The 224,651-nt window shown below is 71.2% G+C and carries 206 protein-coding genes, 5 tRNA genes, 1 other RNA gene and 1 riboswitch (2 of these 213 only partly in view); of the genes, 95 read left to right on the top strand and 117 right to left on the bottom strand.

The annotated features are described in order from the left end of the window. Positions 1 to 650 carry the 3' portion of a hypothetical protein gene (locus AERO9AM_RS06425; protein WP_159575399.1) on the top strand. Its footprint begins 82 nt before the window's first position, so 650 of the gene's 732 nt are visible here — the last part of the coding sequence; its start codon lies beyond the left edge, outside the window; the stop codon is at positions 648 to 650. A 129-nt stretch (positions 651 to 779) separates the two neighbouring features. Here the strand turns inward: AERO9AM_RS06425 and rsmA are convergent, their stop codons facing one another. Further along, positions 780 to 1,628: a 16S rRNA (adenine(1518)-N(6)/adenine(1519)-N(6))-dimethyltransferase RsmA gene (rsmA, locus tag AERO9AM_RS06420; RefSeq protein WP_159575398.1), complete on the bottom strand. Its 849-nt coding sequence runs from the start codon at positions 1,626 to 1,628 to the stop codon at positions 780 to 782. A 111-nt stretch (positions 1,629 to 1,739) separates the two neighbouring features. Here rsmA and AERO9AM_RS06415 point away from each other — a divergent pair, with 111 nt between their 5' ends. Beyond that, on the top strand, positions 1,740 to 3,005 hold the full coding sequence (locus tag AERO9AM_RS06415; protein WP_159577403.1) for an MFS transporter: 1,266 nt from the start codon (positions 1,740 to 1,742) through the stop codon (positions 3,003 to 3,005). Here AERO9AM_RS06415 and AERO9AM_RS06410 read toward each other — a convergent pair. From AERO9AM_RS06410 to rsmI, 5 genes are all read right to left on the bottom strand, one after another. Continuing rightward, positions 2,987 to 3,892: a TatD family hydrolase gene (locus AERO9AM_RS06410; protein WP_159575397.1), complete on the bottom strand. Its 906-nt coding sequence runs from the start codon at positions 3,890 to 3,892 to the stop codon at positions 2,987 to 2,989. The two genes, AERO9AM_RS06415 and AERO9AM_RS06410, sit on opposite strands and share 19 nt — an antisense overlap. Before the next feature lie 10 nt (positions 3,893 to 3,902). Continuing rightward, positions 3,903 to 5,480, bottom strand: coding sequence for a methionine--tRNA ligase (gene metG, locus AERO9AM_RS06405; RefSeq protein WP_159575396.1), 1,578 nt, complete (start codon positions 5,478 to 5,480; stop codon positions 3,903 to 3,905). A 58-nt stretch (positions 5,481 to 5,538) separates the two neighbouring features. Then, on the bottom strand, positions 5,539 to 6,153 hold the full coding sequence (locus AERO9AM_RS06400; RefSeq protein ID WP_159575395.1) for a class I SAM-dependent methyltransferase: 615 nt from the start codon (positions 6,151 to 6,153) through the stop codon (positions 5,539 to 5,541). A 24-nt stretch (positions 6,154 to 6,177) separates the two neighbouring features. Then, complete coding sequence (locus tag AERO9AM_RS06395; RefSeq protein WP_159575394.1) at positions 6,178 to 7,530, bottom strand: HNH endonuclease signature motif containing protein; 1,353 nt, start codon at positions 7,528 to 7,530, stop codon at positions 6,178 to 6,180. Between the two features lie 169 nt (positions 7,531 to 7,699). Further along, positions 7,700 to 8,515, bottom strand: coding sequence for a 16S rRNA (cytidine(1402)-2'-O)-methyltransferase (gene rsmI, locus AERO9AM_RS06390; protein WP_159575393.1), 816 nt, complete (start codon positions 8,513 to 8,515; stop codon positions 7,700 to 7,702). A gap of 23 nt (positions 8,516 to 8,538) precedes the next feature. Between rsmI and AERO9AM_RS06385 the strand changes: the two genes are divergently transcribed. Further along, positions 8,539 to 10,110, top strand: coding sequence for a dolichyl-phosphate-mannose--protein mannosyltransferase (locus tag AERO9AM_RS06385; RefSeq protein ID WP_159575392.1), 1,572 nt, complete (start codon positions 8,539 to 8,541; stop codon positions 10,108 to 10,110). A 1-nt stretch (position 10,111) separates the two neighbouring features. After that, entirely contained in the window at positions 10,112 to 11,074 is a 963-nt protein-coding gene (locus tag AERO9AM_RS06380) for a magnesium transporter CorA family protein (RefSeq protein ID WP_159575391.1), read from the top strand. A 32-nt stretch (positions 11,075 to 11,106) separates the two neighbouring features. Here the strand turns inward: AERO9AM_RS06380 and AERO9AM_RS06375 are convergent, their stop codons facing one another. From AERO9AM_RS06375 to AERO9AM_RS06355, 5 genes are all read right to left on the bottom strand, one after another. Next, positions 11,107 to 11,580, bottom strand: a complete 474-nt coding sequence (locus AERO9AM_RS06375; protein ID WP_159575390.1) for an Lrp/AsnC family transcriptional regulator — start codon at positions 11,578 to 11,580, stop codon at positions 11,107 to 11,109. Positions 11,581 to 11,582: 2 nt separating this feature from the next. Further along, entirely contained in the window at positions 11,583 to 12,998 is a 1,416-nt protein-coding gene (locus AERO9AM_RS06370) for an amino acid permease (protein ID WP_159575389.1), read from the bottom strand. Then, entirely contained in the window at positions 12,995 to 14,140 is a 1,146-nt protein-coding gene (gene hisC, locus AERO9AM_RS06365; RefSeq protein ID WP_159575388.1) for a histidinol-phosphate transaminase, read from the bottom strand. Before hisC ends, AERO9AM_RS06370 begins: the two co-directional genes overlap by 4 nt. Before the next feature lie 209 nt (positions 14,141 to 14,349). Then, positions 14,350 to 16,122 (bottom strand): thioredoxin domain-containing protein, encoded by a 1,773-nt coding sequence (locus AERO9AM_RS06360; RefSeq protein WP_159575387.1) that lies wholly within the window; start codon positions 16,120 to 16,122, stop codon positions 14,350 to 14,352. Positions 16,123 to 16,254: 132 nt separating this feature from the next. Then, positions 16,255 to 17,094, bottom strand: coding sequence for an aldo/keto reductase (locus AERO9AM_RS06355; RefSeq protein WP_159575386.1), 840 nt, complete (start codon positions 17,092 to 17,094; stop codon positions 16,255 to 16,257). A 64-nt stretch (positions 17,095 to 17,158) separates the two neighbouring features. Between AERO9AM_RS06355 and hrpA the strand changes: the two genes are divergently transcribed. From hrpA to AERO9AM_RS06310, 9 genes are all read left to right on the top strand, one after another. Next, positions 17,159 to 21,205, top strand: coding sequence for an ATP-dependent RNA helicase HrpA (hrpA, locus tag AERO9AM_RS06350; RefSeq protein WP_159575385.1), 4,047 nt, complete (start codon positions 17,159 to 17,161; stop codon positions 21,203 to 21,205). A gap of 44 nt (positions 21,206 to 21,249) precedes the next feature. Then, entirely contained in the window at positions 21,250 to 22,197 is a 948-nt protein-coding gene (locus AERO9AM_RS06345) for a quinone oxidoreductase family protein (RefSeq protein WP_159575384.1), read from the top strand. Between the two features lie 235 nt (positions 22,198 to 22,432). After that, the gene (locus AERO9AM_RS06340) at positions 22,433 to 23,782 is read left to right on the top strand and encodes an O-acetylhomoserine aminocarboxypropyltransferase/cysteine synthase family protein (RefSeq protein WP_159575383.1); all 1,350 of its coding nucleotides are present in this window, start codon (positions 22,433 to 22,435) and stop codon (positions 23,780 to 23,782) included. Positions 23,783 to 23,839: 57 nt separating this feature from the next. Then, positions 23,840 to 24,658, top strand: a complete 819-nt coding sequence (locus AERO9AM_RS06335) for a shikimate 5-dehydrogenase (RefSeq protein ID WP_268892341.1) — start codon at positions 23,840 to 23,842, stop codon at positions 24,656 to 24,658. A 66-nt stretch (positions 24,659 to 24,724) separates the two neighbouring features. Continuing rightward, complete coding sequence (locus AERO9AM_RS06330) at positions 24,725 to 26,248, top strand: Mur ligase family protein (protein WP_159575382.1); 1,524 nt, start codon at positions 24,725 to 24,727, stop codon at positions 26,246 to 26,248. A gap of 113 nt (positions 26,249 to 26,361) precedes the next feature. Further along, on the top strand, positions 26,362 to 27,000 hold the full coding sequence (locus AERO9AM_RS06325; protein ID WP_159575381.1) for an RNA polymerase sigma factor: 639 nt from the start codon (positions 26,362 to 26,364) through the stop codon (positions 26,998 to 27,000). Beyond that, complete coding sequence (locus AERO9AM_RS06320; RefSeq protein WP_159575380.1) at positions 26,990 to 27,460, top strand: hypothetical protein; 471 nt, start codon at positions 26,990 to 26,992, stop codon at positions 27,458 to 27,460. The genes AERO9AM_RS06325 and AERO9AM_RS06320 overlap by 11 nt, the downstream gene beginning before the upstream one ends. 45 nt (positions 27,461 to 27,505) lie before the next feature. Then, positions 27,506 to 29,329, top strand: coding sequence for a S8 family peptidase (locus AERO9AM_RS06315; RefSeq protein WP_159575379.1), 1,824 nt, complete (start codon positions 27,506 to 27,508; stop codon positions 29,327 to 29,329). A 77-nt stretch (positions 29,330 to 29,406) separates the two neighbouring features. Then, positions 29,407 to 31,872, top strand: a complete 2,466-nt coding sequence (locus AERO9AM_RS06310) for a CHAT domain-containing protein (protein ID WP_236602510.1) — start codon at positions 29,407 to 29,409, stop codon at positions 31,870 to 31,872. Between the two features lie 373 nt (positions 31,873 to 32,245). Here the strand turns inward: AERO9AM_RS06310 and AERO9AM_RS06305 are convergent, their stop codons facing one another. Next, on the bottom strand, positions 32,246 to 33,103 hold the full coding sequence (locus AERO9AM_RS06305) for a sulfurtransferase (RefSeq protein WP_159575378.1): 858 nt from the start codon (positions 33,101 to 33,103) through the stop codon (positions 32,246 to 32,248). A gap of 79 nt (positions 33,104 to 33,182) precedes the next feature. On the opposite strand from AERO9AM_RS06305, the gene AERO9AM_RS06300 reads away from it, so the two are divergent. The 3 genes from AERO9AM_RS06300 to AERO9AM_RS06290 all read left to right on the top strand — a co-directional run bounded on the left by AERO9AM_RS06300 (position 33,183) and on the right by AERO9AM_RS06290 (position 36,263). After that, complete coding sequence (locus AERO9AM_RS06300; RefSeq protein ID WP_159575377.1) at positions 33,183 to 34,202, top strand: Gfo/Idh/MocA family protein; 1,020 nt, start codon at positions 33,183 to 33,185, stop codon at positions 34,200 to 34,202. Between the two features lie 20 nt (positions 34,203 to 34,222). Further along, positions 34,223 to 35,137, top strand: coding sequence for an NYN domain-containing protein (locus AERO9AM_RS06295; RefSeq protein WP_159575376.1), 915 nt, complete (start codon positions 34,223 to 34,225; stop codon positions 35,135 to 35,137). 148 nt (positions 35,138 to 35,285) lie between these two features. Continuing rightward, a complete protein-coding gene (locus AERO9AM_RS06290) occupies positions 35,286 to 36,263 on the top strand; it encodes an epimerase (protein WP_159575375.1) in 978 nt (325 codons plus the stop codon). Positions 36,264 to 36,290: 27 nt separating this feature from the next. On the opposite strand, the gene AERO9AM_RS06285 is transcribed toward AERO9AM_RS06290, so the two are convergent. Genes AERO9AM_RS06285 through AERO9AM_RS06275 form a run of 3 tightly spaced genes read right to left on the bottom strand, consistent with a single transcriptional unit; the run spans position 36,291 to position 38,621 of the window. After that, positions 36,291 to 37,280, bottom strand: a complete 990-nt coding sequence (locus AERO9AM_RS06285; RefSeq protein WP_159575374.1) for an epimerase — start codon at positions 37,278 to 37,280, stop codon at positions 36,291 to 36,293. Then, positions 37,277 to 37,648, bottom strand: a complete 372-nt coding sequence (locus AERO9AM_RS06280) for a PLD nuclease N-terminal domain-containing protein (protein WP_159575373.1) — start codon at positions 37,646 to 37,648, stop codon at positions 37,277 to 37,279. Before AERO9AM_RS06280 ends, AERO9AM_RS06285 begins: the two co-directional genes overlap by 4 nt. Positions 37,649 to 37,691: 43 nt before the next feature. Then, complete coding sequence (locus AERO9AM_RS06275; RefSeq protein ID WP_159575372.1) at positions 37,692 to 38,621, bottom strand: aldo/keto reductase; 930 nt, start codon at positions 38,619 to 38,621, stop codon at positions 37,692 to 37,694. A gap of 370 nt (positions 38,622 to 38,991) precedes the next feature. On the opposite strand from AERO9AM_RS06275, the gene AERO9AM_RS06270 reads away from it, so the two are divergent. From AERO9AM_RS06270 to pgi, 3 genes are all read left to right on the top strand, one after another. Further along, a complete protein-coding gene (locus tag AERO9AM_RS06270; protein WP_159575371.1) occupies positions 38,992 to 40,563 on the top strand; it encodes an amino acid permease in 1,572 nt (523 codons plus the stop codon). 124 nt (positions 40,564 to 40,687) lie between these two features. Then, positions 40,688 to 41,068 (top strand): VOC family protein, encoded by a 381-nt coding sequence (locus AERO9AM_RS06265; protein ID WP_159575370.1) that lies wholly within the window; start codon positions 40,688 to 40,690, stop codon positions 41,066 to 41,068. Positions 41,069 to 41,168: 100 nt separating this feature from the next. Continuing rightward, positions 41,169 to 42,866: a glucose-6-phosphate isomerase gene (pgi, locus tag AERO9AM_RS06260; protein WP_159575369.1), complete on the top strand. Its 1,698-nt coding sequence runs from the start codon at positions 41,169 to 41,171 to the stop codon at positions 42,864 to 42,866. A 66-nt stretch (positions 42,867 to 42,932) separates the two neighbouring features. On the opposite strand, the gene AERO9AM_RS06255 is transcribed toward pgi, so the two are convergent. Further along, positions 42,933 to 43,139, bottom strand: coding sequence for a DUF6458 family protein (locus tag AERO9AM_RS06255; RefSeq protein ID WP_236602686.1), 207 nt, complete (start codon positions 43,137 to 43,139; stop codon positions 42,933 to 42,935). A gap of 185 nt (positions 43,140 to 43,324) precedes the next feature. On the opposite strand from AERO9AM_RS06255, the gene AERO9AM_RS06250 reads away from it, so the two are divergent. Continuing rightward, positions 43,325 to 43,933: a flavodoxin family protein gene (locus AERO9AM_RS06250; protein WP_159575367.1), complete on the top strand. Its 609-nt coding sequence runs from the start codon at positions 43,325 to 43,327 to the stop codon at positions 43,931 to 43,933. 77 nt (positions 43,934 to 44,010) lie between these two features. On the opposite strand, the gene nrdF is transcribed toward AERO9AM_RS06250, so the two are convergent. From nrdF to nrdH, 4 genes are read right to left on the bottom strand one after another with little or no spacing between them, the layout of a single operon-like run. After that, positions 44,011 to 44,988, bottom strand: a complete 978-nt coding sequence (nrdF, locus tag AERO9AM_RS06245) for a class 1b ribonucleoside-diphosphate reductase subunit beta (protein ID WP_159575366.1) — start codon at positions 44,986 to 44,988, stop codon at positions 44,011 to 44,013. A gap of 32 nt (positions 44,989 to 45,020) precedes the next feature. Beyond that, a complete protein-coding gene (nrdE, locus tag AERO9AM_RS06240; RefSeq protein WP_159575365.1) occupies positions 45,021 to 47,180 on the bottom strand; it encodes a class 1b ribonucleoside-diphosphate reductase subunit alpha in 2,160 nt (719 codons plus the stop codon). Next, positions 47,162 to 47,605 carry a class Ib ribonucleoside-diphosphate reductase assembly flavoprotein NrdI gene (nrdI, locus tag AERO9AM_RS06235; protein WP_159575364.1) on the bottom strand — a complete coding sequence of 148 codons (444 nt, stop codon included), beginning with the start codon at positions 47,603 to 47,605 and terminating at the stop codon, positions 47,162 to 47,164. Before nrdI ends, nrdE begins: the two co-directional genes overlap by 19 nt. A 40-nt stretch (positions 47,606 to 47,645) precedes the next feature. Continuing rightward, the gene (gene nrdH, locus AERO9AM_RS06230) at positions 47,646 to 47,879 is read right to left on the bottom strand and encodes a glutaredoxin-like protein NrdH (RefSeq protein ID WP_045251249.1); all 234 of its coding nucleotides are present in this window, start codon (positions 47,877 to 47,879) and stop codon (positions 47,646 to 47,648) included. Between the two features lie 470 nt (positions 47,880 to 48,349). Here nrdH and AERO9AM_RS06225 point away from each other — a divergent pair, with 470 nt between their 5' ends. Next, entirely contained in the window at positions 48,350 to 49,513 is a 1,164-nt protein-coding gene (locus AERO9AM_RS06225; protein WP_159577400.1) for an MFS transporter, read from the top strand. Between the two features lie 99 nt (positions 49,514 to 49,612). Then, complete coding sequence (locus tag AERO9AM_RS06220; RefSeq protein WP_159575363.1) at positions 49,613 to 50,980, top strand: aspartate aminotransferase family protein; 1,368 nt, start codon at positions 49,613 to 49,615, stop codon at positions 50,978 to 50,980. 73 nt (positions 50,981 to 51,053) lie between these two features. On the opposite strand, the gene AERO9AM_RS06215 is transcribed toward AERO9AM_RS06220, so the two are convergent. From AERO9AM_RS06215 to AERO9AM_RS06195, 5 genes are all read right to left on the bottom strand, one after another. Continuing rightward, positions 51,054 to 51,977 carry an ABC transporter permease gene (locus tag AERO9AM_RS06215; protein ID WP_159575362.1) on the bottom strand — a complete coding sequence of 308 codons (924 nt, stop codon included), beginning with the start codon at positions 51,975 to 51,977 and terminating at the stop codon, positions 51,054 to 51,056. Next, positions 51,974 to 52,864, bottom strand: coding sequence for an ABC transporter permease (locus AERO9AM_RS06210; protein ID WP_236602509.1), 891 nt, complete (start codon positions 52,862 to 52,864; stop codon positions 51,974 to 51,976). Before AERO9AM_RS06210 ends, AERO9AM_RS06215 begins: the two co-directional genes overlap by 4 nt. Further along, positions 52,857 to 54,053, bottom strand: a complete 1,197-nt coding sequence (locus tag AERO9AM_RS06205; protein WP_236602508.1) for a polyamine ABC transporter substrate-binding protein — start codon at positions 54,051 to 54,053, stop codon at positions 52,857 to 52,859. The genes AERO9AM_RS06210 and AERO9AM_RS06205 overlap by 8 nt, the downstream gene beginning before the upstream one ends. Continuing rightward, positions 54,050 to 55,219 carry an ABC transporter ATP-binding protein gene (locus AERO9AM_RS06200; RefSeq protein WP_159575361.1) on the bottom strand — a complete coding sequence of 390 codons (1,170 nt, stop codon included), beginning with the start codon at positions 55,217 to 55,219 and terminating at the stop codon, positions 54,050 to 54,052. The genes AERO9AM_RS06205 and AERO9AM_RS06200 overlap by 4 nt, the downstream gene beginning before the upstream one ends. A gap of 158 nt (positions 55,220 to 55,377) precedes the next feature. Next, positions 55,378 to 55,650: a metal-sensitive transcriptional regulator gene (locus tag AERO9AM_RS06195; RefSeq protein ID WP_159575360.1), complete on the bottom strand. Its 273-nt coding sequence runs from the start codon at positions 55,648 to 55,650 to the stop codon at positions 55,378 to 55,380. Between the two features lie 89 nt (positions 55,651 to 55,739). On the opposite strand from AERO9AM_RS06195, the gene AERO9AM_RS06190 reads away from it, so the two are divergent. The 3 genes from AERO9AM_RS06190 (at position 55,740) to AERO9AM_RS06180 (ending at position 58,350) form a co-directional block, all read left to right on the top strand. Beyond that, positions 55,740 to 57,014: a DUF445 domain-containing protein gene (locus tag AERO9AM_RS06190; protein WP_159575359.1), complete on the top strand. Its 1,275-nt coding sequence runs from the start codon at positions 55,740 to 55,742 to the stop codon at positions 57,012 to 57,014. Between the two features lie 112 nt (positions 57,015 to 57,126). Beyond that, the gene (locus tag AERO9AM_RS06185; protein ID WP_159575358.1) at positions 57,127 to 58,029 is read left to right on the top strand and encodes an arginase family protein; all 903 of its coding nucleotides are present in this window, start codon (positions 57,127 to 57,129) and stop codon (positions 58,027 to 58,029) included. A 129-nt stretch (positions 58,030 to 58,158) separates the two neighbouring features. Continuing rightward, on the top strand, positions 58,159 to 58,350 hold the full coding sequence (locus AERO9AM_RS06180; RefSeq protein WP_159575357.1) for a hypothetical protein: 192 nt from the start codon (positions 58,159 to 58,161) through the stop codon (positions 58,348 to 58,350). 56 nt (positions 58,351 to 58,406) lie between these two features. Here AERO9AM_RS06180 and AERO9AM_RS06175 read toward each other — a convergent pair whose 3' ends face one another. The 3 genes from AERO9AM_RS06175 to AERO9AM_RS06165 form a co-directional block, all read right to left on the bottom strand. Then, a complete protein-coding gene (locus AERO9AM_RS06175) occupies positions 58,407 to 59,054 on the bottom strand; it encodes an NAD(P)-dependent oxidoreductase (RefSeq protein WP_159575356.1) in 648 nt (215 codons plus the stop codon). A 95-nt stretch (positions 59,055 to 59,149) separates the two neighbouring features. Beyond that, positions 59,150 to 59,503, bottom strand: coding sequence for a hypothetical protein (locus AERO9AM_RS06170; RefSeq protein ID WP_159575355.1), 354 nt, complete (start codon positions 59,501 to 59,503; stop codon positions 59,150 to 59,152). A 41-nt stretch (positions 59,504 to 59,544) separates the two neighbouring features. Then, complete coding sequence (locus AERO9AM_RS06165; protein ID WP_159575354.1) at positions 59,545 to 60,540, bottom strand: LacI family DNA-binding transcriptional regulator; 996 nt, start codon at positions 60,538 to 60,540, stop codon at positions 59,545 to 59,547. A gap of 174 nt (positions 60,541 to 60,714) precedes the next feature. Between AERO9AM_RS06165 and AERO9AM_RS06160 the strand changes: the two genes are divergently transcribed. The 5 genes from AERO9AM_RS06160 to AERO9AM_RS06140 all read left to right on the top strand — a co-directional run bounded on the left by AERO9AM_RS06160 (position 60,715) and on the right by AERO9AM_RS06140 (position 66,646). Next, positions 60,715 to 61,977: a sugar ABC transporter substrate-binding protein gene (locus AERO9AM_RS06160; RefSeq protein WP_159575353.1), complete on the top strand. Its 1,263-nt coding sequence runs from the start codon at positions 60,715 to 60,717 to the stop codon at positions 61,975 to 61,977. Between the two features lie 2 nt (positions 61,978 to 61,979). Then, positions 61,980 to 63,122 (top strand): carbohydrate ABC transporter permease, encoded by a 1,143-nt coding sequence (locus tag AERO9AM_RS06155; protein ID WP_159575352.1) that lies wholly within the window; start codon positions 61,980 to 61,982, stop codon positions 63,120 to 63,122. After that, the gene (locus tag AERO9AM_RS06150) at positions 63,119 to 63,991 is read left to right on the top strand and encodes a carbohydrate ABC transporter permease (protein WP_159575351.1); all 873 of its coding nucleotides are present in this window, start codon (positions 63,119 to 63,121) and stop codon (positions 63,989 to 63,991) included. The genes AERO9AM_RS06155 and AERO9AM_RS06150 overlap by 4 nt, the downstream gene beginning before the upstream one ends. After that, positions 63,988 to 64,722, top strand: coding sequence for a peptidase E (locus AERO9AM_RS06145; protein ID WP_159575350.1), 735 nt, complete (start codon positions 63,988 to 63,990; stop codon positions 64,720 to 64,722). The genes AERO9AM_RS06150 and AERO9AM_RS06145 overlap by 4 nt, the downstream gene beginning before the upstream one ends. Positions 64,723 to 64,783: 61 nt before the next feature. Continuing rightward, positions 64,784 to 66,646: a glycogen debranching N-terminal domain-containing protein gene (locus AERO9AM_RS06140; RefSeq protein WP_159575349.1), complete on the top strand. Its 1,863-nt coding sequence runs from the start codon at positions 64,784 to 64,786 to the stop codon at positions 66,644 to 66,646. 21 nt (positions 66,647 to 66,667) lie between these two features. Here AERO9AM_RS06140 and hutI read toward each other — a convergent pair whose 3' ends face one another. The 3 genes from hutI to hutH all read right to left on the bottom strand — a co-directional run bounded on the left by hutI (position 66,668) and on the right by hutH (position 71,260). Continuing rightward, positions 66,668 to 67,864: an imidazolonepropionase gene (gene hutI / locus AERO9AM_RS06135; RefSeq protein WP_159575348.1), complete on the bottom strand. Its 1,197-nt coding sequence runs from the start codon at positions 67,862 to 67,864 to the stop codon at positions 66,668 to 66,670. A 143-nt stretch (positions 67,865 to 68,007) separates the two neighbouring features. Then, positions 68,008 to 69,726: a urocanate hydratase gene (hutU, locus tag AERO9AM_RS06130; RefSeq protein ID WP_236602507.1), complete on the bottom strand. Its 1,719-nt coding sequence runs from the start codon at positions 69,724 to 69,726 to the stop codon at positions 68,008 to 68,010. Next, positions 69,719 to 71,260, bottom strand: coding sequence for a histidine ammonia-lyase (gene hutH / locus AERO9AM_RS06125; protein ID WP_159575347.1), 1,542 nt, complete (start codon positions 71,258 to 71,260; stop codon positions 69,719 to 69,721). The genes hutU and hutH overlap by 8 nt, the downstream gene beginning before the upstream one ends. A gap of 243 nt (positions 71,261 to 71,503) precedes the next feature. Here hutH and AERO9AM_RS06120 point away from each other — a divergent pair, with 243 nt between their 5' ends. The 7 genes from AERO9AM_RS06120 (at position 71,504) to AERO9AM_RS06090 (ending at position 80,190) form a co-directional block, all read left to right on the top strand. Beyond that, positions 71,504 to 72,838, top strand: coding sequence for a purine-cytosine permease family protein (locus tag AERO9AM_RS06120; protein WP_159575346.1), 1,335 nt, complete (start codon positions 71,504 to 71,506; stop codon positions 72,836 to 72,838). Positions 72,839 to 72,921: 83 nt separating this feature from the next. After that, entirely contained in the window at positions 72,922 to 74,469 is a 1,548-nt protein-coding gene (locus tag AERO9AM_RS06115; RefSeq protein WP_159575345.1) for a hydantoinase/oxoprolinase N-terminal domain-containing protein, read from the top strand. Between the two features lies 1 nt (position 74,470). After that, positions 74,471 to 75,601, top strand: coding sequence for a DUF917 domain-containing protein (locus AERO9AM_RS06110; RefSeq protein WP_159575344.1), 1,131 nt, complete (start codon positions 74,471 to 74,473; stop codon positions 75,599 to 75,601). Next, positions 75,598 to 76,689, top strand: coding sequence for a DUF917 domain-containing protein (locus AERO9AM_RS06105; protein ID WP_159575343.1), 1,092 nt, complete (start codon positions 75,598 to 75,600; stop codon positions 76,687 to 76,689). Before AERO9AM_RS06110 ends, AERO9AM_RS06105 begins: the two co-directional genes overlap by 4 nt. A gap of 54 nt (positions 76,690 to 76,743) precedes the next feature. Beyond that, entirely contained in the window at positions 76,744 to 77,778 is a 1,035-nt protein-coding gene (locus AERO9AM_RS06100) for a DUF917 domain-containing protein (RefSeq protein ID WP_159575342.1), read from the top strand. Next, positions 77,775 to 79,286, top strand: a complete 1,512-nt coding sequence (locus tag AERO9AM_RS06095) for a PucR family transcriptional regulator (protein WP_159575341.1) — start codon at positions 77,775 to 77,777, stop codon at positions 79,284 to 79,286. Before AERO9AM_RS06100 ends, AERO9AM_RS06095 begins: the two co-directional genes overlap by 4 nt. Before the next feature lie 148 nt (positions 79,287 to 79,434). Then, entirely contained in the window at positions 79,435 to 80,190 is a 756-nt protein-coding gene (locus tag AERO9AM_RS06090) for an IclR family transcriptional regulator (RefSeq protein WP_159577396.1), read from the top strand. 10 nt (positions 80,191 to 80,200) lie between these two features. Here the strand turns inward: AERO9AM_RS06090 and AERO9AM_RS06085 are convergent, their stop codons facing one another. Continuing rightward, positions 80,201 to 80,986 carry a helix-turn-helix transcriptional regulator gene (locus AERO9AM_RS06085; protein ID WP_159575340.1) on the bottom strand — a complete coding sequence of 262 codons (786 nt, stop codon included), beginning with the start codon at positions 80,984 to 80,986 and terminating at the stop codon, positions 80,201 to 80,203. 85 nt (positions 80,987 to 81,071) lie between these two features. On the opposite strand from AERO9AM_RS06085, the gene ilvD reads away from it, so the two are divergent. Beyond that, positions 81,072 to 82,928, top strand: coding sequence for a dihydroxy-acid dehydratase (gene ilvD / locus AERO9AM_RS06080; RefSeq protein ID WP_159575339.1), 1,857 nt, complete (start codon positions 81,072 to 81,074; stop codon positions 82,926 to 82,928). A gap of 41 nt (positions 82,929 to 82,969) precedes the next feature. Here ilvD and AERO9AM_RS06075 read toward each other — a convergent pair whose 3' ends face one another. Continuing rightward, a complete protein-coding gene (locus AERO9AM_RS06075) occupies positions 82,970 to 83,779 on the bottom strand; it encodes an ABC transporter ATP-binding protein (RefSeq protein WP_159575338.1) in 810 nt (269 codons plus the stop codon). Beyond that, entirely contained in the window at positions 83,776 to 84,453 is a 678-nt protein-coding gene (locus AERO9AM_RS06070) for a FadR/GntR family transcriptional regulator (protein ID WP_159575337.1), read from the bottom strand. Before AERO9AM_RS06070 ends, AERO9AM_RS06075 begins: the two co-directional genes overlap by 4 nt. Positions 84,454 to 84,618: 165 nt before the next feature. Between AERO9AM_RS06070 and AERO9AM_RS06065 the strand changes: the two genes are divergently transcribed. Next, a complete protein-coding gene (locus tag AERO9AM_RS06065; RefSeq protein ID WP_159575336.1) occupies positions 84,619 to 86,412 on the top strand; it encodes a 2-isopropylmalate synthase in 1,794 nt (597 codons plus the stop codon). 85 nt (positions 86,413 to 86,497) lie between these two features. Here the strand turns inward: AERO9AM_RS06065 and AERO9AM_RS06060 are convergent, their stop codons facing one another. Continuing rightward, positions 86,498 to 87,508 (bottom strand): LacI family DNA-binding transcriptional regulator, encoded by a 1,011-nt coding sequence (locus AERO9AM_RS06060; RefSeq protein WP_159575335.1) that lies wholly within the window; start codon positions 87,506 to 87,508, stop codon positions 86,498 to 86,500. Between the two features lie 112 nt (positions 87,509 to 87,620). Between AERO9AM_RS06060 and AERO9AM_RS06055 the strand changes: the two genes are divergently transcribed. Next, positions 87,621 to 89,066 carry a purine-cytosine permease family protein gene (locus AERO9AM_RS06055; protein ID WP_159575334.1) on the top strand — a complete coding sequence of 482 codons (1,446 nt, stop codon included), beginning with the start codon at positions 87,621 to 87,623 and terminating at the stop codon, positions 89,064 to 89,066. 24 nt (positions 89,067 to 89,090) lie between these two features. Then, positions 89,091 to 90,728, top strand: coding sequence for an amidohydrolase (locus AERO9AM_RS06050; RefSeq protein ID WP_159575333.1), 1,638 nt, complete (start codon positions 89,091 to 89,093; stop codon positions 90,726 to 90,728). Between the two features lie 29 nt (positions 90,729 to 90,757). On the opposite strand, the gene AERO9AM_RS06045 is transcribed toward AERO9AM_RS06050, so the two are convergent. Further along, entirely contained in the window at positions 90,758 to 92,353 is a 1,596-nt protein-coding gene (locus AERO9AM_RS06045; protein ID WP_159575332.1) for a glycosyltransferase family 39 protein, read from the bottom strand. A gap of 295 nt (positions 92,354 to 92,648) precedes the next feature. Between AERO9AM_RS06045 and AERO9AM_RS06040 the strand changes: the two genes are divergently transcribed. From AERO9AM_RS06040 to AERO9AM_RS06030, 3 genes are all read left to right on the top strand, one after another. Continuing rightward, a complete protein-coding gene (locus AERO9AM_RS06040; RefSeq protein ID WP_236602506.1) occupies positions 92,649 to 95,180 on the top strand; it encodes a glycosyltransferase in 2,532 nt (843 codons plus the stop codon). A 273-nt stretch (positions 95,181 to 95,453) separates the two neighbouring features. Then, positions 95,454 to 97,454: a primary-amine oxidase gene (locus AERO9AM_RS06035; protein ID WP_159575331.1), complete on the top strand. Its 2,001-nt coding sequence runs from the start codon at positions 95,454 to 95,456 to the stop codon at positions 97,452 to 97,454. Positions 97,455 to 97,589: 135 nt separating this feature from the next. Next, positions 97,590 to 98,114 carry an FHA domain-containing protein gene (locus AERO9AM_RS06030; protein ID WP_201298592.1) on the top strand — a complete coding sequence of 175 codons (525 nt, stop codon included), beginning with the start codon at positions 97,590 to 97,592 and terminating at the stop codon, positions 98,112 to 98,114. A gap of 64 nt (positions 98,115 to 98,178) precedes the next feature. On the opposite strand, the gene AERO9AM_RS06025 is transcribed toward AERO9AM_RS06030, so the two are convergent. From AERO9AM_RS06025 to AERO9AM_RS06000, 6 genes are all read right to left on the bottom strand, one after another. After that, positions 98,179 to 98,853 carry a histidine phosphatase family protein gene (locus AERO9AM_RS06025; RefSeq protein WP_159575330.1) on the bottom strand — a complete coding sequence of 225 codons (675 nt, stop codon included), beginning with the start codon at positions 98,851 to 98,853 and terminating at the stop codon, positions 98,179 to 98,181. A gap of 20 nt (positions 98,854 to 98,873) precedes the next feature. After that, positions 98,874 to 99,215, bottom strand: a complete 342-nt coding sequence (locus AERO9AM_RS06020) for a DUF202 domain-containing protein (RefSeq protein ID WP_159575329.1) — start codon at positions 99,213 to 99,215, stop codon at positions 98,874 to 98,876. Further along, positions 99,212 to 99,574, bottom strand: a complete 363-nt coding sequence (locus AERO9AM_RS06015; protein WP_159575328.1) for a YidH family protein — start codon at positions 99,572 to 99,574, stop codon at positions 99,212 to 99,214. Before AERO9AM_RS06015 ends, AERO9AM_RS06020 begins: the two co-directional genes overlap by 4 nt. Before the next feature lie 156 nt (positions 99,575 to 99,730). Continuing rightward, positions 99,731 to 100,288 (bottom strand): dihydrofolate reductase family protein, encoded by a 558-nt coding sequence (locus AERO9AM_RS06010; protein ID WP_159575327.1) that lies wholly within the window; start codon positions 100,286 to 100,288, stop codon positions 99,731 to 99,733. A gap of 102 nt (positions 100,289 to 100,390) precedes the next feature. Continuing rightward, positions 100,391 to 100,463: transfer RNA gene (locus AERO9AM_RS06005), tRNA-Ala, on the bottom strand. 85 nt (positions 100,464 to 100,548) lie between these two features. Continuing rightward, the gene (locus AERO9AM_RS06000) at positions 100,549 to 101,427 is read right to left on the bottom strand and encodes a hypothetical protein (RefSeq protein ID WP_159575326.1); all 879 of its coding nucleotides are present in this window, start codon (positions 101,425 to 101,427) and stop codon (positions 100,549 to 100,551) included. 232 nt (positions 101,428 to 101,659) lie between these two features. Here AERO9AM_RS06000 and AERO9AM_RS05995 point away from each other — a divergent pair, with 232 nt between their 5' ends. Beyond that, the gene (locus tag AERO9AM_RS05995; RefSeq protein ID WP_159575325.1) at positions 101,660 to 103,054 is read left to right on the top strand and encodes an MFS transporter; all 1,395 of its coding nucleotides are present in this window, start codon (positions 101,660 to 101,662) and stop codon (positions 103,052 to 103,054) included. 33 nt (positions 103,055 to 103,087) lie between these two features. On the opposite strand, the gene AERO9AM_RS05990 is transcribed toward AERO9AM_RS05995, so the two are convergent. Continuing rightward, complete coding sequence (locus AERO9AM_RS05990; RefSeq protein WP_159577395.1) at positions 103,088 to 103,711, bottom strand: GNAT family N-acetyltransferase; 624 nt, start codon at positions 103,709 to 103,711, stop codon at positions 103,088 to 103,090. Between the two features lie 25 nt (positions 103,712 to 103,736). Beyond that, a complete protein-coding gene (galU, locus tag AERO9AM_RS05985; RefSeq protein WP_159575324.1) occupies positions 103,737 to 104,633 on the bottom strand; it encodes a UTP--glucose-1-phosphate uridylyltransferase GalU in 897 nt (298 codons plus the stop codon). 103 nt (positions 104,634 to 104,736) lie between these two features. Between galU and AERO9AM_RS05980 the strand changes: the two genes are divergently transcribed. From AERO9AM_RS05980 to mscL, 3 genes are read left to right on the top strand one after another with little or no spacing between them, the layout of a single operon-like run. After that, positions 104,737 to 105,327 (top strand): 5-formyltetrahydrofolate cyclo-ligase, encoded by a 591-nt coding sequence (locus AERO9AM_RS05980; RefSeq protein WP_159575323.1) that lies wholly within the window; start codon positions 104,737 to 104,739, stop codon positions 105,325 to 105,327. Between the two features lie 29 nt (positions 105,328 to 105,356). Then, entirely contained in the window at positions 105,357 to 105,632 is a 276-nt protein-coding gene (locus AERO9AM_RS05975) for an FmdB family zinc ribbon protein (RefSeq protein ID WP_159575322.1), read from the top strand. Positions 105,633 to 105,660: 28 nt separating this feature from the next. Beyond that, a complete protein-coding gene (mscL, locus tag AERO9AM_RS05970) occupies positions 105,661 to 106,071 on the top strand; it encodes a large conductance mechanosensitive channel protein MscL (protein WP_159575321.1) in 411 nt (136 codons plus the stop codon). 85 nt (positions 106,072 to 106,156) lie between these two features. On the opposite strand, the gene AERO9AM_RS05965 is transcribed toward mscL, so the two are convergent. Together AERO9AM_RS05965 and AERO9AM_RS05960 are read right to left on the bottom strand one after the other, a co-directional pair. Continuing rightward, positions 106,157 to 106,372 carry a hypothetical protein gene (locus tag AERO9AM_RS05965; RefSeq protein ID WP_159575320.1) on the bottom strand — a complete coding sequence of 72 codons (216 nt, stop codon included), beginning with the start codon at positions 106,370 to 106,372 and terminating at the stop codon, positions 106,157 to 106,159. Then, positions 106,365 to 110,024 (bottom strand): AAA family ATPase, encoded by a 3,660-nt coding sequence (locus AERO9AM_RS05960; RefSeq protein ID WP_236602504.1) that lies wholly within the window; start codon positions 110,022 to 110,024, stop codon positions 106,365 to 106,367. Before AERO9AM_RS05960 ends, AERO9AM_RS05965 begins: the two co-directional genes overlap by 8 nt. A 200-nt stretch (positions 110,025 to 110,224) precedes the next feature. Here AERO9AM_RS05960 and AERO9AM_RS05955 point away from each other — a divergent pair, with 200 nt between their 5' ends. Beyond that, the gene (locus AERO9AM_RS05955; protein ID WP_159575318.1) at positions 110,225 to 110,782 is read left to right on the top strand and encodes a methylated-DNA--[protein]-cysteine S-methyltransferase; all 558 of its coding nucleotides are present in this window, start codon (positions 110,225 to 110,227) and stop codon (positions 110,780 to 110,782) included. Between the two features lie 20 nt (positions 110,783 to 110,802). Here the strand turns inward: AERO9AM_RS05955 and AERO9AM_RS05950 are convergent, their stop codons facing one another. Next, positions 110,803 to 112,431 carry a solute symporter family protein gene (locus AERO9AM_RS05950; RefSeq protein WP_159575317.1) on the bottom strand — a complete coding sequence of 543 codons (1,629 nt, stop codon included), beginning with the start codon at positions 112,429 to 112,431 and terminating at the stop codon, positions 110,803 to 110,805. Next, on the bottom strand, positions 112,428 to 112,793 hold the full coding sequence (locus AERO9AM_RS05945) for a DUF485 domain-containing protein (protein ID WP_159575316.1): 366 nt from the start codon (positions 112,791 to 112,793) through the stop codon (positions 112,428 to 112,430). The genes AERO9AM_RS05950 and AERO9AM_RS05945 overlap by 4 nt, the downstream gene beginning before the upstream one ends. A 98-nt stretch (positions 112,794 to 112,891) precedes the next feature. On the opposite strand from AERO9AM_RS05945, the gene AERO9AM_RS05940 reads away from it, so the two are divergent. From AERO9AM_RS05940 to AERO9AM_RS05930, 3 genes are all read left to right on the top strand, one after another. Beyond that, positions 112,892 to 113,746, top strand: coding sequence for a LuxR C-terminal-related transcriptional regulator (locus tag AERO9AM_RS05940; RefSeq protein ID WP_159575315.1), 855 nt, complete (start codon positions 112,892 to 112,894; stop codon positions 113,744 to 113,746). A 76-nt stretch (positions 113,747 to 113,822) separates the two neighbouring features. Beyond that, a riboswitch (guanidine-III (ykkC-III) riboswitch) is annotated at positions 113,823 to 113,888 on the top strand. Between the two features lie 11 nt (positions 113,889 to 113,899). Continuing rightward, entirely contained in the window at positions 113,900 to 114,226 is a 327-nt protein-coding gene (locus AERO9AM_RS05935; protein ID WP_159575314.1) for a DMT family transporter, read from the top strand. A 54-nt stretch (positions 114,227 to 114,280) separates the two neighbouring features. Beyond that, entirely contained in the window at positions 114,281 to 114,625 is a 345-nt protein-coding gene (locus tag AERO9AM_RS05930; protein WP_159575313.1) for a histone-like nucleoid-structuring protein Lsr2, read from the top strand. Between the two features lie 191 nt (positions 114,626 to 114,816). Here AERO9AM_RS05930 and AERO9AM_RS05925 read toward each other — a convergent pair. The 5 genes from AERO9AM_RS05925 to AERO9AM_RS05905 form a co-directional block, all read right to left on the bottom strand. Further along, positions 114,817 to 114,890: transfer RNA gene (locus AERO9AM_RS05925), tRNA-Arg, on the bottom strand. A gap of 32 nt (positions 114,891 to 114,922) precedes the next feature. Further along, on the bottom strand, positions 114,923 to 115,420 hold the full coding sequence (locus AERO9AM_RS05920; RefSeq protein WP_159575312.1) for an HNH endonuclease: 498 nt from the start codon (positions 115,418 to 115,420) through the stop codon (positions 114,923 to 114,925). A gap of 295 nt (positions 115,421 to 115,715) precedes the next feature. Continuing rightward, a complete protein-coding gene (locus AERO9AM_RS05915) occupies positions 115,716 to 116,555 on the bottom strand; it encodes a M23 family metallopeptidase (protein WP_236602502.1) in 840 nt (279 codons plus the stop codon). Positions 116,556 to 116,817: 262 nt separating this feature from the next. Further along, complete coding sequence (locus tag AERO9AM_RS05910) at positions 116,818 to 117,627, bottom strand: M23 family metallopeptidase (RefSeq protein ID WP_236602501.1); 810 nt, start codon at positions 117,625 to 117,627, stop codon at positions 116,818 to 116,820. A gap of 252 nt (positions 117,628 to 117,879) precedes the next feature. Beyond that, positions 117,880 to 118,572, bottom strand: a complete 693-nt coding sequence (locus AERO9AM_RS05905) for a metal-dependent transcriptional regulator (protein WP_159575310.1) — start codon at positions 118,570 to 118,572, stop codon at positions 117,880 to 117,882. A 174-nt stretch (positions 118,573 to 118,746) separates the two neighbouring features. On the opposite strand from AERO9AM_RS05905, the gene serC reads away from it, so the two are divergent. Continuing rightward, complete coding sequence (gene serC, locus AERO9AM_RS05900) at positions 118,747 to 119,859, top strand: phosphoserine transaminase (protein WP_159575309.1); 1,113 nt, start codon at positions 118,747 to 118,749, stop codon at positions 119,857 to 119,859. Between the two features lie 72 nt (positions 119,860 to 119,931). Here the strand turns inward: serC and AERO9AM_RS05895 are convergent, their stop codons facing one another. Both AERO9AM_RS05895 and AERO9AM_RS05890 read right to left on the bottom strand, forming a co-directional pair. Beyond that, the gene (locus tag AERO9AM_RS05895) at positions 119,932 to 120,660 is read right to left on the bottom strand and encodes a DUF3027 domain-containing protein (protein ID WP_159575308.1); all 729 of its coding nucleotides are present in this window, start codon (positions 120,658 to 120,660) and stop codon (positions 119,932 to 119,934) included. Then, positions 120,653 to 121,033 (bottom strand): cold-shock protein, encoded by a 381-nt coding sequence (locus AERO9AM_RS05890; protein ID WP_159575307.1) that lies wholly within the window; start codon positions 121,031 to 121,033, stop codon positions 120,653 to 120,655. The genes AERO9AM_RS05895 and AERO9AM_RS05890 overlap by 8 nt, the downstream gene beginning before the upstream one ends. A gap of 114 nt (positions 121,034 to 121,147) precedes the next feature. Here AERO9AM_RS05890 and AERO9AM_RS05885 point away from each other — a divergent pair, with 114 nt between their 5' ends. The 3 genes from AERO9AM_RS05885 to AERO9AM_RS05875 all read left to right on the top strand — a co-directional run bounded on the left by AERO9AM_RS05885 (position 121,148) and on the right by AERO9AM_RS05875 (position 124,972). Further along, a complete protein-coding gene (locus tag AERO9AM_RS05885; protein WP_159575306.1) occupies positions 121,148 to 121,423 on the top strand; it encodes a multidrug ABC transporter ATPase in 276 nt (91 codons plus the stop codon). 21 nt (positions 121,424 to 121,444) lie between these two features. Next, positions 121,445 to 123,262 carry a helicase-associated domain-containing protein gene (locus AERO9AM_RS05880; protein ID WP_159575305.1) on the top strand — a complete coding sequence of 606 codons (1,818 nt, stop codon included), beginning with the start codon at positions 121,445 to 121,447 and terminating at the stop codon, positions 123,260 to 123,262. Positions 123,263 to 123,328: 66 nt separating this feature from the next. Next, complete coding sequence (locus AERO9AM_RS05875) at positions 123,329 to 124,972, top strand: DNA repair helicase XPB (protein ID WP_159575304.1); 1,644 nt, start codon at positions 123,329 to 123,331, stop codon at positions 124,970 to 124,972. A gap of 54 nt (positions 124,973 to 125,026) precedes the next feature. Here AERO9AM_RS05875 and AERO9AM_RS05870 read toward each other — a convergent pair whose 3' ends face one another. Both AERO9AM_RS05870 and AERO9AM_RS05865 read right to left on the bottom strand, forming a co-directional pair. Beyond that, the gene (locus AERO9AM_RS05870; RefSeq protein ID WP_159575303.1) at positions 125,027 to 125,275 is read right to left on the bottom strand and encodes a hypothetical protein; all 249 of its coding nucleotides are present in this window, start codon (positions 125,273 to 125,275) and stop codon (positions 125,027 to 125,029) included. A 109-nt stretch (positions 125,276 to 125,384) separates the two neighbouring features. Further along, positions 125,385 to 125,798 (bottom strand): hypothetical protein, encoded by a 414-nt coding sequence (locus AERO9AM_RS05865; protein WP_159575302.1) that lies wholly within the window; start codon positions 125,796 to 125,798, stop codon positions 125,385 to 125,387. 61 nt (positions 125,799 to 125,859) lie between these two features. On the opposite strand from AERO9AM_RS05865, the gene AERO9AM_RS05860 reads away from it, so the two are divergent. After that, entirely contained in the window at positions 125,860 to 126,435 is a 576-nt protein-coding gene (locus AERO9AM_RS05860; protein WP_159575301.1) for a TetR/AcrR family transcriptional regulator, read from the top strand. Between the two features lie 39 nt (positions 126,436 to 126,474). On the opposite strand, the gene AERO9AM_RS17565 is transcribed toward AERO9AM_RS05860, so the two are convergent. Next, the gene (locus AERO9AM_RS17565) at positions 126,475 to 126,609 is read right to left on the bottom strand and encodes a hypothetical protein (RefSeq protein WP_268892338.1); all 135 of its coding nucleotides are present in this window, start codon (positions 126,607 to 126,609) and stop codon (positions 126,475 to 126,477) included. Positions 126,610 to 126,688: 79 nt separating this feature from the next. After that, positions 126,689 to 127,282 (bottom strand): NADPH-dependent FMN reductase, encoded by a 594-nt coding sequence (locus tag AERO9AM_RS05855; RefSeq protein ID WP_159575300.1) that lies wholly within the window; start codon positions 127,280 to 127,282, stop codon positions 126,689 to 126,691. Positions 127,283 to 127,369: 87 nt separating this feature from the next. On the opposite strand from AERO9AM_RS05855, the gene AERO9AM_RS05850 reads away from it, so the two are divergent. The 3 genes from AERO9AM_RS05850 to AERO9AM_RS05840 all read left to right on the top strand — a co-directional run bounded on the left by AERO9AM_RS05850 (position 127,370) and on the right by AERO9AM_RS05840 (position 130,209). Then, entirely contained in the window at positions 127,370 to 128,062 is a 693-nt protein-coding gene (locus AERO9AM_RS05850) for a response regulator transcription factor (RefSeq protein ID WP_159575299.1), read from the top strand. Between the two features lie 3 nt (positions 128,063 to 128,065). Then, positions 128,066 to 129,775: a sensor histidine kinase gene (locus AERO9AM_RS05845; RefSeq protein WP_159575298.1), complete on the top strand. Its 1,710-nt coding sequence runs from the start codon at positions 128,066 to 128,068 to the stop codon at positions 129,773 to 129,775. Positions 129,776 to 129,921: 146 nt separating this feature from the next. After that, positions 129,922 to 130,209, top strand: coding sequence for a WXG100 family type VII secretion target (locus AERO9AM_RS05840; protein ID WP_159575297.1), 288 nt, complete (start codon positions 129,922 to 129,924; stop codon positions 130,207 to 130,209). Positions 130,210 to 130,352: 143 nt separating this feature from the next. On the opposite strand, the gene groL is transcribed toward AERO9AM_RS05840, so the two are convergent. The 3 genes from groL to AERO9AM_RS05825 form a co-directional block, all read right to left on the bottom strand. Next, on the bottom strand, positions 130,353 to 131,972 hold the full coding sequence (groL, locus tag AERO9AM_RS05835; protein WP_159575296.1) for a chaperonin GroEL: 1,620 nt from the start codon (positions 131,970 to 131,972) through the stop codon (positions 130,353 to 130,355). A gap of 117 nt (positions 131,973 to 132,089) precedes the next feature. Then, the gene (locus AERO9AM_RS05830; RefSeq protein ID WP_159575295.1) at positions 132,090 to 132,695 is read right to left on the bottom strand and encodes a LytR C-terminal domain-containing protein; all 606 of its coding nucleotides are present in this window, start codon (positions 132,693 to 132,695) and stop codon (positions 132,090 to 132,092) included. 69 nt (positions 132,696 to 132,764) lie between these two features. Beyond that, on the bottom strand, positions 132,765 to 133,022 hold the full coding sequence (locus AERO9AM_RS05825; RefSeq protein WP_159575294.1) for a DUF3263 domain-containing protein: 258 nt from the start codon (positions 133,020 to 133,022) through the stop codon (positions 132,765 to 132,767). 107 nt (positions 133,023 to 133,129) lie between these two features. Between AERO9AM_RS05825 and msrB the strand changes: the two genes are divergently transcribed. Both msrB and AERO9AM_RS05815 read left to right on the top strand, forming a co-directional pair. Next, positions 133,130 to 133,546 (top strand): peptide-methionine (R)-S-oxide reductase MsrB, encoded by a 417-nt coding sequence (gene msrB / locus AERO9AM_RS05820; protein ID WP_159575293.1) that lies wholly within the window; start codon positions 133,130 to 133,132, stop codon positions 133,544 to 133,546. Beyond that, positions 133,543 to 134,076: a nitroreductase family protein gene (locus AERO9AM_RS05815; protein ID WP_159575292.1), complete on the top strand. Its 534-nt coding sequence runs from the start codon at positions 133,543 to 133,545 to the stop codon at positions 134,074 to 134,076. Before msrB ends, AERO9AM_RS05815 begins: the two co-directional genes overlap by 4 nt. A gap of 146 nt (positions 134,077 to 134,222) precedes the next feature. Here AERO9AM_RS05815 and AERO9AM_RS05810 read toward each other — a convergent pair whose 3' ends face one another. Further along, positions 134,223 to 135,155, bottom strand: coding sequence for a DMT family transporter (locus AERO9AM_RS05810; protein ID WP_159577393.1), 933 nt, complete (start codon positions 135,153 to 135,155; stop codon positions 134,223 to 134,225). Between the two features lie 126 nt (positions 135,156 to 135,281). Between AERO9AM_RS05810 and AERO9AM_RS05805 the strand changes: the two genes are divergently transcribed. After that, entirely contained in the window at positions 135,282 to 135,914 is a 633-nt protein-coding gene (locus AERO9AM_RS05805) for an SOS response-associated peptidase family protein (RefSeq protein WP_159575291.1), read from the top strand. A gap of 30 nt (positions 135,915 to 135,944) precedes the next feature. Here the strand turns inward: AERO9AM_RS05805 and AERO9AM_RS05800 are convergent. Together AERO9AM_RS05800 and AERO9AM_RS05795 are read right to left on the bottom strand one after the other, a co-directional pair. Then, positions 135,945 to 136,017 (bottom strand) — tRNA-Thr (locus AERO9AM_RS05800). A gap of 84 nt (positions 136,018 to 136,101) precedes the next feature. Further along, positions 136,102 to 137,067, bottom strand: a complete 966-nt coding sequence (locus AERO9AM_RS05795; RefSeq protein WP_159575290.1) for a DsbA family protein — start codon at positions 137,065 to 137,067, stop codon at positions 136,102 to 136,104. A gap of 300 nt (positions 137,068 to 137,367) precedes the next feature. Between AERO9AM_RS05795 and AERO9AM_RS05790 the strand changes: the two genes are divergently transcribed. Continuing rightward, positions 137,368 to 138,471: an ABC transporter ATP-binding protein gene (locus AERO9AM_RS05790; protein WP_159575289.1), complete on the top strand. Its 1,104-nt coding sequence runs from the start codon at positions 137,368 to 137,370 to the stop codon at positions 138,469 to 138,471. Between the two features lie 96 nt (positions 138,472 to 138,567). Beyond that, a complete protein-coding gene (locus AERO9AM_RS05785) occupies positions 138,568 to 139,872 on the top strand; it encodes a DUF4032 domain-containing protein (protein ID WP_159575288.1) in 1,305 nt (434 codons plus the stop codon). Between the two features lie 187 nt (positions 139,873 to 140,059). Here AERO9AM_RS05785 and AERO9AM_RS05780 read toward each other — a convergent pair whose 3' ends face one another. The 5 genes from AERO9AM_RS05780 to ispD form a co-directional block, all read right to left on the bottom strand. Beyond that, positions 140,060 to 140,698 carry an NAD(P)-dependent oxidoreductase gene (locus tag AERO9AM_RS05780; RefSeq protein WP_159575287.1) on the bottom strand — a complete coding sequence of 213 codons (639 nt, stop codon included), beginning with the start codon at positions 140,696 to 140,698 and terminating at the stop codon, positions 140,060 to 140,062. A gap of 163 nt (positions 140,699 to 140,861) precedes the next feature. Next, complete coding sequence (rlmB, locus tag AERO9AM_RS05775) at positions 140,862 to 141,872, bottom strand: 23S rRNA (guanosine(2251)-2'-O)-methyltransferase RlmB (protein ID WP_159575286.1); 1,011 nt, start codon at positions 141,870 to 141,872, stop codon at positions 140,862 to 140,864. Next, positions 141,865 to 143,277, bottom strand: coding sequence for a cysteine--tRNA ligase (gene cysS, locus AERO9AM_RS05770; protein ID WP_159575285.1), 1,413 nt, complete (start codon positions 143,275 to 143,277; stop codon positions 141,865 to 141,867). The genes rlmB and cysS overlap by 8 nt, the downstream gene beginning before the upstream one ends. A 43-nt stretch (positions 143,278 to 143,320) precedes the next feature. Next, entirely contained in the window at positions 143,321 to 144,298 is a 978-nt protein-coding gene (locus AERO9AM_RS05765) for a zinc-binding dehydrogenase (RefSeq protein WP_159575284.1), read from the bottom strand. A gap of 101 nt (positions 144,299 to 144,399) precedes the next feature. After that, entirely contained in the window at positions 144,400 to 145,614 is a 1,215-nt protein-coding gene (gene ispD / locus AERO9AM_RS05760; protein ID WP_159575283.1) for a 2-C-methyl-D-erythritol 4-phosphate cytidylyltransferase, read from the bottom strand. An 86-nt stretch (positions 145,615 to 145,700) separates the two neighbouring features. Here ispD and AERO9AM_RS05755 point away from each other — a divergent pair, with 86 nt between their 5' ends. The 4 genes from AERO9AM_RS05755 to AERO9AM_RS05740 all read left to right on the top strand — a co-directional run bounded on the left by AERO9AM_RS05755 (position 145,701) and on the right by AERO9AM_RS05740 (position 148,860). After that, positions 145,701 to 146,042: a PadR family transcriptional regulator gene (locus AERO9AM_RS05755; protein ID WP_159575282.1), complete on the top strand. Its 342-nt coding sequence runs from the start codon at positions 145,701 to 145,703 to the stop codon at positions 146,040 to 146,042. A gap of 4 nt (positions 146,043 to 146,046) precedes the next feature. Next, complete coding sequence (locus AERO9AM_RS05750) at positions 146,047 to 146,934, top strand: permease prefix domain 1-containing protein (RefSeq protein ID WP_159575281.1); 888 nt, start codon at positions 146,047 to 146,049, stop codon at positions 146,932 to 146,934. A gap of 94 nt (positions 146,935 to 147,028) precedes the next feature. Beyond that, complete coding sequence (locus AERO9AM_RS05745; RefSeq protein WP_159575280.1) at positions 147,029 to 148,045, top strand: ABC transporter ATP-binding protein; 1,017 nt, start codon at positions 147,029 to 147,031, stop codon at positions 148,043 to 148,045. Beyond that, entirely contained in the window at positions 148,042 to 148,860 is an 819-nt protein-coding gene (locus AERO9AM_RS05740; RefSeq protein ID WP_159575279.1) for an ABC transporter permease, read from the top strand. Before AERO9AM_RS05745 ends, AERO9AM_RS05740 begins: the two co-directional genes overlap by 4 nt. A gap of 64 nt (positions 148,861 to 148,924) precedes the next feature. Here the strand turns inward: AERO9AM_RS05740 and AERO9AM_RS05735 are convergent, their stop codons facing one another. Next, complete coding sequence (locus tag AERO9AM_RS05735; RefSeq protein ID WP_159575278.1) at positions 148,925 to 149,407, bottom strand: CarD family transcriptional regulator; 483 nt, start codon at positions 149,405 to 149,407, stop codon at positions 148,925 to 148,927. Positions 149,408 to 149,574: 167 nt separating this feature from the next. Between AERO9AM_RS05735 and AERO9AM_RS05730 the strand changes: the two genes are divergently transcribed. Beyond that, the gene (locus AERO9AM_RS05730) at positions 149,575 to 150,123 is read left to right on the top strand and encodes a DNA modification methylase (RefSeq protein WP_159575277.1); all 549 of its coding nucleotides are present in this window, start codon (positions 149,575 to 149,577) and stop codon (positions 150,121 to 150,123) included. A gap of 66 nt (positions 150,124 to 150,189) precedes the next feature. Here AERO9AM_RS05730 and AERO9AM_RS05725 read toward each other — a convergent pair whose 3' ends face one another. Next, positions 150,190 to 150,873, bottom strand: coding sequence for a response regulator transcription factor (locus AERO9AM_RS05725; protein ID WP_159575276.1), 684 nt, complete (start codon positions 150,871 to 150,873; stop codon positions 150,190 to 150,192). Next, positions 150,870 to 152,138, bottom strand: a complete 1,269-nt coding sequence (locus tag AERO9AM_RS05720; protein WP_159575275.1) for a sensor histidine kinase — start codon at positions 152,136 to 152,138, stop codon at positions 150,870 to 150,872. Before AERO9AM_RS05720 ends, AERO9AM_RS05725 begins: the two co-directional genes overlap by 4 nt. 230 nt (positions 152,139 to 152,368) lie before the next feature. Here AERO9AM_RS05720 and phoU point away from each other — a divergent pair, with 230 nt between their 5' ends. Next, complete coding sequence (phoU, locus tag AERO9AM_RS05715) at positions 152,369 to 153,079, top strand: phosphate signaling complex protein PhoU (RefSeq protein WP_159575274.1); 711 nt, start codon at positions 152,369 to 152,371, stop codon at positions 153,077 to 153,079. Positions 153,080 to 153,226: 147 nt separating this feature from the next. On the opposite strand, the gene AERO9AM_RS05710 is transcribed toward phoU, so the two are convergent. After that, positions 153,227 to 153,970: a phosphoglyceromutase gene (locus tag AERO9AM_RS05710; RefSeq protein ID WP_159575273.1), complete on the bottom strand. Its 744-nt coding sequence runs from the start codon at positions 153,968 to 153,970 to the stop codon at positions 153,227 to 153,229. Positions 153,971 to 154,119: 149 nt separating this feature from the next. Here AERO9AM_RS05710 and AERO9AM_RS05705 point away from each other — a divergent pair, with 149 nt between their 5' ends. Then, positions 154,120 to 155,079 (top strand): intradiol ring-cleavage dioxygenase, encoded by a 960-nt coding sequence (locus AERO9AM_RS05705; protein ID WP_159575272.1) that lies wholly within the window; start codon positions 154,120 to 154,122, stop codon positions 155,077 to 155,079. A 71-nt stretch (positions 155,080 to 155,150) separates the two neighbouring features. Continuing rightward, positions 155,151 to 155,972, top strand: a complete 822-nt coding sequence (locus tag AERO9AM_RS05700) for a class I SAM-dependent methyltransferase (protein WP_159575271.1) — start codon at positions 155,151 to 155,153, stop codon at positions 155,970 to 155,972. Positions 155,973 to 155,991: 19 nt separating this feature from the next. Here AERO9AM_RS05700 and AERO9AM_RS05695 read toward each other — a convergent pair whose 3' ends face one another. The 5 genes from AERO9AM_RS05695 to AERO9AM_RS05675 form a co-directional block, all read right to left on the bottom strand. Continuing rightward, positions 155,992 to 156,816 (bottom strand): DUF1206 domain-containing protein, encoded by an 825-nt coding sequence (locus tag AERO9AM_RS05695; protein ID WP_159575270.1) that lies wholly within the window; start codon positions 156,814 to 156,816, stop codon positions 155,992 to 155,994. Positions 156,817 to 156,898: 82 nt separating this feature from the next. After that, positions 156,899 to 159,142, bottom strand: a complete 2,244-nt coding sequence (pabB, locus tag AERO9AM_RS05690; protein WP_201298591.1) for an aminodeoxychorismate synthase component I — start codon at positions 159,140 to 159,142, stop codon at positions 156,899 to 156,901. A gap of 13 nt (positions 159,143 to 159,155) precedes the next feature. Further along, positions 159,156 to 160,289, bottom strand: a complete 1,134-nt coding sequence (ygfZ, locus tag AERO9AM_RS05685) for a CAF17-like 4Fe-4S cluster assembly/insertion protein YgfZ (RefSeq protein WP_159575269.1) — start codon at positions 160,287 to 160,289, stop codon at positions 159,156 to 159,158. A 1-nt stretch (position 160,290) separates the two neighbouring features. Further along, positions 160,291 to 160,911 carry an FABP family protein gene (locus tag AERO9AM_RS05680; RefSeq protein ID WP_159575268.1) on the bottom strand — a complete coding sequence of 207 codons (621 nt, stop codon included), beginning with the start codon at positions 160,909 to 160,911 and terminating at the stop codon, positions 160,291 to 160,293. Between the two features lie 203 nt (positions 160,912 to 161,114). Beyond that, entirely contained in the window at positions 161,115 to 161,405 is a 291-nt protein-coding gene (locus tag AERO9AM_RS05675) for a hypothetical protein (RefSeq protein WP_159575267.1), read from the bottom strand. Positions 161,406 to 161,473: 68 nt separating this feature from the next. Between AERO9AM_RS05675 and AERO9AM_RS05670 the strand changes: the two genes are divergently transcribed. The 8 genes from AERO9AM_RS05670 (at position 161,474) to AERO9AM_RS05635 (ending at position 170,831) form a co-directional block, all read left to right on the top strand. Continuing rightward, a complete protein-coding gene (locus AERO9AM_RS05670; RefSeq protein ID WP_159575266.1) occupies positions 161,474 to 162,166 on the top strand; it encodes a winged helix-turn-helix transcriptional regulator in 693 nt (230 codons plus the stop codon). Between the two features lie 100 nt (positions 162,167 to 162,266). Continuing rightward, the gene (locus AERO9AM_RS05665; RefSeq protein WP_159575265.1) at positions 162,267 to 164,432 is read left to right on the top strand and encodes an RNA degradosome polyphosphate kinase; all 2,166 of its coding nucleotides are present in this window, start codon (positions 162,267 to 162,269) and stop codon (positions 164,430 to 164,432) included. After that, the gene (locus tag AERO9AM_RS05660) at positions 164,429 to 165,436 is read left to right on the top strand and encodes an NUDIX hydrolase (protein ID WP_159575264.1); all 1,008 of its coding nucleotides are present in this window, start codon (positions 164,429 to 164,431) and stop codon (positions 165,434 to 165,436) included. The genes AERO9AM_RS05665 and AERO9AM_RS05660 overlap by 4 nt, the downstream gene beginning before the upstream one ends. A 280-nt stretch (positions 165,437 to 165,716) precedes the next feature. Further along, positions 165,717 to 166,826: a phosphate ABC transporter substrate-binding protein PstS gene (gene pstS / locus AERO9AM_RS05655; RefSeq protein ID WP_159575263.1), complete on the top strand. Its 1,110-nt coding sequence runs from the start codon at positions 165,717 to 165,719 to the stop codon at positions 166,824 to 166,826. Between the two features lie 112 nt (positions 166,827 to 166,938). Beyond that, on the top strand, positions 166,939 to 167,880 hold the full coding sequence (pstC, locus tag AERO9AM_RS05650; protein ID WP_159575262.1) for a phosphate ABC transporter permease subunit PstC: 942 nt from the start codon (positions 166,939 to 166,941) through the stop codon (positions 167,878 to 167,880). Position 167,881: 1 nt separating this feature from the next. Continuing rightward, on the top strand, positions 167,882 to 168,985 hold the full coding sequence (gene pstA / locus AERO9AM_RS05645; protein ID WP_159575261.1) for a phosphate ABC transporter permease PstA: 1,104 nt from the start codon (positions 167,882 to 167,884) through the stop codon (positions 168,983 to 168,985). A 20-nt stretch (positions 168,986 to 169,005) separates the two neighbouring features. Further along, a complete protein-coding gene (pstB, locus tag AERO9AM_RS05640) occupies positions 169,006 to 169,785 on the top strand; it encodes a phosphate ABC transporter ATP-binding protein PstB (protein WP_159575260.1) in 780 nt (259 codons plus the stop codon). A gap of 224 nt (positions 169,786 to 170,009) precedes the next feature. Then, complete coding sequence (locus AERO9AM_RS05635; protein WP_159575259.1) at positions 170,010 to 170,831, top strand: type IV toxin-antitoxin system AbiEi family antitoxin domain-containing protein; 822 nt, start codon at positions 170,010 to 170,012, stop codon at positions 170,829 to 170,831. Between the two features lie 222 nt (positions 170,832 to 171,053). Here the strand turns inward: AERO9AM_RS05635 and AERO9AM_RS05630 are convergent, their stop codons facing one another. The 5 genes from AERO9AM_RS05630 to AERO9AM_RS05610 form a co-directional block, all read right to left on the bottom strand. Further along, positions 171,054 to 171,785 carry a flavodoxin family protein gene (locus AERO9AM_RS05630; RefSeq protein WP_159575258.1) on the bottom strand — a complete coding sequence of 244 codons (732 nt, stop codon included), beginning with the start codon at positions 171,783 to 171,785 and terminating at the stop codon, positions 171,054 to 171,056. A gap of 49 nt (positions 171,786 to 171,834) precedes the next feature. Beyond that, positions 171,835 to 172,725 (bottom strand): aminodeoxychorismate lyase, encoded by an 891-nt coding sequence (locus AERO9AM_RS05625; protein WP_159575257.1) that lies wholly within the window; start codon positions 172,723 to 172,725, stop codon positions 171,835 to 171,837. Between the two features lie 354 nt (positions 172,726 to 173,079). Further along, a complete protein-coding gene (locus tag AERO9AM_RS05620) occupies positions 173,080 to 173,709 on the bottom strand; it encodes a DNA-directed RNA polymerase subunit beta (RefSeq protein ID WP_442923252.1) in 630 nt (209 codons plus the stop codon). A gap of 968 nt (positions 173,710 to 174,677) precedes the next feature. Then, positions 174,678 to 175,079 (bottom strand): arsenate reductase ArsC, encoded by a 402-nt coding sequence (locus AERO9AM_RS05615; protein ID WP_159575256.1) that lies wholly within the window; start codon positions 175,077 to 175,079, stop codon positions 174,678 to 174,680. Further along, a complete protein-coding gene (locus AERO9AM_RS05610) occupies positions 175,076 to 175,711 on the bottom strand; it encodes a TetR/AcrR family transcriptional regulator (protein ID WP_159575255.1) in 636 nt (211 codons plus the stop codon). Before AERO9AM_RS05610 ends, AERO9AM_RS05615 begins: the two co-directional genes overlap by 4 nt. A 137-nt stretch (positions 175,712 to 175,848) precedes the next feature. On the opposite strand from AERO9AM_RS05610, the gene AERO9AM_RS05605 reads away from it, so the two are divergent. After that, the gene (locus AERO9AM_RS05605; RefSeq protein WP_159575254.1) at positions 175,849 to 177,618 is read left to right on the top strand and encodes an amidohydrolase; all 1,770 of its coding nucleotides are present in this window, start codon (positions 175,849 to 175,851) and stop codon (positions 177,616 to 177,618) included. Between the two features lie 38 nt (positions 177,619 to 177,656). Here the strand turns inward: AERO9AM_RS05605 and AERO9AM_RS05600 are convergent, their stop codons facing one another. Continuing rightward, positions 177,657 to 178,175 carry a CGNR zinc finger domain-containing protein gene (locus tag AERO9AM_RS05600; RefSeq protein WP_159575253.1) on the bottom strand — a complete coding sequence of 173 codons (519 nt, stop codon included), beginning with the start codon at positions 178,173 to 178,175 and terminating at the stop codon, positions 177,657 to 177,659. Between the two features lie 25 nt (positions 178,176 to 178,200). Here AERO9AM_RS05600 and AERO9AM_RS05595 point away from each other — a divergent pair, with 25 nt between their 5' ends. Continuing rightward, positions 178,201 to 178,413 (top strand): hypothetical protein, encoded by a 213-nt coding sequence (locus tag AERO9AM_RS05595; RefSeq protein ID WP_159575252.1) that lies wholly within the window; start codon positions 178,201 to 178,203, stop codon positions 178,411 to 178,413. Positions 178,414 to 178,423: 10 nt separating this feature from the next. Here AERO9AM_RS05595 and AERO9AM_RS05590 read toward each other — a convergent pair whose 3' ends face one another. The 12 genes from AERO9AM_RS05590 to AERO9AM_RS05535 all read right to left on the bottom strand — a co-directional run bounded on the left by AERO9AM_RS05590 (position 178,424) and on the right by AERO9AM_RS05535 (position 189,400). Then, positions 178,424 to 178,969, bottom strand: a complete 546-nt coding sequence (locus AERO9AM_RS05590; protein ID WP_159575251.1) for a DUF1697 domain-containing protein — start codon at positions 178,967 to 178,969, stop codon at positions 178,424 to 178,426. Continuing rightward, on the bottom strand, positions 178,966 to 179,649 hold the full coding sequence (locus AERO9AM_RS05585) for an isochorismatase family protein (RefSeq protein ID WP_159575250.1): 684 nt from the start codon (positions 179,647 to 179,649) through the stop codon (positions 178,966 to 178,968). Before AERO9AM_RS05585 ends, AERO9AM_RS05590 begins: the two co-directional genes overlap by 4 nt. Positions 179,650 to 179,705: 56 nt before the next feature. Continuing rightward, positions 179,706 to 179,778, bottom strand: a tRNA-Thr gene (locus AERO9AM_RS05580). Between the two features lie 126 nt (positions 179,779 to 179,904). Continuing rightward, positions 179,905 to 181,461, bottom strand: a complete 1,557-nt coding sequence (locus AERO9AM_RS05575; protein WP_159575249.1) for an alpha/beta hydrolase — start codon at positions 181,459 to 181,461, stop codon at positions 179,905 to 179,907. Next, entirely contained in the window at positions 181,458 to 182,615 is a 1,158-nt protein-coding gene (locus AERO9AM_RS05570; protein ID WP_159575248.1) for a DNA polymerase III subunit delta', read from the bottom strand. Before AERO9AM_RS05570 ends, AERO9AM_RS05575 begins: the two co-directional genes overlap by 4 nt. A 75-nt stretch (positions 182,616 to 182,690) precedes the next feature. Then, the gene (gene tmk, locus AERO9AM_RS05565) at positions 182,691 to 183,317 is read right to left on the bottom strand and encodes a dTMP kinase (RefSeq protein WP_159575247.1); all 627 of its coding nucleotides are present in this window, start codon (positions 183,315 to 183,317) and stop codon (positions 182,691 to 182,693) included. Between the two features lie 32 nt (positions 183,318 to 183,349). Then, positions 183,350 to 186,229 carry a type I DNA topoisomerase gene (topA, locus tag AERO9AM_RS05560; protein ID WP_159575246.1) on the bottom strand — a complete coding sequence of 960 codons (2,880 nt, stop codon included), beginning with the start codon at positions 186,227 to 186,229 and terminating at the stop codon, positions 183,350 to 183,352. A gap of 185 nt (positions 186,230 to 186,414) precedes the next feature. After that, positions 186,415 to 186,753, bottom strand: coding sequence for an Rv3654c family TadE-like protein (locus AERO9AM_RS05555; protein ID WP_159575245.1), 339 nt, complete (start codon positions 186,751 to 186,753; stop codon positions 186,415 to 186,417). Next, positions 186,753 to 187,148 carry a hypothetical protein gene (locus AERO9AM_RS05550; protein ID WP_236602500.1) on the bottom strand — a complete coding sequence of 132 codons (396 nt, stop codon included), beginning with the start codon at positions 187,146 to 187,148 and terminating at the stop codon, positions 186,753 to 186,755. The genes AERO9AM_RS05555 and AERO9AM_RS05550 overlap by 1 nt, the downstream gene beginning before the upstream one ends. Next, positions 187,145 to 187,366 carry a DUF4244 domain-containing protein gene (locus AERO9AM_RS05545; RefSeq protein WP_159575244.1) on the bottom strand — a complete coding sequence of 74 codons (222 nt, stop codon included), beginning with the start codon at positions 187,364 to 187,366 and terminating at the stop codon, positions 187,145 to 187,147. The genes AERO9AM_RS05550 and AERO9AM_RS05545 overlap by 4 nt, the downstream gene beginning before the upstream one ends. 52 nt (positions 187,367 to 187,418) lie before the next feature. Next, the gene (locus tag AERO9AM_RS05540) at positions 187,419 to 188,306 is read right to left on the bottom strand and encodes a type II secretion system F family protein (protein ID WP_236602499.1); all 888 of its coding nucleotides are present in this window, start codon (positions 188,304 to 188,306) and stop codon (positions 187,419 to 187,421) included. A gap of 104 nt (positions 188,307 to 188,410) precedes the next feature. Continuing rightward, on the bottom strand, positions 188,411 to 189,400 hold the full coding sequence (locus AERO9AM_RS05535) for a TadA family conjugal transfer-associated ATPase (protein WP_159575243.1): 990 nt from the start codon (positions 189,398 to 189,400) through the stop codon (positions 188,411 to 188,413). A gap of 423 nt (positions 189,401 to 189,823) precedes the next feature. Between AERO9AM_RS05535 and acs the strand changes: the two genes are divergently transcribed. After that, the gene (acs, locus tag AERO9AM_RS05530) at positions 189,824 to 191,788 is read left to right on the top strand and encodes an acetate--CoA ligase (RefSeq protein ID WP_159575242.1); all 1,965 of its coding nucleotides are present in this window, start codon (positions 189,824 to 189,826) and stop codon (positions 191,786 to 191,788) included. Between the two features lie 85 nt (positions 191,789 to 191,873). On the opposite strand, the gene AERO9AM_RS05525 is transcribed toward acs, so the two are convergent. Beyond that, positions 191,874 to 192,332, bottom strand: coding sequence for a RidA family protein (locus AERO9AM_RS05525; RefSeq protein WP_159575241.1), 459 nt, complete (start codon positions 192,330 to 192,332; stop codon positions 191,874 to 191,876). Further along, entirely contained in the window at positions 192,329 to 192,553 is a 225-nt protein-coding gene (locus AERO9AM_RS05520) for a hypothetical protein (protein ID WP_045249527.1), read from the bottom strand. Before AERO9AM_RS05520 ends, AERO9AM_RS05525 begins: the two co-directional genes overlap by 4 nt. 74 nt (positions 192,554 to 192,627) lie before the next feature. Between AERO9AM_RS05520 and AERO9AM_RS05515 the strand changes: the two genes are divergently transcribed. The 3 genes from AERO9AM_RS05515 to AERO9AM_RS05505 all read left to right on the top strand — a co-directional run bounded on the left by AERO9AM_RS05515 (position 192,628) and on the right by AERO9AM_RS05505 (position 196,904). Next, positions 192,628 to 195,276 (top strand): penicillin-binding protein, encoded by a 2,649-nt coding sequence (locus AERO9AM_RS05515; RefSeq protein WP_159575240.1) that lies wholly within the window; start codon positions 192,628 to 192,630, stop codon positions 195,274 to 195,276. Continuing rightward, entirely contained in the window at positions 195,273 to 196,208 is a 936-nt protein-coding gene (locus AERO9AM_RS05510) for a metallophosphoesterase (RefSeq protein ID WP_159575239.1), read from the top strand. The genes AERO9AM_RS05515 and AERO9AM_RS05510 overlap by 4 nt, the downstream gene beginning before the upstream one ends. 114 nt (positions 196,209 to 196,322) lie before the next feature. Then, complete coding sequence (locus tag AERO9AM_RS05505) at positions 196,323 to 196,904, top strand: hypothetical protein (protein WP_159575238.1); 582 nt, start codon at positions 196,323 to 196,325, stop codon at positions 196,902 to 196,904. A gap of 140 nt (positions 196,905 to 197,044) precedes the next feature. Here AERO9AM_RS05505 and AERO9AM_RS05500 read toward each other — a convergent pair whose 3' ends face one another. Then, a complete protein-coding gene (locus tag AERO9AM_RS05500; RefSeq protein WP_159575237.1) occupies positions 197,045 to 197,254 on the bottom strand; it encodes a hypothetical protein in 210 nt (69 codons plus the stop codon). Positions 197,255 to 197,315: 61 nt separating this feature from the next. Between AERO9AM_RS05500 and AERO9AM_RS05495 the strand changes: the two genes are divergently transcribed. Together AERO9AM_RS05495 and AERO9AM_RS05490 are read left to right on the top strand one after the other, a co-directional pair. Further along, positions 197,316 to 197,392, top strand: a tRNA-Pro gene (locus AERO9AM_RS05495). A gap of 294 nt (positions 197,393 to 197,686) precedes the next feature. Then, positions 197,687 to 198,469, top strand: a complete 783-nt coding sequence (locus AERO9AM_RS05490; RefSeq protein ID WP_159575236.1) for an HAD-IIB family hydrolase — start codon at positions 197,687 to 197,689, stop codon at positions 198,467 to 198,469. Between the two features lie 25 nt (positions 198,470 to 198,494). On the opposite strand, the gene AERO9AM_RS05485 is transcribed toward AERO9AM_RS05490, so the two are convergent. From AERO9AM_RS05485 to AERO9AM_RS05445, 9 genes are all read right to left on the bottom strand, one after another. Further along, a complete protein-coding gene (locus AERO9AM_RS05485) occupies positions 198,495 to 199,343 on the bottom strand; it encodes an alpha/beta hydrolase (protein ID WP_159575235.1) in 849 nt (282 codons plus the stop codon). Further along, entirely contained in the window at positions 199,340 to 200,602 is a 1,263-nt protein-coding gene (locus AERO9AM_RS05480; protein WP_159575234.1) for an alpha-hydroxy acid oxidase, read from the bottom strand. The genes AERO9AM_RS05485 and AERO9AM_RS05480 overlap by 4 nt, the downstream gene beginning before the upstream one ends. A gap of 15 nt (positions 200,603 to 200,617) precedes the next feature. Further along, entirely contained in the window at positions 200,618 to 201,343 is a 726-nt protein-coding gene (locus AERO9AM_RS05475; RefSeq protein ID WP_159575233.1) for a FadR/GntR family transcriptional regulator, read from the bottom strand. 153 nt (positions 201,344 to 201,496) lie between these two features. Continuing rightward, positions 201,497 to 202,099, bottom strand: coding sequence for a thymidine kinase (locus AERO9AM_RS05470; protein WP_159575232.1), 603 nt, complete (start codon positions 202,097 to 202,099; stop codon positions 201,497 to 201,499). 9 nt (positions 202,100 to 202,108) lie between these two features. After that, positions 202,109 to 203,569, bottom strand: a complete 1,461-nt coding sequence (mqo, locus tag AERO9AM_RS05465; protein ID WP_159575231.1) for a malate dehydrogenase (quinone) — start codon at positions 203,567 to 203,569, stop codon at positions 202,109 to 202,111. Between the two features lie 147 nt (positions 203,570 to 203,716). Continuing rightward, positions 203,717 to 204,802: an aspartate-semialdehyde dehydrogenase gene (locus AERO9AM_RS05460; protein ID WP_159575230.1), complete on the bottom strand. Its 1,086-nt coding sequence runs from the start codon at positions 204,800 to 204,802 to the stop codon at positions 203,717 to 203,719. 241 nt (positions 204,803 to 205,043) lie between these two features. Further along, positions 205,044 to 206,330: an aspartate kinase gene (locus tag AERO9AM_RS05455; protein WP_159575229.1), complete on the bottom strand. Its 1,287-nt coding sequence runs from the start codon at positions 206,328 to 206,330 to the stop codon at positions 205,044 to 205,046. 120 nt (positions 206,331 to 206,450) lie between these two features. Continuing rightward, positions 206,451 to 207,068 (bottom strand): response regulator, encoded by a 618-nt coding sequence (locus tag AERO9AM_RS05450; RefSeq protein ID WP_159575228.1) that lies wholly within the window; start codon positions 207,066 to 207,068, stop codon positions 206,451 to 206,453. Positions 207,069 to 207,099: 31 nt separating this feature from the next. Beyond that, on the bottom strand, positions 207,100 to 208,392 hold the full coding sequence (locus AERO9AM_RS05445) for a sensor histidine kinase (protein WP_159575227.1): 1,293 nt from the start codon (positions 208,390 to 208,392) through the stop codon (positions 207,100 to 207,102). A 95-nt stretch (positions 208,393 to 208,487) separates the two neighbouring features. On the opposite strand from AERO9AM_RS05445, the gene AERO9AM_RS05440 reads away from it, so the two are divergent. Further along, positions 208,488 to 208,961, top strand: a complete 474-nt coding sequence (locus tag AERO9AM_RS05440) for a DUF2871 domain-containing protein (protein WP_236602498.1) — start codon at positions 208,488 to 208,490, stop codon at positions 208,959 to 208,961. Between the two features lie 65 nt (positions 208,962 to 209,026). On the opposite strand, the gene AERO9AM_RS05435 is transcribed toward AERO9AM_RS05440, so the two are convergent. The 3 genes from AERO9AM_RS05435 to AERO9AM_RS05425 are packed head-to-tail and all read right to left on the bottom strand — an operon-like array spanning position 209,027 to position 213,076. After that, a complete protein-coding gene (locus tag AERO9AM_RS05435; protein ID WP_236602497.1) occupies positions 209,027 to 210,004 on the bottom strand; it encodes a DMT family transporter in 978 nt (325 codons plus the stop codon). Continuing rightward, positions 210,001 to 210,594, bottom strand: a complete 594-nt coding sequence (gene recR / locus AERO9AM_RS05430) for a recombination mediator RecR (RefSeq protein ID WP_045249540.1) — start codon at positions 210,592 to 210,594, stop codon at positions 210,001 to 210,003. Before recR ends, AERO9AM_RS05435 begins: the two co-directional genes overlap by 4 nt. Positions 210,595 to 210,622: 28 nt before the next feature. After that, positions 210,623 to 213,076 carry a DNA polymerase III subunit gamma and tau gene (locus AERO9AM_RS05425; protein WP_159575226.1) on the bottom strand — a complete coding sequence of 818 codons (2,454 nt, stop codon included), beginning with the start codon at positions 213,074 to 213,076 and terminating at the stop codon, positions 210,623 to 210,625. Positions 213,077 to 213,264: 188 nt separating this feature from the next. Between AERO9AM_RS05425 and AERO9AM_RS05420 the strand changes: the two genes are divergently transcribed. Continuing rightward, positions 213,265 to 213,444, top strand: a complete 180-nt coding sequence (locus AERO9AM_RS05420; RefSeq protein ID WP_159575225.1) for a DUF1918 domain-containing protein — start codon at positions 213,265 to 213,267, stop codon at positions 213,442 to 213,444. 50 nt (positions 213,445 to 213,494) lie between these two features. Here the strand turns inward: AERO9AM_RS05420 and AERO9AM_RS05415 are convergent, their stop codons facing one another. The 4 genes from AERO9AM_RS05415 to ffs all read right to left on the bottom strand — a co-directional run bounded on the left by AERO9AM_RS05415 (position 213,495) and on the right by ffs (position 217,957). After that, positions 213,495 to 215,999: a glycoside hydrolase family 65 protein gene (locus AERO9AM_RS05415; protein WP_159575224.1), complete on the bottom strand. Its 2,505-nt coding sequence runs from the start codon at positions 215,997 to 215,999 to the stop codon at positions 213,495 to 213,497. A gap of 28 nt (positions 216,000 to 216,027) precedes the next feature. Further along, complete coding sequence (locus AERO9AM_RS05410; RefSeq protein WP_159575223.1) at positions 216,028 to 216,765, bottom strand: beta-phosphoglucomutase family hydrolase; 738 nt, start codon at positions 216,763 to 216,765, stop codon at positions 216,028 to 216,030. A 204-nt stretch (positions 216,766 to 216,969) separates the two neighbouring features. Then, entirely contained in the window at positions 216,970 to 217,671 is a 702-nt protein-coding gene (locus AERO9AM_RS05405) for a hypothetical protein (protein WP_159575222.1), read from the bottom strand. 189 nt (positions 217,672 to 217,860) lie between these two features. Further along, positions 217,861 to 217,957, bottom strand: an RNA gene (ffs, locus tag AERO9AM_RS05400) — signal recognition particle sRNA small type. Positions 217,958 to 218,123: 166 nt separating this feature from the next. On the opposite strand from ffs, the gene AERO9AM_RS05395 reads away from it, so the two are divergent. The 4 genes from AERO9AM_RS05395 to AERO9AM_RS05380 all read left to right on the top strand — a co-directional run bounded on the left by AERO9AM_RS05395 (position 218,124) and on the right by AERO9AM_RS05380 (position 224,283). Continuing rightward, complete coding sequence (locus AERO9AM_RS05395) at positions 218,124 to 219,476, top strand: HNH endonuclease signature motif containing protein (protein WP_159575221.1); 1,353 nt, start codon at positions 218,124 to 218,126, stop codon at positions 219,474 to 219,476. A 130-nt stretch (positions 219,477 to 219,606) separates the two neighbouring features. Beyond that, a complete protein-coding gene (locus AERO9AM_RS05390) occupies positions 219,607 to 220,659 on the top strand; it encodes an AAA family ATPase (RefSeq protein WP_159575220.1) in 1,053 nt (350 codons plus the stop codon). Between the two features lie 62 nt (positions 220,660 to 220,721). Next, positions 220,722 to 221,975: a DUF58 domain-containing protein gene (locus tag AERO9AM_RS05385; RefSeq protein WP_236602496.1), complete on the top strand. Its 1,254-nt coding sequence runs from the start codon at positions 220,722 to 220,724 to the stop codon at positions 221,973 to 221,975. Continuing rightward, the gene (locus tag AERO9AM_RS05380; RefSeq protein WP_159575218.1) at positions 221,965 to 224,283 is read left to right on the top strand and encodes a transglutaminase TgpA family protein; all 2,319 of its coding nucleotides are present in this window, start codon (positions 221,965 to 221,967) and stop codon (positions 224,281 to 224,283) included. Before AERO9AM_RS05385 ends, AERO9AM_RS05380 begins: the two co-directional genes overlap by 11 nt. Before the next feature lie 57 nt (positions 224,284 to 224,340). Here AERO9AM_RS05380 and AERO9AM_RS05375 read toward each other — a convergent pair whose 3' ends face one another. Further along, on the bottom strand, positions 224,341 to 224,651 hold the 3' portion of the coding sequence (locus AERO9AM_RS05375; protein WP_159575217.1) for a DedA family protein. It continues 415 nt past the right edge of the window; the window shows 311 of its 726 coding nt (coding positions 416-726); the start codon falls outside the window, past its right edge; its stop codon occupies positions 224,341 to 224,343.

Raw genomic sequence — 224,651 nt, 5'->3', positions numbered from 1 at the left:
CCGCCGACCCGGCGTGGTGGCTCTCCTGCTTCAGCCGGCTCGGGGCGATGCAGGACGGCTCGAGCGCACTCTTCAACGGCGGGATGATGCTCGCCGGCGCTGTGATCGCCCTCACCGCGCTGCCCGTGCGGCGGGGCCTCGTCGGCGCTTCTGCCGCAGGATTCCCGGCGAACCGGGCGGTATCGGTGGTGGTGCCGCTGCTCATCGTCGGGCTCGGTCTCAGCCTCGCCTTCGTGGGCGTTCTGCCGCTCTCCTTCAACGTGTTCGCGCACGAGCGCGCGGCCAACGGCGCGCTCGCCTCCTCGGCAGGGCTGCTGCTCGTGCACCGCCTGCACCTGCGCGGCCTGTCCCGGACGCTGGACCGCCTGTCGCTCGGCGCGATCGTCGTCCTCGCCGCCGGGATGACGGCGCTGATCGCAGGAATCATCACGCTGACCGTCTTCGAAGGCCTCGCCTTCGGATCCGTGATCGCCTGGCTGCACACTCTCGAGATGCGCGTGCGGGGGCTTCGGAGCAGGGTCCCGGTCCCATTCACGGCAAACTCTCAGCATTTGATCTTGTCCCCCATTTGGGGGACACGGGGATCCGGTGTTATTGTCAAGATCTCAGCTGAGGATGTCGACCGGGATCTGGGGACTCGGTCGATATGAAGGTACCTCCGAAGTGAATGTGCCCTCTCGGGAACCCGAAACCCGAGAGGGCACACTTCGTTGTCCACGGGCCGGACTCGGCGGTTCCCGGGCCAGGCCTCGCAGTTCCCCGGCCAGGCCCCGCAGCACTCAGTCCCGGCGGGCGCTCCGCGCGATGCGGTGGTAGTCGTCGACGGTGAGGTCCTCGCCGCGCGCCGTCGGTGCGACGCCGGCCGCTTCGAGCACGGCTGATGCCTCCGCGGAACTGCCGAAGACCCCGGACAGGGCCTGACGCAGCATCTTCCGCCGCTGGTTGAACGCGGCATCCACGATCTCGAAGGTGCGGATCCGCTCCTGCTCCGTGCCGCGCGGCTCGGGATCCCGGTGGAAGCCCACGAGCAGGCTGTCGACGTTGGGCACCGGCCAGAACACCTGCCGTGACACGGTGCCGCAGAGCCGCCACGGCCCGTACCACGCGGCCTTCACGCTGGGCGCGCCGTAGATCTTGGATCCGGGCTTGGCGGCAAGGCGCTCGGCGACCTCGGCCTGCACCATCACCACACCGCGGGACAGATACGGGAACGTCTCGAGGAAATGCAGCAGCACGGGCACCGACACGTTGTACGGCAGGTTCGCGACGAGGACGGTCGGCTCCCCGGGCAGCGCGGTGACCCGGAGGGCATCGGCGTCGACGACGGTCAGGGCGCCCTCGGGCACACCGCGCTCGAGGGCCGTCTGCGGCAGACGCGCGGCCAGGCGGTGGTCGATCTCGACGGCCGTGACGCTCGCGCCGGTCTCCAGGATCGCGAGGGTGAGCGAGCCCAGCCCCGGCCCGATCTCGACGACGCGCTCCCCCGCCCGCACCTCGGCGGCCTGCACGATCTTGCGGACCGTGTTGGCGTCGACGACGAAGTTCTGGCCGAGCTTCTTCGTGGGCGTCACGTCGAGTTCGGCGGCCAGCCGGCGGATGTCGGCGGCGCCGAGCAGGGAGACGGTCATCTGACCATTCTCCCGCACGACGCCGGTCCGCCCGGTCCGACCGGCCTGTCCGCGGCCGCCCCTAGGATCGATCAGGTGTCCAGACTCGGCGAGCTGATCGCGCCCTCGCGCATGGGCGGCGACTTCCGATGGCTCGTCGCATCGTTCTGGACGAGCAACGTCGGCGACGGCGTGGCCCTGGCGGCCGCTCCCCTGCTGATCGCCTCGATGACGAGCTCCCCCGTGCTGGTGGCGATGGGCGCGATGATGCAGTTCCTGCCGTGGCTCCTGTTCGGCCTGCACGCCGGCGCGATCGCCGACCGATTCGACCGCCGCCGCCTGGTGATGCTGGGGAACGCGCTGCGCGGCCTCGTGGTGCTCGCGCTGTGCGTCTTCCTGCTCACCGGGCACGCGACCATCGCGCTCGTGCTCGTCGCGACGTTCCTGTACGGCACGGCGGAGGTGTTCGTGAACTCCGCGAGCAGCACGCTGCTGCCGATGATGGTGCGCTCGGAGGACCTCGGCCTCGGCAACGCCCGCCTGCAGTTCGGCTATCTCGTCGCGAATCAGCTCGGCGGACCTCCGCTGGGCGCGTTCCTGTTCGCGCTCGGGTCGTTCTGGCCTTTCCTGCTGCAGGTGCTCTGCGTCCTGCTGGCCGTGGTCCTGATCTCCCGGATCACCCGCACCCCCGTGCCGCCCCGCGGAGCCGCAGAGGCGTCCGCACCTCCGCGCACCGCGGTGCACACCGACATCGCGGTCGGCATCCGCTGGCTGTGGCGCAACCCGCCGGTGCGCACGCTCGTCGTGATCATCCTCGTGTTCAACGTCACCTGGGCCGCGCCGTGGAGCGTGCTCGTCCTGTACGCGACCGAGCACCTGCACATGGGGCCGATCGGCTATGCGGCGCTGACGACGGCGTCGGCAGTGGGCGGGATCCTCGCCACGCTCTCGTTCGGCTGGCTGGAGCGGCACGTCTCGTTCGCGCTGCTGATGCGGATCTGCCTCTCGCTCGAGGTGCTCATGCACCTCACGATGGCGCTGATCACGGCCGGCTGGGCAGCGCTCGTGGTCCTCGTCGTGTTCGGCGCGTACGCGTTCGTGTGGGGCACGATCTCGACGACCGTGCGGCAGCGGCTCGTGCCCATGGAGCTCCAGGGCCGGATCGCATCCGTGAACATGGTCGGCGTGTTCGGCGGCATGGTGATCGGGCAGGTGCTGGGCGGGCTGATCGCGCAGGTCTGGGGGCTCACCGCGCCCTGGTGGTTCGCGTTCGTCGGCGCCGGCATCACGCTGGTGCTGGTGTGGCGCTCGATCTCGCACATCACCGCGGCGCCGAGCGTGCTCGACGACACGCTCGACGGGGACGCGCGCGACGAGGTTCAGGCGAACGAGCCGTAGACCTCGAGCGTGTTCGCGGCGATCTGCGCGCCGAGCTCATCGGCGTCGAGGCCCAGCTCGGCGGCCATGAACCGCAGGGTGAGCGGGATGAGATATGGGGCGTTGGGCCGCCCGCGCAGCGGCACCGGCGTGAGGAACGGGGCGTCCGTCTCGACCAGGATCCGCTCCCGCGGCGTGACGGCGAGCGCATCCCGCAGGTTCTGCGCGTTCTTGAAGGTGACGTTGCCGGCGAACGACAGGTAGTACCCCGCCTCGGCGCAGATCCGCGCCATCGCCGCGTCGCCGGAGAAGCAGTGGAAGACGGTGCGCTCCGGCGCGCCGACCCGCTGCAGGGTCGACAGGACGTCGTCGTGCGCATCGCGATCGTGGATCTGCATCGCGATGCCGTGCTTCTTCGCGAGCGCGATGTGCGCCTCGAAGGAGGCGTGCTGCGCGGCGCGGCCCGGCTCCTCGGTCCGGAAGTAGTCCAGGCCGGTCTCGCCGATCGCCCGTGTCCGCGGGCGGGCGGCGAGCTCGTCGACCACGGCGATCGCCTCGTCGAGCCGCCCCGCGGCGGCGTACGTCGGCGCGTCGTTGGGGTGGATCGCGACGGCGGCCAGCACGCGCGGATCCGCCTCGGCCGCAGCCACCGCCCATCGCGAGGACTCGATGTCGCCCGACGCCTGCACGACGCCGAGGATCCCGACGGCCTGCGCGCGATCGAGCTGCTCGGCGAGCGTGAGCCCCTGGGCCCCTGAGCCCGTCGAAGGTCCGTCGGCGATCTCTAGGTGGCAGTGGTTGTCGTACACCGGCACCGCGAGCGGATCCGGCAGCGGCGGGTAGCGCAGGTCCTTGCGGCCGTCCGTGGCGCGCTCGCGCACGTAGGTCTCCGGGATGGCGTCGCTCATGCGGATCGGATCAGGCCGTGGCCTCGATGCGCGGGAACAGCGGCGTGAGCGTCTGCACGGTGGTGCCGGCGGGCAGCTGCCCCCAGCGACCGGCCTCGCGGATCGGCTGCGCCGTGAGGGCGCCCAGCGCGCCCTCCGCGCCGAGCGCGTCCCAGAGCTTCGCGGTCGACTGCGGCATCACCGGCGACAGCAGCACGGCGAGGGCGCGCAGCCCCTCGGCGCAGGTGTACAGCACCGTGCCGAGGCGGTCCTTCTGCTCCTCGTCCTTCGCCAGCGACCACGGCTCGTTCTCGGTGATGTACCCGTTGAGCGCGTCGACGATGGTCCACACGTCGGCGATGGCCTCGTCGATGCGGAACCGCTCGACCGCCGCGTCGGCGTCGGCAGCAGCCTTCGCGACGACCTGCTGCACCGCGAGGTCCTGCGCGGTGTACTCCCCCGCCGCCGGGACGACGCCGCCGAAGTAGCGCTCGATCATGGCGATCGTGCGGGATGCGAGGTTGCCGAAGCCGTTCGCGAGCTCGGCCTGGTAGCGCGCCGACAGATCCTCCCAGGAGAAGGATCCGTCCTGGCCGAACGCGATCGCGGAGAGGAAGTAGAACCGGTACGCGTCGGATCCGAACACGTCGGTGATCTCGGTCGGCGCGATGCCCGTGAGCTTCGACTTCGACATCTTCTCGCCGCCGACGAGCAGCCAGCCGTGTGCGAAGACGCCCTTGGGCACCTCCAGCCCCGCGGCCATCAGCATGGCCGGCCAGATCACGGCGTGGAAGCGCAGGATGTCCTTGCCCACCACGTGGTAGGCGGGCCAGCGACGCTCGAAGGTCGCCTCGTCGGATCCGTAGCCGACCGCGGTCACGTAGTTGAGCAGCGCATCGACCCACACGTAGATGACGTGCGAGGTGTCCCACGGCAGCGGGATGCCCCAGTCGAACGTGGAACGGGAGATCGACAGATCCTTCAGCCCCTGGGACACGAACGAGATGACCTCGTTGCGCGCGGAGTCGGGGCGCACGAAGTCGGGCTGGGTCTTGTACAGCTCGAGCAGGCGGTCCTGGAACTCGCTCAGCTTGAAGAAGTAGTTCTTCTCCTGCAGCAGCTCCAGAGGCTTGGAGTGGATCGCGCAGACCTTGAGCCCCTCGAACGGGCCCGTTCCGTCGACGATCTCGGACTCGGGCTTGAACTCCTCGCAGCCCACGCAGTACAGCGCCTCGTACTCGCCGGCGTAGATGTAGCCGGCGTCGTAGAGCTTCTGGAAGAACACCTGCACGTTGGTCTCGTGCCGCTCCTGCGTGGTGCGGATGAAGTCGTCGTTGGCGACGTCGAGCGTGGTCAGCAGCGGGAACCAGCTCTCGCTGACGAGCTTGTCCACCCACTCCTGCGGGGTGACGCCGTTGGCTGCGGCCGCGCGCAGCATCTTCTGGCCGTGCTCGTCCGTGCCGGTGAGCATCCAGGTGTCATCGCCCGCCTGACGGTGCCACCGTGCGAGGGTGTCCACCGCGACGCTGGTGTAACCGTGACCGATGTGGGGCACGTCCGACGGGTAATAGATCGGCGTGGTGATGTAGAAGGACTCGCCTGCGGGCATGGGTTCGATTCTAGGCGGGATGCGGGGCCCGGTTCGGACGATGACGACGGGCGCCCGCTCAGCGCCGCTGACCGATCACGGCACCGTGCGGGCGGACACTGCCGACGGCGCCAGGGTCTCGGTCACGCCGCTCGGCATGCACGACGAAGAGCCCTGCCTCGCCGAGCAGGGCGGTGAGCGCAGCGGCGGACCAGTAGTACGCCGGGGCGACCGCGTGCGCGAACCTCTCACCAGGCTCGCCGTCGAAGAAGCCGATCAGGATCCGTCCGCCCGGGGCGAGTACGCGAGCCAGCTCGGTGAGGGCCGCGGGCACCTCGGCCGGCGGCAGATGGATGAGCGAGTACCACGCGAGGACGCCGCCGAAGGCGCTCTCGGGGAACGGCAGATCGAGGATCGACGCCGCCTCGAACCGCAGCTCCGGGTGGCGCTCCCGGGCGGCCGCCAGGAACTCCGCGGAGACGTCGACGCCGATGACGTCCCGTCCGGGCTCCGCGAGGTACGCGGTCCACAGCCCCGGCCCGCATCCGGCGTCGAGCAGCCTGCCAGGAGTCTCATCCCGCCATTGTTCGACGAGTGCGACGTCGGAGCGCTCCATCTGGTCGAGGCTCCCGATCAGCGCGATGTACTCCGCCGCGCGTGCATCATATGCAGCACCTATTCCCGCGTCGTCCACGCAGCGATCCTTCCACGGGGCCGTTCAGACGAACTGGACGCGCGGCATCGGGGTGTCGATGTAGACGCGGCCGGTCGGGCTGGTCCATTCCATGACACCGCCGGCTTTCTGCACCACGTTCCACCGCCAGCGGTCATCGTTGTCCGGGTGTTTCAGCACATGGTGCCCTTCGCAGAGACAGCTCAGATTGCCGAGATGAGTCGGGCCGCCTTTGGCGTAGTCGAGGGTGTGATCGAGCTGGCATCGTCGCGCCGCGAGCCGGCACCCCGGGAACCGGCAGCGCTGGTCTCGGGCGCGCAGCTGTTTCTTCATCCGCTCGGTCGGCGTGTAGCTGTCGGTGCAGACGATCATCCCGGACGGATCCAGGAACAACCGCTCCCAATGCTCTGCACCGCCGGCGAGAGCACGGACGAGGTCGGACTGAATCGGCCCATGCCCGTCGAGCTCGGCGAGCCGGTCATCGATCCCTGCGAGGGTTGTCGCCGCGATCGTGACCTGCACGGTGCCCCGCACCGCATCCAGCCCGTTCTCGATCAGGCTGTCGGTCGCCGCCGCGAGCAGCAGATCGGTCACGATGTCCGCACGGGCCTGATCCAGCGTTCGCTCGTCGGGGAGCGGCTCCCCCGCGCCTGCGGCCACGGCCTCGAAGCCGGTGAGACGGCTCAGGTCGTCGTCGGTCAGCTCGACACCCTCCTGGGGCGCGAATGGCCCGTCGAATCCGTTGCAGGCAGTCGTCGCAGTGATGATCCGCGCCTGCTTGGCGAGAGCCGTCGCCCGGTCGAACGCGGCGTGCGCGAGCACGCTCGGAATCAGCAACTGGAACAGGCTCATCCCGTCTTCACGGTCCTGCACCGTCACGGTGCGGTCCTCACGCGCACGCCGATGCCGTTCCACGACAGTCTCAGGCGCGATCACCGCGACGACGCTCTTGGCGAACGCCTCGGTGCGCGTCGCCGCTTCCGCTCGGGCGAACGGCACGACCCGCTCCTCATAGGCTGCCGACGCAGTGCTGTCGTGGATCCCGATCGGCGTCGCCGCGGTGACGATCACCGTGGCATGCCGCAGCGAGATGTCACCGGACCCAAGTGCGGATCGCGTCCGCGGGAAGCGATCGCGCAGCGCCCAACCGACGCCGAGCGCTCGGGAAGCCGCGGCGCGACTGATCCGCAGCCCTGCCGAGACCTCCGCGAACATCGAACGCTCCGCCGCCTCGAACGCCGGAGCACCCGGCGGAATCTCATCCAGCAGAAGCTGCACCCGCTCGCCCAGCAGATCCGCCTTCTCCGCCTCCAACGCCGCGATCTCACGATCGATCCGCGCACACCGGTCGACGATCTCTCCGCTACGCGTGAGGTACGGATCGATGATGACGGCCATGACTCATCTTAGATCACAAAGACGAAACTGGCAACACCTTTTGCACCTATTCATCGAACTTATCTACAAAAGCGGACGGATCTGCGAAGCCGTTGCCTGCGTCCCGCTCCGCGCGGGCGCGACATTCGATCCGTCCCTCAATCGTTCGATCGTCCCTCGGGGGCGCTGCTCAGCGCGCGGCGAGCGCCGCCTGGTACAGGTCGCGGGAGCCGAGCCCGGTGGCGGCGGCGACCTCGGCGCAGGCGTCCTTGAGCCGCACGCCCGACGCGACGAGCGCCTGCACCTGGGCCAGGGCGTCCGCCGGCGACACGGCCCGCGGCTCGGCGCCGGAGACGACCACCACGATCTCGCCCTTCACGCCCTCCGCCGCCCAGGCGGCGAGTTCGGCGGCGCCGCCGCGGCGCACCTCCTCGTAGAGCTTCGTCAGTTCGCGGCACACCGCCACGCGCCGGTCGTCGCCGAACGCCGCCGCCATGTCGCCCAGGGTCGCCGCAAGGCGGGACGGCGACTCGAAGAACACCATCGTGCGCGGCTCGACCGCGAGCGCGGCCAGCGCTGAGCGCCGCTCCCCGGGCTTGCGCGGCAGGAAGCCCTCGAACGTGAAGCGGTCGGTGGGCAGGCCCGACACGGCGAGTGCCGTGACGACGGCGCTCGGTCCCGGGATCGCCGTGACCGTCACGCCGCGTTCGGCGGCCGCGGCGACGAGCCCGTATCCGGGATCGCTGACGGTCGGCATGCCGGCGTCGCTGAGCACCACGATGTCCTCGTCCGCGGCGAGCTCGGCGAGCTCGGCAGCCTTGGCCTTCTCGTTGTGGTCGTGCAGCGCGATCAACCGCGGCCGGTTCGCGATGCCGAGCGCCTGCAACAGCCGCTGCGTGGTGCGGGTGTCCTCCGCGGCGATGACCGTCGCGTTCTCCAGCACCTCCACGAGGCGGCGGGACGCGTCGCCCAGGTTCCCGATCGGAGTGGCCGCGAGGATGATCACCCGCCCCAGCATAGGCTGAGCGGGTGACCGCGCCTCTGCTGCCGGCCCTCGACGGCCGGCACGACGACCGCCCCACGGCCTGGGAGCGGCTGCGCGACGCCTGGCACGCCGACCCGGCACGACTGCGATTGATCTCCTGGCTCGCGCCGGCACTGGTCACGCTGCTCGCCGCCGTGCTGCGCATCGCCGGCCTCGCGCATCCGCACGCGATCGTGTTCGACGAGACCTATTACGTCAAGGACGCCTGGTCGCTGTGGGTGCACGGCTATGAGGCCACCTGGGGCGACAAGGCGAACGACCTGTTCGCGAAGGGCGACACCGGCGCCCTGCAGACGGCCGGGTCGTTCGTGGTGCATCCGCCGCTCGGCAAATGGCTGATCGCCCTCGGCATCGCCGCCTTCGGTCCCGGATCCAGCTTCGGCTGGCGCATCTCCACGGCGATCATCGGCACGCTCACCGTGCTCGTCCTGTACCTGCTCGCCAAGGCGCTGACCCGCTCGATCGTGGCGGCCACCCTGGCCGGCCTGCTCCTGGCCGTGGACGGCCTCGGAATCGTGCTCAGCCGGATCGGCCTGCTGGACGGGATCCTGACGTTCTTCGTCGTGCTGGGGATCCTGTTCCTGGTGTACGACCGACAGCGGATGATGCCGCGCCTCCAGGATCGCACCTCGCACGAGCGCGACGACGCGCCGACGCTCTGGGGTCGCGTCTTCTGGGGGCGCCCCTGGGTCGTGCTGGCCGGGCTCGCGCTCGGCGCCGCGACGAGCGTGAAGTGGTCGGGCGCCTACGTGCTGGCCGCCGCCGGAATCTACCTCGTGGTCACCGACGCCCTGGCCCGCCGCCGGGCGGGCGTCGCGCTGTGGCCGGCCGACGCCGTGCTCCGCCAGGGGCCGGCGAGCTTCCTGCTGCTCGTGCCGGCAGCCGCTGCCGTCTACCTCGCGTCGTGGAGCGGGTGGTTCCTCACCTCCGGCGGCTACGATCGCCACGCGACGGGGAACGTCCTCACCTCGTGGTTCAAGTACCACTCCGACATCCTGGCGTTCCACGTCGGGTTGACCTCGTCGCATCCGTACGCGAGCCCGGCCTGGCAGTGGCCGCTGCTGATCCGCCCGACGGCGTTCTGGGTCGGCGGCCAGGACACACCGTGCTTCGGCACCGACCACTGCATCGGCACGATCACGTCGATCCCGAACCCGCTGATCTGGTACCTGGGCGTCGCGGCGTCGGTGTACCTCCTGGTGCGGTTCGTGCGCGGGCTCGTCCTCCGCTCCCCCATGCCGTGGAGCTACGCCGTTCCCCTCGTCGGGCTCGCGGCCACCTACCTGCCGTGGCTGGCGTTCCCGGAGCGCACGATCTTCCAGTTCTACACGGTGGTGATGGCGCCGTTCCTGATCCTCGCGCTCGTGCTCGCACTGCGCGACATCGCCGGCCCCCGCAGCGCCCCGCGGCACCGGCGCCAGGCCGGTCAGCGCACCGTCGTGGTGATCGTGGTGCTGATCGTGCTCGTCAGCGCGTTCTTCTACCCGCTCTGGATCGGCCTGCCGGTGCCGTGGTGGTTCTGGCAGGCCCACAACTGGATGATCACCTGGATCTGACATGCGCATCCTGGACAGCATCGACGAGCCGCTGATCGCGCAGCTGCGCGCCCAGGAGGAGTTCTTCTGGCTCGACCTGGTCTCGCCTTCCGCGGATGAGGTGCAGCGGCTCGGCACGCTGCTCGGCTGGCATCCTCTCTCCATCGAGGACACCCAGCGGATGGGTCAGCGGCCCAAGCTCGACGTCTACGGCGACGGGGCGCTGCTCGTGCTGCAGGCCGCGGTGGAGATGCACCCCGAGGACGAGAACGACCACCCGCTGGAGGAGGTGCACTGCCACCTCAGCGGCGAGTTCATCGTGACGGTGCACGGGGAGCGCTTCCAGGATCTGCGTCAGGTGCGCACCCTGCTGGAGCGCTCGACGGCCCCGAAGACCGAGCGCTACTACGTGTACAAGATCATCGACGTGATCGTGGACAGCTACTTCCCCGTGCTCGCGGATCTCGATGAGGAGATCAACGACCTCGAGGACGCCATCGTCGCCGGCGCGGGGCGGCACGAGCTGCAGGAGACGTTCCGCCTGAAGCGGCTGCTGCTGAAGCTGCGCCGGGCGGTCGTGCCGATGCGCGACCTGTTCGCCCGTCAGGCCGAGGTCATCACGGATCTGGCCGGGCTCGAGGCCGACAGCCACGACTACTTCCGCGACATCTACGACCACCTCATCCGGATCACGGACGAGCTGGACGGGTACCACGAGATGGTCGCCGGGTGCACGGATCTGTATCTGTCCACGGTCGCGAACCGGCAGGGCGAGACCTCGAAGCAGCTGGCGATCATCGCCTCGATCTTCCTGCCGTTGAGCTTCCTCACCGGGTTCTTCGGCATGAACTTCGACTTCGCCGTCAGCCACGTCTTCACGGGGCCGTGGTCGTTCTTCCTGCTCGGGCTCGGATCGATGGCGCTGTCGGCCGGGCTGATGTGGTGGTGGTTCCGCCACAAGGGCTGGACCGGGAACGACGAGTAGACGCGCCTCGGCGCAGCCTCTGCCCGCGAGCCTCAGCCCCGCGCCGCGTGCTCCACGAGCGGCAGCATGCGGCCGTTCAGGTGCGTGCGCATCGCGATCGAGCTGGCGGTGCGCGCGACGCCGGGAACCAGTGCGATGCGGTCCAGCACCTCCTGCAGCTGCTCGGCGCTGTGCGCGACGAGGCGCAGCTGCATGTCGCTGGCCCCGGTGACCGTGTACATGTCCACGATCTCCGGGATCGCCGAGGCCAGCGCGTCCGCCACATCGTCGTGCCCGACCTTCTGGTCGATCTCCACCTGGCAGAAGGCGGTGAGCGCGAAGCCGAAGCCGCGCGGGTCGATGCGCGGCACGATGCCCTCGATCACGCCGTTGTCGTGCAGCCGCGCGAGCCGGCTCGTGACGGTGCCGCGCGCCACGCCGAGCCGCCGCGCGCATTCCAGCACGGGCAGCTGCGGCGAGTCGGTGAGCAGCCGGATGAGGGCCGCGTCGAGGGCATCGATGCGCATCGTCAGCCCCGGAACAGCTCGTCCTGAGGATCCTTGAGCACGCCGGGCCGGGAGATCCCCCGGGTCAGGCGCGCCACGACCAGCAGCACCGCCGTGAGCCCGATCGTGAGGAGCAGCTGGGTGCGCGCCCCGGCATCGAGCATCGTGAGCACGATGATCGCGCCGAGCAGCACCAGGGTCACGATCGACAGCCAGGGGAAGCCCCACATGCGCATCGGCAGGGGCGTGCCGGCCGCGTCGGCGCGGCGACGGAGGATGACCTGCGCGAGCGCGGTCGCCGTCCACATGATGAGCAGCGTGGAGCCGACCACGTTCAGCAGCGCCGGAAGCACCTGCTCGGGCCAGATCCAGTTGAGGACCACCGTGACGAAGCCGAAGGCGACCGAGCTCAGCACGGCGACCCGCGGAACACCGGCTGGGCTGGTGCGGGTGAGCGCGAGCGGAGCGAGGCCGCGCTCGCCCAGCGAGAAGGCCATGCGCGAAGCGCCGTAGATGTTGGCGTTCATGGCGGACAGCAGCGCCACGATGACGATGAGGTCCATGACCAGCCCCACACCGGGGACCTTCAGGGTGTCCAGGACCGCCGAGAAGGGCCCCGCCAGCACCTCCTTCGAGTTCCACGGCAGCACGGCGACGATGACGAAGATGGATCCGACGTAGAACACCAGGATCCGCACCATGACCTGGCGCACGATCCGGCTGATGTTGCGCGACGGGTCGTCCGACTCCGCGGCCGCGATCGCTACCACCTCGGTGCCGCCGAAGGCGAACACGACGATGAGCAGGGCGCCCGCGATCCCGGCGATGCCGGTGGGCGCGAAGCCGCCGTGGTCGACCAGGTTGCCGACGCCCGTGGCCGGCGTGCCGGGGATGAGGCCGACGATCGCGAGCACGCCCACGACGAGGAACGCGATGATCGCGGCCACCTTGATCGCGGCGAACCAGAACTCGAACCGTCCGTAGTTGCGCACGCCCAGCAGGTTCACGACCGTGAGCGCCAGCACGAAGAGCAGCACCCAGGCCCATTCCGGAACGCCAGGGAAGCGGTGAGCGACGATGCCGGCGGCACCGGTCGCTTCGGCGGCGATCACGACGACGAGCTGGATCCAGTACAGCCACCCGACCGCGCTGCCGACGCTGCGTCCCATCGCCTTCTGCGCGTACGAGCTGAACGCCCCCGAGGACGGGTTGGCGGCCACCATCTCCGCGAGCATCGCCATGACGAGCACCACGATGGTGCCGGCGACGAGGTAGGACACGATCACGGCGGGTCCGGCGATGCCGATCGCCTGCCCCGAGCCGACGAACAGGCCGGCGCCGATCGCGCCGCCGAGTCCCATCATCGAGATCTGCCGGCGGGTCAGGCCCGGATGCAGGCCCTTCGTGGTGGTCGTGGTCAGGGGCACGTCGATGGTCATGCGGTCGCCTCCTCGCGAACGGCAGCGGTCGGGTGCACGGCGGCCAGGGCGGCGGCCACGCGGTGGGTGTCTTCGGCGGAGCCCGCGGAGATCCGCACGCCCTCGCCCGGGAAGGTGCGGGCCACGACGCCGCCCGCGTGCAGGATGCGGTCCAGCTCTGCGGCACGCTCGCCGGCAGGCACCCACACGAAGTTCGCCTGCGAGGGCACGGCGGGCCAGCCGGACTCCAGGAGCACGTCGCGCAGGCGGTCGCGCTGCGCGGTCACCTCGGCGATGCGGGCGGCGAGCTCCTCCTGGGCGTCGAGCGAGGCGACGGCGGCGGCCTGCGCCAGGTCGGTGACGCCGAACGGCACGGCGACCTTGCGCTGAGCGTCGGCGATCGCCGCCGGGGCGATCGCATAGCCGATCCGGAGCCCTGCGAGACCGTACGCCTTGGAGAACGTGTGCAGCACGGCCACATGCGGGTAGCGGCGGAACAGCTCCAGGCCCGCGCCGCGCTCCGGATCGGTCGCGGCGGGCGCGTCGGCGAAGTACGGCGACCCGTCGAAGTGCACGTACGCCTCATCGATCACCACGAGCACGTCGCGGGGCACGGCCGCCACGAAGCGCTCGAGCTCTGCCGCTCCCACGACGGTGCCGGTGGGATTGTTGGGGTTGCACACGAAGACGAGCCGGGTGCGCTCGGTGATCGCCGCGAGCATCCCGTCGAGGTCGTGACGGTGCTCCTCGTCCAGCGGCACCATGACGGGGGTCGCACCCGCGATGCGCACGAGGGAGGGGTAGGCCTCGAAGGAGCGCCAGGCGAACATGACCTCGTCGCCCTCGCCCGCCACGGCGTGGATGAGCTGCGATGCCAGCTCGACGGATCCGGCGCCGACCGTCACGAGATCCGGATCGACGCCGTAACGCTCGGCGAGGCGGCCGATGATCTCGGGCGCCGCCATCTGCGGGTAGCGGTGGATGGATCCGAGGCGGTCGGAGATCGCCGAGACCACGGACGGCAGCGGCGGGTGCGGCGACTCGTTCGAGGAGAGCTTCGAGGCGCCCGCCGGAGCGGAGCGGCCCTGCTTGTAGGCGGGCACCGCGTCCAGCCGCGGGTTCGTCGGGGGCGTGGCCGTGGCCGGAGTGACGGGGAGGGTCATCGTCGGGGCGTCCTTGCTGCGGTGGGTTCGGGCCGGGTGCGACGTCGGACGGCAGGGCCGCAGCGGCGACGTCGCCGGGGTCCGGCCACTGTATCCACCGTCCGGCCTGCTGGACAAACGGCTCAGTATCGGCTGCGCAAGACGCACAGTCTGCCGAGCGTCTGCGCTGATCCGCTGAACAGACTGTACAGCGATCGATGACTCCGGACTCAGCGCGCTTCGGGCACGAGGGCGGGATCCGACACAGGCAGCCGGCACACGAAGCCGCGGCAGTCGTGCACCACGTCGACGGTGGCGTCGCGCTCCTCGAACAAGGTGAAGCCGGCGGCGGCGAAGGACCGCACCTGCGCCGGCGCGAGCACGGCCGCGACGTCGGCATCGGCGCGCCGGGCCGCCTCCGCCAGCGGGCCGCGGGCGTCGGCCGTCACGGCGACGATCTGGCGCGGAGGCCGTACGAGCCCCGCCGCCACGCGCAGCAGGGCGCCGTACCCGAACGGGTGCTGCAGGGCGCGCGCCGCCCGTGCGGCGACGAGGGCGGCGGCGCGCTCGCGGTGCTGCTCCCCGGCGCCGAGGCGCCAGGCGGTGAGCTCGGCTGCGGCCAGCGCGGCGGCGCCGGACGGAAGGTCGCCGTCGCCGTCGTCGACTGCGCCGGGGATGGCGAACCCCGCGAGCACCGGATCCGCCTCGGCCGGGGTCGCGAGCACGTCCAGGGCGCGCGTCGCCCAGCCCGCATCGCCGGTCGCCAGGGCGAGGGCGAACAGCCCGTCGGCGAGGAGCCCGTGATCCGCGTCCGTGGGGACGGCCTGCGATGCCTCCCCGTCGAGCGAGGCGCGCACCAGCCGCCCGTCCGGGTCGCGGTTGACGGTGAGGACGGTGTCGGCGGCCCGCACGGCGGCGGCGATCCACGACGGTTCGCCGAGCGCATCCCCGGCGCGCGCGAGAGCGGCGATCGCGAGACCGTTCCAGCCCGTGATGACCTTGCCGTCGACCGCCGGCGGCTGCAGCCCCTCCCGTGCGGACAGCGGGCGACGGTAGTAGCCGCCCTCGCTGCGCGCCCCGTCGATCCACGACTCCGAGTCCTGCGCGGCGCCGAAGCCGCCCTCGGGTCGCTGCAGCACGCCGAGCAGGAACCGCGCCGCACCGCGCACGACGTCCTCCCGGCCGGCGTCGAGCGCGGCGTCGAGCAGCTGCGCGTTGTCGATGAGCATGCGCTCGTAGTGCGGCACCGACCAGTCCTGCTGGGTCGCGTACCGGAAGAAGCCGCCGTCCTCGTCGCGCAGCTCGGAGCCGGCCATCGCATCGAGCGCCCGCCCGACCACGTCGCCGCGGCCCATCGTCTGCAGGAACCGCAGGGTCGTCGCGACGGGGAACTTCGGCGCCGTGCCGAAGCCACCGTACCGGCGGTCCTCCCGTGCGGCGATCTCCTGCGCCGCCGCGGCGAGCGCGGTCTCGTCCGGCAGTGCGGTCGAGGCGGCGCCCTCCGTGGGCGGGGTGAGTGCTTCGGCGACCGCGACGGCGAGGTCCTCCACCTCGGTGCGACGCTCGGTCCACGCCTCGCGGACGGCCGCGAGCACGGTGCGGAACGCGGGCAGCTGGCCCCGCGGCGTCGGCGGGAAGTAGGTGCCGGCGTGGAAGGCACGGCCGGTCGGCGTCGCGAACACGGTGAGCGGCCAGCCCAGGTCGCCAGTGAACGCGGACGCCGCGGCCAGATACGCCGCATCCACCTCGGGGTGCTCCTCGCGATCGACCTTGATCGCCACGAAGCCGCGGTTCAGGTCGGCCGCGGTCGCCGGATCCTGGAACGACTCCCGTGCCATCACGTGGCACCAGTGGCACGTCGAGTACCCGATCGAGATGAGCACGGGCACGTCGCGGCGCTGCGCCTCCGCGAACGCCTCCGCTCCCCACGGGAACCAGTCCACGGGGTTGTCGGCGTGCGCGCGCAGGTACGGACTGCCGGTGCCGGCGAGGCGATTGCTCATACGGCCACGCTACGCCGACCGTGTGCCTTCACGGCCGTTGAGCGAGCGCAGCGAGACGAAACGCGGCCGACGAGAGCACCGCGTTTCGTCTCGGTCGCGCTGCGCGCGTCCTCGCTCAACGACCCCTGGGGGTCAGTTCACCTCGTCCGGGTGCGATGCGACGCGGCCGGATCCGTCGCCGGGATCCAGGGCGGAGATCGCCGCGAACTCGACGTCGGTGAGGGCGAAGTCGAACACGTCGAGGTTCTCGCGCAGGCGCTCGGCGCGCACCGACTTCGGGAACACGATGTTGCCCTTCTGCAGGTGCCAGCGCAGCACGACCTGCGCGGGGGTCTTGCCGTGCGCGGCGGCGGCGTCGGCGACGGCCGGAATGCCGAACAGGTCGTACTTGCCCTGGCCGAGCGGACCCCACGCCTCGATCTTCACGTCGTTGTCGCGCGCCCAGGAGGCGACGTCGCGCTGCTGGTAGGCCGGGTGCAGCTCGATCTGGTCGACCGCGGGCACGACGCCCGTCTCCGCGACGATGCGCTCGAGGTGCGGCACGAGGAAGTTGGAGACGCCCGCGGAACGCGCAAGGCCCCGGTCGCGGATCGCGACGACCTTCTCCCAGGCGTGCACGTAGTTGTCCTTGGCCGGGGTCGGCCAGTGCACCAGGTACAGGTCGACGTGGTCGAGGCCGAGCCTGTCCAGGCTCTCCTGGATCGCCGCGTCCGGCTCGTCGCCGTCGTGACGGTCGTTCCAGAGCTTGGTCGTGATGAACAGCTCGTCTCGCGGGATGCCGCTCTTCGCGATCGCCGCCCCGACGCCCTCCTCGTTGCCGTAGATCGCCGCCGTGTCGATGTGGCGGTATCCGATCTCGAGGGCCTCGCTCACGGCGCGCTCGGTGTCGGCAGGATCCACCTTGAAGACTCCGTAGCCGAGCTGCGGGATCCGGTGGCCGTCGTTCAGGGTGATGAGGGGGATCGTCGTCATGGCTCCAGCCTAGGTTCCGTCCACGCAGGGCGGGGCCGCCGTCCCCGCGATAGGCTGGAGGGCTATGTCTGCGCCCGTGATCTCCTATCCGCCGGAACTCCCGGTCAGTGCCGCGCGCGACGAGATCGCCGCGGCCGTCCGCGACCACCAGGTCGTCGTCGTCGCCGGCGCGACCGGGTCCGGCAAGACCACGCAGTTGCCGAAGATCCTGCTCGAGCTGGGACGGGAGCGCATCGCGCACACCCAGCCCCGGCGGCTCGCCGCCCGCACGATCGCGGAGCGCGTCGCGGAGGAGCTGCAGGTGCCGCTGGGCGGGCTCGTCGGTTACAAGGTGCGCTTCACGGACCAGGTCTCGGACGAGACCCGGATCGCGCTGATGACCGACGGGATCCTGCTCAACGAGATCCATCGGGACCGGCTGCTGCGCCGCTACGACACGATCATCATCGACGAGGCGCACGAACGCTCCCTCAACGTCGACTTCCTGCTCGGCTATCTGCACCGGATCCTGCCCGAGCGACCGGATCTGAAGGTGATCATCACCTCCGCGACCATCGACCCGCACAGCTTCGCGAAGCACTTCGCCGATGCCGAGGGCGAGCCCGCGCCCGTCATCGAGGTGTCCGGGCGCACATATCCCGTCGAGATCCGGTATCGCCCGCTGGTGGACCAGGTCCCTGAGCCCGTCGAAGGGTCCGGGTCCGCGAAGCCTCGATCCCCACGCCCCGCTCAGGGACCGAAGGGGCGCGACTCCGAGCCCGAAGACGAGGTCACCGCGATCGTGCGGGCGCTGCAGGAGCTGGATCGCGAGGAGCGCGGCGACGTGCTCGTGTTCCTTCCCGGCGAGGCCGAGATCCGCGACGCCGCCGACGCGATCCGCGGCGCCTACCGCTCGCAGACGGCGCCGGTCGAGGTGCTGCCCCTGTACGGCCGCCTCTCGGCCGCCGAACAGCACCGGGTGTTCGAGCCGTCGACGGTCGCGGGGCTCCGCCGGCGGGTGATCCTCGCGACGAACGTGGCCGAGACCAGCCTCACGGTGCCCGGCATCAAGTACGTGATCGACACCGGCACGGCGCGCATCTCGCGCTACAGCAGCCGCTCCAAGGTGCAGCAGCTGCCGATCGAGGCCGTCTCGCAGGCGTCGGCGAACCAGCGCTCGGGACGCGCCGGCCGCACGAGCCCCGGCATCGCGATCCGGCTCTACGGCGAGGACGACTTCGACAAGCGCCCGGAGTTCACCGAGCCCGAGATCCTGCGCACCTCGCTCGCCGCGGTCGTGCTGCAGATGCTGAGCCTGGGCTTCGGCGACATCGCCGAGTTCCCGTTCCTCACTCCCCCGGAGTCCCGCGACGTGCGCTCCGCCTTCGACCTGCTCGTGGAGCTCGGCGCCGTGCAGGCGGGACGCGGCGCTTCGACGGGCTCAGGGCCCGAGGCCCCGCGGCTCACCCGGATCGGGCGCGACATCGCCCGCATGCCGATCGACCCGCGCTTCGCCCGCATGCTCGTCGAGGCCGTGCGCACCGACGTGGTCGCCCCCGTCCTCGCGATCGTCGCCGGCCTGTCGATCCAGGACGTGCGGGAGCGCCCCTCCGCGGACGCGCCGCAGGGAGTGCGCGACGAGGCGGAGCGGATGCATGCCCGCTTCGCGGATCCGACCAGCGACTTCCTCACGATCCTGAACCTCTGGAACCACCTGCGCGAGCAGCAGCGCGAGCTCGGATCCAGTGCCTTCCGCCGGCTCTGCCGCGCCGAGCACCTGAACTACGTGCGCGTGCGGGAGTGGTTCGACGTGCACCGCCAGCTGCGCACGCTCGTGAAGACCGGGCGCGACGGCGACACCCGGACGGTCGACGCCGACGCCGTGCACCGCGCGCTGCTCGCGGGGCTGCTCAGCCACATCGGCATCCTGGACGAGCGTGCTTCGTCTCGCTCCGCTCGCTCAGCAACCGGTCCGCAGAAGGACCCGAAGCGCCGCTTCGCCGAGTACCGCGGCGCGCGCGGGATCCGCTTCTCGCTGTTCCCCGGCTCGTCGCTGCGCCCCTCGAGAGCCTCAGGGGCCAGAACGCCGCGCGCGGTGATGGCGGCGGAGATCGTGGAGACCTCGCGCACCTTCGCCCGCACGGCCGCCGCGATCGACCCCGCCTGGGCGGAGGCGCTCGCCGGCGACCTCGCGAAGCGGCAGATCTCCGAGCCGCACTGGTCGAAGGAGGCCGGAGCCGCCGTCGCGTTCGAGAAGGTGACGCTGTTCGGCGTCGAGATCGTGGCGCGCCGCCGCGTGCAGTTCGCCCGCATCGACCGGCCGGCCGCACGGGAGCTGTTCCTCCGGCACGCGCTCGTCGAGGGCGAATGGGATCCGTCGCGCATCGACAAGCGCGTCTCGGCGTTCTGGCGCAGCAACGCCGAGCTGCGCAAGCGCCTGGAGAAGCTCGAGGAGCGCGAGCGCCGCCGCGACATCCTCGTCGGCGACGAGGCGGTGTTCCGCTTCTACGACGAGCGGATCCCCGCCGAGGTCTGCGATGTGCGCTCGTTCGAGGCGTGGTGGCGCGAGGAGCTCGCCAGGACGCCGAAGCTGCTCGTGATGCGCGAGAGCGACCTGATCGACGACGACGAGCGCGCCGACCAGCGCGACTTCCCCACGCGCTGGACGCAGGCCGACCAGGTGCTGGGCCTCGCCTACCGGTTCGAGCCGGGCGCCGCAGACGACGGCGTGAGCGTCGTGATCCCGCTCGCGCTGCTGCAGCAGGTGCAGGATGCGGGCTTCGACTGGCAGGTGCCTGGGCTGCGCGCCGAGCTCGTGACCGCGCTGCTGCGGGCGCTGCCGAAGGCGATCCGCCGCCACGTCGTCCCCGCCGCGGACTGGGCGGAGAAGTTCGGCGCCGAACTGGCCGCCGACGGCCCCGAAGCGCACGCCGGCCTGCCCCCGCGGAGCCTGCGTGAGGCGCTGGCCCGGCTCATCCAGCCTCTGGCGAACCAGCCGATGTCGGCCGCCGACTTCGACATGGAGCGCGTCCCCGCGCATCTGCGGATGAACTTCCGCGCCGTCGACGAGCGCGGGCGCGTGGTGGGCTCGGGGCGGGATCTGGCCGCGCTGCAGCGCGATCTCGCCGATCGGTCCCGGGACAGTGTGTCGCGATCGCTGAGCAGGGACACGACCGCTCGCACGGGCAGCGCCAGGGTCGCGGGGTCCCTTCGACGGCCTCAGGGACCGGCGCCGGCCGCCCAGGGGACGCCCGCGCTCGTCGCGCGCGACGGCCTCACGACCTGGGACTTCGGCGACCTGCCGGAGGTGCTCGACACCCGCGTCGCCGGCGGCGTGGTGCGCGGGTACCCGGCTCTCGTGGATCAGGGCAGGACGGTCTCCCTGCGCGTCGAGGCGACCGCCGATGCCGCCCGCGTGGCGACCAGGGACGGCGTGCTGCGGCTGGTGCTGCTGGGTATCCCCTCCCCCGCGTCCTACGTGCAGGACCACCTGACGAGCCCCGAGAAGCTCGCGCTCGCCGCGTCGCCGTACCCGAACGTCGCCGCGCTGATCGAGGACGCGCGCGCCGCGGTGGCGCGCGCCACGATCGACCGGTTGACGGACGGATCCGGGATCGTGCGCACCGAGGCCGACTTCGCCCGCGTGCGTGACGGCGTCTCCGCGATCGTCGTCGACGAGCTGTTCGCGCTGGTGTCGCTCGTGGCGAAGATCCTGACCAGGGCGCGCGAGGTCGAGCGCGCGATGAAGGGGCAGAACTCCCTCGCTCTGCTCGGGACGCTGAACGACATCCGAGGCCAGCTCGCGGGCCTGCTCCCGAACGGGTTCATCTCCATCGCCGGCGCCGAGCGCCTCGCGCACTACCCGCGCTATCTGGACGGGATCCTGGACCGTCTGCGCACCCTGGCCGACGCGCCGGGCAAGGACCGCACCCGGCTCACCGAGTACGAGCGGATGGCCCAGCAGTTCGCCGACGCCGGCGGCACCATCCCGCTGCCCGCCGACGCCGCGCCCCGGCTCGTGGAGGTGCGCTGGCTCCTCGAGGAGTACCGCGTCAGCCTGTTCGCGCAGCGCCTCGGCACCGCGCAGCCGGTGTCGCCGCAGCGCATCGTGAAGGCCCTCGCCGAGAAGTGACCCGGGCGGCCCGCCGCCGACCGCCGGAGCCGTAGCCTGGATCCATGGCTCAGGCGATCGTGCAGACCGAACTCGGCGGACCGGAGGTCCTCACCCTCGTGGAGGTGCCGGATCCGGTGCCCGCGGCCGGCGAGGTCGTGGTTCGCATCGAGGCCGCAGGGGTGAACCCCATCGACGTGAAGCAGCGCAGCGGCTTCCGGCCGCTCCCGCCGATCACCGAGCCCCGCCGCCTCGGCTTCGACGGCGCCGGCGTCGTGACCGCGGTCGGACCGGACGTCGCCGGTGTCGCCGTCGGCGCCCGGGTGGCCATCCGCGACACCCGCGGCACATATGCCACGGCTCTCGCCGTGCCGGCCGCGCACGTGACGCCCCTTCCCGATGCGGTGACCGCCGCGGAGGGGGCCGCGCTGGGGATCCCCGCCGGAACCGCCTACCAGGCGCTGCGGTCTCTCGCCGTCGGCCCCGGCGATCTGCTGCTCCTGCACGCCGGATCCGGAGCGGTCGGGCAGGCCGCGATCCAGTTCGCCGTCGCCTGGGGCGCCGCGGTCATCGCGACGGGCGGCCCCGGCTCGCAGGAGCGGATGCGCGAGCTCGGCGCGATCCCGGTGGTCTACGGCGAGGGACTCGAGCAGCGCGTCCGGGAGGCCGCCGGCGGGCGTGAGATCACCGTGGCGCTCGACGGCGCAGGCACGGACGAGGCCATCGCCGCGTCGCTCGCCCTCGTCGCCGACCGGGACCGGATCGCGACGATCGTGCGCGGCCCGGACGCGGCCGAGCTCGGCATCCGCGCCTTCAGCGGCGGCAGCCCCGTCCCGCTCACGGAGCAGGAGCTCGCCTGGCGCGCCGAGGCCGTGCCGGTCGCCGTCGGCATGATCGCGGAGGGGCGGTTCACGATCGAATTCGGGCCGGAGCTGCCGCTCGCGGAAGCCGCCGAGGCGCACCGTCTCATCGAGGCGCACGCCGCGCACGGCAAGATCCTGCTGCGCCCCTGACCGCCGCCCGGATCCGCAACAGATCCGGATCCCTCCGTCGGAAAACGGAGGAGCACCACGCGTGTCGCGCATCCGGTCGCGCCGGCGGGACGCGCCACGCCGCACGTCGCCGGGGTTTTCCCGCACGCGGCTCCAGAGGCCGGGCGCCACCGCCGATCCGCAACAGGCCGCCGCCGATCCGCAACAGACGGAAACATCCCGGCGGATCCGGGACTTCGCGCCCGAGGATGGGTGGGTGACCGACGCCGCCGCCTCCGCTCCCGACACCCGTTTCGCCACGAAGCAGGTGCAGGCGGCCTACGTCCCCGGCACGCCGCAGAACACCGCGGTGCCGCCGCTGTACCAGTCGGCCGCCTACCAGTTCGCCAATCTCGCCGAGGCGCGCGACCTGTTCGCGCTGCGCCGCGCGGGCAACATCTACAGCCGCAACGCCAGCCCCACCCAGCAGGTGCTCGAGGAGCGCGTGGCCGCGCTCGAGGGCGGCGTCTCCGCCGTCGCCGTCGCGAGCGGTCAGGCCGCCGTCGCCGTGACGATCCTCGCGCTCGCCGGCCGGGGCGGCCATGTCGTCGCCGCCGACCGACTGTACGGCGGTACGGTCGACCTGCTGCAGGACACGCTCGACGACTTCGGCATCGCGGTGACCTTCGTCGACCAGGACGACCCCGAGGCATGGCGCTCCGCCGTCACCGAGCGCACGCGGCTGTTCTTCGCGGAGTCCGTGGCGAACCCGCTGGCGCAGGTGCTCGACGTGCGTGCCGTCGCCGACATCGCGCACGCCGCGGGCGTGCCGCTGGTGATCGACAGCACCGTGACCACGCCGTACCTGCAGCGTCCGGGCGAGCACGGAGCCGACTTCGTGGTGCATTCGGCCACCAAGTACCTGAGCGGCCACGGCGGCTCCCTGGGCGGGGTCGCGGTCGACCTGGGCTCCTTCGACTTCGGCGCGGATCCGGCCCGCTGGCCGCAGTTCACCGCGCAGCACGACCGGTTCGGCCCGGTGTCGCTGTGGGAGCGGTTCGGTCAGGGCCTCGCCTTCGCGGTGCTCGTGAAGGCGAAGTACGTGCACGACCTGGGGCCGTCGCTGTCGCCGTTCAACGCGCACCAGATCCTGCAGGGCATCGAGACGCTCGACCTGCGCGTCGCCCGGCAGAGCTCGTCCGCCCTCGCCATCGCCGAGGCCCTCGCCGCGAACCCGGCGATCGCCGCGGTCCACCATCCCGGCCTCGTCGGCAACCCGTGGCACGGGCGGGTCGCGCACTACCTTCCGCACGGCGCTCCCGCGGTGTTCTCGATCGACCTCGCGTCCACGGGCGACGAGGACCGCGACCAGGAGCGCGTGGAGCGGTTCGTCGACGGCCTCCGCGTGGTGCGGCTCGTGGCGAACATCGGCGACGCCCGCTCGCTCGTCGCCCACCCGGCGTCGATGACGCACTCGCACCTGAACGCGGCACAGCGCGCCGCCGCCGGCATCAGCGCGACCACGGTGCGCCTGTCGATCGGCATCGAGGACCCCGCCGACATCCTCGCCGACCTGGAGCAGGCGCTCGCCCACGCCGTCGTCGAGCCGGAGCTCGCCACCGCCTGAGCGCGGTCGGAGCGTGCGCGCCCGAGCGCCGGGATCCCCCGCGAGTACCCTGGGTCCGTGCCGATCCTGAACAAAGACATGACCCTGTGCATCTCGCTGTCCGCGCGCCCCAGCAACAACGGGACGCGGTTCCACAACCACCTCTACGAGGCGCTGGGTCTGAACTGGATCTACAAGGCCTTCGCGCCGACCGACCTCGCCCAGGCGATCGCGGGCGTGCGCGGCCTCGGCATCCGCGGCTGCGCCATCTCCATGCCGTACAAGGAGGACGTGATCGCACTGGTGGACCGGATGGATCCGTCCGCCACCGCGATCGACTCCGTCAACACGATCGTGAACGACGACGGCGTGCTCACGGCCTACAACACCGACTACTCGGCGATCGCGCAGCTCATCGAGCGCAACGCCCTGGATCCGGCATCCTCCGTGCTGCTGCGCGGATCCGGCGGGATGGCGAAGGCCACCGCGGCCGCCTTCCGCGACGCGGGCTTCTCGCACGTCACGATCGTGGCGCGCAACGAGGAGGCGGGGCGCGCCCTCGCCGGCCTCTACGGCTTCGACTGGGCCGCCGACCTGGGCGACCGCACCGCGGACATCCTCGTCAACGTCACCCCGATCGGCATGGCGGGCGGCGCCGAGGCTGAGGCGCTGTCGTTCCCCGAGGCCGCGATCGAGGCCGCGTCCGTCGTGTTCGACGTCGTGGCGCTCCCCGCCGAGACCCCGCTCGTGCGCGCCGGACGGGCGGCCGGCAGGACCGTGATCACGGGTGCCGAGGTCGCGACCCTGCAGGCGCTCGAGCAGTTCGTGCTCTACACCGGCATCCGCCCCAGCGACGCGCAGGTCAGGGCCGCCGAGGAGTTCATGCGCGCGCAGTGACCGGAGCGCGCTCGGTCCCTGAGCGAGCCGAAGGCGAGACGAAGGGCCCGGTAGACTCGGACGGTCATGCCCTCCGTGTCGAACTACCCCGCTCCGCGCCTGGATTCCCGCCCCGTCGAGACGTTCCGCGCCACGCTCGGCGACCTCGCTGCGCACCTCGGCGCCCCCGCCCCGGAGCGCGCGGACGCGGCGTTCACCGGGGTGGCGCTGTCCACCGACCACGTGCGCGCGGGCGACCTGTTCCTCGGGATCCCCGGCGCGAACGCCCACGGCGCCCGGTTCGCCGCGAAGGCGGTCGAGGCCGGTGCGGCAGCGGTGCTCACCGACGCCACGGGGGCCGCGCTCGTGCCCGACGGCGTCCCTGCGCTCGTGGTCGCGGACCCGCGCCGCGCCGCCGGGCCGGCGTCGGCGTTCCTCTACCGGGATCCCGTGGCGTCGATGACGTCGATCGGCATCACGGGCACGCAGGGCAAGACGACCACCGCGTTCTACGTCGCTGCCGCCGCGGGCATGTCGCAGTCCGGCACGATCGGATCCATCGGCACGACGGTCGGCGACGACTTCTTCCCGCCGGTGCTGACCACACCCGAGGCGCCCGAGCTGCAGGCGCTGTTCGCCGTGATGCGGGAGCAGAAGCTCAGCACGGTCGCCGTCGAGGCGTCCAGCCACGCGCTCACGCTGGGGCGCGTGGACGGCTTCGCGTTCGACGCGGGCATCTTCCTGAACCTCGGGCACGACCACCGCGACTACCACCCCACGCAGGCGGACTACTTCGCGGCCAAGGCGCTGCTGCTGACCCCGGAGCACGCGAAGGTCGGCATCGTCGACATCGACTCGCACTGGGGGCGCGTGCTCGCCGCGCAGGCCACCGTGCCGGTGCTCACCACGTCGGCGAGCGGATCCGAGTCCGCCGACTGGCGTGCCGAGGACGTCGAGCTGCGCGCGCACGGATCCGAGTTCACGGTGCGCTCCCCCCGCGGGGAGCGCGTGCGCTTCTCAACGCAGCTGACCGGCGCCTTCAACGTGAACAACATCCTCGCCGCCGTCGCCGCCCTCGTGGAGACCGGCCGCGACCTCGCCGACCTCGCGCCGGGGATCGCGGCGCTGCCCAGCGTCGAGGGCCGCCTGCAGCGGTTCGACTTCGGTCAGCCGTTCACGGCGATCGTCGACTCCGCGCACAAGCCCGAGGCGATCAACGCCGCCCTGCGCGCCATCCGCACGACCACGCCCGAGGGCCGCCTCATCGCCGTCCTCGGCGCGAACGGGCACCGCGACGCGGCCAAGCGCCGGATGATGGGCCGTTTCGCGGCCATGTTCGCCGACGTGCTCGTCATCACCGACGACAACCCCTACGACGACGATCCCGCCGAGATCCGCGCCTCGCTCATCGACGGCGCCCGATCCAGCGTCGTCGAGATCGTCGAGATCGCCGACCGTCGCGAGGCGATGGCGGCGGCGGTGCGCATGGCGCGTCCGGAGGACACCGTCGTGGTCCTCGGCAAGGGCCACGAGCGCTATCACGCCCTCGCCGACGGCGAGATCCCGTGGTACGACCCCGACGTGCTGCGCGAGGTCATCGAAGCTCTCTGACCGTCGTCGGCGGGCACCGGATCCGGATCGGCACCGGATCCGGGATCCGTGGACGGAACATGTATCAGGGAGCCACTATCGCTCTCCTGCCCCGTGTGGAGACAATGGGCGCCATGACGGCCACGGATGACCGCACACAGCCGCCCGAGGAGCGCGACGACGCCCCCGGGGCGGAACGGCCGCGCTGGGAGCGCGCAGCCGAGCTCTTCGTGCGCTGGCGCGACGGCGAGCCGCGCGCGATGGACGAGCTGGTGCGCCTGATGACACCGGTGCTGTGGCACGTGGCCCGGGCGTACGGGCTGGACCGTGCGCTCGCCGAGGACGTGGTGCAGTCGACGTGGCTGGCCCTCGTGCGGCGGAACGCGGCGATCGAGGAGCCCCTCGCGGTGTCGGGCTGGCTGACGCTGTGCACCCGGCGCGAGGCGTGGCGCGTGGGGCGCCTGCAGCGCAGGGCGGATCCCACCGAGGCCGACGACCTCGAGCCGCTGCTGCCGCGCGGGGAGTCGGCGGAGCACCAGGCGCAGCGCGGTTCGCAGGCCGGGGCGCTGTGGCTGGCGGTCGGGGCGCTGAACCCGCGTTGCCAGAGACTCCTGCGTGTGGTGGCGTTCGACGAGCGGCCGGACTACGCACGGATCGCACAGGATCTGGCGATGCCGGTCGGTTCGATCGGACCGACCCGGCAGCGGTGCCTGGGCAAGCTCCGCGCGCTGCTGCAGAAGGACGGATGGGAGGAGGAGGACCATGACCGTTGACGAGACCGCCGCCGACGCGGCGCTGTTCGCGCGACTGCGTGCGATGTGGGAGGCGGAGGACGAGATGCCCGCGGGACTGGCGGACCGCATGGTCGCCGCCGTCGCGGTGGAGGACCTCGGCCGCGAGTACGCCCTGCTGACGCTCGTGGAGCAGGAGGGGCTGGCCGCCGTGCGCGGCGAGGCCGATACCGCGACCCTGCAGTTCAGCGACGGGCGCACCGGGGTGGTGCTGCACGTCACCGCGACCGACGCGGACCTGCGCCGTGTGGACGGCTGGGTGGACGGCGACGCCCTGGCGATCCGTCTCGCGCAGGGCGACCGGACCTGGAACGCGGAGGTCTCGGGGCTGGGGCGGTTCGCGTTCGACGGGGTGCCGGCGGGGCTGTCGGCGCTGCGGCTGATCATCCGAGGCGCGGACGGCGCGCCGAGCGAGTTCCGCACCCCGCAGTTCGAGGTGTGATGCAGGACATGAGGTGCCGGACGACGGATCGAGCAGGAGGCGCAGATGGCACAGGACGGCGATGACGATCGCGATGACGGCGGGAGCGGGCCGGAGCACCGCGCTCGCCCCGGCTGGCGCGAGCGGGAGCGCGCCGCGCGGGTGCGAGCGGCGGTGCTGGACATGACCCTGCAGCCGGCGCGAGGGCCGCGCGCGCATACGACCGTCTACGAGCCGGACGTGCTGCTGGTGCGCCCGGAGTTCTTCGAGGTGGACCACACGGGCAGGCGCGGCGATGAGCGCCTCGCCGAGCTCGCCGGCATGCTCGGCTGGGATGTCGCGCCGGAGCGGCTGGAAGACGCGGTGCCCACCCGGGACGACACCGGGCCGGCCCCGGACGACGTGGCGGCCGCCGGGGAGGACGCGAGGGGCGTCCGCCGGACGGAGCGCGGCGCGGGAGGGCGTGACGCAGGAGCGCGCGGTGCGGCGGACCGCGATGCGGGGAGCCGCGAGCCCACGTCCAGGCCCTCCTCGGACCGCGGTCGCTCCGGTGTCGCGGATTCGACGCGCCTGCGCATCTCGGTGTCCGCAGGTGCGGCGCGCGACGGGCGCCCGCTGCACGCGCCGGACGCCTGGCGACTGCTCGTTGCCGCGCGCGACGACGGCATCCAGGGCGTCGCGCTGAACCACGTGCTCGGGATCCACCCGTTCACCGGCAATCCCTTCACGGGCAACCCGTTCACCGGAAATCCCTTCACCGGGAACCCGTTCACCGGGAACCCCTTCACCGGGAACCCCTTCACCGGCAACCCCTTCACCGGCAACCCCGCGGGTCTCGCGAGCTACGCGTACCCCGGCCTCGGCGGACGGACACCGGTCGCCTGGACCGGTCCTGCGCCCGAGCGCACGCCGCTGCCATCAGGCGCGCGCCGGCCGGTGGTGGCCGTGCTCGACACCGGCTGCGGGGTGCACCCCTGGTTCGGCGACGACCCCGCCGATCCGGTGCTGATCGAGCGGACGAGCCTCAGCGGCGAGCCGCTCGGGCTCGTCGATCCGGCGACGGACCCTGAATCGCACCTGTCGCTGAGCGACCCGCTGGACGGCCATCTGGATCCGGTCGCGGGGCATGGCACCTTCATCGCAGGACTCATCCTCCAGGCGTGTCCGGAGGCGCAGATCCTGCCGATCCGCGTCTCCGACGGCACCGGGACGATCCTCGAGAACGACCTGCTCGGTGCGCTCGGACGCGTCGTGGAGCTGCTCGAGCACGGCGCGCTGCATCTCGACGTGATGAGCCTGTCCTTCGGGTTCTTCCACGAGTCCCCCGGCGCCGAGGAGACGCTGAGCGAGCTGTACGGCCTGCTGCGACGGGTGCGCGCCGCAGGGTGCGTCGTGGTGTGCTCGGCCGGCAACGACGCGACGGATCGGCCGTCCTCGCCCGCCGCGCTGTTCGCGTGGGGGGCGGAGTCCGGCATCGACCCCGCGGACGAGCAGGACCTGGCGCCGCACGTCTCCGTCGGCGCGCTGAACCCCTCCGGGCGCTCCGTCGCGCTGTTCTCGAACATCGGGCCGTGGGTGCGCACGTACGCGGTCGGGGTCTCCGTGCTGTCCACGGTGCCGGTCGCGTTCGACGGCGGCTCGCAGGCCGGGATGCGCCACGACCTCGAGCATCGGCGGCGCGAGACGCTCGACCTGGACGACTTCGCCGGGGGGTTCGCCGTATGGAGCGGCACATCCTTCGCCGCCCCGATCGTCGCCGGGAGGATCGCGCACGAACTGGGCTCCGCCGCGCCGACCGCTCGCCCCGCGTCGTCGATCGCCCACGCCGTGCAGAAGGTGCTCGACCGCTGCGCCCAGGACGACCGGTCGCGCACGGCGCCGCACTCGTAGCAGCACGCGCAGAACACCCATAGCAGCAGGCGCAGAAACCACTCCCGCAGCGAGCGTGCACGCGCCATGCTGTGAGGGTGACGCTGACGGCGGAGGAGCTCTACCGGCGCGGCCGTGCGCAGCTGAACGCCGGGCGCAACGCCGCCGCCCGGCGCGAGCTGCTGCGCGCGCGGGCCCGCACGGAGGATCCGAACCTCCGCGCCCGGATCGCCGGATCCCTCGCGGCGATCACCATCCGTCAGGGCGACCGAGCGTCCGCCGAGGCGATCTGCGTGGAGGCGCTCGCGCGGCCGGGGCTGTCGACGGCGACCGCCGCGATGCTCTGCGGGCAGCTCGGTCTGGTCGCGCTCGAGCGGGGAGACCTCGCGAAGGCGCTCGTGCTGCTCGACCGCGGGATCGCCGGCATCGGCGAGGAGGTGGAGCACCGCGGTCCGATGCTGCTCAACCGCAGCGTCGTGCACATGCAGGCCGGCCGGCTCGCTGCCGCGATCGCCGACCTCGACCGCGCGGTGCCGGACTACGCGGCGACCGGCGACGAGGTCTCCCGTGCCATGGCGGTGCACAACCGCGGTTACGCGGCGCTGCTCGCCGGTGACCTCGTCCCCGCCCTGGAGGGGATGGGCGAGGCCCGCGCGGTGCTCAGCACGGCGTCGGCGGTGAATGCCGCGATCTGCGACCGCGACCGTGCCGAGGTGCTGCGGGACGCCGGCCTCACCCGTGACGCGGAGCACACCCTGGAGCGGGTGATCCGGGTGTTCGGCGCACATCGGATGCGGCAGGCGCGCGCCGAGGCGGAGTTCCAGCTCGCGCGGTCGCTGCTGAGCCACTCCCCCGAGCGCGCGGCGCCGATCGCAACGGCGGCGGCGCGGCGGTTTCGCGCGGTCGGCAGCGAGTCGTGGGCCGTGCGCGCCGAGGCGGTGCGGCTGCGCGCGCTGCTGACTGTGGAGGCCGATGGCCGCGCGACCTCCGTGCGCGCGCCGGCCGACGGCGCCGTGGATCAGGTCGAGGCGCAGCTGCGGGCGCACCGGATGCGCGCCGAGGCGGCGTCGCTGCGGCTGACGTGGCAGCGCCACCACGCGCAGACGGGTATGGAGGTGCCGCCGGCGCGGTCCGCGATCCGGGTGCCGCGCGACGCGCCGCTGCAGGTGCGACTGCTCGCGCAGGAGGTGCGCGCGGCGCGGGCGGCAGCGGCCGGTGACGACGCACGCGCACGGCGGATCGCCGCCGCCGGACTCGACGAGCTCGCGGGATGGCAGGCCTCGTTCGGCAGCCTCGACCTCGCCACCGCACTCGTGATGCACGGCGCCGGCCTGCTGTACGCGGGCCTCGGCGCTGCGGTGCGGTCGGGCCGCCCCGAGGTCGTGTTCGACTGGTCGGAGCGCGCCCGCCACCTCAGCCAGCAGACCGTGCCGCTGCGCCCGCCCCCGGATCCGGGTCTCGCCGCCGATCTCGCCGAGCTGCGGATGCTGCGCTCCGAGGCGGTCTCCGGCGACTGGCTCACCGAGCCCCGCGCCGCCGCGCTGAGCGCCCAGGTGCGTCAGCGCGAGTGGGCGTCGATCGGGCGCGCCGGCGGCAGACGGCGCATCACGCTCGCCGAACTGCAGGCGGAGCTGGATCCGGGGACGGCATTCGTCGCCTACGCGTACCAGCGGGAGGGCCTCGTCGCGGTCGCCGTCACCGCCGACGAGGCGCGGGTGGTGGACATCCCCCGCTGGCCCGCGCGTCGCGCGATGGCGGGCCTGCGCGCCGACCTGGACGTGTCGGCGACCGTGCGCGGCGGCCCCATGGGAGACGTCGTTCGGCGCGCCCTCGACGAGCGGCTCACGGCCCTCTCCGACGCGCTGCTCGCGCCCGTCCTGCCGATCGTCGGGGACCGTCGTCTGGCGCTCGCCACGGCTGCGATCCTCAACGGCGTCCCCTGGGGCATGCTCCCCGCGATGCGCGGACGGGTGTTCACCCTCGCCGACTCCGCGACGCAGTGGCGGGAGCCGCGCGATGCCGCACCGTTCCGGGGTGCCGGGTTCGCCGTCGGTCCGCGCGTGCCGCGCGGCGCGGAAGAGGCCGCGCGGGGCGCGTCCGCGTGGCCGGGAGCGCGGATCCTCCAGGGTGACGACGCCACCGTCGATGCCGTGACCGCGCTGACCGCGCAGTTGAGCGTGCTGCACATCGCGGCGCATGGCCGTCACGCCGACGGCAACCCGATGTTCTCCGGTCTGGAGCTCGCCGACGGCGCGCTGTTCGGCTACGACGTGGATCGCGTGACGCCCGTGCCGGACACCGTGGTGCTGTCCGCGTGCGAGGTCGGCCGCTCGTCGGTGCGGTGGGGGTGGGAGGCGATCGGGATGACGCGCGTGTGGCTGCACGCCGGCACCGGCACCGTGATCGCGACGCCGGTGATCGTCGCCGACGACGATGCGTGCGAGCTGCTCGGCGCGCTCCATTCCGGACTCGAGGCCGGCCTGCCGCCGGCGCACGCGCTCGCCCTGGCCTCCGAGCGGACCGGGGTGGTCTCGTCGTTCCAGACGCACGGCCGCGGGTTCTGAATCCGATGTATCACGGCGGAGGACGCCTGCTCTTGTTCTGCGGATCGACATGGTGCGGTCGGCGCAGGCCGGCCGCTGGGGCACCGTGGGTGTGGGGATGTGCGCAGTCGGGTTGACGCACAGCGATCCGAAACGGGGGTGCCGCCGAGGGGACCGGCGGCACCCCTCTCCACGCGCGTGCGGATCCCCCGCGCGCGGCCGCGGTCCGCGGCGCGCGGAACGCGACGCGCGGAATCAGGCGAACACGCCGGATCAGGCGATCGCGACCAGGATCCGCCTGTCCTCGCGCGTCCGCCTGTTCTCGCGCATCGCGATCAGCGCCGCGTGTCGAGCCCAGCGAGCGCGGGTCGAGCTCAGCGAGCGCGGGGCGCGGTCAGCTCTCCAGCGGATCCTCCTCGGCGGGCACCGCTCCGACCTCGACGGGACGTCCTGGGGTGTTCGACCACGCACTCCAGGATCCGGGGTACACCGTCACCTCGCGCCCGATGAGGGCCCCGGCGAGCGCGAGCTGGGCCGCGGTCACGCCCGATCCGCAGTACGCCGCGATCGGCACCTCCTCGCCGGCGCCGACGGCCTCGAACGCCGCCTCGATCTCGGACGGGCTGCGGAAGCGCGCGTCCTCCGTGAGCACCTCGGTGATCGGCAGGTTGCGGGCGCCGGGGATGTGGCCGGCGACCGGATCGATCGGCTCGGTCTCCCCGCGGAACCGCTCGGGGGCACGGGCGTCCAGCAGCACCCCGGTCCACGCCGCCACGCCATCCGCGTCCAGCACGTCCGCCGCGCCCGGTCGTCCGAGCACGACGTCGCTCGGCGCCGGCACGACCTCGCCCTCCTCGACCGCTCCCCCGGCCGCCCGCCATGCGCCCAGACCGCCGTCGAGCACCCGCACATCGGCGACCCCCGCGCGGCGCAGGGCCCACCAGGCGCGCGACGCGGGCAGCGAACGCGAGTCGTCGTACACGACGACCGTCTGCCCGTCGCGGATCCCCCAGCGGCGCGCGGCCCGCTCGAGATCCTCGTCGGAGGGGAGCGGATGGCGTCCGTCCGCGGGCCCTCCGTGCGCGGCGAGCTCCGCCTCCAGGTCGGCGAACACGGCGCCTGGCAGATGCCCGGCGAGGTACTTCTCGTGCCCGTCCGTGTGTCCGAGCCGGTAGCGCACGTCCAGGATCCGCGGCTGCGGCCCCTCAGCGAGGAGGGAGAGCAGTTCGTCGGCGGTGATGAGATCGGCCATGGCCCCATCATGCCAACCACCTGCGCCGCGGGCATCGCGCCGGGGTCCTCGGCACATCGGATGCGCCTACGCTGGAGGCATGACCGGGCACACTCCACCAGCGCTGAGCTGGGGCATCCTCGCCACGGGCGGCATCGCCGCCGCCTTCGCCGCCGACCTGCACACGGCAGGGCGCGACCTCGTCGCCGTCGGCTCCCGTTCGCAGGAGTCCGCCGACGCGTTCGCGGCCCGCTTCGACATCCCGCACGCGCACGGGTCCTACGAGGCCCTGGTGGCGGATCCCGATGTCGACATCGTCTACGTCGCGACTCCGCATCCCATGCATCACGCCGCAGCCCGTCTCGCGCTCGAGCACGGCAAGCACGTGCTCGTCGAGAAGGCCTTCACGCTGAACCGCGCCGAGGCGCAGGACCTCGCGGACCTGGGCCGCGAGAAGGGCCTGCTGGTCATGGAGGCGATGTGGACGCGCTACCTGCCGCACATGGCCCGGATCCGGGAGATCATCGCGGACGGCACGCTGGGCGAGATCCGCGCCGTGTCGGCCGACCACACCCAGGCCCTCCCGATCGACCCGGCCCACCGCCTGAACGCGCTCGAGCTCGGCGGCGGCGCGCTGCTCGACCTCGGGATCTATCCGATCTCGTTCGTGCACGACCTGCTCGGCGCACCCCTCACCGTGCAGGCCACGAGCCGCCTCGTCGAAACCGGCGCCGACGCCGAGGTCGCCACGATCATGACGCACTCGGGCGGCGCGATCTCCACGACGCTGTCGTCGTCGCGCGCGGCGGGTCCCAACACCGCCGTCGTCCTCGGCACGCTCGCGCGCATCGAGATCGACCGGGTCTGGTACTCCCCCACGACCTTCCGCGTCGTTGCCGCCGACGGCACCGTCCTGGAGGAGTTCGACGGTCGCACGACCGCGCACGGACGCGGGGGCGGCCGTGGCATGCAGTACCAGGCCCTCGCTGCCGAACGGTACGTCGCGGACGGGACGCTGGACAGTGATCTCCTGCCCGTGGCGGAATCGGTCGCGATCATGGGCCTGCTCGACGACATCCGCGCGCAGATCGGCGTCCGGTATCCGGGCGAGACCGCCTGACCGACTCCGGAGGAGAACCCATGGCCGAACCGCAGGACACCCGCGTCGCCGTCTATCTCGACTTCGACAACATCGTCATCTCCTGGTACGACCGCGTGCACGGGCGCAACGCCTACAGCAAGGACAGGCAGCGGATCCAGGAGAACCCGGGCGATGCCGAGGTGGCGGAGCGGCTGCGCTCCGCGACGATCGACGTGGGCGCGATCATCGACTACGCCTCGTCGTTCGGCACCCTCGTGCTGACGCGCGCGTACGCCGACTGGTCGTCCCCGGTGAACGCCGAGTACCGGTCCCAGCTCGTGGCCAGGGCGGTGGACCTGGTGCAGCTGTTCCCCGCCGCGGCGTACGCCAAGAACGGCGCCGACATCCGTCTCGCTGTGGACGCCGTGGAGGACATGTTCCGCCTCCCCGATCTGACGCACGTGGTGATCGTCGCCGGCGACAGCGACTACGTGCCGCTCGCACAGCGCTGCAAGCGCCTCGGTCGCTATGTGGTCGGCGTCGGCGTCGCCGGCTCCACCGCGAAGTCGCTGGCGGCGGCCTGCGACGAGTTCGAGGCGTACGACTCGCTCCCCGGCGTGGAGCGCGTCGCCGCGCCCGCCGCCGCGGCCCCGAAGAAGCCCGCCGCCAAGCAGGCGCAGGGCGCCCGCAAGCAGTCCCGGGCGGCCGCCGACAAGGACGAGCCCACCACCAGCGACCAGGACCAGGCGACGGCGACGCTCGTGCGTGCGCTGCGCCTCGGTCACGACAAGAGCGACGGCGACGAGTGGCTGCACAGCTCGGCCGTGAAGACCCAGATGCGCCGGATGGATCCGTCGTTCAGCGAGAAAGCCCTCGGCTACCGGTCGTTCAACGCGTTCCTCAAGTCCCGCGCCGACATCGCCGAGCTCGAGGAGTCGGGCCACGAGCGCCTGGTGCGCCTCATCGAGAGCTGACGGCAGGATCCGGCTCTGATCGAGCCTCTCTCGCATTCAGGTCGCGAAATCTGCTCTTCCACCGTGCCCGGAAGCGCAGATTTCGCGACCTGAACTCTTGGGAGAACTCCGATTCCCATTTTTTGAACATGTTCGATAGTGTCGGGGCATGGACAGGGAAGGCGTCGCTTGCGGGCGAGTCGTGCTGGGCGGGTCCACCGGCTTCATCGGGCAGGACCTGCAGCGGCGCTGGCGCGCCGAGGGTCGTGAAGTGGTCACCATCTCGCGCCGCGGCGCGGATCTGACCTGGGACGACCAACAGGGCATCGACGCCGCCGTCGACGGAGCGGACCTCATCGTGGGCCTGGCGGGCAAGAGCGTGAACTGCCGCTACACGCCGGCGAACCGGGCCGAGATCCTCCGTTCCCGGGTCGAGACAACGGCCGTGCTGCGCACCGCGATCGGGCGCGCCGCCGCCCCGCCACGGCTCTGGGTCAATTCCTCGACCGCCACGATCTACCGGCATGCGGACGACCGTCCGCAGACCGAGTCCGGCGGCGAGCCGGGCACCGGCTTCTCCGTCGAGGTGGCGCGGGCCTGGGAGCGGGAGCTGTTCGCCGGCGAGCTCCCGCGCACCCGGCGCGTGGCTCTTCGCACAGCGATCGTGCTCGGCGACGGCGGAGTGCTGGCCACCCTGCGCACGCTCGCCCGCTGCGGGCTCGGCGGAACGCAGCACGACGGGCGGTGGCCGATCACCCGTGCGCGGCGCGCCGCCGGCACCGCGCATGAGTTCCGCACGCGCGGCGGGAGACAGCGGTTCAGCTGGGTGCACCTCGACGACGTCGCCGGGATCATCGCCTTCCTGGAGCACCATCCGGGGCTGGATGGGCCGGTCAACGCCGTCGCCCCCGAGGGGAGCGACAACCGCACGCTCATGGCGACGATCCGGCACGCGGTCGGCGTGCCGTTCGGGCTGCCCGCAGCGCGCTGGATGCTGGAGCTCGGCGCCATCGCGCTCCGCACGGAGACCGAGCTGATCCTGAAGAGCCGCTGGGTCGTCCCGGAGAAGCTGCTCGACGCGGGCTACGTGTTCCGTCACCCGGCTCTGCCCGAAGCCGTGGAGACGTCGTTCTCGGCCAGCTCCTGACACCGTCGGTGCGGGCGAGCCGGGGTCTCAGCGCCTCACGATCGCCCGCACCGCACCGTCCAGCTCCGGGAACCGGAACACATACCCGGCGTCCTCGAGCACCTGCGGCAGCACCCACCGGCTCTTCAGCACGAGCTCCGACTCCGTGCGCAGCACCGCCATCCCCGGCTCCAGCACGAAACGCGGCGAGGGCAGCCCGAACGGCGCGTGCACGGCGCGGCGCAGGGTGCGCATGAGCGCGATGTTCGTCACGGCGTGCGGCGACGCCATGTTCACCGGGCCCGCGATCTCGTCGTGGTCGCGCAGGAACCGCACCGCCTGCACGAAATCCTGCTCGTGCATCCAGCTCAGCCGCTGCCGACCCCGGGAGCGCTCGTAGTCGGGCCGGTCCGGCTCGGTGGGGTGGGCGCCGATCCCCCGATAGCGCCGATGCGGGAACCACCAACCGTCGTACTGCGGGCCGCCCAGCCCGAGCCTCGCCAGGCGCAGCAGCAGGTTCATCACCGGGGCGCCGCGGCCGAACACGAGAGAGGTGCGCAGGGCGATCCGGCGCGTGCCCGGGGTCTCGCCCGCGAAGAGTGCGGCCTCCCACTCCCGGGTGACGTCCGGTGAGAACCCCTTCTCGTCGACGGGATCCGCCTCCGTGCGCGGCGTGTCCAGCGAGTAGCGGTAGGCGGTGGCGGAGCTGCCGTTCATCCACACGGCCGGCGGACGCGCGGCCGCGGTGATCGCCCTGTGCAGCGCGGCCGTCGTGCGCACCCGCGACCGCAGGATCTCCTCGCGGTTGCGGTCGGTGTAACGGCAGTCGATGCGGCGCCCGGCGAGCCCGATCACCAGCTCCGCGCCGTCGACGAGCCGCAGGATGCCGGCGTCATCGCCCCAGCGCGCGTCGGCGTCGGGGCCGCGTCCGATCGTGCGGACGTCGAAGCCATCGACCCGCAGCGCATCGCGCAGCGCGGTTCCGAGGTACCCGCTGCCGCCGCCGATCACCGCGCGGCGCGGGCTCGTGCCGTTCATCCCGCGCCCTCCTCGCCCTGCTGCTTCTTGCGCTTCTCGATCTCGGCGCGCAGCCGCCACTCCTCGATCTCGCGGTCGAGATCGGCGATCTGCTGCTCGGTGCTGCGCGTGTCCACGGGTTGTGAAGGTTCCGGCGGCGGCGGTGACGACGGACGGCGCTCACGCCGCTGCGGCAGGCGGATCCCCTCCCCGTCGTACTCCCGCCCGACGAGGAACCAGATCAGGGATCCGGCGAGCGGCAGGAGGATCACCAGGATGATCCAGAAGACCTTCGGCAGGTGCTTCACCTGGTCGTCACGGCGCGTGATGATGTCGATGAGCGCGCCGATCATCAGTGCCAGCAGGAGGATCGAGAACACCACGCCCATGACGACAGCCTGCCAGACCGCAGCGGATCCCGGGTCCGCCCCGCTACGGCAGGGTGTGGCCGGCAGCCCGGAACAGCTCGTACCACTCCGCACGGCTGAGCTCGACGTCGGCGCCCGCGGCGGCCTCCTGCACGCGCGACGGGGTGGTCGTGCCGAGCACCACCTGCATCCCCGCAGGATGGCGGGTGATCCATGCGGTCGCGACGCCGATGGGCGTGACGCCGTGCGTCGCCGCGATCCGCTCGATCGCCTCGTTGAGCTCGGGGTAGGCCGGGTTGTCCAGGAAGACGCCCGTGAAGAACCCCGCCTGATAGGGCGACCATGCCTGGATCGTGATGCCCGCGATCCGGCAGTACTCGACGATCCCGCCGCCGTCGCGGACGACGCTCTGGTCAAGACCCGCCATGTTGGCGGCGATCGGCTGCGCGATGATCGGGGCGTGCGTGATCGACAGCTGCAGCTGGTTCGCCACGATCGGCTGGGTCACCGCGGTCTTGAGCAGATCGATCTGACCCGGGGTGTGGTTGGAGACGCCGAAGGAACGCACCTTGCCCGAGGCGTGCAGTTCGTCGAACGCCCGCGCGACCTCCTCCGGCTCGACCAGCGCGTCGGGGCGATGCAGCAGCAGCACGTCGATCCGATCGGTGCGCAGCGCCTTCAGGGATCCCTCGACCTGGCGCATGATGTGCTCGTACGAGAAGTCGAACATGCCCTGCGAAGGGACGATCCCGCACTTGGTCTGCAGCGTGATCTCATCGCGCTCCGCGGCGGAGAGCCCGAGGGCGGCGCCGAAGCGGTCCTCGCAGACGTGCATCGCACCGCCGTAGATGTCGGCGTGGTCGAAGAAGTCGATGCCGCTGGCGCGCGCGGTGTCGTACAGCTCGCGGATCTCCGCGTCGGAGCGGCCGTCGATGCGCATCATCCCGGCGACGACGGCGGGGGCGGATCCGGATCCGAATCGCACCTGCTTCATGATCTGCTCTCCTTCTGCGCAGTCCCCTGCGCCGTGCTCGGTACCGTGTCCGCCGCGGTCTGCTCGGCCGCTCGCGTCGCGAACGCGCGGTGGGCCTCCATGGCTGGATCCGCGTATGCGTTCGTCCGGCTCACCAGCGTATCCGCGAGCTGGCCGCCTTTGCCCGGGTATCCGGAGATCTGTGCAGCCGCGGGGCCTGTCGCCGACGAGGCTGGTTCGGGTCATGGCGCGTTATCGCCCTGGCATCGGTGCGGCCGAAACGGCGCCGCGCCGGTTCGTTCGTTGCCCTGCGCACTGCGTCGGGGGGATGATCTCGGTTGCATCGGTGAACGGCTGTCGTCCCGGGGCGGCCACGACGAAAGGCATCGCAATGAGCGATCACACCCCCGGCCCGGCTCTCGATCCGGAGGACGCCCTCGAGAACGAGCGGGAGCTGACCGGCGACCGCACCATGGCCGTCGAGGACTTCTCCAGCGAGGACGCCGGCTACCACAAGGCCCTCAAACCCCGCCAGATCCAGATGATCGCGATCGGCGGCGCCATCGGCACCGGACTGTTCATGGGCGCTGGCGGACGCCTCGCCTCCAGCGGCCCCGCCCTCATCCTCGTCTACGCCGTCTGCGGATTCTTCGCCTTCCTCATCCTCCGCGCCCTCGGCGAACTCGTCCTGCACCGCCCCTCCTCCGGATCCTTCGTCTCCTACGCCCGCGAGTTCTACGGCGAGAAGATGGCCTTCGTCAGCGGCTGGCTCTACTTCCTCAACTGGGCCATGACCTCCATCGTCGACGTCACCGCCGCCGCCCTCTACGTCAAGTTCTGGGCCCAGTACTGGCCGCCGCTGCAGGCCGTCCCGCAATGGGCCATCGCGCTCATCGCCCTCGTCGTCGTCCTCTCCCTCAACCTCGTCAGCGTCAAACTCTTCGGCGAGATGGAGTTCTGGTTCGCCATGATCAAGGTCGCGGCGCTCGTCGCCTTCCTGATCATCGGATCGGTCATCCTCATCATGCAGGGATCCACCGACGTGGGCCCGACGGGCTTCTCGGTCATCGCTGAGAACGGCGGACTCCTGCCGATGGGCCTGTTCGCCCCGTTGATCGCGATCTCCGGAGTCGTGTTCGCCTACGCGTCGATCGAGCTCGTCGGCACGGCCGCCGGAGAGACCGCGGAGCCCGCCAAGGTGATGCCGCGCGCCATCAACACCGTGGTCGTCCGCATCGCGATCTTCTACGTGGGATCCATCCTGCTGCTGTCGCTGCTGCTCCCGTTCAGCACCTACAAGGCCGGCGAATCCCCGTTCGTCACCTTCTTCTCCCACCTCGGCGGCGCGCAGACCGGAGCCGTGGCGGGCTCGGTGATGAACTTCGTGGTGCTCACCGCCGCGCTCTCCAGCCTCAACGCCGGCCTGTACTCGACCGGGCGCATCCTGCGCTCGATGTCGGTGAACGGATCCGCGCCGCGCTTCACCGCCCGCATGAGCCGCAACGGAGTCCCCTACGGCGGCATCCTGCTCACGTCGGTCATCACCCTCGCGGGCGTGGTCCTCAACGCCGTCGTGCCGTCGCAGGCGTTCGAGATCGTGCTCGAGGTCTCCGCGCTCGGGATCATCGGCGGCTGGGCCACCATCATCCTGTGCCAGCTGAAGCTGCACTCGCTCGCGAAGAAGGGCCTCCTCGACCGGCCGTCCTTCCGCATGTTCGGGGCGCCCTACACCGGATATCTGACGCTCGCGTTCCTGCTGTTCGTGCTCGTGACCATGGGCTTCACCGAGACCGGCCGGTGGGTTCTGCTCTCCCTGGTGGTGATCGTGCCCGCGCTCATCGTGGGCTGGTTCGCCGCGCGGGGCGGCATCCTCGCCGCCGCCCGGCAGCGCGAGGGCTACACCGGGATGCACCCGGTGCTGCCGCACCGCCAGGCGACGGAGGCGCTGCGCGACGAGGACTGAGCGCGTCTGCGTCCCCGGGTGCGTCGCAGCCGCGCACCCGGACCCGCGATGTCGGTGGCCCGGCGTAGCGTCGGTCACGACGGAGGGTCCAGGTGGGACTCCCCCACTCGAAGGAGCGTGCAGCATGGACTGGAAGATCGAGCTCATCTTCGTGCCGGTCACGGACGTCGACCGTTCGAAGGAGTTCTACGAGCGGATCGGCTTCCACGCCGATCACGATCAGACGCCGTATGAGGGGCTGCGCTTCGTGCAGATGACGCCTCCCGGATCCGCCTGCTCGATCGCATTCGGCACCAATCTCGGCATCGACCTGGAGCCGGGAAGGCAGAACACGATCCAGGTCGTGGTGCCGGACGCCGACGAGGCGCTCGCGCACCTGCGGGGCCTGGGCGTGGAGGCCGACGGCGTGCAGGACCTGGCCTGGGGGCGCTTCGTCACGTTCGCGGACCCCGACGGCAACCGCTGGACGCTGCAGCAGCTGCCGGATCGCAGCGGGCAGGCCTGAGACGGCTGGGCGGACGAGGCGACACCCCGCTCCGCCCACCGATTCTCGCGCCGTCGGTCATCAACTGCACAGGGGGTCCACGGCGCGCTAGCGTGGGGGCATGACCTCCCCGATCGACCCCACTGCGACCTCCGCCTGGACCGACCTCGCCGCGCTGCGGGAGTCGTTCTCCCCCGATCTGCGCGGCTGGTTCGCCGCCGACCCGGCACGCGTCGAGAGCCTGACGTTCGAGCTGGCCGACCTGCACGTCGACCTGTCGAAGAACCTGGTGACCCCCGAGGTCCGCGAGGCCCTCGTGCGTCTCGCCGAGCAGACCGGCGTCACGGAGCGCTTCGCCGCGATGCTCTCCGGAGAGCACATCAACACGACGGAGGACCGCGCGGTGCTGCACACCGCGCTGCGCCGTCCCGTCGGCGCAGCGCCGGCGCTCGTCGTCGACGGGCAGGACGTGGATCACGACGTGCACGAGGTGCTCGACGCGCTGAGCGCCTTCGCCGACCGGGTGCGCTCGGGCGACTGGCTCGGCGTGAGCGGAAAGAAGGTCACGCACGTCGTCAACATCGGCATCGGCGGATCCGACCTCGGCCCGGTCATGGTCTACGAGGCGCTCAAGCCTTATGCGGACGCCGGCATCCAGGCCCGGTTCGTCTCCAACATCGACCCGACCGATCTGGCGCAGAAGACCGCGGATCTGGATCCCGAGACCACCCTCTTCATCGTCGCCTCGAAGACGTTCACCACGCTCGAGACGCTGACCAACGCGCGCCTGGCACGCGACTGGCTGTGGGAGCGACTCGGCGCCGCCGGCGTCGACGTATCCACCGACGAGGCGCGCACCGCCGCCGTCGCGCACCACTTCGTCGCCGTCTCGACGGCGCTGGACCGGGTCGCGGCCTTCGGCATCGACCCGGCGAACGCGTTCGGTTTCTGGGACTGGGTCGGCGGGCGCTACTCGGTCGACAGCGCGATCGGACTGTCGCTCGCGATCGCCCTCGGCCCGGCCGTGTTCCGCGAGCTGCTGGCGGGTTTCCACGCGGTCGACGAGCACGTGCGCACCACCCCCCTGGAGCGCAACGTGCCGATCCTGATGGGGCTGCTCAACGTCTGGTACGTCAACTTCTTCGGTGCGCAGTCGCATGCGGTGCTTCCGTACGCGCAGCAGCTCAGCCGGTTCCCGGCGTACCTGCAGCAGCTCACGATGGAGTCCAACGGCAAGTCCGTGCGCTGGGACGGCTCCCCCGTGACGACCGACACCGGCGAGGTGTTCTGGGGCGAGCCGGGCACCAACGGACAGCACGCATTCTACCAGCTCATCCACCAGGGAACCCGGCTGATCCCGGCCGACTTCATCGCGTTCGTCAATCCCGCATATCCGCTCACGGACGACGGCCGCGACGTGCACGCGCTGTTCCTGGCGAACTTCCTGGCGCAGACCAAGGCGCTCGCCTTCGGCAAGACCGCGGAGGAGGTCGAGGCGGAGGGCACCACCGGCGCCCTCGTCGCCGCGCGCACGTTCGCCGGCAACCGGCCCACCACGTCGATCTTCGCCCCCGCGCTGACCCCCGCCGTGCTGGGTCAGCTGATCGCGCTGTACGAGCACATCACGTTCACGCAGGGCACGATCTGGGGCATCAACTCCTTCGACCAGTGGGGCGTCGAGCTGGGCAAGCAGCTCGCCCTGCAGATCGCGCCCGCCATCGAGGGCGATCAGGATGCCATCGCCGCGCAGGATCCCTCCACCCGGGCCCTTCTGGCGTACTACCACGAAGAGCGCGGCGGGAACGGGGCTCGCGACTGACGACGTGAGCCCGCTGACGGGCGCCCGTGAGAAGGCGCCCGTCAGGTCTCGGAGTCTGTCAGCTGGTCAGAGCAGCTCATCGTCGCGCACCGTGTCGGTACGGCGACCGCGGCGCACGAGCAGCAGGATCAGGCTGATCAGGAAGACGACCGCGCCCGCGATCATCAGGATGTAGCCGACGAGGTGCAGATCGATCCAGTCGACCTGGAGGTTGAGTGCGAATTCGAGGATCGCGCCGATGACGAAGAGGACGACTCCTACTCCCATACCCATGACGTTCACGCCTCCATTCCGCGGCCGGGTGCCGTGAGTTCTCACGCTAGGCGCGATGGTCTCGCCGAGCAGGGGGCTTGACACGAGGCGGGCGCGCCTGCTTCGTGGGCACCGGTCGATACCCCCTCGGTCCGCCGGATGCAATCCCCTGCGCTCGCCGCGCGCTCGTGCTTAGCGTGCGGTCCATGGACGCACAACTCACCGCACTGCTGATCAACTGCACGCTCAAGCCCGCGCCCGAGGCCTCCAGCACCGAGGTGCTGGGCAGACAGGTCCTGGACGCGCTCGCGGGGCACGGCGTCGCGGTCGACGAGCTCCGCGCCGTCGATCATGACATCCGCCCGGGTGTGCAGGCAGACATGGGCGAGGGCGACGCGTGGCCCGGCATCCGTCAGCGCATCCTCGATGCGGACATCCTCGTGCTCGCCACGCCCACGTGGCTCGGTCAGCCGTCCAGCGTCGCCCAGCGCGTGCTGGAACGCCTCGACGCCGAGCTCGGGGAGACCGACGAGCTCGGCCGGCCCAGCCTCTTCGATCGGGTCGCCCTCGCCGTGGTGGTCGGCAACGAGGACGGCGCCCACCACATCGCCGCCATCCTCTTCCAGGCGCTGAACGACGTCGGCTTCACCGTCCCCGCGCAGGGATCCGTGTACTGGAACGGCGAGGCCATGCAGAAGACGGACTACAAGGACCTCGGCCAGGTGCCGCCGAAAGTCGCCGCAGCCACGGCGACAGCGGCGCAGAACGCCGCTCATCTGGCGGCACTGCTCCACCGCACGGGGTACCCGGCCTGAGCACGAACTCCCGGCGAGACCAAGAGGGGCCCGGATCCGCGCGATCGCGGATCCGGGCCCCTCTCATCGGTTGCGGCTCAGAAGTCCCAGTCCTCGTCCTCGGTGGCCTCGGCCTTGCCGATGACGTACGAGGATCCGGATCCCGAGAAGAAGTCGTGGTTCTCGTCCGCGTTGGGCGAGAGCGCCGACAGGATCGCCGGGTTCACGTTCGTCACGGCGGACGGGAACATCGCCTCGTAGCCGAGGTTCATCAGCGCCTTGTTCGCGTTGTAGTGAAGGAAGCGCTTGACGTCCTCGGTGAGGCCGACCTCGTCGTACAGATCCTGCGTGTACTGCACCTCGTTGTCATAGAGCTCGTACAGCAGCGAGAACGTGTAGTCCTTCAGCTCGTCCTTCTTGGCCTGGTCGAGCGTCTCGAGGCCCCGCTGGTACTTGTAACCGATGTAGTACCCGTGCACGGCCTCGTCGCGGATGATGAGGCGGATGAGGTCGGCGGTGTTGGTGAGCTTCGCCCGCGACGACCAGTGCATCGGCAGGTAGAACCCCGAGTAGAACAGGAAGCTCTCCAGCAGGGTCGAGGCGACCTTGCGCTTGAGCGGCTCGTCCCCGCGGTAGTAGTCCATGACGATCTGAGCCTTCTTCTGAAGGTTCGGGTTCTCCACGGACCAGCGGAACGCCTCGTCGATCTCCTTCGTCGAGCACAGCGTCGAGAAGATCGACGAGTAGCTCTTCGCGTGCACCGACTCCATGAACGCGATGTTCGTGTAGACGGCCTCCTCGTGCGGCGTGATCGCGTCGGGGATGAGCGACACGGCGCCGACGGTGCCCTGGATCGTGTCGAGGAGGGTGAGTCCGGTGAACACCCGCATGGTGAGCGTCTGCTCCTCGGGGGTGAGCGTGTTCCACGACTGGATGTCGTTGGACAGCGGCACCTTCTCGGGCAGCCAGAAGTTGTTCACCAGACGGTTCCAGACCTCGAGGTCCTTGTCGTCCTGGATGCGGTTCCAGTTGATCGCCTGCACGCGGTCGACCAGCTTGAGCGGTTCGGGGGTCATTTCTTTCCTTCTGAGAATCCCTGATCAGACAATCAAAGCATGCAGCTGACGCACTCGGTCATGTCCGTGCCCTCGAGGGCCAGCTGACGCAGACGGATGTAGTAGATCGTCTTGATTCCCTTGCGCCAGGCGTAGATCTGCGCCTTGTTGATGTCGCGCGTGGTCGCGGTGTCCTTGAAGAACAGCGTGAGCGACAGGCCCTGATCCACGTGCTGCGTGGCGGCGGCGTAGGTGTCGATGACCTTCTCGTAGCCGATCTCGTACGCGTCCTGGTAGTACTCCAGGTTGTCGTTCGTCATGAACGCCGCCGGGTAGTAGACGCGACCGAGCTTGCCCTCCTTGCGGATCTCGATCTTCGACGCGATCGGGTGGATCGAGCTCGTCGAGTTGTTGATGTACGAGATGGATCCGGTCGGCGGCACCGCCTGCAGGTTCTGGTTGTAGATGCCGTGCTTCTGGATGGACTCCTTCAGCTCGACCCAGTCGGCCTGCGTCGGGATGTGGTGACCGGCGAACAGCTCCTTGACCTTCTCGGTCGCGGGCACCCACTCCTGCTCGATGTACTTGTCGAAGAACGCGCCGGACGCGTAGGTGGAGTCCTCGAAGCCGTCGAAGGCGGTCCCGCGCTCGATCGCGAGCTTGTTCGAGGCCCGCAGCGCGTGGAACAGCACCGTGTAGAAGTAGATGTTCGTGAAGTCGATGCCCTCTTCGGACCCGTAGTAGACGTGCTCGCGGGCGAGGTAGCCGTGCAGGTTCATCTGGCCGAGGCCGATCGCGTGCGAGCGGTCGTTGCCGTCCTCGATCGAACGCACCGAGGCGATGTGGCTCTGGTTGCTCACCGCGGTGAGGCCGCGGATCGCGGTCTCCACGGTCGCACCGAGGTCGCCGCCGTCCATCGCCAGCGCGATGTTCATCGAGCCGAGGTTGCAGGAGATGTCCTTGCCGATCTGCGCGTACGAGAGGTCCTCGTTGTACGTGGTCGGGGTGTTCACCTGCAGGATCTCGCTGCACAGGTTGGACATGTTGATCCGGCCCTTGATCGGGTTGGCCTTGTTCACCGTGTCCTCGAACATGATGTACGGGTAGCCCGACTCGAACTGGATCTCGGCGATCGTCTGGAAGAACTCGCGCGCGTTGATCTTGGTCTTCTTGATCCGCGGGTCGTCGACCATCTCGCGGTACTTCTCGGTCACCGAGATGTCGCCAAAGGGCACGCCGTAGACGCGCTCGACGTCGTACGGCGAGAACAGGTACATGTCCTCGCCGTTCTTGGCGAGCTCGAACGTGATGTCCGGAACCACGACGCCGAGCGACAGCGTCTTGATGCGGATCTTCTCGTCGGCGTTCTCGCGCTTGGTGTCGAGGAACCGCATGATGTCGGGGTGGTGCGCGTTCAGGTACACCGCACCCGCGCCCTGACGGGCGCCGAGCTGGTTCGCGTAGGAGAAGGAGTCCTCGAGGAGCTTCATCACGGGGATGATGCCCGAGGACTGGTTCTCGATCTGCTTGATCGGCGCACCCGACTCGCGGATGTTGCTCAGCAGGAGCGCCACGCCGCCACCGCGCTTGGAGAGCTGCAGGGCCGAGTTGATGCCGCGGGCGATCGACTCCATGTTGTCCTCGATGCGCAGCAGGAAGCAGCTGACGAGCTCGCCGCGCTGGGCCTTGCCGGCGTTGAGGAACGTCGGGGTAGCGGGCTGGAAGCGGCCCGAGATGATCTCGTCGACGAGGTTCACGGCGAGCTTCTCATCGCCGTCGGCGAGTGCGAGGGCGGTCATCACCACGCGGTCCTCGAAGCGCTCGAGGTAGCGCTTGCCGTCGAAGGTCTTCAGCGTGTAGCTCGTGTAGTACTTGAACGCGCCGAGGAACGTCTCGAAGCGGAACTTCTTCGCGTAGGCGCGGTCGTTGAGCTTCTGGATGAACTCGAACGAGTACTTGTCCAGGACGGCGCCCTCGTAGTACTCCTTCTCCACGAGGTAGTCCAGGCGCTCCTTGAGCGAGTGGAAGAACACCGTGTTCTGGTTGACGTGCTGCAGGAAGTACTCCCGCGCGGCCCGCTTGTCGGCGTCGAACTGGATCTTCCCGTTCGCGTCGTACAGGTTCAGCATCGCGTTCAGGGCGTGGTAGTCCAGCCCCTCGTACGCCTGGTTGACCTTGTAGGCCGCTTCTTCCTTCACTGCTGCTTCCACCATCGTTCCAATCCGTCGCTCACGCGATCGACATCGTCCTGTGTGCCGTAGATCTCGAGCCGGTACAAGTGGGGCACGTGGCACTTGCGGCTGATGATGTCACCGGCGGCGCAGAATGCGTCGCCGAAGTTGGTGTTGCCCGCGGAGATCACTCCGCGGATGTGTCGCCGGTTGCGCTCATCGTTGAGGAACCGGATGACCTGCTTGGGCACGGCGCCCTTCTCGACGCCCCGCCCCTGTCCCCCGCCGTAGGTCGGCGTGACCAGCACGAACGGCTCATCGATGACGAGCGGTTCCTCCGTGCTGTGCAGCGGGATCCGCCGCGCCGGAAGGCCGAGCTTCTCGATGAACCGGGCGGTGTTGCCCGAGATGCTCGAGAAGTAGACCAGCAGCGGCGCGGCGGTCGCGGTGCTTGCGGCAACGTTCATGATCGGCCCCTGAGCCTGTCGAAGGGCGCCCCCTCGGGTGTTACGCGAGGCGAGCGGCGAGCTCGTCGATCTTGTCGGGACGGAAGCCCGACCAGTGGTCCTCGTCGGTGACGACGACGGGAGCCTGCAGGTAGCCGAGCGACTTCACGTGCTCGAGCGCCGCGGCGTCCTCGGAGACGTCGTGCACCTCGTACTCGATGCCCTTCGCGTCGAGCGCGCGGTAGGTCGCGTTGCACTGCACGCAGGAGGGCTTGGTGTAGACGGTGATGGACATGTGTTGCGCCTCTTCTTTCCCCTCAGAACCCGGCTGTCGGGCAGGTGGCCCCGCCGGGAGTTCAATACTACATATAGGTGCGGACATTCGGGTCGACCACAAGGGCTAGTAGTTACAACTATGTAGTTTTCCACCGTATTCCACCGCTTCGACACAGGTTCTCCACGCTTCTGTCCACAGCCCGCGTCGCCCGCGGCGGCCTCCGGATCCGCGATTTCATGCGGCTCGCGAACGCCCCCACCGGATCCATCCACAGATGCGATGCTTCCAGGGGCCTGCGACATTTCTCAGGCTGTGGAATTCGCCCTTCGGCGTGTCGTCGGCGTGTCGCGCCGGCCGCGTCGCCTCGCACGCGCGGCGCGTGGCGCAACCCCGGCGCTCACCCGCTCCTGGGGCAGTCCGACCGGTAACGTGGATCCGTGGCTGGATCGGGATACAAGGAGCTTCTGCGCGTACCGGGAGTCGGACGCATCATCGCCGCACAGCTGACGGCCCGCTTCCCGAACGGTATGGCCAGCCTCGCGATCCTTCTGCACGTGCAGCACGCCACCGGCTCCTACGGCGCCGCGGGCCTCGTGCTCGCCGCGTCGTCGATCGGCCAGGCGGTGGCCGGTCCTGTCACGAGCCGCTGGATGGGCCGCTGGGGCATGCGGCCCGTGCTCACGCTCACCCTGTCGATCTGCGTGCTTGCGGTCCTCGGCCTCGCGTTCGGATCCGCGCTGCCGCTCGCCGGGCTCGTGGTGCTCGGCATGATCTCCGGACTCGCGACGCCGCCGATCCAGTCGGCCGCGCGCACGATCTACCCCAAGCTCGTGAACTCCTCGCAGCTGACGCCGCTGTTCTCGCTGGACGCCTCACTGCAGGAGATCATCTGGATCGTCGCACCGGTGGTCATCACGATCGTGTCCACCCAGGTCGGCACCGTTCAGGGGCTCCTGCTCGTCGCCGCAGTGCTCGTGGGCGGCGGCGCCTGGTTCATCCTCTCCCCCGAGGTCGGCCGGGTGCGCATCCCCCGCAGCCGCCGAGGTTTCGGCGCGGTCGTGCTCAAGCCGCCCGTGATGCTGGCCACCGTCATCGGCTTCCTCCTCATCGGCGCGTGCGCGGCCGTGGAAGCCGGCGTGGTGAAGACCTTCGATCACGCGGGCCTGGAAGCCGGGCTCGTGCTCGCGGTGTTCTCGGTGGGGAGCCTCGTCGGCGGCCTCGCCTCGGGCCGCGTGCCGATGGGGCCGTGGGCGATGGCACGTCGCCTCACCATCGTGACCATCGGCCTCGCCCTGACCATGGTCTCGCTGAACGTGTTCTGGCTCGGCGGCACCCTGCTGGCCGCCGGCATCGGCATCGCCCCCGCCCTCGCCGTGCTGTTCGCGGTCACCTCCGCGAGCGTGAAGTTCTCCGAGACCGCGGAGGCGTTCGGCTGGGCCGGTACCGGGCAGCTGATCGGCGCGGCGGCCGGATCCGCCATCGCCGGCTTCCTCATCGACAGCATGCACAGCCCGACCGGCGCCTATCTCGCCGCCACGTGCTTCGCAGCGGCCGCGCTCGTGGTGTCCGTGCTGTTCGTGCGCTCCCTCCCCGACCTGCGCGACCGCGACGCGGGGCCGATGCCCGACACCGAGGCCGTGCCGCTGCCCTGAGGGTCGACGGACACGACTGACCTCGGAATCCGCAGGATCCGGGGACGTCAACCTTCGGTTTCTGTTGTCCTTTTCGATTTTCAGTGACAAGATCGGTGCATGAGCGCCGATCTGCAACGAAAAGCACATGATCACCTCTGGATGCACTTCACCCGGCAGTCCACCATGGACCGCAGCGGGGTGCCGATCATCGTCCGGGGTGAGGGCCACCACATCTGGGACGACACCGGCAAGCAGTACATCGACGGCCTGTCCGGCCTGTTCGTCGTGAACGCCGGCCACGGCCGCACGCGCCTGGCCGAGGCCGCCGCGAAGCAGGCCGAGCAGCTGGCGTTCTTCCCGCTGTGGTCGTACGCGCACCCCGCCGCGATCGAGCTGGCCGACCGCCTCGCCGGATACGCCCCGGGCGACCTGAACCGGGTCTTCTTCACGTCCGGCGGCGGCGAGGCCGTGGAGACCGCCTTCAAGCTCGCCAAGCACTACTGGAAGCTGCGCGGCATGCCGACGAAGCACAAGGTGCTGTCCCGCTCGATCGCCTACCACGGCACGACGCAGGGCGCGCTCGCCATCACCGGCATCCCCGCGATGAAGGCGATGTTCGAGCCGGTGACCCCTGGCGGCTTCCGCGTGCCGAACACGAACATCTACCGCGCCGCCGAGATGGGCGCGCCGACGGATCCCGAAGCGTTCGGGATCTGGGCGGCGGACCGGATCGAGGAGATGATCCAGTTCGAGGGACCCGAAACGGTCGCCGCGGTGTTCCTGGAGCCGGTGCAGAACTCGGGCGGCTGCTTCCCGCCACCTCCCGGGTACTTCCAGCGGGTCCGCGAGATCTGCGACCGCTACGACGTGCTGCTCGTGTCGGACGAGGTGATCTGCGCCTTCGGCCGGATCGGGCACATGTTCGCGTGCGACGCCTACGGCTACGTGCCCGACATCATCACCTGCGCCAAGGGCATCACGAGCGGGTACTCCCCTCTCGGCGCGGCGATCGTGAGCGATCGGATCTACGAGCCGTTCGCGCACGGCGACCTGTCCTTCCCGCACGGCTACACCTTCGGCGGCCACCCGGTGTCGGCCGCGGTGGCGCTGGAGAACCTCGACATCTTCGAGGAGGAGAAGCTCAACGAGCGCGTGCGGGAGAACTCGCCGCTGTTCCGCGCCGAGCTGGAGAGCCTGCTGGATCTGTCGCTCGTGGGCGACGTGCGCGGCGACGGCTACTTCTTCGGCATCGAGCTGGTCAAGGACAAGGCGACGCGAGAGACCTTCGACGATGACGAGTCGGAGCGTCTGCTGCGCGGCTTCCTCTCCGGCGCGCTGTTCGAGGCGGGCCTGTACTGCCGTGCCGACGACCGCGGCGACCCCGTGATCCAGCTCGCCCCGCCGCTGACCATCGGCCCGGCGGAGTTCCGCGAGATCACCGGGATCCTGCGCGGCGTGCTGACCGAGGCGGAGAACGTCCTGTAGCCGCTGGGGGCGATGAAGAAGGCCGGACCTGCGGGGTCCGGCCTTCTTCATGTCCGAGCGACGGCCCTGCGACTCAGCCGCCCGCCATCGTCCGCGCGATGTCGGCCGCCGAGTCGCCTGCGCGCTTCAGCACCAGCGCGACGAGCGCCAGGGCGGTGAGCGTGAGCACGAGCATGATGGTCGACACGGCCGCGATCTCCGGGCGCAGCCCGCTGCGCAGCGCGCTCAGCACGTACACCGGCCACGGCGTGGTGCCCGACACCTGCACGAACGCCGACACCACGGTGTTGTCCAGGCCGAGCGTGAACGAGAGCAGGAACCCGGCGAGCACGGCGGGCATCGCGAGCGGCAGCGTCACCTTGCGGAAGGTGGTGAGCGGCTTCGCATACAGGTCCGCCGACGCTTCCTCGAGTCTGGCGTCGAGGCCGACCAGCCGGGCGCGCACGATGTACGAGACGATCGCGATCGAGAACAGGGACTGCCCGATCACGAGACGCACGGTGCCGTCGTTGAAGATCGAGATGCCCAGATCCTGCCCGAGGAAGACGACCCACGGCAGCAGCGCGACCGCATCCACGATCTCGGGGGTGACCGAGATGAGCAGGAGCAGCCCGAGGAACCACGGCACCCACCTGCCCGGCGTGCGTGCCATCGCGATCCCGGCGAGCGTCCCGAGGGCGGTGGCCAGAACCGCGGCGATCAGGCCCGTGCGCAGGGAGACGAGCACGGCGTCGCGCACGGCGGGCTTGGTCACGATCGCCGCGAACGAGTCGAACCCGAAGTGATCCCATGAGATGAGCAGCCGGCCGACGTTGAACGAGTACACGATCACGACGGCGATGGGCAGGAAGAGGAAGACGAACACGAGCGCCGCCCACAGTGGCAGCAGCCAGCGGCTGATGTTCCGCGGCGCGCGGGGGCGCGCGACGGATGCGGTGCGCGGCGACGGCGGGGTGGGGTCCGCCTGCTCGGCGGGACGTTCTGCGACGACGGTCATCGTGCCTCCTCCAGCGTCAGTCGGTAGGTGCGGCGCACCGGGATCGTGACGAGCCAGCCGAGCGCGGCCGCGACCCCGATCGATACCGCGATGGTGAGGATCAGCAGCACCGCCATCGCCGAGCCGAGCGCCCAGTTCTGCGCGGTCTGGAACTGGCTGGCCACGATCTGGCCCACCATGTTGCCCTTCGCCCCGCCGAGCACGGTCGCGGTGATGTAGTCGCCCATGAGCGGGATGTACACGAGCAGCACGCCGGCGATGATGCCCGGCTGCGCGAGCGGCACGGTGACCCGGAAGAACGTCCTCCAGCTGCCCGCGCCCAGATCCTTGCTGGCCTCGCGCAGCGGTCCGCTCACGCGGTCGAACGCCACGAACAACGGCAGGATCATCAGCGGGAGGTAGTTGTAGACGACGCCGAGCAGCACCGCTCCGCGGGTGTTCAGGATCCCCAGAGGCCCCGGGATCACGCCGAGGAACTGCAGCGCGTGCGAGAGCCAGCCCTCAGGCGCCAGGATGATCTGCCAGCCGATCGTCCGCACGAGGAAGTTCGTCCAGAACGGCACCATCACCAGCGCGAGGAACATCCCGCGCCGGTTCGGCGCGCATTTCACCGCGATCCAGTAGGCGACCGGCGCGCCGATCACCAGGCACAGCAGCGTTCCGGCGATGCCCACCCAGAGCGTGTTCTGGAAGGTGGCGAAGAAGGTGGGCGAGAGCGCCTCGAGGTAGCGGTCGAAGGACAGCTTGTCGTTCGCATTCGTCGCGAAGATGCTCGGCTTGTAGCCGAAGCTGTACCAGACCACCACTCCGATGGGGACGACGAAGAAGACGACGAGCCAGGCCCAGGCCGGCAGCGCCAGGCCGGCGCGGATCCGCAGCTTACGCACCGGCCGCCGCCTTCGTCGCGTTCCAGATCTCCACGATGCGCTCCTGCGCACGGGTGAACTTGCCCTCGTGCATGGTCGCGATCTGCTCCTCGGTGAAGAACACCATGTCGAGGTTCTCCAATCCGGCCTCCTCGGCCATCGTCTGCGCGCCGTCCACGCCGGTGTCGTAACCGATGTAGTCGATCTGATCGACCTGGATCGCCGGCGAGATCATCTCGTTGATGAAGGCGTGCGCCGCCTCGGGATGCGGGGCGCCCTTCGCGATCGCCCAGTTGTCCATCCAGATCTCGGTGGCGGGCCCGCCGAGCACCCACTGCCACCGTTCCGGATCCTTGGACGACGAGATGCCGGTGCGCGCATCGCCGTTGTAGACCTGCACGAGCGCCGCCGACGCCTGCGGGATGATCTGACCACCGGGCGCCGAGTCGAATGCCGTGATGTGCCGGGCGAGCTGCGTGGTCAGGAAGGCCTCGCATGCGTCCAGGTGCTTCGGATCCGTCGTGTTCCAGTCGATGCCGTGCGACCAGAAGTAGATGCCGCACAGCGGCGCCGGGTCGTCCAGGACGGAGGTCTTGCCCGAGGCCTCGTTCTGCGCGGCGTCGATGAAGTCGTTCCAGGTGCGCAGCTCCCGCGTGATCACGGTCCTGTCGTAAGCGAAACCGGTCGTCCCCCAGGCCTTGCAGATCGAGTACTCGTTCTTCGGATCGAAAGAGCGGTGGATGAAGCTCGGGTTCATCGTCGCGAAGTTCGGGATGAGGTCGAGGTTCAGCCTTTCGAGCAGCCCGTTCTCCGCCATCGGGAGGACGAACGGCCCGGTCGGGACGACGATGTCATACCCCGACGTGCCCCGTGCTGCGACCAGCTTCGCCACAAGCTCCTCGTTCGAGTTGAAGGCATCGACGACGATCTTCGGGCCTTTCTTCTTCGTGAACGCGGCCAGCAGATCCGGGTTGTCGTAGTCGCTCCAGGTGTAGATCGAGAGCTTGTCCTCGAGCGGACCACCGTGCGCTTCGGAAGCCGCCGACGCCTTCTGCGGGGCACACGCGGTGAACAGCACTGCACCCGAAGCGGCGAGCGCCGTCGCGAGGAACCCTCGCCGGGTCAGCTCGGAGCGGATCTTGCGCGCAGACGCCTCGTTCGCGAGCACGCGCACGGGCGACTCCGCCGGGGCGCCTGCCCGCACCGTCACGCCGCCTCCTTGGGCAGCGCGATCACGTGCGTGGACGTCTCGGGGATCCCGTCGCCGGCGAAGAGGCGCACGTCGTCGGGATTCCAGGTGCAGCGCACGGCGTCGCCGGCCGCGACGGACGGGGCGCCCGGCGCGGGGATGCGTACGAGGAACGCCTGCTCCCGGCCCACGTCGACCGCGACCTGCAGGGTCTCCCCGAGGTGCGAGACGCCGAGGACCGTGCCGTCGACGCCCGGCCCGTCGACGACGCCGGACGCGGTCGCGGGTGCGAGGCGGACGAACTCGGGGCGGATCGCTGCGACCGCAGTGGCTCCGGGCCGGCTCTGCTCCCCGCCCCAGCGGCCGTGCACCGCACCCGCGAACGTGTCGACGGCGTCGCCGCCGAGGGCGGTGCCGTGCAGGAAATTCTGCTGGCCGATGAACGCGGCGACGTACGCCGACGCCGGCTCGGCGTAGATGTCGGCGGGCGCGGCCAGCTGCTCGATGCGCCCCGCGCGCATCACCGCGATCCGGTCGCTCATCGAGAGCGCCTCCGCCTGATCGTGCGTGACGAAGACGAACGTGGTGCCGAGCCGGGCCTGCAGCAGCTTCAGCTCGAGCTGCATCTCCTCACGCAGCTGGCGGTCGAGCGCGGCGAGGGGCTCGTCCAGCAGCAGGACGGAGGGGCGGTTGATGAGCGCGCGGGACAGGGCGATGCGCTGCTGCTGACCGCCCGAGAGCTGCGTGGGCTTGCGGTCCGCGAAACGCCGCAGCTGCACCATGTCGAGCGCCTCCGCTACCCGCGCGCGCTGCTCGGCCTTCGGCACGCGGCGCTGCTGCAGTCCGTAGGCGACGTTCTCGGCGACGGTCATGTGCGGGAACAGGGCGTACGCCTGGAAGACCGTGTTGACCTCGCGCTTGTGCGGCGGAAGTCCGAGCACGCTGCGACCGCTCAGTCGGATGTCTCCTGCGTCCGGGTGCTCGAAGCCGGCGATCATGCGCAGCGTCGTGGTCTTGCCGCAGCCCGACGGGCCCAGCAGGGACAGGAACTCCCCGGGGCGGATCGACAGCGACAGGCGATCGACGGCGGTGGCGTCGCCGTAGTACTTGGTGACGTCAGAGATCTCGACGCCGCCGGGGGCCGCGCCGGTCGTGCTCTGAGCAGGTACGGACACAGGACTGCTCATGGAACCTCCACATCGAGTCGTCGAATGCAGAGAGTCTGGCACAGGATCCGAGGACCGTACAGAGGAAAACGAAGGTCGATCGCAGATTCGCGACGATATTCGTGGCGGAGGTGCGGTCGATCAACGAAAAGGCGTGTTTCGTGCCTGTTTCGCGGAAGCTACTTCGCCTGGAAGTGGAACGCCTTCAGGAGCTCCTCGATGGCCTGCTCTCGCTGCGTGCCGCCCTCGTCGAACATGTGCGCGACGTGCGTGCGCAGGTGGTTCTCCAGCAGCAGCTTGTTGAGGGACTCGAGCGAGCGCTGGATCGCCCGGGACTGCGTGATGATGTCCATGCAGTAGTCCTCGTTCTCGATCATCTTCGCGACGCCGCGGAGCTGGCCTTCGAGGATGCTGGTGCGGTGCAGCGCGCGCTTCTTGATGTCTTCGATCACGAGGTCGAGGCTACCCGTCCCCGGATGGTGCGTCATCGGCTCCCCCGTCGCGGCGCTGTGCGGGCGAGGCGGGATGGAAGGATGGGCGCATGGCACGCGCGCGTGAAGCACTGCTGTCCCCCGCCGATCTCGGGCGCCTGCGCGCCCTGCGGCAGATGAAGGCCGTCGCCCTCGGCGCGCTCGGCGTGATGGCGGTGGCGTTCGTGGTCGCCTTCTGGCTGCAGAGCCGCTATCCCTGGCTGGAGTACGTGCGCGCCGCGGCCGAGGGCGGCATGGTCGGCGCCCTCGCCGACTGGTTCGCCGTGACGGCGCTGTTCCGGCGTCCGCTCGGGCTGCCGATCCCGCACACGGCGATCATCCCGAACCGCAAGGACGAGATCGGGCGCACGCTGGGCGAGTTCGTCGAGACGAACTTCCTCTCCTCCGAGGTCGTGCGCACCAAGCTCTCGGAGACGTCGATCGCCGCGAGACTCGGAGCCTGGCTGCGCACGCCCGCGCACGCGGAGCGGGTCTCCAGCGAGGGATCCACGATCGCCGCCGCCGTGCTGCGCGCGCTCAGCGACGACGACGTGCAGAGCGTCATCGCCGAGCTCGCCCGCGAGCACCTCGTGGAACCCGAGTGGGGCACTCCGGCCGGCGCCTGGCTGGAGCGGATCGTGCAGGCCGATGCGCATCGCGGAGCCGTGGACCTCGCCGTCGACAGCATCGCGACGTGGCTCGACGGCAACGCCGCGGCGTTCCACGGCCTGCTGTCGCGCCGTCTGCCGGGGTGGGTGCCGCGGCTCGCGCACCGGTTCCTGGACGAGGCCGCCTACAACGAGGCCGTGCGCTTCGTGCGGGCGGTTCAGGCGGATCCGCGTCACCCCGCCCGGCTCGCGCTGGACGGCTACCTGGCGCGGCTCGCGGAGAATCTGCAGCACGATCCGAACACGCGCGCGCGACTCGAGAACGCCAAGGCGGCGGTCTTCGACAGCCCCCGCGTGGGGGTGCTGGCCGCCGAGGTCTGGAATGCGGCGAAGACGGGACTGCTGGCGGCACTCGCGGATCCGGACAGCGGCCTGCGCCGCCGCGCCGCCGCCGCGATCGCCGAGCTCGGCGAGCGCCTCACGACCGAGGAGCCGCTGCAGCGCCGCGTGGACGGCTGGGTCACCGACGCCGCCGTCTTCCTCGTGGACCGCTATCGGCACGACATCGCGTCGATCATCACCGACACCGTGGAGCGCTGGGATCCGGCCGAGACGACGGAGAAGATCGAGCTCATGGTCGGCCGCGATCTGCAGTACATCCGCCTCAACGGCACGGTCGTCGGCGCTCTCGCCGGACTCGCGATCTTCGCCGTGGCGCACGCCGTCATCCCGGTGTAGCCCGCGCGATGTCTCGTCGGCCAGACACCGTCCCAGCAGGGGCCGGAGGTGCGGCCGGCCGTCGTGGCACGCTGGTCAGCGGACGCCGCTCGCGCCTGACGAAGGGACCCACATGGCACTGTCGCACGACCCCCTCTGGCCCCGTGGCGGCGACTGGCCGGCGTTCGAGGGCGCCGCCGACGCCGTGCTCCTGGGCGTGCCGACGTGGCGCACCTCCCTGTCGCCGACCGGAGCGCACGCGACCCCGGCCGCGATCCGCGAGGCGCTGCGGCGGTACAGCCCCACGCTGATGGGGCCGCCTGCGGTCGACCTGAACCAGGCGCTGCGCATCGCGGACGCGGGAGACGTGCACGAGCCCGACGGCGAGGAGGGCGTGGCCCGCGCGATCGCCCGCGTCGCGGAGCTCTCGGCGGGCTCGCGCCTCGTGGTGGCGCTCGGCGGGGACAACTCCCTCACCTATCCCGTCGCCCTGGGCGCGGGCGCGACCGGGCTCATCACCATCGACGCGCACTTCGATCTGCGCGACGGCGTCTCCAACGGCTCTCCGGTGCGCCGGCTCGTCGAGGACGCACCCGCGGGCGCTGCGATCGACCCCCGCCGCATCGTGCAGATCGGCATCGCCGATTTCGCGAACTCCGTCGCCTACGCCCAGCGCGCCGCCGACTGGGGGATCCGTGTGATCACCCTCGACGAGGTACGCCGCCGCGGCATCGCCGACGTCGTGGCCGAGGCGGTCGAGGTCGCCGGAGCCGGGGACGCGGCGCGCGTGCACCTCGACGTCGACGTCGACGCGTGCGACCGCGCCGCGACGCCGGGGTGCCCCGCGAGCGTCCCCGGTGGCTTCGCCGCGTGGGAGCTGCGTGCGCTGGTCCGCGGCATCGCCGCCGACCCGCGCGTGGTGAGCGCCGACATCGCCGAGGTGGACGCCACCGCCGACGACGAGGACGCGCGCACGGTGCGCCTCGCCGCCCTGTGCGTGCTGGAGCTGCTCGCCGCGCTCGCCGGCCGGGGCTGACCCGGCGAAGCGGACGAAGGGCATCGCGGCCGATTCCGCAACCCTCTCGGCGATCGTCCCCCGCGCGCCTATCGTGGCGACCCAACGCCCCGGAAGGGCGGCCGCGCACGGTGACGATGAAGGAGCACGATGACCGACACGAAGCAGGTCCTCCAGATCACGGTCGTGGCCGAACGCCTTCCCGACGGGCACGAAGCGTTCGGGGTGGAGATCGCCTCGGATCCGCGGATGCCGGCCGCATGGGCAGCCGAGTTCCTCCACGGGGTCGCCAGCTCGATCGCGGACGAGGGACTGAGCACCGGTGAGGAGCCAAACCCCTGAGGGCGCGGCTCTGAAGTCGCGGCTCTGCGGGCGGCGAGGTCAGCGGAGCAGCGAGCTCAGTGCCTCCTGAGCGCTTCCTCGATCGGCACCTCGCCCGTGTTGAAGCGGATCGTGCGCCGGATCGTCGCCGGCTCCACGAGGGTCTGCGCGATCACGCCGGCGACGTCGGCCCGGGACACGCTTCCGGACGCCTCGGCCTCCGTGTCGATCCGGCCTGTCGGATCCTCGAGGGTCAGCCGGCTCGGCGCGAGCACCGTCCACGCCAGATCGGAGGCGCGGAGCACCTCGTCGGCCGCGGCCTTCGACTCGGCGTAGGCGAAGAACGAGTCGGACGGATCGATGCCGTGATCGGGCGACGAGCCGAAGTACGACACCATGACGTACCGCGGAACACCTGCCGCCGCGGCCGCCGCCATCGAGCGCGTCGCCGCCTCGAAGTCGACGGCACGGGTGCGCGCGGCGGAACCGCCGCCGGCGCCGGCCGACCAGACGACCGCGTCGTGTCCGGCGATCAGCGTCGCCATCTCCTGCTCAGAGGCGGACTCCACGTCGAACACCACCGGATCCGCGCCGGTCGCGCGTACGTCGTCGACCTGAGCGGGGTCACGGATCACCGCGGTGACCTCATCGCCGCGCGCGGTGAGAAGGGGTTCGAGGAGCAGCGCGACCTTGCCGTGGCCGCCGAAGATCAGGATCCGTGCCATGGCTCCACGCTATGCCCGACAGCGGCGCGCAGGGCTAATCGATCCGGATTCACTTCGGCGTCGGAAATGGGCGAGGTCAGCCGCTGGACCAACACTCACTCGCCGGCGACTCGCCGCCACGTCTGAGCCGCTTCCTCTCTCGTGACGCCGATCCGCGTGTGAAACTCCCACTCCTCGATGGCGTCCGGACCGTGCAGGATCTCGTTCAGCGCGTTGAGAACGGTCCTTCGATCATCAGCACTCAAGACATACTCGTCGCGCGCCAACCACTCGTCGGCCGGACCGTTCCAGCCCTCCGGCGGTACGCGGTAGCGCCCCTTCTCGATGCAAGTCGAGCAGGCCCAGGTGTCCTCTGACGCCAAGCCAAGCCAGCGCGAGCGAGTTAGCGCATCCTCGGACAGCGGCGCAAAACACCAGTCGCAGTAGTCTTGCAAGTTCTGGCTGGGCATCCGTGAAGCCTACAGGCGAAGCCCAGATGGGCGAGAAGTGCTCAGCGCACCACGAGGCGCGGCTCGATCAGCGCGTGCGCCGTGCCCGCCTGAACCTCTCGAGGCGTCACCGCCTCGCCCGTCGGCCCCATCAGCAGCTCCAGCGTCGCGACGGCGACGTCCTCCGGGCGCTGCTCCACGCTGGAGAACCCGAGAGCCTCGGCCGTCGGCGTGTTGTCGAAGCCGATCACGGGGACGCGCGCGGATCCCGCCGCCTGCGCGAGCAGGGCCCCGATCGCGAGCGAGTCGCTCGCGCACACGACGGCGTCGACGTCATCGCCGGCGGCCTCCACTGCGGCGCGGGCGGCCGCCACGTCCTCGACCGCCGTCCACCGCGGACCCGAGACCCCCGCGGCGCTCATCGCCTCGCGCCAGCCGCGCTCGCGGTCGTCGCCGGTGCCGGAGCCCGTCGGCCAGCCGAGGAACGCGAGCCGCGAGCCGAATCCCAGCGCGTGCTCGGTGGCGGCGCGGGTTCCCGCGGCGCCGTCCACGTCGACCCAGAGGTGCTCGGGGGCGGCGAGGTCGTCCTCGCCCCAGGGCCGCCCGAAGGCGACGAACGGCAGGTGCGCATCCCCGAGCCAGCGCGTGCGGGGATCGCCGTGGAACGTTCCGGTGATGATGGCGGCGTCGATCTCGGAACCCTCCCAGAGCTCGGCGAGCCGCGCGATCTCATCGTCCGCCGTCCGCGCCGCGTAGACGAGCATGCGCATGCCGCGCTCGCTCGCCCGCTCGGTCAGCGCGTGGACGAAACGGTCCAGCACCACGCCCGAGACGCCTCCGACGTAGGGATCCAGATGGACCCCGATCGTCGAGCTGCGCCGGGTGCGCAGCTGCCGCGCCGCCGCATGCCGTCGGTAGCCCAGTTCGACGATCGCCTGCTGCACGCGCTCGCGCGTCGCCGGCTTGACGATCGCCGGGGTGTTCAGCACGTTCGACACGGTCTGCCGAGAGACACCGGCGCGCAGCGCGACGTCCTCGACGGTCGGAGTCCTGACCATGTCTCTCCCCTCCGCGGCTCGCGTGGCCCGGGACCACCTTCCCACCTTGACACCTCGCACCTGTGCCGCCTAGCGTATTCGATACAGAGTTTGATCGTTCAAATTCACGGGACGCGCTCCTGTCGTCCACGCGAAGCACCGATCATCACGGATGCTCATCAAGGGAGAAGAGACATGACACGGCACAGCACGCGCGCCGCGATCGGGGCTGGGGCACTCGTCCTCGTCGGCGCGATCGCCCTGACCGGCTGCGGTTCCGGGTTCTCCGGCGGCGACGCCGGCGGAACCGGATCCTCGAAGCTGACCTCGTCCGACAAGCCGCTGAACATCCTCATCGGGTCGTCCGGCGATGCGGAGACCAAGGCCGTCAACGACGCCGTCGCTGCGTGGTCGAAGACCTCGGGCGTCAAGGCGACGGTCACCGCGGCGAGCGACCTGAACCAGCAGCTCTCCCAGGGCTTCGCCTCCGGATCCCCCGCCGACGTGTTCTACCAGTCGACCGATGCGCTTGCGGGCTACGCGTCGAACGGCTCGCTGCTCGCCTACGGTGATCTGCTCAAGAACAAGGACGACTTCTACCCGAGCCTGCTCAAGTCCTTCACCTACGACGGCAAGCTCTACTGCGCGCCCAAGGACTTCTCCACGCTGCAGCTCGTGATCAACACCGACATGTGGGCGAAGGCCGGCCTGACCGACGCCGACATCCCGAAGACCTGGGACGAGCTGGCCGCGGTCTCCCAGAAGCTCACCGCCGACGGCCACGTGGGCCTGTCGATGAGCGGCGAGTACGCGCGCGTCGGCGCCTTCATGGTCGCCGCAGGCGGCGGTCTGATGAACGCCGATTCCACCAAGGCCACTGCCGACGCCGAGGGCAACGTGAAGGCGCTCGACTACCTCAAGGGCCTCCTGAACGCCGGCTCGATGAAGTTCGCCGCGGATCTCGGATCCGGCTGGGGCGGAGAGGCGTTCGGCACCCAGAAGGCCGCGATGGTCGTCGAGGGCAACTGGATCACCGGCGCCATGACCAACGACTACCCCACCGTGAAGTACAAGGCGGTCGAGCTGCCCGCCGGACCCGACGGCAAGAAGGGCACGCTCCAGTTCACCAACTGCTGGGGCATCTCGGCCGACAGCAAGAACCAGAAGGCCGCCCTCGACCTCGTCGAGCACCTGACCAGCGCCGACAGCCAGCTCGCCTTCTCGAAGGCGTTCGGTCCGATGCCGTCGATCAAGTCGGCCGCGGACGCGTGGAAGAAGGACAACGCCGCGCTCGTGCCGTTCCTGAACGGGGCGGACTATGCCCAGGGTGTGCCGACCGCCAAGGGCGCCAGCGACGTCGTGACCGACTTCAACGGCAAGCTCGGGTCCCTCGCGACGGGTGACCCGAAGGCGATCCTCGACGCCACGCAGAAGAACCTGGAAGCCCTGACCAAGTAATCATGGCCTCCTCCACCGTGCGGTCTCATCGCCCCGCGCCCCACCCGGGACTGCGGCGCGGTGAGACCGCATCGGGGTGGCTCTTCACCGCCCCGATGCTGATCCTGCTCGGCCTGTTCCTGGTCGTGCCCGTGCTCATGGCGCTCTGGGTGAGCGTGAGCGATTGGGGCGGGCGCGGCTCGCCGTTCTCCGGGAACGTCTCGTTCGTCGGGCTGAAGAACTACGCCGCACTGCTGCTCGGCGGCGGGCTCGCCGAGGCCGACTTCGGCATGAGCCTGAAGAACAACGCCTGGTATGTGCTCCTCGTGGTCCCCTGCCAGACGGCCCTGAGCCTGTTCCTCGCCGTGCTCGTGAACCGTCAGATCCTCAAGGGCCGCGGCGTGTTCCGCACCGCCTTCTACTTCCCCTCGGTGACGAGCTCGGTGGCGATCACGGTGCTGTTCCTGTTCCTCTTCTCCACGACCGGCGCGGTCAACGCGGCTCTCGGATGGCTCGGGATCAACGGTCCGAACTGGCTCAACGATCCCTCGGGGATCCTGCACTTCGGCGCCCGCTCCGGCCCGGCGACCCTCACGCAGAACAGCTTCCTGGGCGTGTCGTTCTGGGACTGGATCGGCGGCCCCAGCGTCGCCATGTGCGTCTACATCATCATGGCGATCTTCACCACGAGCGGCACGTTCATGCTGCTGTTCCTCGCCGCGCTGCAGAACATCTCCGGCGAGGTGCAGGAGGCGGCGATGATGGACGGCGCGAACGGATGGCAGCGGTTCTGGCGGATCACCCTGCCGCAGCTGCGCCCCACGCTGTTCACCGTGCTGACGCTCGGCCTCATCGGCTGCTGGCAGGTCTTCGATCAGATCTACACCGGTACGCGCGGCCAGCCCGCCAAGACGACGATCACGCCGGCGTACCAGTCCTATCAGGCGTCGTTCCTCAATCAGGAATGGGGCCAGGGCGCCGCGATCGCATTCATCCTGTTCGTGATCATCATCGTCTTCACTCTCATCCAGCGCTGGGCGCTGCGTGAACGGGCGGTGTCGCGTCGGCGCAACCGGCCGTATGCGGAAGCAGCCGAGCGCGCCGCCGCCCGTGCGGCAGCGGCCCGGGATGAACGCACGCCTGCGAGCCAGGGAGCTGCACGATGAGCGCCGGCTCCACCCTCGCGCCCCGCCACCGCCGGTGGGGCACCGCACGGATCGCCTCCACCTCCGTGCTGTACGCGCTGCTGATCGCCCTCGCGATCGTGTACATCTACCCGTTCCTGATCCAGGTCGCCACGAGCTTCAAGACGGATCCGGACGCGGCGTCGAACCCGCTCGGGCTGGTGCCGCACACCTTCACGACCGAGGCGTACACGCAGCTGTTCCTGCGCAGCGACTTCCCCACCTGGTTCACGAACTCGGTGATCGTCACGATCGTCGTGACCGCGGGCCGCGTGTTCTTCAACTCGCTCGCCGGCTATGCGCTCGCGCGCCTCCGCTTCCGCGGCCGGAACCTGGTGTTCGCAGGACTCGTCGCCGTCATGAGCGTGCCGACGGTCGTGCTGCTGATCCCGAAGTTCCTGGTGATCAACACCCTCGGCATGTACGACTCCTACGCGGGCATGATCCTGCCGCTGCTCGTGGACGCGGCCGGCGTGTTCATCATGAAGAACTTCTTCGAGTCGATCCCCGTCTCCGTCGAGGAGCAGGCGCGGATCGACGGCGCCGGCACGTTCCGGGTGTTCTGGTCGGTGGTGCTGCCGATGGCGCGACCCGCCCTCATCACGATCGTGATCCTCTCGTTCCAGGGATCCTGGAACGAGCTGGCCCACTTCATCGTGTCGACGCAGTCCCCCGAGCTCACGACCCTCACCAAGGGCGTCGCGCAGCTCGCCAACGGCCAGCTCAGCCAGGGCCGGCAGTACCCGCTCAAACTCGCGGCCGCCATCATCATGACGATCCCCGTGGCCGTGATGTTCTTCGTGTTCCAGAAGCGCATCATGAACTCCAGCGACGGGGCGGTGAAGGAATGACGGCCGACTCGCCCACGATCCTCGCCACTTGCGGGGGGATGGTGGACGGCGGCTGGCGCGATGCCGCGTACGGACCGCTCCTGCGTCTCGCGATCGAGCTCGCCGGGGTGACCGGCCGCGCACCCCGCGTCGCGCACGTGAACACCGCCGGAGGCGACCCCCGCTTCGTCGAGGGCGCAGAGCTCGAAGCGGCCCGTGCCGCCGGAGCCGAAGGCAGCCACATCCGGCTCTTCCCGCACCCGAACCACGAGCGCCTCGCCGAGCACGTGCTCAGCCGCGACGTGATCTGGGTGAGCGGAGGCAGCGTCGTGAACCTGCTCGCGCTGTGGCGCGCACACGGGCTCGACGCGCTCCTGCGGCAGGCCTGGAAGGCGGGGGTCGTGCTCGCCGGCGGCTCCGCCGGCGGGCTGTGCTGGCACACCGGCGGGACCACGACGTCGTTCGGACCGGACGCACAGGTGGTCGCGGACGGGCTGCGCTTCCTGCCCGGATCCTTCAGCCCGCACCACGACTCCCAGCCCTCCCGCGCGCCCGCGTTCCGGGAGGCGATCGTGTCCGGACGGATCCCGCCCGGGTACGGCGTCGAGGAGGGCGTCGGCCTGCTGTACCGCGGCGACCGCCTCATCGAGGTCGTGGCCGAGCGCGCCGGTGCCGCTGCGTGGGCCGTATCCGCAGACGGCTCCGAGGAGCGCCTGCCGGCCCGCGACCTGACCGTCTCTCCGCGCCCCTGACCGCCGTCCGCGCATCGACCCCGACCTCCGCAGACATATCCGCCCCTCACGAAGGAGCCCCATGACCGACATCCCGCTGCAGCCCCTCCTGAACGACGCCGTGATCGCGCTTCAGGCGCCGACCCAGGTGTGGTCGGACGAGAGCGGCGACATGGGTTCCGCGCCGATCCACGGCGTGTACCACGGCGACGTGCGGCACGTGCGCGCTCTGACGGTCGCCGTCGAAGGCACCGCCGTCGAGACGATCGCATGCTCCTCCCCCGCGCCTCAGCGCGCCGTGTTCACGGGTGTCCTGCGCGGCATCGACGATGACCAGCCCGACCCGAAGGTGCGCCTCGAGCGGGCCCGCGCGGTGCGCCCTGGTGGTGTCACGGAGCAGATCCGGATCTCCTCGCACCGCGAAGCGCCGCTGCCGATCGCCGTCACCGTGCGGATCCTGCCCGACTTCGAGCCGCTGCAGCGCGTCAAGGCCGGTCTCGCCGACGGCGGTGCGTGGGCCTGGGACGGCGAGCGGGTCTCCTCTGGAAGCGCTTCGTTCGCGCTGACGGCGCCCGGGGCCGCGATCGCCGTCGAGGAGGCCGCCCTCGTGGTGCGCTGGATGAGCGTGCTGGAACCGCGATCGCGCCTGGAGTTCTCCCTCGCGCTGTCGCTCGAGGACGGCACGCTCGTCGTAGCCGCACCCGCTGCCGAGGCGCGGCCCGCCGTGCCCGAGACCGCCGATCCCCGCCTGCGCCGATGGCTGCACCGTGCCGCGGGCGACCTCTCCGCCCTGCGCCTGGCCCTGCCGGCGCATCCGGACGACGCGTTCTACGCGGCGGGCGCGCCGTGGTTCTTCACCCTCTTCGGGCGCGACTCGATCTGGGCGGCCCGGCTCGCGCTCCGGCAGGATCCGGCGATCGCCGCATCCACCCTGCGCGTGCTCGCCCGCCTGCAGGGCACCAGGAACGACCCTGCCACCGCCGAGGCGCCGGGGAAGATCCCGCACGAGCTGCGCAGCGGCGCGCTCTCCCTGCCGAACGAGGGAGTGCACCTGCCGCCGCTCTATTACGGCACGGTCGACGCCACGCCGCTGTGGGTGTGCCTGCTGGCGGACGCCAGGGACGCCGGGATGCCCGAGGCCGAGGTGCGGGAGCTGCTGCCGAACCTCCGCGCGGCGCTCGGCTGGATGATCGAGCATGGCGACGCGAGCGGATCCGGCTTCATCGACTACGTCGACGAGACCGGGCACGGCCTGGCGAACCAGGGCTGGAAGGACTCCGGCGACTCCATCCAGTGGCGCGACGGCCGCCTCGCCGAAGGCCCGATCGCGCTCAGCGAGGTGCAGGGCTACGCCTACGAGGCCGCGGTACGCGGCGCCGACCTGCTCGACGCGCTCGGCGAGGACGGCGGCGCGGCGCTGCGGGCCTGGGCGGCGGACCTGCGCGCACGCTTCCGCGCCGCCTACTGGGTGACCACGCTCGAGGGCCGCTACCCGGCGATCGCGCTGGATGCCCACGGTGCGGCCGTCGACACGCTGACCAGCAACATCGGCCACCTCATCGGCACCGGGATCCTCGATCCCGATGAGGAGCGGATCTGCGCGGCGCTGCTGCTCGGCGACTCGATGTCGAGCGGCTTCGGGATCCGCACGATGTCCTCGGGCGCGGCCGGCTTCTGGCCGCTGAGCTACCACGGCGGCAGCGTCTGGGCCCACGACACCGCGATCGCCGTGCACGGACTGCTGCGCGCGGGGCTGCGTGCGGAGGCCGCCGACATCGCGCAGCAGCTCGTGGACGCCGCGGAGGGGTTCGACTATCGGATGCCGGAGCTGCACGCCGGCGACGCCCGCGAGCTCGGCGTCGATCCCGTCCCGTACCCGGCCTCGTGCCGCCCGCAGGCATGGTCCGCCGCGGCGGCCGTCGTCTGCGCGGACGCCCTGGGCTGAGCGGTACGGGGGCCGCGGTCGTCAGACCACGCGCGCCCCGTCCTTCCACACGGCGTCCACGAGCGGCACGCCCGGGCGGTACGCCAGGTGAACCCGGCTCGGCGCCTTCAGCAGCACGATGTCGGCGCGCATTCCCGGAGCGATGCGGCCGATGTCGTCGCGGCGCAGGGCGGCCGCGCCCCCGGCGGTCGCGGCGTGGATCGCCTCGGCGACGGTCATCCGCATGTCGCGCACGGCGACGGCGATGCAGAACGGCATCGACGAGGTGAAGCTCGAACCGGGGTTCGTGTCGCAGGCGAGCGCCACGGTCACGCCGGCATCGATGAGCCGGCGGGCATCGGGGTAGGGCTGACGGGTGGAGAACTCCACGCCCGGCAGCAGGGTGAGCACGGTGCCGGATCCGGCGAGCGCGGTCACGTCGTCGTCGGTCAGATAGGTGCCGTGGTCGATCGACGCGGCGCCGAGCTCGACCGCCAGCTGCACCCCTTCCCCGGGGCCGAGCTGGCTGGCGTGCACGCGGGGCTGGAGGCCGCGGGCGATCCCGGCCTCGAGCACACGGCGGGACTGCGGAACCGTGAAGGCACCCGTCTCGCAGAACACGTCGATCCACTTCGCGTGCGGGGCGCAGGCGTCGAGCATCTCCCCCGTGACCAAGTCCACGTAGTCGTCGCCGCGGTCGGCGTACTCGACGGGCACCACGTGCGCACCGAGGAAGGTGACCTCGGGCGTGACCTCGGCGGCCAGGCGCACCAGGCGCTCCTCGGTCGCGACGTCGAGGCCGTAGCCGCTCTTGATCTCGACGGTCGTGGTTCCCTGCGCGAGCATCTCGTCGAGGAAGCCGCGCAGCCGGGCGCGCAGCTCGTCGTCGCTCGCGGCCCGGGTGGCGGCCACGGTGGAGCGTATGCCGCCGGCGGCATACTTCCGGCCCCGCATGCGGGCCTCGAACTCGGCCGCGCGGTCGCCGCCGAACACGAGGTGGCTGTGGCTGTCCACGAAGCCCGGGATCACCGCGCGGCCCCGGGCGTCGACGACCTCCTCGGCCTCGGGCGCCTCATCCGCGGCACCGACCCAGGCGATCCGGTCGCCGTCGATGAGCACGGCGGCATCGTGCAGGGTGCCGCAGATGTCGGCACCGGCTTCGAGCCCTTCGGCGGGCTCGGAGACCGTCGGCTGAGCGTTCGTGGTCAGTTCGCCGATGTTCGTGATCAGGATCCGCATGTGTTCATCCTCCCGCTGTGGCGGACCGGACGCTGCGATGACTCAGCGGCCGGCTCTTGCGCAAGATGTCGCGTCCCGCTCTCTGCATCCGCATCCCCCGACGGGAGGCAGAGAGCGGGACGCCGTCTGTGTCCGAATCCGGCTCAGAGGCCCATCGGGACCTTGAGACCGCGCTCGCGCGCGATGTCCTTCGCGTGGTCGTAGCCCGCGTCGACGTGGCGCATGACACCAGTGCCCGGGTCGTTGGTGAGCACCCGCTCGAGCTTCTCCGCGGCCAGGGCGGATCCATCCGCCACGGTCACCTGACCGGCGTGGATGGAGCGGCCGATGCCGACGCCGCCGCCGTGGTGCAGCGACACCCAGCTCGCGCCCGAGGCCGTGTTGAGCAGGGCGTTGAGCAGCGGCCAGTCGGCGATCGCGTCGGAGCCGTCCTTCATGGCCTCGGTCTCGCGGTACGGGCTCGCGACCGAGCCCGAGTCGAGGTGGTCGCGGCCGATCACGATCGGCGCGGTCAGTTCGCCCGAAGCCACCATCTCGTTGAACTTCAGCCCCGCGAGGTGGCGCTCCTTGTAGCCGAGCCAGCAGATGCGGGCGGGCAGGCCCTCGAAGTGCACCTTCTCGCCGGCCTTCTCGAGCCAGCGGTGCAGCGCGGCGTCCTCCGGGAAGAGCTCCGCGATGGCGCGGTCGGTCTTGTAGATGTCCTCCGGGTCGCCGGAGAGCGCGGCCCAGCGGAACGGGCCGCGGCCTTCTTCGAACTGCGGGCGGATGTACGCCGGCACGAACCCGGGGAACTCGAAGGCGCGGTCGAAGCCGCCGAGCTTCGCCTCGGCGCGGATCGAGTTGCCGTAGTCGAACACCGCGGCGCCCGCGTCCTGGAACGCGACCATGGCGGCGACGTGCGCGGCCATGGACTCGCGGGACCGACGAGTGAACTCCTCCGGATCCGTCTCCGCCGACGCCTTCCAGTCCTCGACGGAGATGCCGATGGGCAGGTACGCGAGCGGGTCGTGCGCGCTGGTCTGGTCGGTGACGACGTCGATCACGATCTCGCCGGCCTGCTGGCGGCGGAACAGCTCGGGGAACACCTCGGCGGCGTTCCCGACGATGCCGACGGAGAGGGCCTCCCCCGCCTCCTTCGCGGCCACGGCACGGGCGACGGCCTCGTCGAGGTCGGTGTAGTAGACGTCCAGGTAGCCGTGGTCCACGCGGCGCGCCAGACGCGACTCGTCGACGTCGACGATGAGGCAGGCGCCCTCGTTCAGGGTGACGGCGAGCGGCTGCGCGCCGCCCATGCCGCCGGCGCCGCCGGTGAGCGACAGCGTGCCCTTGAGCGAGTCCTTGCCGAGCGAGCGGGCGACCGCGGCGAACGTCTCGTAGGTGCCCTGCAGGATGCCCTGGGATCCGATGTAGATCCAGGATCCGGCCGTCATCTGGCCGTACATCATCAGGCCCTCGGCCTCGAGCCGGCGGAACTCAGGCCAGGTGGCCCAGTCGCCGACGAGGTTGGAGTTGGCGATGAGCACCCGCGGCGCCCACTCGTGCGTGCGGAACACGCCGACCGGCTTGCCGGACTGCACGAGCAGCGTCTCGTCGGGCTCGAGCTCGTCGAGCGTGCGGACGATCGCGTCGTACGCCTCCCAGCTGCGGGCGGCGCGGCCGGTGCCGCCGTAGACCACGAGGTCCTCAGGGTGCTCGGCGACCTCGGGGTCGAGGTTGTTCATCAGCATGCGCTTGGCGGCCTCGGCGCCCCAGCTCTTCGCGGTGCGCTCGTTGCCGCGGATGGCGCGGATGGAACGGGTCGGATCCGACAGGGTCGGCCCTTCGAGACCCTCAGGGATCGAGGGGGTGGTGGTGTCAGTCATTCGCGTGCTCCTTCGCAATCGCAGCGATCCGGCCGGACTGCACGAGTGCGGTCACGGCCTCCATGTCGGGAGAGAGGAATCGGTCGGGGCCGGGGCCGCCGGCGACGGTGCGCACGAGGTCGCGGACCGCACCGGTGGCGGGGCCGGCCTCGAGCGGCGCGCGCAGGTCGAGCGCGCGGGCGCCGGTGAGGATCTCGATCGCGAGCACGCGGCCGAGGCCGTCGATCGCGCGACGGAGCTTGCGGGCCGCGGCCCAGCCCATCGAGACGTGGTCCTCCTGCATCGCGGACGACGGGATCGAGTCGACCGAGGCGGGCACCGCGAGCCGCTTGAGCTCGGAGACGATGCCGGCCGCGGCGTACTGCGCGATCATGAGGCCGGAGTCGACGCCGACCTCGTCGGCGAGGAACGGCGGCAGGCCGTGGTTGCGGGCCGGATCCAGCGCGCGGTCCGTGCGACGCTCGGCGACCGACGCCACATCCGCGACGGAGATCGCGAGGAAGTCGAGCACCGCGGCCACCGGCGCGCCGTGGAAGTTGCCGTTCGACTCGATGCGGCCGTCGCTGGTGACGACGGGGTTGTCGACGACGCTGGCGAGCTCGCGCTCGGCGATCGTCGTCGCGTAGGCGGCGGTGTCGCGGGCGGCGCCGTGCACCTGCGGCGAGCAGCGCAGCGAGTAGGCGTCCTGCACACGGCCGTCCTCCGGGCCCTTGTGGCTGGCGACCATCGGCGAGGATCCGAGGAACGCGCGCAGGTGCGCGGCCGAGACGGCCTGGCCGACCTGCGGACGCAGCGCCATCAGATCCGCGGCGAACACGGCGTCTGTGCCGAGCTGCGACTCGATCGACATGGCCGCCGAGATGTCGGCTGTGAGGAGGAGCTCCTCGAGGTCGTGCAGCGCCAGCACCAGCATGCCGAGCATGCCGTCGGTGCCGTTGATGAGTGCGAGGCCCTCCTTCTCCACGAGCTGCAGCGGCTCGATGCCCGCTGCCGCGAGCGCGTCTGCGGCGGGCACCTTCTCGCCGTCGGCGTTGCGGACATCGCCCTCGCCCATGCTGGCGAGCGCGATGTGGGCGAGCGGGGCGAGGTCGCCCGAGCAGCCCAGCGAGCCGTACTCGCGGACGATCGGGGTCACGCCGGCGTTGAGCATGGCGGCGTAGGTCTCGACGACCACGGGGCGGACGCCGGTGTGACCGGAGGCGAGGGTCTGCAGGCGCAGCAGCTGCAGGGCGCGGATGACCTCGGTCTCGACCTCGGCGCCCGTGCCGGCGGCGTGCGAGCGGATGAGGCTCTGCTGGAGCTGGCGGCGGCGCTCGGGGGCGATGAACGTCGTGGCCAGCGCGCCGAAGCCGGTGGAGACGCCGTAGTGCGGCTTGGGGTCGGCGGCCATGCTGTCGATGACGGCACGCGCGCCCGCCACGCGGTCCAGGGCACCCGCGTCGATGACGACGGGGGCGTGGTGGCGGGCGACGGCGACGACATCCTCGGGGCGCAGCGGCGCCGCACCGATGGTGACAGGGGAAGTGTGGGGCATGAGACGATCTCACACCCTCGCGCAGCCCGGAACGAGGGCGATCGCGCATCGGCTGTCTGCGATCCCAGACAATTGGCATACCGGTGGAAGGATTCAGGAGTGGAGCCGGACGGGACACCCGCACACCGTCAACATGTGCAGAGTGTTCAGAGAGCGGCGGTTTTCGTGCAGATCGCACATGGCGCCCTGTCACGCCTGGAAACTAGCGTGGGCGCAACCATTCCCCGCCCGAAGGAAACGACCATGGCCTCCATCGCGACGCACGACGACTTCGCCCTCTCCCGCGTGACTCCCGAAGCGCGAAAGCCGTGGTTCGGCATCGCCGTGCAGCGCTTCGGCCAGGTCTCGGCGCTCTCGCAGTTCCTGCTCGGCGCGACGCTCGGCTACGGCATGACCTTCGGCGAGGCCGCGTTGGCGTTCCTCCTCGGATCCCTCATCCTCGAGGCGATCATGTGCATCGTCGGCTTCATTGGGCAGCGCGAGGGACTGAACACGGCGCTGCTGGCCCGCTGGACCGGCTTCGGCGAGATCGGCGCATCGCTCGTCGGCCTCGCGATCGGCATCAGCCTCATCGGCTGGTTCGGGATCCAGTCCGCGATCTCGGCTCAGTCGCTCGACGCGCTCATGCCCGGCGTGCTGCCGACCTGGACGTGGAGCCTGCTGTTCGGCCTGGCCGTCACGGCGATCGTCGCCTTCGGCTTCCTCGGCATGCAGTGGCTCGCGAACATCACCGTGCCGCTGTTCCTCGTGCTCGTCGGCTGGTCGGTGATCTCCGAGCTCAGCCGCCACGATCTGGGTGCCCTGCTGTCCAGCCCCGCCCCCGGCCCGCACATCAGCGTCTGGGCCGGTACGGGCATCGTCGCCGGCGGCCTCATCGTGGGCGCCATCATCACGGGCGACATGACGCGGTTCAACCGGTCGCGCGCCGACGTCGTGAAGCAGACCGTCGTCGGCGTCACGCTCGGCGAGTTCGTGATCGGCCTGGCCGGCGTGCTGCTCGCGCACGCCGCCAAGTCGGGCGACATCGTCGCGATCGTGACCAGCTCGGTGGGGCTGATCGGTCTCATCATCGTCATCACGGGAACACTGAAGATCAACGACTGGAACCTGTACTCCTCGACGCTGGGCCTGGTGAACTTCATCTCCACGACCTTCGGGAAGAACCTGCACCGCGTGACCACCACGATCGTCCTCGGCGTCGTCGGCTCGGTGCTGGCCGCTGCCGGCATCCTCGGCCAGTTCACCGAGTTCCTCATCGTGCTGAGCGTCGCATTCCCGCCGATCGCGGGCATCATGGTCGCCGAGTACTTCGTGGTCCGCCGCTGGCGCGGGGAGCTCGACGAGAGCCGCGAGGCGGGTGTGCTCCCGGCCGACGCCCCGCGGATCGTTCCCGCGACGATCGTGATCTGGCTGGCCTCCTCCCTCGTCGGCTACTTCGTGACCTGGGGGATCCCGTCCCTCATCAGTCTGTTCCTGTCGATGGCGCTCTACATCGCGGCCGGAAAGCTCGGCCTCGTCCGCGGCGTCGGCAACGTCCCCACCCGCCAGGCCGATCCCGCCGAGACCGCGGCGGCCTGATCACAGGCTCCGTCGCGGGGTGCGGCGCCCTCCGACGCCCCGCGACGGGACCATCCTCCAGACCCTCCGAGAAAGCGAGAACCATGCACATCGGCATCGACGTCGGCGGCACCAACACCGACGCCGTCCTCATGGACGGCACCCGCACCCTGGCCGGGGTCAAGCACTCCACCACTGCGGATGTGACCAGCGGGATCGTGCAGGCGATCGAGGACCTGCGCGCCCGCCACACGTTCGAGGGTTCCGACGTCGACGCCGTGATGATCGGCACCACGCACTTCATCAACGCCCTCGTGCAGGCGAGCCGGCTCGCCCCGACCGCGGCGCTGCGCCTCGGCCTCCCCGCGACCCGCGCGCTGCCCCCGCTCGTCGACTGGCCCGAGGTGCTCGTCGAGGCGGCCCAGGCGCGCAGTTATCTCGCCCACGGCGGATACGAGTTCGACGGCCGCCCCATCTCGCCGCTCGATCCGGACGAGCTGCGCGCCGCGGCGGAGGACATGAAGGCGCAGGGGATCCGCTCCGTCGCGATCTCATCCGTCTTCAGCCCCGTCAACCACGACCTCGAGGTGCGCGCGGCCGAGATCGTCGGCGAGGTGCTCGGACCCGACGTGGCGATCTCGCTGTCGCACGAGATCGGCCGGATCGGCATCCTCGAGCGCGAGAACGCCACGATCATCAACGCCGCCCTGCGCGAACTCGCCGCCGAGATCGTCGACGGCCTCACCGCCGCGGTGCGCGCGCACGGCATCGAGGCCCCGATCTTCCTCAGCCAGAACGACGGCACGCTCATGGACGAGGACTACGTGCGCCGCTATCCCGTGGCGACCTTCGCCTCGGGCCCGACCAACTCCATGCGCGGGGCCGCTGCGACGAGCGGACTGCAGGACTGCGCAGTGATCGACGTCGGCGGGACGACCGCCGACATCGGCCTGCTGGTCAACGGCTTCCCGCGTGAGACGGCGAACGAGGTGAAGGTCGCCGGGATCCGCACGAACTTCCGGATGCCCGACGTGCTCTCACTCGGCATCGGCGGCGGCAGCATCGTCGACCCCGAGACCGCCGAGGTCGGGCCCGCGTCGGTCGGCTACCGCCTCACCACGGAGGCGCTCGTGTTCGGCGGATCCACGCTGACCGCGACCGACATCGCCGTCGCGGCGGGGCGCGCCGAGGTCGGCGACCCGTCGAAGGTCGCGCACCTGGATCCCGCCTTCGTCTCCCGCGTGCTCGACCGCATCGCGGAGCGCGTGTCCGAAGCCGTGGACCGGATGCGCACCTCCCCGGACCCCGTCGCGGTGGTGGCGGTCGGCGGCGGGTCCATCCTGCTGCCGGACGAGCTGCCCATGTTCGGCACGGTGCACCGGCCAGAGAACTACGCCGTCGCGAACGCGATCGGCGCCTCGATCGCCCAGGTCGGCGGCGAGATCGACAAGGTCTACGCGATCGCGCCCGGCGAGCGCGAGCAGACCATCGCCGCGATCCGCGCCGAGGCGGTCGACAAGGCCATCGCCGCGGGCGCCAGGCCGTCCACGGTGTCGATCATCGACTTCGACGAGGTGCCGATCCCGTACCTGCCCGGAAACGCCACGCGCATCCGCGCCAAGGCGGTCGGCGACCTGGACATGGGGGCCTGAGATGGGCTGGCGGATCGACATCCCGCAGGTCGAGGACCTCGCCCGCGGCGCCGCTCTGTTCGGCACGGGCGGCGGCGGCGACCCCTACATCGGGTCGCTCCTCGCCCGCCAGGCGCTCGCGGACGGCCCGGTCGACGTCCTCGACCTCACCGAGGTCCCCGACGATGCGCACGTGCTGTTCGTCGCGATGATGGGGGCGCCGACCGTCATGGTCGAGAAGCTCCCCAGTCTGGACGAGGTCGTCGAGCCCGTGCGCGCCCTCGGTGCACACCTGGGCCGCCCGGTGACGCACGTCGCGTGCGCCGAGGTCGGCGGCGTCAACTCCACGATCCCCGTGGCCGCAGCCGCAGCCCTGGGCCTCCCCCTCGTCGACGCGGACGGCATGGGCCGCGCCTTCCCCGAGCTGCAGATGGTGCTGCCCACGCTCATCGGCGTGACCGCCTCGCCGCTCGCGCTGAGCGACGAGAAGGGCAACGTCGCCGTACTGCAGACCATCGACAACAGCTGGACCGAGCGGATCGCCCGGGTGGCGACGGTCGAGATGGGCTGCTCCACGATGATCGCGGGCTTCTCGATGACCGGTGCACAGGCACGCGCCGGCCTGGTCGGCGGCTCCCTGTCGCGGTGCATGACCGTGGGCCGCGCGATCGCCGACGCACGTGCGGACAAGAGCGACCCGGTCGCGGCCGCGGTGTCGCTGCTGCAGGGTCGCGAGCTCTTCGACGGCAAGGTGGTCGACGTGCAGCGCGCGACGACGACCGGCTTCGCGCGCGGTCGGGCGCGCATCGAGGGCGAGGGCGGCTCCGCGCTCACCCTGCAGTTCCAGAACGAGCACCTCGTGGCCGAGGCCGACGGCCGCGCCCTCGCCACGACCCCCGACCTCATCATGGTCGTGGAGGGCGAGACCGGCGAGCCCATCACCACGGAGGGCCTGCGCTACGGGCAGCGCGTGCGGGTGCTGGCGGCGCCGGCGGACGAGCGCTGGCACTCGACCGAGGCGCTCGCGATGGTGGGGCCCGGGTACTTCGGCTACGACCTGCCCGCGCACCGCTTCGACGGGACGGTCTCGACAGGGGCGGTGCCGACAGACGCAGCTTCCGCCGGGAACCCGACCACGGAGGAGGCGAAGTGAGCTGGATCCTCACCGCAGCCGACCTCCCCGACCTCGCCCGCGGCGCCACGCTGCTGGGCACAGGGGGCGGCGGCGACCCGTACATCGGCAGCAAGCTCGTCGAGCGCGTGCTCGGCGACGGCTCCATCACCATCCTGGATCCGGATGAGCTCGCCGACGACCTGTTCGTGATCCCCACCGCGCAGATGGGCGCGCCGACCGTGATGGTCGAGAAGATCCCGGCCGGAACCGAGCCCACGCAGGCCCTGCGCGCGCTGGAGGCGCACCTCGGTCGCACCGCCGATGCGACGATGCCGATCGAATGCGGCGGGATCAACTCGATGATCCCGCTCGTCGTCGCCGCGGAGACCGGGCTTCCGGTGGTGGACGCGGACGGCATGGGCCGGGCGTTCCCCGAACTGTCGATGGAGACCTTCGCGGTCTACGGCGTGCACGGCTCGCCCCTGGCCCTCGCCGGAGAGCGCGGCGAGACCGTGCTCATCGACACCGGCGACGACGACCGCCAGATGGAGTGGCTGGCCCGGGCCGTGACGATCCGGCTCGGCGGAGTCGGCCACATCGCCGAGTATGCGATGACGGGCGCCGACGTGCGGCGCACCGCCGTACCGCGCACGATCTCGATGGCGCTCGCCCTCGGCCGGGCGATCCGTGAGGCGCGGGAGCAGCACCGTTCCCCGTTCGCGGCGATCGCCGACGTGCTCTCCTCGACCCTGTACCCGCACGTCCGCGAGCTGTGCGCCGGCAAGGTGGTCGACGTCGAGCGGCGCACGACCGAGGGCTTCGCGAAGGGCCGCGCGATGATCGCGCCCCTCGAGGGGGACGGGAAGTTCGAGATCCGGTTCCAGAACGAGAACCTCACCGCGCACCGCGACGGCGCGCTGGTCGCGATCGTGCCGGACCTGATCTGCGTCGTCGACCACGAGACCGCGGAGCCCATCACGACCGAGGGCCTGCGCTACGGCCAGCGCGTGCGGGTGCTCGGCATCTCCACGCCGGAGATGATGCGCACCCCCGCCGCGCTGGAGGCCTTCGGACCGGCCGCCTTCGGTCTCGACGAGCCGTTCCTGCCCGTCGAGGGTCAGGCCTGAGGCCGCCCCTCCGCGCCCTCCCTCGCCACGAGCCCCGAAAGCTACTCTGGGACGATGGCGTGGCGACTGCGACCCGAGGACGTGACGGCGCTCGCGCGGGGGTGTGCCCTGCTCGGCTCCGGCGGCGGAGGCGCGACCACGATGGTGGAGCTCATGCTCGCGGGCGACGGACGCGGTGAGCGCCTGCTGGAGTCCGTCGAGGACCTGGACCCGGCGACACCGTGCTTCGGGGCCGCGTTCGTCGGCTCGACGATCCTGCTCGGCGAGCGCATGCCGGATCTCGCCCCGTTCGCCCATCTCGTGGCCGCAGCGGAGCGGTGGCTGGGCCTGAGGATCCCCGCGGTGTGCTCGATCGAGGGCGGCGGCATGAACAGCCTCGTCCCGCTGCTGTTCGCGGGCGAGCGCACGATCGTCGATGCGGACTGCACAGGCCGCGCCGTGCCGGAGCTCGACCAGATGTCGCTGTTCGTGGACGGCGTTCCCGGCCTGGTCTTCACCTGCGACAGCGGCGCCGGCGGCGTCGCGCTCGTGGAGACCGACCGGGCCGTCGACGCGGAGCGGATCATCCGCTCGGCCATCATCCAGGCGGGCGGCACAGGGGCGGCCGTGCTCGCCGGCTTCACCGTCGGCGATCTCCGCGAACACGCGCTGCCGGGGCACCAGCGCCGGGCACTCGGACTCGGCCGCGCCTTCCTGGAGGCGCTCAGCGCGCCGATCCCCGCCTTGGCCGACGCGCTCGGCGCCCGCCTGCTCACCGAGGGGCGGATCGAACGGATCGCACCGTACGCCGGGGATCCGCATGTGCAGACCGTCGAGATCGGCGGCCCCGGCGGCTCGGTCGACCGCGTCGTCACCCGCTCGGAGACGCTCGCCGTGCTCCGGGACGGCCTGCTGCTCGCCTCCGCGCCGGCGATCATCGTCGTGCTGGATGCGGTGTCTCGCGAGATCCTCGAGGTCACCGATCTCGCGCCGGGGCGTCGCGTCGCCGTGCTGTCGCTGCCCGCGCCCGACTGGTGGCTGCAACGCCCCGAGCGTCTCCGCCGCGTGCTGCCCTCGACGTACGGTCTGCGCGAGCTGGACGCCGCATGAGCGCCCGGCTGTCGCTGGCCGGTCTGCAGGCGCATCCCGACACTGGGGGCCTGCGCCGCGTCGCCGGCCCCGAGTCGGCCGCGTGGGACGACGTCGTCGTGGAGCCCGCCGAGGGCGACCTGCTCCCCCGCAGCGCGCCGACGCTCGCGGTGCTGATGTCGGCGGCCCCGGAGACGCCGTGGCAGCAGGACGCGTTGCTGCGACGCATCCACGAGCGCGGCTACCGGGGTGTGGCCATGCCGCGCGCTGCGGAGCTCGACCCGGGTGCGCAGCGGCTCGCCGAGCGGCTCGGCATCTGCGTGCTCGATGTGGAGAAGCCGATCCAGCTGGCCGAGGCGTGCTGGATGCTCGTGCAGGCGCAGGACGCCCTCACCCTGGCGCACGTGCGGAAGGTGGCCCGGTCGTTCGAGTACACGGCGCGCGACCTGCCCGACCTGCTGCGCCAGGTCGCGGCGAACCTCGGATACGCCGTCGCGCTCGTGGACGAGACCGCGGTCCTGCACCAGGCGGGCGGCGAGCTGGATCCCGAACTGCTGCGCGCGATCGACTTCCGCCCGTGGGTCGACTTCGCACGGGCGGGCGGGCAGGCGGCCGCATCCGTGCGGGTGGACAGCCCGAGCCGGCCGGGTCTGCGCCTGGTCGTGTTCGGCGACGGGCTCGGCGAGACCCAGCTCGCCTCGCTGTCCGTCGCGGCGGAGGTGGCGATGCCGGCGATCGCGGCACGCATCCTCATCGACGAGGTCGCGGAGGTCAACGACGTGTCGGCGTCCTCGGCGCTGCTGCGGGACTTCGTGGATGCGCGCGGGCGAGACGACGACGTGGAACGGCGCATGGCCGAGCGCGGCTGGCGCACCGCAGGACACCATCTCGGCTTCCGGATGGTTGGCCGAGGACGTCTCGATCCGCTGCGGTTGCTGCGGGCGGTGCGTGCCGGGCTGGCCGGGATCGGAGCCGAGGCCCACGTCACCACCGCGGGGCGTGGCGTGAGCGGGTGGCTGGCCTTCTCCGCGGCTCCGCCGCCGGCGGCCGTCGAACGCCACGCGCAGGGCCTGCGGGCGCTGCACGGCGAGATCGCCCGGTCGTTCGCCGTCGCCACCGGGGTGGGATCGCTTCAGCGCGGGCCGCAGGGGCTCGCCGCGACGCTCGATGAGGCGGCCGACGCGGCGCGTATCGCGGCCTCCCGCTCGGCGACGGGCTGGTTCGTGCGGGTCGACAGCCTGGGACTCGAGCAGCTGTTGTTGGCCTGGACCGGGAACGACACCTTCGTACCGGCCGCCGCCTCCCTCCTCGCGCCCCTCGATGACGCCGGTCCCGACCTGCGGCCCACGCTCTCGGCCTACCTCGACCACGAGTCGAGCCTCGTGGCGACCGCCCACGCGCTGAATCTGCACCGCAACACGGTCGCGCTCCGTATCCGCCGGGTCCAGGAGCTGCTCGGGCTGGATCTGTCGGATCCGGAGACGCGCCTGGCCGTGCACCTCGCGTGCCGCGCCGTGCGGGATCGCTGAGGCCCGAGCACGAGCCCCGGCGGAACAGCGTGGGGAACACAGGAGGCACCACAGGGTTGCCGCGTGGGATCCTGAGTGCGTGAGACCCGACCGCGACGCCGCCGAGGGCGCGCACGCGCGTCCGGTCACGGCCGACGACCGCCCCCAGGTGCCCGCCGCGGATCACACCCTCCGGATCCTGCGCTTCCTCGCGCGCCGCGCGGGCCCGGTCGCCGCCTCGGCCCTGGCCCGTGAGCTGGAGATCCCGCGCTCGACGGTGTACCACCTGCTGGCCACGCTCGAGGCGCACGGCTTCGTCGTGCACCTGCCGCAGGAGCGCCGCTGGGGCCTCGGCACGAGCGCCTTCGAGCTCGCCGGCGGCTACGCCCGGCAGGAGCCGCTCGCCCGCCTCGGCCGCCCCCTGCTCGCCGCCCTCGCCGACCGGCTCGGCGAGAGCGCGCACCTCGCCGTGATGACGGGCCGCGACGTGCTCTACATCGTCGAGGAGCGCGCGCTGCGCCGCCCCGCCCTGATCACCGACGTCGGCGTACGGCTGCCCGCACACCTCACCGCGACCGGCCGCGCCATGCTCGCCGCGCTCCCTCGCGAGCAGGTGCGCGCCCTGTACCCCGATGCCACCGCGTTCACCCAGCGCACCGGCGGCGGTCCGACCCGGCCGCGCGAGCTGAACGAGCTGCTGCGCGAGGTGCGCCGCGAAGGCGTCGCCCGGGAGGACGGCGAGATCACCGCCGGCTTCCGTTCGGTCGGGATCGCCGTGCGCGACCACGTGGACTGGCCCGTTGCGGCCGTCGCCATGACCTGGGCCGACGACGCACCCGTGGACGAGACCGCGATCGTCGCGGCCGTGGCCGACACCGCCCGCCAGCTGCAGCGCCGGCTGGGGTACACCGCCCGCACCGGGTGACGCTGACGCCTCAGACCGGCACGTACATCACCACGGCCAGGCCGGGGGCATCCGACGGGACCAGGCTGTGGTGCTCGAACTCCAGCCGGCCGTCGTCGGGGTGCAGGAACACCCGACGGCGTGAGGCGAAGCGCTCCACCGCGTGCTCCGCCCACTGGGTGCGGAAGTCGTCGCTCGCCGTGAGGAGCCGGTCGATGAGGGCGCGGTGCCGGTCGGATCCCAGCCGCACCCCCGACTCGGCGCGGAACTCGGCGAGGAAGCGGCGGCTCTCCTGGTCCCAGTCGGGGAGCATGCGACGCAGCCGCGGATCCGTGTAGATCAGCCACAGCAGGTTGCGATCGGCGGGATCCACGGATCCGATCGGCGCGTACAGCCGGGCGTAGGGCGCGTTCCAGCCGACGATCGCCCAGTCGCTCGCCACCACGAACGCCGGGAAGCCGAGCGCGTCCACCAGCCGCTGCAGGTGCTCCGGGATCCGTTCCGCCTCTTCGGCGGCGGAGTCCTCCTCGGGCCCGGCGAGCCGCACCACGTAGTCCGTCTCGGCGGGGCTCAGCTGCAGCACGCGGGCGACCGCACCCAGCACCTGCCGGGAGACGCCGATGTCGCGGCCCTGCTCGAGCCAGGTGAACCAGCTCGCGCTGACCCCGGCGAGGGCGGCCACCTCCTCGCGGCTGAGGCCGATGTCGCCCCGGCGTGCGGCCTGCGGCAGGCCGAGCGCGGAACGGCTTGCGGCGCGTCGCCGGGAGGCGAGGAACTCCCCCAGCTGCTCGCGGCGCGGCGTACGTGGACGGATCATGCGAAAACAGTACTCCGAGTACTAGTACAAACCCTCCTCGCGCCGGGGCTCGGCAGAATCCGCCCGCAGGGCCACAATGGTCCCCATGGTCGCTTATCGCTCTCGCACGGTCACCCACGGACGCAACATGGCCGGCGCCCGCGCCCTCTTCCGCGCCGCCGGCGTGAACGGCGCCGACCTCGGTCGCAAGCCCATCATCGCCGTCGCCAACTCGTTCACCGAGTTCGTGCCGGGGCACACCCACCTCGCCCCCGTCGGCCGGATCGTCTCCGACGCCATCACCGAGGCCGGCGGCATCCCGCGCGAGTTCAACACGATCGCGGTCGACGACGGCATCGCCATGGGCCACGGCGGCATGCTCTACTCCCTCCCCTCGCGCGACCTCATCGCCGACTCCGTCGAGTACATGGTCAACGCGCACTGCGCCGATGCCCTCGTCTGCATCTCCAACTGCGACAAGATCACCCCCGGCATGCTGCTCGCCGCGCTCCGCCTGAACATCCCCACGGTGTTCGTCTCGGGCGGTCCGATGGAGGCCGGCCGCGCCACCCTCGTGGACGGCACCGTGCGCTCGCTCGACCTCGTCGACGCGATCAGCGACGCCGTGAACGAGAAGATCTCCGACGCCGACATCCTGCGCATCGAGGAGTCGGCCTGCCCGACGTGCGGATCCTGCTCCGGCATGTTCACCGCGAACTCGATGAACTGCCTCACCGAGGCGATCGGCCTGTCCCTCCCCGGCAACGGCTCGGTGCTCGCCACGCACACCGCCCGCCGTGCGCTCTACGAGAAGGCCGGCGCGCTCGTCGTCGAGAACGCCAAGCGCTATTACGAGGGCGACGACGAGAGCGTGCTGCCCAAGAGCATCGCGACCGAGGCCGCGTTCGGCAACGCGATGGCGCTGGACATCGCGATGGGCGGATCCACCAACACGATCCTGCACCTGCTCGCGGCCGCGCACGAGGCGGGCGTGGACTTCGGTCTCGCCGAGATCGACGCGATCTCGCGCCGCGTGCCCTGCCTCGCGAAGGTCGCTCCGAACTCCGCGGGCGGCAAGACGTATTACATGGAGGACGTGCACCGCGCGGGCGGCATCCCCGCTCTGCTCGGCGAGCTGCGCCGCGGCGGCCTTCTCGACGACAGCGTGCACACGGTTCACGCTGCGACGCTCGGCGAGTGGCTCGACGAGTGGGACATCCGCGGCGGATCCGCCTCGGCCGAGTCCGAGGACCTGTGGCACGCAGCACCGGGCGGTCGCCGCTCGGCCACCGCGTTCTCGCAGTCCGAGCGGTGGGCCTCGCTGGACACCGACGCCGCGACCGGCTGCATCCGCGACATCGCGCACGCGTACTCGAAGGACGGCGGCCTGGGCGTCCTGCACGGCAACATCGCCGAGAACGGTGCCGTCGTGAAGACCGCGGGCGTGGACGAGTCGATCTGGACCTTCTCCGGCCCCGCCGTGGTGTGCGAGTCGCAGGACGAGGCCGTCGAGAAGATCCTGAACAAGCAGGTGAAGGAGGGCGACGTCGTCGTCATCCGCTACGAGGGCCCCAAGGGCGGCCCCGGCATGCAGGAGATGCTCTACCCGACCTCGTTCCTGAAGGGCCGCGGGCTGGGCAAGGCCTGCGCGCTGATCACCGACGGCCGCTTCTCCGGCGGCACCTCGGGTCTGTCGATCGGGCACATCTCCCCCGAGGCGGCGGCCGGCGGCGTGATCGCGCTCGTCGAGGACGGCGACATCATCTCGATCGACATCCCCACCCGCAAGCTCGAGCTCGACGTGCCGTGGGAGGTGCTGGAGCGACGCCGCGAGCACCTGGAGGCGAACGGCGGCTACCGTCCGCGCAACCGCGTGCGCGAGGTGAGCCCGGCGCTGCGCGCCTACGCGCACTTCGCCCAGTCCGCGGACAAGGGCGCGATCCGCATCGTCCCCGAGCTCTGAGAGACCGGGTTCCGGAGCCACTGAGGCTCCGGAAGCCCGCTTCAGGCCGGCACCGGCATCCGCCGGTCACGCTGCGTGCGCGCGGCCCAGCGCCCGCCGGCGCGCGTGACCTCGATCGGGTGCGCGAACGCGCGCGAGATGGTCTCGGTCGTCACGGCCTCCTCGACCGCGCCGATCGCGGTGATCGCGCCTCCCGCGATGACGAGGGCGTGGCTCGTCGTCTCCGGGAGGTCCTCCAGGTGATGCGTGACGAGGATCGAGGCGAGCCGCGGATCCCGGTGCGCGAGCGCGTCGATCGTCTCCAGCAGCTGCTCCCGTGCGGCGACGTCGAGTCCGGTCATCGGCTCGTCGAGCAGCAGCAGGCGCGGCTCGCCGGCGAGGGCCCGTGCGATGAGCGCCCGCCCGCGCTCGCCCTGCGAGAGCGTCGGCCATCGCGCCTCGCTCCGGTGCGCCAGTCCCACGTCGGCGATGAGCCGGTGGGCGAGCGCCAGCTGCTCGTGCGTCGGAGTCCAGCGCATCGGCGTCTCGATGGTGCCGGTCAGCCCCGTCAGTACCACCTCGGCCACGGTGAGCGGCGAGCGCAGCGGGTGACGCGGGTCCACGTGCCCGATGAGGCGGCGCAGCTCCTGCAGGTCGACGCGTCCGATGCGGTGCCCCAGCACCTCGGCCGTGCCGCTCGACGGATGCGTGCGGGCGCCGCAGAGGCCCAGGATCGTGCTCTTGCCGGCGCCGTTCGGACCGAGCAGCGCCCAGTGCTCCCCTGCGCGCACGACGAGGCCGATCTCGCGGAGGATGTCCCGTCCGTCGCGGCGGAGCGACACCGCGTCGAGGCGCACGACCTCGGCGCTCACTGCAGGCCGTCCTTGAGCGAGGCCAGGTGCGCGCGGCTCAGCGCTGCGGCGGCCGCGGCGTCGCCTGCGCGGATCGCGTCAGCCAGGCGCACGTGCGCCTCGTGGTCCGCGTCGCCGCCGAACGTCGAGCGGATCCGCAGCATCGCGATCATCGTCTGACGCAGCCGCGGCGTGAAGCCGTCGAACAGCTCGGTGAGGATGGGATTCGCGCTCGCGACGACGATGGCGCGGTGGAAGGCCAGGTCGGCGTCGACGTGCTCCTCGAGCGCACTGCGGCGCTGCTCGCGGGTGCGCAGCGCGCGGCGGATCGCCCGGAGATCGCCGGGTGAGCGCCGCTGCGCAGCGAGCGCGGCGGCCTCGCTCTCGATGGCGGTGCGCGCCTCGATGACGCTGACCATGTCGGCGCGCGCGAGCACCGCGTCCCAGTCGTCGCGCACGTCGAGCGCGGTCACGAACACCCCGGCGCCCTGCCGTGCAGAGAGCACGCCCCGGCCAGCGAGCTGCCGGATCGCCTCGCGCACCGTCGAACGCCCCACCCCCAGCTGAGCCGCGAGCGTCGTCTCCCCCGGCAGCTTCGCCCCGAGCGCCCACTCCTGGCCCCTGATCCTGCCCAGGAGCACGTCGGCGGCCTGGTCAGCCATCGACGCGCGCCGCACGGTTCCTTCCGCTGCCATCCCGACTCCTCAACTTGTCTGCGGAGTTAACGCTACACTGCCCACATGCTCCTGTGCGCGATGCTCCTCCTTCACCGCCACGGCGGGGTCTGACCGGACCGGCTCCCCGCCGTGGCTGATGCGCCGCGCCGGGCCGCCGAGAACCTCACCCAAGGAGCACACGACATGACCCTCACCGCCTTCCCCGGCATCTCCACCCCTGCCGGGCCCATCCCCGCCGACGCCCCGGCGTGGAACCGACAGCGGCACTCCCAGATGCCGTCCCACCGCTACGCCGACCCGTACGACCGCGTCACGATCGCCCTGCACGACGCCGAGCGCACCTGGCCGACCCGCCGCCTCGCGGCCGCTCCGCTGTGGGTCCCGGTCGATCTCCGCGACGGCAATCAGGCGCTGGCCGAGCCGATGGATCCGGCACGCAAACGCCGCTTCTTCGAGCTCATGGTCGCGATGGGCTACAAGGAGATCGAGGTGGGATACCCCTCCGCCTCGCAGACCGACTTCGACTTCGTGCGCCTGATCGCCGAGGAGGGCATCGCCCCGGAGGACGTCACGATCGTCGTGTTCACCGCCGCGCGGCGCGATCTCATCGCACGCACCGTCGACGCGGTCCGCGACATCCGCAATCCCGTCGTGATCCACCTCTACACCGCGACGGCGCCGATCTGGCGCGAGATCGTCCTCGGCCGCGACCGCGACGAGCTGCGGGAGCTGATCCTCGACGCCGGACGGGACGTGCGGGATCTCGCGGGCGACCTCCCGCACGTGCGCTTCGAGTTCTCCCCCGAGGTGTTCATGCTCACCGAGCCCGACTACGCACTCGAGGTGTGCAACGCGATGACCGCGCTGTGGGAGGCGAGCCTGGAGCGCCCGGTGATTGTGAACCTCCCGGCAACGGTCGAGATCGCGACACCCAACGTCTACGCGGATCAGATCGAGTACATGCACCGCAATCTGGAGCGTCGCGAGAGCGTCATCCTGTCGGTGCATCCGCACAACGACCGCGGCACCGGCATCGCATGCGCCGAGCTCGCGGTGCTCGCCGGCGCACAGCGGGTGGAGGGCTGCCTCTTCGGCAACGGTGAGCGCACCGGCAACGTCGACCTCGTCACGCTCGCGCTGAACCTGCACGCGCAGGGCATCGACCCGATGATCGACTTCTCCGACATCGACGAGATCCGGCGCACGGTCGAGCACAGCAACCGGATCGAGGTGCATCCGCGCCACCCCTACGTCGGCGACCTCGTGCACACCGCGTTCAGCGGCACGCATCAGGACGCGATCCGCAAGGGCCTCGCGGAGCACCGGGCGCGTGCCGAGCAGGAAGGACGGGACGAGAGGGAGATCGCCTGGCGCGTGCCGTACCTCCCGGTCGATCCGGCGGATCTGGGCCGTTCCTACGACGCGGTGATCCGGGTGAACTCGCAATCCGGCAAGGGCGGTATCGCATACCTGCTGGAAACGGAGTTCGGCGTGCAGCTGCCGCGCCGGCTGCAGATCGACCTCGCCGGACACGTGCAGCGTCATGCCGACCGCACCGGGCTCGAGCTCGACGCCCAGGAGCTCTGGCGCGTGTTCGGCGAGGCCTATCTCGGCGACCGGACCCGCGCCACGGCAGCGCTGTCCGAGGTGCGGATCGAGAACGCCACCGTGCCCCGCGCAGCATTCCGGATCCGCATCGGCGAGGAGGAGCACGAGTCCTCGCACGAGGGCGTGGGCCCGGTGGATGCGCTCGTGTCCGCGCTGCGCGCGCTCGGCGTGGGGATCGAGATCCTCGACCTGCAGCAGACCAGCCTCGGCACCGGCAGCGACAGCGAGGCCCTGTCCCTGCTGGAGTACCGGGGCCCGCACGGCACCGGCTGGGCGGCGGGTCGAGACGTCTCGGTGCTGACCGCGACGCTCAACGCCGTCATGGCCGCGGCGAACGCGGCGATCGCCGGGAGCACCGGGATGGGCTGATCGGTGCGCCGCGGATCCGGCTCACGCGACCGGGTCTGCGGCGTTCACCGATCGCCGGGATCCGTCACGGGTCCCCGAGGCCGGCTCACCCTCCCGTCGAGGCGCGCACGTTCAGCGTGCCGTGCTCGGGGAGCGGCACCTCCAGAGCGAGCTCCGGCTCGAGCCGGCGGAGCAGGGCGGCGGCTGCCTGACGGCCGAGCGCCTGCGGCTGCAGGTCGACGGCGGTGATTGTGGGGGCGGTCGCACGCAGCCTGTCCGCGTCCGATCCGCACACCACGCGCACGTCCTCCGGCACCCGCACTCCGCGCGCGACGAGACGGTCCACGAGCGCGCGGGCGTGGTCGCTCGTCATGCAGTACACGCCGTCCGGCGGCGTGGGCAGCGCGAGCAGGGCATCGGCCGCGGCGGCGCCCTCGTGCGGTTCCACGCGCTCCGGCACGCGCAGGACGATCTGCGCGTCGGCGGGCACACGCTCGCGATAGCGCCGCTCGGTCGCGGTGTTCCACTCGATCGGATCGGTGCCCACGACCAGGGCGACACGGCGGGCCCCGCGCTCGCCGAGATGGTCCAGCACGCGATCGGTGATAAGGGCGGTGGCGATGTCGACGACGTGGGGATCGCCGGGGTCGGCGGCGTCGACGCCCACCAGCGTGTACGGCATGCCGCCGGCCCGCATCGCAGCGATGAGCGGATCATGCTCGACCGGGTCGGTCACGATGATGCCGTCGCACGCCCACGCGGTGGCGGGCGCATGCGCCACCGTCGGATCGGCCACGAGCATGAGCGCGTAGCCGTGCGCGAGCGACGTGAGGGCGGCCGCCCCGGCGAACCGCGGGAAGTAGTCCACGTCCTGGATCTGCTGCGGCTCCGCCCCCACCGCAGGACGCAGCACGAGCCCGATCACGCCCAGCCGGCTGCGCCGCAGTCCGCTGGCTACGACGTCGGGGTGGTAGCCCAGCTCGGTCGCCGCCGCCCGCACGCGCGCCTGCGTGGCGGGGTTGACGACGCCGTTGCCGGAGAAGGTGTGCGACACCGTGGTGGCAGAGACACCGGCTCTGCGGGCCACATCGCGGATCGTGGAACGCTGCCTTCGCATGCCTGGATGATAATTCCGGATCCCGCTTGTCCAAATCGTTTTGGCTCCTTAGCGTTGCGTGTCGAGCGCGAACAACGACGTCGCGCACCCGACCTTCCGCCCTGGAGTACCCATGTCGCAGACGACGCCCCTCGGGACCGACGCACCCCCGGCCCTCACCCACCCCGTGCCCACCGACAGCGCCGTGCGCGTCGAGACGCACGGCATCGACTACATCCCGAGCAGCGAACGGCACGGCCGCGCCCGCGACCTGTTCGCGGTGTGGGCCGCCCCCAACGTGAACTTCCTGGCCGTCGTCATCGGCGCGACCCTGGTGCTGCTCGGACTGAACCTGTGGCAGGCGCTGCTGGCGATCGTGATCGGCAACCTGTTCTCGGTCATCACCGGCATCGTCGCCGGATCCGGTCCTGCCGCGGGCACGCCCAGCGAGGTGATCACCCGCGCGATGTACGGCATCGTCGGCAACCGGTTCAACGTGGCGATTGCCGGCTGGCTGATCAGCGTCTGCTACCTCGCGATCAACTGGGCCGCCGCCACGACGGTCGCCGTCGGGCTGCTCGGCCGGCTCGGCGTCCCCTCGAACGGCTGGACCATCGCGATCAGCGCGATCGTGATCGCCGCCGCCACGATGGTGATCAGCGTGTACGGGCACGGCATGATCATGCGCCTCTACCAGCCGCTCGCGATCCTGCTCGCCGTGATCTTCGTGGTCATGGCGGTGTTCGTCGTCAGCGGCGCGAAGTGGAACTACACCCCGGCGGCACCGCTGCACGGCCTGGATCTGGTCGCGATGATGGCTGCCGGCATCGCCCTCGTCGCCTCCGGCCCGCTGTCGTACACGAACAGCGCCGACTTCGCCCGCTACCTGCCCGCGGACACCCGCGTGCGCGACGTCGCCCTGTGGACCACGCTCGGCATGGTCATCCCCGGCGTGCTGGCGACCTTCGTCGGCGTGCTGGCAGCCGGCGCGGTGGACATGTCGGATCCGGAGGCGGGACTGGAGAAGTTCCTGCCGGGCTGGTTCGCGCCGATCTTCCTCGTCTCGGTCATCGTCGGCACGATCGCGAACAACGCGATGACCGCCTACAGCTCCGGCCTCGCGCTGCAGGCCGTGGGGATCCGCCTGCCGCGCTCGCGCACGGTGCTGCTGGACGGCACGGTCGGCGTGCTGATGACCCTCTTCGCGCTGCTCGTGTGGAACTTCCTGGACAGCGTCTCCAGCGCCCTGCAGCTCGCGGTGACGATCCTCGCGCCGGTGATGGGCGTGTACCTCGCCGACATGCTGTGGCGGCGCAACCGCTACGACGGTCCCGCCCTCGACGACGAGAGCCGCGGCAGCCGCTTCTGGTTCACCGGAGGCGTGCACGTCGCCGGTGCGGTCGCCGTCCTGGCCGGGATCGGCGCCTCGCTGCTGTGCAGCGCGACCCTGGTCTTCACCGGGCCCATCGCCGCGGCGATCGGCGGCATCGACCTCTCGGTGCCGGTCGGACTGACCGTGCCCTTCGTCCTCTATGTCCTGCTGGTGCGCCGTTCACGCCGCTCGCAGGCCTCCCTCTGATCGCAGACAAAAGGATCCCCGCGCATGAACTCGAACGAGACCCCTACCAGGCACTATCGCGGAGGCGCGATCTTCACGTCGGACACGCAGCCGTGGGCGCAGTCGCTGATCGTCGAGGACGGCCGCGTCCTCTTCGCCGGTGACACGGCGGCCGCCGACGCCTTCGCCGTCGATGCCGTGGTCGAGCTCGACGGCGCCCTGGTGATGCCCGGGATCGTCGACGCGCACACCCATCTCATCGGGCTGGGCGAGTCTCTCGAGCAGGTGGACCTGCACGACGCGCCCGATCTCGCCGAGATCCAGTCGCGCATCGCCGCCGCCGCGGCGGCGGATCCCGACGCACCGCGCATCCTGGGTCGCAGCTGGCTGTTCTCCAGCCTCGGTGGCCGCGCACCGCACCGCGACATGATCGACGCCGTCGTCGCCGACCGCCCCGTGTACCTGAACGCGAACGACAACCACTCCGCCTGGCTGAACTCGGCGGCCCTCGCGGAACTGGGCATCGACGACGAGACCCCGGATCCGCTCGGAGGCACGATCCAGCGCGACGCCGAGGGCCGCGCCACCGGGATGCTGCTGGAGAACGCGGTGTTCGCCTTCCTGCGCGTGCGGCTGGACGCGCTCACGGGCGACGCCGAGCGGGAGGCGCAGTTCGAGGCGGCGATGCGCACGTATCTCGATGCCGGGGTCACCGCCGCGGTCGACATGGCGCTGTCCGAGCCGGACCTGCGCGCGATGCTCGCGGTCCAGGAGAGGCACGGCGGGACGCTGCCGATGCACGTCGCCGCGCACTGGGCCGTCTACCGCACCGCGACCGCCGAGGGCGACGCCGCCGCGGTCGACCGGGCGATCGCCCTGCACCGCGAGCACTCCGGGCCCGGCCTGCGGATCGCGGGGATCAAGCTCTTCGTCGACGGCGTGATCGACAGCTGCACCGCGGCGATGCGCGCACCCTTCGCCGACGGCTCCCAGCCCGAGGCGCTCTGGGACCTGCCGTCGCTGACGGCCGTGGTCACGCGCGCCGACGCGGCGGGTCTCCAGGTCGCGATGCACGCGATCGGCGACGCGGCGTCGGCGCTCGCACTCGACGCCCTCGAGGCCGCCGTCGCGACGAACGGCCCGCGCGCAGACCGCCGCCACCGGATCGAGCACCTGGAGACCGTGGACCACGCGACGCCGCTGCGCCTGGCCCGCCTCGGCGTCGTCGCCTCGATGCAGCCCGTGCACTGCGACCCGGCGATCCAGGACAACTGGCGCGCGATGCTCGGCGACGAGCGCGTCGAACGCGGCTACCCGTGGGGCGAGTTCGCCGAGGCGGGTGCGACGCTCGCGCTGGGCACCGACGCGCCGACGGCGCCCTACGACCCGCTGCCGAACCTGTTCATCGCGACCACCCGGCGGTCGGCGTTCGATCCGGAGCTCCCGCCGAACGTCCCGGCCCATGCGATGGCGATCGCCGACGCGGTGCGCCGCGCCACCCGCGACGCCGCGTACGCGTCCGGCTGGGAGGGCGAGCTGGGCGTGCTGCGCCCCGGAGCGTCCGCAGACTTCGTCGTGCTCGACGCGGATCCGTTCCGGGAAGGCCCAGAGGTCTTCCTCACGGCCCGGGTGCGCACGACGGTCGTCCGCGGCCGGGAGCACGCGCTCGTCACGGCCGGCTGAGTCCGCGACGTCGTCGAGCGAGCGCCCGCTCAGCGCTCGTAGAGCAGGATCACGCTGCCGGCGCCGACCACGCGGCGGGTCTCGCGATAGCCCAGTGCACGCAGATCGCTGAGGCCCCAGGTGTCCTCGACGCCCTCGAAGCTCAGCTCGACCACCCACACCCGGTCGACGCCGTCGAAGCGTCCCATGCCCGCCGCCCGCGGGATCCCGTAGGTCTGGTCGTACCACGTGTAGGACCGCTGGTACGGCGTCTTCAGCAGCAGATCGGTGACGACCCGGAACGACGCTGGATCCGTCGCCTTCGCCAGTCGGGTGCGCTGCGAGGGGCGGGCCCCGTCGTCGAACACGATGCCGTCGCCCGGCTCGGCGTTCGCGCGGATGAAGGCCGAGATGTCGTTCCAGTCGGACTGGTTCTTCGCGTAGGGCGTGCGCTGCAGCACGGCGACGGGCACCGCGGCGATCACGACCGCGGCGATCGCGATCCCGGCGAGCCAGGCTCCCCGACATGACGTCTGCGCACCGCCCGACGACGCGGCCCCACGCGATCCCCCGCCGATCCGAGCGAGACCGCGCACGCCGAGCGCCATCACGATGGCGACGGCCGGCGCCGAGAACGTGCCGTAGCGCGCCGTGTACACCGCCATGAACGGGGTGACGGCGAGCAGCAGCCCCATCGGCACGAGCATCCAGCTCAGTGCCACGATCTCGAGCCGCATCGCCGTGGCGAACCGCCCGCCGGTGCGCCGGATCCGCACGACCTCGCGCACCAGCGCGACCACGGCGACCACGATGAGGGCCCACGCGAGCGCGGTGAACCACCACTCCTGGAACCACATGTTCTTCAGCACGACCTCGGCCGTGACCGACTCCCGCACCGCGAGGAACGCGATCTGGCGGCGCTGCAGGAACCCGAACCACGCCAGCGGCGCGCTGAGCACGAGGGCGATGCCGGTGCTGACGGCCCACGCCCGCCACCGCCGGCGCAGCTCCGGGGACAGCAGCACGACCACGAGCACCGCCGGCACCATGAGCGCGAAGTACAGGAACGTCCAGATCGAGACGGTGAGCACCGCGGCGTAGCCGATCCACCAGCCGATCGCCGTCCCCGGCCGGCGGGCGAGCTCCACGAGGATCACGATCAGCACGGCGGCGAGCGCGGCGCCGATCGCATAGGACCGCGCCTCCTCGCCCGCGAAGATCAGCCGGGGCTCCAGCGCCGTGAAGACGCCCGCGACGACCGCGAACCGGATCCCCTCGAACCGCCCGCACAGCCACACGACGGCGGCGGTGCAGACGCCGATCGCGAGCGCCGACGGGAACCGGATCGAGAACGGGCTCGGACCGAAGACGTCGATCCACGCGTGCAGCCCGAGGTAGTACAGCCCGTGCACCGCGTCGACGTAGCTCAGCATGTGCCAGAGCGAGGGCAGCGGGCGCGTCGCCGACATCAGGCTCGCGGCCTCGTCGCCCCAGAGCGAGGGGATCCAGGATCCGGTGGCGCTGGCGGCGACCGCGAAAAGGCCGAGCAGTCCCGCCCACAGGCCCAGACGCCGTGTGTCCGCCGTCGCCCAAGCCTGGGCGGAGAGGGACCGCTCCGAGGCGGTGCCGACAGCGGAGGAGGTCACGTCCCGAGGGTAGCGGGCCGCCCTTGGGCACTCCTCCGAACCGGCTGTCAGGGACCTCCACGCAGCTCAGGTCGCGATTTCGGCGCCATGTCCGCCCCGGAAGCGCAGACTTCGCGACCTGAACGACGGATCCACGCCGCCGAACGACGGATCCACGCGGCCGAACGACGGATCCGGCACGATCGAGCGAGGGATCCGGACCACGGAGCGACGGATCCGGGGCACCGAGCGTCATCCGCCGGTCAGCGGCTGTTCTCCGAGCGTTCACTCGGATGTCGCCGAATATCCTGGAACCGTGCCCCTCTCCTCCTCCGTGCGTCGTGTCCGCTCCGTCGCCCGCCGTCTCAAGCGCGCCGCCGAGGCCGAGCGCATCGCATTCTGGCGCTCCCGTCCCGTGCGCCCGGACCAGGTGCTCTACGAGTCGTTCGCCGGCAACGGCATGCTGTGCAACCCCGAGGCGATCTTCCGCCACCTGCTGGCCGACCCGGCGTACGCGCACCTGACGCACGTCTGGGCGCTGGCAGACGACGACGCGATCGCCCGGTTCCGTCGGGAGTTCGCGGGCGACCGACGGGTCTCGTTCGTGCGCCGCGGATCCGCCGCGTACCGTCAGGCGCTCGCGGTCAGCGGCTGGCTCATCAACAACGCCACCTTCCCCACCTGGTTCGGCAAGCGCGAGGGGCAGGTGTACCTGAACACCTGGCACGGCACGCCGCTGAAGCTCATGGGCTTCGACATGCCATCGGGTGCGGTGCAGTCGGCGAACACTCTGCGCAACTTCCTGATGTCGGACTACCTGCTGGCCGCGAACCCGTTCATGGCGGAGACCATGTACGAGGACGCCTACCGGCTCACCAACGTGTACCCCGGCACGATCATCGAGGAGGGCTACCCGCGCATCGACCGACAGCGCCTCGACGCCGCCGCCGAGGCGGCCGTGCGCGCCGAGCTGGAGGGCAGCGGCGTCGTGCTCGGCGACAAGCCGATCGTGCTGTTCGCGCCGACCTGGCGCGGCAGCTCCTTCGACGACCCCGAGGACAACATCGACGAGCTCGCCGCGCATCTCGCCGAGCTGCAGGCGGGCGTCGGCGACGACTACGTGGTGGTGCTGAAGACGCACCAGATCGTGCACGCGCGCGCGGCGTCGCGACCGGCGCTGGCGCGCTCGCTCGCTCCGAACACGATCCCCACCAACGTGCTGCTGGGAGCGGCGGCCGGACTCGTCACCGATTACTCGTCGATCTTCTTCGACTACCTCGCGACCGGCCGCCCGATCGCGTTCTTCACTCCGGACGCCGACCTGTACTCGTCCGGCCGCGGCACCTACATGCCCCTGGACACCCTGCCCGGTCCGGTGGAATCCGACGCCGCCGCCACCGGCCGCGCGCTCGCCGCGCTGCTGCACGGCGCTGAGCCGCATCCGCAGTACGCCTCATGGGCGCAGCGGTTCACGCCGTTCGAGGACGGCGGGGCGACCGCTCGTGTCGTCGACATCGTGTTCGGCGGCGCCCGGGACGGATACCGCGCCCGCCCGACCGCGCACGACGGCCGCAAGCGCCTGCTCGTGTACCTGGGCGGGATGAAGCCGAACGGGATCACCACGAGTGCGCTCAACCTGCTCGGCGCCATCGACCACAGCCGCTACGACGTGACCGCCCTGCTGCCGAAGCGCCGCGGGAGCACGGATCCCCTGGTGCAGGCGCGCATCCCCTCCGAGGTGCGGCAGGTGTTCCGCATCGGGGGCATGAACGGATCCAAGGCCGTGCACCTGCGCCGCCGCATCGACGACTGGCGCGGCTCCCCGCGGACGGCCGGCAGCGAGCCGTGGCACGAGAACCTCTGGAACGCGGAGTGGATGCGCGTGTTCGGCCAGGCGCGTTTCGACTGGGTGGCCGACTTCAGCGGCTACGGCCCGATGTGGACCGCCCTGCTGCTGCACGCGCCCGCCGTGCGCGAGGGCGGACCGGATCCGGTGCGCGCGATCTGGATGCACAACGAGATGGCCGCCGACCGCGAGCGCACGGTGAACGGCAAGGCGAGCATGAAGCGCGGTCTCGGCGCCGTCTTCGCGATGTACTCGCAGTACGACCAGCTCGTCTCGGTCTCGCACCAGCTGACCGAGCTGAACCGGGTGGAACTCGCCGAGTACGCGCCCGGCGATCGCTTCCGCACGGTGCGCAACTTCCCCGACGTCGAGCACGTGACGCGCGGTGCGCACCGGCCGCTCAGCGAGTTCTTCGCCGAATCGGACGCCCAGCACGAGGCCGCCGACGAGGAGATCCCGCCGAGGCCCGCGTGGTACGAGGCGCTCCAGGCCGATGAGGGCGCGCTGCGCTGGTTCGTCACCGTGGGACGGCTGAGCCCCGAGAAGAACCATGCGCGTCTGATCCGCGCGTTCCAGCAGGTGCACGCGGCGCACCCGGAGACCCGACTCCTCATCGTCGGCGGCGGACCGCTGCGCGGCGACCTGCAGCAGCAGATCGACGACGCCGGTCTCGCCGACGTCGCCTTCCTCACCGGAGCCCAGCAGAACCCCTACGCGCTGCTGGCCGCGTCGGACTGCTTCGTGCTGTCCAGCCTGTACGAGGGTCAGCCGATGGTCCTCATCGAGGCGGCGATCTGCGGCCTCCCGATCGTGTCCACCTCGTTCGGATCCGTGTACGGCGCGCTCCCGGACGGGGCGATCCGCATCGTGGAGCAGGATGACGACGCCCTCGCCGCCGGCATGACCGCGTTCCTGGCCGGGGAGGTGCTGCCGGCGTCTCTGGACGTCGATGCCTACCGCGCCGAGGTGAAGGCCGAGTTCGAGGCGCTGCTCGCGGACTGACCGGCCTCCGAGCCTGCCGAGGGGCCGGTCCCTGAGCCTGTCGAAGCGCCAGCCCTGCCGAGGGGCCGGTCCCTGAGCCTGTCGAAGCGCCAGCCCTGCCGAGGGGCCGGCCCCTGAGCCTGTCGAAGGGCCGGGCCGCCGCGCCGTCGAAAGGTCGGCTCCGTGACCGTCGCCGGCCGGATCCGCCTCTCGCGCGGCGGGTGCCGTGATGGCAGACTCGACAGCGCCGGGCGCGCGAGGATGCGCGCCCCAGAACCGACGGATCGGGGACCCATGTCGCAGCCTGCATCTTCGCACCCTCTGGACTCGCTCACCGGTGCCGAGTTCTCCGCCACCGCTGCCGCCCTCGCCGGGGAGCACGGCGTGGACGCCGGCTGGCGGTACGCCTCGATCATCCTCCGTGAGCCGCCCAAGGCAGAGGTCAAAGCGTGGCGTGAAGGGGATCCGATCGTGCGCCGCTCCCTCGCGGTGCTGTGGCGCAAGCAGACGAACGAGGTGTACGAGGCGGTCGTGAACCTCACCGATGACGTCGTCGAGTCGTGGACGCACGTGCCTGGGGTGACCCCGAACTTCACGATCGACGAGTACCACGACTGCGATCACGCGATGAAGGAGAACCCCGAGGTCCGTGCCGCGCTCGCCGCGCGCGGCATCCACGACGTCGATCTCGTGCTGTTCGACGTATGGACCTATGGCGGTGCGGTGATCCCCGAGAAGTGGCGCGACCGGCGCCTGGGCTGGGTGGACCTGTGGAAGCGCGCGACGCCCGACGGCAACCCGTACGCCCACCCCGTGAGCGGACTCAAGATCATCGTCGACATGAACACGATGGAGGTGCTCGAGATCGAGGAGCACCATGACTACGGCTTCCCCGATGTGCACGGCGAGTACGTTCCCGAGCTCACCGGGATCACCCCGAGGACCGACCTGAAGCCACTCGAGATCGTGCAGCCCGAGGGCGTCTCGTTCACGGTCGAAGGGTCCCGGATCCGCTGGCAGAACTGGGACTTCCGCCTCGGCTTCAACTATCGCGAGGGGCCTGTGATCTACCAGGTCGGCTTCGACGATCAGGGCACCCGCCGCGAGGTCGCCTATCGGCTGTCGTTCGCCGAGATGATCGTGCCCTACCGCGACTCGAGCTTCGACCACTACCGGCGCACGGCGTTCGACGTGGGCGAGTGGGGGCTGGGCTACATGTGCACCTCGCTCGAGCTCGGCTGCGACTGCCTGGGCGAGATCACCTACCTCGACGCCGTGCTGCCGGACACCGCCGGCCAGCCCTGGACGATCACGAACGCGATCTGCCTGCACGAGGAGGACAACGCCGTGCTGTGGAAGCACGTCGACCCCGACGCCGGCACGGAGGTGCGGCGTCAGCGCCGGTTCGTGGTGTCGGTGCACGCCACCGTGGCGAACTACGAGTACCTGGTGTACTGGCGGTTCTACCAGGACGGCAACATCGAGTGCGAGGTGCGCGCGACCGGCGTCATGGTGACGACGCCCATGGCCGAGGGTGAAGCCGGCAAGGCCACCGGCACCACGATCGACACCCGCACCTACGCGCCGTTCCACCAGCACTTCCTCATCGCCCGGCTCGACCTCGACGTCGACGGCGACGGCAACACCGTCGTCGAGTCCGACTCGATGCCGGCTCCGATCTCGGAGGCGAACCCGTTCGGGCTCGACCTGCACACGCAGGCCACGGTGATCCGCTCGGAGGCCGAAGCCGGCCGCAGCTACGACTGGGAGCGCCAGCGCGGCTGGAAGGTGCAGAACCCGAACAAGCTCAACGCGTGGGGCGCGCCCGTGGCGTACAAGCTCGTGCCCTCGGCGTCGTTCCCCGCGATGTTCGACGAGTCCTCACCGATCCTGAAGCGCAACCCCGTGATCGGGAAGACGCTGTGGGTGACCCGGCATCACGACGACCAGTTCTGGCCGGCGGGCGACTACCCCACCCAGGCCGTGGACGACCTGCACAACGGCATGACCGCCTGGATCGCGGACGATGAGGATCTCGTCGACCAGGACGTGGTGCTCTGGTACAACTTCGGGATCCACCACATCACGCGCACCGAGGACTGGCCGATCATGCCGGCGGACACGATCTCGTTCTGGCTCAAGCCGTTCGGCTTCTTCGACCGCAACCCGTCGCTGGACGCCCCGCGCACCTCGACCGCGACCTGCGCGCCGGGTCACGGCGGACACGGGCACGACGGGCACGACCACGGTGCGCACCCGCACGACGAGGGCCACCAGCACGACCACCACGGCTGACGGCTTCGTGAGAACCGGCGCCGGCTGGTCCGGGCGGGGTTACCATCGCGGTATGCGAGAGACCAGGGCGACGCACGGCTGACCGTCCTGGAGCAGCGACCCGCGCCGCCCGGCCTCCGTGAAGGAGGTGCGCTCATGAAGACGCAGGAGCAGCCGCGGGGCACCACGACGCACGCCGAATGGGGCGCGGGGCACCCCCGCCTGCTGATCACATCCGACGATGATCGCCTGGTGCACGAGATCACCGAGGACGAGACGCGGATCGGATCCGGCGCGGAATGCCAGATCCGTCTCGCAGGGCTCGCCGCGGTGCACGCCGTCATCCGGCACGACGCAGGCGACGACTACGATCTGGAGATGCTCGGTCCGGGGCAGACCAGCGCGAACATCGCCAAGGCCGCCGAGGAGGAGGGCCGCGCCGTCGAGACCCTGCACACCGGTGCCCGGTTCACCGCCGGCGACTGGCGGTTCGTATTCGTGCGCGACGAGTTCGCCGACCACGGACGCCCGTTCGGCGGCCGTCTCGGCGGCGAGGGCGCGCATCAGCGCCGCCAGCCGCCGCGTCCGGACTACCGGGCCGAGGGCCACCTCGGTGCGATGCCCACGCCGACGTCGCCGCCGCTGATCGAGCAGGACGGCGAGCCGACCGTCGCCGACTAGGATCCCGACGCCGACTCTGGGCGACGGCCCAGGCGTGCCGGGACCGCGCAGGGTTCGGGTGCGCTCAGGACTCGGACGGCTGCAGCGGCAGCTGCGGTCCGTGGTTCCACGCCAGGATCGCCGGTTGCTCGCGCGAGAAGCCGAGCACCGAGACCGATCCGGCGTCGAGCGTGATCGCCGCTCCGAAGCGCGGCGCCTGGCGCAGGAAGACGGCGGTGAGGATCCGGAGATAGTGCCCGTGCGCGATGAGCGCGACGTCGCCGTCGACCATGGCCGGCAGCACCCGGGTGAGCACGCGGGAGGCGCGCGCGGCGACCTCCTCCACGGTCTCCCCCGGCGTCTCCCCGCGGATCACGCCGTGCGTGAACGCGCTCCAGTTGTAGCCGAGCTCCGCGCGGATCTCCTTGGTGGTGCGGCCCTCATAGCCGCCGTAGTCCCACTCCACGAGCAGCGGATCGACCTCGGCCTCGAGGCCCGCGAGCTCCGCCGTGCGGCGGGCGCGCTGCAGGGGCGACGACAGCACCAGGCGGAAGTCGTAGCCGGTCACGAGGTCTCCGGCCAGACGCGCCAGCTCCTCACCGCGCGACGTGAGCGGGACGTCGGTGAGCCCGGTGTGACGGCCGCTGCGCGACCACTCGGTCTCGCCGTGCCGGAGGAGCACGAGCTTTCCCTGCGGGTTGTCGGGGGCGGGGCGGTCGGGCAACGGGTCGAGAAGGTCCACTCCGTCACCGTACGCCATAGGGCCCGCGCCGGAGGACGTCAGCCCCGGAGCAGCACGAACAGCAGGCAGAGCACGCCGAGGAGCAGGGCCGCGGCGGTGAGCGCGGCGACCGGCCAGCCGGAGCGCAGCACGCCTGGCTCCGTCGAGGTGAGGGCGCGATGCTGGCGTCGGTAGCGACGATGGGACCCCACCAGCACCACCAGGGACAGACAGAGCCCGGCGAAGCCGAGCACGAGCGCGGCGCCGCCGATCACCGAGGGCAGGATCCGCATGATCACCACCGACCCTCCGGCGAGCGCGAGCGCCGTGCGCCGCCACGCCAGGGCGGTGCGCTCGGGCTGCAATCCGTGATCGAAGACCCGGTCCGGCGCTCCGCTCATACCAGCAGCACCCCGAGCAGCACGAGCACCGCGGTCGCCACCACGACCAGCGCGAGGGGGATCGCCAGCCACGGCGGGCCGAGGGGCCTCGACTCCCGCAGCGCGCGCTCTGTCCTCATCCAGCCGAACCACGCCTGCGCCGGCGTCAGCAGCCCCGCCACGATGAGCAGGATCGACGCGGCGTGCCGGTATCCGGGGGCTATGCCCAGCCCGAGGGCCTCGAGGGCGACGCCGCCGGCGAGCAGGGCGAGCGATGTGCGGATCCACGCCAGGAAGGTGCGCTCGTTCGCGAGCGTGAACCGGGCGTCCGGCTCTTCGCCGCGGTCGTAGACGCGCCGGGGGAAGCGGCTGGTGCTCATGCGTTCTCCGTTCGGAGCGAGACGGTGCGGAACCCGGCGACGCCATGGGCGACCGGGCAGCGTTCGAGCTGCGTCCGGAACGCAGACATCACCCGCAGGATCCATCCTCCCAGGCCCGCGGACGTCTCCGTCCTGCGCGCATCGCCGCGGGGCGGCTCAGGCGGGCCGATACTGGAGCGCGACGACGCCCGACCGAAACTCCTGGCGGTCGACGAGTTCCAGGCGGATCCGCTCGCGGAGCCCGTCGAGCAGCCTCGGGCCGTGGCCCGCCAAAACGGGCTGCACGAGGAATCGGTACTCGTCGATCAGCCCGCGCTCGGCGAGCGCCAGGGGCAGCGACACTCCCCCGACCCACAGCGCCCCTCCCGGCTCCTGCTTGAGCCGCAGCACCGCCTCGGCCGGATCCTCCCGCAGCAGCTCGGCGTTCCAGTCGACCGCGTCGAGCGTGCGCGACACCACGTACTTCCTCGCGCTGTCGATGCTCTCCGCGAAGGGACGCTCCCACGGCGCCATCTCCTCGGGCCACTTCCCGGTGCGCGGCCGCCGCCACGCCGACTCCATCATCCGGTAGGTCACCCATCCGAAGATCAGCGCATCCGCCCGGTCCATCTCCGCCGTCCAGAAGCGCATCGACTCCTCGTCCGGCATGATCCCCGCCTCGTGGTGGCAGCAGCCGTCGAGCGTCACGTTGATCGAGTAGCGAAGCGTCCGCATCTCGTCGTTCCCCCTCGAACAGGTCGTCGTACCGCCACGCTACTCCGCCGGGGGTCGAGACGACGGAAGCCCCGAGCTGATGCTCGGGGCTTCCGGTTCCGGTGGACCCAAGGGGATTTGAACCCCTGACCTCCTCGATGCGAACGAGGCGCGCTACCAACTGCGCCATGGGCCCGTGAACTCGTTCAGCCTATCATGCCGAAGCCGAGGGGTCCGAGCCGGCAGCCGCCCAGGCACACGCCCGGGCGTGTCGAGGCGGCTCAGCCCGCGGCGCGCCGGGCGAGCAGCCGGCGGACGTGCGCCTCGATCTCGGCATCGTCGACGTACCCCATCCGGGCGTACGGCGACTCCTGCGCCGGGTGCTCTTCGACGGGAGTCGGCAGCTCGACCGGCGCGGGCGGCGCGAGCTCCTCCACGCGACGCTGCAGCTCCGCGGCGCGCGCAGCCTCGCGGGCGAGCGCCTGGGCGTCGATCGTGGCACGGGCGGCGTGCGCCCTGGTGCCGTTGACGGAGACGAGCGGCTCGGGAAGGCTGCGCGGGGTCCAGGTGCGCGGCCCCTGATCGTGCAGCTCCGCCTCCTCGCGCACGGGCGCGGCGACCGCGGGTGCCGCGGCGGCCCGCGCAGCGCGGCGAGCGGCGCGGCGTGCGACGGCGGTCATCCGCTGCAGCATGCCCAGTGCGAGAACGGCGACGGCTCCGCCGGCCCACAGCAGGATCGAGGTTCCGCCTTCGACCAGCTGCCACACTCCGAGGCCGACGGCGCCGAGCGCGAGGACGAGCAGCACGGTGGCCGTCAGGCGGGTGCGGCGGCGGGCCCTGGCACGGCGGAACGCCGGGTCGGCGCGCGTCGCCGCGAGCTGCTCGCGCAGGCGCTGCAGTTCGGCCTGCTCGCGCTCGGCCTGCAGACGCTTGGCGAGCCTCTGCTGCGCGAGGGCGGTGCGTGCGTTCAGCTCGAGCTGCACCTCGCGCGGCGCCTCGCTGGTCTCGGCCAGCACCCGCAGGGCGCGGTTGAGCCGCAGCGCGTTGCGCTCGGCGGCGTCGTACTGGTGCTGACCCCGCCACGACGGCAGGAAGTAGAGCAGCCACAGCAGGGCCGCGACCAAGACGATCACGCCTCCGCTCAGCACCGGCCCGTTCATGCCCTCCACGGTATGCGAGCACCCGCTTCCGACGCCGCCGACACGCGCAGGCGCACGCGCTCACCTGCGCACACGACACCTGCACGACTGTGCGACGCATGCACGACCGGATCCGCGACCTGATCGTGCAGACGTCGCGGCGTCGTGCACGCGTCACCCCCGAAGCGGGATGTCGTCTGCGGGATCCGCCTCACCCGGCCCCTCTGTCCGCGCCGACGGGTAGGGTCGGCTCGTGGCCTCGTTCACCCCCGTGCAGCGGCTCGTCATCGCCGTCGCCGTGCTCGCCTCCTTCGTGACGTTCCTCGACGGCACCGTCGTCACGGTCGCGCTGCCGGCCATCAGCCGCGAACTCGGCGGCGGCATCACCACCCAGCAGTGGACGGTCGACGCCTACCTGATCACCCTGAGCGCGCTGATCCTGCTGGCCGGATCCGTCTCCGACGCCTACGGGCGGGTGCTGGTGATGCGGATCGGCCTCATCGCGTTCGGCATCGCCTCGGTCGCCGTCGCCGCCGCTCCCACGCCCCTCGTGCTGATCATCGCGAGGGCGGCGCAGGGAGCCGCGGGCGCCCTGCTCGTGCCGAGCTCGCTGGCGCTGATCACCGCCGTGATGCGCGGTGAGGTGCAGTCCAGGGCGATCGGCGTGTGGACGGCGTTCACGACCGCGGCCCAGCTCGTCGGCCCTCTCCTCGGCGGCCTGTTCGTGGACCTGCTGTCGTGGCGCTTCGTCTTCGTCATCAACGTGCTGCCGATCGGCGTCACCCTGGTGCTGCTCTCCCGCCTGCACCTTCCCGACGCCGGGCGCACCGCGCAGGTGGACTGGCTCAGCGGCGCCCTCTGCGCACTCGGCCTCGGCGGCGTGGTGTACGCGCTCATCGAGCAGCCGCACCAGGGCTGGGGCTCCCCGGCGATCCTCGTGACCGCCATCGGCGGCGCCGCGCTGCTGGCGCTGTTCCTGCTGCGTCAGCGCCGGCCGCACCCGCTCATGCCGCTGTCGCTGTTCCTGGTGCGCAACTTCGGCTGGGGCAACCTGTCCACGCTGTTCGTCTACGCGGCGCTGTCGTTGAACGGGTTCGTGGTCGGCGTCTACCTGCAGCAGGGGGCAGGCCTGAAGGCCACCGAGGCAGGGCTGGCCAGCCTGCCCGTCACGATCCTGATGATCCTGCTCAGCTCCCGCGCGGGGCGCCTGTCCGGGCGTCTCGGGCCGCGGCTGTTCATGACGGCCGGTCCGCTGATGATGGCCGGCGGCGCGCTGCTGCTCCTGCTCGTCTCGGAGCACTTCGACTACTGGTGGCAGGTGCTGCCGGCGATGATCGTGCTCGGCGTGGGCCTGTCCCTGACCGTCGCGCCGCTCACCTCCGCCATCCTCGGCTCCATCGAGGAGGCCCGATCCGGGATCGCCTCGGCGGTCAACAACGCGGTCGCCCGCGTGGCGGGGCTGCTCGTCGTCGCGATGCTCTCCACGATCGTGGGCGGCACGCTGAACCTCGCCGGCTTCCACAGCGCGACCTGGGTCACCGCGGCGCTGTTCGCGCTCGGCGGGATCGTCGCGTGGATCGGCATCCGCCGTCCCGCTCCGGTGCCGGATGAGGGCGCCGGATCCGGCCCCGCTCGATCGGGATCCTGAGGTCCGGTCGAGCCGCTGCGGGGACGCCGCGGGTCAGAGCGGCAGGTCGCTGCGGGGCAGGTCGGTCGGCGGCACGGCGGCCCAGTCGGCGGGGACCCGACCCTCTGCCCAGCGGCTGAGGACCCCGCCCGGCACGTCCTCGCGCACGAGCGAGAACGCGAGGTGATCGCGCCAGTCGCCGTCGATGTGGATGAACCGCCGGCGCAGGCCCTCGTAGCGGAAGCCCAGCTTCTGCACGACGCGCAGGCTCGGGTGGTTCTCCGGGCGCAGGCAGATCTCGATGCGGTGCAGGCCCAGGTCGGTGAAGGCGAGATCGGTCGCCATCGCCACCGCGGCCGGGGTGATCCCGTGACCGGCGAAGCGCTCGCTCACCCAGTAGCCGATGGTCGCCGAGCACAGCGAGCCCCTCATCACGCCCCAGATGTTCAGCTGCCCCGCGATCTCGCCGTCGTACTCCATGACGAACGGGTATCCCGTGCCGTCGCGGTACTGCTGCAGCAGCCGGCGGATGCTCACCCGCATGTCGATGCCCGTCTGGATCCCGGGCAGCGTCGCCTCCCAGGGCTGCAGCCAGCGCCGGTTGGTGACGAGCTCGTGCTGCAGCGCGCGGGCATCCTTGGGCCGGATGAGCCGCAGCTCCACCGGGCCGTGCCGCATGGGTGCCGAGATGTCCACGAGCCGCTCAGATCCCTTCGGCGAACTCCTTGAGCCAGGCGCGCAGGTCGGGCCCGAGGTCGTCGCGGTCGGCAGCGAGCTGCACGATCGCCTTGATGTACTCCAGACGATCCCCCGTGTCGTAGCGGCGCCCCCGGAAGATCAGGCCGTGCACACCGGGACCGTCCGGATCGGCGGCGAGCACCTGCAGCGCATCCGTGAGCTGGATCTCGCCGCCCTTGCCGGGCGGAGTGCGCTCCAGGATGTCGAAGATCGCGGCCGGCAGCACATAGCGGCCGATGACGGCCAGGTTCGACGGCGCGTCCTCGCGCGCGGGCTTCTCGACCAGCCCGGTCACGCGCTGCACGTCGTCCGCTGCGCCCTCGGGAGTCCCGTCCACCGCGGCGGTGCCGTACAGGTGGATCTGGTCGGGGTCCACCTCCATGAGCGCGATCACGGCCGCGCCGCTGCGCTCGTGCTCCGCGATCATGGCCGTGAGCAGCGGGTCGCGCTCGTCCATGAGGTCGTCGCCGAGCAGCACGGCGAAGGAGCTGTCGCCCACGTGCGTGCGGGCGCGCAGCACGGCATGCCCGAGCCCCTTCGGCTCGCCCTGACGCAGGTAGTGGATGTCGGCCATGTCGCTGGAGGCGACGACCCGGGCGAGCCGGCTGTGATCGCCCTTCTCGCTGAGCTTGCCCTCCAGCTCCGGCATCTGATCGAAGTGGTTCGAGATGGCGTTCTTGTTGCGGCCGATGATGACCAGGATGTCGTGGATGCCCGCCGCCACCGCCTCCTCGACCACGTACTGGATCGCCGGCTTGTCCACGACGGGCAGCATCTCCTTCGGCATGGCCTTCGTCGCCGGGAGGAAGCGCGTGCCCAGACCGGCCGCGGGGATGACCGCCTTGATGCGTGCCTTCGTCATCTGCTCAGCTTAGGGCGCGCACCCGGCATCGGGCCGCGTGCGGTCGCCGGACGCCCCGGATCCGCCCGCCATGGGCACAGACGGGCCCGGGTAGAATCGGGCCATGCCGGGCGCGATCGACCATGCCAAACGTGCGCTGCGCGCCGATCTGCGCGAGCGTCGCGCCCTGCTCTCCGACGCGCAGCGGGCCGAGGCCGAGTCGGCCCTCACGGCCCGCCTGCACGACCTGGTCGCATCGACGGGCGCCCGCTCGATCTCCTGTTTCCTGCCCACGACGACGGAGCCCGGGACGCGCCGGTTCATCCGGGAGGCGGTGGCCCGCGGCATCCGCGTGCTGCTGCCGATCACCCGGGAGGACGGGCTGCTGGACTGGGCGGTGGCGGGCACCGAGGATGAGATCGCGACGGGACTGCACGGGCTGCCCGAGCCGACCGGCGAGATCCTGAACCCGATGGCGCTGGACGAGGTCGACCTGCTCCTGGTCCCGGCGGCGGCCGTGGACCGCAGCGGGATGCGCATGGGCTGGGGTCGCGGCTACTTCGACCGCACGCTCGGCTCGATGCAGAAATGCCCGCCTGCGTACGCCGTCGTCTTCGACTCCGAGATCCTCGACGAGGTGCCGCGCGACGTGCACGACCAGCCGGTCACCGGCGCGGTCACGCCCCGGCGCACCGTCGTCTTCCCCCTGACCTGACCCGTCCGATCCGAGACCTGCGAGGCCCCATGCCCACCTACTCCTACGCCTGCACCGCCTGCGGCCACCGCTTCGACGCCGTGCAGTCCTTCTCCGACGCCGCCCTGACCGAGTGCCCGGAGTGCCACGGGCGCCTGCGCAAGGAGTACGGCTCCATCGGCGTCACGTTCAACGGCTCGGGCTTCTATCGCACCGACTCCCGCGCGGGATCCGGCTCCGCCTCCTCTTCGGGTGCATCATCGAAGGCGGAATCGACGGCGAGCGCCAAGCCGGCGCCCGCCTCCGCACCGGCCTCGGGATCCTGAGGCCGATCTTCAGGGGAGACACACAGAAATGATCAAGGGCTTCAAGGAGTTCATACTCCGCGGCAATGTCATCGACCTGGCGGTCGCGGTCGTCATCGGCGCCGCGTTCTCCGCCATCGTGGACGCCGTCGTCAAGGGACTCATCAATCCGCTCATCGCTCTGTTCTTCAGCGCGAAGAGCCTGGACGGCCTGGTCCTGGCGGTGCCGAACTTCCAGGGCGGGCACACCGATTTCGCGATCGGCTCGATCATCGGCGCCATCATCAACTTCCTGGCGGTCGCCGTCGTCGTGTACTTCGCGTTCGTGATGCCGATGAACCACTTCAAGGAGCGGCAGGCCGCGAAGGCGGGCCTGCCCGAGGAGCCCGAGGCCCTGCCCACCGAGCAGGAGCTGCTCATCCAGATCCGCGACCTGCTCGAGAAGCAGCGCTCGGCCTGACCGGATCCAGAACCGACACCGACGCCCCGGCGCCCTCGTGGCGACCGGGGCGTCGTGCGTTCCGACAGGAACCGCCGAGCGCCGGTCAGTAGTGCGGCGGCACCTCACGGCGCATCCGGTCGTCGTTCGGCCCCGCGCCGGAGGCGGATTCCGCCGCGCCGCTCGTCTCCCGGTCGCGCTCGTCCGGCTCGGCGTGCGTACCGGGGGCAGGGGTCAGCTGCGCGCGCCGGGATCCTCGCACCCGGACGATCCGCTGACGGGATCCCTCGGTCGCCGAGCCGTCGGCCGGGTCCTCAGGCATCGTCGACGTCGAGCGGCTGGGTGTCGCCGTCGACACGCGGCGCATCCAGCGGCACCCCGAGCACCTCGCCGATGCGGCGTGCGACGCCGGCGGGGTCGCTGTACAGATCGAATGCGTGCACGCGGATGTAGTGCCAGCCCAGGCGCCGCAGCACCTGCGGGCGCAGCCGGAGCGTCTCGCGGAGCGACTCCGGCCGCGACTCCGGGTCGGGCTCGATGACCACGGCCTTGCCCGCGTGCTGCGCGACGAGCGGCAGCAGGCCGCGGTAGTCGACGTCGACCGAGATGCCCAGCCGGCGCAGCTCCCGCGCGAGGGCGAGGGTGAGCGGATCCGCCTGGTCCTCCGCGCGCTCCTCGCGCGCATGACCGGCGAGATCGCCGAGGATCGACATGAGCGTTGCAGCGCCGTGCTCGAGGCGGCCCTCGTCGAACGACGACGGGCGGATCGACGACACGATCACCATGGAGCGGCGCGCCCGGGTCATCCCGATCGCGAGCAGCCGTTCGCCGTCGGGCGAGGACAGGTCGCCGAAGTCGCTGAGCACGCGCCCGTGCTTGGTGACGCCGAAGCCGAGCGAGAAGATGACGCGGTCACGGCTCTCCGCCGCCGCCTCCTCCAGCGTCAGGACGATGAAGGGCTCCTGCGTGTCCCTGCCGACGAACTCGGCCACGTCGCTGCGCCCGGCGAAGGCCACGGACACCGCCGCGAACACCCGCTCGGCGTGCGTGCGGCTCGCGGTGACCACCATGAGCGACTCGGTCGGGCGGTGCACGGCGTGCTCCACGACCAGCGTGACCACGCGCGCGACCTCGGCCTCGGGGCTCTCCATCGCGCCCGTGTCCGGGTTCGGGATCCCGACGCCTCCCTCGACATAGTCGACGGCGAGGGATCCGCGTCCGAGGTACGAGCCCGCCCAGGGCAGCGACACGATCTCGCCGCCGTAGAACGCGTCGTTGATGAGCGAGGCGAGGTCCTCCCCGCCGGCACGGTAGCTGCGCGTGAGGGTGACGACCGGGAGCAGCTCGGAGAGCCGCTCGAACACCGAGACCTCGTCGAAGGGCTCCTCCGGCTCATGCTCCTCGTCCGGGACCGTCGCAACCTGGAACGGCGTCGGCTTCTGCAGCACCGGGTCGCCGAACGCGACGATCTGGCGTGCGCGCCGGATGGCCGGCGTGGCCTCGGCGAGGTTGATCGCGGCGGCGTCGACGAGGATCACGGTGTCGAACTCGACCGAATCGGGCAGGTCAGGCACCTGATACGGCGACGCGATCCACACCGGCGCGAGTACGCGCATGAGCGTGGGGGCTGCGGCCATCAGCTCTGCGACCGTCGTGCGCGGCTGCGTCAGCGCGTGCCGGAGGTTCTGCGCCTCCGTGGCCTCGTCGACGATCCCGATCTTCCACTGTCCGCTGAGCTGCCAGGCCAGCAGCGGGCCCGCCGCCCCGGCGTGCGCCTCGTCGACGAGGCGGAAGTCCCGCTCCAGCTGGTCGACGACCGCGGTGTTGGCGCCGAGCAGCGACCGGTTCTGCCGCAGCGCCTGCTCGAGCAGGGACTGCCACCAGGCGTACTCCAACTCGACGCCCACCCGGTCCTCCGACAGGTGCCGGGTGGACAGGTCGAGCAGCAGCGGCTCGAGCCCGAGCGAGGCGAGCTCGTCGCGGATGCGCGCGCGCTCGATGAGGTTCTCGAAGACGTCGGACTTCGCCGCCAGGCCCGCCAGCGTGCGCAGCAGACGCGCGACCGGGAGCGTGGCGAGCGGCTCGCGGCGCCCCAGCGCCGCGTCGAGCTCGGCGAGCTGCGCATCCACCTCGCGCCAGGCCACCGAGGCGTCGGCCAGTCCCAGCGGCACCTCGGGCGCGACCCCGGCGTCGACGTAGCGCTGCCACTCGGTGCGCTGCGCCTGGATCCGCGAGAGAGCCTCGTGCATGTCGCCCACGTGGGCGCCCGGGCGCACGTACTCCTTGGCGAGCTGACGCAGGCGCCGCCGGTTCGCCCCGGTCATGGTGGGTGCGTCGCGCCGGCTGCCGTGCGCCTTGATGAGCTCGCCGAGCGGACGCTCGAACACGGCAGGGGTGAACCGGTCCAGGGAGTCGCGGACACCGCGCAGCAGCCGCAGGTATTCGCCGAGCTCCGCGATCGTCGCGAACGGCCGCATCCGCGTCTGGGCGATGAGCTCGTACCCCTGCTCCAGCAGGTCCGGCACGGTGCGGGCGTGCAGGTTCTCCGCGAGCGCGTGCACGCGATGTGCTTCGTCGGTGGACGAGAAGACCACGCCGTACCACGGCGAGTCGTCCGGGCCGAACCGGAACTCCCCCAGCCGTGCGGCCTGCGCCAGCGCCTCCGCCGCGCGGGTCCGGTCCTCCGCCAGGTTCTGCAGAGCCTGGCGTCCCAGCCGGGCGGTCGTGGTCGGCGGCACCGGCAGCAGCGCCAGCCTGGTCAGCATGCGCGTGGCGTCGAGCACGCTGGCGCCCAGCGCCGGATCCGGCTGGGTGAGCGCGCGGCGGTAGTCGAGCAGCACGGTGCGCAGGCGCACCAGGGCGTCGTCGATCTCCGCGAGCTTGGGTGCGGCGGCCTTCTCGTTGCGCCCGATCGCGCGCACCAGGTCGCGGCGCACCGACGCCGGCGACACGGCGAAGCCGTCCAGCCCGATGCCGCGGAGGCGATGCCGCACGCCGTCGAGGGTGGAGCGGCGGGGCGAGACCACGAGCACCCGGCGGCCCGCGCGCACGAGCTCGCCGATGGCGTTGATCACCGTCTGCGTGCCGCCGGTGCCGGGCAGAGTGGAGACGGTCAGCGAGTGGCCCGCGGCGATGCGGGCGAGCACCTGCTCCTGCTCGTGGTCGGCGTCCAGCAGGAGGTTGTCGGAGGCGGGCGCGCGGTCGTCCGGTCCCGCGGTCGAGGGCACCGGCCCGGGAGCGCTGACGCGTTCGCGATCGGCGGCGTGGCCGGCGAGCGCGTTCAGCATCGGATGGTCGAGGTCGTGGGCATCGCGGGCCATCGCCGTTCCGACGTCCGCGAACGTGGACACGACCATGCGCGGCTGCACCGAGAAGGTGTCGATGGACTTCGTCGCCGCCCGCAGCATGTCGATCGCCGGCTGCGGGGCGAACACGCCGTTCTGGTAGGCGAGGGCGGCGAGCCGGGCATCGTCGATCGTGATCCCGAAGTGGTCGCGCGCGATGCGGACCAGCTCGGGGTTGAGGAAGAACTGCCCGTGCAGCTTCAGTTCGTAGTCGGCGTAGTGGCGGCGGATCGCCAGGGGGCGCAGCAGCATCGGGGCGGCGTAGTCCACGCCGCCGATGCGCCAGGTGCACAGGCCCACGGCGAGGTGCACCGCGTCGAGGCCGCGCACGGTGCGCAGCTCCGTGTTCTTCGCCGTGATGCGGTCGGCCGCGAGGCGGGCGTTGCGCAGTCCCACCTCATCGCGGAACAGATTCGACAGCAGCGTGGAGCGCCCGGTGATGAACTGCGGCAGGCTTCCCGGGTGCGCACGCGAGATGTCGATCCCGCCGGCTGCGACGTCGCGGTAGGCCGTCAGCGGCGAGGGGCCGCCCAGCTCGGCGGCCTCGGCCCTCAGCCGTGCCCGCTCGGTCGTCGCGGCGTGCGCGACGCGCACCCCCGGTTCTGTCACGTCGACGTCACTGGGGGTCACGGACTTGTCCTCCGCACTCTTCCCATCACGTCGCCACACACGACAAAGACTAGGCGGGCCGACCCTGTGGAACCGTCAGATCCGCTGGGTTTTGCGGGATTCCTCCGCTTTCTTCCTCCACAGCGGGCGTTTTCCCGACGGTTCCCACCCTTTGCGTCTCCGCCGCCGCGCCTGTCGGCGACGTGCCCGAGGATGGGGACATGAGCTACCGCTACGACTTCGCCGACACCCCGTTCGGAGATGCCCTCCTCGTCTTCTCGGACGAGGGCCTGGTCGCCTTCGACCTGCCGGAGGGGATGCACCGCGAATCCCCGTGGGCGCTCGAGGCCGTCGCCCGGATGCTGCATGCGCTGCCCGAGCCCGACCCCGGCGCGAGCGCCGAGCTCGATGCACTGCTGCGCGCCTACTTCGACGGCGAGCCGATCCGATTCGACCAGGAGGTGGCCCTCGACTGGCGCCTCGCGCACGGGTTCACCCGCGCCGCCCTGCAGGCCGTGTGCGAGATCCCGTGGGGCGAGACCGCGAGCTACGGCGAGGTCGCGGCGCTCGCCGGGAGTCCCGGGGCGGCGCGCGCGGTGGGCACCGCATGCCGCACCACGCCGTTCTCGATCGTCGTGCCCGTGCACCGGGTGGTGCGCGCCGACGGCTCCCCCGGGCAGTACGGCGCGCATCCCGAGCGCAAGCGGTACCTGCTGGATCTGGAGGCCGACGCGGCCGCGCACCGTCCTCCTGTCGACGGCGTCCGCCCCGGCGTGTAGGCCGCCGGGGCGGACGCGGCTCAGTGCTCGATCGCCTTCTCCGCGCCGTAGCCGGTCAGCGAGCGCACCTCCATCTCGGCGGCGAGGCGACGGTCCTCCGTGCCGCGATCGAGCACGGACCCCAGCCAGCCCAGCAGGAAGCCGAGCGGGATCGACAGGATCCCCGGATTCTCCAGGGGCCAGATCGCGAAGTTCACGCCGGGCAGGAACGACGTCGGCTTCCCGGAGAAGACCGGTGACAGCACGATGAGGATGACCGCCGCCGCCAGGCCGCCGTACATGCTCCAGACGGCACCGCGGGTCGTGAAGCGCTTCCAGAACAGTGAGTAGAGGATCGTCGGCAGGTTGGCGGAAGCCGCGACGGCGAACGCGAGCGCGACGAGGAACGCGATGTTCTGCCCCTGCGCCCCGATGCCGCCGAGGATCGCCAGCACGCCGATGACGACCACGGTACGGCGTGCGACGCGCACCTCTCCGTTCGGATCGGCCTGGCCGTCACCGTGCCTGCCGCGCTTGACCACGTTCGCGTAGATGTCGTGCGCGAACGACGCGGCCGCGGTGATCGTGAGTCCGGCCACGACCGCGAGGATCGTCGCGAACGCCACCGCCGAGATGAAGCCCATCAGCACGGGCCCGCCGAGATGCAGTGCCAGCAGCGGCGCCGCCGAGTTCACCCCTCCGGGCGCCGTCGTGATCGTCTCCGGCCCCACCAGTGCGCCGGCGCCATAGCCGAGCACGAGCGTGAGCAGGTAGAAGATGCCGATCAGCCAGATCGCCCAGACCACCGAGCGACGGGCCTCCTTCGCGGTGGGCACCGTGTAGAACCGCATCAGCACGTGCGGCAGGCCGGCCGTTCCCAGCACCAGCGCGAGGGCGAGCGAGATGAAGTCCCACGGGTTCGCGCCGTACTTCAGACCGGGGCCGAGGATCGCATCCTTCGGCTCGGAGGTCGACGCGGCGACGGCGTTCTCCAGCAGCGTGTTCAGGCTGAACCCGTTGAGGGCCAGCACCCAGACCGTCATCGCGACCGCCCCTGCGATCAGCAGGCCCGCCTTGACGATCTGAACCCAGGTCGTGCCCTTCATCCCGCCGATGAGCACGTACACGATCATGAGCACGCCGACGACGGCGATGATGAGCGACTGCCCCAGCTTGTCGCTGATGCCCAGCAGGAGCGACACCAGACCGCCCGCGCCCGCCATCTGCGCCAGCAGGTAGAAGAAGCACACCGCGAGCGTCGTCAGCGCCGCGGCCATCCGCACCGGACGCTGCGCGAGCCGGAACGACAATACATCGGCCATCGTGAACTTCCCGGTGTTGCGCATAAGCTCGGCCACCAGCAGCAGCGCCACCAGCCAGGCCACGAGGAATCCGATCGAGTACAGGAAGCCGTCGTAGCCGTTCACCGCGATCGCGCCGCAGATGCCGAGGAACGACGCCGCCGACAGATAGTCGCCCGCGATCGCGAATCCGTTCTGCGGTCCGGAGAAGCTGCGTCCGGCCGCGTAGTAGTCGGCGGCCGTCTTGTTGTTGCGACTCGCTCGGATCACGATGAACAGCGTCACCGCGACGAACGCGAGGAACACCGAGATGTTCAGCACGGGGTTGCTCTGCTCGAGCGTGGCCCCGGCGGCGGAATGCACGCTCATGCGCCCGCCTCCGACTTCTCCAGCGTCTCCCGAATGCTCGCGGACTGCGGATCCAATCGTCGGTTCGCGAATGCGACATAGCCCATCGTGATCGCGAAGGTGGTGACGAACTGACCGAGACCGAAGAGCAGTCCCACCGTGATATCGCCCCATACGCGCTGTGCCATGAAGGCCGGTGCGAATGCGGCGAGAAGGACGTAGACGAAATACCACACCAGGAAGAGGGCGGCGAGCGGGAACACGAACGATCGATGGTCCTTGCGCAGCCGCCGGAACGGCGGGGATTCCTGCACCTGCACATAGTCGATCGCGTGCGCGCTGCGCGCGTCAGTGGACTCGGACACGGGGCCTCCTTGCCTCATATCGGTTTCCCCGGGCGCGCACCGATGCACGCCGAGGTGATACCGTCGACGCTACGAAAGGCGGGGACGCGGACGTCACCCCCGGAAGTTGGTAACCGGTGAACACCTTCGAGGCAGTCGGATCGGATGCGGACCTCGTCGCGCAGGCCGTGCGCGAACTCGTCCGCCGCACCCGCTTCCCGGTCGCGTTCGGCGGGTTGCTGTCGCGCGGCGAAGTGCCTGTCACGTCGATCATCGGCTCGCGCACGCGCAGCCTGGAGGGGCTCTGCGTGCAGCCGCAGCGCGGGCTCGGCGGGCGTGCGATGACCGAGCTGCGTCCGCGCATGACGCACGACTACGGCGCATCGCGGCAGATCACGCACGACTACGACGGGTTCGTGCTCGGTGAGGGCCTGCGCACCCTGCTGGCGATCCCGGTGATCGTGGCGGGCCGCCCGCGCGGCGTGCTGTACGCGGGCGCGTGGGACGGGCCGCCCGTGGGCGGCGTCGCCACGGCACCCGCCATGCAGATCGCCGAGGAGCTCGCCAGTGAGCTGCGCATCCGCGAGGAGGTGGAGCGGCGTCTGCGTGCGGCGGTCCCCCCGTCCCCTTCCCCGTCGCTGAGCCCCGCGCACCGCGAAGAGCTGCGGGAGAGCTTCGCCGAGCTGCGCTCGGTGGCCGCCCTCGTGGAGGATCAGGCCGTCCGGGCACGTCTCGGCGACATCGAGCGCCGGCTGGTGGCGCTCTCCTCGCCGGCGCCGCTGCCGAGTGCCTCGGACGTGCACCTGTCCCCCCGCGAGATCGACGTGCTCTCGTGCGCCGCCCTCGGGCTGACCAACGCGCAGGTCGCGGAGGAGCTGGGCTTGCGCGAATCCACGGTGAAGGCGTACCTCGGCACCGCGATGGCGAAGCTCGACGCGCCGACCCGGCACGCAGCCGTGGCGCGGGCGCGACGCGACGGGCTCATCCCCTGATCCTCATGCCCTGATCGCGGGTGCGCCGGGGAGCGGCTCTGCCCTGCTCCTGCCCAGGTGGGCGCGGTATCCTCGGACGCAGCGCGCTCGCGCACCCGGACGAGGCGGGCCAGTACCCGGACAGCGAAAAGACTGGCTCTCAGGAGGCCCGCCATGGCGTGGATCGTGCTCATCATCTCCGGAATGTGCGAAGCCGTCTGGGCGACCGCGCTCGGCAAGTCCGAAGGCTTCACCCGGCTCTGGCCCAGCGTGGTGTTCGTCGTAGGGCTCGCCGCGTCGATGTTCGGTCTGGGTTGGGCGATGCGCGACATCCCGACGGCGACCGCCTACGCCGTCTGGGTGGGAATCGGGGCGGCGCTCACCGTCGTCTGGGCCATGGTCACCGGCGATTCCGATGTGTCCTGGATCCGGATCCTGCTCATCCTCGGATTGGTCGCCTGCATTGTCGGGTTGAAACTCGTCGATCAGGGCCATTCCTGACATTCCGCATTCGAATGATTGCCAGGCGCATTTCCTGCACGTAGGTTTATGGCCATGGCACGCAAAATCGTTCATCAGCTCGTCGACGACATCGACGGTTCCATTCTCGAGGTCGGAGAAGGCGAGACCGTGCATTTCTCGCTCGACGGCTCCGCATATGAGATCGACCTGACCAGCGCGCACGCGGCGGAACTGCGCGAGGCGCTCGCACCGTACATCTCCGCCGGGAGGCGCACCCAGCGCGCGGGGAACGCGCGTCCGGCCGCGGCGTCCAAGCGCCCGAACCGCAACCCGGAGACCGCCGCGATCCGCGCCTGGGCCGGCGAGAACGGCTACAAGCTCTCCGAGCGCGGCCGCATCCCCGCCGACGTGATCGAGGCCTACCGCGCCGCGCACTGAATCCGACCCACACAGGAAGGGACCGCTCCTCAGAGTGGTCCCTTTCCGTTGTCCGGTCTTTGCGTCGTTGTCGACGGGCCTGGTTCGGGATCCGATCCTTGATCGGATCCCTTCGAGGTCGTTTTGCGCGCCCCCACGTCCCCAGGCGCTTCTCCACACGTCGCATTCGCGACGCGCGGAGCCTCTGCTCGTGCCCTCGACAGGATTCGAACCTGCGACCTGCCCTTTAGGAGAGGGCTGCTCTATCCAGCTGAGCTACGAAGGCGCAGTGCCAGTCTATCGATCGGCCGTGAGGCCTTACGCCGCCATCGCCAGATAGGGCTCCCAGCTCGGGTCGCTGCGCTCGGATCCGCGCACGGTCCACCCGGTGCCCCGCGGCGGGCCGGGCGTCAGACGCAGCTCCCACCCCATCTCCTGCGGCGTGCGATCGCTCTTCACGTTGTTGCAGCGCAGGCAGCAGGCGACGAGGTTCTCCCAGGAGTTCTTGCCTCCACGTGAGCGCGGCAGCACGTGGTCGATCGTGGATGCCGCCTTTCCGCAGTAGCCGCAGCGGTTTCCGTCACGCCGCAGCACCCCGCGTCGCGTCACGGGGGCGTGCCGCGCCCTGGGCATCCGCACATAGCGGCTGAGCACGATCACGGCGGGCCGGTCGAAGCGTCCGCTAGCCGCCCAGACGGGATCATCGTCGACGCATTCGACGACAGACGCCTTCTTGTTCATCACCAGCACGAGAGCGCGTCGGAACGACACGACCGCGAGCGGTTCATACCCTGCGTTGAGCACCAGTGTGCGCATCCTGCATCCCTTCGATCCGCCCGGGATGGCTTCCCGGGCTCTCGACCGTGCGCAGGCGGAGGGTCCGCTGGAAATGAGAACGGCGCTGTCTACGAGAGACAGCGCCGTGAGCGCACGGGAACTCCGTGCAGATCCAGCGGGCAATGCCGAAGGACGAGGCGACCGAGTGCATCCGTGGTTCGGATGGCCGGTATTCGTCCCATCGTGTTCCTCCGCCCTTGCGACGACGGGATCAGGCTAACCCATGCGAGCGCGACGACACGGAGAACTTCCGGTGAACACCGCCCGTGTCGGGTCAGAGGACGTTCGCCTCGAGCCACGCGAGGGGGTCGATCTCGGTGTTGTTGATGAGCACCTCGAAGTGCAGGCAGGATCCGGACACCCAGCCGGTGGCGCCCACGTCGCCGAGGTACTGCCCTGCCGTGACGCACTGGCCTGCGGAGACCGCTCGGTAGCTCATGTGGCCGTAGAGCGTGGAGAGCGCTCCGGAGGCGCTCAGGGCCGGGTGGGAGATCTCGATCGTCTCGCCGTAGCCGCCGTAGCCGCCCTGGGAGATGGTGACGCAGCCGTCGGCGATCGCGTAGATCGGGGTGCCGACCGGAGCGGCAAAGTCCTGTCCCATGTGGCTGCGGCCGCTGCGGGCGGCGCCGAAGCCGTCGCTGAGGGTGTAGCTGCCGGCCACCATCGGATAGATGACCTGTCCGGGCTGCGCGATGGACGGCATGCTGCTGCGGACCGAGGCGGTCATCGCCGAGGCCGAGGCGAGTGCCGCTGCCTTCGCGGCCTCGAGGGCCTTCGCCTCCTCGGCCGCCTTCTTCTGGGCGATCTCGTCGGGCGTGGTCGCGGTGAACTGCTCACGGGTGCTGGGCGCCTGCGTGGCCTCCGAGGCGACGACGATCGACTGCGCGTTGTGAGCGGCGAGCTGCTGCGCCGTCGCCGGCGACGCACCGGCCGAGGCGGGCGTGCCCGTGACCAGCGCAGGCAGAGCGATCGCCGTGACCAGCGCACCCACGGCGGCGAGGATGGCCACCGTGCGGATGGGTCGCACCACGGATCGGGCGACGGATGCCGACGTCGTGCTCCGGGTCGAGCGCGTCAGGTCGGACTTCGAGGTGTGTTCCAGTTCTCCAGCCACAGGGCTTTCCTCCAGGCCTCGGCGCCGTGCGCCGGCTCGTCCGCTTTCGCGCACGACGTCCTGCATCGTGCTCAGGGTAACCGTGACGGTGACGAACCGGGAGGCTTCCGCCGCGGCGATCGTCGGCGGGCTTCTCGCCGACGACCTCCCCGACGTTACCCGATCGTGATGATCCTGTCACCCCTGGATTCACAGAAAAGCTTCCGGGTGTTCATCCGGAAGCCCTTCCGCCGCGTGCCGGAGATCGTCCGGTGCGCCGCGATCAGCCGGCGTTCGCCGCGAGCCAGGGCTCGGGGTCCAGGACCGACCCGCCGATGCGCACCTCGAAATGGAGGTGGGACCCGTAGGAGTTGCCGGTGTTGCCGACCAGGCCGATCAGCTGTCCGGCCTGCACCTGATCGCCGGCCTCCACCATGCGGCTGCCGTAGACCATGTGCGCGTACCGGGTCTCCACCATGGTGCCGTTGAGGTCGCTCATGATCATGATCGAGACGCCGTAGCCGCCGATGCTCTCGGCCGATGCGGTCACCGTTCCCGCCGCGGCGGCGTAGATCGGCGTCCCCTCGGGCGCGATCATGTCCCAGCCCTCGTGGCCGCGGCCGGATCCGGGTCCTTCGCCGGGGGTGAAGCTCGTCAGGGGGTAGCGCACGGCGCCCGACCCGGGCGCGACCAGCGCCAGGCCCGCGATCGACGGGCGGGAGGAGACCGTCGTCGCGGCGGCGGCGGCACGTGCAGCGGCGGCTGCCTCGGCCTTCTGCTTCTCGATCTCGTCGGGGGTGGTGGCGGTGAACTGCTCGCGCGCGCTCGGCGCCTGCGTCGCCTCGGAGGCGACCACGATCGACTGCGCGTTGTCCGCGGCCAGCTGCTCGGTGGTCACGGGACCGGCGTCGGCGGGCCCGGCGGCCGACGCGAAGGCCGGAAGCGCGATGGCGGCCACCAGCGCACCGACCGCGCCCAGGGTGGCGACGGCGCGCACCGGGCGCACGAACGCCGCCGAGCGGGAACGCTCCGAGGTGCGGCTCGCCGTGGTGGTGCGCGGCGTGCTCGTGGGCTCGATCGTGGTCTCAGGCAAGGTCTGTCCTCCGGCCTCTGCGCGCTCGCGCCGGTCCGTCGTCGTCTGGTCGGTCCGTCAGGTGCGGACACACGTCTGCCCACGGCGGCGACGGGCCGATGAGGCGAGCGCGGCGGGCTCCGTCGACGGGTCGGGGACGACGGGCGCTATCGACGCTACCGGGAAGTCGCGGACCCGTCACATCGGCCCGGAGATCCGCTGAACGCTGATTTTCCGCGGATCCGACGACCGCCGTACAGGGGACGTCCAGGCTCAGGCGACGAGGAAGATATGCGACGCGAGCTCGACGGGCAGCTCGAGTCCCTCGTCCTGCCCGTCCACCTCGATGAGGACGTATCCCTCGTTGAAGCGGAACCGGCCGCGCGCTCCCGGCACGACGCCAGCCTCGCGCAGCTGCTCCAGCAGCTCCGGATCCACCTGCGCCGGCTCGGCCAGGCGGCGCACCGTGCCCTCGGTCGGCGTGCCGGCGGTGTTCATGTGCTCGACGAGACCGATCACGCCCTCATCGAAGGTGCGGGCCGGAGTTCCGCCGAGCTGGTCGAGCCCGGGGATCGGGTTGCCGTAGGGCGACTCCGTGGGGAAGCCCAGCAGCTCGACCAGGCGGCGCTCCACCTGCTCGCTCATGACGTGCTCCCAGCGGCAGGCCTCCTCGTGAACGTAGGCCCAGTCCAGTCCGATCACGTCCGACAGCAGCCGCTCGGCGAGGCGGTGCTTGCGCATCACGTCGACAGCCTTGCGGCGCCCGGCCTCGGTCAGTTCGAGCCGGCGGTCTTCGGAGACCACGACAAGACCGTCGCGCTCCATGCGACCGACCGTCTGCGACACCGTGGGACCGGAGTGCCCGAGGCGCTCGGAGATGCGGGCGCGCAGCGGGACGATGTTCTCCTCCTCGAGCTCGAGGATGGTGCGGAGGTACATCTCCGTGGTGTCGATCAGATCGGCCATGGATCCCCCTGGGTGGTCGTGCTGCGGATGCAGGAGCTGCTGTTAGGCAAGCCTACCTTCTGCGGATGAGCGCCGGCGCTGCCGGGCGACGACGGGACGCCGCGGCCCCCGCAGGCGCGTCGTGCGGCGTCACACGGGCAGGGCCGCCCCCGCGCGGACACCTAGAATCTGTGCATGGCGATCGAGATTCCCCGCGAACTTCTGCCCGTCGACGGCCGCTTCGGATGCGGTCCGTCCAAGATCCGCCCGGAGCAGGTGAGCGCTCTCGCGGCCGTCGGGTCGAGCCTGCTGGGCACGTCGCACCGCCAGGCTCCCGTGAAGAACCTCGTCCGCAGCGTCCGCGAGGGCCTGTCGTCGCTGTTCCGCCTTCCTGAGGGCTACGAGATCATCCTCGGCAACGGCGGATCCACGGCGTTCTGGGACGCCGCCGCGTTCGGGCTCATCGAGAACCGCGCCCAGAACCTCGTCTCGGGCGAGTTCGGCGGCAAGTTCGCCAAGGCCGCGGGCGCACCGTGGCTGCAGGCGCCCGATGTGCGCAGCGCCGAGCCGGGCTCGCGCGCCGAGGCCGAGGTCGTCGAGGGCGTCGACGTGTACGCCTGGCCGCACAACGAGACCTCGACGGGCGTCGCCTCGCCGATCGTGCGCGTTCCCGCCGCGGACGCGCTGACCGTGATCGATGCGACGAGCGCGGCCGGCGGCATCGACTTCGACGTCACCGAGACGGACGTGTACTACTTCGCGCCGCAGAAGAACCTGGGCTCGGATGGCGGCCTGTGGTTCGCGGCGGTCTCGCCGGCCGCGATCGAGCGGATCGAGCGCATCGCGGCCTCCGGACGGTACATCCCGGAGTTCCTGAGCCTCAAGAACGCGCTCGACAACTCGCGCCTCGAGCAGACGCTGAACACCCCCGCCCTGACCACCCTGCACCTGCTCGACTCGCAGCTGCAGTGGATCAACGGCAACGGGGGCCTCGCCTGGGCAGCCGCACGCACGAGCGAGTCCTCGCAGGAGCTGTACCGCTGGGCCGAGGAGAGCGCGGTGGCGACGCCGTTCGTGACGAACCCGGCCGACCGCTCCCCCGTGGTCGCCACGATCGACTTCGACGAGTCCGTCGATGCCGCCGCCGTGGCCAAGACGCTGCGCGCCAACGGCATCGTCGACACCGAGCCCTACCGCAAGCTCGGGCGCAACCAGCTGCGCATCGCGACGTTCGTCTCGATCGAGCCCGACGACGTGCGCCAGCTGATCCGCTCGATCGACTACGTGCTGGAGCACCGCGAGGCGTGACGCCGTAGACCGGACATGAGAAAGGGCGCCTCCCGGAGGGGCGCCCTTTCTCATGTCCGCACAGCCGGAGGATCACTCCTCCTCTGCGTCGTCCTCGTCGTCGTCGTCCGCGGCGTCGTCGTCCTCGTCGCCGGATGGCTCGTCGTCCGAGTCGCCTTCCACGGAGGCGGACTCATCGAGCTCGTCGATGTCCACGCCGTCCAGGTCGCCGGCGTGCAGCCGCGGCCGGGCGCTCTCCTCGTCGTCGTCGAGCTCGTCCTCTTCGAGGTCGTCCTCATCGAGGTCGTCGACGTCGGCGTCATCCGCATCCACGTCCACTTCGAGTTCGTCGGCGTCCTCCGGCTCCCCGTCGGCCGGGTCGTGCTGCGCGGACGCGGCGAGCTCCGCCTGGTGCGCGCGGTACTCCGCCAGGCGCTCCGCCCAGGGGACCCACTCCGGCGCGAGCAGCGCGCCCTCACCCGGCAGCAACTCGGCCTCCAGGACGGTCGGCTCCTCGTCGCCGACCTGGGCGACCGACACCGTCCAGTACCAGCCCGGATAGCCGCCGAGCCGGTTCTCGAAGCGCAGCGAGATCACGCCGTCCGCTTCCGGCAGGTAGCCCGCGGGAGGTCCCACCGTCGCCGGAGGGGTGATCTCGTGCAGCGCGGCGAGCGCCAGGTCGCGCGCACCGAGCAGCCGTTCGCTCGGAAGCGCCACGTCGAGCGGCTCGTCCGCGACGACTGCGACCTCCACGGCGGGCGCGACCGCGTCCGCCTGCGGCTCCGGCGCCGACTCGACCGCGTCGGAGTCGGTCTCAGGCATCGAAGTCCTCGGCCACGTTGCGCAGCACGGCGGCGATCTTGCGGCCGTGGCTGGACGACGGGTAGCGGCCGCGACGCAGGTCGCCGCCGATGCCGTCGAGGAGCTTGACGAGGTCCTCGACGATCACCGCCATGTCGTCCGCCGGCTTGCGCTTCGCCTTCGCCAGGCTCACCGGCGCCTCCAGCACGCGCACGGAGAGCGCCTGGAGTCCGCGCTTGCCGTCGGCCACGCCGAATTCGACGCGGGTGCCGGCCTTGACCGTGGACCCGGCGGGGAGGGACGTGGCGTGCAGGAAGACGTCCTGGCCGTCATCGGTGGTGATGAAGCCGAAACCCTTCTCGTCGTCGTAGAACCTGACCTTGCCGGTGGGCATTCCAGAAACCTCGCTGCATCGTTCGGGGAAGAAGGATCCGGCGGGATCCTCTCGGTGCGCGGGGGAACCCGCACACACCAGCCTACCCGTCGCCGAGCGGGTAGGCTGGTGGGGATGAGCACTCGGCCGCCAGCCCCCGAACCGGAGATCCGCGGGATCGATCGGTTCCTCACGTTCGGCTCGCTGACGCTCGCGGCCCTGTCGGTGCTGTGCTTCTTCACGATCATCCTCGGCACCGCCTTCGGCATGAAGCAGGCCGACTTCACGCACGGAGCCTGGCCGATCGTGGGCGTGTTCCCGTTCTGGGGCCTGCCGATCGCGTTCCTCATGATCGTCGTGCTGCTCATCATGAGCTTCGTACGGAGAGGCCGCGCAGCCCGGCGTTCCTGACGCCCTGCGAGCTGTTCTCCCATGAGCACCCACGCGCGCCTTCTCGCCGAGGCGCTGTCTGCGCGCACCGACGACCAGCTCGCCGCACTGTTCCGTCAGCGTGACGTGCGACCCGACGCGCCATGGAACGACTTCTTCGACGTCGCGGAGGCGCTGCTGGACCCGGCCTCGATCGCGAAGGTCCTCCCCCGGCTCACCCGCGCGCAGGCGACAGGACTCCTCGATGCAGCGGCGGGTGCGGACGCGGGTGCCGCCGCGGACGCTCTGCGCGCCCTCGCCCTGCTGCCGGCTGCAGAAGGGCCGCTGCCGCCGTCCGTCGCCGCCGCGGTCGCGGGGCGCACGGTGCCGCCGCCGCTGGCGGGGGCACCAGGGGAGGCGGACGAGCCCGCCGTCGCCCGGGCCGCCGAACGCGCGTTCACCACGGTCGCCACCCTCGCCGACACGCTGCTGCTGGCCGAGGAGGGCCCGCTCGCGCTGCTCGCCGGAGGCACGGTCGGCCTGTCGGAGAAACGCCGCCTCGTCGAGCGCGGACTGCCCGACGACGCGGCGCTCCTCGACGACCTGCTCGCCCTGGGCACGGGCGCGGGCCTGCTGCGGCCGATCGACCGCAGCCTGCACCTGTCCGAGGACGGCGCCGCCTGGCTTCGGCTGACCGGCCTCGATCGCTGGGTCCGGCTGGTCGAGGGCTTCCGGTCCGCGCTGCCTGAGGCGCTGCGCACGCCGGAAGGCGGCTGGATCCCGCTGCCCTCCTGGCGGGACGAGCACCCGTGGGACCCGGTATGGGTCGACCGCGCCGAGGCGCTGATCCGGCAGGCCCGGCTGCTCGGCCTCATCGCGGACGACGCGGGATCCGCCGCCGGAGACGACCACTCGGTGTCCGCGGCCGAAGCCCCGCACCCGGAGACCGCCGGCGGCGCTGCTCTCGCGGAGACGCCCTGGGCGCGCGCCCCGCGGCTCGGCGCCGACCCCGACCCGGATGCGCTGCGCACCTATGTGCCGGCCGAGGTGGACCGCATCTTCCTGCAGAACGACCTCACCGCGATCGCGCCCGGCCCGCTCCTGCCCGCCCTGGACCTGCGCCTGCGCGGGATGGCGGCACGCGAGTCGGCGAGCCAGGCCTCCTCGTACCGGTTCACGGCGGACTCCCTGAGCCGGGCGCTCTCGGCCGGCGAGACCGAGGAGGGCGTACTGGCCTTCCTCGAGGGCATCTCCCTCACGGGCGTGCCGCAGCCGCTGCGCTACCTGCTTGCACAGAGCGCGAGCCGGCACGGCCAGGTGCAGGTCGGGACGGACCCGGAGACGGGCCGCACGCGTGTGCGCAGCGCGGACGAGCACCTGCTGCGAGCGATCGACGTGGACCAGGCGCTGCGCCCGCTCGGACTCGTCCCGGAGGCGACGGCCGACGGCACCGCGGTGCTGACCACCCGCGTGAACCGCGACACCGTGTTCTGGGCCCTCACCGACGAGCACTACCCGGCGGCGCTGGTCGACGCCGACGGCGCGGTCGAGCGTCCCGTGCGCACCACCGCGGCGAGCGCGCCCACCGCCCCCGATGACAGGGCGCGCTACGCGACCCTCATCGCCCGGTTGCGCGAGGCCAAGGAGGAGAACGCCGACGCCGCCTGGCTGGAGCGCGAGCTCGAACACGCGGCCAAGCAGCGCGCGGTGCTGGCCGTGGAGGTGGCGATGCCCGACGGCACCACGCGCGAACTGGTGCTCGAGGTGACCGGCTTCGGCGGCGGACGCCTGCGCGGGCGCGATCGGGCGAGCGACGTCGAACGCACGCTGCCGATCCGCTCGATCCTCACCACCCGCGCGCTCGAGAACCCCGGATCCTGAGGCGCCTGCAGGACGGACCCGCCCGTCCGCCCGCCCCGGCACCGGCGACCGGTAGACTGGTTCGCTATGTCTGATGGCCCGCTGATCGTCCAGAGCGACCGCACCGTCCTGCTCGAGGTCGCGCATGCCGACGCCGAGAGCGCCCGGCACGAGCTCGCGATCTTCGCCGAGCTGGAGCGCGCGCCCGAGCACATCCACACCTACCGGATCACCCGGCTCGGCCTGTGGAACGCCCGGGCGGCAGGGCATACCGCCGACGACATGCTGGAGACCCTCGACCGCTGGTCGCGCTTCCCCGTCCCGCCGTCGGTGTCCGTCGACATCCGCGAGACCGTGAACCGCTACGGCCGGCTCGTGATCGAACGCGACGAGGAGGGCGCCCTCATCCTCCGCTCGACGGATCCGGCCGTGCTCACTCAGGTGGCGGGCAACAAGCGGATCCAGCCGCTTCTCATCGGGCACCCTGCCCCCGACACCTATGTCGTGGACGCCTGGGCGCGCGGCCAGATCAAGCAGGAGCTGCTGAAGATCGGCTGGCCCGCGGAGGACCTCGCCGGCTACACCCCGGGCACTCCGCACGAGATCACGCTGGCCGAGGACGGCTGGACGATGCGGCCGTACCAGCAGCAGGCGGTCGACGCGTTCGCGAAGGACGGATCCGGCGTCGTGGTGCTCCCCTGCGGCGCCGGCAAGACGATCGTCGGCGCCGGCGCGATGGCCGCCACGAAGACGACGACGCTCATCCTCGTCACGAACGCCGTCTCCGCCCGGCAGTGGCGCGACGAGCTCATCAAGCGCACCAGCCTCACCCCCGAGGAGATCGGCGAGTACTCGGGGCAGATGAAGGAGGTCAAGCCCGTCACGATCGCGACCTACCAGATCCTCACCGCGAAGCGGAAGGGGCAGTACGCCCACCTGAGCCTGCTCGACGAGATGGACTGGGGCCTCGTGGTCTACGACGAGGTGCACCTGCTGCCCGCCCCCGTGTTCAAGCTCACCGCAGACCTGCAGGCACGGCGCCGGATCGGCCTCACCGCGACGCTCGTGCGCGAGGACGGCCGCGAGGGCGACGTGTTCAGCCTCATCGGCCCCAAGCGCTTCGACGCGCCCTGGAAGCAGATCGAGGCGCAGGGCTTCATCTCCCCCGCCGCCTGCTACGAGGTGCGCGTCGACCTGCCGCCGGACGAGCGGCTCGAGTACGCCGCGGCCACCGACGACGAGCGCTACCGCCTGGCGGCGACGGCGCCGGCGAAGATCACCGCGGTGCGCGAGCTCATCGCGAAGCACGCCGGTGAGCGGATCCTCGTGATCGGACAGTATCTCGACCAGCTCGAGGAGCTGTCGGCGGCGCTCGACGCACCGTCGATCACCGGTGCCACACCGGTGGACGAGCGCGAAGAGCTGTACCGGCAGTTCCGCGAGGGCGAGATCGAGCTGCTCGTGGTGTCGAAGGTCGCGAACTTCTCGATCGACCTGCCCGAGGCGTCGGTCGCGATCCAGGTCTCCGGATCCTTCGGCTCCCGTCAGGAGGAGGCGCAGCGCCTGGGCCGGCTGCTGCGTCCGAAGCAGTCGGGCCACACCGCGAGCTTCTACACGCTCATCGCGCGCGACACCGTCGACCAGGATTACGCACAGAACCGGCAGCGCTTCCTCGCCGAGCAGGGCTACAGCTACACGATCATGGACGCGCACGAGCTCGAGGCGGCCTGAGCCCCGTTCGGTCCGCGCCGGATCGGACGAGCTCGCGCCGCGGCTGGGAACGCATCACCGCTGCGGAGCCGTCGTCAGCGGCCGCCAGTCCACGACGGGGATGAGCTGCCGGATCGCCGTGTCCGCGGACAGCCGGCCCACGGCGCCGATCAGCGCATCGCGCAGGGCCCGCGCGGCCGGGTTGCGCAGCAGCGCCATCGCACCCATGCGGTGCGAGCGCCGCACGACGTCGGCGGTCCGCGTCCGCCGTGCAGCGGTGTAGTCGGTCAGTGCGTCCGAGCGGTCCACGGCGTGGGCGAGCACGACGGCGTCCTCGATCGCCTGGCAGGCGCGAGCCCGCCCAGGCCCGCTCCGATCACGATCGCCCGGCGCGTTTGCATGATGCTCTCCTCGTCCGTCCGCTCGGCGTGCCCTACCTGGCCGTGGCGATGATGCACACCGCGAGGCAGGGGAAGAAGACCAGCGCCGAGAACAGCATGTGGAACCTCGTGCGGCCGCCGAGCCGTCCGGCGAGTGACACGCGTGCCGCGGGGATGTAGTCCCGCAGTCCCGGATTCGCCTCACCCCGCAGGGCGCGAGCACGCCGCACCATGGTCGCGTCGCCGAAGCCGATGAACAGCACGAGCACCACGAACCCCGCCCAGCCCCACGCCACGGCACCCGTGACGATGAAGACGACCCAGAGCACCGCGAACGCGATCATCGCCGTCACGTGCGTCAGGATGAGACCGGCGTTACTGCCCTTCGCGTGCCGCACCCACGAGACGAGCAGCGACGCTCCGACCGCCGCCTGGATCGTCCACGCGGCGAGCACGATGTAGTCCATGCGCACACGCTACTACTTTCGTAGTGCAATGTCACTATGGACGTAGTGATACGCTCTCCGCATGGCCACAACCCGCGAACGCGCCCTCGAGGCGGCCGTCCGGCTCGTGGGCGAACAGGGCGTGCGCGCCCTCACGCATGCCCGGGTCGACGCCGCCGCAGGACTGCCGAAGGGATCCACGTCGAACTGGTTCCGCACCCGGGATGCGCTCATCGCCGGCGTCCTGGTGTGGATCGCCGAGCGTGAGCGGGCCGACCTCACCGCGGCGATGAACCCCGTCGAGAACGGCGAGGAACTCATCGACGTGCTCACGCGCCTGCTCGAGGACGTGACCGGCCGGCACGCAGCTCGCACCCGCGCGCGGTATGCGCTGTTCCTCGAAACCGCTGCCGCGCCGGACGCCCAGCCGTCGATGCGCGACCAGCGGTCCCAGTTCGAGAGCTGGACCCGCGACCGGCTCGCGCTCCTCGGCGCGCCCGAGCCCGACGTCGCCGCCCGCGCGCTGCTCGCCATGAGCGCCGGCATCATCGTGAACCGTCTCACCGTGGCGCCCGACGCACCGATCCGGCCCGCGATCGAACTGGTCGTGCGCGCCGCGCTCACCGTGCCCCGAGCCGAGCCGGCCGACGCATCCTGAGCCGGCCGACGCGTCCTGGGCCGAGCCGGCCGACGAGGGTCAGCCCTCCCGCTGCTCCCCCGGCTTCAGCCCGCAGCGCCAGCACGGAGCGGCGGGGTCGTCGAGCAGCGCGCCGCACTCCGGGCACACCTTCGACAGCCAGCAGGCGGCGTCGCCGCCCTCCTCGTCCTCCATGGACCGGATGCTATCGCGGGGTCAGGCGAGAGGATCCGCTCCGACGGATCCGGATCCTCGCTCACGGCCTCTCGACGGCTCAGCTCTGCGGGATGACCGTCAGCACGCGGACGGTGTACTCCGCGAAGGCGGTCATGAACTGGCGCAGGAAGTCCTCCGTACCGGGATTCGTGACCCGCCCCTCGTCGTCGACGAGGCCCGGCGTGTACTGGATGTACGCCTCCGGGGCGGACATCTGCCGCGCGTTCAGGAAGCTCAGCGTGCTGCGCAGCGACTGCTGGCCCACGGCGGTGCCGATCGCGCCCGACGAGGCGCCGATCACGCCGACCGGCTTGTGCGCCCACACGTTCTGCCCCCACGGCCTGCTGCCCCAGTCGATCGCGTTCTTCAGCGCGCCGGGCAGCGAGCGGTTGTACTCGGGCGTGACGAACAGGAGCGCGTCCGCGCTCGCGACCGCATCCTTGAAATCGAGCGCGACCTGGGGATAGTCGGCATCGAAGTCGCGGTTGTAGAGCGGGAGGTCGGCGTAGGAGATCTCGAAGAACTCGAAGCCCTCGGGCGCCAGACCGGTCAGCGCGTTCGCGAGACGACGGTTGATGGACTCCTTCGAGAGGCTGCCGATGATGACGCCCACCTGGTACGGACCCTCGTGCTCGATGATGTCGATCTTCATGCGTTCACTCTGCACCCAGGGGCTCCGCTTCGCCAGGGAATAGCCCGCAATCAGCCCGAACACCGATCCGGTCACCATAATGGGGGCATGACTGAAGCGCGCATCCTGGTCGTCGACGACGAACCCAACATCCGCGATGTCCTCTCCACGGGCCTGAGCTTCGCCGGCTTCTCGGTGAAGACCGTGGCCAACGGCGCGGCCACCATCTCCGCCGTCCTCGAGGAAGAGCCGGACCTCATCATCCTCGACGTGATGCTGCCCGACATGAACGGCTTCAGCGTGACGAAGCGCCTGCGCGGGGCAGGTTTCACGGCGCCGATCCTGTTCCTCACCGCGAAGGACGACACGGAGGACAAGATCGAGGGTCTCAACGCCGGGGGCGACGACTACGTCACCAAGCCGTTCGCGCTGGACGAGATCGTCGCCCGCGCCCAGGCGATCCTGCGGCGCACCATGCAGGCGGACGAGGAGTCGGTGATCCGCGCCGGCGAGCTGTCGATGGATCAGGACACGCATGACGTGTTCGTCGGATCCACCCCGATCGAGCTCAGCCCCACCGAGTTCAAGCTGCTGCGCTACCTCATGCTCAACCCCAATCGCGTGCTGTCGAAGGCCCAGATCCTCGACCACGTGTGGGAGTACGACTTCAACGGCGACGCCGGCATCGTGGAGAGCTACATCTCCTACCTGCGCCGCAAGATCGACCCGCACACCGAGGAGCCCGTCATCCAGACCAAGCGCGGCTTCGGCTACATGCTCAAGGTGGGGAAGACCGCGTAGCGGATGGGTGAGCCCGACGCGATCACGCGGTGGTGGCGCCGGATCAGCCTTCGCGCGAAGGTGACCGGCGTCACCGTCGGCGTGCTCGCGCTGGGACTGGTGGTCACCGGCATCGGGACGATGCCGATCCTGCGCAACCTCCTCATCGACAACGTCGAGTCCCAGCTGCCCGCGCTGGTCACGAGCGACCTCGCGACGATCACCCCGAACAAGGACACCGGCGGATTCAGTGCCGCGCTGAAGGACGAGCGCCTCGGCCTGTCCGAGTACTTCGTCGCGGTGTACGACACGCAGGGCGCGCTGATCCTCTCCGGCGGCGGCGCGCCCAAGGCCACGAAGCCCGTCTTCCCCACGTCCTATCCGCTGGCCAGCGCGACCATCGACGCGGAGCGCACGGACCCTCTCGTGCTGCATGGGGCGGACGGATCCGAGTTCCGCGCCGCGGTCGCCGTCCGCGAGGACCCGAAGTCCAACATCACGTTCATCCAGGTCGTCGCCCTGTCGCTGGACGAACCGGACCGCATCATCGCCACGTTCTTCGGCGTGTTCACGACCGTCGCGCTGGTCACGATCATCATCGCGGCGCTCGCGACCCGCGGGCTGGTCACGCTCACCTTCCGCCGGCTCGGACGAGTGGAGTCCACCGCGATGGCGATCGCCGCCGGCGACTTCAGCCAGCGCCTCACCGACCTCGAGCCGACCACCGAGGTCGGCCGACTGAACGGCGCGATCAACACCATGCTCGACCGTCTGGACGCGTCGATCGCCCAGCGGGACCGTTCGGTCCAGCAGATGCGCCGCTTCGTCGGTGATGCGAGTCACGAGCTGCGCACCCCGCTCGTCAGCGTGCGCGGCTACGCCGAGCTGTACCGGATGGGCGCGATCAAGGGCGACGAGGACACCGCCCGGGCGATGGACCGGATCGAGAAGGAGGCGCTGCGGATGGGCGTGCTCGTCGAGGATCTGCTCGCCCTCGCCCGTCTCGACGAGCAGCGCCCGCTCACGATCGAGCCGCTCGACCTGCGTCCGCTCGCGCAGGACGCCGCGCTCGACCTGCGCGCCGCCGCCCCCGAGCGCACCGTCACGGTCGTCGACATGACCGCCGAGGCGCCGGCTCCGGAGAAGCTCGAGACCTCGGTCGCCACCGTCACACGACCCGCCCCGGCGGCCCGGGCCGGGAGCGCCCGCGGCCGCATCCCGGCCATCCTGCGCCGCCGGCCGCGCGAGGGCAGCCCGGTGCCGGAGATCGACTTCTCCGAGGCCGTCGTCGCCCCCGTATCCACCCCGCCGATCGTGCTCGGGGAGGAGAACAAGGTGCGCCAGGTCATCGCCAACCTGCTCGGCAACGCGCGACGCTTCTCGCCGGGGGACTCCCCCATCGAGGTCGTCGTGGGGGCCGACCGGCGGCGAGGCGTGGGCTGGTTCTCGATCGTGGACCACGGAGAGGGCGTGCCGGAGCAGATCCGCGACCAGATCTTCCAGCGCTTCTGGCGCGCCGACACGTCGCGTACGCGCGACACCGGCGGAGCGGGCCTGGGCCTCGCCATCGTCGCCTCGATCGTGCAGGCACTGAACGGCTCGGTGCAGGTCACGGAGACCCCGGGCGGCGGCGCGACGTTCACCGTCTCCCTGCCGCTCGCCCCGTCGCGGGCGACCCCCGAGCACCTGCTGCAGGACACGCAGCCCATCGAGCCGCTCGACCTGCCGCACTGACGTCGGCGGCCCCGCCTGCGGGTTCCTCGAGGACCGTTCCGCACAGCTGACGGACACCGCGGGTTCCGCACGGGATGCACGACAGGCCCGCCGCCGGCCGGCGCGGATGCCTAGCGTCGGACGCATCCACCGACGAAAGGGTCCCCATGTCCGTCTTCACCGTCGACACCGATGCCGTCGCCACCACGAGGCTCTCCGTGAGCGCCACCGCTGAACGGCTGCAGAGCGACACCGCCGCGATGATGGCGCAGCTCACCCAGCTGCAGTCGTCCTGGACCGGCATCGCCTCGGCCGCCTGCCAGGACGCCGCGGAGCAGTGGCGCGGCGCGCAAGCGCACGTCGAGCAGGCCCTCGCGGCGATCGGCCAGGCACTCGGCTCCGCGGAGCGGTTCTACGCCCAGGCCGAGAGCGACTCCACGGCGCTCTTCCACTGAGCCCGAGTCCGCTGAGGCCGAGTCCGCTGAGCCGCGCGGCCTCCGCCGAGCGCTCCCGCCCAGCGCTCCCGCCCCGGCTCCGGCAGAGACGGAGAAGACCCCCGGGACGGATCCCGGGGGTCTTCTCGAAGGGGGTTCTGGACTCAGAAGTCCATGCCGCCGGACGGGTCGGCCGGCATCGCCGCCGCCTTCTCCGGCTTGTCGGCCACGACCGCCTCGGTGGTGAGGAACAGGCCGGCGATCGACGCGGCGTTCTGCAGCGCCGAGCGGGTGACCTTGGCCGGGTCGATGATGCCCTGGGCGAACATGTCGCCGTACTCGCCCGTGGCGGCGTTCAGGCCCTGGCCCGCGGGGAGCTCGGAGACCTTGTGCGCCACGACGCCGGCCTCGAGGCCTGCGTTGACGGCGATCTGCTTCAGCGGCGCTTCGATCGCGACGCGGACGATGTTCGCACCGGTCGCCTCGTCGCCCTCGAGCGTCAGGCCCGCGAGCGCCTTGGCGCCCGACTGGATCAGCGCGACGCCACCACCGGGGACGATGCCCTCCTCGACGGCCGCCTTCGCGTTGCGCACGGCGTCCTCGATGCGGTGCTTGCGCTCCTTGAGCTCGACCTCGGTGGCCGCACCCGCCTTGATGACGGCGACGCCGCCGGCGAGCTTGGCGAGGCGCTCCTGCAGCTTCTCGCGGTCGTAGTCGCTGTCGGTGTTCTCGATCTCGCGACGGATCTGGGTGACACGGCCCTCGATCTGGGCCGCGTCGCCGGCGCCCTCGACGATCGTGGTCTCGTCCTTGGTGACGATGACCTTGCGGGCACGGCCGAGCTCGGCGAGCGTGGTGTTCTCGAGCTTGAGGCCGACCTCCTCGGTGATCACGGTGCCACCGGTGAGGATCGCGATGTCCTGCAGCTGAGCCTTGCGGCGGTCGCCGAAGCCCGGAGCCTTGACGGCGACGGACTTGAAGATGCCCTTGAGCTTGTTCAGCACGAGCGTCGCGAGAGCCTCGCCCTCGACGTCCTCGGCGATGATGACGAGCTCCTTGCCGTCCTGGATCACCTTGTCGACGACGGGCAGAAGATCCTTGATGTTCGAGATCTTCTGGTTGGCGATGAGGATGTACGGGTCCTCGAAGACGGCCTCCTGGCGCTCCGGGTCCGTGACGAAGTAGGGGTTCAGGTAGCCCTTGTCGAAGCGCATGCCCTCGGTGAGCTCGAGCTCGGTGCCGAAGGTCTGCGACTCCTCGACGGTGACGACGCCCTCCTTGCCGACCTTGTCGATCGCCTCGGCGATGAGCTCGCCGATGGCCGGGTCAGCGGCGGAGATCGACGCGGTCGCAGCGATCTCCTCCTTCGACTCGATCTCCTTCGCGTTGGCGAGGAGCTCGGCGGTGATGGCGGCGACGGCCTTCTCGATGCCCTTCTTCAGGCTGATCGGGTCGGCACCGGCGGCCACGTTGCGCAGGCCCTCGCGGACGAGCGCCTGGGCGAGGACGGTGGCGGTCGTGGTGCCGTCTCCGGCGACGTCGTCGGTCTTCTTCGCGACCTCCTTGACGAGCTCCGCGCCGATCTTCTCGTACGGGTCGTCGAGCTCGATCTCCTTGGCGATGGAGACACCGTCGTTCGTGATCGTGGGCGCGCCCCACTTCTTCTCGAGCACGACATTGCGGCCGCGCGGGCCGAGGGTCACCTTGACCGCGTCGGCCAGGATGTTCAGGCCGCGCTCGAGGCCGCGACGGGCCTCCTCATCGAAAGCGATGATCTTTGCCATGAGTTCTGTCGTCCCTCCTGGACGTAGACGTTGGGTTTAGCACTCAGATCAGTCGAGTGCTAAACCCAGTCTGGCACTCGACCCGGGAGAGTGCAAGCCGCGACGGCGCGGCCGTCATCAGCCCGTCGCGCCGTCCCCGGAGGTGTCGGCCGGGGTCGGTTCGGTGGACGGGGCGTTCTTCGCGAGATCCATGCCGAGCACCACGGTGAGCTGCTTCTGGCCCGCCACGACGTCGTCCCCATACCGGTCGCTCAGCGCGATCTTCGTCGCACCGATGAGGTTGGCCAGAGCCTGGGCCGCGGACTTGTCCGCCTCGGTCTGGTAGTAGACGGTGCTGGTCGGGAAGTCCTCCGCCGCGGCATCGCCCGTCGCCACGGCGCCGCCCGGGAAGCCTGCGTTGACGATGGTGTCGCGCGTGACCGCGGCCAGGCCGTCCACACCTGTCGCGTTGAGCACGAACACCGCATAGGCGGTGTCCAGCGCGGGCGGCGCGGAGGTCGCGGTGTGCGTCGGCACCGGGACGGGCGCGCCCTGATCGAAGCCGATCTTGCCCATGGCCAGCATGGCGGCGAAGATGCCCCCCGCGATCAGAACGGCGGTCGCGACGGCCGCCCACAGCACCACGAACCAGCCGCGCATCCCGGGGTTCTCGGCACGATGGGCGCCGACGCGCCCCTGCGCGTGAGGGATCACGTCGAAACGGTCGCGGGCGGGTTCTGGCATCCCATGATGTTATCCGGCGCGCTCCGTCGGATTTCCTGAACGGCCGACCGACTCGCCGCCGGTGGCGTCTCAGCCGGCGGAGAGGGCGGTGCGGTCCGCCCGGCGGGCGGCGGCGCCGTCGCGTATGCGGCGCAGACGGCGCACCAGCATCGGATCCGCCGCGAGCGCCTGCTCCGAGTCGATGACCCGGTCGAGCAGCTGGTAGTACCGCGCGGGCGTCAGCTGCAGCTCACCGCGGATCGCCTCCTCCTTGGCGCTCGAGTGCCCGGGACGGCGCGCCTCGAACTCCAGGATCACGCGCTCACGGTCGCTGAGGAGGTCGGTCACCCGTTCAGGCTACGTCCGGCAGAGGCTGAGACGAGGCAGCCACGCCCCGGTCCACGACCCTCGCCGCCGCCGGAAGCGGGAGAATGGATCCGACCCCGGGAGGATCCATGTCGCACCGCGTGACCAAGACCGACGCCGAATGGCGCGCCGAGCTCGACCCGCAGCAGTACGCCGTGCTGCGCGAGGCCGCGACCGAGCGGCCGTGGACGGGTGAGCTGCTCGACGAGCACCGCGCCGGGCTCTACACCTGCGGCGCCTGCGGCGCGGAGCTGTTCCGCAGCGGCACCAAGTTCGACTCCGGCTGCGGCTGGCCGAGCTTCTACGAGTCGGTGCGCCCCGAGGCCGTGGAGCTCATCGAGGACACCAGCCTGGGCATGGTGCGCACCGAGGTCCGCTGCGCCACCTGCGGCTCGCACCTGGGCCACGTGTTCCCCGACGGCTTCGGCACCCCCACCGGCGACCGCTACTGCATGAACTCGATCGCGCTGTCCTTCCAGCCCGACGAGGGCGCCGCCGAGGCATGAGCGCCCTCGACGCCGTCCGACGCCGACAGTCCTGGTCCAAGGTCACCCCGGATGCTCCGACGCGCGAGGAGCTGCTGCCCCTCGTCGCCGCCGCGGGTCGGGTGGCGGACCACTCGTCGCTGCAGCCGTGGCGGCTGATCGAACTGCGCGGCGACGACCGGATCCGCCTCGGCGAGGCGATCTCGGCCGTGCGCGGGGATCGGGAGCCGTCGACCAAGCCGCTGCGCGCCTCGCTGCTGATCGCCGTCGTCGCGAGCTTCAAGCCGAGCCACAAGGTGCCGCGGTGGGAGCAGGAAGCGGTCGCCTCGGGCGTCGCCCACATGCTCAGCCTGCTGCTCGACGAAGCCGGGTGGGGCGTCATCTGGCGCACCGGCGACTACACGCGAAGTCCCGAGGTCGCCGCGCTGCACGGCCTCGGCGAGGACGAGGCGCTGCTGGGCTGGCTGTACGTCGGCGGCAAGCCCGACCGCTCCCCCGGCTCCCGCCGCACGGTGGATCCGGAGCCGCTGCTGACCCGCTTGCCGCGGTGACGCCACGCCTCTCGCCGGCCCGATCCGCGCGCTTCGGATCCGCGCCGCGAGAACAGGCGAACGCGCCGGAACAGGCGGATCCGGCGCCCTGACGCCTGATTCCGCGTGTTCGCCTGCTCTCTCGCGCTCGCGCACGACGAGTGCGGCTATCGGGCCCTGCCGCGGATCCGCCAGGGCAGCGCCACGAGCACCGACAGCCCCGCGGCGAGCACCATCCCCACGACCTGCCAGAGCGCGGGCCCTGCCGCGGGCGGCCAGACCACGTCGATCAGCACGGACACGACGAGCTGCCCGAGCACCGCTCCGAGGCCCATCAGCAGCACGCCGGTGCGCGCTACGATCACGACGCCGAGCAGGATGTACGCGGCGCCGAGCAGGCCGCCCAGATACAGCCACAGGTCGCCGGGGAACGCCGTGGGCAGCGGCGCGGGCGCCCCCTTGACCAGCAGGCTCACCGCCACCGACGCCGACAGCACGAGGACCCCGCCGAGGAAGCTGATGTACGTGGCGCCGAGCGGCGACGCGATGCGCTGGCCGAGCCGCCCGTTCACCGCGGACTGGAAGGCGATGCCCGCCCCGGTCAGGAACGGCAGCACGAGCATCCACAGCGGGGCGCGGGAGAGCACATCGCCGCCCAGCGAGAACCCGACCGCGACGAGTGCGCACAGCCCGCCGACCAGGCGCCCCGGGGTGATGGCGACGACGCCGGCCGGGCCGAAGCCGACCCGGTCCAGCAGCAGGCCGTGCAGCGTCTGGCCCGCCACGACGCCGACCGTGAACAGCGCCACGCCGAGGATGCCCGCGACCAGCCCCTGCGTCGACACCGTCAGCGCGCCGCACGCCCCGCCGAGCAGCATCCACCATGGCACCCGCCCGGTGCGCACCCCATGCCACACGCGACCGAGCGCGGCACGGCCGGTCCGGCGGAGCAGCACGGGCACGCTCAGCAGCGCCAGCCCGACCGCGAAGGACACCCAGCCGGCGAGGACGCCGTTGTCGAGCCGCACCCCGAGCTGACCGTTCACGCGCGCCTGCATCGCGGTCATCGCGCCGATCGCGATCGCTCCGCCGAGCGCCAGCACGGTGCGCCCGCGAGCAGGTCTCGGAGGATGCGCGGTCACCGTCCGAGCCTACCCGCGGCGATCGCAGCGGCGGATCCGCTCCCCGGCGGCGCCGATGTCCGACGCCGGAGGTACGCTCCCCTCATGTGCGCGAGCTATGGCCTGGATCCCCGTTTCAGCGATCAGCAGCTGATCGAGGAGGCCGACGACGAACTCCTGGAGGGCATCCGCGCCTGGGCCCGGCGCAACGCCGACGAGACCGTGCGCCCGACCGGCCGGCTGCTGCGCAACCTCAATCCGATCCTCATGCCTGCAGCCTCCGGGCCCGCGCTCGAGGAGGCGTGGTGGGGCTTCCTCGTCGATGGCAGGCCTTCCCGGTTCCCGTCGATCAACACCCGGTCCGAGCGTCTGCAGGAGCGCCCGGGGAGCCTGCGCGGCCGGGCGATCGTGCCGGCCACGCGGTGGTTCGAGATGCAGAAGCCCTCGAGGGTCTGGCATGAGTTCGGCCTCGACGGCGCCCTGTTCGGCATGGCCGCCGTGACGCAGCGAGGCCGCGCCGAGGACGGATCCTGGTTCACCTGCTACTCGATCGTGATGCAGCCTGCGCCGGAGCGGCTGGCCGGGATCCACGACCGGATGCCGGTGCTGATCCCCGCCTCGTTCGCGAACGACTGGCTGGAGGGCGAGCCCAGCCGCCAGCTCATGGACGATGCGCTGCTCGCCTCGGCGGATGCGACGGAGCGCGTGCAGTCCGCGACGTTGACGGCCGCACCCTGAGCGGGTCGTCGAGGCGATAGGCGATATCGGAGCCTCCTGCCGGACTCGAACCGGCCACCTGCGGTTTACAAGGCCGCTGCTCTACCAGATGAGCTAAGGAGGCGTGCTGCGGCCGTCGTTGCACGGCCGACCGCACCACAGCGTAGCAAGCCCGACGTGGCGGGGGCGCCGCCGTCGGTCAGCGCTCTCAGGGCGTGGCGGTGGGGCTGGGCGTCGGGGTGACGGTCGGGCCCGGCGTCCCGTAGTAGGAGTCACTCGCCACGGACAGCACGAACTGGCTGAACTCCGCCGCGTCGGTCAGGGATCCGGCGTACACCTGCCCGTTCACGACGATCGTCGGTGCGCCGCTCAGAGCGCTCTTCTTCGACCCCGGCAGCGGACCATCGACGGCGCGCTGCGTCGCGTCCTTGACCCAGGAGCCGTACGTGCCGTCCTCGACGCACCCGCGCATGCCGTCGCCGTCCTTGACGCCGCTGTCGACGGCGAGCTGGATGAGGTCCTTGTCGCTCTTGCCGTCGGTGTCCTGCTTGGGCTGATCGATCAACAGGGCGTGGTTGAACGCGTAGAAGGCGGCGGGCTGCCGCGCGGCCACGCAGGCGGCCGCGGACGCCGCGCGCAGCGAGTACTTGGTGCCGTTCGAGTTGGCGGTGAGCAGCGCGACGGGGTGGTACGTGACGGTGGCGGCATCCTGATCGACCCACGTGGCCAGCTGCTTGGCGTTGGCGCGCTCGAAGTCGCCGGCGCCCGGGGACAGGTAGTCGACGTAGACGTGGATGTCCACGGGACCCGAGGCGGACGTCGGATCCGGCGTCGGGGTGGGTGTGGGAGTGGGCGTCCCGGTCGCGGCACCGGCCGACGGGCTCGGCGTCGGCGTCGACGCGGCGCGCACGGACGCGAGCTCCTCCTTGGTCACCACGACGCCGTCGTCGTTCAGATTCGACGGGCTGAGCGTCGGCTTCGACGCGGCCGACACGACCGCCCACGCCACGGCGCCGCCGGCAGCCACGACCACGGCGACCGCGACGGCCGCGATGATCACACGCCGGATCAACCGGGCGCGGGACTGCTGGGCGTTCAGCTGCTGTGCCTTCTCCCGCACGGCCGCACGCGAGTGCGAGGTCGTGGGGACGTTCGGCGTTTCGTCGCTCGACATCGTTCCTCTTGATTCCTGGGGATGGGGCATCCCGGCGTCCGGCCGCCAACGGGCGCGGCACGGCACGGCTCCGATGCTAGCCAGGCAGGCTGAGAAATGCCCAGACGGGCACTGGCCGCTCCCTGCGAGATCGGGCGGCGGGTCGGGGGGGGTGATGACGCATCGCGACACCGGGGATGGACCTGCCAGGAGGCTCATGTCATACTGAACCCGGCCCGACGGCGGGCCACGGCGGGTTCACCCTCGTCGCTTTTTCACTACGGATCGTCCGGCACGTACCTGCCGGTGAAGGAGAAGACAATGGCAACTGTGACCTTCGACGAGGCCACCCGGCTCTACCCCGGCGGCACCCGCCCCGCGGTCGACAAGCTGAACATCGAGATCGCCGACGGCGAGTTCCTTGTTCTCGTCGGCCCCTCCGGCTGCGGAAAGTCCACCTCCCTGCGCATGCTCGCCGGCCTCGAAGAGGTCAACGCGGGCCGCATCCTCATCGGCGACCGCGACGTGACCGACGTCCCGCCGAAGGACCGCGACATCGCGATGGTGTTCCAGAACTACGCGCTGTACCCGCACATGACGGTCGCCGAGAACATGGGCTTCGCGCTCAAGATCGCCGGCGTCGGCAAGGAGGAGCGCGCCGCGCGCGTGCTCGAGGCCGCGAAGCTCCTCGACCTCGAGCAGTACCTCACCCGCAAGCCGAAGGCCCTGTCCGGCGGTCAGCGTCAGCGCGTCGCCATGGGTCGCGCGATCGTGCGCCAGCCGCAGGTGTTCCTCATGGACGAGCCGCTGTCGAACCTCGACGCGAAGCTGCGCGTGCAGACCCGTACGCAGATCGCGTCGCTGCAGCGCCGTCTCGGCGTCACCACGGTGTACGTGACCCACGACCAGACCGAGGCGCTCACCATGGGCGACCGCATCGCGGTGCTCAAGGACGGCCTCCTGCAGCAGGTCGGCTCGCCGCGCGACCTGTACGAGAACCCGCAGAACGTCTTCGTCGCCGGCTTCATCGGCTCCCCCGCCATGAACCTGTTCGCCTCCGACCTCGCCGACGGCGGCGTGCGGTTCGGCACCGAGGTCGTCCCGCTCGACCGCGAGACCCTCGGCCGGGCGTCGGGCAACCAGATCACGGTGGGTGTGCGCCCCGAGGACATCACGGTCGGCCCCGCCGACGGCAAGGGCATCTCGGTGGTCGTGGACCTGGTCGAGGAGCTCGGCGCGGACGGCTACCTCTACGGCCACACCGACATCGCCGGCAAGCGCGCCGACCTCGTCGCCCGCGTCGACGGCCGCAACCACCCGAACGCCGGTGAGACGGTCACGCTGGCCGCGAACCCCGGCCACCTGCACGCCTTCGACCTCGAGTCGGGCGAGCGCCTGAACACGAAGCCGATCGCGGCTTCCTGATCAACTGATCGCGCGACGCGGCGCGGGGGGCTCCCCTCGCGCCGCGTCGTCGTTTCCGGGCGCGTTCCGCCCGGGGCACGAGACCGAGGAGCAGGCATGAAGGATGCGCTGAGCATCACCGCGAGCGCGGTGGACCCTGGACTGCTCTCGCTGCCGTGGTCCCTGCCGCTGTCGAAGTGGCCCTCTGAGGTGATCGTCTCGCTGCCGAAGGGTCTCTCCCGGCACCTGGTGCGCTTCGCGGATCTGAGCGGATCCGTCGTCGCCGTGAAGGAGACCACGGAGGAGATGGCCCGCCGCGAGTACGAGATGCTCGGGAACCTGGCGCGCCTGGACGTGCCGTGCGTCTCGCGCGTGGCCGTGATCGCCGGCCGCACGGACGCCAAGGGCGCGGCGCTGCCCGCGGTGCTGGTGACCTCGCACCTGAAGTTCTCCATGCCGTACCGCGCCCTGTTCACGCGGGTGCTCCGTCCGGACACCGCCACCCGCCTCGTCGACGCGCTCGCGCTGCTGCTCGTGCGCCTGCACAACGTCGGCTTCTACTGGGGCGACGTCTCGCTGTCGAACGCGCTGTTCCGCCGCGACGCGGGCGCCTTCGCCGCCTATCTCGTCGACGCCGAGACCGGAGAGCTGCACGAGGAGGGCCTGACCGACGGGCAGCGCGCCTACGACCTGGATCTGGCGCGCACGAACATCGCCGGGGAGATCCTCGACCTCGCCGCCGGCGGACGGCTGGAGCGGGGCGTGGACGCCGTGGCGATCGCCGACGGGATCGTGTCGTCGTACCGCTCGCTGTGGGCTGCGCTCACCGAGCACGAGTCGTTCGCCGCGGGCGAGGCGTGGCGGATCACCGAGCGCGTGGAGCGTCTCAACGCACTCGGCTTCGACATCGGGGAGATGTCCATCCAGACCACGGCCGACGGCACCCGGGTGGAGATCGAGCCCAAGGTCGTCGACGCCGGGCACCACCAGCGCCGGCTCATCCGGCTCACCGGGCTCGACGTCGAGGAGAACCAGGCCCGGCGGCTGCTGAACGATCTCGACGAGTTCCGGGCCCGCTCCACCAAGCACTGGGCGGACGAGGAGATGTACGCGCACGAGTGGCTCACCCGGGTGTTCGAGCCCGTCGTGCGCGCCATCCCCTACGACCTGCGGGCGAAGCTCGAGCCGGCCGAGGTGTTCCACCAGGTGCTGGAGCACCGCTGGTACATGTCGCAGGCCCGCGGTCGCTCGGTGCCGCTGGCGGAGGTGCTCACCTCGTACATCAACGACGTGCTGCGGCACCGCCGCGACGAGGCCACGATCATGGGCCCGCCGACCGAGACGATGTCGCTGCCGGTGATCACCGGATCCGTCCCGGTCGACGACGAGGAAGCCGACGTCGACTGGCGCGATCTGGTCTGACGGTTCCGCCCGCCGAGCTGACGGTCCGCCCGCCGAGCCACCCCCTTCAACGCGAGCCACCCCCTTGCGCGCCGCCCCGAAAGGGGTGGTTCGCGCGCAAGGGGGTGGCTCGGCGTTCGTGGGCCGTGGGGTGCGGACCGTGGGCCGCGGACCGTGCGGTGCGGGCCGTGGGCGCGGGGCGCGGGCGTCAGTAGCCGACCGCGAACCGCTCTCCGCGGTGCCGGGGGTTCTCGATCTCGTCGACGAACGCGACCGCGTAGTCGGCGCCGGAGATGTAGGACTTGCCGTCCGCGTCCTCGACGAAGACCTCGCCGCCGTCGCGGTAGGAGCCGGTGCGCTCACCGGGGACCCAGGCGCCGAACTCCTTCGGCGGGTGCACGTAGAACCAGTCGAGACCCTCGGAGTTCTGGAGGATCTCGAGGGAGTCGATGCCGAACTTCGCCTCGTGGCGGTACTCCTCGGGCACGCCGAGGTCCCACAGCCGCGGTCCGCCGGGGGCGCTGAGGCTGCCCATGGCACCGCCCACGACGCCCAGGCGGGTGGACGTGCCGGTCAGGGCCTGCACGAGCGCGCGCACCGCGTCGAGGCCCTTGTCGGTCATGTCGCCACGCGGAGAGATGGCGGACACCACGACGTCCGCGCCCGCGAGCGTGTCCGCCAGGGAGGCGGGATCCAGCACATCGCCCTGGACGTACTCGACGCCCTCGATGCGCTCCGACGGCTCCTTGCGGGACACCGAGACGACCTCGTGTCCGCGCGATGCAGCCTCCGCGGCGATGTGGCCGCCGGCGTAGCCGGTGCCTCCGATGACGATGATCCGGGCCATGCGCTTTCCTTCCATTTCTGCACAGGATACGGAAGGTGCAAGCATCCGCGATACCGGCCTATTCCGTCGTTCCCCGGGATTGCACGGATGTGCGCTCCTGGTCAATGCCATGCGCGCGGCGTCATGCGCACGTCGCCCGACGATCGGCGCCGGGCCGCCGGTGTCAGCCCTTCGCGGCGCGGACCGTCGAGACCTGATACAGCGCGACCGAGGCCGCGATCCCGGCGTTGAGCGACTCCGTGGCCGCGGAGATCGGGATCGACACGATCTGGTCGCAGGTCTCGGTCACGAGCCGGGACAGGCCCTTGCCCTCGGATCCGACCACGATCACCACCGGACGGTCCGCGAGCTCGAGCGCGGGCAGCGAGACGTCGCCGCCGCCGTCCAGGCCCAGCACGAACACGCCCTGCTTCTTGAACTCCTTGAGCATCGTGGTGAGGTTCGCGGCGAGCGCCACCGGGATGCGCGCGGCAGCCCCTGCGCTGGTCTTCCACGCCGCGGAGTTCACGCTCGCCGACCGGCGCTGCGGCAGGATCACGCCGTGCCCGCCGAACGCCGCGGTGGAGCGGATGATCGCACCCAGGTTGCGGGGATCCGTGATGCCGTCGAGTGCCACGAACAGCGGCGTCTCTCCGCGGTCGATCACCTGCTCCAGCAGGTCCTGAGGGTGCGCGTACTCATAGGGCGGCACCTTGAGCGCGACGCCCTGGTGCACGCCGTCGAAGCCGGCCATGCGGTCGAGCTCCTGGCGGGTGACCTCGAGCACGGGGATCTCCCGGTGGCGCGCGATCGCCAGCATCTCCTTGACGCGGTCGTCCATCTCCACGCGCTGGGCGATGTACATCGTGGTGGCCGGGATCTTCGTGCGCAGCGCCTCGAGCACCGAGTTGCGGCCCGTGACCGTCTCGGTGTCGCTCGACGCGGACGAGCCGGACACGCGGCGGTTGGGGTTCGACCCGCCGCTCTGCGGCTTCTGGCCGATGCGGCCCTTGCCGCCCGCTGCCGCGTAGCGCTCCTGGGCCGCCTTGCGCTTGCCGGCGACGTGCCAGGAGCGGTCCTCGGCCTTCGGGGTGTTCCCGCGGCCCTCCAGCGCCTTGCGGCCGTGGCCCCCGGTGCCCTTGATGGCACCCTTCTTCTTGCTGTTGCCCGCTCCGGGGCGGCTCGGCTTAGCCATCGATGCTCCAATGAGTTCCGTCTGGAGTGTCCTCCAGGGTGATGCCCGCGGCGGCGATCGCATCGCGGATGCGGTCGGCGGCGGGCCAGTCCTTGTCGGCGCGCGCCTGAGCGCGCTGGGTGATCATCGCCTGGACGAGGGCGTCCAGGGCGGTGGTGGTCTTCGTGTCGGGTGCGGCGGCGCGCCACTCGTCGGCGAACGGGTCCAGGCCGAGGACCACGGCCATGGCGCGCACCGCGCCCAGTGCCCTGCGCGCCTCGTCCGCGTCGCCGCGATCGAGCGCCGCGTTGCCGGCGCGCACCGTCTCGTGCAGCACCGCGAGCGCCTGCGGCACGCCCAGGTCGTCGTCCATCGCGGCGGCGAAGGCGTCAGGGAGATCGTCGGTGGACCAGCCGGCCTCGTCGCCCGTCGTCCGCAGCGCCCGCTGCAGGAACGTCCGGATCCGCCCCAGCGCGGCCTCCGCCTCGCTCCACGACGACTCGGAGAGGTCGAGGCTGGAGCGGTAGTGCGCCGCGGCGAGGGCGTAGCGCACCACGAGCGGATCGTGCGCGGCCAGCACGTCGGCCGCGAGCGTGAAGTTGCCGAGCGACTTCGACATCTTCTGCCCCTCCACGGTGACGAGCCCGTTGTGCACCCAGTAGCGGGCGAACGCGTCGCCGGCCGCGGTGGACTGCGCCAGCTCGTTCTCGTGGTGCGGGAAGCGCAGGTCCAGCCCGCCGCCGTGGATGTCGAACTCGGCGCCGAGGTAGCGCCGCGCCATGGCCGAGCACTCGATGTGCCAGCCCGGTCGCCCCGCACCCCAGGGCGAGCCCCAGGTCGCGTCGGCCGGCTCGCCCGGCTTGGCGCCCTTCCACAGCGCGAAATCCTGCGGGTTGCGCTTGCCGCGCGGATCCGCGTCCTCCGCCGCCTCCATCGCGTCGACCGACTGACGCGTCAGTTCTCCGTAGGCGGGCCAGGAGCGCACATCGAAATACACGTCGCCGGATCCGTCCGCCGCCGGATACGCGTGGCCGCGCTCGATGAGCCGGGCGATGAGCTCCTGCATCTGCGGGATGGATGCGGTCGCACGCGGCTCGTACGTCGGCGGCAGGATCCCCACCGCGGCGTACGCGGCGGCGAACTCCTGCTCCATCCGGTACGCGAGCGCCCACCAGGGCTCGCCGTCGGAGGCGTTGGTGAGCACCTTGTCGTCGATGTCGGTCACGTTGCGCACGAACGTGACCCGGCCGTACCGCAGCTGCAGCCAGCGTCGCAGCAGGTCGAAGCTCAGCGCCGCCCGCACGTGCCCGATGTGCGGCCCGGACTGCACCGTCGGTCCGCACACGTAGATCGTCACGTTCGAGGGGTCGAGCGGAACGAACTCGCGCAGTTCCTGCGCGCGCGTGTCATGGAGGCGGATCGTCACCGCTCAAGCCTACCGGGGCGCCCCTGTCAGTTCCGGGGAGCGATCAGGGCCGGAGCAGGATCTTGCCCTCGCGGCCGGCCTGCAGGGTGCCCTCGGATGCCGCGGCGACCCGCTCGAAGGGAAGCACGGCCTCCACCGGCAGCGTGAGCACGCCCTCGCGCAGGCGCTGCAGCAGCTCGCCGAACAGCGCACCGCGCTGCTCCGCGGGCATGGCCCCGGCGACCTTCGATCCCCAGAACCCGCGCACGGTGAGCTGTTTGAAGATCACATCGCCCGAGGAGATCCGCATGATCGGCGACGCCATCGCGCCGAAGACCACGAGCACACCGCCCTCGCCGAGCATCGCGGCGATCTGGCCGCTGGCGTCGCCGCCCACCGCGTCGATCCCGGCGCGGATCGCAGCGCCGCCCGTGAGCGCGCGCACCTGGTCCTGCCAGTCCTCTGCATCGGTCGCGACGACGTTCTGCACGCCCTGCGCCGCGAGCTCGGCGACGCCGCCGGCACGGCGGACGAGGCTCACGACGTGCACGCCCCGGGCGGCCGCCAGTTGGGCCACCATGCGCCCGACCGCGCCGTTCGCGGCGTTCTGGATCATCCAGTCGCCTGCGCTGAGCCCCAGGGAGTCCAGCACGCTGATGGCGCTGAACGGCATGGATCCGAGCTGCGCCGCCTGCTCGTCCGGCACGTCGTCGGGAACCGGGATGACCCCCGCCGCCGAGGCCAGCACGTACTCCGCCCACGCCCCGAAGGCCCCCGCGACGGTGACGCGGCGCCCGAGGAGCGCCTCGTCGACGCCCTCGCCGACGGCATCCACGACGCCCACGGCCTCGGTGCCCGAGCGGGCCGGCAGCTCGGGCTTGTAGCCGTAGAGGCCGCGGACCGTGAGCAGGTCGTGATTGTGCACGGTCGCGAGCAGCACCCGGAGCCGCACCTGCCCCGCCCCGGGCTCGGGCAGGAGGACCTCCTGCACGGACAGGACCTCGGCGGGATCCCCGAAGGAGGAGTGGACGAGTGCGCGCATGAAGGATCCTCTCTCGCACGGCTGCGGGTGCGGCGGATCGCCGCGTGATCCAGCGTAGGCACGCGCGTGCGGCCAGGGAACGGGATCCGCCCCTGCGGGATTCAGCCGTGGGCGATCGGGTGCACGAGAGCGACCGCGGTGACGGCGATCCCCTCGCCGCGGCCCGGGAAGCCGAGCCCGTCGGTGGTCGTGGCCGAGACCGCGACCGGCGCTCCGCCCAGGGCCGCCGAGAGCACCCGCTGGGCCTCGTCGCGACGCGCGCTGAACCGAGGGCGGTTGCCCTGGAACTGCACGGAGACGTTGCCGATCGCGTACCCCGCCTCGGCGAGGATCTCGGCCGTGCGCGCGAGGAACACGTCGCCGTGCGCGCCCGCGTACTCGGGGTGCGCCGTGCCGAAGTGCTGCCCGATGTCGCCGAGGCCTGCGGCGCCCAGCAGGGCGTCGACGATCGCGTGCGCCACCGCGTCGCCGTCGGAATGCCCTTCGAGCGCGGGCTCGCCCGGCCAGTCCAGGCCCGCCAGACGGAGGGTGCCGCCGCCGGCGAAGGCGTGCACGTCGGTGCCGATGCCGATGCGCGGGACGACAGCCCCTGCGACCGGTCGCCGAGCCTGCCCGAGCGCCGGGACCGAGGCGTTGTCGATGATCATGCGGGCGCGCTCCAGGTCGTGGGGGGTGGTGATCTTGAAGGCCTCGTCGGATCCGAGGACGTGGTGCACCGCTCCTCCGGCGGCCGCGAACAGCGCGGCGTCGTCGGTGTACTCGACGCCGCGCTCGGCGGCCTGCGCGTACGCGGCCTCGAGTTCCGCACGCGGAAAGCCCTGCGGCGTCTGCGCGGCGGCCAGCTCCGCCCGTTCCACCGGCGCGACGACCACCCCGTCGTGCACGCGCTTGAGGGTGTCGACCACCGGGAGCGCCGGGATGACGCCGACCCCCGGGGCGACGGCATCCGCGACCGCGGCGAACTGCGCCGGCGGGGTCAGGGCGCGAGCGGCATCGTGCACGAGCACGGTGTCGACGTCGTCGGCCAGCGCGGCAACGCCCGCGGCGACCGACTGCTGGCGGGTGTCGCCGCCCGCGACCACGCGGACGGGACGTCCGTCCGCCATCGCCGCCGCCTCGGCCTCTCGCCCGGCGGGCACCACGAGGATCACCTGCGCCGGTGCCGCAGCGAACACGCCGTCGAGCGCGTGCTGCAGGATGGTGCGCCCGGCCAGCGGAACGAAGGCCTTCGGCGCCCCGGCCGCCAGCCGGGTGCCGGAGCCTGCGGCCACGACGATCACGGCGGTGCGGGCGAGCGGCGGGACGTGGTCGGTCACGCTCTCACGTTAGCGCCCGACGGCCGCGCCATCGGTCCGGAGAAGACCTTGCGTGAATCAGTACTTGATCTGATACAGTACTTGACATGAACGACGACGCCTTCTCCGCGGACCTCCTGCGCGGGCACACCGACACGATCGTGCTCTCCACGCTCCGCTCCGGCGACCGCTACGGCTTCGAGATCTACAAGACCATCCGGGACGCGACCGGAGGGGACCACGAGATCAAGGAGGCCACCCTGTACGCGACCTACCGGCGCCTGGAGAAGGACGGCCTGGTCGAGTCGTACTGGGGCGACGAGACGCAGGGCGGCCGCCGCAAGTACTACCGGATCACCGACGCCGGGCGCGCCGTGTACCGCAGCAACGTCGCGGCATGGGTCGCCACCCGCCGCGTGATCGACACACTTCTGGACGTGAAGGACTGAACCCATGAACACCGACATCCACCGCCTGCTGGACGAGGCCTTCGCCGGGATCGAGATGACGCCGGCCGCCCAGGACCTCAAGGAGGAGATCCGCGCCAACCTCACGGCCCAGGTCGACGACCTCGTCGCCGCGGGCGCCTCCCCCGCCGAGGCCGCACGGCGCGCGATCGCCGACCTCGGCGATGTGCGCGCCCTGCTGGACGACGAGCCCGCGAGCGCATCCGCCCAGGGCTGGGAGGCGCTCACCGCCCGCAACCGGGTGCGACCGAAGCCCGGGTTCGTGGTGCGCACCGTGGTGCTGAGCCTGCTGGCCGCCGGCGCCCTGGTCGGGATCCTGCTCGTCCTGCTGCTCGTCCACCCGGCGGCACCTGCCGCGGTCGCCGCCCTCGGCGCCGTGGTCGCGATCGCGCTGGGGATCGTGACCGCGGACGCCCTGCTGCAGGAGACCACGACCAACCATCCGCTGCCGGCGGGACGCGCGATCGGATTCGGCGTGGCCACGGCCGGCACGCTGCTGGCGCTCGGGCTCGGCGGCGCGTTCGCCCTCGCCCCGGACCAGCTGTGGCTCGTCATCCTCGCCGCGGTGCTGCTGGTCGCCGCGATCGCCCTGTTCTCCTACCTCGGCGCGACGCAGACCAACCGGCACAAGGCCTGGGTGCGCGGCGCCGCAGGGCAGATGCCGCCGAACCGGTTCGAGACCGAGCCGGAGACCGCCGCCCGGTTCGGGATCTACACCGCGGTGCTGTGGTTCGTCACGCTCGCCGTGATCATCGTGCTCGTCTTCACCGCCGGCTGGTGGTGGGCGCCCGTGGCGTTCGTCGCCGGGCTCGCCGCCATGATGCTGCTCCTGGCCCGCATGCTCTACGCACCGCGCAGCGGCGACCGCCGCTGACCGGTCGGCGGATCCGATCCGGCGATCACCGCCCGGGCCGGATCCGCCCTCCCCCACACGCAGAAGAACCCTCAGAACGGAAGGGATGCTCGTCATGCCCGCAGAACGCACCGCCATCGTCGCCGACGGCCTCGTCAAGGAGTACCGCGGCCGCGGCCGTCGACCCGCCGTCCGGGCCCTCGACGGCCTGAGCTTCACGGTCCCGACCGGACGCGTCTTCGGCCTGCTCGGCCCCAACGGCGCCGGCAAGTCCACCACCACGAAGATCCTCACGACCCTGTCCCGGCCCACCTCCGGACGCGCCGCGGTCGCGGGTCACGACGTCAGCACGGCCCCCGGCGACGTCCGCGCCGCGATCGGCTACGTGTCCCAGGGCACGGGGACGGATCCGAACCTCACCGCGACCGAGAACCTGGAGATCGCCGCTCGCATGCGCGGGCTCAGCGGAGCCGACGCCCGTGCGCGCTCCGCCCGGCTGCTCGCGGAGTTCGGCCTCGCCGACGCCACCCGTCGGCCCGTGCGCACATACTCCGGCGGCATGCGCCGGCGGCTCGACGTGGCCGCGGCGCTCGTGCACCGCCCGCAGGTGCTGTTCCTGGACGAGCCGACCACGGGGCTGGATCCCGAGGCGCGCGCGGCGATGTGGGCGGAGATCCGCCGGCTCGCGGGCGAGGAGGCGCTCACCGTGGTGCTCACCACGCACTACATGGAGGAGGCCGACCGGCTCGCCGACGAGCTGCTCCTCGTGAACCGCGGACGCGCGGTCGCCCAGGGCACGCCGGAACAGCTCAAGGCCGCGCTGCACGGCGACGCCGTGCGCGTGACCCTCGTCGAGCCCGACCCCGTCGCCGTGCGCCGGGCGATCGCGCACATCCCCGGCCTGCGCGACGTGCTCGTGGAGACATCCGGCGTGGACGGGCTTCTCGTAGCGCGCACCGACGACGCCGCCTCCGCGGTCGGCGCGGTCATCGCGGCGCTCGACGGCGCCGGGATCCGCTACGGCCAGGTCGCGGCGTCCCACCCCACCCTCGACGACGTGTATCTGCACTTCGTCGGCCACACCTTCGGCGACGCCGCGGCGTCCGCCCTCACGGAAGGAGTCGCGGCATGAGCGCGATCACCCTCTCCCCCGCCCGCGTGGCGGCGCCCGCGAGTCCCGGCTGGTTCACGCAGACCGGCCAGGTGCTGCGGCGCTGGTCCCTCGTGTCGATCCGTCAGGCCTGGGGCCCTGTCATGAGCCTCATCCAGCCCGTGATCTGGATCCTGCTGTTCGGGCAGGTGTTCCGCACGCTGGGCGCATTGCCGCAGTTCGGCGGGCACGGGTACATCGACTACCTCGTCCCGGGGATCCTGATGATGACCGTGCTGTACTCCGGTGCCTGGGCGGGGACCGGCTACATCGAGGACATCGACTCGGGCGTCATGGACCAGTACCTCACCTCGCCGCTGCGGCGCTCCGCGATCATCGCCGGGCAGCTGCTGCAGCAACTCATCATCAACGTGGTGCAGTCCCTGGTCGTGCTCGGCATCGGCTGGCTCGGCGGCGCGCGCTACCCGGGCGGCCTGATCGGCATGCTCGTCGCGCTGGGCGTGGCGACGCTGCTCGCGACGACGTTCTGCTGCGCGTCGACGGCCGTCGCGCTCACGGCGCGCAGCCAGATCGCGCTCATCAGCCTGTCGCAGCTAATCGTGCTTCCGGCGACGTTCCTGTCGACCACGATGATGCCCGCCGCGGCGATGCCGGAGTGGGTGCAGAACGTGTCCCGGTGCAACCCGATGACGTGGGCGGTGGAGCTCGGCCGCGGCGGCCTCTCGGGGGCCTTCCCGGCGGACGGCTGGTGGCAGGCGGGCGGTCTCGCGCTGCTGGCCGCCCTCGCATTCACGTGGGCGCTCCGCGCGATCCGCAGCTACCAGCGCTCGATCTGAGGCTGCGCGCGGGCGCGAAGAAGGGGTGGAGGCCGCACGGCTTCCACCCCTTCTTCGACAGAACTCAGGAGGCGAGGACCTCGTCGAGCAGCGATCCGGCCTTCTCCTCGTCGATCTTCTCCGCGAGCGCGAGCTCGGAGGTGAGGATCTGACGGGCCTTGGCCAGCATGCGCTTCTCGCCCGCGGAGAGCCCGCGGTCCTGATCGCGGCGCCACAGGTCGCGGACGACCTCGCTCACCTTGATCACATCGCCCGAGGCGAGCTTCTCGAGGTTCGCCTTGTAGCGGCGCGACCAGTTGGTCGGCTCCTCGGTGAACGGGGCGCGCAGCACCTCGAAGACCCGGTCCAGGCCCTCCTGACCGATCACGTCGCGCACACCGACCAGGTCGACGTTCTCGGCAGGCACCTCGATGATGAGGTCTCCCTGCGTGACGTTCAGCTTCAGGTACTTCTTGGTCTCGCCCTTGATCACCCGTTCCTTGACCTCGATGATCGTCGCGGCGCCGTGGTGCGGATAGACCACGGTCTCACCAACCTCAAAAAGCATAAAGTCGTGTCCTTTCGGCAACCTCCAGGATACCACAGCGGGAATGCGCTAAGGTTCGCGCCCCCTGCCCGCTCCGCGGCCTCACGCGCACGCGGGGCGAGCCGTGATCGCACGACGCGTGCCCCTAGAATGGTGCTGGCTCATCACGTGAATTTTCTGGAGGACCCGTGAAATCGCGCCTTGCTGCGTCCATCGCCCTCAGCGCCCTCATCATCGGCGGCGCGACCGGGTGCGCGGGGATCACTCCGCAGGCGACCACGATCGACTACTCGGCCTCCGACGGCGCGAACGTGCCCAAGAAGGGCCCGATCGAGGTCCGCAACGCCTTCTTCGTCGTCGACGAGGCCGGCACCACGGGCAACCTCGTCGCGGGCCTGGTGAACACCACCGCCGACTCCGCGACCATCCACATCTCAGTGGGCGACGGCCCGGCCCAGAGCGTGCGCATCGCCGGCCAGAAGTCCGTCAGCCTCGGCGGCGACGACGCCGAGCCGCTGACCTTCGAGGGCCTGGACACCGAGGCCGGCAAGACCGTCGAGGTCTACTTCCAGTCCGGCGACGCCGAGGGCGTGAAGTACGCGATCCCGGTGCTCGACGGCACCCTCCCCTACTACGCCACGCTCGTGCCGACCCCGGCACCGAGCCCGCGGCCGACCTCCACCGTGGCTCCGGCGGTCGAGGTGACCCCGACCCCGAGCGAGACCCCGGTCGGCTGAGACCCGCACAATCATCGACGAAGCCCCCGGATCCGATCGGATCCGGGGGCTTCTCGCATGAGCGGCTCAGCCCTCGAAGCGATAGCCCAGGCCGCGCACGGTGACGAGCATCACCGGCTCGGACGGGTTCTCCTCGATGCGGGAGCGGATCCGCTTGATGTGCACGTCGAGCGTCTTCGTGTCGCCGAAGTAGTCGCTGCCCCACACCCGATCGATCAGCTGGCCGCGCGTGAGCACGCGTCCGGAATTGCGCATCAGCACCTCGAGCAGCTCGAACTCCTTGAGCGGCATGTTGATCACCTGACCGTCGACGGCCACCGTGTGCCGGTCGATGTCGAGCGTCACCCGGCCTCCCTCGAGGACGCGCTCGTCAACGTCGTCCTCCGCCTGCACCACCCGGCGCAGCACGGCGCGCATGCGCGCCAGCAGCTCGCGCGAGGAGTAGGGCTTGGTGATGTAGTCGTCCGCGCCGAGCTCGAGGCCCACCACGATGTCGACCTCGGAGTCCTTCGCGGTGAGCATGATGATCGGGACCGTGGAGGTGGTGCGGATCTGCCGGCACACCTCGGTACCCGGCATGCCGGGCAGCATCAGGTCGAGCAGGACGATGTCCGCCCCGCTCTCGCGGAACAGGGCGAGCGCGGTGGGGCCGTCCTCCGCGATCTCGACCTCGTAGCCCTCCCGGCGGAGCAGATAGGCGAGGGGGTCGGCGAGATCGGGCTCGTCTTCGACGAGGAGGATGCGGGTCATACGAGTTCTCCGGTATCGGTGCGGGGCTGGTCCGTGGTGATCACGGGCGACGAGGCCGTGCGGGGCGGCTTGTGCGCCTTCCGCTTCTTCTTGGGCTTGTCCTTCTTGGGCTTCTTGCGTCGCCCGGGGTCGCCCTCGACCTCGGGCGAGGGGATCTGCGGCAGACGCATGGTGAAGGTGGAACCGCGGCCGGGACGCGACCACAGCCGCACCTCCCCGCCGTGGCGCTGCGTCGCGTGCTTCACGATCGAGAGTCCGAGGCCGGTCCCGCCGGTGCGCCGCGAGCGCGCCTCGTCGGCACGGTAGAACCGCTCGAAGATGCGCTCGCGATCGGCCTCGTCGATGCCGATGCCCTGATCCGAGACCGAGATCTCCACGACGCCGTCGTCGACGCGCACGCCGACGCCCACGCGGGATCCTCGCGGCGAGTAGACGATCGCGTTGGCGATGAGGTTGCCGACCGCCTCGATGAGGATCTGCGCGTCGCCGCGCACCCACGCCCCGCGCTCGCCGCCGCGCGTGAGCTCGACGCCGGCGGACGCCGCCTGGACCGCGTGCGCCTCGACGCTCGTGGCGATGACCTCGTCGATCGCGACGGCCCCGAACTCGCCGAGGCCGTCCGAGGACTGCAGCCGGGACAGGCTCATGATGCGGCCGGTGAGCTGACCCAGGCGTGCCGCCTCGGCCTGGATCCGGGTCGCGAACGCGCGCACCTGAGCGGGATCGTCGGCGGCCGACTCGATCGCCTCCGCGAGCAGGCTCACGGCTCCGACCGGGGTCTTCAGCTCGTGGCTGGTGTTGGCCACGAAGTCGGTGCGCATCTGCTCGAGCCGCTCCTGCTCCGTGATGTCGCGGATGATGAGCAGGCTCAGGCGCGGGCCGATGCGGCTCGCCCTGGCCGCGACGAGACGCGGGTCGAGGTTCCTGCCCCCGCGGGCGAGGCGGAGGGTCGCCGTCTCGCTGCCGCCCTCGCGCACCGCGCGCACGAGCTGACGCAGCTCGGGGTTGTCCAGCGTCGCGCCGACGCCGATGCCGAATCGGGAGGCGGCCGAGCTCGCGGCCGTGACCAGTCCGGACGGATCCACCGCGCACGCCGCATCGTCCATGGCGGCCAGCACGTCGGTCAGCCCGTCCGGCAGCTCGCTGGACGCCTGCAGCTCTGCGGCGGTGCGAGCCCGCATCGCAGCCACGATCATCGCGGCGATGCCCGCGCCGATCACGACCCCGAGCCCGAGGGCGAGCAGGGCGAGCAGGGTGCTGTCCATGCTCTCCAGAGTAGAGGTCGTTCACCCCCCGATCCGGCGGGTTCGCGCCGCCCGCACCGCCTGGCGCGCTACTGTTCACGAGCACGGCACCAACCGTTAACCTTCGCCGAACAGAATCGGCACGTGCGCGTCACGACCCGTGACGGGCACCGCCCTGTGCCCGCGCCGCGGGCCGCCGTGCGACCCCGCCCCGCCGAGTTCCGGGGTCACCGAATGAAAGGTGCGCAGCCATGCGCGAAGTCTTCCACCAGTCCCTCGAGGATCTGCAGGCGCAGCTCGTCGAGATCGCCGACCTCGTGGCCGTGTCGATCGAGAAGGCCACCCGCTCGTTCGCGACCAGTGACGTGGCCCTCGCCGAGGAGGTCATCGCCGACGACGCCCGCATCGACGAGCTCGCCGTCGCGCTCGACGAGCAGGCCATCGAGATCCTCGCCCGTCAGCAGCCGGTCGCCCGCGACCTGCGCATCGTGGTCACCGCGCTGCGGGTGAGCGCCTCCCTGGAGCGCATGGGCGACATGTCGGAGCACATCGCGCAGCTCGCGCGCCTGCGCTTCCCCGAGCGCGCCATCCCCAAGGGTCTGAAGGGCACGTTCACGCGCATGGGCGAGCTGGACGTCGAGATCGCCCGCACCCTGGCCGAGCTGCTGCGCACGCAGGACCTGCGCCTGGCGGACTCGATCCGCAACGCGGACGACGACGTGGACGAGCTGCACGCGAGCGTGTTCGAGAAGGTGCTCAGCGACAACTGGAAGGGCGAGGCCACCGCGACCGTGGACGCCACGCTGGCCAGCCGCTACCACGAGCGCTTCGCCGACCACGCGGTCGCCGTCGCGAAGAAGGTCGTCTACCTGGCCACGGGCGATTGGGCCGTGGACGAGGAGGACATCGCCCTCGCCGTCGAGGCGCAGGCCGAGTCGGAGACCGGATCCGGTCTCGCCTGACCTCACCTGTGCGGCCGCATGGCACGTTGCGTCGTGCTCGTGCCCTGCTCACCGAGACCCCCGCAGAGCGCCGAAACCCCCTCCGCCAGCGTGGCGAGAGGGGGGTTTCGTTGCTCCGAGGGGGTCTCGGCGCCGTCAGATCGGGTGTTACTTCTTGCCCTGGTTCGCCACGGCGGCGGCGCCGGCGGCGGCGGCCTCCGGGTCGAGGTAGCGGCCCGAGCCGAGCGGGACGTTGTTCTCGTCGAGCTCGTAGACGAGCGGGATGCCGGTGGGGATGTTCAGCTCGGCGATGTCGGCGTCGCTGATGCCCTCGAGGTGCTTCACGAGTCCGCGCAGCGAGTTGCCGTGCGCCGTGACGAGGACCGTCTTGCCTGCCTCGAGGTCGGGGACGATCGCGGACTCCCAGTACGGCAGCAGACGGTCGATCACGAGCTTGAGCGACTCGGTGCGCGGCACCTCGCCGTCGATGCCCGCGTAGCGCGGGTCGTTGACCTGGCTGAACTCGCTCTCATCGTCGAGCGGGGGCGGCGGCACGTCGAAGGAGCGGCGCCACAGCTGGAACTGCTCCGGCCCGAACTCCTCGAGGGTCTGCGCCTTGTCCTTGCCCTGCAGGGCCCCGTAGTGGCGCTCGTTGAGACGCCACGAGCGCTTGACCGGGATCCACAGCCGGTCCGCCGCGTCGAGCGCGATGTTCGCGGTCTGGATCGCGCGGCTGAGCACCGACGTGTGCAGCACGTCGGGCAGGATCCCCGACTCGGCGAGGAGCTCGCCTCCGCGCCGGGCCTCGTTCCTGCCCTGCTCGGAGAGGCGGACGTCCACCCAGCCGGTGAACAGGTTCAGTTCGTTCCATTCGCTCTGCCCGTGGCGGAGCAGGATGAGGGTGCGGGTCATGCCCCCCAGCCTACGGCGTGCACGGCGCGCGCCCGAAGCCGACGTCATCGCATGACGAACGCCCTTAGACCGCGCATAGCAGACGCAAAGGCGGAGGTCCGGAACGGTCGGAAGGATCGCTCGTGTCAGCCCCGAGAGAGGATCCGGACATGAACACCTTCCCCGACCCGACCCGCACCCCGCAGGGCCCCGCCTACGAGGGCCGCCTGCTCGACCGCCCGGACGAGGAGGTCGTCGATCAGGGGGCGCCGTTCGACCTGCGCACGCTGATGTCACGCCGCACCGTGCTGAGCCTCGTGGGACTCGGCGCGAGCGGCGCCGTGCTCGCCGCGTGCGCACCGTCGACCGCCGATGCGGCCGCCGCGCCGACCACGACCGCCACCGCCACCGCCACCGCCACGCTCACTCCCACCGCCACGCCGACCACGGCCGTGCCCGCCGCCGAGATCCCCGACGAGACCGCGGGCCCGTACCCCGGGGACGGCTCGAACGGCCCCGACGCGCTGGCCGAGTCCGGGATCGTGCGCCAGGACATCCGCTCCTCGATCGGCGGCGGCAGCACCGCGGCGGGGATCCCCCTGACGTTCACCCTGAGCATCCTCGACATGGCGAACGGCGACGCGCCGTTCACGGGCGTGGCCGTGTACGCCTGGCACTGCGACGCCGCCGGCCGGTACTCGATGTACTCCGACGGCGTGGAGAACGAGACCTATCTGCGCGGGGTGCAGGTGGCCGACGCGGACGGGCGCGTGACGTTCACGTCGGTCTTCCCCGGCTGCTACTCGGGCCGATGGCCGCACATCCATTTCGAGGTGTACCGCACGGCAGCGGACGTCACCGACGCCGCGAACGCGATCGCGACGTCCCAGCTCGCCCTGCCGCAGGCGGCCTGCGACGCCGTGTATGCGACGAGCGGTTACGACGGGTCGGCGCAGAACCTGGCCCGGACGTCGCTGACCTCGGACAACGTCTTCGGCGACGACGGCGGCGCCCTTCAGCTGGCCGCCGTCACCGGCGACACGTCGAAGGGCTACACCGCGTCACTGACGGTGCGGGTGGACATCCGGACCGCACCCACCGGCGGCTCGATGGGCGGCGCTCCGCGCTGAGCCGCGGCTATTCCGTGCGCGCGGGCACGTCCGCCGCGGCGGGCAGGTCTCAGACCCGGCAGGATGGATGCATGGCGTCCTCTCCGCTCGGCCGGCCCACCCGGGGCACGACCGGCACCAACCGGCTGCGGCGCAACGACCGCTGGATCGCCGCCTCCCCCGCGTTCCGCCGGGCGACGGATCCGCTGGTGGTCGACCTCGGCTTCGGCGCGAGCGGCGTGACGGCGTTCGAGCTCGCCGCCCGGCTGGTGCGGGTGCGCGCCGACGCCGAGGTGCTCGGGCTCGAGCTGGACCCCGAGCGCGTGTCGACGGCCCGTGCCCAGCTCGCCGAGCTCCGCCGCGGGGCGGGGCACTTCCCGGCCGATCTGCCGGTGTCGTTCGCGCGCGGCGGGTTCGAGGTGCCGCTGCCGGACGGCCGGCGCCCCGCCGTGATCCGCGCGATGAACGTGCTGCGGCAGTACGACGAGGCGGACGTGCCGGACGCCTGGGCCCGGATGGCCTCCCGGCTCGCCCCGGGCGGACTGCTCGTGGAGGGCACCTGCGACGAGATCGGCCGTGTGGCGAGCTTCGTCGACGTCGACGGGGACGGGGCTCCGCAGCGCTTCACGATCTCGCTGCGGCTGGCGGGACTCGAGCGCCCGTCGATCGTCGCCGAGCGGCTGCCGAAGGCGCTCATCCACCACAACGTGCCGGGTGAGCGCATCCACGCCCTGCTCTCCGATCTCGACCGCGAGTGGGAGCGCGCCGCGGGCCTGTCGACGTTCGGGCCGACGCAGCGCTTCCTCGCCGCCGTCACGGCGTTGCGCGAAGCCGGTCACCCCGTGCTCGGCGGCCGCGCCCGCTGGCGGCTGGGTGAGCTCACCGTGCCGTGGAGCGCCGTGGCGCCGGCATGAGCCGGTTGCCGCCGCGACATCACATCCGCTCGTACCCGGAGCGGGCGATGCAGTACAAGCCGTACGCGACGAGTCCGGCGCCCACCGCGCAGAGCAGCAGGCGCCCCCAGGGAAGGGCGAGGATCCCGCGCAGCGCGGCATCGAGTCCGGCCGCCTTGTGCGGATCCTCGGTGACCGCAGCCGTGACGAACAAGATCCCGGTCACCGCCACGGCGATGCCCTTCGCGAGGTAGCCGATCACACCGAACACCTCGATCCCCGCCCTCCGTGTTCCTGTCGGCACCCGGAGCTCCCTGGCGAACGAGCGCGTGATCGCGCTGACGACGAAGCCGCCGCCGACCACGACGATCCCGAGGCCGATCGCCACGAGGAGGATCTCGCCTCCAGGAGCCGACAGGACCAGGGAGCCCAGCGCCTGCGTGTTCTGCGAGGGATCCGCGCGTCCCCCCGCCGCGTAGACGACGGCCATTCCGGCCAGGACGAGGTAGACGGCGGCGATGCCGAGGTTCTTGATCCGCCGACCCCATCTCCTCATGCCGTCGGAGGCCCCTGCGAGGAAGGCGTCCGCGATCCACCACCCCGCGAGCGCGACGAGAGACACGGCCACGATGACGAGCACCAGCCCACCGATCGCGCTGCGCCGGATCTGCTCCATCGCCCCGCCCTCGTCGGCCGAGCTCGCGCTGCTGCCGAGCGCGATGGAGATCGCCGTGGCGCCGATCAGGATGTGCAGGACCCCGAGCACGACGAACCCGACGCGGGCGACGCGCCGGAGCAGCGGAGATCGCTGGGCCGATCGTGCCGCGTCCTTGACCAGGTCGGACGCATCCTCACCCGTGACCATGCCGGCAGCGTAGAGGATGCGCTCCGGCCACGGACAGAGGGTTGCGCCCGGACCCCGCCCGTGCGTCGCCGCGCGCCCGGCGTCAGCCCTCGGGGAATGCGGTGCCGGTCAGTCGCAGGAGCGGCCGGGCCTTGACCACGGTCTCGGCGTACTCCTCCTCCGGATCGGAGAGCGAGACGATCGCTCCGCCGACCCCGTAGTCGACGCCTCCGTCATGCTGGATCACGGTGCGGATCACGACGCTGAGGTCGACGGATCCATCGAAGGAGAAGTACCCCAGGGCGCCGCTGTAGAACCCGCGCGGACCGCCCTCGAGACCGTCCAGGATCGCCATGGTGCGCAGCTTGGGCGCTCCCGTCATGGAGCCGGGCGGGAAGGCGGCGCGGACGCACTCGACCGGCGTCGCGGCGAGCTGCGCGCGCACCGTGCTCACCAGCTGGTGCACGGTCGCATAGCTCTCCACCCGGAACAGGCCGTCGACATGCACGGATCCGAGCTCGGCCGTCCGGCCCAGATCGTGCCGCACCAGGTCGACGATCATCAGGTTCTCGGCACGGTCCTTCTCCGCAGAGGCGAGCTCGGCGCGGATCCGGTCGTCCTCGGCGGCGGTGGCGCCGCGCGGACGGGTGCCCTTGATCGGGCTCGATGCGACCGCACCGTCGGCGGTGATGCGCAGGAACCGCTCCGGCGAGGTGCTCAGCACGCTGACCCCGCCGATGCGCAGGAACGCACCGAAGGGAGCCGGATTCTGCCGGCGCAGCACGCGATAGGCCTCGAGCGGATCGACGTCCTCCTCGCCGTGCAGCATGTTCGTAAGGCAGGCCTCGTAGGTCTCCCCCGCCGCGATCTGCTCCTGCGCGGCGGCGATGAGCTCGAGGTAGCGGTCCCGGGAGTGCCGGGCGCGCAGATCCGGAACCCGCACCCGAGTACCGTCCGCCGGCTCGGCGCTGTCCGCCTCGGCCGCGACCGCTTCGTCCGTGAGCGCGGCGATCCGCGCCGCCGTGCGTTCGATCCACTCCGCATCGTCGAGAGCATCGTCGAGAGCGAGGAGATGGATCCGGTCCTCGCGGTGATCCACGACGAGCGCCCGGTCGAGCCGCACGAGCATGGCGTCCGGCGTCGCGGCCCGGCGCCGATGAGGGGACCCGCATTCGGCCCGCAGCTCGTAACCGAGCGCGCCGACCCAGCCCAGGGCGAACGGCAGGTCACTCGACTCGACGCGGGTGGCCGCGAGTTCGGCGTCCAGCCAGTCGAAGAAGCCCGACCGCACCTCCTGCGCCCGTGCACCGTCGCGCACGGTGACAGTGCCCGCGTGCACGTCGGCGACAGCGGTCGGCAGGTCGTCGCCACCGCCCAGGATCGAGTACCGCGCCCGGTCGTCGACGGGACTGTTGCCGTCCAGCCACACGGCCTCGGTGGCATCGCCGAACAGCGCGGTGAACAGCCGCTCCGTGTCGACCGCCCGGATCAGCGTGCGTCGCAGGACCGTCCGCGGGGCCGGTGCCGGGCCGAGCGGGGCCGATGCCGGGCCGAGCGGGGGCGCAGCCAGCCCGAGCGGGGCCGGTGCCGCGGCCGACCCCTCCGACGCACCCCCCGGTCCATCGAGCGGAGACGCGCGCTCGGCGAGCCCTCGCTCGCCGAGGCCCTCGCGCACCAGCGCGATGAAGTTCGCCATCATCTGCGTGCCGTCGTGGGTGCCGATCGACTCGGGATGGAACTGCACCCCCCACAGCGGCAGTTCGCGGTGTCGGATACCCATGATGACGCCGTCGTCCGCGCGCGCCGTGACGACCAGCTCCTCGGGCACCTCGTCGATGAGCAGCGAGTGGTAGCGGATGACCTCCACGGGCGACGGCAGGTGCTGGAAGGGCCCGGCGCCGTCGTGGAAGACGGGCGAGGGCCGGCCGTGGCGGGGCTCCGGAGCGCGCCGCACCGCGGCGCCGAACGCGTGCCCGAGCCCCTGGTGGCCGAGGCAGACGCCCAGCAGTGGAAGCCGCCGCTCTGCCGCGACCCGGATGGCGTCGGCGCAGATCCCGAAGTCCGCCGGCACCTGTGGGTCCCCCGGTCCGGGTGAGAGCACCACGGCGTCGAACCCGTCGAGCACCGCTGGATCCCAGTCCGGCCAGTCGTTGTGGACGACCACGGGCGCCTGCCCCGCGGTGGCGGCGATCTGGTGCACGAGGTTGTACGTGAACGAGTCGTAGTTGTCGATCAGCAGGATCCGCAGCGGCGCGTCCGCGCCGGCAATCGGTGCGCCGGCGTCCGCGGACTCCTTGTTCGCGGTTCCGTTGCCGGCGCCTTCCGTGCTCCCGTTCCCCGAGCTCACCGCGGGCACCGTGTCAGTGCGCGCCCCGCGGGTCCGGCGCGGACGGCCGGCGCGACAGCCGGGTCAGGCGCGGGACATCCGCGGTGGCGCCGGCGTCGGCCGGGACGATGACCTCCTGGGCGGCCGCGACGTCGCCGTCCGGGGTGCGCACGACGAGGTCGCCGACGGGCGCGCGCCGGGACAGCACGGCGAGCGCGATCGGTCCGAGCTCGTGGTGGCGGGCGGACGATGTGATGCGACCGACCTCGTCCTCGCCGGATCCCTCGGCGCCGCGCGCGAGCACGGGCGCGCCTGGCGCGGGGAGCAGGCTCTCGCTGCCGTCCAGGTGCAGGGCGGCGATGCGCCGCGGCGGGTGACCCAGATTGTGCACCTTCGCCACGGTCTCCTGGCCGCGGTAGCAGCCCTTGTTCAGGTGCACCGCGCTGCGGATCCAGTCGGTCTCGTGCGGCAGCGAGCGCTCGTCCACCTCGGTGGCCCAGCGCGGGCGCCAGGCGGCGATGCGCAGCGCCTCCGCGGCGAGCGCGCCGGCCCAGGCGACGGACGGATCCGCGGCGAGCGCAGCTGCTCCCTCCGCATCGAGCACGGCGGTGCGCCAGTGGTAGTCCGCGCCGGGGTGCGCGCCGTCGTGATACTGATGGCCGCCCGGCTGCACCTCGGGCCACGGATCCGTCCACACCACGGCGATGCCGTGCGGGGCGAGCGCGGCGCGCTCCGCCTGCTGCTCGGCGGCGGACCCGGCGAAGAAGCCGGCGACGGCCAGCTCCGGCCGCACCGCGACCGCGACGTCGGCGCGGAAGACCATGCGCTGCAGCCATCCGGCGAGGGGCTCGGCGTCGGCGGCGTCGGCGATGAGCCAGGTCGAGGCGCCGTCGTCGAAGACCGCGGCGACGTGCTCGACGCGTCCCTGCGGATCCAGCACGAGCAGCTCCGTACTGTCACCGGCGCGAAGGCGTGCGACGGACTGGGAGGTGATCGAGTCGAGCCAGGTGAGCCGCTCGGATCCGGTCAGCTCGATCACGGTCCGGTCGGCGAGCGGAGCGAGAGCCTCTCCGCGCTCCAGCGCGCGCTGCTCCCGCACGGGATCGCCGAAGTGCGCCACGACGTCGCCGTCCGCGATCGCGCCGGGAAGGGCTGGGAAGGCGGCCATGTCAGACCTTCGCGAGACGCGCGGACGCGTGCGAGCGGAGCCCCGCGCCCAGAGCCGCGATGTCCCAGGCCCAGAGCAGGTGGCCGTCGACGAGGCCGTACATGCGGCTCGCGGCGCCGTACTCCTTGGCGCCCTCCGCCCGGACGATCGCATCGGTCGCGATGTCGATGCGCGGACCGTCGATGCGGCCGAGGTAGAGCTCGAGGGTGCCGTCGGAGTGGGCGATTGAGACCTCGATCGCAAAACCGCCCTCCGGCAGCCGCAGCGCCTCCACGTCGTGCACCGTGCGCTCCTCGGTGCGGCTCTCACTCGGCGGCAGGAGCGCTGGTCCGGCGTCCTGCGCGTCGGCGCGACGGGCCAGCCGCCAGAAGCCGGACTCGGCGACGAGCGCGACGGCGTCGCCGTCCTCGGGCGTGAACGTCGCGGTCGCCGAGTAGTTCAGGAACGGTCCGCCGTCGTGGCTGAAGCTCACGCGGTGTGCGAACTCGCCCTGGAAGCGGTGCCCCTCGCCGCCGTCGGGACCGGGCACCTCGTAGTCGATGACGCCGGTGCCCTCCCAGACGCCGAGCAGCCATGACAGCGGCACGATGTCGGCAGGCAGGTCAGAGGGAAGATCGAGCATGCGCAGCCTTCCGGATCAGCGGGTGTGAGCGCCGGCGGACGCCGTCAGCGCTGGCCGCGGAACAGGTTGACCAGCACAGCTCCCGCGCAGAAGGCGATCGCGAGCCCCGCCAGGGCCAGCAGGCCGACGAAGAAGAGTTCGAGCGCGACGATGTCCATGCCCCTACTCTACTGCCGTCCACGCGCTCCCCGGCGCGGGCCGGTTCAGGCGCCGAACAGTGCGGCGATGCCGAATCCCGCCGAGATGACGCCCATCACCAGGAGTGCGCCGAGGCAGCCGGCCGAGACACGGAGGATGAACCCGCGGGTCTCACCACGGGAGAGCTGCACGGTGAACGACAGCAGCACGCACAGACCGAAGCCGATGACGTACCACGTCATGAGCAGCGCTGCCGGTGCGAAGATCCCGATGAGGATCGCCGCCACCGCGGCGACGGCCCAGGTGACGACCAGCCCGACGAAGGGGCTGCGCGGAGCGAGGACGGGATCGGCCATGGGCCCATTGTCACTCATCCGCCCTGTGCGTGCGCTGCTGGGTAGAGTGTGAATCGGAAAGGAGCCGCGTGGCGCAACTTCTGGTGCTGACGTCATCTCCCGGTGAGGGGGCAGTCCTCCCCGCCCTGGAGCTGCTCGGCCATCGCGTCCGCGTGATCCCCGCCCAGCCCGCGGAGCTGGTCACCGCCCCCGACGCGGATGCCGTGATCGTCGACGCGCGCACCGACCTGGTCGCGGCGAAGTCGCTGTGCACGCTCATCCGCACCACAGGCCTGCGCGGGCCGCTGCTGCTGGTCGTGACCGAGGGCGGCATGACGGCGGTGAACGGCGAGTGGCGCATCGACGACGTGCTGCTGACCGGCGCCGGCCCGGCCGAGATCGACGCGCGCATCCGGCTCGCCCTGTCCCGCGAGGCGCCGGCGGCCGAGCCGGTCCGGGTGCAGACCTCGGGGCTGACGATCGACGAGCAGTCGTACTCCGCCAAGCTGCGCGGCACGCCCCTCGATCTCACCTACAAGGAGTTCCAGCTGCTGCATTTCCTCGCGACGCATCCGTCACGGGTGTTCACGCGCGAGCAGCTGCTGAGCGAGGTGTGGGGCTACGACTACTTCGGCGGCACCCGCACCGTCGATGTGCACGTGCGACGGCTGCGTGCGAAGCTCGGCGACCAGGAGCACATCATCGGCACCGTGCGCAACGTCGGCTACCGCTTCACGGCCGACGAGGACGACACCCGCCAGGTCTCCCCCGGCAGCCGCTGACCCACGCCTCGCCCCGGCGCCAGGGCGGATCCGCGGTGTCCCCGGTCACAGTTCGGACCCGTTCACCCGCAGGTCACATCATCCTGCAATGATGGGGCGCATGATCGATCCCGCACTGGCAGATTCCGGTCTCGACGACGCCGAGGACGACGACTTCGACGAGCTCGTGGCGCCCGACGACTCGCTGCTCCCGGAGGGTCGCTACCTGGACCGCGAGCTGAGCTGGCTCGCGTTCAACCAGCGCGTGCTCGAGCTCGCCGAGGACGAGACGCTGCCGGTGCTGGAGCGCGCGAACTTCCTCGCGATCTTCGCCAGCAACCTGGACGAGTTCTTCATGGTGCGGGTGGCGGGCCTCAAGCGCCGCATCGTCACCGGGCTCGCCGTGCCGACCAACGTCGGCCGCGCGCCCGCCGACGTGCTCGCGGACATCTCCGCCGAGGCGCACAAGCTGCAACTGCGCCACGCCGCGGCGTGGACGAACCTGGTGCGGCCGGCGCTGGGTGCCGAGGGCATCGCGTTCGTGGACTGGGACGACCTGGACGGCGAGGCCAAGGCCGAGCTGACCGACTACTTCCAGACCAACGTGTTCCCGGTGCTGATGCCGCTCGCGGTCGACCCCGCCCACCCGTTCCCGTACATCTCCGGCCTTTCCTTGAACCTCGCGATCCGGATCCGCAACGCGCGCACCGGCCGGCAGGAGTTCGCCCGTCTCAAGGTGCCGCCGATGCTGCCGCGGTTCGTCGAGGTGCCCTCGGAGGACGGCGAGCTGCGCTTCATCCGGCTGGAGGAGCTCATCGCCAACCACCTCGACGACCTCTTCCCGGGGATGGAGGTGCTCGACCACCACGCCTTCCGGCTCACCCGCAACGAGGACGTGGAGATCGAGGAGGACGAGTCGGAGAACCTGATCCAGGCGCTCGAGGCCGAGCTGCTGCGCCGCCGCTTCGGCCCGCCGATCCGCCTCGAGATCACCGACGACATGGACGACGTGACGCTCGATCTGCTCCTGAGCGAGCTCGACATCACCGACCAGGAGGTCTACCGCCTCCCCGGCCCGCTCGACCTGCGCGGCCTGTTCGGGCTGGGCCGGATCGACCGCCCTGACCTGCGCTACACCCCGCACGTGCCGACGACCGCGCTCGCGTTCAAGCCGGGCGCGAACGAGCGCATCGACATCTTCAAGGCGATCCGCAAGGCCGACGTGCTCGTGCACCACCCGTATGAGTCCTTCACGACGAGCGTCGTGGCGTTCCTCGAGCAGGCCGCCCGGGATCCGCATGTGCTGGCGATCAAGCAGACCCTCTACCGCACCTCGGGCGACAGCCCGATCGTGCAGGCGCTGATCGACGCCGCCGAGTCCGGCAAGCAGGTGCTGGCCCTCGTCGAGGTGAAGGCGCGCTTCGACGAGGCCAACAACATCGTCTGGGCGCGCAAGCTCGAGAAGGCCGGCGTGCATGTGGTCTACGGCCTGGTGGGACTGAAGACGCACTGCAAGCTCGTGAACGTCATCCGCGAGGAGGACGGCGTGCTGCGCAGCTACAGCCACATCGGCACGGGCAACTACAACCCGAAGACCAGCCGGATCTACGAGGACTTCGGCCTGTTCACCGCAGATCCCCAGGTCGGCAAGGACCTCACCCGCCTGTTCAACGAGCTCAGCGGATACGCGATCGAGAAGAAGTTCAAGCGCCTCCTCGTCGCCCCGCTGCACCTGCGCAAGGGCCTGCTCCGGCTCATCGAGAAGGAGCGCAAGAACGCTCTGGACGGCAAGCCGGCGCACATCCGCATCAAGGTCAACTCGATGGTCGACGAGCAGATCATCGACGCCCTGTACCGGGCGAGCGCCGCAGGCGTGCCCGTCGACGTGTGGGTGCGCGGCATCTGCAGCCTCCGCACGGACCTTCCTGGCATCACCGACAACATCACGGTGCGCTCGATCCTCGGTCGCTACCTGGAGCACTCCCGGATCTTCGCGTTCCACAACGACGGTGACCCGCAGGTGTACATCGGCAGCGCCGACATGATGCACCGCAACCTGGACCGCCGGGTGGAGGCGCTGGTGCGGGTGACCGACGAGGCGCACATCGAGGAGCTGCTGGCGTTCTTCGACCTCGCGATGTCCCCGGAGACGTCGTCGTGGCACCTCGGCCCGGACGGGGTGTGGTCCCGGCACGCGTTCTCGGAGGTTGGCGCTGCGCTCGTCGACCTGCAGGATAGGACCATGTCGCAGATCCAGAAGCGTCGCCGGGCACGGGCGGTGCGATGACCCGCAGCCCCTCCGTAACCTCCAGCGCGACCGCCGACACGACGGGCATCACGGTCGTCGCCGACCGGCCCGACCGAGCCGTGTACGCCGCGGGCGGTCTGGTCTGGCGCGTCGTGGAGGACAAGCTGCGGATCCTGCTGATCCACCGCACCAAGTACCGCGATGTGACGCTGCCCAAGGGCAAAGTGGATCCCGGCGAGATGCTCGCCGAGACGGCCGTGCGCGAGATCTTCGAGGAGACCGGGATCCGCGTCTCGCTGGGCGCGCCCGTGGGCGTCTCCCGGTACACGATGGCCAACCGCAAGCAGAAGGTGGTCCACTACTGGGCCGCGGAGGCGACCGAGGAGGCCGTGCGGGCGTCCGCGTTCGTGCCCAACCGCGAGATCGCGGCGCTCGAATGGGTGAGTCTGAAGAAGGCGCGCTCCCGGCTCAGCTACCCCGTCGACGTCGAGATCCTGGACGCCTTCGCGAAGCTCGTCGACGACGGAGCCCTCCGCACCTTCCCGCTCATCGTGCTGCGGCACGCGAAGGCGGTGAGCCGCCAGGTGTGGCGCGGTCCCGATGCGTCCCGTCCGCTGACCCCTCGCGGGCACGCGCAGTCGAAGGCGATCGTGGGGCCGCTGCTCGCCTTCGGCGTGCAGCGGATCGTCTCCAGCGACGCGCGGCGCTGCGTGGAGACCGTCACGCCGCTGGCCAAGGCCATCGGCCGCAAGATCCGCAAGACCGAGCTGCTCAGCCAGGATGCGTGGGAGGACGGGAAGTCGGATCCCCGCACCGTCGTCGGCAAGCGCGTGCGCTCCGGCAAGCCCGTCGTGCTGTGCAGCCACGGCCCGGTGCTGCCCGACATCCTGCGCGAGATCGCGCTCGCCACCGGCACCCTGCACGGCTCGTACCTCGGCAGCGCCTCCGCGCTCGAGGTCGGCGCGTTCAGCGTGGTGCACCTCAGCGCGACGAATCCCGGATCCGGGATCATCTCCATCGAGACGCACCTGCCCAAGATCTGACATCGGCGCCTCGGCGAGCCGAAACCCGGCCCTCCGGTTCCTGAGCGAGCCGAAACCCGACCATCCGGATCCTGAGAGAGCCGAAATCCGACCATCCGGATCCTGAGCCAGCCGAAACCCGATCATCCGGATCCTGAGCGAGCCGAAGGACTCGGCACACGGCCAGCGTCCGTTCACCTTCCGTTTACCCCCAGGGTCGAGTCTCGTTAACCGCCCGCCCTAGCGTCACTGTGTGCCCTGCACCGGGCCCTACCCTGACCCACGATCGAACGGATCCACAGTGAAGATCTCCCGCATCGCGCGTATCAGCGCCATCGGCGCCGTCGCGGCCCTCTCGCTCGCCGGCTGCGCCGCGAACGAGGGCGCGACCCCCACCGACTCCGCCGCTCCCACCTCGACCGCCAAGCCCGTCTCGGGCAGCCTGGTCGGCTCGGGCTCGTCGGCCCAGCAGGTCGCGATCCAGACCTGGACCAAGCTCTTCACCGCCGCCAACCCCGACGCGCAGGTCAACTACGACCCGCAGGGCTCGGGCGCCGGCCGTCAGGCCTTCCAGCAGGGCGGCGTGAACTTCGCCGGATCCGACTCGGCCTTCAAGACCGCCGACATCGCCGCGGGCGGCTTCGCCGCGTGCGCCAAGGGCTCGGACATCGTCGAGATCCCGGCCTACGTCTCGCCGATCGCCATCGTGTTCACCCTCAAGGGCGTGGACTCGCTGAACCTCGACGCGAAGACCCTCGCCGGCATCTTCGCCGGCAAGATCACCAAGTGGAACGACCCGGCGATCGTCGCGACCAACCCGAAGGCGACCCTTCCCGACGCCACCATCTCGCCGGTGCACCGCTCGGACAAGTCGGGCACCACCGCCAACTTCACCGACTACCTCGCCCAGACCGCTCCCGACGTGTGGACCGCCGGCTCGGTCGACACCTGGCCGGCCGACCTCGGCGGCGAGGCCGCGGAGAAGACCTCGGGCGTCGTCAAGGCCGTGCAGGGCGGCGAGGGCCTGATCGGCTACATCGACTCCTCGCAGGCCAAGGGCTTCTCCTCGGTCAAGGTCAAAGTCGGCGACGCGTGGACCGAGCACTCCGCTGCGGGCGCCAGCGCCACCCTCGACGCCTCCAAGATCGACGAGGGCCGCACGGCCGGCGACCTGGCCATCAAGGTCGACCGCACCACCACCGCCAAGGGCGCCTACCCGGTGCTCCTGGTCAGCTACCTGATCGGCTGCACGCAGTACGAGAAGCCCGAGGTCGCGGCCCTCGCGAAGTCGTTCTTCTCGACCGCCATCTCGGCCGAGGGCCAGAAGGAGGCCGCGACCAACGCCGGCAGCGCGCCGATCTCGGACGAGCTGCGCACCAAGGCTCAGGCCGCGATCGACCTGATCAAGTGAGTCCACAGGCGGTTCCCGGGATGCTTCCGCTCCCGGGAACCGCCTGCGCACGTCCCGCCCGCCCCCTCGTCCGCACGCACCCGCTGTGCCCACCCGATAGGAAGCAGCACCCATGACAGCCACCACGGCGCCGGCTCCGCGGCCGGCCGTCGCCAAGCGCCGCGCCGGTGACATCTGGTTCTCGGGCGCCGCGGTCGCCGCCGGATCCATGATCCTGATCACGCTCGCGGCCGTCGCGATCTTCCTGATCGTGCAGTCGATCCCGGCGTTCGGGGCGGATCCGAAGAGCGCCTCCCTGCTCACCAGCAACTTCTGGGCCTACGTCGGGCCGCTGCTGTTCGGCACCGTCTGGGTCGCGTTCCTCGCGATGCTGATCGGCGTTCCGCTGTCGCTCGGCGTCGCCCTGTTCATCACGCACTATGCGCCGCGCCGGCTCGCACAGCTGCTCGGCTACATCATCGACCTGCTCGCCGCCGTGCCCTCGGTCGTGTTCGGCCTCTGGGGCTTCGCGGTCCTCGCACCCGCCGTGCAGCCGGTCTACGCCTGGCTCAACACCAACGCCGGCTGGTTCCCGCTGTTCGCCGGCGAGCTGTCCAAGACCGGCCGCACCATCCTCACCGCCGCCATCGTGCTCGCGGTGATGGTGGTGCCGATCATCACCGCGATCTGCCGCGAGATCTTCCTGCAGACGCCGCGCCTGAACGAGGAGGCGGCGCTCGCCCTCGGCGCCACGCGCTGGGAGATGATCCGAATGGCGGTGCTCCCGTACGGGCGCAGCGGCATCGTCTCCGCGTCGATGCTCGGCCTCGGCCGCGCGCTCGGCGAGACGATGGCCGTCACGATGGTGCTCTCGGTGAGCAGCAAGGTCACCTGGGAGCTGTTCACCTCCACCAACCCGTCGACCATCGCGGCGAACATCGCCCTGACCTTCCCCGAGGCGTTCCAGACGAACATCAACGTCCTGATCGCCACGGGTCTGATCCTGTTCATCGTCACTTTCGCGGTGAACGCACTCGCCCGCTGGATCGTCAGCCGTCGCGGACCGGGAGCCTGACATGACCGCCATCACCTCCGAGTCCCCGAAGCTGCGTCCCGCGACGCGTTCCTCGGCGTCGCTGAGCTCCGGCCGGCTGCCGCGCTGGGCGCCCTGGACGCTGCTGGCCGCCTCGCTGCTGATCGTCGCTGCGCCCTTCGCGATCACCGCGATGAGCCGGCGCAGCGAGTTCAACGTCGCCGGCACGCTCGTCGTCGGCGCCCTCGTCTACCTCGTGCTCATCTACGTGCTGTCGCGCATCGTGGAGGGCAGCCGCAAGGCGCTCGACCGCCTCATCACCGGCATCGTGACCTGCGCGTTCGCGATCGCCCTGGTGCCGCTCGTCTCGGTCGCCGTGACGGTGATCGCGGACGGCGTGCACCGCTTCGACCCGACGTTCTTCAACTCGTCCATGAAGGGCACGCTGGGCGAGGGCGGCGGCGCCCTGCACGCCATCATGGGCACCCTGCTCGTCACCCTCGCCGCCGCGATCATCTCGGTGCCGATCGGCGTGATGACGGCGGTGTACCTCGTCGAGTACGGCCGCGGCAACAAGCTGTCCCGCGCGATCACGTTCCTCGTCGACGTCATGACGGGCATCCCGTCGATCGTCGCGGGTCTGTTCGCGTACGCCCTGTTCGCGCTGATCTTCGGCCCGGGCGTGCGGATGGGCATCGCCGGATCCGTCGCCCTGTCGGTGCTGATGATCCCGGTCGTCGTGCGCTCCAGCGAGGAGATGCTGCGGCTGGTCCCGAACGACCTGCGCGAGGCGTCCTACGCGCTCGGCGTGCCGCGCTGGCTGACGATCACGAAGGTGGTCCTGCCGACGTCGATCGCCGGCATCACGACCGGTGTGATGCTCGCGGTGTCCCGCGTCATCGGCGAGACCGCGCCCCTGCTGATCACCGCCGGCTTCACCGACCAGATGAACTACAACCTGTTCAGCGGCCGCATGCAGACCATGCCGGTGTTCGTGTACTCGCAGTACGCCTATCAGGGCATCCCGCCGGAGGCCTACATCGAGCGCGCCTGGGCGGCGGCGCTCACCCTGATCATCATCGTGATGGTGCTGAACCTGATCGCCCGACTCGTCGCGAAGCTGTTCGCGCCCAAGACCGGCCGCTGAGCCGACCCGAAGGAACTCACGTGTCCAAGAGCATCGAAGTCAACGACCTCAACGTCTACTACGGCGACTTCCTCGCCGTGGAGGGCGTCTCCCTCGAGATCCAGCCGCGCAGCGTCACCGCGTTCATCGGGCCGTCGGGCTGCGGCAAGTCCACCTTCCTGCGCACCCTGAACCGCATGCACGAGGTCATCCCCGGCGCACGCGTGCAGGGCGAGGTTCTGCTCGACGGCGAGGACCTGTACGCCCCCGGCGTCGACCCGGTGGCCGTGCGCCGCCACGTCGGCATGGTGTTCCAGCGGGCGAACCCGTTCCCGACGATGTCGATCCGCGAGAACGTGCTGGCCGGCGTGCGCCTGAACAACAAGCGCATCGCCAAGTCCGATGCCGACGCGCTCGTGGAGAAGTCGCTCAAGGGAGCGAACCTCTGGAACGAGGTCAAGGACCGCCTCGACAAGCCCGGATCCGGCCTGTCCGGCGGTCAGCAGCAGCGTCTGTGCATCGCGCGCGCCATCGCCGTCTCCCCCGACGTGCTGCTGATGGACGAGCCCTGCTCGGCCCTCGACCCGATCTCGACCTACGCGATCGAGGAGCTGATCGAGGAGCTCAAGCAGGAGTACACGATCGTCATCGTGACCCACAACATGCAGCAGGCCTCGCGGGTGAGCGACAAGACGGCGTTCTTCAACATCGCGGGCACCGGCAAGCCCGGCAAGCTCATCGAGTACGCCGACACCACCACGATCTTCACCACCCCGTCCGTGCAGGCGACCGAGGACTACGTCTCCGGCCGCTTCGGGTGATCCCGGATCCGCTCCGCTTCGCTTCGTGAAGGCTCCCCGGCCGGAAAACCGGGGAGCCTTCGGCGTGTCGCACCGGATCCTGGCTTGATTCGCGGCGACACGCCGTCAGCCGCCTCCGTTTTCCGGCACGAGGAGCGTCCCGCACAGGGACGGAATGGAGCGCGTTCCACACCGATTGCGCGCACGGTCCGCCTCGCCCGCTCCCGCGGCCCGACGATCGCAGGATGTTCAACGCCGCGTCCGTGCTCGCCTCATTGGGGCGAATGGCCCGCACCTCGGAGCTGAAGCGTCTCGGCGTGAGCGAGCGCGAACTGACCCGCGCCGTACGCCAGGGCGAGGTGGTGCGGTCGCGGCAGGGGGTCTACGCGCTTCCCGATGAAGACCCCGGCATCTTGCATGCCGCCGAACATGGAGGTGTGCTCGGATGCGCGGCTGCGGCGGTCCTGCACGGACTCTGGGTGTTGCATGTCCCGAAGGAGCGACATATCTGGCTGGGGGTGAACGGCACGGCTCGGGGCCGTTCGGACTCGTGCCGGATCCACTGGGATGCGGGACATGTCGAGGTCGGCGTGCTGCCGCCGGTGCGCAACACCCTGCTGCAGCTCGCCGTCTGTGCGGATGAGGAGACTTTCTTCGCGGCTCTGGAGTCGGCCCTGCGGCAGGCTCTCGTGCATGTGCGCGACCTGGCCTGGCTGCGACTGCGGCTGCCTGCCGCTCGACGGTGGCTGGTCGATTTCGCACGATCCGACGCCGACAGCGGGCTGGAGTCGCTCGTGCGACTGCGCCTGCATCGCCTCGGAATCTCAGTGCGCACGCAAGTCACGATCGACGGACTGGGCGAGGTGGACTTCGTGGTGGGAACGCGGCTGATCATCGAGGCCGACGGCAAGGAGAACCACGACGGCACCAAGCGTCACAAGGATCTGCGCCGGGACGCTGTGGCCGCGGCCCTCGGGTATCGGACGCTCAGGTTCGACTACGACCTCATCGTGCACGACTGGCCCATCGTCGAAGCCGCGATCCTGGCGGCGCTGTCGACCCTCTGAGTCTGTGCGACGGCGCCCCCTCTTCCGCCATCACCTTCACGGCGCTTCCTCCTCCCGCCCTTTGTGGGGTCGGAAAACGGCGGAGCGCTCGGCGTGTCGCGACGTGCCGCACCTCGAACACGCCGAGCGGCGCTGACCGCGCCGCCGTTTTCCGACGGCGAGGAGCCCGTTGTCGGTGACGTGGGGAGCCCCTTGTCGGTGACATGGTGCGGGCGGCGCGGGTCAGCGGTACTCGGGGTTGGCGTCGTAGCCCCACCGCTCGCCGTCGTTCCAGGCCTGGCGCAGGTTGCCGTAGGCGGGGATGCCGCCGGCGTCCTTGAGCCGGCGCGCGGTGTGCAGCAGGTTCCAGGTCATGAACGTGGTGTTGCGGTTGGTGAAGTCGTTCTCGGGGCCGCCGGACCCGGGATCCAGATAGCTCGGTCCCGGTCCGATCGCCCCGATCCACCCGGCGTCTGCGGCGGGCGGGATGGTGAAGCCGATGTGCTGCAGGCTGTACAGGATCGACATGGCGGCGTGCTTGACGCCGTCCTCGTTGCCGGTGATGATCGCGCCGCCGGTCTTGCCGTAGTACACGTACTGGCCCTTGTCATTGAACAGGCCGCTCATCGCGTAGAGCCGCTCGATGAGCTTGCGCGTGATCGAGGCGTTGTCGCCGAGCCACAGCGGTCCGCCGACGACGAGGATGTCGGCGGCGTCGATGAGCGGCCAGATCTCGTCCGGCCAGGCGTCGCCGGCCCAGCCGTGCTCGCGCATGTCGGGGTAGACGCCGGTGGCGACGTCGTGATCGATGAACCGGATGTTCTCCACGGAGACCCCCTGCGACCGCATCAGCGCGATGCTGCGGTCCATGAGGCCCTGGGTGTGGCTGAGTTCGGGACTGCGCTTCAGGGTGCAGTTGACGAACACGGCGCGGAGGTCGTCATAGGCCGCAGGGGCGGCCGGGTGCTCTGCCATGGGGGCAGGCTAGACCTTTCGCGGCCCGGTGCCCATACCCGGGCGGAGATCAGTCCCGCGCGGAGAGCAGGTACGCGTTGAGGGCGTCGGTGAACGCGTGGTCGATCGCGAGCGGACGGTCGTCGATCGCCGCGATCGGGGCGGCGAGGCGCACGCTCGACACGAGCCAGGCCTGGTCCGCGGTTGCGAGGTCGGCGGTCGGCACGGTGGCGTACTCGGTCGTGAAGCCCTGTGCCTCGAGGTGCGCGAAGAGGCTGATCTGCGTCGTGCCCTGCAGGATCCCGCCGTGCGGAGCCGGCGTGAGGAAGCGGTCGCCCGCGCGCAGGATGAGCGACGCCGTCGGCGCCTCCAGCACGACGCCGTCGGTGGTCACGAAGATCGCGTCGTCGGCACCGCGGCGGTGCGCCTCGCGCAGGGCCGCCATGTTGACCGCGTACGACAGCGTCTTCGCGCCCAGCAGCAGCCACGGAGAGCGCACGGCGGCGCCGCTGTCGTAGCCGCGGTCGAGCGTGACGACGCGGATGCCCTGCGTGCGGGCGGCGGTGAAGTCGCCGGCGGGCGCCGCGGTGACCCAGGCCGTGGGCGCGGGCCCGTTGTCGACGCCGCGGCTGAGGATGAGCTTGATGACCCACTCCCCCGGCCCGCATTCGGCTGCGGCGACCGCGACGGCCTGACGCCACTGCTCCCGGTGCGGCTCCGGCAGCTCGCACAGCGCGGCGGAGTGCGCCAGACGCTGCACGTGCGCCTCGACCTCCTGCGCGTGGCCGTCGACGACGCCGATGGATTCGAAGATGCCGTCGCCGCGCTGGGTGCTCAATTCGCCCACGCTCAGGGCGGGAGCACCGGGGTCGATCCGCCGGAAGCTGTCGCTGAAGTCGGCCCGCTCCTCGTCGGTGGATTCGGCGGGGGTGATCAGCAGGGCGAATCGGGCAGCGGCCATACGACGAGCTTAGGACGTGCCCGCGCCCGTGCTGTCGAAGGCGTCCGCCACGACCACGGACACGCCCGAGGGCGCACGCGTCGCCCCCGATATCCGGCGGTCCGGGAATACCCCCGCGAGTCACGCGTTACACTTGATCGGCCGGGCCGCATAACCCCGGGCTCCATTTTTCGCCGCTGCGAGCGGCCTTCCGCCGAGAGGCGTTCTTGCGGCCCGGCTTCTTCGTATCCGGATCCGTGCGTATCGGATCCTGTCGTGCTGATCGGATCCATGCCGGATCCCGTCGGAGGTGCCGACCGGAGGTACTGACAGGAGGTTCCGTGCCGGATCCCGCCGGAGGTACCGACCAGACGATCAGTTCAGGGATCCGTCGCGCCACGCGGCCGCGGAGGCGGTGAGGTCGTGCGCGTATCCGCTGAGCCGGGCGGCGCGCGTCGTGAGATCGCTGGCCCGGAGGGGCTCGGTCGGCTCGTAGTCGTCGGCGATGTGCGTCGCACCCGAGGCCTGCACGCGGCAGAAGGCGGCCGCCCGCTCCAGCGCTACCGCGAAGTCGCCCGAGAAGGCGCCGCGCAGGATGGTGTCGATGAGGGCGACGAGCTCCTCCGGCCCCGCGGGCACCGGCGCACCCGCCACCAGAGCGTCGACAGAGGGGAGCTCGACCCGACCGCGCTCGTGCAGCAGCGCCGCGGTGCGCGGATCCGCATGGATCGCCGCCTGCAAGAGATACAGCCGCCACAGCGCGCCGGGAAGCGACACGGCGGGGCTGTTCGCCCACAGCTCGGCGATCTCGTCGATGCCGTGCTCGGTGGCGTACGCGACGAGCCGCTCCGCGCTCACGCCGCTGTCGTCCGCGCGGACCCGGGCGAGGAGCGCGGAAGCCGTGGCGTGCGCCATGCGGGTCTGCTCCGCGGGATCGTGGGATCCGAGCAGGTTGGCCATCACCTCCGGCGAGAGGCGGACAGGGCGGTGGAACGGTGCGGGCACCGACCCAGGGTACGCGCACTGCCCGAAGGCGGCACCCTGCAGCGACCGTTACACTCGGATGCGGGCCTCTAGCTCAGTTGGCAGAGCATCGGACTTCAACACAATAGGAGCGCCTCGGGGGAAACCCCGGGGATGACACCACTCAAAGTCGGGGAACCCTTCCTGGGAGACCAGTTGGCAATCCCGAGCCAAGCCGGACGTGTCCGGAAGGTGTAGAGACTGGACGGGTGGCACCTACAGCGAAAGCCAGGGTGAAGGGACAGTCCAGACCACGAACGCCCTGAGGGCGGCGGCGAAAGCCGAAGTGGCAGGTTAATCCGCGGGTCGTGGGTTCGAGCCCCACGGGGCCCACCGCAGAAGAGGCCCGGTCATCGCGACCGGGCCTCTTCCCATGCCGCGATGTCGGTGGCGCAGCGTATCGTCAACGCCCTAGGCGGAGGGGGCACTGAGCACATGAGTCGCGATGAACAGAGCCAGCCGAGGGCCACAACAGAGCCCACGAAACGGTGTGGCACGTGCGGCAGCATCAAGGCCCTGAGTGATTTCAATCGGAAGACCTCTCGTGCCGATGGGCGACAGGAGGTCTGTCGAGACTGCAACCGAGAAACATCCAGACGGTATTACCGGGAGAATCGCGACCGGCACATCGCCACGATCAGAGCGCGAGCACAAGCCCAACGCGTATCGAATCGCCGGCTCATCGCGGAGTATCTCAACATGCATCCGTGCGTGGATTGCGGCGCGTCGGACTTGCGGGTTCTTGATTTCGACCACAGGCCAGGATCTTCGAAGCGCGATGGCGTTATGCAGCTCGTGAGAAACGGCTTCAGCACCGCCATCGTCTTCGATGAGATCGCGAAGTGCGATGTTCGCTGCCGCAACTGTCATGCAATCGCCACGTACGAGCGGATGGGATCCAACTGGCGCAGCGCGGCGGCGTCGCGCGTTCCCCCGGAAACCGCGTGACGTCAGATGCACAGACTGTGCAGCAGGTCCTGCACGCGGGACTCGATGTCGTCGCGGACGCCGCGGACGAACTCCGGATCCTTGCCGGCGGGGTCGGCGAGCTGCCAGTCCTCGTAGCGCTTGCCGGGGAAGATCGGGCAGGCGTCGCCGCAGCCCATCGTGATCACGGCGTCGGCCTCGCGCACGTCCTCGGTGCGCAGCAGCTGCGGCACCGCCGCGGAGATGTCGATCCCCTTCTCCGCCATCACCGCGACGGCCGCCGGGTTGATCTGCTCCCCCGGCTCGGATCCGCCGGAGCGCACCTCGACGCGATCGCCGCCGAGCGCGCGGGCGAAGCCGGCCGCCATCTGGGATCGGCCGGCGTTGTGCACGCACACGAAGAGGATCAGGGGTCGCGCGGTCATGGATGCGTTCCGTTCTCGATGGCGGAGGTCTCGGTGGCGGGCAACGGTGCGCCGGCCTGCCGCGCGAAGAGGGCGATCGCGCGCTCGGCGTCGGCGACGGTGATGCTGCCACCGGCGACGATGTGCAGCCCGTACGCGTCCTCCAGGGCGACGAAGTTCATCGCGATGTCGTCGACCGGGCCGTTCAGCGCGAAGTCCCCGCTGGCCACGCCGGCCTCGAGGATCCGGCGGTACAGGGCGAGCTGCTGGGCGTAGAGCTGCTGCACCAGCTCGTCGTGCAGCGGCGACTTGCCGGCGAGCACATCGAACTCGTAGAGCAGGCGCATCAGGGCGTCGTCGGGACCGGATGGCAGCCCTGCACGGATCGCGATCGCCAGCTGCTCTGCCGGGCGTTCGGCTCCTGCCACAAGGCCCTCACGCTCCTCGCCCACCCGGCGCATCCCGGCGGCGTGCGCCTCGACGAGGATCGCGTCGAGGTCCTCGTAGTAGTAGAGCAGCGCTCCCCGGGTGACTCCGGCCTGGTTGGCGACGTCGGTGAGCGAGAGGTTGCGCAGTCCGTGCTCCGCCGCGGCGTCGAGCGCCGCGTCCACCACCTCGCGGCGCCGCTGGTCCTGGGTGCTGGGGCGTGCCATGAAGCCAGTATCGCAGGCTGCGCGTCGGTGTCGGATCCATCTCAGGCAAGTTTCTTGACATTTGAGTGAAATAATTTACTCTTGAGTCAAAGAACCTCGGCGCACAGCGCGCCGTCCTGAGACGCGGGAGCAACGACATGGCGGTCGACACCCTCTACACCGGCGGACGCGTCCGCACCTTCGACCCTGAGCAGCCCTGGGCGGAAGCCATCGGCGTCATAGGAGACCGCATCACGTACGTCGGGCCCGCTGCCGACGCGCCCGCAGCCTGGCAGACGGTCGCCCTCGAGGGCCGCCTGGTGACCCCCGGCGTCGCCGACACGCACAACCACCTGCTCCTCGGCTTCGACGACCTCGCGGTCAGCCTCGACCAGGTGCAGAGCCTGGACGTGGTCCGCTCCCGCATCGCCGCGTTCGCGCAAGCCCATCCCGAGCTGGACTGGATCTGCGCGGAGAACGCGCTCTACTCGGTCGTCGAGAACCGCCGGCCCAACGCCGACGACCTGGCCGGCGTCACCGACCGCCCCGTGTTCATCACGACCTACGACCAGCACTCGGTATGGCTGAACCGTCCCGCGCTCGCCAGGCTCGGCATCCTGAACGGCGGCGAGATCGCCTGGGGAAACCCCGAGATCGACCGCACCACCGGCGAGCCCACCGGCTGGGTCACCGACTTCTACACCAGCGCGATGACCGTGGACGGGCTCGCGCAGCTCCAGCGCGACATCCCGATGTACTCCCCCGACCGCCGGTACCGCAAGATCGTCAACAGCCTCGACATGGCGCGACGCTCGGGCATCACCACCGTCGTCGAGCCGCAGGTGCCGCTGGCCGAACTGCCGCTGTTCGACCGCGCAGAGCGCGAAGGCGAGCTGACCTCGCGGGTGATCGCCGCGATCTACCACCCGGTCGGAGCGGACGGCGACTTCCGCGCCCGGATCACCGAGGCGATCCGGGAGACCCCGCAGCACGACCGGTTCCGACTGGGCATGGTGAAGCTCTACGCCGACGACGTGATCGAGCCGCACACGGCGGCGATGCTCGAGGACTACGCGAACCGTCCCGGCCACCGCGGCCACACCAGCCTGGAGCCGCTCGAGTTCACCCGCCTGTTCGTCGAGCTGGACCGCCTGGGCTACCAGGTGCACACGCATGCCACCGGCGACTGGGGGATCCGGCTCACGCTCGACGCGATCGAGGCCGCGCAGCGCACGAACGGCGCCCGCGACGCCCGGCACGGCATCGTGCACGTCGAATGCCTGGCTCCCGAGGATCTCCCGCGCTTCCGCGAGCTGGGCGTGGTGGCGGCGATGCAGCCCCGGCACGCCTCCCCCGACCTCGTCGCCGGAACGTGGATGGAGAACGTCGGCGAGGCGCGCTGGGACCGGGCATGGCGCTTCCGCTCGATGATCGAGTCCGGCGCACGGGTCACGTTCTCGAGCGACTGGCAGGTGGGCGAGATGGATCCGCTCGTCGGCGTGTACAGCGCGATGACGCGCGCCCGCCTCGACGGCGCCGACGCATGGACGCCGGACGAGCGCCTCGACCTCGACCGCACCCTCGAGGCGTACACCAAGGGCGGCGCCGGCGCGTTCCATCACGAGAACGCGCTCGGCATGCTGCGCCCCGGTTACCTCGCCGACCTCGTGGTGTGGTCGGGCGATCTGTACGCCATGGAGCCGGCCGAGATCCTCGCGCAGCACGCCGACCTCACGGTCGTCGGCGGCACCGCCGTGCACGACCACCGCGGCGAGCTCGGCGGGCCCTCGGCGGGGGCATCGGCTCCCGACCCCGGCGGCGCCGGGCAGCACTGCGGCGAGCCGGCTGCCGCCCACGCCCACGGCACCGGCCACGACGGCGTGCATCACGGACACGGCGCCGGCCACGGCTCCGAGCACGCCGGCTGAGGTCCGCCCCTCGCCGGGCTCGCGCGAGCCCTCCGTGGCTAGGCCCGGCGAGCGCGGTGCCGGCGCACGGCGTCGCGGTTCGCGCAGCGCACCGAGCAGTAGCGCTGCCGCCCGTTCCTCGTCACGTCCACCACGACGTTCGTGCAGGGCGCGGCGGCGCAGCGCCCGAGCCGACCCATTCCGCGGGTGACCAGGTGCAGCGAAGTGCCGACGGCGATCACTGCGCGCAGCACGTGCGGCAGCGCGTCGTCCTCGTCGCGGTAGTGCAGGTGCCACCCCTCGCCATCGTGGTCGGTCAGGCGCGGGTAGGCCGCGGCGGACGCCATCTGCGCGTTCAGCAGCGCCGCGCGCTCCCGCGGCGACGCGGCGTCGACGATCCGCAGCCAGTCGTCGAGCACCTCGCGGGTGAGCGCATGGTCACGGGGACCCTCGGGGAACGTCATCACCATGCCGAAGTCGCGCGTGCGCTCCTCGATCCCCGCGCGGTCCGAGGGCCAGTCGTTCGCGAGCGACGCCGCCATCAGCACGGCGTACTCGCCGTAAGGGTTGAGATGCATAAGAGCATTACAACATCGTGGAGGCATGAGCACAGCCCCCACGTCCGAAACCGCCGCCCATCTGCACGACGCTCCGGCGCCGCACGAGCATGCCTGGTCCACGCGGTCCCGCCATTCGACGTCCGACGGTCTGCTGCTGTACGTGCGCTGCACCGGCTGCGACGCTCACCGCGTCGACCTGATCATCCCGGGCGCCGTTGCTCCGTCGGCCCTCAGCCGTGCCTTCGGCGGCGACTGAGCCGCGGCCCTCAGGCCCCGGTGAGGTCGGCGAGCTTGCGCACGGTGAGGAGATTGCGCGCGGTGCCTGCGACGCCGAGAGCGCGGTCGAGCACGGGCCGGGTGAGCTTGGTGGACTGCACGCCGCCGCTCCCGTAGTCGATCCAGAGGTCCGTGCCACGCAGGGCGATCCGCTCCCCCGGCTGCAGTCTCGGCGTGAGGGTCTCGATCGCGGTCGGCAGCGGCTCCCCCTCGAGGAACATCGCGTGCAGCATCTTGTCCTGCGCCGCATCCGGGAACGGGTTCTCTTCGAGCGCCCGCACCAGGTCGTCGTGCGTGCGCAGGATGACAGGGGTGTCGACGCCGAACGCGTCATGGATCAGAGTGCGCACCTCGGCGCAGGCGGCGACCGGATCCGCGGGGGTGTCGCAGATCACGTTGCCGCTCGCGATGTAAGTGGTGACCGCGCCGAACCCGCCGTGCTCGTTCAGGCGCGCCCGCAGCTCGGCCATCGGCACCCGGTTCGTGCCGCCGACGTTCACCGCGCGCAGCAGCAGCGCGCAGCGCTCGAGGCTCATTCGGCGTCGCCCTCGGTGGACGCCTCGCGCGCGGCGCCGGCGTCCGGACGCGTGCGGGCATCGGGCTCCGCGCCGGTGCCCGTGCCGGTGCCGGTGCCGGTGCCGGTGCCCGTATCCACGAGCTCGGCGCCGGCGTGGGCCAGCTCGGCGAGCGCAGCCGCGCTGGAGTCGGCGCCCACCCCCGCGACGAGGTCGGTGAGGATCCGCACGTGCACGCCGTGCGCGATCGCGTCGAGCGCCGATGCACGGACGCAGTGGTCGGTGGCGATGCCGACCACGTCCGCGGTGGTCACGCCGTGCGCGGAGAGGATCCCGGCCGCCGTCTCCCCCGTCTCCGTCACGCCCTCGAACAGGGAGTACGCGGGACGCCCCTGCCCCTTGAACACGTGGTGCGTGACGGCCGCGGTCTCGAGCAGAGGGTCGTACGCGGCCCCCTCGGTGCCGCTCACACAGTGCACCGGCCAGGTGTCCACATAGTCCGGGTCGGCGGAGAAATGGCCGCCGTTGTCGCCGGATCCCTCATGCCAGTCACGCGAGGCCACGATGACGTCGTAGTCGGCCGCATGCTCCCGCAACAGGGCGCTGATCCCCTGCGCGACGGCATCTCCTCCGGAGACGGCCAGGGCGCCGCCCTCGGTGAAGTCGTTCTGGACGTCGACGATCAGAAGCGCACGGGTCATGTTCCGAGCGTACGCCGCAACGACGAAGCCCCCTCCGAAGAGGGGGCTTCCTGCGGAGCCGCCCAAGGGAATCGAACCCTTGACCTTTTCATTACGAGTGAAATGCTCTGCCGACTGAGCTAGGGCGGCGCACACCCGGAGGTGCGCATGCGGCGAACCGCACGATCAACGATCTTACCCTGTCTGCGGGCGTGCTGCGAACCACGCGCACCCCGGGCGCGGCACGCGAGACGCGAACGCCCGAGGCCCGGGGTTCTACTCGCAGCGGATGCCCGCCTTGGCCGGAACCGTGTCGTCGACGAAGTAGGCGTCCACGGCATCGTCCACGCACGAGTTGCCCTTGTTGTAGCCGGTGTGCCCCTCCCCGACGCGCGTGATGAGGATCCCGCCCTCGAGCTGCTTCGCGAGCGACTCGGCCCAGGCGTACGGCGTGGCGGGATCGTTGGTCGTGCCGACGACGAGGATCGGGCCGGATCCCGCTGCGGTGATCTCGCCGCGCGTTCCCGTCGGCGGATACGGCCACTGCTCGCACGGATCGGGCGCATCCCAGTACGGGGCGATCGTGGGGGCGTCCGCCTTGATCTTCGCGTCGGATGCCGCCTTGGCCGCAGGGTCGTTCTCGAGCGGGTAGTCCATGCAGTTGTACGCGCGGAACGCCTCGGTGGAGTTGTCGGCGTACGTGCCGTCCTGGCGGTTGTTGTAGAAGTCCGCGAGCTGGAACGCCACCGAGGGATCGCCCTTGAGCACGCCCGTGAGCGACTGGGTCAGGTATGACCAGCTGTCCTGGGAGTACAGGGCCGCGACGATCGAGGTCATCAGCGTGTCCGCACCGAGCATGCGCCCGTCGGCGTTCTTCTGCGGCGACCGGTCGACGCTCGCGAGCAGCGCCGCGAGGTCGCTCATCGCGTCGTCCACGGTGCCCTGGAACGGGCACTTCTTGTCCTTGAGGCAGTCGGCCATGTAGGCGCGCAGTGCGGACTCGAAGCCGATGGCCTGGGTCGTGCTCACGTCGAGGCTCGACACCGCCGGGTCGAGCGCCCCGTCGAGCACGAGATGCCCGACGCGCTCCGGGTACAGCTGCGCGTAGGTCGCACCGAGGAACGTCCCGTACGAGTAGCCGAGATAGTTCAGCTTCTTGTCGCCGAGCACACCGCGCAGCAGATCCATGTCCCTGGCGGCATTCACGGTCGTGATGTACGGCAGGATCCCGTTGCTGTTCTTCTCACAGGCGTCGGCGAAGGTCTTGTTCTCCGCCTTCTGCGCAGCCGTCCACTCCTCGCTGCCGCGCGCGCCGGGACGGATCCCGTAGAGGTAGTCGTCCATCTGCCTCGCGTCGAGGCATTTCACCGCGGTGGAGGATCCGACGCCGCGCGGATCGAAGCCGATCACGTCGTAGTTCTTGATGAGGGTGGAGCTGACCGCGAACGTCAGACTCGACTTGATGAGCTCGAGACCGCTCGCACCCGGACCGCCCGGGTTGGTCAGCAGCGACCCCTTCGACGTTCCCGTCGCGCGGTGGCGCACCACCGCCAGGTCGATGGTCCCGGCTCCCGGGTCATCCCAGTCGAGCGGCGCCTTGACCGTCGTGCAGTCCATGCCGCCGCCGCAGCCCGACCACACGAGCTTCTGCCCGTAGAACGACTTCAGGTCGTCGGGAACGCCCGAGGTGTCCGGCGCCGCCGTGGGACCCGCCGACGCGGAGCCGGAGGGGATCATCGAGTACAGGCAACCCGACAGCAGCAGGGTGGCGAGTGCGAGCCCCGCCACGACCGTGCTGAGGCGGCGCAGACGGGACGGTGTGCGCGAGTTCATGGTCTCCTCCCGCTCGTGACGGTCACGAGCAAGCTCTCGAGGGCGAGCGCGGGGGCGACGTTGCGCTCGAGCGACTCCCTGGTCTCGGCGAGATGGTCCAGCACGACGAGGGTGCGCGCCGGCTCCCACGCGGTCGCGATCGCGGAGAGCTCCGCGGCGAGCTCGCGGTTGATGAGGCCGTCGTCCCTGCCGAACTGCAGCATGACCACGTCCCGGAACAGCGACTGCAGATCCGTGAGCACGCGGTCGAGGCCGTCGCGCACGCTGCGCTTGGCCCGCTGCTTCTGCTCCTCCTCCAGGGCGTTGATCTGCGAGCGCACGGCCGGCGGGATCGCCTGCCCTTCGGCGATGCCGACGGTGTGCAGCAGCGCGCGCCGCTCGGCCTCGTCCCGCTCCGCGGTGAGGGCCTTCGCGTCCTCCGTGGCGGCCTGCACGATCTGCCCGGCGACCTCGACGGCGTCGCTCACGCCGCGGGCGCTCAGCACCGCGCGCAGGGTCTGCTCGCGGCGCCGGCGGGCCGCTTCATCGGTCGCGAGCCGCTGGGCCATGCCGATGTGCCGCTGCGCGTGCCGCGCGGCCTGCTCGGCGACGACGGGATCCGCGCCGGTGCGGCGCACGATGAGCTCGGCGACCGAGGCGACGTCGGGCTCGCGCAGGCGCACCGACCGCACGCGGGAGCGGATCGTCGGCAGCAGGTCCGCCTCGCTCGGCGCGCACAGGATCCACACGGTCTGCTCCGGCGGCTCCTCCAGCGCCTTCAGCAGCACGTTCGAGGTGCGCTCGGTCATGCGGTCGGCGTCCTCGACGACGATCACCCGGTACCGCCCGCTGGAGGGGCCGAAGTACGAGCGCTCGACGAGCGCGCGGGCCTCGGCGATCGAGATGATGACCTTCTCGGTGCGCAGCACCGTCACATCGGGGTGCGTGCCGGCGAGCACCTGGTGCATGGTCTGCTCGTCCTCGGGGCCCGAGGCGATCAGCGACGCGGCGAACGCGGTCGCGAGCGTCGACCGGCCGGATCCGGGAGGCCCGGTGATAAGCCAGGCGTGCGACATCGCCGCCGGGTTGTCGACGGCCGCGCGCAGCGTCTCCACGGCCGCGTCCTGTCCCCACACATCGGTCCACGGGAAGGGCGCGAGGACGGTGGCGGGCATGCGATCAAGCCTATGCGGTGAGGGCGACATCGACGGCGCCTGTGGACGCATCGGGGCCCACGGCGCGGTGCGGACTCAGAGCAGGGTCGCCACGCGGGCGCGCACGGCCTCTGCGATCGTCGCGGGATCCTGCGCCGCGTCGACGACGAGGAAGCGCTCGGGCTCCGCAGCCGCGAGCCCGAGGTACGCCTCGCGCACCCGCTGGTGGAACTCCTCGCGCTCCGCTTCGAGCCGGTCGAAGGGCTTGTCCGCGGAGTCCAGGCGGCGACGCGCGACCGCCGGGTCGAGGTCGAGCAGCACGGTGAGGTCGGGCAGTGCCCCCTCGGCCGCCCACAGCGACAGCCCGCGCACCTCGTCCGCGTCCAGCACCCGACCGGCGCCCTGATAGGCGACCGAGGAGTCGAGGTAGCGGTCCTGGATGACCACCTCCCCTCGCTCGAGCGCCGGGCGGACGACGGTCGAGACATGATGCGCCCGGTCCGCGGCGTACAGCAGAGCCTCCGCGCGCGGGGCGATGTCGCCGCGGTGGTGCAGCACGATGTCGCGGATCAGGTCGCCGACCTCGGATCCACCCGGCTCCCGGGTGCGCAGGACCTCACGCCCCTGCGACCGCAGCCACTCCTCCAGCAGCACGGCCTGGGTGGTCTTGCCGGAGCCGTCGCCTCCCTCGAGGGTGATCCAGACGCCGGGGGCCGCGCTCACGGGCCCGCCTGCTTCACCTCGGCTCGCTCCGCTCACTCGGCACGACGCTTCGCGGCGTTGGCGGCGCGGGTGGCTGCCGCCTTCTTCGCGGCGGCGGAACGGGCGGCGGCCTTCTCCGCGTCGGTCTTCGCCGTGCTCTTGGCCGGAGCCTTCTTCGCCGTGCTCTTGGCCGGAGCCTTCTTCGCCGTGCTCTTGGCCGGAGCCTTCTTCGCGGGCGCCTTCTTCGCGGTCGTCGCCGTCTTCGTCGCCGCGGCGCGAGCGCCGCGCTTCGGGGCGGGGCCCTTCGCACGCTTGTCGGCGAGCATCTGCACCGCGATCTCGAAGGTGATGTCCTGCACCTGCTGGCCCCGCGGGATCGTGACGTTCGTCTCGCCGTCGGTGACGTAGGCGCCGAAGCGGCCGTCGCGGATCCGGATCGGCTTGCCGCTGACCGGATCCGCGTCGAACTCGGCGAGCGCGCTGGACGCGCGCCGCGCGCCGTACTTCGGCTGGGCGTAGATCTCCAGCGCCTGCTCGAGCGTGATGTCGAAGATCTGCTGCTCGTTCTCCAGGGAGCGCGAGTCGGCGCCCTTCTTCAGGTAGGGACCGAACCGGCCGTTCTGCGCGGTGATCTCCTCGTTCGTCGCCGGATCCACCCCGACGACCCGCGGCAGGTCGAGGAGCTTCAGCGCCGTGTCGAGGTCGATGGTGTCGACGGACATGGAGCGGAACAGCGATGCGGTGCGCGGCTTGGGCGCCGCCTCCTTCTTCGCGCCCCGCTTCGCCTTGGGCTTGTCCACGACCTCCCCGGTGGCCTCGTCCACCTGGTCGTCGTCGGAGACGGGGTCGTTCTCCTGCACGTAGGGGCCGAACCGCCCGTCCTTGACGACGATGATCTTGCCGTTGTCCGGATTCTCGCCGAGAACGCGGTCGCCGGCGACGGGTGCGTCGATGAGCTCCTGCGCCTTCTCGGCGGTGAGCTCGTCGGGAGCCAGGTCCTCCGGCACGTTCACGATGCGGGGCTTCGCGTCGGGGTGCTGAGGGTCGACGACCTCGAGGTACGGCCCGTACTTGCCGAACCGGAGCGTGGCGTTGTCGGTGATGGGCGTCGCGTTGAGCGCGCGCGCGTCGATCTCGCCGAGGTTGTCGACCACCTGGCGCAGACCCACCTGCCGGTCGGATCCGAAGTAGAAGTCGTGCAGCCACTCGATGCGCTTCTGCTCGCCCCGTGCGATCGCGTCGAGGTCGTCCTCGAGCGCAGCCGTGAAGTCGTAGTCGATGAGGTCGGCGAAGTGCTGCTCGAGCAGCCGCACGACGCTGAACGCCATCCAGGTCGGCACCAGCGCCTGTCCGCGCTTGGTCGCGTAGCCTCGGTCGATCACGGTGCCGATGATGCTCGCGAAGGTCGAGGGCCGCCCGATCCCGTGCTCCTCGAGCGCCTTGACCAGCGAGGCCTCGGTGTACCGGGGCTTGGGGGTCGTGCGGTGCGGCTTCGCATCGGCCTCGGAGACCCCGAGCACATCGCCGACGGCGACCGCCGGCAGCGACTGGTTCTCGGCGGCGTCCGCGGCGTTGCGGCGCTCGTCCTTGCCCTCCTCGTAGGCCTCGAGGAAGCCCTTGAAGGTGTAGACCGTACCCGAAGCCGTGAACTCCGCCGTGCGGCCATCAGCGTCCACCGAGATCGTCACCGTGGTCGTCTCGTACTTCGCGTCGGACATCTGGCTCGCGACCGTGCGCTTCCAGATGAGGTCGTAGAGGCGCAGCTCCTCGCGGTCGAGCTGCGACGAGACCGAGGCGGGCGTGCGGAACTGATCGCCCGAGGGCCGGATCGCCTCGTGCGCCTCCTGCGCGTTCTTGCTCTTCGACTTGTAGACCCGCGGCTTGAGCGGCACCGCGGCGTCGCCGTAGAGCGCGACCGCCTGCGACCGGGCCGCCTGCACCGCCTGGGTGCTGAGGGCGGTCGAGTCGGTGCGCATATAGGTGATGTAGCCCTTCTCGTACAGGCGCTGGGCGACGCTCATCGCCTGCTTCGCGCTCATCGAGAGCTTGCGTCCCGCCTCCTGCTGCAGCGTGGAGGTAGTGAACGGCGCATAGGGGCTGCGGGTGCCGGGCTTCGCCTCGACCTTGGTCACCGTGCCGGATCCGGCCGCGTCCACCGCGGCGGCGAGCGCGGCGGCGGCCTTCTCGTCGAGGACGACGACGGCCTTCTTCAGCGCGCCGTTGTCGTCGAAGTCGGTGCCGCGCGCGATGGCGCCGCCGTCGAGCCGCACCAGACGCACGGTGAACGAGGTCCCGCCCGCCGCAGCCTGCGCGTCGACGTCCCAGTACTCGGCGGAGGTGAACGCCATGCGCTCGCGCTCCCGGTCCACGATCATGCGGGTCGCTGCGGACTGCACGCGGCCCGCCGAGAGCCCGGACTTCACCTTGTACCAGAGCACCGGCGACACGTCCCAGCCGTAAAGGCGGTCGAGGATCCGGCGGGTCTCCTGCGCGTCGACCAGGGCCAGGTCGAGGTCGCGGGTGTTCTGGACGGCGGCCTGGATCGCGTCCTTGGTGATCTCGTGGAACACCATGCGCCGGTAGGGCACCTTCGGCTTCAGGGTCTCCAGCAGGTGCCACGCGATGGCCTCGCCCTCGCGGTCCTCATCGGTGGCGAGCAGGAGCTCGTCGGCGTTCTTCAGAGCGCGCTTGAGCTCGGCGACCGTCTTGGTCTTGCGATCCGAGACGACGTAGTAGGGGTCGAAGTCGTGCTCGACGTCGATCGAGTACTTGCCGTAGGCGGCCTTGTCGGCAGGCGGGATGTCCTTCTTGTCGGCGAGGTCACGGATGTGACCCACCGAGCTGAGCACCTCGAAGCCTTCGCCGAGGTACCCCTGGATGGACCTCATCTTCGTCGGGGACTCGACGATGACAAGCTTCTTGCCTTGCGCCACGAGTGCGTCCTTTCGGGTCCTGAGCTTCGAGGATGGGTCGAAGCACACCATACACACCGTGCCGGAGGAGGGGACTCAGCACGATGAATCGGCGCCCGCGGGAGTTTCGGGTTCTCCTGCTCGGATCCGGCGCCGGCCGGGAACCCAGCGTACGCCGCCCCGGGAGGGGCGATGACCATGAGACGTCACTCCGCGCCCTCGGGCGAGGCGGGTCCGGCACGCGCGCCGGCGGAGGCCGGGAACCCCGCGTACCCGGCCACGACGTGCACGACCACCTCGAGTCCGTCGAGGCGGCAGTCCTGCAGCGCCGCGCCATGCGCCTCCGCGACCCGGGCGGCGAGAGCGCACGGCTCCGCCTCCACGGCGACCGCGCCGGAGACCGCGTCGGCCGCCGCGAGCGCGGCCGCGTCCGCCGCCGCCGCGACGCGCTGGGACGTGGCGCCGGCGCCGCCGGCCATCGCGGCGCCGAGGCCGAGCACGGCGGTGACCACGATTCCGCCAAGCGCGAGTGCGGATCCGGCCATCACCGTCCCCCGTCCAGCGCGCACCCCGTCGCCTGCAGCGGTACGGCGATCGCGCCCAGCACACGCGCCTCGGTCGACGCCGTGACGCACACGAGATCCGCGGATCTGCGCACCGCGAACCCCGCCGCCGGGTCCGCCCGGGCAACGGCAGCCCCCGCTCCCCCGGCGTCGTCGCCCCGGCCGAGGATGCGCGCCGCGTCGGCCACCGCGTCCTGCAACGCGACCAGGCGCATGCCGGCGCCGAGCGCCCCGACGCCCAGCAGCAGGGTCAGCACCACGACCGGCAGCGCGACGGCGAGTTCGGCGGTCGCCGAGCCGCGCTCCCCGCCGCGGTCGCCTCCCGTGGTGGCGCCACCGCCGCCGGAGCGTCCGCCGGACGCGCGCCGGATCGTCATGCCACCGTCAGGGCGCGGCGCACGAGGTCGGTGAGGATCCCGCGCACCTCATCGCTGCGCATGATGATCACCAGGAGGCCCGCGAACGCCACCGCGGCCATCGTGGCGATCGCGTACTCCGCGGTGGCGGCCCCGGTCTCGTCGCCGAACAACCGCGCGGCGCGCCGCCGGGTCAGCGGCGGGAGCTCCGGCACCGGGCTCGGATGGGTCTGGTCCATGGTCTTCCTTCTCTCTTCTCTCGGACGACGACGCCGGTCGGCGCCGTCGGGGTCAGGCGAACGGGAGCGGCGTCGTCGACAGGACGCTGAGGATCAGCGGTGCCACGCCGAGGAGCATGAACGCGGGCAGCGTGCAGGCGCCGAGCGGGAGCAGCAGGCGCGAGCTCAGTCGAGCCGCCCCCGTCCGCCCCGCCGTACGGGCGTCACGGCGCGCGCGATCCGCCTCGGCGCGCAGCAGTTCCACCGCGGGAACACCGGCCGCCGCCGACAGGCGCAGCACCCGCTCGATCGTCTCCTCGGCGGCCGCCGGGTCATCGCCCTCGGCCAGCTCGTGTTCGACGAGGGCGCGTGCCCGCGGGATCGCCGTCCCGCCGGCGAGCGCGACCACGAGAAGCTCCGCGCGGATCCCGGGGATCCCCGGTGGCGGCGCCGCCCGGCGCACCATGGCACGGGTCCATCCCCGTGCGAGAAGCAGCAGCGCCAGCCCCGCCGCCAGCAGGGTCCACCCCTCCGGCCGGGTGAAGAGCACCGTCACCGTGTCGAAGCCGAGTGCCGTGCCAAGCAGCAGCCCTACGAGCGGGAGCCACAGCATCAGGCGGGCGGTGCCCGCGGGCTCGGCGAGGGCGACCGACACCTCGTCGCGGATGTCGCCGGCGCCCTCGAGGGCGGAGGCGATCGCCCGGAGCACTTCGCCCAGCGGCGCGCCGACCGTGCCCGCGATGCCCCACGCGGCGGCGACCATGCGCCAGACCCCGCCCTGCGCGCGGATCGCCTCGCCCAGCGCACGCCCGTGCTCCTCCGCCTCCGCGACCACCTCCACCGCGACGGCGGATCCGCTCTCGGCCAGGTGCCGCCAGGCGGCCAGGGGCGCCGCGCCCGCCTGCAGCAGCACCGCGAGCGTCCGCACGGCCTCGGCCACCTCGGCCTCGCGGATGCGCACCGCGCGCCGCGGCAGCCTGAGGCGCCGCCCCCGCGCGTGTGATCCGGAGAGCGGGGCCGAGCGCCGTGCGGTCCATGTCCGGCCCCCGCCACGAGGCGTCGTCCTCACCACGGCTGCACCTCCTCGATGCCCAGGTGCTCGCCGTCCAGCCGCAGCGCTCCCACCTGCGCGAGCCGCCGGATACCGCCGCTCGCCCGCACCAGGTGCAGCACGTACGCGAAGGCGCTCACGGCCTGCCGGGCGAGGGCGGGCGGATCCATCCCCGCGAGAGCGCCGAGCGCCTCCAGACGCGCCGGCACATCGGCGAGCCCGCTCGCGTGCAGCGTGCCCGCGCCGCCGTCGTGCCCGGTGTTGAGCGCGGTCAGCAGATCCCGGATCTCCTCGCCGCGGCACTCGCCCACGATCAGGCGATCGGGCCGCATCCGCAGCGACTCCCGCACGAGACGGGCGACCGTGATGGCGCCCACGCCCTCGAGATTCGGCTGCCGCGCCTCGAGGGAGACGTGGTGCGGGTGCCGCGGGCGCAGTTCCGCGACGTCCTCGATGGTGACGATCCGCTCGTGCGGCGGCACGTGCGCGAGCAGCGCCGCGAGCATGGTGGTCTTGCCCGTTCCGGTGCCCCCGGTGATCAGCACGTTCCTGCGCGCGGCGACCAGCTGCTCCAGCCAGACCCGCTGCGCCGCGTCGATCGCGCCCAGGCGACCCAGATCGTCCAGGTCGGCCGCGCGCACCCGCGGGATCCGCACCGAGACCGCCGTCCCGCTGGTGGCGACCGGCGCGAGCACCGCATGCACGCGCACGCCCGACGCCAGCCGCACGTCGACGCAGGGCGCCTGGTCGTCCAGATGGCGGCCGCCGAGCGCGACCAGCCGCACGGCGAGTTCACGCACCTCGCGTTCCGACGCGCTCCACCCCGCCACGGGCTCGGCGCCGGCACCGCGATCCAGGAACAGGCCGCCCGCCCCGTTGAGGAAGAGGTCGGTCACCCGCGGATCGGTGGCATGCACGGCCAGTTCGCCGAAGGCCGGATCCAGCTCGAGCTGGTCGACGCTGCCGGTGGAACCGCGGGGGACGATCACGAAGGGCGAGGGCATGACCCGACGCTAGGCACCCGCCGGGTCCCGCAGAGCGGGTTGCGCGCATCCCGTGCAGAAGTCCGCGCCCGCGGCGACTGTGCAGGGCGAGGGACGCGGGGCGGGAACCGGGGAGGTCGAGCGTGGACCGGGGGCGTCGGGCGGGAACCGAGGGCGGGAGCCCCGGAAACGGAAGTGGGCGGCACCCCACGGGGGGAATGGGGTGCCGCCCAGCCGCGGTGGACGGAGGGGGGCCGTCGCTGCCGCGGGAAAGCCGGATTCGAATGATCGGCCGTCGGACAGTGTACGTCTGAAAAGAGACCGAACAAAACGAACGGCGCTACCGACTTCCGGCGGTATTGAGGGACGATGGGCACGGCTAGATTCACCGGTGTCGTGGCCCACGCCGCGACGCATCACCGCCGCAAAGGAGCGCCCTGTCACATGAGCAGCCAGATCGATCACGTCTTCGATGAGACCCGTGTGTTCCCGCCCTCTCCCGAGTTCGCGGCAGCCGCTGTCGCACAGCCCGAGATCTACTCGGAAGCCGCCACCGATCGCGAGGCGTTCTGGGCGAAGCAGGCGCGGGAGCTGCACTGGCACACCCCGTTCACCCAGGTGCTGGACTGGTCCACACCGCCGTTCGCGAAGTGGTTCGCCGACGGCGAGCTGAACGTGGCCTACAACTGCCTGGACCGCCACGTGGAGGCGGGCGACGGCGACCGAGTCGCCCTGCTCTGGGAGGGCGAGCCGGGCGACGAGCGCCGCATCACCTACGCAGAGCTCACTGCCGAGGTCAAGCGCCTCGCGAACGTGCTGGAGGGTCTCGGCGTCGGCCACGGCGACCGCGTCGCGATCTATCTCCCGATGATCCCCGAGGCCGTCGCCTCGATGCTCGCCGTAGCTCGAATCGGCGCGATCCACTCCGTCGTCTTCGGCGGGTTCAGCGCCGACAGCCTGCGCTCGCGCATCGACGACGCCGGCGCCAAGGTCGTCATCACCGCGGACGGCGGGTATCGCAAGGGCAAGGCCTCCCCGTTGAAGCCGACCGTGGATCAGGCGCTGGCGGATCGCGGCGAGGGCGAGCAGAACACCGTCGAGCACGTCATCGTCGTGAAGCGGTGCGAGAACGAGATCGAGTGGGACGACGCCCGCGACCTCTGGTACCACGAGGCCGTCACCGCCGCGTCCGACGAGCACGAGGCTCAGGCCTTCCCGGCGGAGAACCCGCTCTTCATCCTGTACACCTCCGGCACCACCGGGAAGCCGAAGGGCATCCTGCACACCTCCGGCGGATACCTCACCCAGGCGTCGTACACGCACCGGGTCGTGTTCGACCTCAAGCCGGAGACGGACGTCTACTGGTGCACGGCCGACATCGGCTGGGTCACCGGCCACTCCTACGTCGCCTACGGGCCGCTCGCGAACGGCGCCACCCAGGTCATGTACGAGGGCACGCCGGAGACCCCGCAGCAGGGCCGCTGGTGGGACATCATCCAGAAGTACGGCGTGACCACGCTCTACACCGCGCCGACCGCGATCCGGTCGTTCATGAAGCTCGGCCGCGAGATCCCGAACCGGTACGACCTGTCCAGCCTGCGCCTGCTCGGATCCGTCGGCGAGCCGATCAACCCGGAGGCGTGGATCTGGTACCGCGACGTCATCGGCGGCGGCCGCACGCCGATCGTGGACACCTGGTGGCAGACCGAGACCGGTGCCATCATGGCCTCTCCCCTGCCCGGCGTCACCGCGACCAAGCCGGGTTCGGCGCAGGTCGCGCTGCCGGGGATCTCCATCGATGTCGTGGACGACGACGGCAACTCGGTGGGTGTCGGCGGCGGTGGTCTCCTGGCGATCACCGAGCCCTGGCCGAGCATGCTGCGCGGCATCTGGGGCGACCCTGAGCGCTTCGTCGAGACCTACTGGGAGAAGTTCGCCGAGAAGGGCTACTACTTCGCCGGCGACGGAGCCCGCTTCGACGAGGACGGCGACCTCTGGCTGCTCGGCCGCGTCGACGACGTGATGAACGTCTCCGGCCACCGCCTGTCCACGGCGGAGATCGAGTCGGCGCTGGTCGCCCACGAGGCCACGGCCGAGGCCGCGGTGGTCGGCGCGTCCGACGAGACCACGGGGCAGGCCGTCGTCGCCTTCGTGATCATCAAGGAGAGCTACTTCAAGGCGCACTCCCCCGAGGGGCTCGCCCAGCAGCTGCGCGGCTGGGTGGGCGAGCAGATCGGCCCGATCGCCCGTCCCCGCGACGTGTACATCGTCGGCGAGCTGCCGAAGACCCGCTCCGGCAAGATCATGCGCCGCCTGCTGCGCGACGTCGCGGAGGGCCGTGAGGTCGGCGACACCACGACGCTCGCCGACACCGCGGTGATGAGCGTGATCTCGGCCCAGGTCAAGTAGGTCGCACGACCTCTTAAGGACGAGACCCCGATCCGGTCCCTGAGCTTGTCGAAGGGTCCGGATCGGGGTCTCGTACGTATCGCCGTCAGGCGAGGGTGAAGACCACCTCGACCTCGACCGGGCTGTCCAGGGGCAGCACCGCGACGCCGACGGCGGCGCGGGCGTGCTTGCCCGCGTCCCCGAAGATCTCGCCGAGCACCTCGCTCGCGCCGTTGATGACGCCGGGCTGGCCGGAGAACGACGGGGCCGAGGCGACGAACCCGCCCACCCGCAGCACGCCGCCGATCCGGTCCACACCGCCGGCGGCATCCGCTGCCGCGGCCAGGGCGTTCAGCGCGCAGAGCCGTGCAAGCCCCTTGGCGTCCTCCGCCGGAACCTCGGCACCGACCTTGCCGGTCGCCGGAAGCGAGCCGGACACGAACGGCAGCTGCCCCGATGTGTACACGAGTCCGGCGTGCACCCGGGCGGGCACGTACGCGGCCACCGGCGCGGCGACGGCCGGAAGCTCGATGCCGAGCTCGGCGAGGCGGGAACTGATGGTCATGCGTTGTCTCCTTCGAACTGACGAGCGGCCTCCGCGGCGGCGCCGAGACCCGTGTTGGCGGCCGCGTCGCCGCCGACCGGACGCTTGAGGTACGCCACGAGCCCGCCCTCGGGACCGGTGACGACCTGGACGAGCTCCCACCCCTGCTTGCCCCAGTTGTTCAGGATCGCGGCGGTGTTGTGGATCAGCAGCGGAGTGGTGAGGTACTCCCACGTGGTCATGGCTCTCCCGGAGGGACGGACGCGCGCGGGCGCGTCAAAGTTTGCGTTCAGGGAACTCCCCTACGATCAAGCGTATGCCTCAGACCAAACGCACGCTCACCGGTGTGCTCAGCGGCCTGGCCGGCCTCGTCGGTCTCAGCGTCGTCGCCGGTGTGCTCGTGACGGCCGCCGTCACTCCGGTGTTCGCCGTGACCGGCGCTACCGCCGCTCAGTCGATCGACCTGTTCGAGGGCCTGCCCTCCAACCTGAAGGTCGACCGCCCGATGCTGCCGACGACGATCTACGCGAAGGACGCCAACGGCACCGACCAGGTCATGGCGCGCTTCTACGATCAGAACCGTGTCCCGGTGAAGTACGACCAGGTCGCGCCTGTGCTGTACGACGCGCTGCTGGCCAGTGAGGACAAGAACTTCTACTCGCACGGCGGCATCGACATCACCGGCACGCTCAAGGCGATCGTCGGCAACGTGACCGGATCCTCGACCAACGGCGGATCCTCGATCAGCCAGCAGTACGTGAAGAACGTGCTGCTGCAGGAGTGCGAGAAGGGCGTGCCCCTCTCGGACAAGAAGCGCGATGACAAGCTCCAGCAGTGCTGGCTGGACGCGGCCTCGGCCGTCGGTTCCAAGGGCATCGCGCGCAAGCTGCAGGAGATCCGCTACGCCACGGCGATCGAGAAGCAGTACTCCAAGCAGGACATCCTCATCGGCTACCTGAACCTGGTGAACTTCGGTGGCACGACCTACGGCATCGAGGCCGCCGCGCAGCGCTATTTCAGCGTCTCCGCGTCGCAGCTCAACGCCGTGCAGGCCGCGACCCTCGTCGGCATGGTGCAGAACCCGAACGCCTTCCGCATCGACCTGCCCGGTGGCACGTACGACTGCGACAAGGATGGCAACAACTGCAAGAACTCGCAGGCCGACGGCTACCACGACACCCTCGTGCGCCGGAACTACGTGCTCAGCCGCATGCACACGCTCGGCAAGATCACGACGGCCGAATACGAGGAAGCCAAGAAGCAGCCGATCACGCCCGTCATCAAGACGCCCTCCTCCGGCTGCGCGGACGCCGGTGACAACGCGTATTTCTGCAAGTACGTGCAGGCCACGCTGGAGAGCGACTCGTCGCTCGACTCCGCGCTCGGTCCGCAGAAGGACCGCGCCGACAAGCTGCTCCGCGGCGGCCTGAACATCTACACGACCTTGTCCGCGCCGATGCAGGCCGCGGCCGTGCAGGCGATGCACGACTACACCACCCCGACGATCGAAGGCATGGACTTCGGCGCCGCGGCCGTGAACCTCGATCCCAAGACCGGCAGGATCCTCGCGCTCGCGCAGAACACCGTGTTCAACGAGGCGCAGGATGCGCCTCCGGGCCAGACGGGAATCGTCTACGCCGCCGATCAGGCGCACGGGGGCGGCATCGGCTTCTCGGTCGGATCCACGTACAAGGTGTTCACGCTCCTCGACTGGCTCGAGAAGGGCCATTCCCTGCGCGAGTCCGTCGACGGCAATCTCAGGCGGATGACGTTCAAGTGCGGAGACAGCACGATGCCGGCGGACGCCGGCGAGATCGGCAACTTCCAGAATCAGCGAGGCTTCACCGGCACGCCGATGGAGTTCACGAAGCTGTCGCTGAACAGCGGCTTCCTCGGCATGGCGTCGAAGCTCGATCTCTGCGACATCAACGACCTCGCGGCCCGGATGGGCGTGCACCTCGGCACCGAGTACAAGGGCAAGATGCTGCCGGTCAACAACCGCGAGAACATCACCGACGACGACGGGAACATCCTCGCCTCTGCGCCGGCGCCGTTCGATGTGCTCGGGTCGAAGAACATCGCGCCTCTCGACATGGCCGCCGTATACGCGGCGATCGCCAACAACGGCACGCGCTGCGACCCGCACGCGATCGACAAGATCACCGGACCCGACGGTGCGGACATCCCGCTCGCACCCACCACCTGCACGGAGGTCATCAAGCCGGAGATCGCGGCCGGGGCTGCGTACGCCCTCCAGGGCGTCATGAACGGCGGTACCGGTTCGCAGGCGAACCCCTACGACGGCACCCCGCTGATCGGAAAGACCGGTTCGCACAACAACGCTCAGACGATGCTCATGTCGTCCTCGACGACCTCCACGACGGGCGTCTGGGTGGGCCAGGCGAGCGGCGATGTCAACATCAACGACTTCTACACGCAGGACATCGGCGTTCCGAACATCCGGTATCCGTTGAGCAAGGCCATCCTCAGCGCGGCGGACGAGCTGTTCCCCGGAGGGTCCTTCCCGGACCCGATCCAGAGCCAGCTCAAGCAGTCGTACACGAATCTGCCGAACGTCGTCGGCATGACCGTCGACCAGGCGACGCAGACGCTCGAGGGCGTCGGGTTCTCGGTGTCGGTCGGCGCCCCGGTGCAGAGCAACCTGCCAACGGACCAGGTCGCGCAGCAGGATCCGGGCCCTGGCCAGGTCGTCACTGGCAGCACCATCACGATCAGCCCGAGCAACGGGCAGGGCGCGACCGTGCCGAACGTCGTCGGCATGACCATGGGCGACGCCGCGAACGCGCTCAAGACAGCGGGCTTCCAAGCGGTGAAGGGCGCCTGCACGCCCGGCAACGGCGACGAGTCCGGCACAGTGACGGCGACGAATCCGGCAGCCGGCACCGCCGCCCCGAAGGGGTCCTCCGTCACGCTGAACTACACGACGAAGAACTGCAAGCCATGACGCCTGCCCGAGCCACCCGTCCGGCCCTCATCGCACTCGGTGCGGTGGGGGCCGCCGGTGTCGCGGCGGCGACCTGGGGCATCGGCATCGAGCGTTACCTGTTCACGCTGCGCCACGCCACGGCGCGGTCGCTGCCGGCAGGATCCCGCCCGCTGCGGATCCTGCACGTCTCGGACGCGCACATGGCGCCGTGGCAGCACCGCAAGCAGCGCTGGCTCGCGTCCCTCGCCCAGCTGCGACCCGACCTCGTCGTGAACACCGGCGACAACCTCGGTCACGAGCGCGGTCTCGAGGGCGTGCGTGCCGCGTTCGCACCGTTCGCGGGCGTCCCGGGCGTCTTCGTGCACGGTTCCAACGATGTGCACGCGCCATCGCCGCGCAATCCGTTCCGGTACTTCATGGGGCCGTCGGCACGGGTGCCCACCGCCCCGAAGCTCGACACCGCCGCGATGGACGCCTTCTTCACGGACGAGCTGGGCTGGACCGACCTGAACAACACGGCCGCCACCCTCACGGTCGCAGGCTCGCGCATCGACCTGTTCGGCGTGGAAGACGCGCACCGCGACTGGGACGACCTCGAGGCGCTGCCGTCGGCGATCGACGCGCTGGGCCCCCGCTCTGCCGACATACCCGTGCTGGGCGTGACGCATGCGCCGTATCAGCGCGTGCTGAACGCGTTCACGGATCTCGGCGCCGACGCGATCCTCGGCGGCCACACGCACGGCGGCCAGGTGTGCATCCCGGGTTTCGGGGCCGTCGTCGCGAACTGCGACATCCCGCTGAAGCAGGCCAAGGGTCTCAGCTCCTGGTCGCACGCCGGACGCACCGTGCCGCTCAACGTGAGCGCCGGGTGCGGGCACTCGATCTACGCCCCGGTCCGGTTCGCCTGCCGCCCCGAGGCCACCCTGCTCACGCTGCTGCCCCGAGGCTGAACACGTAGAGTCGGTGCACCGAACAGCTCTTAGACCCGCGCGGCGATCGATCCCGCATCCGAGGAATAGTGGCCCGACTGACAACCGTCTCAGCCCCAAGAAGGGGATCACGCTATGAACCGCAACGCGAAGATCGCCACCTGGTCCGCTGTCGCCCTGATCGTTGCGGGCCTCGTCGTCGGTGCGGGGTACACCGTCGTGACCGTCACGTCCGCCATTCCGCCCACACCGACTCCGGAATTGAGCATGCCCGCGCGATCGGCGGCCCCTGCCCCGAAGCCCACAGCAGTCCTCCCGAAGACAGAGCAAGAGCGTGTAGGGGGCGCGGAGAATTGCCACCCACTTGCACAGATCCAGATCAGCGGCGAGGTCGATGGCAACGGAAACCTCATCGAGCATGCCGAACTCCGGACCGAACCGATTGACTTCGGTCCTCGCGAGGGCGCAAACGGCATCGTGAGCGTCAATGGCCAAGGAAAGATCGTCAGCTACACAACCGTCGCTGGCGACAACCTCGACGGCATCGAGACGCGACTCTGCACCGACATGGACACCGTCGCCAGATACAACGGAGTCGGGTACGCACCCGGCGAGCACACATGGAAGATCGGCGAAACGTTCGTGATCCGCCCCGACCCGAACGTCCCTTGGATCGACCCCGTCAAACAGTGGCACGCCGAGCACCCCAACGGCTAGTGCCACCGATACTCAACGTTCCCCACGGCGTCGCTCTTTCGCGGAGGGCCGACGCCTGTGCCAGACCCCAACGCTTCTGCGTCATGCCGGAATAGGGAAGGGGGAACAAGGTATAGGCGATACGCAGATACTGCGGCGGATCAGGCGGCGGCTTCGGCGGTCATCTGGACCGCATAGCGCTGCTTCGCGGGAAACGCCGACGTGAACCTCTGCGACGTCACCGTCACCCAGGTAACGGCACTGGCGGCAGCAACGCCGTCACGCTCAACTAGGTCGACGATGAGATCGACCTCAATTGGCTTCTTGCGCACCCGATTCACCCAAACCCGCTGACTCAACAGCTTCGCCACGCGCGGGTTCCGCCTCGATTCGCTCCCAAGCCCCTCGCCGTATAGACTTGAACGGTTGCCACGGGGTGTGGCGCAGCTTGGTAGCGCGCTTCGTTCGGGACGAAGAGGCCGCAGGTTCAAATCCTGTCACCCCGACCAATGAGAGAGGGACCGACCCAGAAGGTCGGTCCCTCTCTCGTTATCTCGGTAAGTCAGGCGGCCCAGCGCAGAGGCTCCACGTGTCGCGAATGCGACGTGCGGAGAAGCGCCTGGGGAGCACTCCTCGCAACCTCCGTAGAGAATCGCCCGGCGGACGACTCTCCTTGCGCACATCTCGGCGGCGTCCTCGCAGGCACCGTCGCGCGCACGAAGAGTCGCTCGGTCACGTGCGGCGCCCCGCTCGGCCCTGGCTCGGCGGCTCCGCTCAGGCTTCTCCCGTATCCTGGAACCGCTATGACGACGCCACGCCTGGTCGCCTTCGACCTCGACGACACCCTCGCCGCCTCCAAGAGCGCGATCGAACCCCGCATCGCCGCACTCCTGCTCGCCCTCGCCGAGCGCGTCGAGGTCGCCATCATCTCCGGCGGCAACGAGGAGCAGTTCCGCACCCAGGTCGTCTCGCGCCTCGGGGACGCCGGCGCCGCCACGCTCCAGCGCATCCACCTGCTGCCCACCTGCGGCACCCGCTACCTCCGCCACGACGGAACCGGATTCGCGCTCGTCTACGCCCGCGACCTCAGCGCCGAGCAGAAGGACGCCGCCCTGGCCGCGCTCGAGGAGGAGGCCCGTCGCCTCGGCCTGTGGGAGACCGAGACGTGGGGTCCCATCCTCGAGGACCGCGGATCCCAGATCACGTTCTCCGCCCTCGGACAGCGCGCCCCGCACGACGCGAAGAAGGCATGGGACCCGGACGGCTCCCGCCGCGCCGCGCTCCGCGACGCCGTGGCCCTCCGCGTGCCCGACCTGGAGGTCCGCTCGGGCGGATCCACCTCGATCGACATCACCCGGGCCGGCATCGACAAGGCCTACGGGATGACCGAACTCGCCGAGCGCACCGGCATCCCCTTCGGCGAGATGCTGTTCTACGGCGACCGGCTCGACGAAGGCGGCAACGACTACCCCGTGAAGGCCCTCGGCGTGCCCTGCGTCGCCGTGGACGGCTGGGAGGACACCGCGGACCGCCTCGACGCGCTCCTGCCGACCTTGAGCGCTCCCGCTCCCGCACCGGCCTCCTGACCGCGCTCGCGGACGCTCAGGACCCTCAGGACAGTGCGAGGATCCGCTCGGCGTAGCGGTCGATGGATCTGCTCGCCGCGGCCTCCTCGGGCCGGTTCAGGTAACCGTGCGTGGTACCCGGCTCGATCGACACGTCGACCGGCACCCCGGCTCCGACGAGCGTCCTCGCGAACGCCTCTCCCGACACGCGCAGCTCATCGACCTCCGCGTTGATCATGATGACGGGCGGGAAGCCGACGAGCTCGCCCGGCGAGGCGAGACCCGGCGCCGCCGATGACGTCGCCTCCTCCGCCGGCCGCCCGAAGTAGTTCTCGTACATCCCGCGCACCTTCTCCGGACCGAACACGTCCGCCGCGGGATCCGCGTCCAGTGCCGCGCGCAACGCCGGATCCGGTGCCGGCTGCACGGCGAGGAGCGTGGGGTACGCCAGCAGGGCGAGCGCCGGGCGGGCGCCCCCGTCGGCGACGAGGCGCAGCGTGCCCGCCGCGGCGAGGTTGCCCCCGGCGCTCGTGCCGCCGATCACCCAGGGCCCCTCGGCGAGGCCCGACCCGATCGCCCAGCGGAACGCCGCGACCACATCGTCGACGGGCACGGGGTGGCGGAAGCCGCTCACGCCGTCGCGCCCCGGGGCGCCCGCGAGCGGGGGCGCCAGCCGGTAGTCGACCGAGACCACCGCGATCCCCCGCGCGGCGAATGACCGGGCGACCCAGTCCGCCTCGGGCATGTCCAGGTCGCCGGCCCAGAACCCGCCGCCGTGCAGCCAGACCAGGCCCGGTCCGGCCGGCTCGTCCGGCGTGTATGCGCGTGCCGGGATGGGGCCGTGCGGCCCTGGGATCTGCAGCTCCCCGATGCGCAGCGCCGCGCCCGCGGTCATCGCGCCACCGCGCCCGCGACCGCCGGGTTCATCGGGACCAGACGGGTGAGCTGCGTCACGTGGCGCGGCTCGAGCTCGGCGAGCGAGGACACCCCGAGCAGCCGCATCGTGCGCTCGATCTCGCTGCGCAGGATCTCGATCGCCCGGTCGACGCCGCGACGGCCGCCGGCCATCAGGCCGTACAGGTACGCTCTGCCGATCAGCGTGAAGTCGGCGCCGAGCGCGACCGACGCGACGATGTCGGCGCCGTTCATGATCCCGGTGTCGATCATGACGGTGAAGTCGTCGCCGACCGCGGCCCGCACCTGCGGCAGCAGGTGGAACGGGATCGGCGCGCGATCGAGCTGCCGGCCGCCGTGGTTGGACAGCACCACACCGTCGACCCCGTGCGTGTCCTTCAGCCGCACCGCGTCCTCGACGGTCTGCACGCCCTTCACGACGAGCTTGCCCGGCCAGATCTCCCGGATCACCGCGAGGTCGTCATAGCCGATCGTCGGATCCATGGCGGCGTCCAGCAGCTCGCCGACCGTCCCGCCGGTCGTCGACAGCGAGGCGAACTCCAGCTTGGGCGTGGTGAGGAAGTCGATCCACCACCAGGGGCGCGGGATCGCGTTGATGATGGTGCCGAGGGTGAGCTGCGGCGGGATCGAGAAGCCGTTGCGCTTGTCCCGCAGCCGGGCGCCCGCCACGGGCGTGTCCACCGTGAACATCAGCGTGTCGAATCCGGCCTCCGCCGCACGGCGGGTGAGCCCGTACGAGATCTCGCGCTCGCGCATCACGTAGAGCTGGAACCAGTTGCGTCCGGACGGGTTGGTCTTCTTCACGTCCTCGATCGAGGTGGTGCCGAGCGTGGAGAGGGTGAACGGGATCCCCGCGGCCGCCGCGGCCCCGGCACCGGCGACCTCGCCCTCGGTCTGCATGAGCCGGGTGAAGCCGGTCGGCGCGATGCCGAACGGCAGCGCGCTGGGGCCGCCCAGGACCGTGGTCGACGTGTCCAGCAGCGGTGCGGGCGCGAGGATCCCGGGGTGGAACTCCACGTCCTGGAACGCCTGCCGGGCCCGCGCGAGCGACAGCTCGCCCTCGGCCGCGCCATCGGTGTAGTCGAAGGCCGCCTTGGGCGTGCGCCGCTTCGCGATCGTGCGGAGATCGGCGATCGTGAGCGCCGCGTGCAGCCGGCGCTTCGTGCCGTCGAGCTCGGGCGCCTTGAACTTCATCAGCTCGAAGATCTCGGCGGGGTTCGGGAGCTGGCGCTGCACCATGGGTGGTCCTTCCGATCAGGCGGGGCTGTCGCCCTCGCGGGCGAGGTCGGTGGCGGCGTAATAGCCGGTGATGTGGTCGCGGACGAGTGCGGCGGCATCGTCGGCGCGGCCCTCGTCGATGGCGCGCACGATGTCGCGGTGCTCGGCGCGGAGCCGGTCGGCCATCCGCGGCCAGTCGGTGAGACGTGCGGACCCTGCCCGCACGTACGATTCGATGCTGTCGCGCAGGCCGGTCATCATCGCCGCGACCACGGTGTTGCCGCTCGCCTCGGCCAGGGCGAGATGCAGCTGCGCATCGAGGGCGAGGAAGTCGTCGGCTCCGAGCTCGGCGTCCATGGCGTCGAGGATCCGGTGCGCCGCCGCCGTCTCCCTCGGTCCCGCGGCGAGCGCGGTCACGACGGCCTGCTCGAGCACGAGGCGGGTTCCGACGACATCCCCGATCGGGAAGCCCTGCGCGGCGACCTGGAGCCGCAGCAGCGCCGACAGCGCTCCCCCGGGCGCGGCGATGACGATCGCCCCCGCCTGCGGCCCGGATCCGGTCGAGGTGCGGATCAGGCCCATCACCTCGAGCACGCGGATCGCCTCGCGGACGCTCGAGCGGCCGACGCCGAGCTCCGCCGCGAGGTCGCGTTCGCTGGGCAGCCGGTCTCCCGGTCCGAGCTCGCCGTCGAGCAGGCGCCGCTCGACGTGCTGGAGCACCGCGCGCCAGGTGCGCGCGGGGGCGTCGCTGCCGTCGGGCATGGATCCTCCTGTGGTCTGACCACAGCCTAGAGGCTGTGGTCAGACCACGCAAGAAGACGAAGACACTCGTTCACAGCGCGAACTTCGCCGTCGCAGCGGCGGAGGCACGGCGAACTCTGCGCTTCGAAAGAATCGCGCGTCGTGACCGGCGAGTCAGCTCAGACGGCCGCCGGACTCTTCGAGGTAGCAGTGACCGCACAGCGATTCATACGTGACGGCCTCGCCGTCGATCGCGACCTGGTCGCCGTCGAACACGAACCGGTCCCCCACCCTGCGTCCGTTGAACACGGCCTTGCGACCGCAGCGGCAGATCGTCTTCAGCTCCTCGAGGGTGTGCGCGATCGCCAGCAGCCGTCCGGATCCAGGGAACGCGTGGGTGAGGAAGTCGTTGCGGATCCCGTAGGCGAGCACCGGGATCTCGTCCTCCACCGCGATGCGGAAGAGGTCGTCGATCTGCTCGGGCTCGAGGAACTGCGCCTCGTCTACGAGGAGGCACGCGATGTCGGATCCGTCCTGTCGCGCCTTCTCGCGCTCCGCACGGAACAGGTCCCGCGCGCTCTCGCCCGCAGCGATCAGGAAGTCGACCTCGCGGGTCATCCCCAGGCGGCTCTCGATCTGACTGGCGCCCTTGGTGTCGATCGCGGGCTTGGCGAGGAGCACCCGCTGCCCGCGCTCCTCGTAGTTGTACGCGGCCTGCAGCAGCGCCGTGGACTTTCCGGAGTTCATCGCCCCGTAGCGGAAGTACAGCTTGGCCACGGCGCGCGATCAGGCCGTCAGATCGAGCGTCTTCGCGGTGGCGCCCATCGATGCCGCGGCGTCGGCCGGCGAGTCGTTCAGCTTCTCGCCGAGCGTGGGGATCAGCTCCTGGAGCTTCGGCTCCCACTGCGCGTACTGTCCCGGGAAGCAGCGCTGCAGCACGTCGAGCATGACGGGCACCGCGGTCGACGCACCCGGCGAGGCGCCGAGCAGGCCGGCGATGGTGCCGTCGGCGGCCGCGACGACCTCCGTGCCGAACTGCAGCTTGCCGCCCTTCATCACCTGGGCGCGCTGCCCGGCCTGGAGCAGCTCCCAGTCGCCGTCCTCCGCGGTGGGCATGAACTCGCGCAGGGTCGCCACCTTGCGCCGGTGCGTCTTGAGCAGTTCGCTGACCAGGTACTTGATGAGGTCGAAGTTGGTGAAGGCGACCTTGAGCATGCTGCCCAGGTTGTGCGTGCGCACCTGGGTGACGATGTCGAGCATGTGGCCCTGCTTGAGGAACTTCGGGCTGAATGTCGCGAACGGGCCGAACAGCAGGCTGGTCTCACCGTCGACGACGCGGGTGTCCAGGTGCGGCACCGACATCGGCGGTGCGCCGACGGGGGCCTGCGAGTACACCTTGGCCTTGTGCTTGGCGACGATCGCGGGGTTGGACGTCTTCAGCCACTGACCGCCGATCGGGAAGCAGCCGTAGCCCTTGATCTCGGAGATGCCCGATCCCTGCAGCAGCTTGAGCGCCCAGCCGCCGGCGCCGACGAACACGAACTTCGCGTTGAGCTCGCCCGGGGTGTTCCCGATCGTGTTGCGGTAGCGGACCTTCCAGGAGCCGTCCTTCTGCTTCCTGAGCTTGCGCACCTCGTGGTTGCGCAGCAGCGTGAAGTTCTCGCTCTCGGCCAGGTGGTCGAACAGCTGACGCGTGAGGGATCCGAAGTCCACGTCGGTGCCGCTGGGCACGCGGGTCGCCGCGAACGGCTCACCCTTGCGACGCTTCTCCATCAGCAGCGGCGCCCACTGGTTGATGACGCGGGAGTCCTCGCTGTACTCGATCCCCGCGAACAGCGGCTGCTCCTTGAGGATCTCGTAGCGGCGGCGCAGGTAGTCGACGTCCTTCTGGCCGCGCACGAACGTCATGTGCGGCGTGGAGTTGATGAACGTGCTGGGCGCGTCGAGCACGCCGCGGTCGACGAGGGTCGACCACAGCTGCCGGCTGAGCTGGAACTGCTCGTTGATGCCGATCGCCTTGGCCGGGTCGAGGGCGCCGTCCTTGCCCTCGGGCATGTAGTTCAGCTCGCAGAGGGCGGCGTGGCCCGTGCCCGCGTTGTTCCACGCGTTCGAGCTCTCCTCGGCGACATCGCCCAGTCGCTCGAAGGCCACGACCTTCCAGTCGGGCTGGAGCTCGCGGAGCAGGGTTCCGAGGGTGGCGCTCATGATGCCACCGCCGATGAGGACGACGTCGACGGATTCAGTCACGCCTTCAGTCTAGTTCGCCGCACAGGCCGCCATATTCGCCCGCACGGCCATCCCGCGGCGCACATTCGCCACCCCGGACATCAGGAGCGCCGGCCCTCCGGTGGGGAGTGCCGGCGCTCCACGATTCGCGGTGTCGCGTCCGTCGATTCAGACGGCGGGCGCCGCCGCTCCGGCGTGCAGACGCTCTGCGACGAGCTCCGCCACCTGGACGGCGTTCAGCGCCGCGCCCTTGCGCAGGTTGTCGTTGCTGATGAACAGCACGAGGCCCTTGCCCTCCGGAGCGGACTGATCGGCGCGGATCCGGCCCACGTAGCTCGGATCCTTGCCCGCGGCGTACAGCGGCGTCGGAACCTCCTCGACCACGACGCCCGGGGCGTCGGCGAGCACCTCGTATGCACGCTGCGGGGTGATGTCGTCCCGGAACTCGGCGTTGATCGACAGCGAGTGGCCGGTGAAGACCGGCACGCGCACGCAGGTTCCCGCGACGCGCAGGTCGGGCAGGCCGAGGATCTTGCGGCTCTCGTTGCGGAGCTTCTTCTCCTCGTCGGTCTCATTCAGCCCGTCGTCGACGACCGATCCCGCGAGCGGGATGACGTCGAAGGCGATCGGCGCGACGTACTTCTCCGGCTGCGGGAAGTCGAGCGCGGATCCGTCGTGCACGAGCCGCAGGGTGTCGCCCTGGGCGAGCACCCCCTCGACCTGGCCGAGGAGCTCCTGGGCGCCGGCGAGGCCGGATCCGCTCACGGCCTGGTACGTCGAGACGATGAGCCGCTCGAGCCCGGCCTCGGCGTGCAGCGCCTTGAGCACCGGCATCGCGGCCATCGTGGTGCAGTTCGGGTTCGCGATGATGCCCTTGGGGGTCTCCGCGATCGCCTCGGGGTTCACCTCGCTGACGACGAGGGGGACCTCCGGATCCATCCGCCACGCGCTGGAGTTGTCGACGACGATCGCACCGGCCGCGGCGAACCGCGGCGCATAGGCGCGGCTCGCCGTGGCGCCGGCGGAGAACAGCGCGATCTCGACGCCGGCCGGGTCGGCGCTCTCGACGTCCTCGACGATGACGGGGATGCCGCCGAAGTCGATGGCCGTGCCGGCGGACCGGGCGGAGGCGAACAGGCGCAGCTCGCGGATCGGGAAGGAGCGCTCCGCGAGGATGTCGCGCATGACGGTGCCCACCTGGCCGGTGGCGCCGACGATGGCGACGGAGAATCCTGAGTCGGAGATGCGGGTCATGGGGATGCTGTTTCCTCGGCTTGGCGCCGCGACGGGCGGCGGACGAGACGCAGGCGCGGTCGCCGGGTACGGCGGAGCATCCGCGCCTGGCGCCGGTGTCAGGGTTTGGGCGATTCTACCGGGTCCGCAGGGGCCGAAGCGCCGCAGCGGCGGACCACGGTGACTCAGGTCGCAACTTCTGCGCTTCCGGACGGTGGGAAGCGCAGAAATCGCGACCTGAAGGAGGAGCTGGGGTCGGGACTCAGCGACCGGTGCCGGCGGCGACGACGGCTTCGACCTCGCCGTCCAGACCATAGGCCGCGTGCACGACGCGCGCGGCCTCGGCGAGCTCGTCGCCGCGGACCACCACGGAGATGCGGATCTCGGAGGTCGAGATCATCTCCAGGTTCACGCCCGCTGTCGACAGCGCCTCGAAGAGGATCGCGGAGACACCCGAGTGCGTGCGCATGCCGGCTCCGACGACCGAGAGCTTTCCGATCTGGTCGTCGTGGAGGAGGCTCTCGAAGCCCACGTCGGACTGCTCTGCGGCGAGCGCCTTGAGCGCCGCGGAGGCATCGGACTTCGGCAGCGTGAACGAGATGTCCGTGCGCCCGGTCGAGGCGGCCGACACGTTCTGCACGATCATGTCGACGTTGGCTCCGGACTTCGCGACGATCTTGAAGATCTCCGCGGCCTTGCCTGGCACGTCGGGCACGCCGGCGACGGTGACCTTGGCCTGGCTGAGGTCGGTGGCGACACCGGCGACGATCGGCTCTTCCATGGCTTCTCCCTCGGATTCGCGGGGGTTCTTCATGCCCTCGCCCAGAACGTAGGTGCCCTCGTTCGACGTGAAGGTCGAGCGGGCGTGGATCAGGACGCCGTGCCGGCGGGCGTACTCGACGGCGCGGATGTACAGCACCTTGGCGCCGTTGGCGGCGAGTTCGAGCATCTCCTCGCTCGACACGTGCGAGAGCTTGTGCGCGAGCGGCACCACCCGCGGATCGGCGGTGAAGATCCCGTCGACGTCGCTGTAGATCTCGCACACGTCGGCGTCGAGCGCGGCGGCGAGCGCGACCGCGGTCGTGTCGGATCCGCCGCGGCCGAGCGTCGTGATGTCCTGCGTGTCCTCGTTGATGCCCTGGAACCCGGCGACGATGACGATCGCGCCCTCGTCGAGCGCCTCGCGCAGACGCGTCGGGGTGACCTCGACGATGCGGGCGGAGCCGTGCCGGCTGTCGGTGCGCATTCCGGCCTGCGGGCCCGTGAAGGAGCGTGCGTCGAAGCCCATGGAGTGGATCGCCATCGCGAGCAGCGCCATCGAGATGCGCTCACCGCTGGACAGCAGCATGTCGAGCTCGCGCGGCGCCGGGATGGGCGCGACCTGTGCAGCGAGGTCGAGCAGCTCGTCGGTGGTGTCGCCCATGGCGCTCACGGCCACGACCACGTCGTGACCGGCGCGGCGGGTGTCGACGATGCGCTTCGCGACGCGCTTGATGCTCTCTGCGTCGGCGACGGACGAGCCGCCGTACTTCTGCACGATGAGTGCCACGGGATCACTCCTGGGGGATGCCGGGCGCCGGAAGCGGCGCACCATCGCACATTCTACGAGCGCAGTCCATGCCCGATCCGGTATGTGACGAGGCGACGGGCCCGCCGCTGGCGGGCCCGGTCAGAGCAGGCCGCGGCGACGGGCCTCCGAGACCGCGCCCGTGCGGCTGTCCGCGCCGAGCTTGTCGAGCAGGTGCACGATGTGCGTCTTCACCGTGGCCTCCGCGACGAACAGGCGCACGGCGATCTCCCGGTTGCTGAGGCCCTCGGCGACCAGGGCGAGCACCTCCTGCTCGCGGCCGGTGAGCTCCACGCGGGGTGCGCGCAGCGCGGCCACGAGCCGCTCGTCGCCGCCGGGCGTGTGCACGCTCGCGCCGGCGGCGGCATCCACGATCGCCCGGGAGATGACCTCGACGCCCACCTCCTTGAGCAGGTACCCCGCGGCGCCCGCCTCCACGGCGCGCACGATCTGCGCGTCGTGGTCGAACGTGGTGAGGATCAGCACGGCCGGCGGCTCCGGCAGCGCGCGCAGGGCGGCCGTGGTGGCGACGCCGTCCATGCCTTCGCCGAGTCGCAGGTCGCAGAGCACCACGTCGGGGCGCAGCTCTCGCGCCGCCGCCACGGCCTCCTCGCCGGTGCCGACCTCGGCGAGGACCACGAACCCTCGTGCCTCGACGACGGCACGGATCCCTGCCCGCACGATCGGATGGTCGTCGACGATGATCAACCGCACACTCATGACCGCTCCCCTCGATCGATCGGCCCGGCGCTCACGCCGCCCCCTGCCGTCCGGCAGAAGGCGGCACCGCCGCTCCCTCCTGCCCGGCGGACGGCGCCACCGCCACTCCCTCCTGCCCGGCGGGCGGCGGCACCGCGAGGGCGGCGCGCGGCAGGCTCGCCTCGATCGTCGTGCCGTCCCCGGGAGCCGAGCGCACGGTCAGCTCTCCCCCGGCCTCGCGCAAGCGCGAGCGCATCGCGGCGAGCCCGTACGACGCGTCGGACGGCCGCACCGCCGGGTCGAACCCCGTGCCGTCGTCCTCGACGCACAGCCGCACGCTCGTGTCGTCGGCGGTCAGCCGGACCGCGACGCGCCGCGCCGCGGAGTGCTGGCGCACGTTGGCCAGAGCCGACTGGGCGACGCGCAGCAGCGCGACCTCCGTGGGCGTGGTGAGAGCGGGCAGGTCCGGATCCACGTCGAGCCGGACCTCGATCCCGACGTCCTCGTGCAGGGCGTCGAGCATGCGGCCGAGCGCCCCGGCCAGCGCGGACTCGTCGAGCTCCGCGGGAGCCAGCGCTGCCACGATCCGGCGCAGCTCGGTGAGCGAGTGCTGCGCGAGCTGCTGGATCTGCGCCGTGCGGTCGGGACGCGGGTTGCCGACGGCAGCCGGATCCGTTCTCGCCAGCATGACGATCGTGCTGAGCTCCTGGGCGATCGTGTCGTGCAGGTCGCGGGCGAGCCGCGTGCGCTCGCGCGTCGCGCCGGCCTCGCGCTGCGTCGCCGCGAGCTCGTCGTGCAGCTGCGCCGCTTCGCGCTGCGCACGCAGGAGCGAGTCGATGAGCCGCTCGCGTTCGACGGCGTCCCGGAGCATGGCGTCGTAGCCGAGCGACACTGCGAACGCGAAGCCGCCGCCGACGATCGGGCCGACGACGTGGGCGAGCCCCGTGCCCGGTTGAATGCCCCCCGGATGCAGGAACGGCGCCACGATCGCCGCCGTCAGCACGACCGCCGCGAACGCGAGAGACCACGGCAGCCGCATCACGTGCCCCGCCAGGAGCAGCACCGGGAACGCAAGCCAGACGAATTCGGGCGACAGGACGAGCATCCCGATCCAGACGCCGAGCAGGCCGAGCATCCACCACTCCGCGGCGCCCCGGTGCGCGAAGCCCGCGCCGGCCCCGTACCAGGCGAGGTACACGGCCGCCGCCAGCAGCACCGGCAGCAGCTCCCCCTCGATGCTCGCGCGCACGGTCGAGACGATCACGAGCACCACGGTGATGAGGTGCAGCACGAAGCGCGCCCCGCGCAGCATCCGCCGACGGGCGGAGGCGGGCGCGCTGCTCATGGTCCGATTCTCCCCCGCCGGGTCGCGGATCCGGCACCGGCAGGATCGATCGTTCGATGGATCCGCGGGACGGCGGGCAGGAGCAGGGTGGAACCATGACATCCTCGCCCTCGCCCGAACTCACCGCTCCGTCCGCCCCCGCGCAGCGCCGCGCTCTGTCGCAGCTCTTCATCGCGACGGTCACCTGGATCGCCCTGGGACTCGCCGCCGGGCTCTTCTATCGCGAGTTCACGAAGGCGCAGGGGTTCCCGAACGGGTTCAGCGGGCAGCTCGCGCTGGTGCACACGCATCTGCTCGCCCTCGGCGCCCTCGTGACGCTCATCGTGCTCGCGCTGGAGAAGCTGTTCACGCTGTCCGCGAGCCGCCTGTTCCGCTGGTTCTTCTGGATCTACAACGCCGGCGTGCTGCTGACCGCGACGATGATGACCTGGCACGGGATCCTCGACGTGCAGAAGCTCGAGGCGTCCAAGGCGATCGCCGGCATCGCGGGCGCGGGACACATCCTCGTCGGAGCTGGTTTCGTGCTGCTGCTGATCACGCTGTGGAAGGGGATCCGCCGGGCGTCCTGACCTCCGGCGACGCGGCCCGGCCAGTGCGGCGATGCCGGGGAGCGCTACCTCTCCGGCAACGCCGTCTACCTTTCCGGCGACGCCGGGGAGTCCCGCCTTTCCGGCGACGCCGGCGGCACGGGCTCGGCCGTCAGCTCCACGGCGGCCTCGTCCACCGCCCTGGGCCGGAGCCGGCCGCCGGTTCCGGCGAACCAGCACCCGATGATCACCAGCGGGAACCCGATCAGCAGACCGACCGTGAGGGGCTCGGCGAGCACGATCGCGCCGAGGATGATCGCGATCACCGGGTTGACGTAGGTGAACAGCGGGGCGCGGACCGGCCCGACCTCCTTGATGAGGGCGAAGAAGGCGAGGAATGCGATCGCCGTGCACACGACGCCCAGCGCGATCAGCGCCGCGATCGACGGGACGGTCGGGACGGTGTGCTGCGTGAGCACCGCGATCGGCAGGTACAGGATCCCGATGAAGAGCATGGCGAGGGTGATCGTGCCCAGCGACGGCACATGGCCGAGCTTGCGGGCCACGATGAACGGCGCCGTCGCGTAGAGCACAGCCACGAGCAGCACCTCGCCGGCCGCGAGGAGATCCACCTTGCCGCCGGTGAGGCCGGGGCCGGCCACGACCACGCCGACGCCGACGAAGCCGACGAGCAGCCCGATCAGCCGCGCCGGGCGCAGCACGCTGCGGTCGCCGCCGCCGAGCGCGATGAGCGCGGCGAAGAGCGGCACCGTGGCGACGAGCAGCCCGGTCAGCCCGGACGGCAGCGACTGCTCGGCGTGACCGAGCAGGAAGAAGGGGCCCGCCATCTCGACGAGACCGAACGCCAGCACCCAGGGCCAGTGCTTCCACGCCGCCTTGAGCGCGCCGCTGCGGAGTGCGAACGGGAACAGCAGCACGGCGGCGATGAGCGTTCGCCCCGCCACCATCGCGGCGGGCGAGAAGGACTCCACCACCACGCTGATCAGGAGGTAGGGCACGCCCCAGAGCAGGCACATCGCCGCGAAGAGCAGCCATCCACGACGGCTGAAGCCGGTGCCGCTCACAGGACGCGCCGGCCCTCGAAGGCACGACCGAGCGTCACTTCGTCGGCGTATTCGAGGTCGCCGCCCACCGGCAGCCCGGAGGCGAGCCGCGAGACGGTGATCTGCATGCTGGTGAGCAGCCGGCTGAGGTAGCTCGCCGTCGCCTCACCCTCGAGGTTCGGGTTCGTGGCGAGGATGACCTCCTGCACGGTGCCGTCGGCGAGGCGCGTCATCAGCTGGGCGATGCGCAGGTCGTCGGGACCGACGCCGGCGATCGGACTGATCGCGCCGCCGAGGACGTGGTAGAGGCCGCGGAACTCCCGCGTGCGCTCGATCGCAGCGACGTCCTTCGCATCCTCCACGACGCAGATGAGCGCGGCATTGCGGCGCGGGTCGCGGCAGATGGCGCAGCGCTCCTGCTCCGCGACGTTGCCGCAGATCTCGCAGAACCGCACGCGCTCGCGCACCTCGGTGAGCAGCTCGGCGAGCCGCTTCACGTCGAAGGAGGGCGTCTGCAGGATGTGGAACGCGATGCGCTGGGCGGACTTCGGCCCGATGCCCGGCAGGCGGCCGAACTCGTCGATCAGCTCCTGGACGATGCCGTCGTACATCTAGGGGGTTCCTTCACCGGTCATGTCGTCACTGGAATCGGGTCTGCGGCTCGTACGGCTCCTCGCGCAGGAACGTGGCGCCGAGCACCTGCCGCACCACGGCTTCGCCGTAGCGCTGCACGCCGGGCGCCCCGGAGCGCGGGGCGCGATCGGCGGCCGGCGCGGGCCGCGGCGCCGGATCCGGTCGCAGGGATCGGTCGGGCGCGGAGGCGGCCGGAGCCGGTGCCGATTCCGTTCCGGACCGCTCCGGCCCGCTCGGCACCGCGGCCATCGCGGGCTCCGGGACCGGGCGGTACGCGTCGCGCTCGTCGTCGGGGGGCGGTGCGTCGGCGTCGTCGGGGAACGGCGGCTCGTCGTCCAGGACGTCGCCGTCGTGCCCGGGTTCGTACCAGCCGGAGGCCGGCATCGCCTCGACGTCCGCGGGCTCCTCGTCGACCGGGAACTGGCCGATCCGGGTGTTCGCCGCTGCCGGGGCCGGCTCGGGTGCGCGGGCGGGCTCGGGCGCGGCTTCGGGGTCGCCCTGGGGGATCGCCGCCACGGCCCACTCCGTGACAGGCGCGGCCGCAGTGCGCGCAGGAGCGGGGGCGGATGCCGAGGCAGCACGCCCGCCGGTCGACCCCGCGGTCGCACGAGCGCCCGCGGCCGCCGCGGATCCGCGCTCCTCACGCTCGGGACGGCTCTGGTCGGAGGGGCGCGGGGCCTTCCCGCTCTCGGCTAAGTTCCGTTCGGCGCCGGCCGGATCCGCGGCCGGGAGCGGCGCGGGCAGGTACTTGACCGTGACCGAGAGCTCGCCCTCGATCGCCGTGCGCAGGTGGTCGGAGGGTCCGCTGCCGGGCGTCGTGCCCTTGAACCGCGCGACGTCGTTGGGGCCGGGGAAGCCGAGGGTGAGCACGTTCGACGCGGTGTTGTAGGCGAGCGGCTGCACCGCGGTGACGACGAGCCACGACCCGCGGCTGATCTTCTCCAGTCGCGCGAGCACGGCGGGCCAGGCGGCGCGGATCCGGTCGATGTCGATCGGACCGGCTGCCGGAGTCGGCTCGGGCGAGGGCTCGCCGGACGGCTCGGGAGCGGAGGGTTTCGCAGCGGCCGTCCCACCGGCGTCGTCAGGCGAGGACGGATGCGCAGCGTCCGGCCGAGACGACACGGGGGCTCCGGCGGGCTCCTGTGGGAGGGCGCGCTTCGTCTCCGCTCCGGCTGCGCCGGCACCCCGCTCGAGGTCCGGTGCGGGAGCAGGCGCCGGTGCCGGTGCCGCCGCGGCGGAGGCGGGAGCCGGGGAGGCGGCGGGGGCCGCGGCTGGGCCGGTCGACGCGGTCGCGGCGGACGCTGCGCCGGAGGCGGAAGCCGCCGTCGCGCTCTCGCCGCCGGCGAGGGCGGTGAGCACCCGGGCGACGAGCAGCTCGAGGTGCAGTCGCGGCGACGTCGCACCCGTCATGTCGTCGAGCGCGGCGCTCACCAGGTCCGCGGCGCGGGACAGCCGCGGACCGCCGAACGCGGCGGCCTGCGCCCGCATGCGGGACAGCTCGTCCTCGGGCACGCCGCGCAGCACCGCGGAGGCGGCGTCGCCGACGGCGGCGATCACGATGAGGTCGCGCAGCCGCTCGAGCAGGTCGTCCACGAAGCGCCGCGGATCCTGCCCTGTCTGCACCACCCGGTCGACAGCCGGGAACGCTGCCGCGGCATCGCCTGCGGCGAGCGCGTCGACGATCTCGTCCAGCAGCGCGGAGTGCGTGTAGCCGAGCAGCGCGACCGCGCGCTCATATGCCACTTCGACGGTCCCTGAGCCCGTCGAAGGGTCGGATCCCGCGATGAGCTGGTCGAGCAGGGAGAGCGTGTCACGCGGGGATCCGCCGCCCGCGCGCACGACGAGTGGTAGCACGCCCTGGGCGACCGTCACTCCCTCTTCGGCGCAGAGCTTCTCGACGTACTCGAGCATCGCGGCGGGCGGGACCAGCCGGAACGGATAGTGGTGCGTGCGGGAGCGGATGGTGCCGAGCACCTTCTCCGGCTCGGTGGTCGCGAAGATGAACTTGACGTGCGGCGGCGGCTCCTCGACGAGCTTGAGCAGCGCGTTGAAGCCCTGCGGCGTCACCATGTGCGCCTCGTCGAGGATGAAGATCTTGAAGCGGTCGCGGCTGGGCGCGAAGGTGGCACGCTCGCGCAGGTCGCGGGCGTCGTCGACGCCGTTGTGGCTGGCCGCGTCGATCTCGACCACGTCGAGGGATCCGCCGCCGTTGCGCGACAGCTCGACGCAGCTCGGGCAGACGCCGCACGGGGTGTCGGTCGGGCCTTCGGCGCAGTTCAGGCAGCGCGCGAGGATGCGCGCCGACGTGGTCTTCCCGCAGCCGCGCGGGCCGGAGAACAGATAGGCGTGGCCCACACGGTCGCTGCGCAGCGCCGTCATGAGCGGATCGGTCACCTGCGACTGCCCGATCATCTCCCCGAAGTTCTCGGGCCGGTAACGGCGGTACAGGGCTGTGCTCACCCGACCAGCCTAGAGCGTGCCCGCGACATTCGGACCGGGAGCCGGTCCGGCACCCGGAATCGGCGGCGCGTGCGGATAGAGACGGCGCGAGGGCGGCGCGCACCCGGAATCGGCGGCCGCTCCGGGATCCGCGCGCACCCCTGCCGCCCGCGTCGGCGCAGACGTACCCTGGAGACGGAGGTGGAACGATGACGCAGGTGGCGGCAGGCGACCGGATCCGCATCCACGGCCGAGTGGTCGGCGACGGGGAGCGCTCCGGTGTGGTCGTCGAGGTCCGCGGCGAGCTCCTCGTCGTGCGCTACGACGACGGGCACGAAGCGGTGCTCTCCCCCGGCAGCGACTGTGAGATCAGGCACGCCGAACAGTAGATCGGATACGTCGCGCCCCGGGCACGGGGTCGTCCCCGGGGCGCGACCGACTACTCCCCCGACTCGCCGACGTATCCGACGATCGGGATCGCAGAGGTCGTCGGCACGGTGGGCGACAGGATGGTGCCGTCCTCACGGCGCGCCTGGCGGCCGAACTCCGGGCGCCCGTGGATGACCGGGCCCTGGTCGGGCAGCGGCACGGCGGCGGGTGCGCCGACGGCGGCCGTCCACGACCGTCCGCGCACGGAGAACGTGACCGGATCCCCGTCGCGGACCTCGACGAGCAGCTGATCCGCGGTGAGCGTGATCTGCAGCTGGGATCCGTGCCACTGCAGCGGGTAGGACAGCTCCGGCCAGTCCGACGGCAGGCGGGGGTCGAAGCTGAGCTCGCCGTCGTAGTCGCGCATGCCGCCGAAGCCGCACACGAGCGCCGTCCACACGCCGCCCGCGGAGGCCACGTGCACGCCATCCGAGGCGTTGCGGTGCAGGTCGCCCAGGTCGACGAAGATCGCGTGCTCGAAGTACTCGTGCGCGAGATCCTGGTAGCCCACTTCGGCGGCGAGGATCGACTGCACCACCGCGGACAGCGTCGAGTCGCCCGTGGTGAGCGGGTCGTAGTACTCGAAGTCGGCGAGCTTCTCGGCCTCGGTGAAGTGGTTGCCCTGCAGGAACAGCGCGAGCACGACGTCGGCCTGCTTCAGCACCTGGAAGCGGTAGATCACCAGCGGGTGGAAGTGCAGCAGCAGCGGACGCTGCTCGGCGGGCGTGTTCGGCAGGTCCCAGACCTCGCGCTCGAGGAAGAGGGAGTCCTGCGGGTGGATCCCCAGCGCGGGGCTGAACGGGATGTGCATCGCGTCCGCGGCGCGCTCCCAGCGCTCCACCTCGGACGGCTCGATCCGCAGCCGCTCCACGGCGGCGTCGTACGCCTCGGGCGCGTCCGCCGCCATCTCGCGCACCACGCGCGCGGCGAAGCGCAGGTTGTAGCGCGCCATCACGTTGGTGAACAGGTTGTCGTTGACGACGGTGGTGTACTCGTCCGGGCCGGTGACGCCGTGGATGTGGAAGGTCTCGACGCCGTTGGCGGAGCGCCAGAACCCGAGCGTCGCCCACATCCGGGCGGTCTCCACGGCGATGTCCACGCCCTCGCGGTACAGGAACTCGTCGTCGCCGGTCGCCCGCACGTACTTGCCGAGCGCATAGCTGATGTCGGCGTTGATGTGGTACTGCGCGGTGCCGGCGGCGTAGTAGGCGCTCGCCTCCTCGCCGTTGATCGTCCGCCACGGGAACAGCGCGCCGCCCTCGTTGAGCTGGCCGGCGCGACGGCGGGCCGCGGGCAGCATGTGCACCCGGCAGCGCAGCGCGTTGCGCGCGAACTGCGGCGACGTGTAGGTGAGGAACGGCAGCACGTACACCTCGGTGTCCCAGAAGTAGTGTCCGCCGTAACCGGATCCAGACACGCCCTTCGCCGAGACGCCGGCTCCGTCGGCGCGCGCGGACGCCTGCGCGATCTGGAACAGGCACCACCGGGTCGCCTGCTGCAGATCGTCGTGGCCGCCGATGCGCACGTCGCTGCGCTCCCAGAACGCGGTCAGCCACTCGGCCTGCTTGGCGAACTGCGCCTCGACGCCCTCCACCGCGGCGCGGTCGAGGGTGCGCCGGCAGCGGTCGATGAGCTCGCGTGCGGGCACCCCGCGCGAGGTGTGGTAGCTGACCAGCTTCGTCACGCGCGTGGGCACGCCGGCCTTCGCCTGCACCCGGAACACGTTCTTGGCGATGTCGGGCTCGACGAGCTGCCGCGCCGTGTACTCGTTCTCGGTCTCGACGAGGTGGTCGGCCACGACGCCGATCGTCATGCCGGAGTTCGCCACGCGGTATCCGAGTGCCGAGCGCCCGCCGTCCTGCCAGTACTCCGCGGGCTGCAGCACGCGGTCGCCGAACCGCTCCGCCTTGCGCGGGTCGAAGCCGGCCTTCTCCCCCGGTGATCCCGCAGCCATCGACGGCACCCCGCCGTACACGTCCTCACCGTCCTGACGGTTCAGGATCTGGCAGGAGATCGTCACCGGGGCGTCGGCGTTCTCGACGACGACCTCCAGGCGCAGCACGGCCAGGTGACGCTCGACGAAGGAGACGATCCGCTCGTCACGGATCCGCACCCGCTTGCCGGACGGCGTCACCCAGAGCACCTCGCGCTCCAGGATCCCGGTGCGGAAGTCGAGCGCGCGGCGGTACTCGCGCACGTCGGCGTCGTCGAAGCTCAGCGGCTCGTCGTCGACGTACACCCGCATGACCTTGGCGTCGGGGGCGTTCACGATGGTCTGGCCGACCTCGGCGAAGCCGTAGGCCTGCTCGGCATGGCGGATCTTCCACGTCTCGTGCAGGCCGTTGATGAACGTGCCGTGCTCGAGCGCGCCCCGCCCTTCGATGTGGTTTCCGCGCAGGCCGAGGTAGCCGTTGCCGAGCCCGAGCAGCGTCTCCGAGACGCCCTGGTTGGCGTGCGGATACTGCGTCTCGATGAGACGCCACGGGTCGACGGGGAAGAGGTCGCGGTCGATCATGCAGTGGTCTCCGTGAAGGGGGATGAATTCAGGACAGGAAGCGGGAGAGATCGTCGACGACGACGGTCGCGCCGTTCGCGAGGAGGGAGTCGGCGCCCGCGCCGCGGTCGACGCCCACGACCGTGCCGTATCCGGCCGCGGCGGCCGACGCGACACCGCTGGTGGCGTCCTCGACGGCGACGGCCGCCGCGGGGTCGACGCCGATGCGCTCCGCGCCCACGCGGAAGACGTCGGGGGCGGGCTTGGAGGCGAGGTGCTCGTGCTCGGCGACGACGCCGTCGACGACGACCGTGAAGAAGTCGCGGATGCCGGCGGTCGTCAGCACCTCCTCCGCGTTCTTCGAACTGGACACGACGGCGAGCGGCACGTCGGCGGCACGCAGCTCCTCCAGCAGTGCCAGGGATCCCGGATAGGGCGCGATGCCGTCGCGGCGCAGCGCCTCGGAGAAGGCGACGTTCTTGCGGTTGCCGATGCCGCAGATCGTGTCGGCCTCGGGGTCGTCGTCGACGGAGCCCCACGGGATCTCGACGTTGCGGCTGCGCAGCAGACTCGCGACGCCGTCGTAGCGCTTCTTGCCGTCGACGTACGCGAAGTAGTCGTCGTCGGTGTACTCGGGCCGGATGTCCCACAGCGTGAACACCTCGTCGAACACGGCCTTCCACGCCCGCATGTGCACCTCGGCCGTCGGCGTCAGCACGCCGTCCAGGTCGAACAGCACGGCGGCCGCACGGTGCAGGTCGGGAAGGGCGTCGGGGGTGTCGGGCACGGCGAGGCCTCCGGGTGGCTGGAACGGGATCGATCGGATCGGCACGTCGGGGTGCCACCCTGTCCAGAGTAGTGCTCGCGGGTGCGCCCGGGAAGGCGCGAGACCACCCGAATCCGGGCCGCGTCGCGGTCGCTCGCGCGTCGGACGCCGGCCCGCGTGCGCACGGCTCGAACTCTGCGCGAGGCCGTGCGACAGGCTGCCCGCTCAGGAGAAGGAAGCCACCTTCTCCGCGCTCACGACGCGCAGCTCCGCGATGCCGGAGCCGTTGTACACCGTGGTGCGATCGTCGGCCGACGTCACCCGGAACCGGATGCGCAGCACGTCGCCGCGCACAGCCGTGTCCAGGACCCCCGGATCCGCGATCAGCGCGACCGGGTTCTCGGCGTTCTGCAGGGTGCGTGCGGGCTGCTGCGCCCCGGCGAATCCCACCAGACCGGTCGTGTCGCGCAGGCTCGTCGGAATGCTCTCGGTGCCCACCTGGATCTCGACGAAGCCGGTGTACTGTTCGCCCGCATGCGATGCGGCGTCATCCAGCAGTGCCTTCAGCTGCGCGGGATCCAGGGCGGGGTATGCCGGGTCCGGGGCCGCCGGGACCGCGTCGGGCGTCGCCGGGACCGTCGGGGACGCGCTGACCACCGCCACAGGCGGGGCGGTCTCGTCGGAGGCGGGATGGTCGGCGAGCCCCGCGAGCAGGCCGAGCGCGGCGGGGACCACGATGAGTGCGGCGATGGCGATGACGAGCATCGGCATCCACCCCCGGCGTCGCCGCGGGGCGGCAGGCTGCGGCGCCCCGACGGGCCGCGGTCGACCATGGCGGTCGTGCTCGAGCGGCGGGATCACGTAGGGCGCGGTGAGGTTCTTCGGCACCGCGGAGTACACGGTGGGCCGGCGCTCGTCCTGTCCCATGCTCGGACCCTAGCGCCTCCGCATGCACTCTCGCAGGGTGCATCTCTCCTCGCAGGGCGCATCTCTCGGCAGGCGATACAGGATCCGCCGGCGCGACGCACGGGCGTTGCGCCGCATTCGGGCGCCGCATTCGGGTCTGCACGGCAGACGGAACAGGCTCCGGGCAAACGAGAACAGGCGCCGGGCAAAAGAAAAGACCCTCCGCGCACCCGACAGAGCCCGGTTACCCTTGCTGCGTTTCCGCCCTGGGGGAGTTGGCCTGGATGCCGCCACGCGGAGAGCCGAGGATCAGTCTACCCGAGGCCGCGACGTGCTCGGGACCGGCAGACATCGGGCACGACGGGCCGAGCTCTGCGGTCACGGGTGCCAGACCCCCCCCAATGGGGGTTTTTCTTCTATCCACACCTTCCATCCCCCTTCCTTTTCTCGTAGTTTTGTTCTATACATGCTCCATGGCCGACAGCATCGATTCCTACCTCGCCCGCAGCGGCGAGCTCGTGGATCGGGGCGCCGAGATCGATCGCCGGATCGCCGCGCTGGAGGCGGAGAAGGCTGGGCTGCTCGGAGAGCGCGTGCAGCTGCTGCTCGGCGAGGTGGCGCCGGGATCCGCCGGGTACGAGTCGGCGGAGCGCTCCATGTTCGCCGAGGTCTCGGCGGGGTTGCGCATCTCCCGCGCCGCGGCGGCCAGGGCTCTCGCGACGGGCTGGTCACTGAACGACCGGTTCCCGGCGACGCGGGCGGCGCTCGCGGCGGGCGAGATCTCGCTCCGGCACGCGGTCGTGATCGTGCAGGCGGCAGCGCCGCTGGAGACCGCCGACCTGGACGCGCATCGGCGGTTCGAGGAGCTCGTCGTGCCTTACGCGGCTGCCGAGACCGCGCCCCGCGCAGAGGCGTTCGCGAAGTCCGCGGCCGCCGCGGTCGCCCCGGAGAGCGTGACCGAACGCCACCGGCGCGCCCGAGGCGATCGGCAGGTGCGGGTCACCGACGTCGACGACGGCATGTCGTGGCTGGGGATCCTGATGCCCGCGCCGCTCGCGCACGCCGCTCATGATCGGCTGACGGCGATCGCACGGCAGATCCGCATGACCGGCGCCGCAAAGGTGTCCGGCGCATTCCACGGCCCGCGGGCCCCGCAGCCCGGGCAGGAGCTCACCGACGACGACTGGCGGCGACTCGAGCTGTTCGCGTCGATGGCCGACGACCTGCAGGAACCGGCGGCGGATCCCCGCTCGCTCGATGAGATCCGCGCCGACATCGCCGCAGACCTGCTGCTCGCCGCCGACACCGACCTGATGCGGGAGAGCGGGCTCGACAGCATCCGCGGCAGCGTCCAGGTCACGATCGCCGGATCGAGCCTGGCCGGCGCCGATGACCGTCCGGCCGAGCTCGACGGGCACGGCCCGATCGATGTCGACCTCGCCCGCCTCCTCGCGGCGTCCGCCGAGGTGTGGGACCGGCTCTTCCTGGATGCGCGGGGCATGCTGACCCGCACCGACACCTACGCCCCGACCGACCGGATGCGCCGGCACCTGCGAGCGCGGGACCAGCACTGCCGCTTCCCCGGCTGCCGGATGCCGGCCCGCCCCTGCGAGATCGACCACAACCATGACCACGCCCGCGGCGGACCCACCGACCTCGACAATCTGGCCTGCCTCTGTCGCGGTCATCACGCACTGAAGCACCCCGACCTGGACGATCGATGGCGCTGGTCCGTGAACCAGCTTCCCGGCGGCGTCCTCGAATGGATCCACCCCGACGGACGCAGCTACGTCGACCAGCCGGTGCCCCGCGTGCAGTTCGCCTGACAGATCCGTTCTCCCTTCCCCGCTCCCGGGTGCTTTCACACACGGCCGGATCCGGTCTCCCGCCCGTGCGTCCCCGCCCCGGGTTACGATCGAGACGCGGGCGCACCGCGGCGCCCGGTGAGAGGGACGCATGCACGCCACGAACGCCGCCGACGCCACCAGCACCACGACTGCTGCGACTGCCGCCACTGACGAGACGCTGACGCGCGCCGCTTCCTCCGGCGGGATTGATGCCGCCGAGTTCGCCCGGCAGACCTCGGCGATCCTGCGCTCCATCACGGAGGTGATCGACGGCAAGGACGACGCCGTGCGCAGCGCCCTGATCTGCCTGCTCGCGGAGGGGCACCTGCTCGTCGAGGACGTCCCGGGCGTCGGCAAGACCATGCTCGCCCGCGCACTTGCGGCGAGCATCGACGCCACGGTGCGCCGGATCCAGTTCACGCCCGACCTGCTCCCCGGGGACGTCACCGGCGTCAGCGTGTACAACCCGGTCGCGCAGGAGTTCGAGTTCAAGCCCGGCGCCGTGTTCGCGCACATCGTCATCGCCGACGAGATCAACCGCTCCTCCCCCAAGACCCAGTCGGCCCTGCTCGAGGCCATGGAGGAGCACCAGGTCACCGTCGACGGGCACTCGCGGCCGCTGCCGGATCCGTTCCTCGTCGTCGCCACGCAGAACCCGCTGGAGATGGAGGGCACCTACGCCCTGCCGGAGGCTCAGCGCGACCGCTTCATGATGCGCATCTCGATGGGCTATCCGGACGCCGCATCCGAGACCCTGATGCTGCGCCAGCGCGACACGGCCAACCCTCTCGACGCCCTCCGGCCGGTGCTGGCCGCGACCGACGTGCGCGCCCTGATCACCTGGGCCAGAGCCGTGCACGTCGCCCCGGCGCTCGAGGAGTACGCGGTGGCGCTGTCCCAGGCGACGCGCACCGACCCGAACCTGCACCTGGGCGCGAGCCCGCGGGCGACGCTTCAACTCGTCCGCGCCGCGAAGGTGCGGGCGGCCCTGGACGGTCGCGACTACGTCATCCCGGACGACCTCACCGCGCTGCTGCCCGAGGTGTTCGCGCACCGCCTGATCGCCGCCCGCGGATTGCACCGCGCCGGGGCCCGCCCGATCGAAGCGGCACTCGAAGGGATCGTGCGGCGGATCCCGGTGCCGGTCGGCCTGTCACGGTGAACAGGCGGGAGCGGCCGCGGCGCGCGGCGGATCCACCAGGCCGCCGGATCACCGGGCGCGGGGTGAGCGCGCTCCTGGCGGGCGTCCTGCTCGTGATCGGCGCGAACGTGCTCGCCGCCCCCGCGCTGCTGGCCGTTGCCGTCCTGCTGTTCGGCCTCCTCGTGCTCGCCGCGCTGTTCGTGTTCGCGCCGCGACGACGCGTGCGGGTGAGCCGCACGGTCGAGGCCGACCTGCTGACCGTGGGCGACGACACCACCGTGCGGATGCGGGTCGACGTGCGCACCCTGTTGCGCGCGCCGGCCGGCCGCTGGCGCGACACCCTGCCGCCCGCCGTGGACGGCACGGCCTCGGGACCGTTCCCCGGCGAGAACGCCGAGGGCGTCCCCGGCGGCACCACGATGACGATGGCGTACCCCATCTCAGGAGCGCGCCGCGGGCTCGCCTCCCTCGGGCCGCTGCGGCTGAGCACCACGGATCCGTTCGGCCTGTTCGCCCGAACGGACGAGCTCGGCGACGTGACCCCGATCACGATCGTGCCGGCGGTGCTGCCGCTGCCCCGACTCGCCGACCGTACCGGCCGAGCCGGCGGCACCGCACAGACCTCCTCACACCGCCTCGGCCAGGGAGCGGACAACCTCTCGCCGCGCCGGTACGTCCCGGGCGACTCGATGCGCCGCATCCACTGGCGCGCCACGGCGCATCGCGGCGATCTCATGGTGCGCCAGGAGGAGCAGGAGTCCAGCCCGGACGCCCTCGTCGTGCTGGACCGCGCGGGAACGCGCTGGCAGACCGCCGGCGGCGACACCGACCTGGACGGCTTCGACCGCGCCGTGACCGCCTGCGCGTCGATCGCCGTGCACCTCGTGGATCAGGGGTTCGCCGTCGACGTGGTCGACGCGACGGGGGTGCTCATCGGACGGCTGCGGGGTGCCGAGGATGAGCGCGACGGCCTGCTGGTGGTCCTCGCGGGCACGTCGCCGCGCACCGCCGAGCGCGACCACGGGCTCCCGGCGGCCGCGGAGGGGCATACGGTCGGTCCCCTCGTCGTGATCACCGGCACGATCGACGCGGCAGACGCCGGATCCCTGCCGCACGGCGGCGCCGGCACCCCGATCCTGCTGGCGACCGCGCCGGCGGCCGGTGCGCTGTCCGCAGCCGGAAACCACGGCTGGCACACGGCGATCCTGGGCGACGATCCCGCGGACGCCTGGGCCGACGCGGGTGCGACGAATCCCGGATCCGCCGTCACCGGACTCGCCACGGCCACCGGTACCGCCACGGCCACCGCCACACCGGAGCCGTCGCATGCCCCCTGACGCCAGCGCCTACGCGGGCCCGCCGCGACCGCCGCACCCCGGGGGCGGGCCGGTCGCCGCCGCCCTGCTCACCGCGCTGGGCCTGCTCGCGGCCGTGTGGCCGCTGACCGCGGTGGTGCAGCCGGGGAGCTGGAGCAGCGGAGCCGCGACCACCGGTGCCGCCGTGATCCTGACGGGCGCCGTCGTCCGGCTCCTGGGCCGGCGCGCACCGGCGTGGGTCGCGATCCCGGCGGTCCCCGTGATGCAGCTGATCGTTGGCGCCGTCGCGCTGACCGTATTCACCGCACGCCAGGTCGGCAAAGGGTGGCTGCTGCCGACGTCCGAGGTGTGGCGCGCGATCGATGCGCTCGTCTCCGCGGCGGTGGGCGAGATCCAAGGGGGCGTCGCCCCGCTGGCGTCCTCCCCCGCGCTCGCGGTGTCCATCGCCGTCGTCACAGGACTCATCGCCGTCGTCCTCGACCTCGTGCTGGTGCCGTTGCGGGCGCCGATCATCGCCGCCGTCCTGATCACGGCGCTCGGCACGGTGCCTGCCGTCATCGTGCACCACGGCCTGGACCCGTTGTGGTTCGTCGGGCTCGCCGTCGTGATCCTGCTGTTCCTGCGAGTGCGCTTCACCCCGACCGGCACCGCTGCTTCCCCCCTGGCGGCAGACGGCGGCGTCGCCCCGCGACGCACGAAGCCGGCCGACGCCGCGGCGCGAACCCGTCGCCTGCCGGCCGTCGTCATCGGCTCCCTCGCGGTCGTCGGCGCCCTCGTGGTGTCGCCGCTGCTGCCGCTGTCCGCCTCGGGCATCAGCGCCGGCGGGGGCACCGCGACCCTGAGCGCCACCCTCAACCTGGGGCAGGACCTGCGCCGCCCCTCCCCCGTCACCGCCCTCACCCTCATCACGCAGGACGGCACGCCGCCGTATCTGCGCATCGCGACGCTCAGCCGTTTCGACGGCTCCGCCTGGCAACCGGATCGCCCCTCCACGGTGCCGCTCTCGCAGGGCTTCGGCGAGGTCACCGCCCCGCCCGGCGTCGCCGTGCATGCGACCAGGACCACGATCCGCACCGCCGGGATCGCCGGATCCTGGCTGCCGGTGCCGTATCAGGCCACCGCCGTGCGCGGCGAAGTCGGCAATTGGAGTGCAGCCGCCGACAACCGCACCGTGATCGCGGCCAACGCCGACGCCGCGGGCCAGAACTACACGATCGACACGAAGAGCCTCGTCCCGACCGTGGGCCAGATCCGCGCCGCCACCTCGTCCGGAGCCGACGCCCCGGCGGAACTGCGCGCTCTGCCCGCCGACATGCCCGCGATCATCGCCGAAGAGGCACGGCAAGTGGTCGGTTCCGCGACCACGGACTACGACAGGCTGATCGCGCTGCAGACCTGGTTCCGCGCCGGCTTCCGGTACTCGCTGCAGACGCCGGTGGACGACCGCTTCGACGGCACCAACGTGGAGGCGGTCGCGAAGTTCCTCAGCGTGCGCGAGGGGTACTGCGTGCATTTCGCCGGGGCCTTCGCACTCATGGCGCGCTCTCTGGGCATGCCGACGCGGATCGTCGTGGGCTACCTGCCGGGGACCGCGACCGATCGCCGTTCGGACGACGGCCGCGTCGTCTTCGAGGTGTCGACAGACCAGCTGCACTCCTGGCCCGAGGTGTATTTCGCCGGTCTCGGCTGGGTGCCGTTCGACCCGACGGCGACCCGCGGTGTGCCCACGGCGTTCGCGGAGTCCTCCGGCACGAGCGGTGACACCGACGCCGCTCCGTCGGCCGGTCCGACGCCCGCTCCGACGTCGAGCGGGAACGCGAAGGATCCGAAGAACCTCGACGTGCCCGACGCCGGTGCCGCGGGCACCACGGGACCGTCTCCCCTGGCCGCCGCACCGGTGCTGTGGACCGTGGCGGGCGTGCTCGCGGTGCTGCTGATCCCGGCGCTCGTCCGTAGGGTGCAGTCGCTGCGCAGGCGCGCCGGCGCCGCACGGGGAGACGCGGTCGCCGCGTGGGCCGAATTGCGCGCCACCCTGCAGGACCTGGGGCTCCCGGCCCCGCCGTCGGAGTCGCCGCGCGCCCGCGGCGAGCGCCTGGTGCGCGAGCGCGGCGTGGATCCGGCGGCCGCGGACGCGCTCGTGCGGGCCATCGAGCGCAGCAGCTACGCCCCGGCCGGGTCGGGCTCGGTGGCGCGAGAGGACCTGCGCACCCCGCTCGACGCCCTCCGGCGCGAACTGCGCGAGACCGTGTCCCGCCGCGACCGGCTGGCTGCGGTGTTCACGCCGCGGTCGCTGCTCGGCGTGCGCGTGCTCGCGGCCTCCGCATCCTGACCGCCGGCACAGGGCAGCTGCTCCAGCGGAGCAGCTTGCTTCCGCGGAGCAGCTTCTTCAGCGCTCCGACGCGGTCCTCGGCGTGGTGTGCCTCGCACCGGCCGTCGGCGACGGGGCCGTCGGCGACGCTTCGGCGGAGCCGGAGCCGGAGCCGGATCCGGATCCCGGCCGAGCCGGCTCGGCGACTCCACGACGCCCGTGCCACCAGCGCAGCACATGATCGATGCCGAAGCCGAGGATCACCGCGAACACCACGGCGATGCCCACTCCGAGCAGCGGGTTCTCGTGCACCCACTGCCCGGCGAGGAGGCCGATGGCGAGCGCGTACCCCACCCAGGTGACGCAGGCGAACAGGTCGAACAGGAAGA

Source organism: Microbacterium sp. 8M, assembly GCF_902506375.1.
GTDB lineage: Bacteria > Actinomycetota > Actinomycetes > Actinomycetales > Microbacteriaceae > Microbacterium.
The sequence above is the reverse complement of the archived record's forward strand: the minus strand, read 5'-3'. Positions and strand labels throughout refer to the sequence as shown.

Bases quoted from the DNA above. Each gene is read 5' to 3' on its own strand.
- AERO9AM_RS05720 (WP_159575275.1), bottom strand. From the start codon at position 152,138: ATGGACAGCACCCTGCTCGCCCTGCTCGCCCTCGGGCTCGGGGTCGTG.
- AERO9AM_RS05615 (WP_159575256.1), bottom strand. From the start codon at position 175,079: ATGACCGCGCGACCCCTGATCCTCTTCGTGTGCGTGCACAACGCCGGC.
- nrdF (WP_159575366.1), bottom strand. From the start codon at position 44,988: ATGACCCCCGAACCGCTCAAGCTGGTCGACCGCGTGCAGGCGATCAAC.
- AERO9AM_RS05765 (WP_159575284.1), bottom strand. From the start codon at position 144,298: ATGCGCGCACTCGTCCACTCCTCCTTCGGGGATCCCGCCGAGGTCCTG.
- hisC (WP_159575388.1), bottom strand. From the start codon at position 14,140: ATGACCCTCCCCGTCACTCCGGCCACGGCCACGCCCCCGACGAACCCG.
- AERO9AM_RS05675 (WP_159575267.1), bottom strand. From the start codon at position 161,405: ATGGCCGATCCCGTCCTCGCTCCGCGCAGCCCCTTCGTCGGGCTGGTC.
- AERO9AM_RS06065 (WP_159575336.1), top strand. From the start codon at position 84,619: ATGACCCTCACCGCCTTCCCCGGCATCTCCACCCCTGCCGGGCCCATC.
- AERO9AM_RS05550 (WP_236602500.1), bottom strand. From the start codon at position 187,148: ATGACGATCCGGCGCGCGTCCGGCGGACGCTCCGGCGGCGGTGGCGCC.
- AERO9AM_RS05950 (WP_159575317.1), bottom strand. From the start codon at position 112,431: ATGAGCGTGCATTCCGCCGCCGGGGCCACGCTCGAGCAGAGCAACCCC.
- AERO9AM_RS05955 (WP_159575318.1), top strand. From the start codon at position 110,225: ATGAGCTACCGCTACGACTTCGCCGACACCCCGTTCGGAGATGCCCTC.
- AERO9AM_RS05850 (WP_159575299.1), top strand. From the start codon at position 127,370: ATGACTGAAGCGCGCATCCTGGTCGTCGACGACGAACCCAACATCCGC.
- AERO9AM_RS06025 (WP_159575330.1), bottom strand. From the start codon at position 98,853: ATGGCGTACGGTGACGGAGTGGACCTTCTCGACCCGTTGCCCGACCGC.
- AERO9AM_RS05515 (WP_159575240.1), top strand. From the start codon at position 192,628: ATGCCTCAGACCAAACGCACGCTCACCGGTGTGCTCAGCGGCCTGGCC.
- AERO9AM_RS05545 (WP_159575244.1), bottom strand. From the start codon at position 187,366: ATGGACCAGACCCATCCGAGCCCGGTGCCGGAGCTCCCGCCGCTGACC.
- AERO9AM_RS06150 (WP_159575351.1), top strand. From the start codon at position 63,119: ATGAGCGCCGGCTCCACCCTCGCGCCCCGCCACCGCCGGTGGGGCACC.
- AERO9AM_RS06115 (WP_159575345.1), top strand. From the start codon at position 72,922: ATGCACATCGGCATCGACGTCGGCGGCACCAACACCGACGCCGTCCTC.
- rsmA (WP_159575398.1), bottom strand. From the start codon at position 1,628: ATGACCGTCTCCCTGCTCGGCGCCGCCGACATCCGCCGGCTGGCCGCC.
- AERO9AM_RS06060 (WP_159575335.1), bottom strand. From the start codon at position 87,508: ATGCGAAGGCAGCGTTCCACGATCCGCGATGTGGCCCGCAGAGCCGGT.
- AERO9AM_RS06220 (WP_159575363.1), top strand. From the start codon at position 49,613: ATGAGCGCCGATCTGCAACGAAAAGCACATGATCACCTCTGGATGCAC.
- AERO9AM_RS05380 (WP_159575218.1), top strand. From the start codon at position 221,965: ATGCCCCCTGACGCCAGCGCCTACGCGGGCCCGCCGCGACCGCCGCAC.
- AERO9AM_RS05790 (WP_159575289.1), top strand. From the start codon at position 137,368: ATGGCAACTGTGACCTTCGACGAGGCCACCCGGCTCTACCCCGGCGGC.
- AERO9AM_RS05445 (WP_159575227.1), bottom strand. From the start codon at position 208,392: ATGAGCAGCGCGCCCGCCTCCGCCCGTCGGCGGATGCTGCGCGGGGCG.
- AERO9AM_RS05475 (WP_159575233.1), bottom strand. From the start codon at position 201,343: ATGCCCGACGGCAGCGACGCCCCCGCGCGCACCTGGCGCGCGGTGCTC.
- AERO9AM_RS06070 (WP_159575337.1), bottom strand. From the start codon at position 84,453: ATGGCAGCGGAAGGAACCGTGCGGCGCGCGTCGATGGCTGACCAGGCC.
- AERO9AM_RS06175 (WP_159575356.1), bottom strand. From the start codon at position 59,054: ATGGCACGGATCCTGATCTTCGGCGGCCACGGCAAGGTCGCGCTGCTC.
- ygfZ (WP_159575269.1), bottom strand. From the start codon at position 160,289: ATGGCCGCCTTCCCAGCCCTTCCCGGCGCGATCGCGGACGGCGACGTC.
- AERO9AM_RS06380 (WP_159575391.1), top strand. From the start codon at position 10,112: ATGCGCATCCTGGACAGCATCGACGAGCCGCTGATCGCGCAGCTGCGC.
- groL (WP_159575296.1), bottom strand. From the start codon at position 131,972: ATGGCAAAGATCATCGCTTTCGATGAGGAGGCCCGTCGCGGCCTCGAG.
- AERO9AM_RS05840 (WP_159575297.1), top strand. From the start codon at position 129,922: ATGTCCGTCTTCACCGTCGACACCGATGCCGTCGCCACCACGAGGCTC.
- AERO9AM_RS05555 (WP_159575245.1), bottom strand. From the start codon at position 186,753: ATGGCCGGATCCGCACTCGCGCTTGGCGGAATCGTGGTCACCGCCGTG.
- AERO9AM_RS05405 (WP_159575222.1), bottom strand. From the start codon at position 217,671: ATGGGACAGGACGAGCGCCGGCCCACCGTGTACTCCGCGGTGCCGAAG.
- AERO9AM_RS05585 (WP_159575250.1), bottom strand. From the start codon at position 179,649: ATGACCCGTGCGCTTCTGATCGTCGACGTCCAGAACGACTTCACCGAG.
- AERO9AM_RS06035 (WP_159575331.1), top strand. From the start codon at position 95,454: ATGTCGCAGCCTGCATCTTCGCACCCTCTGGACTCGCTCACCGGTGCC.
- AERO9AM_RS05895 (WP_159575308.1), bottom strand. From the start codon at position 120,660: ATGCCTGAGACCGACTCCGACGCGGTCGAGTCGGCGCCGGAGCCGCAG.
- AERO9AM_RS05415 (WP_159575224.1), bottom strand. From the start codon at position 215,999: ATGATCGACCGCGACCTCTTCCCCGTCGACCCGTGGCGTCTCATCGAG.
- AERO9AM_RS06375 (WP_159575390.1), bottom strand. From the start codon at position 11,580: ATGCGCATCGATGCCCTCGACGCGGCCCTCATCCGGCTGCTCACCGAC.
- AERO9AM_RS06015 (WP_159575328.1), bottom strand. From the start codon at position 99,574: ATGAGCACCAGCCGCTTCCCCCGGCGCGTCTACGACCGCGGCGAAGAG.
- AERO9AM_RS05705 (WP_159575272.1), top strand. From the start codon at position 154,120: ATGAACACCTTCCCCGACCCGACCCGCACCCCGCAGGGCCCCGCCTAC.
- AERO9AM_RS06170 (WP_159575355.1), bottom strand. From the start codon at position 59,503: ATGCCCAGCCAGAACTTGCAAGACTACTGCGACTGGTGTTTTGCGCCG.
- AERO9AM_RS06330 (WP_159575382.1), top strand. From the start codon at position 24,725: ATGCCCTCCGTGTCGAACTACCCCGCTCCGCGCCTGGATTCCCGCCCC.
- AERO9AM_RS05795 (WP_159575290.1), bottom strand. From the start codon at position 137,067: ATGTCGAGCGACGAAACGCCGAACGTCCCCACGACCTCGCACTCGCGT.
- AERO9AM_RS06255 (WP_236602686.1), bottom strand. From the start codon at position 43,139: ATGGGTATGGGAGTAGGAGTCGTCCTCTTCGTCATCGGCGCGATCCTC.
- AERO9AM_RS05575 (WP_159575249.1), bottom strand. From the start codon at position 181,461: ATGAACTCGCGCACACCGTCCCGTCTGCGCCGCCTCAGCACGGTCGTG.
- AERO9AM_RS06285 (WP_159575374.1), bottom strand. From the start codon at position 37,280: ATGAACGGCACGAGCCCGCGCCGCGCGGTGATCGGCGGCGGCAGCGGG.
- nrdE (WP_159575365.1), bottom strand. From the start codon at position 47,180: ATGGTGGAAGCAGCAGTGAAGGAAGAAGCGGCCTACAAGGTCAACCAG.
- hutH (WP_159575347.1), bottom strand. From the start codon at position 71,260: ATGCCCCACACTTCCCCTGTCACCATCGGTGCGGCGCCGCTGCGCCCC.
- nrdI (WP_159575364.1), bottom strand. From the start codon at position 47,605: ATGAACGTTGCCGCAAGCACCGCGACCGCCGCGCCGCTGCTGGTCTAC.
- AERO9AM_RS05855 (WP_159575300.1), bottom strand. From the start codon at position 127,282: ATGAAGATCGACATCATCGAGCACGAGGGTCCGTACCAGGTGGGCGTC.
- mscL (WP_159575321.1), top strand. From the start codon at position 105,661: ATGATCAAGGGCTTCAAGGAGTTCATACTCCGCGGCAATGTCATCGAC.
- AERO9AM_RS05595 (WP_159575252.1), top strand. From the start codon at position 178,201: ATGAGCACAGCCCCCACGTCCGAAACCGCCGCCCATCTGCACGACGCT.
- AERO9AM_RS05815 (WP_159575292.1), top strand. From the start codon at position 133,543: ATGAGCGCCCTCGACGCCGTCCGACGCCGACAGTCCTGGTCCAAGGTC.
- rlmB (WP_159575286.1), bottom strand. From the start codon at position 141,872: ATGGCTAAGCCGAGCCGCCCCGGAGCGGGCAACAGCAAGAAGAAGGGT.
- AERO9AM_RS05590 (WP_159575251.1), bottom strand. From the start codon at position 178,969: ATGAGCCTCGAGCGCTGCGCGCTGCTGCTGCGCGCGGTGAACGTCGGC.
- AERO9AM_RS06095 (WP_159575341.1), top strand. From the start codon at position 77,775: ATGAGCGCCCGGCTGTCGCTGGCCGGTCTGCAGGCGCATCCCGACACT.
- AERO9AM_RS06290 (WP_159575375.1), top strand. From the start codon at position 35,286: ATGGACAGGGAAGGCGTCGCTTGCGGGCGAGTCGTGCTGGGCGGGTCC.
- AERO9AM_RS05630 (WP_159575258.1), bottom strand. From the start codon at position 171,785: ATGGCAGAGCACCCGGCCGCCCCTGCGGCCTATGACGACCTCCGCGCC.
- AERO9AM_RS05845 (WP_159575298.1), top strand. From the start codon at position 128,066: ATGGGTGAGCCCGACGCGATCACGCGGTGGTGGCGCCGGATCAGCCTT.
- AERO9AM_RS05395 (WP_159575221.1), top strand. From the start codon at position 218,124: ATGGCCGACAGCATCGATTCCTACCTCGCCCGCAGCGGCGAGCTCGTG.
- AERO9AM_RS05505 (WP_159575238.1), top strand. From the start codon at position 196,323: ATGAACCGCAACGCGAAGATCGCCACCTGGTCCGCTGTCGCCCTGATC.
- AERO9AM_RS06275 (WP_159575372.1), bottom strand. From the start codon at position 38,621: ATGAAGCAGGTGCGATTCGGATCCGGATCCGCCCCCGCCGTCGTCGCC.
- AERO9AM_RS05865 (WP_159575302.1), bottom strand. From the start codon at position 125,798: ATGGACTACATCGTGCTCGCCGCGTGGACGATCCAGGCGGCGGTCGGA.
- AERO9AM_RS05535 (WP_159575243.1), bottom strand. From the start codon at position 189,400: ATGCCCTCGCCCTTCGTGATCGTCCCCCGCGGTTCCACCGGCAGCGTC.
- AERO9AM_RS06325 (WP_159575381.1), top strand. From the start codon at position 26,362: ATGACGGCCACGGATGACCGCACACAGCCGCCCGAGGAGCGCGACGAC.
- AERO9AM_RS05570 (WP_159575248.1), bottom strand. From the start codon at position 182,615: ATGCCCGCCACCGTCCTCGCGCCCTTCCCGTGGACCGATGTGTGGGGA.
- recR (WP_045249540.1), bottom strand. From the start codon at position 210,594: ATGTACGACGGCATCGTCCAGGAGCTGATCGACGAGTTCGGCCGCCTG.
- AERO9AM_RS06250 (WP_159575367.1), top strand. From the start codon at position 43,325: ATGGACGCACAACTCACCGCACTGCTGATCAACTGCACGCTCAAGCCC.
- AERO9AM_RS06395 (WP_159575394.1), bottom strand. From the start codon at position 7,530: ATGGCCGTCATCATCGATCCGTACCTCACGCGTAGCGGAGAGATCGTC.
- AERO9AM_RS05600 (WP_159575253.1), bottom strand. From the start codon at position 178,175: ATGCATCTCAACCCTTACGGCGAGTACGCCGTGCTGATGGCGGCGTCG.
- AERO9AM_RS05390 (WP_159575220.1), top strand. From the start codon at position 219,607: ATGCACGCCACGAACGCCGCCGACGCCACCAGCACCACGACTGCTGCG.
- AERO9AM_RS06415 (WP_159577403.1), top strand. From the start codon at position 1,740: ATGGGCGGCGACTTCCGATGGCTCGTCGCATCGTTCTGGACGAGCAAC.
- AERO9AM_RS05780 (WP_159575287.1), bottom strand. From the start codon at position 140,698: ATGGCCCGGATCATCGTCATCGGAGGCACCGGCTACGCCGGCGGCCAC.
- hrpA (WP_159575385.1), top strand. From the start codon at position 17,159: ATGTCTGCGCCCGTGATCTCCTATCCGCCGGAACTCCCGGTCAGTGCC.
- AERO9AM_RS06280 (WP_159575373.1), bottom strand. From the start codon at position 37,648: ATGGGCGTGGTGTTCTCGATCCTCCTGCTGGCACTGATGATCGGCGCG.
- AERO9AM_RS05735 (WP_159575278.1), bottom strand. From the start codon at position 149,407: ATGCTTTTTGAGGTTGGTGAGACCGTGGTCTATCCGCACCACGGCGCC.
- AERO9AM_RS06155 (WP_159575352.1), top strand. From the start codon at position 61,980: ATGGCCTCCTCCACCGTGCGGTCTCATCGCCCCGCGCCCCACCCGGGA.
- AERO9AM_RS05520 (WP_045249527.1), bottom strand. From the start codon at position 192,553: ATGACCACGTGGGAGTACCTCACCACTCCGCTGCTGATCCACAACACC.
- AERO9AM_RS06165 (WP_159575354.1), bottom strand. From the start codon at position 60,540: ATGGTCAGGACTCCGACCGTCGAGGACGTCGCGCTGCGCGCCGGTGTC.
- AERO9AM_RS06320 (WP_159575380.1), top strand. From the start codon at position 26,990: ATGACCGTTGACGAGACCGCCGCCGACGCGGCGCTGTTCGCGCGACTG.
- AERO9AM_RS05750 (WP_159575281.1), top strand. From the start codon at position 146,047: ATGAACACCGACATCCACCGCCTGCTGGACGAGGCCTTCGCCGGGATC.
- AERO9AM_RS06295 (WP_159575376.1), top strand. From the start codon at position 34,223: ATGGCCGAACCGCAGGACACCCGCGTCGCCGTCTATCTCGACTTCGAC.
- AERO9AM_RS06190 (WP_159575359.1), top strand. From the start codon at position 55,740: ATGGCACGCGCGCGTGAAGCACTGCTGTCCCCCGCCGATCTCGGGCGC.
- phoU (WP_159575274.1), top strand. From the start codon at position 152,369: ATGCGCGAAGTCTTCCACCAGTCCCTCGAGGATCTGCAGGCGCAGCTC.
- AERO9AM_RS06345 (WP_159575384.1), top strand. From the start codon at position 21,250: ATGGCTCAGGCGATCGTGCAGACCGAACTCGGCGGACCGGAGGTCCTC.
- hutI (WP_159575348.1), bottom strand. From the start codon at position 67,864: ATGCGGATCCTGATCACGAACATCGGCGAACTGACCACGAACGCTCAG.
- AERO9AM_RS06185 (WP_159575358.1), top strand. From the start codon at position 57,127: ATGGCACTGTCGCACGACCCCCTCTGGCCCCGTGGCGGCGACTGGCCG.
- nrdH (WP_045251249.1), bottom strand. From the start codon at position 47,879: ATGTCCATCACCGTCTACACCAAGCCCTCCTGCGTGCAGTGCAACGCG.
- AERO9AM_RS06140 (WP_159575349.1), top strand. From the start codon at position 64,784: ATGACCGACATCCCGCTGCAGCCCCTCCTGAACGACGCCGTGATCGCG.
- AERO9AM_RS06180 (WP_159575357.1), top strand. From the start codon at position 58,159: ATGACCGACACGAAGCAGGTCCTCCAGATCACGGTCGTGGCCGAACGC.
- AERO9AM_RS05695 (WP_159575270.1), bottom strand. From the start codon at position 156,816: ATGGTCACGGGTGAGGATGCGTCCGACCTGGTCAAGGACGCGGCACGA.
- AERO9AM_RS06200 (WP_159575361.1), bottom strand. From the start codon at position 55,219: ATGAGCAGTCCTGTGTCCGTACCTGCTCAGAGCACGACCGGCGCGGCC.
- AERO9AM_RS05965 (WP_159575320.1), bottom strand. From the start codon at position 106,372: ATGCCTGAGGACCCGGCCGACGGCTCGGCGACCGAGGGATCCCGTCAG.
- pstC (WP_159575262.1), top strand. From the start codon at position 166,939: ATGACAGCCACCACGGCGCCGGCTCCGCGGCCGGCCGTCGCCAAGCGC.
- ilvD (WP_159575339.1), top strand. From the start codon at position 81,072: ATGGTCGCTTATCGCTCTCGCACGGTCACCCACGGACGCAACATGGCC.
- AERO9AM_RS05885 (WP_159575306.1), top strand. From the start codon at position 121,148: ATGAGCACTCGGCCGCCAGCCCCCGAACCGGAGATCCGCGGGATCGAT.
- AERO9AM_RS06100 (WP_159575342.1), top strand. From the start codon at position 76,744: ATGGCGTGGCGACTGCGACCCGAGGACGTGACGGCGCTCGCGCGGGGG.
- AERO9AM_RS06300 (WP_159575377.1), top strand. From the start codon at position 33,183: ATGACCGGGCACACTCCACCAGCGCTGAGCTGGGGCATCCTCGCCACG.
- AERO9AM_RS05805 (WP_159575291.1), top strand. From the start codon at position 135,282: ATGTGCGCGAGCTATGGCCTGGATCCCCGTTTCAGCGATCAGCAGCTG.
- AERO9AM_RS06055 (WP_159575334.1), top strand. From the start codon at position 87,621: ATGTCGCAGACGACGCCCCTCGGGACCGACGCACCCCCGGCCCTCACC.
- AERO9AM_RS05625 (WP_159575257.1), bottom strand. From the start codon at position 172,725: ATGGCCGCTGCCCGATTCGCCCTGCTGATCACCCCCGCCGAATCCACC.
- AERO9AM_RS05740 (WP_159575279.1), top strand. From the start codon at position 148,042: ATGAGCGCGATCACCCTCTCCCCCGCCCGCGTGGCGGCGCCCGCGAGT.
- AERO9AM_RS06010 (WP_159575327.1), bottom strand. From the start codon at position 100,288: ATGCGGACGCTTCGCTACTCGATCAACGTGACGCTCGACGGCTGCTGC.
- AERO9AM_RS06265 (WP_159575370.1), top strand. From the start codon at position 40,688: ATGGACTGGAAGATCGAGCTCATCTTCGTGCCGGTCACGGACGTCGAC.
- AERO9AM_RS05920 (WP_159575312.1), bottom strand. From the start codon at position 115,420: ATGCGCACACTGGTGCTCAACGCAGGGTATGAACCGCTCGCGGTCGTG.
- acs (WP_159575242.1), top strand. From the start codon at position 189,824: ATGAGCAGCCAGATCGATCACGTCTTCGATGAGACCCGTGTGTTCCCG.
- AERO9AM_RS05745 (WP_159575280.1), top strand. From the start codon at position 147,029: ATGCCCGCAGAACGCACCGCCATCGTCGCCGACGGCCTCGTCAAGGAG.
- AERO9AM_RS17565 (WP_268892338.1), bottom strand. From the start codon at position 126,609: ATGGAGGACGAGGAGGGCGGCGACGCCGCCTGCTGGCTGTCGAAGGTG.
- AERO9AM_RS05440 (WP_236602498.1), top strand. From the start codon at position 208,488: ATGACATCCTCGCCCTCGCCCGAACTCACCGCTCCGTCCGCCCCCGCG.
- AERO9AM_RS06050 (WP_159575333.1), top strand. From the start codon at position 89,091: ATGAACTCGAACGAGACCCCTACCAGGCACTATCGCGGAGGCGCGATC.
- AERO9AM_RS05610 (WP_159575255.1), bottom strand. From the start codon at position 175,711: ATGGCACGCCCCAGCACCCAGGACCAGCGGCGCCGCGAGGTGGTGGAC.
- msrB (WP_159575293.1), top strand. From the start codon at position 133,130: ATGTCGCACCGCGTGACCAAGACCGACGCCGAATGGCGCGCCGAGCTC.
- AERO9AM_RS05710 (WP_159575273.1), bottom strand. From the start codon at position 153,970: ATGACCCGCACCCTCATCCTGCTCCGCCACGGGCAGAGCGAATGGAAC.
- AERO9AM_RS05660 (WP_159575264.1), top strand. From the start codon at position 164,429: ATGACCCGCAGCCCCTCCGTAACCTCCAGCGCGACCGCCGACACGACG.
- AERO9AM_RS06270 (WP_159575371.1), top strand. From the start codon at position 38,992: ATGAGCGATCACACCCCCGGCCCGGCTCTCGATCCGGAGGACGCCCTC.
- AERO9AM_RS06110 (WP_159575344.1), top strand. From the start codon at position 74,471: ATGGGCTGGCGGATCGACATCCCGCAGGTCGAGGACCTCGCCCGCGGC.
- AERO9AM_RS05680 (WP_159575268.1), bottom strand. From the start codon at position 160,911: ATGCTCGATCTTCCCTCTGACCTGCCTGCCGACATCGTGCCGCTGTCA.
- AERO9AM_RS06305 (WP_159575378.1), bottom strand. From the start codon at position 33,103: ATGGCCGATCTCATCACCGCCGACGAACTGCTCTCCCTCCTCGCTGAG.
- AERO9AM_RS05875 (WP_159575304.1), top strand. From the start codon at position 123,329: ATGTCTGATGGCCCGCTGATCGTCCAGAGCGACCGCACCGTCCTGCTC.
- serC (WP_159575309.1), top strand. From the start codon at position 118,747: ATGGCGATCGAGATTCCCCGCGAACTTCTGCCCGTCGACGGCCGCTTC.
- AERO9AM_RS05700 (WP_159575271.1), top strand. From the start codon at position 155,151: ATGGCGTCCTCTCCGCTCGGCCGGCCCACCCGGGGCACGACCGGCACC.
- AERO9AM_RS05450 (WP_159575228.1), bottom strand. From the start codon at position 207,068: ATGAGTGTGCGGTTGATCATCGTCGACGACCATCCGATCGTGCGGGCA.
- galU (WP_159575324.1), bottom strand. From the start codon at position 104,633: ATGACGAAGGCACGCATCAAGGCGGTCATCCCCGCGGCCGGTCTGGGC.
- AERO9AM_RS06145 (WP_159575350.1), top strand. From the start codon at position 63,988: ATGACGGCCGACTCGCCCACGATCCTCGCCACTTGCGGGGGGATGGTG.
- pstA (WP_159575261.1), top strand. From the start codon at position 167,882: ATGACCGCCATCACCTCCGAGTCCCCGAAGCTGCGTCCCGCGACGCGT.
- AERO9AM_RS05480 (WP_159575234.1), bottom strand. From the start codon at position 200,602: ATGGTGCAGCGCCAGCTCCCGAACCCCGCCGAGATCTTCGAGCTGATG.
- AERO9AM_RS05490 (WP_159575236.1), top strand. From the start codon at position 197,687: ATGACGACGCCACGCCTGGTCGCCTTCGACCTCGACGACACCCTCGCC.
- AERO9AM_RS05980 (WP_159575323.1), top strand. From the start codon at position 104,737: ATGCCGGGCGCGATCGACCATGCCAAACGTGCGCTGCGCGCCGATCTG.
- AERO9AM_RS05860 (WP_159575301.1), top strand. From the start codon at position 125,860: ATGGCCACAACCCGCGAACGCGCCCTCGAGGCGGCCGTCCGGCTCGTG.
- AERO9AM_RS05905 (WP_159575310.1), bottom strand. From the start codon at position 118,572: ATGGCCGATCTGATCGACACCACGGAGATGTACCTCCGCACCATCCTC.
- AERO9AM_RS05990 (WP_159577395.1), bottom strand. From the start codon at position 103,711: ATGCGGCACGGCCCGGTGGAGCTGCGGCTCATCCGGCCCAAGGATGCC.
- AERO9AM_RS06085 (WP_159575340.1), bottom strand. From the start codon at position 80,986: ATGATCCGTCCACGTACGCCGCGCCGCGAGCAGCTGGGGGAGTTCCTC.
- AERO9AM_RS05510 (WP_159575239.1), top strand. From the start codon at position 195,273: ATGACGCCTGCCCGAGCCACCCGTCCGGCCCTCATCGCACTCGGTGCG.
- AERO9AM_RS05755 (WP_159575282.1), top strand. From the start codon at position 145,701: ATGAACGACGACGCCTTCTCCGCGGACCTCCTGCGCGGGCACACCGAC.
- AERO9AM_RS05420 (WP_159575225.1), top strand. From the start codon at position 213,265: ATGACGCAGGTGGCGGCAGGCGACCGGATCCGCATCCACGGCCGAGTG.
- AERO9AM_RS05880 (WP_159575305.1), top strand. From the start codon at position 121,445: ATGAGCACCCACGCGCGCCTTCTCGCCGAGGCGCTGTCTGCGCGCACC.
- AERO9AM_RS05975 (WP_159575322.1), top strand. From the start codon at position 105,357: ATGCCCACCTACTCCTACGCCTGCACCGCCTGCGGCCACCGCTTCGAC.
- AERO9AM_RS05725 (WP_159575276.1), bottom strand. From the start codon at position 150,873: ATGACCCGCATCCTCCTCGTCGAAGACGAGCCCGATCTCGCCGACCCC.
- AERO9AM_RS05930 (WP_159575313.1), top strand. From the start codon at position 114,281: ATGGCACGCAAAATCGTTCATCAGCTCGTCGACGACATCGACGGTTCC.
- AERO9AM_RS06315 (WP_159575379.1), top strand. From the start codon at position 27,506: ATGGCACAGGACGGCGATGACGATCGCGATGACGGCGGGAGCGGGCCG.
- AERO9AM_RS06355 (WP_159575386.1), bottom strand. From the start codon at position 17,094: ATGACGACGATCCCCCTCATCACCCTGAACGACGGCCACCGGATCCCG.
- AERO9AM_RS05485 (WP_159575235.1), bottom strand. From the start codon at position 199,343: ATGACCGCGGGCGCGGCGCTGCGCATCGGGGAGCTGCAGATCCCAGGG.
- AERO9AM_RS06020 (WP_159575329.1), bottom strand. From the start codon at position 99,215: ATGAGCGGAGCGCCGGACCGGGTCTTCGATCACGGATTGCAGCCCGAG.
- hutU (WP_236602507.1), bottom strand. From the start codon at position 69,726: ATGACTGACACCACCACCCCCTCGATCCCTGAGGGTCTCGAAGGGCCG.
- AERO9AM_RS05460 (WP_159575230.1), bottom strand. From the start codon at position 204,802: ATGACCCGCATCTCCGACTCAGGATTCTCCGTCGCCATCGTCGGCGCC.
- AERO9AM_RS05785 (WP_159575288.1), top strand. From the start codon at position 138,568: ATGAAGGATGCGCTGAGCATCACCGCGAGCGCGGTGGACCCTGGACTG.
- AERO9AM_RS05665 (WP_159575265.1), top strand. From the start codon at position 162,267: ATGATCGATCCCGCACTGGCAGATTCCGGTCTCGACGACGCCGAGGAC.
- AERO9AM_RS05635 (WP_159575259.1), top strand. From the start codon at position 170,010: ATGTTCAACGCCGCGTCCGTGCTCGCCTCATTGGGGCGAATGGCCCGC.
- AERO9AM_RS05830 (WP_159575295.1), bottom strand. From the start codon at position 132,695: ATGCCAGAACCCGCCCGCGACCGTTTCGACGTGATCCCTCACGCGCAG.
- pgi (WP_159575369.1), top strand. From the start codon at position 41,169: ATGACCTCCCCGATCGACCCCACTGCGACCTCCGCCTGGACCGACCTC.
- AERO9AM_RS05935 (WP_159575314.1), top strand. From the start codon at position 113,900: ATGGCGTGGATCGTGCTCATCATCTCCGGAATGTGCGAAGCCGTCTGG.
- metG (WP_159575396.1), bottom strand. From the start codon at position 5,480: ATGCCCGCAGGCGAGTCCTTCTACATCACCACGCCGATCTATTACCCG.
- AERO9AM_RS06370 (WP_159575389.1), bottom strand. From the start codon at position 12,998: ATGACCATCGACGTGCCCCTGACCACGACCACCACGAAGGGCCTGCAT.
- AERO9AM_RS05605 (WP_159575254.1), top strand. From the start codon at position 175,849: ATGGCGGTCGACACCCTCTACACCGGCGGACGCGTCCGCACCTTCGAC.
- AERO9AM_RS05890 (WP_159575307.1), bottom strand. From the start codon at position 121,033: ATGCCCACCGGCAAGGTCAGGTTCTACGACGACGAGAAGGGTTTCGGC.
- AERO9AM_RS05945 (WP_159575316.1), bottom strand. From the start codon at position 112,793: ATGAGGCAAGGAGGCCCCGTGTCCGAGTCCACTGACGCGCGCAGCGCG.
- AERO9AM_RS05525 (WP_159575241.1), bottom strand. From the start codon at position 192,332: ATGACCATCAGTTCCCGCCTCGCCGAGCTCGGCATCGAGCTTCCGGCC.
- AERO9AM_RS06215 (WP_159575362.1), bottom strand. From the start codon at position 51,977: ATGACCGTCGTCGCAGAACGTCCCGCCGAGCAGGCGGACCCCACCCCG.
- AERO9AM_RS06410 (WP_159575397.1), bottom strand. From the start codon at position 3,892: ATGAGCGACGCCATCCCGGAGACCTACGTGCGCGAGCGCGCCACGGAC.
- AERO9AM_RS06120 (WP_159575346.1), top strand. From the start codon at position 71,504: ATGGCCTCCATCGCGACGCACGACGACTTCGCCCTCTCCCGCGTGACT.
- AERO9AM_RS06160 (WP_159575353.1), top strand. From the start codon at position 60,715: ATGACACGGCACAGCACGCGCGCCGCGATCGGGGCTGGGGCACTCGTC.
- AERO9AM_RS06360 (WP_159575387.1), bottom strand. From the start codon at position 16,122: ATGAGCAATCGCCTCGCCGGCACCGGCAGTCCGTACCTGCGCGCGCAC.
- AERO9AM_RS06030 (WP_201298592.1), top strand. From the start codon at position 97,590: ATGAAGACGCAGGAGCAGCCGCGGGGCACCACGACGCACGCCGAATGG.
- AERO9AM_RS06000 (WP_159575326.1), bottom strand. From the start codon at position 101,427: ATGAACGGGCCGGTGCTGAGCGGAGGCGTGATCGTCTTGGTCGCGGCC.